This window comes from candidate division KSB1 bacterium (assembly GCA_016214895.1).
GTDB lineage: Bacteria > Electryoneota > RPQS01 > RPQS01 > RPQS01 > JACRMR01.
Map to the genome: position 1 here is coordinate 230,687 of JACRMR010000020.1, position 198,569 is coordinate 429,255.

The 198,569-nt window shown below is 60.5% G+C and carries 149 protein-coding genes and 1 pseudogene; 79 read left to right on the forward strand and 71 right to left on the reverse strand.

The annotated features are described in order from the left end of the window. Positions 1-17: 17 nt before the first annotated feature. The 9 genes from HZB60_10855 to HZB60_10895 all read right to left on the reverse strand — a co-directional run bounded on the left by HZB60_10855 (position 18) and on the right by HZB60_10895 (position 5,437). A complete protein-coding gene (locus HZB60_10855) occupies positions 18-473 on the reverse strand; it encodes a dTDP-4-dehydrorhamnose 3,5-epimerase family protein (protein MBI5060264.1) in 456 nt (151 codons plus the stop codon). An 8-nt stretch (positions 474-481) separates the two neighbouring features. Next, positions 482-967, reverse strand: a complete 486-nt coding sequence (locus tag HZB60_10860) for a hypothetical protein (protein ID MBI5060265.1) — start codon at positions 965-967, stop codon at positions 482-484. A gap of 251 nt (positions 968-1,218) precedes the next feature. Then, entirely contained in the window at positions 1,219-1,551 is a 333-nt protein-coding gene (locus tag HZB60_10865) for a hypothetical protein (protein MBI5060266.1), read from the reverse strand. A gap of 70 nt (positions 1,552-1,621) precedes the next feature. Beyond that, positions 1,622-2,464, reverse strand: coding sequence for a dTDP-4-dehydrorhamnose reductase (rfbD, locus tag HZB60_10870; GenBank protein MBI5060267.1), 843 nt, complete (start codon positions 2,462-2,464; stop codon positions 1,622-1,624). 148 nt (positions 2,465-2,612) lie between these two features. After that, a complete protein-coding gene (locus tag HZB60_10875) occupies positions 2,613-2,816 on the reverse strand; it encodes a hypothetical protein (GenBank protein ID MBI5060268.1) in 204 nt (67 codons plus the stop codon). Between the two features lie 197 nt (positions 2,817-3,013). Further along, the gene (locus tag HZB60_10880; GenBank protein ID MBI5060269.1) at positions 3,014-3,751 is read right to left on the reverse strand and encodes an SIMPL domain-containing protein; all 738 of its coding nucleotides are present in this window, start codon (positions 3,749-3,751) and stop codon (positions 3,014-3,016) included. A gap of 49 nt (positions 3,752-3,800) precedes the next feature. Continuing rightward, entirely contained in the window at positions 3,801-4,544 is a 744-nt protein-coding gene (locus HZB60_10885) for an NTP transferase domain-containing protein (protein ID MBI5060270.1), read from the reverse strand. 71 nt (positions 4,545-4,615) lie between these two features. Next, positions 4,616-4,957 carry a four helix bundle protein gene (locus HZB60_10890; protein MBI5060271.1) on the reverse strand — a complete coding sequence of 114 codons (342 nt, stop codon included), beginning with the start codon at positions 4,955-4,957 and terminating at the stop codon, positions 4,616-4,618. A gap of 108 nt (positions 4,958-5,065) precedes the next feature. Continuing rightward, positions 5,066-5,437, reverse strand: coding sequence for a hypothetical protein (locus HZB60_10895; protein MBI5060272.1), 372 nt, complete (start codon positions 5,435-5,437; stop codon positions 5,066-5,068). 194 nt (positions 5,438-5,631) lie between these two features. Here HZB60_10895 and HZB60_10900 point away from each other — a divergent pair, with 194 nt between their 5' ends. The 9 genes from HZB60_10900 (at position 5,632) to tsaB (ending at position 14,725) form a co-directional block, all read left to right on the forward strand. Beyond that, a complete protein-coding gene (locus tag HZB60_10900) occupies positions 5,632-6,492 on the forward strand; it encodes a DUF2520 domain-containing protein (protein ID MBI5060273.1) in 861 nt (286 codons plus the stop codon). Then, the gene (locus tag HZB60_10905) at positions 6,489-6,962 is read left to right on the forward strand and encodes an NfeD family protein (GenBank protein ID MBI5060274.1); all 474 of its coding nucleotides are present in this window, start codon (positions 6,489-6,491) and stop codon (positions 6,960-6,962) included. Before HZB60_10900 ends, HZB60_10905 begins: the two co-directional genes overlap by 4 nt. Further along, entirely contained in the window at positions 6,959-7,888 is a 930-nt protein-coding gene (locus tag HZB60_10910; GenBank protein ID MBI5060275.1) for a paraslipin, read from the forward strand. The genes HZB60_10905 and HZB60_10910 overlap by 4 nt, the downstream gene beginning before the upstream one ends. Then, entirely contained in the window at positions 7,888-9,078 is a 1,191-nt protein-coding gene (locus tag HZB60_10915) for a twin-arginine translocation signal domain-containing protein (GenBank protein MBI5060276.1), read from the forward strand. The genes HZB60_10910 and HZB60_10915 overlap by 1 nt, the downstream gene beginning before the upstream one ends. 490 nt (positions 9,079-9,568) lie before the next feature. Further along, positions 9,569-11,131 carry a response regulator gene (locus HZB60_10920; GenBank protein ID MBI5060277.1) on the forward strand — a complete coding sequence of 521 codons (1,563 nt, stop codon included), beginning with the start codon at positions 9,569-9,571 and terminating at the stop codon, positions 11,129-11,131. Between the two features lie 9 nt (positions 11,132-11,140). Continuing rightward, positions 11,141-12,763 (forward strand): site-specific DNA-methyltransferase, encoded by a 1,623-nt coding sequence (locus HZB60_10925; protein ID MBI5060278.1) that lies wholly within the window; start codon positions 11,141-11,143, stop codon positions 12,761-12,763. 51 nt (positions 12,764-12,814) lie between these two features. Next, positions 12,815-13,663, forward strand: coding sequence for an NAD(P)H-binding protein (locus HZB60_10930; protein ID MBI5060279.1), 849 nt, complete (start codon positions 12,815-12,817; stop codon positions 13,661-13,663). Continuing rightward, the gene (gene tsaE, locus HZB60_10935) at positions 13,653-14,081 is read left to right on the forward strand and encodes a tRNA (adenosine(37)-N6)-threonylcarbamoyltransferase complex ATPase subunit type 1 TsaE (protein MBI5060280.1); all 429 of its coding nucleotides are present in this window, start codon (positions 13,653-13,655) and stop codon (positions 14,079-14,081) included. Before HZB60_10930 ends, tsaE begins: the two co-directional genes overlap by 11 nt. Continuing rightward, positions 14,078-14,725, forward strand: a complete 648-nt coding sequence (tsaB, locus tag HZB60_10940; GenBank protein MBI5060281.1) for a tRNA (adenosine(37)-N6)-threonylcarbamoyltransferase complex dimerization subunit type 1 TsaB — start codon at positions 14,078-14,080, stop codon at positions 14,723-14,725. Before tsaE ends, tsaB begins: the two co-directional genes overlap by 4 nt. 106 nt (positions 14,726-14,831) lie before the next feature. On the opposite strand, the gene HZB60_10945 is transcribed toward tsaB, so the two are convergent. Next, a complete protein-coding gene (locus HZB60_10945; protein MBI5060282.1) occupies positions 14,832-15,023 on the reverse strand; it encodes a DUF2892 domain-containing protein in 192 nt (63 codons plus the stop codon). 209 nt (positions 15,024-15,232) lie between these two features. Here HZB60_10945 and HZB60_10950 point away from each other — a divergent pair, with 209 nt between their 5' ends. Beyond that, a complete protein-coding gene (locus tag HZB60_10950; GenBank protein ID MBI5060283.1) occupies positions 15,233-15,985 on the forward strand; it encodes a DUF72 domain-containing protein in 753 nt (250 codons plus the stop codon). Positions 15,986-15,991: 6 nt separating this feature from the next. Here HZB60_10950 and HZB60_10955 read toward each other — a convergent pair whose 3' ends face one another. From HZB60_10955 to asnB, 3 genes are all read right to left on the reverse strand, one after another. After that, the gene (locus tag HZB60_10955) at positions 15,992-16,684 is read right to left on the reverse strand and encodes an ABC transporter ATP-binding protein (GenBank protein MBI5060284.1); all 693 of its coding nucleotides are present in this window, start codon (positions 16,682-16,684) and stop codon (positions 15,992-15,994) included. A 937-nt stretch (positions 16,685-17,621) separates the two neighbouring features. Then, positions 17,622-19,154, reverse strand: coding sequence for a lipopolysaccharide biosynthesis protein (locus HZB60_10960; protein ID MBI5060285.1), 1,533 nt, complete (start codon positions 19,152-19,154; stop codon positions 17,622-17,624). Positions 19,155-19,193: 39 nt separating this feature from the next. Then, positions 19,194-20,987 (reverse strand): asparagine synthase (glutamine-hydrolyzing), encoded by a 1,794-nt coding sequence (asnB, locus tag HZB60_10965; GenBank protein MBI5060286.1) that lies wholly within the window; start codon positions 20,985-20,987, stop codon positions 19,194-19,196. Between the two features lie 52 nt (positions 20,988-21,039). On the opposite strand from asnB, the gene HZB60_10970 reads away from it, so the two are divergent. Then, positions 21,040-22,170: a glycosyltransferase family 4 protein gene (locus tag HZB60_10970; GenBank protein MBI5060287.1), complete on the forward strand. Its 1,131-nt coding sequence runs from the start codon at positions 21,040-21,042 to the stop codon at positions 22,168-22,170. Positions 22,171-22,276: 106 nt separating this feature from the next. Here the strand turns inward: HZB60_10970 and HZB60_10975 are convergent, their stop codons facing one another. Genes HZB60_10975 through HZB60_10990 form a run of 4 tightly spaced genes read right to left on the reverse strand, consistent with a single transcriptional unit; the run spans position 22,277 to position 25,552 of the window. After that, on the reverse strand, positions 22,277-22,459 hold the full coding sequence (locus tag HZB60_10975; GenBank protein MBI5060288.1) for a hypothetical protein: 183 nt from the start codon (positions 22,457-22,459) through the stop codon (positions 22,277-22,279). 11 nt (positions 22,460-22,470) lie between these two features. After that, the gene (gene feoB / locus HZB60_10980) at positions 22,471-24,699 is read right to left on the reverse strand and encodes a ferrous iron transport protein B (GenBank protein MBI5060289.1); all 2,229 of its coding nucleotides are present in this window, start codon (positions 24,697-24,699) and stop codon (positions 22,471-22,473) included. A 17-nt stretch (positions 24,700-24,716) separates the two neighbouring features. After that, positions 24,717-25,301 carry an adenine phosphoribosyltransferase gene (locus HZB60_10985; protein MBI5060290.1) on the reverse strand — a complete coding sequence of 195 codons (585 nt, stop codon included), beginning with the start codon at positions 25,299-25,301 and terminating at the stop codon, positions 24,717-24,719. Next, a complete protein-coding gene (locus HZB60_10990) occupies positions 25,298-25,552 on the reverse strand; it encodes a ferrous iron transport protein A (protein MBI5060291.1) in 255 nt (84 codons plus the stop codon). Before HZB60_10990 ends, HZB60_10985 begins: the two co-directional genes overlap by 4 nt. A 298-nt stretch (positions 25,553-25,850) precedes the next feature. On the opposite strand from HZB60_10990, the gene HZB60_10995 reads away from it, so the two are divergent. From HZB60_10995 to HZB60_11025, 7 genes are read left to right on the forward strand one after another with little or no spacing between them, the layout of a single operon-like run. Next, complete coding sequence (locus HZB60_10995; GenBank protein ID MBI5060292.1) at positions 25,851-27,419, forward strand: T9SS type A sorting domain-containing protein; 1,569 nt, start codon at positions 25,851-25,853, stop codon at positions 27,417-27,419. Positions 27,420-27,452: 33 nt separating this feature from the next. Then, complete coding sequence (locus tag HZB60_11000; protein ID MBI5060293.1) at positions 27,453-29,021, forward strand: T9SS type A sorting domain-containing protein; 1,569 nt, start codon at positions 27,453-27,455, stop codon at positions 29,019-29,021. A 49-nt stretch (positions 29,022-29,070) separates the two neighbouring features. Beyond that, positions 29,071-30,138: a glycosyltransferase gene (locus HZB60_11005; protein MBI5060294.1), complete on the forward strand. Its 1,068-nt coding sequence runs from the start codon at positions 29,071-29,073 to the stop codon at positions 30,136-30,138. Beyond that, complete coding sequence (locus HZB60_11010; GenBank protein MBI5060295.1) at positions 30,135-31,964, forward strand: ABC transporter ATP-binding protein; 1,830 nt, start codon at positions 30,135-30,137, stop codon at positions 31,962-31,964. The genes HZB60_11005 and HZB60_11010 overlap by 4 nt, the downstream gene beginning before the upstream one ends. Beyond that, positions 31,961-33,043 (forward strand): glycosyltransferase, encoded by a 1,083-nt coding sequence (locus tag HZB60_11015; protein MBI5060296.1) that lies wholly within the window; start codon positions 31,961-31,963, stop codon positions 33,041-33,043. Before HZB60_11010 ends, HZB60_11015 begins: the two co-directional genes overlap by 4 nt. After that, the gene (locus HZB60_11020; protein ID MBI5060297.1) at positions 33,040-35,100 is read left to right on the forward strand and encodes a metallophosphoesterase; all 2,061 of its coding nucleotides are present in this window, start codon (positions 33,040-33,042) and stop codon (positions 35,098-35,100) included. The genes HZB60_11015 and HZB60_11020 overlap by 4 nt, the downstream gene beginning before the upstream one ends. Further along, positions 35,097-36,128 carry a glycosyltransferase family 9 protein gene (locus HZB60_11025; protein MBI5060298.1) on the forward strand — a complete coding sequence of 344 codons (1,032 nt, stop codon included), beginning with the start codon at positions 35,097-35,099 and terminating at the stop codon, positions 36,126-36,128. Before HZB60_11020 ends, HZB60_11025 begins: the two co-directional genes overlap by 4 nt. A 60-nt stretch (positions 36,129-36,188) precedes the next feature. On the opposite strand, the gene HZB60_11030 is transcribed toward HZB60_11025, so the two are convergent. After that, the gene (locus HZB60_11030) at positions 36,189-36,578 is read right to left on the reverse strand and encodes a hypothetical protein (protein ID MBI5060299.1); all 390 of its coding nucleotides are present in this window, start codon (positions 36,576-36,578) and stop codon (positions 36,189-36,191) included. 118 nt (positions 36,579-36,696) lie between these two features. On the opposite strand from HZB60_11030, the gene HZB60_11035 reads away from it, so the two are divergent. Then, positions 36,697-38,469, forward strand: a complete 1,773-nt coding sequence (locus tag HZB60_11035; GenBank protein MBI5060300.1) for a M20/M25/M40 family metallo-hydrolase — start codon at positions 36,697-36,699, stop codon at positions 38,467-38,469. A gap of 43 nt (positions 38,470-38,512) precedes the next feature. Then, positions 38,513-39,550, forward strand: a complete 1,038-nt coding sequence (locus tag HZB60_11040; GenBank protein MBI5060301.1) for a PD40 domain-containing protein — start codon at positions 38,513-38,515, stop codon at positions 39,548-39,550. A gap of 92 nt (positions 39,551-39,642) precedes the next feature. On the opposite strand, the gene HZB60_11045 is transcribed toward HZB60_11040, so the two are convergent. The 4 genes from HZB60_11045 to HZB60_11060 form a co-directional block, all read right to left on the reverse strand. Beyond that, a complete protein-coding gene (locus HZB60_11045) occupies positions 39,643-44,451 on the reverse strand; it encodes a T9SS type A sorting domain-containing protein (protein MBI5060302.1) in 4,809 nt (1,602 codons plus the stop codon). Positions 44,452-44,532: 81 nt separating this feature from the next. Further along, positions 44,533-45,636 (reverse strand): hypothetical protein, encoded by a 1,104-nt coding sequence (locus tag HZB60_11050; GenBank protein ID MBI5060303.1) that lies wholly within the window; start codon positions 45,634-45,636, stop codon positions 44,533-44,535. 3 nt (positions 45,637-45,639) lie between these two features. Next, entirely contained in the window at positions 45,640-46,020 is a 381-nt protein-coding gene (locus HZB60_11055; protein ID MBI5060304.1) for a hypothetical protein, read from the reverse strand. Next, positions 45,998-47,392, reverse strand: a complete 1,395-nt coding sequence (locus tag HZB60_11060) for a hypothetical protein (GenBank protein MBI5060305.1) — start codon at positions 47,390-47,392, stop codon at positions 45,998-46,000. Before HZB60_11060 ends, HZB60_11055 begins: the two co-directional genes overlap by 23 nt. Before the next feature lie 259 nt (positions 47,393-47,651). Between HZB60_11060 and HZB60_11065 the strand changes: the two genes are divergently transcribed. Together HZB60_11065 and HZB60_11070 are read left to right on the forward strand one after the other, a co-directional pair. Further along, positions 47,652-48,215: a peroxidase-related enzyme gene (locus HZB60_11065; GenBank protein MBI5060306.1), complete on the forward strand. Its 564-nt coding sequence runs from the start codon at positions 47,652-47,654 to the stop codon at positions 48,213-48,215. A 125-nt stretch (positions 48,216-48,340) separates the two neighbouring features. Beyond that, entirely contained in the window at positions 48,341-50,881 is a 2,541-nt protein-coding gene (locus HZB60_11070; GenBank protein ID MBI5060307.1) for a T9SS type A sorting domain-containing protein, read from the forward strand. A 300-nt stretch (positions 50,882-51,181) separates the two neighbouring features. Here the strand turns inward: HZB60_11070 and HZB60_11075 are convergent, their stop codons facing one another. Continuing rightward, positions 51,182-52,573, reverse strand: a complete 1,392-nt coding sequence (locus HZB60_11075) for a glycosyltransferase (protein ID MBI5060308.1) — start codon at positions 52,571-52,573, stop codon at positions 51,182-51,184. 42 nt (positions 52,574-52,615) lie between these two features. Here HZB60_11075 and HZB60_11080 point away from each other — a divergent pair, with 42 nt between their 5' ends. After that, a complete protein-coding gene (locus HZB60_11080; protein ID MBI5060309.1) occupies positions 52,616-55,015 on the forward strand; it encodes a patatin-like phospholipase family protein in 2,400 nt (799 codons plus the stop codon). 145 nt (positions 55,016-55,160) lie between these two features. Here the strand turns inward: HZB60_11080 and HZB60_11085 are convergent, their stop codons facing one another. From HZB60_11085 to sprA, 11 genes and pseudogenes are all read right to left on the reverse strand, one after another. After that, the gene (locus tag HZB60_11085; protein MBI5060310.1) at positions 55,161-56,507 is read right to left on the reverse strand and encodes a vanadium-dependent haloperoxidase; all 1,347 of its coding nucleotides are present in this window, start codon (positions 56,505-56,507) and stop codon (positions 55,161-55,163) included. Between the two features lie 183 nt (positions 56,508-56,690). Further along, positions 56,691-58,604 (reverse strand): annotated as a pseudogene (gene nadE / locus HZB60_11090) (NAD(+) synthase). A gap of 6 nt (positions 58,605-58,610) precedes the next feature. Then, positions 58,611-59,108 (reverse strand): DinB family protein, encoded by a 498-nt coding sequence (locus HZB60_11095; protein ID MBI5060311.1) that lies wholly within the window; start codon positions 59,106-59,108, stop codon positions 58,611-58,613. Between the two features lie 407 nt (positions 59,109-59,515). Continuing rightward, complete coding sequence (locus tag HZB60_11100; protein ID MBI5060312.1) at positions 59,516-60,421, reverse strand: PorV/PorQ family protein; 906 nt, start codon at positions 60,419-60,421, stop codon at positions 59,516-59,518. A gap of 29 nt (positions 60,422-60,450) precedes the next feature. Next, positions 60,451-61,434 carry a hypothetical protein gene (locus HZB60_11105; protein ID MBI5060313.1) on the reverse strand — a complete coding sequence of 328 codons (984 nt, stop codon included), beginning with the start codon at positions 61,432-61,434 and terminating at the stop codon, positions 60,451-60,453. Positions 61,435-61,441: 7 nt separating this feature from the next. Continuing rightward, positions 61,442-61,822, reverse strand: a complete 381-nt coding sequence (locus tag HZB60_11110) for a HEPN domain-containing protein (protein MBI5060314.1) — start codon at positions 61,820-61,822, stop codon at positions 61,442-61,444. Then, a complete protein-coding gene (locus HZB60_11115) occupies positions 61,794-62,123 on the reverse strand; it encodes a nucleotidyltransferase domain-containing protein (GenBank protein ID MBI5060315.1) in 330 nt (109 codons plus the stop codon). The genes HZB60_11110 and HZB60_11115 overlap by 29 nt, the downstream gene beginning before the upstream one ends. A 3-nt stretch (positions 62,124-62,126) precedes the next feature. Continuing rightward, on the reverse strand, positions 62,127-63,653 hold the full coding sequence (locus HZB60_11120; protein ID MBI5060316.1) for a hypothetical protein: 1,527 nt from the start codon (positions 63,651-63,653) through the stop codon (positions 62,127-62,129). A gap of 128 nt (positions 63,654-63,781) precedes the next feature. Then, the gene (locus tag HZB60_11125; GenBank protein ID MBI5060317.1) at positions 63,782-65,137 is read right to left on the reverse strand and encodes a hypothetical protein; all 1,356 of its coding nucleotides are present in this window, start codon (positions 65,135-65,137) and stop codon (positions 63,782-63,784) included. After that, positions 65,134-66,063 (reverse strand): hypothetical protein, encoded by a 930-nt coding sequence (locus HZB60_11130; protein MBI5060318.1) that lies wholly within the window; start codon positions 66,061-66,063, stop codon positions 65,134-65,136. Before HZB60_11130 ends, HZB60_11125 begins: the two co-directional genes overlap by 4 nt. A gap of 5 nt (positions 66,064-66,068) precedes the next feature. Then, positions 66,069-72,557, reverse strand: a complete 6,489-nt coding sequence (sprA, locus tag HZB60_11135; GenBank protein MBI5060319.1) for a cell surface protein SprA — start codon at positions 72,555-72,557, stop codon at positions 66,069-66,071. Between the two features lie 884 nt (positions 72,558-73,441). On the opposite strand from sprA, the gene HZB60_11140 reads away from it, so the two are divergent. From HZB60_11140 to HZB60_11155, 4 genes are all read left to right on the forward strand, one after another. Continuing rightward, positions 73,442-74,860, forward strand: coding sequence for an MATE family efflux transporter (locus tag HZB60_11140; GenBank protein ID MBI5060320.1), 1,419 nt, complete (start codon positions 73,442-73,444; stop codon positions 74,858-74,860). Positions 74,861-75,580: 720 nt separating this feature from the next. Beyond that, complete coding sequence (locus tag HZB60_11145) at positions 75,581-76,192, forward strand: hypothetical protein (GenBank protein MBI5060321.1); 612 nt, start codon at positions 75,581-75,583, stop codon at positions 76,190-76,192. A 45-nt stretch (positions 76,193-76,237) separates the two neighbouring features. Next, complete coding sequence (locus HZB60_11150) at positions 76,238-76,678, forward strand: hypothetical protein (protein ID MBI5060322.1); 441 nt, start codon at positions 76,238-76,240, stop codon at positions 76,676-76,678. A 92-nt stretch (positions 76,679-76,770) separates the two neighbouring features. Continuing rightward, positions 76,771-77,187: a hypothetical protein gene (locus HZB60_11155; protein MBI5060323.1), complete on the forward strand. Its 417-nt coding sequence runs from the start codon at positions 76,771-76,773 to the stop codon at positions 77,185-77,187. A gap of 356 nt (positions 77,188-77,543) precedes the next feature. Here the strand turns inward: HZB60_11155 and HZB60_11160 are convergent, their stop codons facing one another. Beyond that, positions 77,544-78,998 (reverse strand): sigma-54-dependent Fis family transcriptional regulator, encoded by a 1,455-nt coding sequence (locus tag HZB60_11160; GenBank protein MBI5060324.1) that lies wholly within the window; start codon positions 78,996-78,998, stop codon positions 77,544-77,546. Between the two features lie 527 nt (positions 78,999-79,525). Between HZB60_11160 and HZB60_11165 the strand changes: the two genes are divergently transcribed. The 15 genes from HZB60_11165 to HZB60_11235 all read left to right on the forward strand — a co-directional run bounded on the left by HZB60_11165 (position 79,526) and on the right by HZB60_11235 (position 103,317). Further along, entirely contained in the window at positions 79,526-80,419 is an 894-nt protein-coding gene (locus HZB60_11165) for a 4-hydroxy-tetrahydrodipicolinate synthase (GenBank protein ID MBI5060325.1), read from the forward strand. A 148-nt stretch (positions 80,420-80,567) separates the two neighbouring features. Further along, complete coding sequence (locus HZB60_11170) at positions 80,568-81,272, forward strand: 4-hydroxy-tetrahydrodipicolinate reductase (GenBank protein MBI5060326.1); 705 nt, start codon at positions 80,568-80,570, stop codon at positions 81,270-81,272. Between the two features lie 464 nt (positions 81,273-81,736). Next, complete coding sequence (locus tag HZB60_11175) at positions 81,737-83,494, forward strand: T9SS type A sorting domain-containing protein (GenBank protein MBI5060327.1); 1,758 nt, start codon at positions 81,737-81,739, stop codon at positions 83,492-83,494. Between the two features lie 153 nt (positions 83,495-83,647). Continuing rightward, positions 83,648-84,085, forward strand: a complete 438-nt coding sequence (locus HZB60_11180) for a hypothetical protein (GenBank protein ID MBI5060328.1) — start codon at positions 83,648-83,650, stop codon at positions 84,083-84,085. Between the two features lie 322 nt (positions 84,086-84,407). Then, entirely contained in the window at positions 84,408-85,583 is a 1,176-nt protein-coding gene (locus HZB60_11185; GenBank protein MBI5060329.1) for a hypothetical protein, read from the forward strand. Next, positions 85,550-87,268: a SpoIID/LytB domain-containing protein gene (locus tag HZB60_11190; GenBank protein ID MBI5060330.1), complete on the forward strand. Its 1,719-nt coding sequence runs from the start codon at positions 85,550-85,552 to the stop codon at positions 87,266-87,268. The genes HZB60_11185 and HZB60_11190 overlap by 34 nt, the downstream gene beginning before the upstream one ends. Before the next feature lie 172 nt (positions 87,269-87,440). Then, positions 87,441-88,532, forward strand: coding sequence for a peptide chain release factor 2 (gene prfB, locus HZB60_11195; GenBank protein ID MBI5060331.1), 1,092 nt, complete (start codon positions 87,441-87,443; stop codon positions 88,530-88,532). A 310-nt stretch (positions 88,533-88,842) separates the two neighbouring features. Then, complete coding sequence (locus HZB60_11200) at positions 88,843-90,906, forward strand: S8 family serine peptidase (protein MBI5060332.1); 2,064 nt, start codon at positions 88,843-88,845, stop codon at positions 90,904-90,906. 661 nt (positions 90,907-91,567) lie between these two features. Then, a complete protein-coding gene (gene alr / locus HZB60_11205; protein MBI5060333.1) occupies positions 91,568-92,728 on the forward strand; it encodes an alanine racemase in 1,161 nt (386 codons plus the stop codon). Positions 92,729-93,111: 383 nt separating this feature from the next. Next, the gene (locus HZB60_11210) at positions 93,112-93,681 is read left to right on the forward strand and encodes an N-acetyltransferase (protein MBI5060334.1); all 570 of its coding nucleotides are present in this window, start codon (positions 93,112-93,114) and stop codon (positions 93,679-93,681) included. A gap of 83 nt (positions 93,682-93,764) precedes the next feature. Then, the gene (locus HZB60_11215) at positions 93,765-95,855 is read left to right on the forward strand and encodes a carbohydrate binding family 9 domain-containing protein (GenBank protein ID MBI5060335.1); all 2,091 of its coding nucleotides are present in this window, start codon (positions 93,765-93,767) and stop codon (positions 95,853-95,855) included. Positions 95,856-96,508: 653 nt separating this feature from the next. Further along, the gene (lysS, locus tag HZB60_11220) at positions 96,509-98,047 is read left to right on the forward strand and encodes a lysine--tRNA ligase (GenBank protein ID MBI5060336.1); all 1,539 of its coding nucleotides are present in this window, start codon (positions 96,509-96,511) and stop codon (positions 98,045-98,047) included. Positions 98,048-98,049: 2 nt separating this feature from the next. Next, positions 98,050-100,563, forward strand: a complete 2,514-nt coding sequence (locus HZB60_11225) for a hypothetical protein (GenBank protein ID MBI5060337.1) — start codon at positions 98,050-98,052, stop codon at positions 100,561-100,563. After that, a complete protein-coding gene (locus HZB60_11230; GenBank protein ID MBI5060338.1) occupies positions 100,560-101,777 on the forward strand; it encodes an ABC transporter permease in 1,218 nt (405 codons plus the stop codon). Before HZB60_11225 ends, HZB60_11230 begins: the two co-directional genes overlap by 4 nt. Before the next feature lie 172 nt (positions 101,778-101,949). Further along, positions 101,950-103,317, forward strand: a complete 1,368-nt coding sequence (locus HZB60_11235) for a glycosyltransferase family 39 protein (protein ID MBI5060339.1) — start codon at positions 101,950-101,952, stop codon at positions 103,315-103,317. 89 nt (positions 103,318-103,406) lie between these two features. Here the strand turns inward: HZB60_11235 and HZB60_11240 are convergent, their stop codons facing one another. Beyond that, positions 103,407-104,657, reverse strand: a complete 1,251-nt coding sequence (locus HZB60_11240; protein ID MBI5060340.1) for a hypothetical protein — start codon at positions 104,655-104,657, stop codon at positions 103,407-103,409. 352 nt (positions 104,658-105,009) lie between these two features. Here HZB60_11240 and dapF point away from each other — a divergent pair, with 352 nt between their 5' ends. Then, the gene (dapF, locus tag HZB60_11245) at positions 105,010-105,834 is read left to right on the forward strand and encodes a diaminopimelate epimerase (GenBank protein MBI5060341.1); all 825 of its coding nucleotides are present in this window, start codon (positions 105,010-105,012) and stop codon (positions 105,832-105,834) included. A gap of 35 nt (positions 105,835-105,869) precedes the next feature. Here dapF and HZB60_11250 read toward each other — a convergent pair whose 3' ends face one another. Beyond that, on the reverse strand, positions 105,870-106,277 hold the full coding sequence (locus HZB60_11250; protein MBI5060342.1) for a hypothetical protein: 408 nt from the start codon (positions 106,275-106,277) through the stop codon (positions 105,870-105,872). Positions 106,278-106,678: 401 nt separating this feature from the next. Between HZB60_11250 and HZB60_11255 the strand changes: the two genes are divergently transcribed. The 5 genes from HZB60_11255 (at position 106,679) to HZB60_11275 (ending at position 111,275) form a co-directional block, all read left to right on the forward strand. Beyond that, positions 106,679-107,293, forward strand: a complete 615-nt coding sequence (locus HZB60_11255) for a hypothetical protein (protein MBI5060343.1) — start codon at positions 106,679-106,681, stop codon at positions 107,291-107,293. 321 nt (positions 107,294-107,614) lie between these two features. Continuing rightward, entirely contained in the window at positions 107,615-108,304 is a 690-nt protein-coding gene (locus HZB60_11260; protein ID MBI5060344.1) for a hypothetical protein, read from the forward strand. Positions 108,305-108,607: 303 nt separating this feature from the next. Further along, entirely contained in the window at positions 108,608-109,207 is a 600-nt protein-coding gene (locus tag HZB60_11265; GenBank protein ID MBI5060345.1) for a hypothetical protein, read from the forward strand. A gap of 143 nt (positions 109,208-109,350) precedes the next feature. Next, a complete protein-coding gene (locus tag HZB60_11270) occupies positions 109,351-110,493 on the forward strand; it encodes an aminotransferase class I/II-fold pyridoxal phosphate-dependent enzyme (protein MBI5060346.1) in 1,143 nt (380 codons plus the stop codon). Further along, a complete protein-coding gene (locus HZB60_11275) occupies positions 110,490-111,275 on the forward strand; it encodes a glycerophosphodiester phosphodiesterase (protein ID MBI5060347.1) in 786 nt (261 codons plus the stop codon). The genes HZB60_11270 and HZB60_11275 overlap by 4 nt, the downstream gene beginning before the upstream one ends. 119 nt (positions 111,276-111,394) lie before the next feature. Here the strand turns inward: HZB60_11275 and HZB60_11280 are convergent, their stop codons facing one another. From HZB60_11280 to HZB60_11330, 11 genes are all read right to left on the reverse strand, one after another. After that, the gene (locus HZB60_11280) at positions 111,395-112,387 is read right to left on the reverse strand and encodes a T9SS type A sorting domain-containing protein (GenBank protein MBI5060348.1); all 993 of its coding nucleotides are present in this window, start codon (positions 112,385-112,387) and stop codon (positions 111,395-111,397) included. A gap of 61 nt (positions 112,388-112,448) precedes the next feature. After that, positions 112,449-113,780 carry a T9SS type A sorting domain-containing protein gene (locus tag HZB60_11285; protein ID MBI5060349.1) on the reverse strand — a complete coding sequence of 444 codons (1,332 nt, stop codon included), beginning with the start codon at positions 113,778-113,780 and terminating at the stop codon, positions 112,449-112,451. A gap of 720 nt (positions 113,781-114,500) precedes the next feature. Beyond that, a complete protein-coding gene (locus HZB60_11290) occupies positions 114,501-114,878 on the reverse strand; it encodes a DUF2203 domain-containing protein (protein ID MBI5060350.1) in 378 nt (125 codons plus the stop codon). Continuing rightward, positions 114,878-115,651: a TatD family hydrolase gene (locus tag HZB60_11295; GenBank protein ID MBI5060351.1), complete on the reverse strand. Its 774-nt coding sequence runs from the start codon at positions 115,649-115,651 to the stop codon at positions 114,878-114,880. Before HZB60_11295 ends, HZB60_11290 begins: the two co-directional genes overlap by 1 nt. A 358-nt stretch (positions 115,652-116,009) precedes the next feature. Beyond that, a complete protein-coding gene (locus HZB60_11300; GenBank protein ID MBI5060352.1) occupies positions 116,010-117,146 on the reverse strand; it encodes a CHAD domain-containing protein in 1,137 nt (378 codons plus the stop codon). Positions 117,147-117,803: 657 nt separating this feature from the next. After that, a complete protein-coding gene (locus HZB60_11305; protein ID MBI5060353.1) occupies positions 117,804-119,012 on the reverse strand; it encodes a peptide MFS transporter in 1,209 nt (402 codons plus the stop codon). Between the two features lie 350 nt (positions 119,013-119,362). Further along, positions 119,363-119,653 (reverse strand): GIY-YIG nuclease family protein, encoded by a 291-nt coding sequence (locus HZB60_11310; protein ID MBI5060354.1) that lies wholly within the window; start codon positions 119,651-119,653, stop codon positions 119,363-119,365. 410 nt (positions 119,654-120,063) lie between these two features. Further along, positions 120,064-122,088: a hypothetical protein gene (locus HZB60_11315; protein MBI5060355.1), complete on the reverse strand. Its 2,025-nt coding sequence runs from the start codon at positions 122,086-122,088 to the stop codon at positions 120,064-120,066. 69 nt (positions 122,089-122,157) lie between these two features. Beyond that, a complete protein-coding gene (locus HZB60_11320; protein MBI5060356.1) occupies positions 122,158-122,946 on the reverse strand; it encodes an RNA methyltransferase in 789 nt (262 codons plus the stop codon). A gap of 53 nt (positions 122,947-122,999) precedes the next feature. Then, a complete protein-coding gene (locus HZB60_11325) occupies positions 123,000-123,329 on the reverse strand; it encodes a hypothetical protein (protein ID MBI5060357.1) in 330 nt (109 codons plus the stop codon). 126 nt (positions 123,330-123,455) lie between these two features. Further along, on the reverse strand, positions 123,456-125,195 hold the full coding sequence (locus HZB60_11330; GenBank protein ID MBI5060358.1) for a Na+:solute symporter: 1,740 nt from the start codon (positions 125,193-125,195) through the stop codon (positions 123,456-123,458). Positions 125,196-125,686: 491 nt separating this feature from the next. On the opposite strand from HZB60_11330, the gene HZB60_11335 reads away from it, so the two are divergent. The 11 genes from HZB60_11335 (at position 125,687) to HZB60_11385 (ending at position 141,978) form a co-directional block, all read left to right on the forward strand. Next, positions 125,687-126,775, forward strand: coding sequence for an alanine--glyoxylate aminotransferase family protein (locus tag HZB60_11335; GenBank protein ID MBI5060359.1), 1,089 nt, complete (start codon positions 125,687-125,689; stop codon positions 126,773-126,775). A gap of 179 nt (positions 126,776-126,954) precedes the next feature. Further along, positions 126,955-128,439: a T9SS type A sorting domain-containing protein gene (locus HZB60_11340; protein MBI5060360.1), complete on the forward strand. Its 1,485-nt coding sequence runs from the start codon at positions 126,955-126,957 to the stop codon at positions 128,437-128,439. A 255-nt stretch (positions 128,440-128,694) separates the two neighbouring features. Further along, the gene (locus HZB60_11345) at positions 128,695-130,032 is read left to right on the forward strand and encodes a hypothetical protein (GenBank protein ID MBI5060361.1); all 1,338 of its coding nucleotides are present in this window, start codon (positions 128,695-128,697) and stop codon (positions 130,030-130,032) included. Between the two features lie 101 nt (positions 130,033-130,133). Continuing rightward, positions 130,134-131,606, forward strand: a complete 1,473-nt coding sequence (locus tag HZB60_11350) for a T9SS type A sorting domain-containing protein (GenBank protein MBI5060362.1) — start codon at positions 130,134-130,136, stop codon at positions 131,604-131,606. A gap of 190 nt (positions 131,607-131,796) precedes the next feature. Continuing rightward, the gene (locus tag HZB60_11355) at positions 131,797-133,986 is read left to right on the forward strand and encodes a TonB-dependent receptor (protein MBI5060363.1); all 2,190 of its coding nucleotides are present in this window, start codon (positions 131,797-131,799) and stop codon (positions 133,984-133,986) included. Between the two features lie 97 nt (positions 133,987-134,083). Beyond that, on the forward strand, positions 134,084-134,992 hold the full coding sequence (locus HZB60_11360) for a D-2-hydroxyacid dehydrogenase (protein ID MBI5060364.1): 909 nt from the start codon (positions 134,084-134,086) through the stop codon (positions 134,990-134,992). Between the two features lie 233 nt (positions 134,993-135,225). Further along, complete coding sequence (locus HZB60_11365) at positions 135,226-137,193, forward strand: T9SS type A sorting domain-containing protein (GenBank protein ID MBI5060365.1); 1,968 nt, start codon at positions 135,226-135,228, stop codon at positions 137,191-137,193. Between the two features lie 29 nt (positions 137,194-137,222). Beyond that, a complete protein-coding gene (locus tag HZB60_11370; protein MBI5060366.1) occupies positions 137,223-138,803 on the forward strand; it encodes a T9SS type A sorting domain-containing protein in 1,581 nt (526 codons plus the stop codon). Between the two features lie 30 nt (positions 138,804-138,833). Further along, entirely contained in the window at positions 138,834-140,387 is a 1,554-nt protein-coding gene (locus HZB60_11375; GenBank protein ID MBI5060367.1) for a T9SS type A sorting domain-containing protein, read from the forward strand. A 121-nt stretch (positions 140,388-140,508) separates the two neighbouring features. Then, a complete protein-coding gene (locus HZB60_11380; GenBank protein MBI5060368.1) occupies positions 140,509-141,423 on the forward strand; it encodes a DMT family transporter in 915 nt (304 codons plus the stop codon). Between the two features lie 27 nt (positions 141,424-141,450). Next, complete coding sequence (locus HZB60_11385; protein MBI5060369.1) at positions 141,451-141,978, forward strand: hypothetical protein; 528 nt, start codon at positions 141,451-141,453, stop codon at positions 141,976-141,978. Positions 141,979-142,069: 91 nt separating this feature from the next. Here HZB60_11385 and HZB60_11390 read toward each other — a convergent pair whose 3' ends face one another. The 6 genes from HZB60_11390 to HZB60_11415 form a co-directional block, all read right to left on the reverse strand. Then, a complete protein-coding gene (locus tag HZB60_11390; GenBank protein MBI5060370.1) occupies positions 142,070-143,461 on the reverse strand; it encodes a glycosyl hydrolase 53 family protein in 1,392 nt (463 codons plus the stop codon). Continuing rightward, entirely contained in the window at positions 143,461-144,708 is a 1,248-nt protein-coding gene (locus HZB60_11395) for an Nramp family divalent metal transporter (GenBank protein ID MBI5060371.1), read from the reverse strand. The genes HZB60_11390 and HZB60_11395 overlap by 1 nt, the downstream gene beginning before the upstream one ends. 140 nt (positions 144,709-144,848) lie before the next feature. Continuing rightward, entirely contained in the window at positions 144,849-146,087 is a 1,239-nt protein-coding gene (locus HZB60_11400) for a DEAD/DEAH box helicase (protein MBI5060372.1), read from the reverse strand. A gap of 53 nt (positions 146,088-146,140) precedes the next feature. Then, positions 146,141-147,421, reverse strand: coding sequence for a magnesium transporter (locus HZB60_11405; protein MBI5060373.1), 1,281 nt, complete (start codon positions 147,419-147,421; stop codon positions 146,141-146,143). A gap of 173 nt (positions 147,422-147,594) precedes the next feature. After that, positions 147,595-148,113 (reverse strand): DUF1697 domain-containing protein, encoded by a 519-nt coding sequence (locus tag HZB60_11410; GenBank protein ID MBI5060374.1) that lies wholly within the window; start codon positions 148,111-148,113, stop codon positions 147,595-147,597. A 178-nt stretch (positions 148,114-148,291) separates the two neighbouring features. Continuing rightward, positions 148,292-150,301 carry an NERD domain-containing protein gene (locus HZB60_11415; GenBank protein ID MBI5060375.1) on the reverse strand — a complete coding sequence of 670 codons (2,010 nt, stop codon included), beginning with the start codon at positions 150,299-150,301 and terminating at the stop codon, positions 148,292-148,294. A 577-nt stretch (positions 150,302-150,878) separates the two neighbouring features. On the opposite strand from HZB60_11415, the gene HZB60_11420 reads away from it, so the two are divergent. From HZB60_11420 to HZB60_11470, 11 genes are all read left to right on the forward strand, one after another. Further along, positions 150,879-152,180, forward strand: coding sequence for a DUF1015 domain-containing protein (locus HZB60_11420; GenBank protein ID MBI5060376.1), 1,302 nt, complete (start codon positions 150,879-150,881; stop codon positions 152,178-152,180). Further along, positions 152,180-152,818, forward strand: a complete 639-nt coding sequence (locus tag HZB60_11425) for a hypothetical protein (GenBank protein MBI5060377.1) — start codon at positions 152,180-152,182, stop codon at positions 152,816-152,818. The genes HZB60_11420 and HZB60_11425 overlap by 1 nt, the downstream gene beginning before the upstream one ends. A gap of 111 nt (positions 152,819-152,929) precedes the next feature. Next, positions 152,930-153,766: a deoxyribonuclease IV gene (locus tag HZB60_11430; GenBank protein ID MBI5060378.1), complete on the forward strand. Its 837-nt coding sequence runs from the start codon at positions 152,930-152,932 to the stop codon at positions 153,764-153,766. A 280-nt stretch (positions 153,767-154,046) separates the two neighbouring features. Beyond that, on the forward strand, positions 154,047-155,006 hold the full coding sequence (locus HZB60_11435; protein MBI5060379.1) for an ROK family protein: 960 nt from the start codon (positions 154,047-154,049) through the stop codon (positions 155,004-155,006). 17 nt (positions 155,007-155,023) lie between these two features. Continuing rightward, positions 155,024-156,067 (forward strand): carbohydrate-binding family 9-like protein, encoded by a 1,044-nt coding sequence (locus tag HZB60_11440; GenBank protein ID MBI5060380.1) that lies wholly within the window; start codon positions 155,024-155,026, stop codon positions 156,065-156,067. A 28-nt stretch (positions 156,068-156,095) separates the two neighbouring features. Then, entirely contained in the window at positions 156,096-157,370 is a 1,275-nt protein-coding gene (locus HZB60_11445; GenBank protein MBI5060381.1) for a sugar MFS transporter, read from the forward strand. 4 nt (positions 157,371-157,374) lie between these two features. Further along, on the forward strand, positions 157,375-160,419 hold the full coding sequence (locus HZB60_11450) for a glycoside hydrolase family 92 protein (GenBank protein MBI5060382.1): 3,045 nt from the start codon (positions 157,375-157,377) through the stop codon (positions 160,417-160,419). An 18-nt stretch (positions 160,420-160,437) separates the two neighbouring features. Then, on the forward strand, positions 160,438-162,375 hold the full coding sequence (locus HZB60_11455; GenBank protein ID MBI5060383.1) for a sodium:solute symporter: 1,938 nt from the start codon (positions 160,438-160,440) through the stop codon (positions 162,373-162,375). After that, positions 162,368-163,345: a glycoside hydrolase family 130 protein gene (locus tag HZB60_11460; GenBank protein MBI5060384.1), complete on the forward strand. Its 978-nt coding sequence runs from the start codon at positions 162,368-162,370 to the stop codon at positions 163,343-163,345. The genes HZB60_11455 and HZB60_11460 overlap by 8 nt, the downstream gene beginning before the upstream one ends. Next, positions 163,342-164,967 (forward strand): beta-N-acetylhexosaminidase, encoded by a 1,626-nt coding sequence (locus HZB60_11465; GenBank protein MBI5060385.1) that lies wholly within the window; start codon positions 163,342-163,344, stop codon positions 164,965-164,967. Before HZB60_11460 ends, HZB60_11465 begins: the two co-directional genes overlap by 4 nt. Continuing rightward, a complete protein-coding gene (locus tag HZB60_11470) occupies positions 164,964-167,015 on the forward strand; it encodes a T9SS type A sorting domain-containing protein (protein MBI5060386.1) in 2,052 nt (683 codons plus the stop codon). The genes HZB60_11465 and HZB60_11470 overlap by 4 nt, the downstream gene beginning before the upstream one ends. Before the next feature lie 116 nt (positions 167,016-167,131). Here the strand turns inward: HZB60_11470 and HZB60_11475 are convergent, their stop codons facing one another. Then, positions 167,132-171,424, reverse strand: a complete 4,293-nt coding sequence (locus HZB60_11475; GenBank protein MBI5060387.1) for a hypothetical protein — start codon at positions 171,422-171,424, stop codon at positions 167,132-167,134. A 176-nt stretch (positions 171,425-171,600) separates the two neighbouring features. Between HZB60_11475 and HZB60_11480 the strand changes: the two genes are divergently transcribed. Continuing rightward, positions 171,601-171,813, forward strand: coding sequence for a hypothetical protein (locus HZB60_11480; protein MBI5060388.1), 213 nt, complete (start codon positions 171,601-171,603; stop codon positions 171,811-171,813). A gap of 30 nt (positions 171,814-171,843) precedes the next feature. Here HZB60_11480 and HZB60_11485 read toward each other — a convergent pair whose 3' ends face one another. From HZB60_11485 to HZB60_11540, 12 genes are all read right to left on the reverse strand, one after another. After that, complete coding sequence (locus tag HZB60_11485) at positions 171,844-172,188, reverse strand: winged helix-turn-helix transcriptional regulator (GenBank protein MBI5060389.1); 345 nt, start codon at positions 172,186-172,188, stop codon at positions 171,844-171,846. Continuing rightward, positions 172,185-172,496 (reverse strand): hypothetical protein, encoded by a 312-nt coding sequence (locus HZB60_11490; protein ID MBI5060390.1) that lies wholly within the window; start codon positions 172,494-172,496, stop codon positions 172,185-172,187. Before HZB60_11490 ends, HZB60_11485 begins: the two co-directional genes overlap by 4 nt. Before the next feature lie 9 nt (positions 172,497-172,505). After that, positions 172,506-172,694 (reverse strand): DUF2892 domain-containing protein, encoded by a 189-nt coding sequence (locus HZB60_11495; protein MBI5060391.1) that lies wholly within the window; start codon positions 172,692-172,694, stop codon positions 172,506-172,508. Between the two features lies 1 nt (position 172,695). Further along, positions 172,696-176,040 (reverse strand): efflux RND transporter permease subunit, encoded by a 3,345-nt coding sequence (locus HZB60_11500; protein MBI5060392.1) that lies wholly within the window; start codon positions 176,038-176,040, stop codon positions 172,696-172,698. Next, complete coding sequence (locus tag HZB60_11505; GenBank protein MBI5060393.1) at positions 176,037-177,104, reverse strand: efflux RND transporter periplasmic adaptor subunit; 1,068 nt, start codon at positions 177,102-177,104, stop codon at positions 176,037-176,039. Before HZB60_11505 ends, HZB60_11500 begins: the two co-directional genes overlap by 4 nt. Beyond that, positions 177,101-178,447 carry a TolC family protein gene (locus HZB60_11510; protein MBI5060394.1) on the reverse strand — a complete coding sequence of 449 codons (1,347 nt, stop codon included), beginning with the start codon at positions 178,445-178,447 and terminating at the stop codon, positions 177,101-177,103. The genes HZB60_11505 and HZB60_11510 overlap by 4 nt, the downstream gene beginning before the upstream one ends. Positions 178,448-178,642: 195 nt before the next feature. Further along, positions 178,643-179,386: a sulfite exporter TauE/SafE family protein gene (locus HZB60_11515; protein ID MBI5060395.1), complete on the reverse strand. Its 744-nt coding sequence runs from the start codon at positions 179,384-179,386 to the stop codon at positions 178,643-178,645. Further along, positions 179,379-179,861 carry an MOSC domain-containing protein gene (locus tag HZB60_11520; GenBank protein MBI5060396.1) on the reverse strand — a complete coding sequence of 161 codons (483 nt, stop codon included), beginning with the start codon at positions 179,859-179,861 and terminating at the stop codon, positions 179,379-179,381. Before HZB60_11520 ends, HZB60_11515 begins: the two co-directional genes overlap by 8 nt. After that, positions 179,855-181,078, reverse strand: a complete 1,224-nt coding sequence (locus HZB60_11525) for a molybdopterin molybdotransferase MoeA (GenBank protein MBI5060397.1) — start codon at positions 181,076-181,078, stop codon at positions 179,855-179,857. The genes HZB60_11520 and HZB60_11525 overlap by 7 nt, the downstream gene beginning before the upstream one ends. Continuing rightward, positions 181,075-182,043, reverse strand: a complete 969-nt coding sequence (locus tag HZB60_11530) for a bifunctional molybdenum cofactor biosynthesis protein MoaC/MoaB (protein MBI5060398.1) — start codon at positions 182,041-182,043, stop codon at positions 181,075-181,077. Before HZB60_11530 ends, HZB60_11525 begins: the two co-directional genes overlap by 4 nt. Then, the gene (moaA, locus tag HZB60_11535) at positions 182,019-182,999 is read right to left on the reverse strand and encodes a GTP 3',8-cyclase MoaA (GenBank protein ID MBI5060399.1); all 981 of its coding nucleotides are present in this window, start codon (positions 182,997-182,999) and stop codon (positions 182,019-182,021) included. Before moaA ends, HZB60_11530 begins: the two co-directional genes overlap by 25 nt. Next, positions 182,986-183,585, reverse strand: a complete 600-nt coding sequence (locus tag HZB60_11540) for a molybdenum cofactor guanylyltransferase (protein MBI5060400.1) — start codon at positions 183,583-183,585, stop codon at positions 182,986-182,988. The genes moaA and HZB60_11540 overlap by 14 nt, the downstream gene beginning before the upstream one ends. A 250-nt stretch (positions 183,586-183,835) precedes the next feature. Between HZB60_11540 and HZB60_11545 the strand changes: the two genes are divergently transcribed. The 8 genes from HZB60_11545 to HZB60_11580 all read left to right on the forward strand — a co-directional run bounded on the left by HZB60_11545 (position 183,836) and on the right by HZB60_11580 (position 191,362). Beyond that, complete coding sequence (locus HZB60_11545) at positions 183,836-184,324, forward strand: MarR family transcriptional regulator (GenBank protein MBI5060401.1); 489 nt, start codon at positions 183,836-183,838, stop codon at positions 184,322-184,324. A gap of 87 nt (positions 184,325-184,411) precedes the next feature. Continuing rightward, the gene (locus tag HZB60_11550) at positions 184,412-185,692 is read left to right on the forward strand and encodes an outer membrane protein transport protein (protein ID MBI5060402.1); all 1,281 of its coding nucleotides are present in this window, start codon (positions 184,412-184,414) and stop codon (positions 185,690-185,692) included. Positions 185,693-185,749: 57 nt separating this feature from the next. Continuing rightward, positions 185,750-187,951 carry a molybdopterin-dependent oxidoreductase gene (locus HZB60_11555; GenBank protein MBI5060403.1) on the forward strand — a complete coding sequence of 734 codons (2,202 nt, stop codon included), beginning with the start codon at positions 185,750-185,752 and terminating at the stop codon, positions 187,949-187,951. Positions 187,952-187,953: 2 nt separating this feature from the next. Continuing rightward, positions 187,954-188,493 carry a 4Fe-4S dicluster domain-containing protein gene (locus tag HZB60_11560; GenBank protein ID MBI5060404.1) on the forward strand — a complete coding sequence of 180 codons (540 nt, stop codon included), beginning with the start codon at positions 187,954-187,956 and terminating at the stop codon, positions 188,491-188,493. A gap of 3 nt (positions 188,494-188,496) precedes the next feature. After that, the gene (gene nrfD / locus HZB60_11565; protein ID MBI5060405.1) at positions 188,497-189,468 is read left to right on the forward strand and encodes a polysulfide reductase NrfD; all 972 of its coding nucleotides are present in this window, start codon (positions 188,497-188,499) and stop codon (positions 189,466-189,468) included. 82 nt (positions 189,469-189,550) lie between these two features. Further along, on the forward strand, positions 189,551-190,102 hold the full coding sequence (locus HZB60_11570; GenBank protein MBI5060406.1) for a YeeE/YedE family protein: 552 nt from the start codon (positions 189,551-189,553) through the stop codon (positions 190,100-190,102). Further along, on the forward strand, positions 190,099-190,695 hold the full coding sequence (locus HZB60_11575; protein MBI5060407.1) for a YeeE/YedE family protein: 597 nt from the start codon (positions 190,099-190,101) through the stop codon (positions 190,693-190,695). The genes HZB60_11570 and HZB60_11575 overlap by 4 nt, the downstream gene beginning before the upstream one ends. Before the next feature lie 4 nt (positions 190,696-190,699). Next, positions 190,700-191,362: a rhodanese-like domain-containing protein gene (locus HZB60_11580; protein MBI5060408.1), complete on the forward strand. Its 663-nt coding sequence runs from the start codon at positions 190,700-190,702 to the stop codon at positions 191,360-191,362. Between the two features lie 99 nt (positions 191,363-191,461). Here HZB60_11580 and HZB60_11585 read toward each other — a convergent pair whose 3' ends face one another. From HZB60_11585 to HZB60_11600, 4 genes are all read right to left on the reverse strand, one after another. Continuing rightward, positions 191,462-193,333 carry a DUF3857 domain-containing protein gene (locus tag HZB60_11585; protein ID MBI5060409.1) on the reverse strand — a complete coding sequence of 624 codons (1,872 nt, stop codon included), beginning with the start codon at positions 193,331-193,333 and terminating at the stop codon, positions 191,462-191,464. Continuing rightward, positions 193,333-195,345 (reverse strand): DUF3857 and transglutaminase domain-containing protein, encoded by a 2,013-nt coding sequence (locus HZB60_11590; protein ID MBI5060410.1) that lies wholly within the window; start codon positions 195,343-195,345, stop codon positions 193,333-193,335. The genes HZB60_11585 and HZB60_11590 overlap by 1 nt, the downstream gene beginning before the upstream one ends. A 344-nt stretch (positions 195,346-195,689) precedes the next feature. Then, complete coding sequence (locus HZB60_11595) at positions 195,690-197,333, reverse strand: hypothetical protein (GenBank protein ID MBI5060411.1); 1,644 nt, start codon at positions 197,331-197,333, stop codon at positions 195,690-195,692. A 26-nt stretch (positions 197,334-197,359) separates the two neighbouring features. Next, a partial coding sequence (locus tag HZB60_11600; protein MBI5060412.1) for a hypothetical protein occupies positions 197,360-198,569 on the reverse strand: 1,210 nt, incomplete at its 5' end.

Below are 198,569 nucleotides of genomic sequence, written 5' to 3' on the forward strand. Positions count from 1 at the left end.
TACCTCATACCTCATACTTACTTATAGACGATGTCCCAGTGGTAGGGGATCTTGGGATCGTCGAACGCCGCGCGATGTTCGTCGGGATTCTGGTAATCATAGAGTTGATCCGGGCAATTCACGACCACGGATTCGCCCTCGCTGATGCACTTCCACCCGTGATAGACCCCCGGCGGAATCACGATCAGCATCGGATTGTACTCGCCGACGAAAAACTCGTTGACTTCGCCTTGGGTCGGCGAGCCGTCGCGCGCATCGTACAGCACAACCTTGACCATGCCCTTGACGCAGGTCATCTGGTCGGATTGCCGTTTGTGAAAATGCCACGCTTTCACCACGCTCGGGTAGTTCGTGGTCATATAGACTTGCGCAATCGGCAGATAATCCGCATCATCCTTGCGCAGGATTTCCAGCAGTCGTCCCCGCTCGTCGGGGATCAGTCGCAATTTCTTGGTCTTGACGTCGTGAATCATGCTTCGGTTTATGCAGTGGCTTCCGTTTCTTCACTGATCTTCGCCGCGTTTAAGAGGGGGATTCCGAAATCCCATTTGCCCTGTTTGATCGCCGTCTCCATCCGCAGGGCCGCGACCGCGCTACAAACTAAGTAGGAGAATGTGAGCTTTTCCTGAACAAACGACGCCGTTACCTCGTCCAGCGCAAGCTCTCCCCTCGCCGCCAATCGTATCTGCTGCTTCGTCAGCTCGGGCAGGACGAATCGATCGAACACATAAATGCTGAACTTGTCCATGCCACGCTTGCCATCGTGATGCTGCTTCAGCCGCTCGCGCAGACCTCGATGTTTCTTGCCGGTACCGGCCACGCCGACGTACAGAAAGCTCCGCCCCCGCCAAATGGTGTAAACACCCGCCTCGGCCGGAATCTCGCGTCTGATGTCGGCCCAACCACTGAAACGAATCCGCGATTGACCGGCCAACTTGCTGCACAGTCTGGAATCAGAAATTGTCATAGTCGATGGACATCTGTTGAGTTAGGTAACCCGGTCCTCTTGACCTTTTCCAGCGCCGCCTCCTGAATCTACCCGCCAACCACGCTCAGGCGATCGGCGCCACCCGAGTCGGCCACAACCACTCGATCACCCCCTCCGCCGCCGCCCGGGCGCGATCGGTGCCGCGTAGCGCGTTGAGCGGCAAGTCAACGCGAGGTCGGCATGAGCACATCCTCGCCGTTGAACCTTCGACACTCAGACCACGATCTTTTTCAGCGAACCCGCCCCCGTTCCCGCCAGACGGTGAGGACCAGCCCTGCAATCGCGCTGAGGCTGACGATCCCCATGGCCGGCGCAAAGCGTTCGATCTGCCAGCTACTCCCGGCCAATAGCGGCACGAGCCACACCGGGGCCAGCGTTGCCAGCGCAGACACCCCGAGCTCCGCCCTGGACTTGCGGTTGTGCGCAAACCGCGAGCTGCCAATGAAGGCGATGACGGCGACAATCAGTCCCGCCGGAATCGGTCCGAGCTTGTCCTGAAAGATCAGCCCGAGCGCGACCAGCGTGAAGCCGAACACGAGCGAGAGGATACTCAGGAAGATCAAGACGAGCCCGCGTCTCCGGCATGGGCGGCGCCCATACCCTGGCGTTCATCGATCATCGATCCTCGCTCATCTATCGTTCCCCGAGGTAACGCTCCAGCCCCGCTTCCCACGTCGGCATCCGGTTCGTGATGGCCAGCTCGTAAAGTTTCGGCGACAGGCACGAGTTACGTGGTCGCGGCGCGGGTCGCGGAAACTCATCTGTCGAGCACGGGAGCACCTGGCACCTCCCGCCCGCGAGTTCCACAATTTTCGATGCGAATCCAAACCACGTCGTGTAGCCTTGATTCGTAATCTGATACGTGCCGCACATTCCACTCTCGGTCAGCCGCAGCAGTTCCGGCGCGACATCGCGCACGAACGTCGGCGAGCCGTGCTGATCGTTGACGACTTTCAGCTCCTCGCGTTCCGCGGAGAGTTTCAACATCGTTTCGACGAAGTTCGCGCCGCCGTGTCCGCATAGCCACGAGACCCGGACGATAAAGTGCCGCGGACAGAGCGACCGGACGAACCACTCGCCGGCGTACTTCGTTCTGCCATAGACACTTTGCGGATTTGCCGCATCCCATTCGTCATAGGGCGCGGGCTTCGTGCCGTCGAAGATGTAATCGGTCGAGATATACAGAATCGGAATGTCGAGCTTCTGCGCGGCAAGACACAAGTGCTGCGTGCCGATGCCGTTGACGAGCATCGCCAGATCAGGTTCGCGCTCGGCCTTGTCCACGGCGGTGTAGGCGGCACAGTGCACGATCAGCCGTGGCTCCGCCTCGCAGACCGCATTTTCGACGTGGCGGCGATCCGTCAGATTCGCTTCCGGCAGATCAAAGCCGACCGACCTCCAGTTCAAATGCTCGGCGATCGCGAGCAATTCGCGGCCGAGCATTCCCTTATGACCGGTGATCAGAATGGGTTTCATGGAACCGGCGTCGGTCGGTCAGCGCGTGGGGGGCAGGGGTCAGCGGTGCGGCATGGGCACCACAAACCGCTATCGCCGCCACGCAATGGTTTGGCGATCCAGCTCAGCTCGACCCTCTGGCGGCTTCCGGGGCAGCAACGTCGCTTCACTACCGCCGGACTCGCCGTTTCGCCTTGCGCCGGATGGCCTCCACATCAATCTCCAGATTGATGATTTTCCATTGCACGGTTCGCCGGCTGACGCCTGCGGCGTCAGCGGCATGGGTCACGTTTCCCTTGAAGAGTTTGAGCAGCTGCTCGAAATAGACACGCTCAAAGGCTTCGCTGGCATCTGCGAATGACTTGACTCTCACGATGACCTCCGGAAATTGCGGGTTGACGGTACCATACCGCGGCCCGAAAAGCTAATGATGCGAATGGCCGGCGCGGGTCTCACCCCGCCGCCACATGTCCCCCGCGTGACTCGCTTCCGAACCCGGGTTTCCGCCCGGCTGGTTACGGAACAATCCCGGAGTCGGATCGGGCGATGCCGGCGCGGACCAGGACTCTCTCACTCCACGGCAAAGCTCGCGGAAACGACCGCGGTCACATCTTTCTCGATCGTTGACGTATCGTAGATGCCGTAGTCGCGCACCTCGCGGCTGTTCGGTGCGGTGACTTGAATCACGCCCATCCTGGCGTTGCGAATGGCCCCGATCCGGCCGCCCGCGCTCGACGCGATCATTTCCGCACGGTGCTTGGCGTCGAGCGTCGCCTCCGCCAGCATCGTCACGCGCAACTCGGCCAATTTCGTGTAGAAATAGGCCGGGGGGTCGCTGCGCAGATCAATCAGAGCAGGCAACAGCTCCGAAATATCCTTTGACCACCTGTCGAGCGAATCGACCAGAGCACTCGAGACATCCATTCTCTGCACACAACTGAAACCGAGGAACGCGCCGGTCTTGCGGTCGAACTGGCTTTCCTGCTTCACCCCGGCCAGGGTAATCGTGCTGTCCGGTACGTGACGCAGCTTCAGGAAGTTCAGGATGGCTTCGGTGCGTCGCTTCACGCCATCAAACGCCTCTCGGATATCGGTACTGAAGAACGCGGTTTCGATATGCCACGACCCGTAATCGGAGCGGATCGTCTTGCGCGCCGAACCCGTTACGGTAATGACATCATTAGCGCGCTTCGCGTCGCGGATCGCCGTCGCCGTGAACCAGCCCACGCTCACCAAACCCAGCGCAATCATCGTCAGCCCGGCGAAAAAATACCGGGGAAACTTTTCGTGCATAAATACCTCCGCCATGATTCAATTTCCTCCTAAGTGATCTTGAATCGTCGGCCTCAGTGTCAGATCAAAACCAGAACTCCTTCAGCTTCGGCTCCACCTTTTCCGCTACCAGCCGCGAGGCGCGATAGAGCGACGTGAACGTCCCCGCGTCGGTCCACCAACCGTCGATCACATCCGCGCTCAGCTTGTCCATCCGCAGATACGCGTTGTTCACATCCGTGATCTCCAGCTCGCCGCGCTCCGATGGCCGCAACGTATGAATCACGTCGTACACGTGATGATCGTACATATAGACGCCGATCACCGCGAGATTCGACTTCGGCTGCTTCGGCTTCTCGATGATATTGATCACCTTGCCTGCGGTGTCAATCTCGGCCACACCGAAGCGCTGCGGATCGGGCACTTCCTTCAGCAGGATTTTCGCGCCTTCCTGTTGCCGGAATTTCTGCACGTGCGCCGTGATGTCTTTCTCCAGAATATTGTCGCCGAGCACGACGATGATCTTGTCATTGCCGGTAAACTCCCGCGCCAGTCGCAGCGCGTCGGCGATGCCGCCCTCGCCCTCTTGATACGCATAGTTGATCCGGCGCAGACCGAAATCCTTGCCGTTGCCGAGCAGGTTCAGGAAATCACCGGCATAGTGGCCGCCGGTCACGATCACCAGTTCGTCGATTCCCGCCCGCACGAGCGTCTGAATCGGATAGTAGATCATCGGCTGGTTGTAAATCGGCAGCAGATGCTTGTTGGTGATCTTGGTCAGCGGCAGCAGCCGCGTCCCCAACCCCCCGGCGAGAATCACACCCTTCATGAAACTCTATGGTTGAATGAAAATCTCAAATCCCAAAAACCCAAATCCCGTTCCGAATGTCGTATGCTTGCTCACGCGGCGTCAGCTCTACGCTTCGCCCGTGTCGCCATGGTCACGAGAATCGCCTTGATCTCGACGGCTTCCTGCCGCAGCGGTAACAATCGCTTAGCTACTACCAGATCAGCCTGTTCGATCAAATACAACCAGTACAATGTCTCCTGAACTTCTTGTCGCGCCCCTGCGACTTTGTTGATGAAATCCGCTGCCGATTTCGAATGGTTCACCTCGGCAACGTGCGCCCCCACTGACGTCCCTGATCGCAGGATTTGCTTCCCGATCACCTGCCCCACCGTCGATTTCTGCAGCACACTATACAGCTTGATAATTCGCAAAGCGAACGCCGCCGTCCGCATTTCAAACTCGGTGACTTTCTCAACAACAGTCGTCATGCTACGGACAACTCATCACTATGAAACGGCGGTCCAGCCTTGGGTTTTGGGCTTTGGGATTTGGGATTTTCTTCACAGATGCAGCCCTTCCCCCACCAGCGGCCCCGGCTCAATCAACGGACCGTGCAGAATGTGGTTGCGGGTCTGTTCATCGACGGGCTCGATGAAGAACATCCACTCCCCGCGATCAGCCGCGGCGAGCCCTTCTTCGACAATGCGAACCCGCGCCATCAGCCCCATGTCTTCACGGGGGATGGATGATCGGGTACGTACCTCTCCTAAGACCTGCAGTCCGCCGGAATTGCCGTCCCGTGCGACCAGGCACTTCCGGCCGGAAACTTGGCCAAACCCCCACGCCTCGGCGACCACGGCTTTGGTTCGCTTGCCCGGATCGGTGAGATAGATGTTAAGCCGGCAGGTGGTCTCGAAAACCTTTCCCAGCATGGCCTCGCTCCACTCGAGTCAAGTCTATATAATTCAAAACATTGAAAAGCGATCGGGGAGGGGTAAGCAGACACCATGGCCCCTAAGCTAAGGTAACGATTCCTCCTCGGATTGTCAAGGAAATCTCCAGGCAAGCCCGAATTCAAATGCTCATGCGGCTTGCATTTACGAGTCGGGCAGACTATTTTGCAGGCATGAAAAAGGGACTACTATTCTCGCTCGTCGGCCCGGGCGCCGTGGGCAAAGCACTCGCGCGGGCACTCGTCAATGCCGGTTGGCACTGCGCCGGAGTCTTCGGATCCGGCCGCCACACGGCGCTCGATCGCCGCTTTGCGCATTCGATTCGCGCCGACTATTTCACGGCTCCACGACAGTTGTCCGGGCTCGAATTTAAGCTGCAGGAGCCGTTGATCATCGTGATGGCCGTTCGTGAGCCCGTGATTAGCGCGTTGCAGCCGCACTTTCTGCGACATGACCTGGATTGGTCGCGGGTCTCGGTACTCCACTGTTCCGGTCCGAGCGACCACTCCCTGCTCGCGGGCTTTGGACAAGCCGGTGCCGGGATCGCCGCCTGCCATCCGTTCCAGACCTTTCCGGCGGATCAACCGCAAGTCAGCCTGCGCGGCGTGACCTTCGGCATCGATGGAAACGCCAAGGGCCTCGCCGCGGCGCGACAACTCGCGCACGCGGTGGGCGGGAATCCGTTGGTGGTTCGCGGCACTCAGCGCAAGTTGTACCACGCGGCTGCCGTGATCACGAGCGGCCTGGTCGCGGCCAATTTGACAATGGCGCTCAAGGTCCTGCACTCGATCGGCGTCAGCGAACGACGTGCGCTGGCGGCGCTGCTGCCGATCGCTCAAGAAACTATTCGGAACGCGGGCGAGTTAGGTGTGATGGGTGCATTGACCGGCCCGGCGGTGCGCGGCGACTCCCGGCGCATTCTCGATCAGATGGTTGAACTCGAGCGGCTCGATCCGGGCATCGAAGCCGTGTACGCGGATACGTCCGCCTGGCTTTATCGTCTGTTGGGCCACGAATTGGAGGAAGAATCATGATGGTGGATTCTCTGCTGCAATCGGGGCTGGCCTGGTTCCTGCTGGGAGCCGTGCTGCTCATCATTGAGCTGACCATGCCCGGGATTCTGGCGATCTTCTTCGCCGCGGGAGCCTGGATCACCGCAATCTTGCTCTGGACCGGGATGATCGGCGGGACCTCGGTGCCGATCGCCGTCTTTCTGGTCGTTTCCGTGGTCTCGCTGATCTTCTTGCGTAAGCGGCTCGCGGCGGTTGTCGGGCGCAGCATCGGATCGGATCAGGACAGTGAGCGAGCGCTGGACGACGTGATCGGGAAGTCGGCCATGGTGGTCGAATCCGTGGACACGTCTGCGCATACCGGACAGGTGGAGTTCCGTGGCACGAATTGGTCTGCCACCGCGGGGGAGCGCATCGAAGCCGGATCGGTAGTCGAAATCGTCGCCCGCCACAATTTAACACTGAAAGTAAGACCCTTAGGAGGTTCTAAATGACATCCGGTACCATTGTGCTGATTATTCTGGCTTTCGTCGTGGTTATTGCGATTCTGAAAACGGCGACGGTTGTGCCGCAGCGATCAGCCTTTATTGTCGAGCGGCTGGGCAAGTACTCGAAGACCTTGCAGGCCGGGTTTCACATTCTCGTGCCATTTCTGGATCGCATCTCCTACAAGCACACGTTGAAAGAGGAGGCCCTCGACGTGCCGCCGCAGAGCTGTATCACGCGGGACAATGTGGTCGTCGAGGTGGACGGGATTCTCTACTTGCAGCTGATGGACCCGGTCAAGGCTTCGTACGGAATCACGAACTATCGCTGGGCCACGATCCAGCTTTCGCAGACCACAATGCGCAGTCTGATCGGCAAGCTCGAACTCGACCGCACGTTTGAAGAGCGCGAGACCCTGAATGCCGGGATCGTGTCCGCCGTGGACAAGGCGTCGGAGCCGTGGGGTGTCAAGGTTACGCGTTACGAGGTCAAGAACATCAAACCTCCGGAAACGATTCTCGAAGCGATGGAAAAGCAGATGCGCGCCGAACGCGAAAAGCGCGCCACCATCGCCACCTCCGAGGGCCAGCGGCAATCCGAGATCAACATGGCGGAAGGCGAGCGCGCCGCCGCGATTGCCCGTTCCGAGGGTGAGAAGCAGCGACTCATCAACGAAGCCACGGGCCGGGCGCAGGCCACGGAACTCGACGCTCGTGCCACTGCAACCGCCTTCCGCGAAATCGCCAATGCCTTGCAGACCGAAGGCGGTCGTGAAGCCCTGAATCTGCGCGTCGCCGAAAAGTACATTCACGAGTTCGGCAATCTGGCCAAGGCCAATAACACCATGATCCTGCCCTCGAACCTTGCCGATGTCGCCTCGTTCGTGGCCGCAGCTACGAAGGCGATGGCCGTCATGGAAACGCCCAAGCGCTGATGCCGGTCACCTCACTCTCCCGCCGCGATTTCATCAAGGTTGCCACCACGACCGCCGCCGGCATGACGACGGTCGCCCTGGTCCCCAGTATCTTGGTCTCGGGCTGCGGCTCCGGGGCCGGTCGCGCCTATGAGGCCTGGCAAGGTCCGCTGTCCGATGAATCTCACATCCGGCATACGCTGCTATCCTGGGCGATTCTGGCGCCCAGTTCGCACAACACGCAGCCGTGGATGATCCGGGAGTGGGACGAATCAACGCTGGAGCTTTACGTCGATCCGGTCCGCTTGCTGCCGGAAACCGATCCGCTCTATCGCCAGATTCACGTCAGTCAGGGGACATTCATTGAGAATTTCGTGCTCGCCGCGCGGCAGCATGAATATCGCGTGGATGTGAGCTACTTTCCGCAGGGGATGTATGACAACGAGCGCATCGAAGCTCGCGCCGTGGCCAATTTGCGACTGACGAAAGATCCATCGGTTTCCAAGGATCCGCTCTTCCGGCAACTCTTGAAGCGGCAGACCAATCGCCGCGTGTACGAGCAACACCCGCTGACCGAAGCGCAAATGACCGCGCTCAATGCGGCGTACGATGACGCGGACTATCCCCTGACCGTCACCACCGATCCGGTGCCGTTGCGGCAGATCGCTGAACTGGCCACGGCGGCCATGCAAGTCGAGATTTCGGCCCCGGCTCGCAACGCGGAGACGTTGAGCATGTTTCGCTTCAACGCTGCCGAAGTCGAAGAGCACCGCGACGGCTTCGGTCTTGCACAGACGGGGATGAGTGGGATGAAGTTGTGGCTTGCCGAGTCGTTTGCCGTGTCGCGCAAGTCCGCCGAGGATGATCCTCCGAAGTTCTTCCGGCGCGCCGTCGAGCTGACGGATCAGCAGGCGCACTCCGCGCCGGCTTTTGGCTGGATCACCTCCAACACGAACACGCGTTTCGATCAGGTGCTGGTCGGTCGCTGTTATGAGCGTGTCGCCCTCACCGCCGCCGCCGTCGGTCTGGCGATTCATCCCCTGAGCCAGTTCCTGCAGGAATATTCCGATATGCGGAATCTGCTCGGCCTCCTGCATGAGCAGCTCAAGGTCCGGCCGGGGCATACGATTCAAATGCTCTTCCGCATTGGTCACGCCGATCCCGTGCAGCATTCCCCGCGCCGCCCGCTGGATCAGATGTACTTGGCGTAATCAACCCCCAGCGATTCTTCCCCGCCGAGGCATGTGTCTTCACGTGCCCGGAATCGGCCTTCGTTTCAGGTTTCAAGTCTTCTTCCCCGCCGAGGCATGTGTCTTCACGTGCCCGGAATCTTCCGCCGAGCAGGGATTCCTTCCCTGCCGGAATCGGGCTTCCCGCCGAGGCGGGTTAGCGCAACGTACGTTTTCACATCTCGACAACGTACACGCGCGTTACCCGCCCGGAATCGGCCTTCGTTTCAGGTTTCACGTCTTCTTCCCGCCGAGGCATGTGTCTTCACGTGCCCGGAATCGACCTTCGCTTCAGGTTTCAAGTCTTCTTCCCCGCCGAGGCATGTGTCTTCACGTGCCCGGAATCGGCCTTCGCTTCAAGTTTCAAGTTTCACGTTTCACGTTTCAAGTTTCACGTTTCTCATCTCCCCCATGCTCCTCGCGCTTCGGTTTGACATTCCAGACATCTCCATGATCCACCCCAGGACCCCACATGCCTGAACCGAAGCACATTCTCTGGGCGGACGACGAAATCGATCTGCTCGAAGCACATTGCCTGTTCCTCGGCCAGTACGGCTATCTCGTGACCAAGGTGACAAACGGTGCGGACGCGATCACGCGCGTCATGTCTGAGCCTTACGATCTCGTCTTGCTCGATGAGCACATGCCCGGCATGGACGGCATCGAGACCGCCGCTGTCATCAAGGACAAGCGCCCCGACCTGCCCGTGATCATGATTACGAAGTCGGAAGAAGAGTCGCTGATGGACACGGCGCTCGGCGGCAAGATCACGGACTACTTGACCAAGCCCGTGAATCCGACGCAGATTCTGGTCGCGCTGAAGAAAGTGCTCGAAAAGGGGCAGATTCAGCAGAAGATCGTTACGCGCGACTACCTGACCGAGTTCCGTGAGATTTCGCAGCGGCTGATGTACGGTCCGTCGTGGCGGGACTGGGGCGACATTCACGCCCGGCTTTCCGGCTGGGAGATCGAGCTCGATGCCTATCCCGATGAAGGGCTGAAACGCTCGCTCGAAGGTCAGCGCGAGGAATGCAATATCGAGTTCGGCAAGTTCGTCGAGGAGCACTACGAGGACTGGGTGTGGGGCAAGACGGACGCGCCGCCGCTGTCGCCCGATGTCGTGCGCAAGTGGATCATTCCGCGCCTCAACGCGGGCGAAAACGTGCTCTATCTGGTCGTCGATGCCATGCGCTACGATCAGTGGATGGCCATCGAGCCGTTTCTCTATGACTACTACCGGATCACGCGCGATTTCCACTACTCGATTCTACCCACGGCGACTCCCTACAGCCGCAATGCGCTCTTCTCGGGGATCTACCCGGGCGACATCGAGTCGGAATATCCCGACCTCTGGAAGCGCAGCGAGGACGACGAACTCTCCAGCAATCGATTCGAGCGACAGTTGCTCGACAAGCAGTTGCAGAAGCTCGGCATTGCCCTCGATCCCGAACCGAAGTATGTGAAGATCCTGGACCCCGAAGAGGCCAACAACACCGCGAAAAAGGTCCAGCAGTACTTCAACAATCGCCTCGTGTCGATGGTCTTCAATTTTGTGGACATGCTTGGCCACAGTCGCGGCCAGAGTGAAGTTATCCGCGAAATGCTGCCCCACGAAGCCGGCTATCGCAGCGTGGTCAAAGCCTGGTTCGAGCATTCCAGCCTGCGCCAGATCCTGCAATCCTTCGCCAAGCAGAAGTGGACGGTGATCGTCACCAGCGATCACGGCTCGATTCGCGGCATGAAAGGTTCGAAAGTCATTTCCGACCGTGAAGCCTCGACGAATCTCCGCTACAAACACGGCCGCAACCTGAAAGTTGAAAAGCGGCAGGCGATCATCGTGGATCGTCCCGAGCGCTTCCGCCTGCCCAAGCGCGGAATCAACTCCGGCTACATCATCGCCAAAGAGAATTATTACTTCGTCTATCCGACGAATTTCAACAAGTACCTCGCCCTCTACAAGGACAGCTTCCAACATGGTGGCTGCTCGCTTGAAGAGATGATCCTCCCCGTCGCCATCTTGGAAGGCAAGGGATAGTATCAACCCGTGCAAAACACTCTCTTCTACGGCGATAATCTGAAGCTTCTCCGCGACCAACGGCTGTTGCCGGATGAGTCCGTGGACCTGATCTACCTCGATCCGCCCTTCAGCAGCAATCAGGACTACAATGTGCTGTTCAAGGAGCAGAGCGGCACACGCGCGGCGGCACAGATTATGGCTTTCGAGGATACGTGGAAGTGGGATACCACCGCCGAATCGGCCTACGAAGAGACCGTGACTCGCGGCGGCCATGTCGGCCGGGCGCTGGAGGCCTTCGAGCGCTTGCTGGGCCGCAGCGACATGCTCGCCTACCTGGCCATGATGGCTCCGCGGCTGGTCGAACTCAAGCGCCTTTTGAAATCCACGGGTTCTATCTATCTGCACTGCGATCCGACCGCCAGCCATTACCTGAAACTCCTGATGGACGCGATCTTTCGTCCCGAGAATTTTCGCAACGAGATCACCTGGAAGCGCACCGGTGCGCACAATGATCCGAAGAAATACGGCGCCAACGTCGATATCATTCTGTTCTACACCAGGTCCGACAAGTGGAAATGGAATCAGATCTACACTCCTCACGATCAAGAGTATCTATCCCGGTTTCGCCATGCGGATCCCGATGGCAGAAAGTGGGCGGACTATGACCTGTCCGCAAAAGGTCTGACCGGCGGCGGCTACGAATACGAGTACAAAGGCGTCACTTCGCTCTGGCGCTGCCCGCTCGCCACGATGAAGAAATTGGACAAAGCCCGCAAGCTGCACTTCACGCGCAATGGCGGCATCCGGCTCAAGCGTTATCTCGACGAGAACAAGGGAACGGTGCTGCAGTGTCTATGGGACGACATTCCGCCGATCAATTCTCAAGCCGCGGAACGGCTTGGCTATCCCACGCAAAAGCCGGAGGCGCTGCTTGAACGGATCATTCAAGTGAGCTCGAATGACAAGGACGTCGTCCTCGATCCGTTCTGCGGCTGCGGCACTGCCATCGCGGTCGCCCAGCGACATGGCCGCAAGTGGATCGGCATCGACGTCACGCATCTCGCCATCAAACTCATTAAGCAGCGGCTCAAGGATTCCTTCGGCGCGAAAGCCAAGTATGCCGTCGTCGGCGAACCGGTGGACCTGGCCAGCGCGCGCACGCTGGCTGCCGATGACAAATATGAGTTCCAGTGGTGGGCGCTGAGCCTGGTCGATGCGGCGCCCGAGCGCGACGAGCGTAAGAAGGGCGCGGATCGCGGCATTGACGGCGTGCGTACCTTTTTTGACGGCAAGTCGCGTAAGCCGCAGCACATCATGATTTCCGTCAAAGGCGGCGGTGTCTCGGTGAAGGACGTTCGCGATCTCGGACACGTGGTCGAACGCGAGAAGGCCGCAATGGGGGTTCTGATCACGCTTGAGAACCCGACGGCGGCAATGCTCAAAGAGGCGGTCACAGCGGGCTTCTACCACTCCGACTATCAGGACACGAAGCATCGCAGGTTGCAGGTGATGACGATTGAGGACCTGCTCGCCGGGACGGAGTTGGATTTGCCCGTGCTGGCTCGCATGCGCTCCGCCGATGCGACCTATGCAAAAGCTCCGAAGGCCAAACCGCCGGAAGAGGAAAACGGCTCGCTCGACTTGGAGTAGCGTCCGCTACTCGACGGACAGGGATTAACGGCGTTCTGAGCAGAGGATCGCATGCGTGTTGCGGTTGTCGGAGCCACGGGAAATTTCGGCCGGCCCGTGGCTTTTCGTTTACTGGAGGCCGGGCATAAAGTCCGTGTGCTCACGCGCAGCGCCGGGAACGCTCGCGCACGCTGCGGGGATCGCGTCGAGTATGCCGAACTTGATCTGCTGAGTTTGGATGACGCCATCGCGGCTCTGAGCAGTTGTCAAGCCGTTCACCTCAATCTGAATCTCGACCGGATCTCGTCGGCGGATGCCGCCGTCTGGTCCGGCTACCGGAATATTGTGGCCGCGGCGCGCGTGAATCACGTTGCCCGGATTTCCAGCATCGTTGGTGATCCGCCGCTGGATCCCGCGCGCGATTTCTTGTGCGATGCGGCGCTGTTCGGTGGCTCGAAGCTCATTGCCGACAGCGGCGTACCATTCACGCTCTTCTATCCGTCGTGGTTCATGGAGGGAATCCGCTGGTTCAGCGAGGACGGCCGGGCGCTTGTCCCCGGCCATCAGCGCCACAGGTACCACTGGCTCGCGGCTACGGACTATGCCGACCGCGTCGTCCGCGCACTGGAAATGCCCGACTGCGCGAACCGGCAGCTCTGGATCCACGGGCCCGCGGCGCTGTCGATTCCCGAAGCACTCTCCGTCTGGTGTTCGTCTCACTTGCCCGGCGTCGCGGTCGAGGAACTCCCCATCGCCCGGCTGCGCAACCGGAATCTGAACGACGTGTTCTATCAACGCTATCTGGACCTGATGGCCGCTATGGAAGTTACCGGCGAAATCGGCGATCCAACCGCCGCAAATGCGCTGTTTGGCCCGCCGCGAACAACACTGCGTGAGTTCATCGGCAGTCATGTCCACTGAGCGAATCACGACGCACTCCGTCGCGGAAACTCTGGTCTGGGCGGAAGGCTTCGCGAAGACCCTACAGCCCGGCGCGGTGCTCGCGCTCACCGGCGAGTTGGGCGCAGGTAAGACCGTGGTCGCCAAGGGCATCGGCCGCGGTCTCGGCGTGACCGCGGAGATCATCAGTCCGACCTTCAACTACATTCTGGAATACACGGGGCGGCTGCCGTTCATCCACGGCGACATGTATCGCCTGGCCGGTGCCGCAACTTTTGTGGGCATGGGATTCGCGGAATATCTTGACCGCGGTGGAGTCGTCGTGCTGGAATGGGCCGAGCGTGTGCGCGAGGTTCTGCCGCCCAACACGATCTGGCTCACGCTGGTCCGCGTGACGGAGCAGGAGCGCCTGATTACCGTGCATCGCCCATCCTTATGAAGCGCTTGCTTTGCTTTGATATTTCCGCGGATGACGGCGTGGTCGGAATCAGCGACGCCGGCGCTGTCCTGGTCGAGCGGAGAGTGCCCAAGCGCGATCTCTTTGCGTCGACGGTGGAAGCGTTGCTTCGCGAATTGGATCTTCGCGCGCGCGACTTCACGGGCATCGCCCTGGGCAACGGCCCGGGATCGTTTACGGGTCTGCGCGTCGGTCTGGCATTTGCCAAGGGCTTTGCCTACGCCGCCGGCTTACCGGTCTGGCCGGTATCCTCGCTGCAAGTGATCGCTTATGCGTCGCTCGGAGCGGCCAATCGGATTGCGGTGATTTCGCCTGCGCGTCGCGGGCGGCATCATTTCGCCGTGTATGCCGGCAGCGACCTCGCGGTCCTTGAAGGGCATTGTGTTATTGGTGAAGACGACCTCCCCGCGATGCTCGGCGCCTCCACGCTGTTGGTCGGTCCCGGCGTGCTCAAGCTGCCTCCGACTTTCCGCGAACAACTGGACGATCACATCCCGAGTGTTGCCTCTGCCCATCAGGCAACCGTCGCGTCGATCGCGTTGCTTGCGCAGAGTCGCTGGGAGCAGTCTGTGAATCCCGATGTGTACGCGCTGGTCCCGGACTACGGGCTGGACTTCGGCGCATAGCGCTCAGAAGAAAGGGCCACGAAATTCGTGGCCCTTCGGCGCTCCGGCTATGACGTCGGGTCTCGGCGTCGCTGTTAACCGCTATGCAGAGCGGCGGACGCTCAGATCATGCTTTCTTGACGCTGCAAGTCTTGAAACCGAACGGAGCATAGAGCGGGCACCAGCCAATGAACGCGGTGGCGAGGGGCGCCAGCCCCACAAGTCCCCACCAGCTGTGGTTAAGGTAGCCGACAAGCAGGATGACCGCGCCCGCCACGATGCGGACGGTACGGTCAACGCTTCCTATGTTCTTCTGCATCCGAGGGTACTCCGTGTCATGAAGTCTGATCTGGGCGACTTATGTGCCGCCACTATATGTGAAATGGCGCAGCTCGCCCTTTAGTTCCGCCGCGCTCGGCTGGGCACTGCGCACTCCGCTGAGCCTGACGAGAAGAGGCATGCTCACCGCATGTCTTACAATCCGATAGTTCAATCTTTTGAATAGTTTAAGGGGGTTGCGGTAAACCGATGAACGCACTGCGGCTGGGGACCAGCGGTTGGTCTTACAAGGACTGGCGGGGAAACTTCTACCCGGAGAGGGCGGCCTCCACGCGCTGGCTGGAACTCTATTGTCGCGAGTTCAATAGCGTCGAGGTGGACAGCACCTTCTACGGCACGCCGCCGCTCTCCCGCGTGCAACGTTGGGCCGAAATCGCTCCGCCCGGCTTTGAATTCGCGCTCAAGGTTCCGCAGGAAATCACGCACACCAAGTCGCTGCGCAATTGCGAATCTGAAATCACCGGGTTCCTGAAAACCGTCGCAGCGCTCGGCGATCATCTCGGACCGGTGTTGTTCCAGTTTCCTTACGGCTTCACACCCGAGCGGCTCGGCGATTTGCTCGCGTTTCTTGACCACTTGCCGCGCAGCGAATTCCGCTTCGTAGTCGAGATCAGGAACCGCCGCTGGCTGAAGAGCGGATTACCGGCGGAGTTGGCCGCGCGTCGGCTGCCGCTGTGCTGGGTCGATCATCCGTGGATGCCGCGCGATACGCAAGTAACCGGTGAGCTTGTGTACCTCCGGTTCCTGGGCGATCATGAGAAGATCACCGAGTACAGCAAACGGCAGGAAGACCGCACGCCGGATTTGCAGTGGTGGGCGGAACAGACAGTGGACTGGATTCGCCGTGACTTTCCGGTCTTCGGCTATTTCAACAATCACTTCTCGGGACACGCACCCACAGATGCGCGGGCGTTCGCGGAGCTCCTGAAGGGCATGCTCTGACCGCACCTACTCGGCGGCGACGGTGATCTCTTCCAATTTCTTGTCGTGCAACCTGACCACGCGGTCCATCGCGCGGGCGAACTCGATGTTGTGCGTAGCGACGATCAGTGTCGTCTTTTCATCGCGTGCCAATCGTTCGAGGATCTTTTGCAAGTTGAGGGCTGCCTCCCCGTCGAGGTTCCCTGTCGGTTCATCACAGATCAGAATCCGCGGCGTATTGATTAGTGCCCGCGCCAGCGCCACCCGCTGACATTCTCCGCCGGACAGCTCGCCCGGTCGGTGATCCAGCCGATGCGACAGCCCGACCTCCCCAAGCAACTGCCTGGCTCGTCGCAACGCGGATTCGGTCTCGCCTTCGCCCTTCAGTCGCGCCGGCATCAAGACGTTTTCCAGCGCGGAGAATTCCGGCAGCAGGTGATGAAATTGGAACACAAAACCCACGCGATCACGGCGCAGAATTGCCAGTTCATCGCTGGACAGCCGATTAACTTCCTTGCCATCCACAATTACATCGCCGGATGTCGGTCGATCGAGCGCTCCGAGAATATGCAGCAGTGTGCTCTTGCCGACTCCCGACGGCCCGACCACGGCGATTTGTTGTCCCTGCTCGGCCGCGAAGTCGATTTCGTGAAGCACGGGCACTTCCACCGGACCGAGGTAGTAGGACTTGGAGAGCTTGTGAGTTTGGATAATGGACATGCGCGATGCAGATGAAAGCGACAATTTAGAGGGTCAGATAAAAATGTTTTTTGACCAAACAAACTGGTTTAAGCCTGTCCGGATATGGAATTGCGCTGTTTTTGAAGTGGCGGGATACAGGACGGATTGATCAGCGGACTGAAAGCTGTAAGGGTCGGTAGTATTGATATAGCAGACTGACATGGCGGCAATATACGAAATTTGTAATTTAAAGTCAAGAGAAATGTTGTTTAAATTTGTAAGTTGCTGTACATTTGAATTATGACGAGGTTTCCTTGGGGGTCATTTCCGATTCCGGCCGGGTTGCGCGGACTTAACCCGGCTCGGCGGGGCTGATAATCTCTCCCCCGATTGGGGCACTTGGAGACAAGTGCCGCCAAGAGGGAGCCTTCCGATTGATTGCCTTGGCGGCACATGTCTGCATGTGCCCCTTCTGAAAAAATGTGAGGTCGATCCAACGATTTCGGGCGCGCAATCTCTCCCCCGATTGGGGCACTTGGAGACAAGTGCCGCCAAGAAAGAGCGTTCCGAATGATTGCCTTGGCGGCACATGTCTGCATGTGCCCCTTCTGAAAAAATGTGAGGTCGATCCAACGATTTCGGGCGCGCAATCTCTCTCCCGATTGGGGCACTTGAAGACAAGTGGCGCCAAGAGAAATACCGATTCCGGCCGGGTTGCGCGGACTTAACCCGGCTCGGCGGGGATGATTGCCTTGGCGGCACATGTCTGCATGTGCCCCTTCTGAAAAGATGTGAGGTCGATCCAACGATTTCGCGCGCGCAATCTCTCCCCCGAATGGGGCACTTGGAGACAAGTGCCGCCAAGAAGAAGCCTTCCGAATGGGGGCACTTGGAGACAAGTGCCGCCGCCGCCAAGAGCGATTCCGAATCCGGCCGGGTGCGCGGCAGCCTGTCATCACGGAGCACGGAGGACGGTTTAGAAATGCCACACGTTCCGTTTGAGGTGCGTGTTGATGAAGTCGCGCTCTTCACGGGTGAACGATTTGTTCAGCAGGCTCAAGCCGAGAAACAGTCCGCCGTAAACGAAGACGCTCGCCGCGATTCCCGCGACTCCGTGAAAGTAGTCAAGCAACGGCCAGCACAACAGCCCGGCGACGATGCCATTGATTACCTGCTTCGCCAAGCCCCACAGGTCGGTTCGCGTGCGCAGTTTAGTCGTGATCCAATAGTAAAGCGTGACGTTCTGCGCGGTGAGCGCGACGCCCGCGATCCAGGCCATCGCAATCGCTCCACCCGTCGGCACTAACCACAAGCCGGCGAGAATCTTGCCGATTCCCCAAACCTTGCTGAAGATGAGCAGATCGATGCGCTCCGCATTCTGCACGAGAATCGCGAGCGGCGTACGCAGCGTAGTCATGGGGAAGAACAACGCGCTGATCCAGATGATCGGCGCGGCGTCGCCATAGCGCGCATCGAACAAGTCCACGATCACGGGTCGGGCCATCAGTCCGAGCCAGACCGCGGTGGGAATCGTCGCGAACGCGGCGGTCTTCATCAGCAGGTTGTAGCCGAATTCCGCGCGCGCTTTTTGCTGACCGTATTCACTGTAGAACAGCGGATCGATCACCGAGTCCAACAGTTTGTTCGGCAGCACGCCGCGCACGATATTGAGGATCCGATTCGCGAGTCCGTAATATCCTGCCGCGATGCCGCCCAGCATTCCCGAGACCAGAAACAAGTTCGTCGCCTCGCCGAGCACGGTCACGCCGACTTCATTGACATAGGTCATCCCGGCATAGCGGCGGAAGCGCCGCCAGGGGACCTCCTCGTCGGAAGCGGCGGCGGATTGAAAGAGTGGCCGGACTTTTTGCCAATGCGCGGCGAGATAGAGCAGCAGGCACGCGATCATGAGCAGCGTTTCGGCGATCACGACGGAATCCAACGACCGCGCCCACTGCCAGACATAGAAGATCGCCGCCAATCGCAGCGCATTGTAAATCGTAATGACAAAGAAGATCGTGCGCTGTTGAAACAGGCTCGCGAGTAGAATGCGGTAGTTTTCCGAGATCAGGAACGCCAATCCACCCACCGCGAAGATTCGCAGTTGCGGCTCCGCTCCCGGTTGTTTCAGGAGCTCCGTCAGCGGCGTGGCGAACACGTACACCAGACCCAGCGCCAGAATTCCGGTGATGATCGTGATCTGATTGGCCCGCCGGTGCAGCGCTTCAATGATCCGGTAGTTCGCACGCGCATAATATTCCGGCAGGAAGCGAAACAGGACATTGGGAATCCCCCAGCGCAGCAGAATCGCCAAGCCGTCGCCCACCAGAATTCCGGTGAAGAGCAGGGAGTACAAGCCGAACTCTTCCACCGACATGCAGTCGAGCAGCAATCGCGTCGTGACGTACGAAAAGGCCGCGGAGACGGCCTTCGTCAGTACCGAGAACAGCACATTTTGCAGCACACGGCGGCGCGGCCGCGGCGGGTTGGTGGCCGGATCAGCCGTCATCGGTTTGAGGCCGTCTCTTGCATGTTTGCCGCCGCGACGTTATATTCCGTTGCGCTCATTCAGCCATAGTTGCAGCATCATCGCCGTGTAATGTTCGGGCAGCCGGACGTCCTTGCGATAGAATCGTCCGTCGCCGCGCAGATCGTGGAACTCGCTCCAGTCGGAGATCCAGCGTTTCCAGGGAATCGAGAACCCCTGCTTGCGCTTCTGCAGTATGGCCGGCGGCAGCACTTCCGCCAGCGATTTCTTGAATAGATCCTTCAGCGTCCGTCCGTCGCTGCGAATGTTGTCCGGCCAGGAGAACACCTCTTCGACCAGTTTGTGATCCAGCAGGGGCACGCGCGCTTCGAGCGAGACCGACATCGACGCGCGATCCACCTTGACCAAGATGTCGTCGGCGAGGTAGGTCTTCAAGTCAAGATATTGCAGCCGCGTCGCCAGCGGCAGCTCGCTCCGCCAGTGCTTGCGATAGGACCAGTACGGATCGGTTCCGCGCACGGCGTCGATCACGTCTGGACTGAGCAGCTTGCCGAGATCGTGCGGCAGGAAGCCGTCCTGTAGGACGGTCCACAGGTCGAACTCGTCGAGACAGTAGCGCAACAGGCGATAGCGCCCGCGCGCGAGCAGCGGCATTGCGGCCCTGATCATACGTCCGCCGGCGCTCCGCAGCGGCAGCCGGCGCGCATTGAAATCGGCGTATTCCAGATAGCGCGTGTAGCCCCAGAACAGTTCGTCACCGCCGTCGCCGGAGAGGGCCACGGTGACGTGTTCCCGGGCCATGGCGCAGACGACGGCCGTCGGGAAGATCGATGAATCTCCGTGCGGCTCGCCGTACAGCAGCATGAGCTTGTGCGTGTCGCCGCGCGCGGCATTCAGCTTGTAGATGCGGGAGATGTGATGGCTGCCGACGAGCTTGGCGACGGCGTTGGCGTAATCCAGCTCGTTGTTTTCGGCCTCGGCGAATCCGATGGAAAACGTATGCAGCGGTCCGGTGTGGTTCTGCTGCGCGTGCCAGGTGACACAGCTGGAATCGAGTCCACCGGAGAGCAGCGAGCCGACCGGCACGTCGGACACGAGCCGCAATTTCACCGCCTCGTCGATGCGCTCGCTGAGTCGCTGAACGGCGGTTTGCTCATCGATGACGTGCTCGCCGAACACCGGGACGTCCCAATAGCGGCGGATCGTGACCTTGCCGTCTTCATACAGCAACCAGTGTCCGGCCTCTAATTTGCGGAGATGCTTGAAGGCCGTCTTGGGAGCGGGAATATAGAGGTACACCAGGCAGTCATAGAGCGCCGTCAGGTCCAGTTCGCAGTCGAAGCCGCCGCTCGCGCTGAATTGCTGCGGTTCCGAGGCGAAGGCGAACGTCGCATCGCGGTGGTAGTACAGCAGCGGTTTGATTCCCAACCGGTCGCGCACTAACCACACCCGTCGTCGCGTGCGATCGTAGAGCGCCCAGGCAAACATGCCGCGGAACTGCTCGATACAGTCGAGCCCCCACTCCTGATAGGCGTGGAGAATGACTTCGGTATCGGAGTGCGTGCGAAACCGGTGTCCTTTGCTTTCCAGTACGGATCGCACATCGGCGAAGTTAAAGATCTCGCCGTTGTACGTGATGACCAGCGACCCGTCATCGCTCTGAAACGGCATATTGCTGCGCGGATCGAGGTCGATGATGGCCAGCCGGCGATTGCCGAATCCGACCGTGCGGTCCTCGTTGATCCATGTGCCGCCGGCATCCGGACCGCGATGAACCATGATCTGGGTCATGCGCGCGAGTAAATCGGGATTGACCTTGTTGACCGGATCAATAATGCCGCAGATTCCGCACATAGGAAGTTGTTACTTCAGATCCTCTAATTGACGGGAGTTGATAAGCCGGAACTTGTCGCGCATCGTCTTCATCCTGCAGTATCATCACAGCCGCGCCACCGGTGGCGCGGAGCAGCAGGCCTGGCTGCTCGCCACCGAGTTGCGCCGTCGCGGCTGGGAGTCGCACTACGTGTTTTCGGACGGCAAGCATTCGCGCGCGGAACTCGCCGGCGTGACGCTGCACGGTCTGCCGGACGAACTCAGCGCCTGGCACGGAACCGACTGCGCGCTACACAGATTACTCTCCGAGCTCAGGCCGGACGTGACGTACACTCGCGCGTTCGACGTCTATGCCGCGTGCGGAAATCTGGCGGCGCCGGACCGTGCGTTGTCGATTTGGGCCGCGGCCTCCCGCTACGACAGTCAGGCCTGGCCCTATCTCGCCTTCGGCTGGAAGTACCAATCGCTGTGGCACTTTCTCAAGCGCTCCCCGCGTCACGTTTACTACAATCACCTTTCGCGGCGGGGGCGTGCCCGCGCGGATCTCGTACTGGCGCAGACGGCGGACCAGCAGCAGGACTTCGCCAAATTGGGAATTCGCGCCGAAATCCTGCGCAACAGCCACTCCCCGATTCCCGAATCGTCGGTTCAACGCCACGAAGGCAAGCCGCTGATCCTGTGGGCCGATTCTGTCAAGCGGTTGAAACGTCCGTGGGCGTTTCTGGACCTTGCCCGTCGCTGCCGCGACGTGGATGCCGACTTCCTGATGATCGGCCGGCTGCACGATGACATCGATTCGTCACGCGTGCACCGTACCGCCCGGGAATGTCCCAACTTCACGTTCGGGGATTTCGTTCCGTTGGAGCAGGTCAACGCGGTGTTCCAACGCGCGCACTTGCACGTTAAGACCAGTCTGCCGTTCGAGGGCTTTCCGAATACCTTTATTCAGAGCTGGCTGCACGGGGTTCCGGTCGTCTCGTGGGAGGCCGACCCCGACTCGCTGATCGAGCGCAACCAGTTGGGCATTCGCGTGTCCCGCCTCGACGAACTGGAGCACGCGGTGCGTGCGCTGTGCTCGAACGCGGATCGGCGCCGGCAACTCGGCGCGAATGCGCGGGCATTTGCGGTCAACGAGTTCGACCTCATGCACAATGTTGACCGGCTCGAGACCTTGATCGCCGCCGCGAAGTCCCGCAAGCCATAGTCTGGTCAAGTTATCCGCCGTCATTCGTGGCGAAGCGAATCGACAACAACAGGGCACCCCGCGGGGTGCCCGTTTTCATTCCACGCTCCACTGCGAATTCCGTTCATCAGCGCGCGGGCGGACGTTTTTCGAGCTGGAGCTTGCGGATCTCGACGACCGGACACGAGCTGCAGGCCTGCGCCTTGCCCGTTGACCAATCGCGTTCGGCGTGGCGGCGCGAGCGGACGACCCGGTAGCACAAATAGCTCATTGCTCCCGCGATCGCCAGACCAACCAGCAAGATGTCCATGGCGCCGCTCATCACCCCAACCCCATCAGCTTGCCGCCCTGATATACGGCGAATGTGACGAGCCAAGCCAGCCCCGACATATAGATCACCATGAAGATCGGCCAGCGCCAGCTGGCCGTTTCCCGCCGCACGATCGCCACGGTGGACATGCACTGGCAGGCGAGCACGTAGAACACCATCAGCGCGACACCCACGAGCGGCGTAAATACGCGTCGTCCGGTCGCGGGATAGACTTCTGACTGCAATTTCTCGCGCAAACTCGGCGAATTCTCATCTGCATCGGTGATCCCGTGCACCACGGCCATCGAGCTGACGAAGAGTTCACGCGCCGCGAAACTCGCGATAATTCCGATTCCGATTTTCCAGTCAAACCCCAGCGGTTCGATGACAGGCTCGATCAATTTTCCACATTGGCCGCCGATGCTGTGCTCGCTGAGCAGCGCCGCTTCGGTTCCGTCAATCGCGGCCATTTGCGCGGTGCGCGTTAGCTCGTCGATTGCAGGATTCCCGTTGACGGCGGCGCGTTGGGAATCAAAGACCGCGCGGTCGGTCTTGACCGCGGGCACGTTCATCACCGCCCACAGAATGACCGTCGCCGCCAGGATCACGGTACCCGCGCGAACCACAAACAGCTTGGCGCGGTCGAGCAAATTCAGCCCCAGCGTCCTGAACGACGGCAGCTTGTAGGTTGGCAATTCGAGAAACAGCGGCGGCGGCGGACTTTTCAGAATGGTCTTCTTGAAGATCGCGGCCATGTTGATCGCGGCGAAGATCGACAGCGTGTACATGGCCATGAGCACGAGTCCGCCGACGGTGAAGATGCCGAGCACGGATTGTCCGGCCACGAAGACCGTGCCGATCACGAGCGCGTACACCGGCAGGCGCGCGCTGCACGACATCAGCGGCGCGACCAGGATCGTGACGATTCGATCCTTGCGACTTGCGATGGTGCGGGTCGCCATAATCCCCGGGATCGCACAGGCGAAACTCGAGAGCAGCGGCAGGAACGCGCGACCGTCCAATCCGACTTTCGCCATCAGGCGGTCCATGAGGAACGCGGCGCGCGCCATGTAGCCGACATCTTCGAGCAGACCGATAAACAGGAACAGAATCAGGATTTGCGGCAGGAAGACGAGGATGTTGCCGACGCCCGCAATCATCCCGTCCATGATCAGCGCCTTAAACAACCCGGCGGGGAGCAGCGCGTCGGCTCCGCGCGCGAACATACCGACTCCGGCTTCAATCAGGTCTTGCGCGGGAGCCGCCCAGGAAAAGATGGATTGAAAGACGATGGCCATCAGGCCGAGAAACGTCAGCGGACCCAGAACGCGATGGAGCAATACTCTGTCGAGCCGGTCGGTCAGTCGATGCGGCAGGTCCTGATCGACGCACGCCGCGGCGAACATCAGGTCTTTCAGATAGCGATAGCGCGCGCTGGTTTCCACCGCGCGCAATTGCTTGGTGGAGACGTGCAATTCGCTCAGGACGCGCCGAGTCAGTGCCGCCTGGGCGGGTGAAATTCGCACGGCATCGTCGCCTTCGATGGTGGAAATCAAGAGCCACAATGCGTGCGCGCGCGCCGTGGTCTCGTCGGCGAAGCCGCTGTCCACCAAGCCCGCGGCCAGGGTCATCACGGGTTTTTCCAGCGCCGACGGCAGGCAATCGATAAAGCGCGGGACACCGCAACCGCAGTCTTCGCAGTTGCAAAGTTCCAGCGACTCGATCAGCTCGGCCATGCCCTCGCCCTTGCGGGCCACCAGCGGCACGACCGGGCAACCCAGCGCGGTCGAAAGTTTTTCGGCCGAAACCTCCATGCCGCGTTCGCGCGCGACATCCATCATGTTCAGCCCAACGATAAGCGGAATCCCCAGGTCGCGCAGTTGTGTGGCGAGAAAGAGATTCCGCTGTAGATTTGAAGCATCGACGACGACCACGACGAGATCGGGTCGCGCTTCACCCGGCAGTTCACCGAGCAGCACATCGTGCGCGACTTGTTCTTCGGGTGATCGCGCGGCCAGGCTGTAGCAGCCCGGCGTATCGACCACGTCCACGATCTCGCCGGCCGGCAGGCGCAGTTGTCCGATCTTGCGTTCGACGGTGACGCCGGGGTAGTTGCCCACCTTCTGGCGAGTGCCAGTCAGGGCATTGAAGACAGTCGTCTTCCCCGCGTTCGGATTCCCGGCGATGGCAATCACGCGCCGTTTGGGAGAGCTGAACGTGGTGGATATTTGAACCGGCACTGCCAAACGATCCTGCCTTAGTCGCGCGTTAGGTTGACCGGACCGGCCGGATGATCCATGTGAAAAACGGAGGCGATATCGGGGCGATCATCGGTTCTGCAGTAGCGCAGGTCGAGCACGCTCAGCGTCCCGAGATAGTGTCCGCCGCAATCCTTCGCCATTTGCATCACGGAGTCAATGGTTCCGCCAGTCGCGACGACATCATCGACGACAAAGAAGCGCTTGCCGGTCACAAACCGCGACTGAAAGGTGAGCACGTCCGCGCCGTACTCCGTTTTCTGGTCGCCTCGCATATCGCTGTTCGGCAGCTTCCCGGCTTTGCGCACCATCACCAGCCCCTGCTTCAGATTGAGCGCGAGCGGCGAGGCAAACAGGAAGCCGCGCGCATCGATGGCCAGGATCGTGTCGGCCTCGGCGAACGGTTTGCGGGACGCTTTGTGGGTCAGTGCCGAGATCGTCGCGTGAAAATGAGGCTGCGACATCAAGAGCGGCGAAATATCACGAAACATGATCCCCGGCACGGGAAAATCGGGGACGGGTTCGAACCGCTTGCTGGCTTCTTCAAGCAGCGAAGTCGTGGTCGGGGCGGACAGCGTGGTCACGGTAATTTGGGCTTCGCGGCCTGATCGGGCAGCGGTTCAACTTGCACAAGCTCGGCATCCTCCCTGCGCACGGCAAGGGTGCAGCCGGGCAAACGGACACTGAAAGGACTATTGAACGGGGCGGATCGTTCCATCACGACGCTGGCCCCGGGGATGAGGCCCATCTCCATCAGCCGCAACAGACTATCGGAGGACTCGTCCACGGAGAGAATCCGGCAGCGTGCTCCGAACGGCATTTCATCGAGCGTCATGGTGTCGTAATATCTGTATAATCAGCATCTTGAGAGCGTTTTCGGATGTGACCGATTCTACACAATTGCTCCCGCAGGCACAATCCAGAATATGCGAAAAAAGTCACGAATAGTCAAGGCTGGCCGGTGTCGTTTTCGGTTCGTAAAGCTCAGGAATGTTTGAGATTTGCTCCAAAAATTGCGATATTACGAGTGGGGAGAAAATCCCAAATCTCAAAGTCCAGATCCCAAACCGGCCCCGGGGTGGCTGTTTGGGCTGGCTCGCAGACTTTTGCCACTCAATTCGGGGGAATTGATCATGAGTACGACGGGAAAGCGGTTATTGTTCGCGGCGCTGTTGATCGCGTTGGTGGGGGCGGCGGACGCGCTGAACTATCAGTGGCTGACGGATGAGGAGTTGACGGTCTGGGGTGACCGTATTAAGTTCTGGCATGGCGACACGCTTGAGGGCGATGTTCGTTCGAACAGCCAGATCGCCATCATGCAGGACCCGGTGTTCTACGGTCGGGTTATCACGACCGCGTCGGACTTCTGGCATGGAACGGGATACGATCCCCAGTTTCTCGGGCCGCCGCCGGAGTTCAATGCGCCCGGGATTTATGTCGGGGGAAGCCCTGGACACCTCAGGCAATGCAGCGCCGGTCAAGGAAGATTCTTCTCGTTCGGCCCGGAGTGGATCTGCCGACTCCTGTTGGATTCGAATCTGGTCCACGTCTATCGGTGGCCTGCCGGGACTCCCTTCGACAGCACCGATCATTTTGTGATCCCGCTGCTGAACGGGGATTACGGTCTCTGTTGTTTCTTTGACTGTCCCATCGAGATTGCAGGTCGCGTGGCCGGCAGACTCACCATCGGTACGTCTCACTCCGCCGGCATCCTCGATAATATCCTGTATGTTGACTCGGACCCGCTGACGGGCGTCACACCTCAATATAGTCCGAACTATTTCGCGTTGGCGGCCGAGGGGAGCATCGTCGTGCTCAACACGCCGGAGAACGGACGCGAGAATTCCGGCGGATTAGGTGATGCCCAGACCGACCCGAACCTGACCGATGTCGTGCTGTGCGGCGCCTACTACGCGCTTGGCGGCAGCATCACGTTTCAGAATCAGAACGATGCCGACAGCGGTTACGTCTGCGCGTGCCAACCCGATGACCGCGGCGACTTGCTTACCTTTGGCGGATTCGTTCAGAGTCGTCGCGGCTACTTGCACCGCTCCACCAGGACAAGCACAGGATATCATCTGCGACTGCGCTGGGACCATCGCCTTCGATATTGGAGCGACTTTGTGTGGGCAGCCGAGCCGCTTCCCGATCGCACGGACACCCTCGACTACGGGCCGGTCGTTGTCGGTTCCACCGCCTGGGACACGGCGTACGTGTACGTCGCGGATCAGTACGCGTTTGGTGGTGCGACAGCGACCTATCCGTGGTACTCTCCCGGCGGATCACCCGCCTACGGTGACAGCTTCGCTGTCCCCTGCCGCTTTACTCCGCCCCATACCGGAGACTTCCGCGGCATCTTGAGCATCTACATCGCCGGGCAGACATTTCCAGTGAGGTTGCTGGGCGAGGGCACGCTTGATGTTGCCGATCATCCCGCTCTGCCGCACGACATCACGCTTTCGGCCTACCCGAATCCGTTCAATTCGGTGACGACTCTAAGCTATGTCTTGCCGGCGGGACAGGGAGGGCAATTGCTGATCTCCGACATCACCGGCCGAGCGGTCGCCGAGTTTGTGTTGGCTCCTTCCACCGGCATTCGTTCTCTGACATACGATGCGGCGGATCAGGCAACAGGCATCTACTTTGCCCAGTTGCTCGCGAATTCGGAGATACGCATCCAGAAGCTTTTGGTCTTGAAATAGCGATCCAACCCACTCAATTCGGGGGAATTGATCATGAGTCAAACCGGCATACGGTTGTTGTTCGTCGCGCTGCTCGCGACGCTGTTCGGCGCGGCCTACGCGCTGAACTATCAGTGGTTGACGGATGAGGAGATGACCTCCTTCGGTGACCGGATTCCCATTTTCATGCCGCCGGACACCTTCACTGGGGACGTGCACTCGAATTCCATGATCGCAATCTTGGGCGCTCCCGTGTTCTATGGCCGCGTGTCAACTACCGAGGATGACTTCTGGCGTGGCGTCGGCTATAATCCGCAGTTTCACGGCCCACCGCCATTCTTCAATGCGCCTCCTGTCTCGCTTGGCATGGGTGTAACGCGATTGCGGCAGGCGTGTTGGAATCGCGGCGCGGTGTACGGGACGCCTCAGATGCAAGCACGGCTGCTTTTGCAGGGCGGCACGATTCGCATTAACCTTTGGCCTGTCGGGCTTCCGTTTGACAGTACGTTTACGGAGTTCCACTACCCGGTCTCGTCAGGGGAGAACTATCTCTTCTTCCTCGGGCCGCTTACGATCTCGGGAGTTGTCGCGGGTAGAATTGTTATCGGCACGGACGCACGCGCCGGCATCGCGGATAACATCCTTTATGCCGACGCGGACCCGTTGACGGGTACGACGCCGGACAGCAGTCACGATTACTTCGCGCTCGCCGCCGCTGGCGAGATCAAGATTCTCAACACCGTGGCGAATGGTCGCGAGAACTCCGGCGGACTGGGATTGAATCAGACCAATCACGATTCGACCAGCATCGTGCTCTGCGGCGCGTACTATGCTTACGGCGAGAGCTTCACGTTCGAGAATCAGAATGATCCCGACAGCGGATACGTGTGCGAGTGCGAACCGGATGATCGTGGCACGATCTATCTCTATGGCGGCATCGTCCAGATGCGCCGGGGTCAACTGCACCGCTCCACGCGGACCAGCACGGGCTATCGTCGCACTCTGCGGTTCGATCCGCGCCTGCGAGGCTGGGACGACCTGCTCGCACCGCGCTCCGAGATCATGTCCGAGAGCACCGACACGCTCTCTTTCACATCCGTCCCGGTCGGCTCCACGGTCTGGGACACGGCCTATGTGTACACGGAACAGGCGCTCTCGTTCGCAGGCGCTTATGCCACCTTTCCGTGGTACTCTCCCGGGGGCTCACCCGCTTACGGCGATAGCTTCGCGGTCCCTTGCCGCTTCTCACCGCCGCACAGCGGCCGTTACAGTGGAACATTGACCGTGCACGTAGGTGGATACGAGCACGACATCGTGTTGCTCGGCGAAACCGCTTCCACTTCATCAGACATTCCCGCCGTGCCGCGCGATATCACGCTTTCGGCCTACCCGAATCCGTTCAATTCCGCGACCACGATTCGCTATTCAGTGGAGTCCACGGCGAGCGCGGAGCTGACGGTTTTCGATCTGACCGGCCGCGCGGTGCAGCGGTTCGCGCTCCGCACGACTCCCGGCGGGCATGAGCTCGCATGGGACGCGCACAGCCTCGCCACCGGCCTCTATTTCGCTCGCCTCACCTCAGGCTCCCAAGCGACTACGACCAAGCTCTTGCTTCTGAAATAGGGCCCGCTGGTCGGCATCGGAACTTCAATTTTCGATTTTCAATTTCTGCTTGAACATCCTCTTCGTAAACTCATCACTGGTCTGGGGCGGGAACGAAAAGTGGACGCTGCGCGCGGCGGAAACACTCGCGTCGCGCGATCATCAGGTCGCGATCGCGATTCGCAACTTTGAGATCTGGCAAGGCCACGAGCGCGGCTGGGTCGATTTTCTCACCTTGCCGTTTACGAATGACGCCGATATCTTCACGGTGTTCAAGCTGCGGAAGTTGATCACGGAACGCGAGATTGACATTCTGCTGCCCACGCGCAGCCGCGATTACTGGTTGAGCGGTTTCGCGCGCCTGGGGACGTCCGCGAAATACGTGATGCGCAACGGGATTACGCGCGATCTCCCCAACACGCTCAAGGAACGCCTGCGTTACGGCCGCTTTCCCGACGGCATCGTCGTGAACGCGCAGGCCGTGAAGGAGTCGCTGGCCAAGCACGCCTGGGTTCAGCGCGACCGCATTCACGTGATCTATAACGGCGTGGATTCCGCGGAATCGAGCGAGCAAGTTCCGCCGCTCAAACAGCCGGGCGAATTCTTGATTGTCGCCGCCGGACGCGTCGAATCGGACAAGGGCTTTGACGTGCTCGTCGAAGCCATGGCCCTCGCGCTCCGTGACGTGCCATCTTTGCGCTGCGTGATCTTCGGTCGCGGCGACATGGAAGCTGCGATCCAGCGGCGCATCGACGAGCGTCAGGTTGGCGACAGCGTCCGCCTCGGCGGGTTCACCACGAATCTCGCCGCGGTATTGAAGCAGGCGGATCTTTCCGTCTCATCGTCCTACCGCGAAGGCGTATCCAACTTCATTCTCGAAAGCTGGTCCGCCGGCGTCCCCATCATCGCCACTTCGATTCCCGGCTCGACCGAAATTATCGCCGCCGAACAGCGCGGCGGCCTCGTGCTTCCGGGCGACGCGATTGCGCTGTCCAGCGCGATCCTGCGCGCCTTTCATGACCGCGAGCTTTGTGGGCGCTGGTCCGCGGCGGGCACGCTGGCGATTCAAGACACTTTCAACTGGACGCGCATGGCCGAGCAACTCGAAACGCTCTTCATCGCTCTGACCGCGGCATGACGACCTACCTGCGGTACATCAATCCGTTCCAGCGCTATCGCGGCGCGCTCATCATGACGGCGTTCTGCACGATTTTCTACGTGCTCTTCAACGCGCTCTCACTCTGGCTGGTGGCTCCGGTGCTGCGCATCATTTTCATGCCGGGCAAGGAAGACGCCGCGCCGCTTCCGCTCGGTCAGGCGCAAGGGTGGTACGATTCCCTCAAACACTGGTCGTGGTCCTGGTTCGCCGGCGATACTCCGGCCGAGACGCTGCCCAAGCTTTGCCTGGCCCTGATTCTCGTCTTTCTCCTGAAGAACATCTTCGCCTTTGGACAGATGTACTTCGTCTCGTACGTTGAACAGCGGATGGTCAAGGACTTGCGCGACACGCTCTTCGGCCAGCTCGCGCGCCTCCCCTACAAGTTCTTTGACAAGCGCGCCACGGGCGACGTGATGTCGAGCGTGATGAATGACGTGTACGTGCTGAGTCTGACCTTTCAGCGCGTTTTCACGCAGGCCGTCCGCGATCCGCTCTCGGCGATCACCCTGCTGATCATTCTGATCTCGATCTCGTGGGAGCTGACGCTGACCGCGCTCATCATCGTTCCGCTCTTTGGCTTGATCTATCGGGCCACAGGCCAGAGCTTGAAGCGCAAGAGCAAGCGCATTCAGGAGAAACTTGGCCAGCTTTCCGCGTATCTGCAAGAGGCGATCTCCGGCGCGCGCGTGATCAAAGCGTTCGGCACCGAGCGTTACGAGACGCAGCGCTTTGAGCGTCGCGCCGACGAGCTGTTTCGTCACAGCCTGCGCTTGGCCCGCCTCGATCGCCTCGCCCAACCGCTGTCGGAAACGATCGGCGTGGTGATTATTGCGCTCGTGCTGCTGTTCGGCGGTCAGCGCGTCTTGTCCGGCGAACTGCTCGACGCCGAGGATTTCATTCGCTTCATCGTGGTGCTTTTCGCGATTCTGACCCCCGTCCGCAATATTGGCGCGATTTTCAATAACCTGCAAGTCGGTTCCGCCGCCGGAGCGCGGCTCGATGTGATCTTCCATGAGCCGGTCGAGGCCGTCGAGCGCGGCGGTGTTGAGGTTCGCGAGTTCGCTCGGGAACTCCGGTTCGAGCACCTGTCTTTTCGCTATGAGACCAGCTCCGATTGGGTGTTATCGGATATCGACCTGACGATTCGCAAGCACGAGAAGGTCGCGCTCGTCGGCCGCAGCGGTTCCGGCAAGAGCACGCTCGCGAATTTGATTCCCCGCTTCTACGAGCCGCAGCAGGGCCGGATTCTGCTCGATGGGATTCCGGTCACGGAGCTGTCGCTGTCGTCGCTCCGCCAACAGGTGAGCTCCGTCAGTCAGGATGTGTTTTTGTTCAACGAGACCGTGCGTTACAACATCGCGTATGGGCTGGAGCATGTGGACGAAACCCGGCTGCGCAATGTGATCAAGCGCTCGCAGGCGGAGTCCTTCATCGCGGCCATGCCGCACGGTCTGGACACGGTGGTCGGCGAGCGCGGCACGCAACTGTCCGGCGGACAACGCCAGCGTCTGGCCATTGCCCGTGCCCTCTTGCGCAACTCTCCCATTCTGATCTTTGACGAGGCCACGTCGGCGCTTGACAGCGAATCCGAGCGCCTGATTCAGCACGCGCTCACGGAGCTGTTTCGGGACCGGACCGTGATTATCATCGCTCACCGGCTGAGTTCCATCCGCTTCGCTGATCGCGTTGTGGTACTGGATAAGGGCCGGGTCGAAGCGGTCGGGACGCACGACGAGCTGGTGAAATCGAGTCCGCTCTATTCCACGCTCATGCCGCTGTACGAGTCACCGGCCGCGACGGCGTGAAGCTGCTCTTCGTGAATTCCGCGTGGCCCGCCAGCTGGGGCGGCGGTGAAAAGTGGACCATCGAAGCGGCGCGCTGGTTCTCCGCTCAAGGCGAATCCGTGCATGTCGTGGGCTGGCCCGGGTCGCGGTTGGTTAGCCAAGCCCGCGAATTCGGACTCGACGCGGTCGAGTTTCGCTTTCGCGGCGACTTCGATCCCCGCGCGCGCATGGCCGCCGCCCGTCTCCTCACCGCGCTCACTCCGGATCTGATCGTCGTGAATTTCAACAAGGAAGTCTGGACGTTCGGCTCCGCTGCGCGCCGGCGCGGCATCCCCGTCGTGGCCCGGCACGGGTTCCCGTTATTGCGCAATACCTGGCACCATCGCTACGCGTTCGCTCGCCATATCTCCCGGTTGATTGTGAATGCCGACTCCATTCGCGATGACTATCGCGGCCTGGGCCTGGATGTTTCCACGGTCCGCGTCATTCACAACGGCGTCCGTCCGGTGGAGCAGCAACGTGGCGCGCTGCGCCGGCAGTTGGGTGTGGGTACCGATGACATCCTGATTGCATCCGCGGGTCGAATCGAAACGCAGAAGCGCTTCGATCTGTTCATCGAACTCGCGTCCATGCTCTGTGCGACGCACTCCCATCTTCGCTTTGTGCTATTCGGCCAAGGTCCGCTGGAGACCGAATTGCGCCGGCGGGTCGCGAGTATGGGTCTCTCGGCTATGTTCAATTTTTTCGGATTCGCGGCGGATTATGCGGCGCTGATCGGCGATGCGGATTTGTTCGTGTTGACCTCCGAAAACGAGGGGACGCCGAATGCTCTGCTGGAGGCGATGGTCGCCGGCGTCGCTAGTGTGAGTTTTGACGTCGGCGCGGTAAGCCGGATGTTTCGCGGTGAATTGCGCGAGAATTTGATTCCCGCCGGAGACCTGTCGGCACTTCGCGGCCGGGTCGAACGATTGCTGGTTAATCCGGATGCTCGTCGCGCCTGCGCCGCGGCGATGCAGGCCCGCGCGCGGAGCGAATTCGACTTGGACTCCTCAATGCGCGAGTTTCAAGCGGTCTTTGCGGAGACCCTGCGCCGCAGATGACGGAGCGGCGCGTCTTCAGCTACGAATCGGCGGTGTCCGCAATCTTACTGCTCGCGCTGGCGGCGGTTTCCGGGCTGCCGTATGTTGCGCAGGCGTGGAACTTATCATTCATCGAGCGCGGGTTCATCATCGTCAACGCCGCCCTCGCGCTAATCGTCCTGGGCCTGATCTACGACGTTGGCGAGCGCCTGCATGCGACCGGCAAGGGCATCTACGCAGCCGCCGTCTTCACGTCGCTGCCCCTGTGCGGAGTCGCGGTCGCGGATCCGGGCGCGGCGGCCTTGTTTTCGCTGACGGCGGTGAATGCGCTGTGCGTTTGGCTGGCGATTCGCGCGCAGGCATCCGACTCCCGCGCGGGTCTGTTGCTCGCGCTGCTGCTCTTGTACATGGGATTCGTTTGTGGATTTCGCTGGGAGGGAGCTGCGTATGCGCCCGCCGTGATTCTCGCGGCGCGCAGCCAGCGCGCTCTGCGGGGGGGCGGCGTTCTGCTCATCGCATACGCGGGTGGTGCGCTGCTGCGGTTGGCCGTCTCCGAGTCGGTGCTTCCCGCGCTTGCCTATCCGACGTTGGCGCCGAGCCCGTTGCTCGCGGCACTAACGATCCTGCCGTGGACCCTCTGGGCGATTCCGGCGATCCGCGGTTGGAACCGCGATCTGCCGATCGCATTGTGCGCCGCGGTGGTAATTCTGATCATAGCGGTCAGTTCGCATGCGCCCGCGGCGTTGACCGCTCGCGTGCTGCTGCTGTCACCGGTGGTCGCGCTGGTGTCCGCCGATCATTTTCTGCGGGCGTTCGCCGCGCGCAGCGAGCGTTCGCTCAGCGCGTCACTCTGGCCGTACCTGCTGCTCGGTTGTACGTTCGCGCTGTTGATCGCCGCCGCGCTCCCGAGCGCGACCGGCGGACTCAAGGTGAGTGTCGCGTCAGCGATCACCGCTGCGCTATTGACGGCGGGTTTGCTGGCGACCTACCTGCTGCGTCAGCCGCGTTGGAGTTTCGCTCTGCTCTTCACATGCGCGCTGTGGTTCGGCGCCGTCTTTCGCCACCAGTTCGAGCGACCCGCGCCGCCATCCTCAGGAACCATGTTCGGCTGGCTCGCCGGCGCGCTTGTGCTTGTGCTCTCCGTCGTGGCGGCCATAGCGTGGAAACGTCTATTCGGCGCGCCGATCCCTGCTTCCGTCGTTGGCGAATCCTCTGACATCACCGCTGGCGGCGCCGAATTCCGGCGCTATGCTGTCAATCCGCTCACGGACTGGTCAGGCAGAATTGTCGAGTTCACCGGGCGGGATCATGACCGCGAACTTCGCTTCGCGGTCTTCGGCGACCTGGCCGGTGCCGATTCCGTCGTGAGCACACGGCAGCGCGGCTACTTTGTCTATCGGACGCTCGTCGAGCGTCTTCGTGCGTCAGGCGCGGAGTTCGCGGTCTCCCTGGGCGACATGTCGCTCAGCGCCACCGAGCTGCAATACCGTCGGCTGCGTCAGCTCCTGCGGCGTTTTCCGCTGCCGCTTGTGGTCACGCCGGGTAATCATGATCTTTTCGACGGCGATCGTCTGGATTTGCGGCTGTTCCACGGCTTGTTCGGCGCCGACCAGCGCAGTTTCGAGCTCGGCCGTGTCCAATTCGTCATTCTGAATAATGCCCTTGGCAGCGTCTCACCGGATCAATTCCGCTGGCTCGAGCAGGAATTGACCGCGGCCCATGCGGCGGAGTTCCGGCTGGTCTTCGCGCACAAACCGCTGTTTGATCCGCGCGCCGGAGTCTTCTATGCCATGGAGGATCGGGCAGACGCCGAGCAACTTCATGCGCTGTTCAGGCAAACGCGCGTGACCGCCGTGTTCTCCGGACACATTCACGCGCTGCGCGTCTTCGATCGCGACGGGATCCAGTACGTGATCTCCGGCGGCGGCGGTTCCAAACTCGTCTCGGCATCGGAGCGTCACCATTACTGGATCGCGACGGCCCGACCCGGATCGCTGAGTCTGGAGGCGCTGCCGATCTCGAGTCATGAAGTCTCCCTCGCCGAGCCGCTCCAGCGCTTCGAGTTCCGCAACGCATGATCCTGCGCGGTCCACGAATTACGGCTGAACCGCGCCGCATTCTGTTCATCCAGCTGCGACGCATCGGCGACACGCTGCTCGGCACTCCGGCAATTCGCGCGCTGCATACTCGCTTTCCGCGCGCACAGCTCGATTTCATCGCGGAGCAGCCTGCTGACGAAGTCCTGTCCGGTCACCCGCACATTGCTCGCCTGCTGGTCGCCCCTCGTCACGGCCTGCGCGAGACCGTTGAGTTTGTCCGGCTGATGCGCCGCGAGCGCTATGATTGGACCATCGATTTCCTGTCGAATCCGCGCAGCGCGCAGTTTGCATTTCTGTCCGGTGCGGCGGTTCGAGTCGGCCTGAATCGCTTCGGTCGGCGCTGGGCTTACACCCATCGCGTGATGGAGGAGCCGCGCGACGCCGATCTTTATGCGGTCGATCTTCGTCTGGAAATTCTGCGCCAACTCGGCGTTCCGTCCGCTGGCCGCGAGTTGGAGATGTTCGCGGATCAGGCCGCTCCCGACGCGACACGGCAAGCGGCGGCCGCGTTACGCAATCTGCCTCGCCCGCGTGTGGCGGTGGCGGTCGGCGGCGCAAATCCCGCTAAACGCTACCCCGCCGAGCTCTGCGCCGCCGTGATCGATCAACTACAACGGCACGGCTGCTCCTGTCTTCTCACCTCCGGTCCCGGCGAGGCCATCTATGGCGAGCAAGTCCAATCGGTGCTGCCTACTCGCATTCCGCAGCTGATAGACGCCCGCGTCCCGCTACTGGCGGCGCTGTATCGCGATGTCGATTTGTATCTTGGCCCCGACTCCAGCCCCAAGCACGTCGCCGTGGCCTGTGGGATTCCCACCGTGACGCTGTTCGGTCCGGGCAACCCGCTGAATTGGAACGACTCAACGAGTCCGCGTCAGATCGTGCTGACGCCGGATTGCGTCGATCGTCCGCGCTGCGTCGAGTCCATTTGTGCGCAACGCGGCTGCCTGCGTCGCCTCGACCCGGCTGTCGTCGCGGAAGCGGCATTGCGGCTCTTGAACAAATAAAGCGAGCGGATCACTCGGATCCGCTCGTCGGTCGGTACATTCTCTGATTGGTTGCGCGTGCTATCGCCCGCGTGTTCGCGTCAGGTCCCGCCGAGCCTTCTTGGTCGGTCGGGGCCCCTCCTCCTTCTTGGCGCCGCCCCGCCACTCCCGGTTGGCAACTTGGATTTCGCGAAATTTCTCCAGCGTTTCCTGCGCCGTCTGCTCTTCGTACATTCGCTTCGCATCCTGCTTGGAAAGGTTGATATCCGCGGCCTCTTTCACAACGTAGGCGCGATATAAGCCCTGGCTGCGAATCTTGACCATGTCATTCGCGCCGACTAAACTCCCGGCATCGGCGAATCGCTCGCCGATCATGATCTTACCTTCGCGACACGCCTGCGTAGCCTGAGTTCGCGATTTGAACAAGCGGGCGCGATGCAGCCAGATATCAAGTCGGATTTTGTCGTTCATCTTGGTCTTCGTATCCACAATCGAAGTTCACGGAATATACGCATTTCTCCTTGAAAAGACAAGCCGTGCGGACCGCCGGCCTTCAACCCTTCGACCACCTTATCAACTCCCACCCCCCATGCGCAAGTTCCAGTTCTTGCTTACCTTCATTGCGGTTTGTATGGTTTCGACGGCTCTGGCATCGCCGCTGGAATCGAATCTGAAGAAGCATGTCAAATTCCTCGCGGACGACAAGCAGGAAGGCCGCGGCATCGGCACGAAGGGCCTGGATGAGTCCGCCCAGTATATCGCCGACCGCTTTCAGGAGCTGGGCCTGCAGCCTCCCTTTGGCGGCAGCTATTTTCAGCCGTTCGAGATGGGCTGGGGAGTCCAGCTCGGCCCGAACAATCGCGTCCAATCCGGCGATACCGGCGCGGACACCTCCTCCGGCATCATGCCGATCGGTTTTTCCAGCGCCGGCACTGTCACCGCACCGGTCGTGTTTGTCGGCTACGGGATCACCGCTCCCGAATTCAACTATGACGATTTCGCCGACATGCACGTGGACAGCGCGATCATCCTCTGTCTGACCGGGGAGCCCGGCGAATTCGATTCGTCGTCCGTCTTTGAAGGCGTCAACTACACGGCTCACGCGACGCTGCGCAGTAAGGCCAGCAACGCGAAGCTGAAGAATGCGGTGGCGATGCTGGTTGTCGAAGGTCCGCTCTACGCCGGAACGGGCGTGGAGGAGTTAGCGGTGCCGCGCGCCGATGAGCCTTATCTAGATTGCGGCATTCCGGCCCTGCGGATCACCCGCGAGGCCCTGGCCAGGCTCTTTCCCGAGTTCGAACTTGAGAAACTGCAACGCTCCATCGACAGCAACACGCAACCGCGCAGCATGCAGATCACGGACAGCGTCAACGTCACTCTGACCGCCGACCTGACGCGTGAAACCGTCGCCGTCAAGAATGTCGTCGGTCTGATTCCCGGCAACGACACGGTTATCGTCGTCGGCGCTCACTACGATCACCTCGGTTTCGGCCAGAGCGGGAGTCTCGATCCCCACCCCGGCAAGATTCATAACGGTGCAGACGACAACGCCAGCGGTGTTGCCTCGGTGATCGAGATCGCGCGCGATCTCATGTCCCGGCCGATTCCCGAGACGGTCATGTTGGCGACCTTCACCGCCGAGGAAACCGGCTTGGGCGGCTCCTCGCACCTGGTGAAGAACTTCCCGCTGCGGCTCGATCTGGTGCGGGCCATGATCAATCTCGATATGGTCGGTCGCGTGAAGGACAATCAATTTTCCGTGCTTGGCTGCAAGAGCGCCGACGAATTTTCCGGGATCATCGAGGACGCCAATCAGTCGATCGGACTGAACGTCACCTGCAAGGGCGACGGCTACGGCCCCTCGGATCACATGAACTTCTATCTGGCCGACCGTCCCGTGCTCTTCTTCTTTTCCGGCGCGCACGAAGACTATCACCGCTCGACCGACGACTACAAGCGCATCAACTTTGACGACATGGCCCGTGTCACCCGGCTGGCTGAAAATACGGTACGCGGGATTTCGAAATTCTCCGCACCGTTGACCTTTGTCAAGAGTTCGGAACCGCCTCCGCAGGGCGGCGGTCGTTTTCGCGCCTGGTTTGGCTCGATCCCCGACTACTCGCAAGCGGACACGCTGATCGGGGTCCTGCTCAGCGGCGTTCGCAGCGGCAGCCCGGCGGAGTCGGCCGGACTGACGGGCGGCGACCTCATGGTTCAGATGGGCAAGGTCAAGCTCAACAACATCTATGATCTCGTGTTTGCCCTGCGCACCTACGCTCCCGGCGACAGCGCTGACGTTCACTACCTGCGCAAGGGCGCGGAGCGTTCATCGGTATGTGTCTTTGGCTCACCGCCGAAATAGCTCGTCACTTTCCGTTCACCGACCACCGCCAACTTTCACTCTGATGCATACACTCTCTCTCCTTGCGATAGCACTCTGCGCGGCCCTTGCGCTTGCCGAGCCGTTGATCTATGAAGGCGAAACTCACCTCCGCAACGTGCGCCAATTGACGTTCGGCGGTGAGAATGCCGAAGCCTATTTCTCTTACGACGGCGACCTGATAGTCTATCAGGCGACCCGCGACAGCTTTAAGTGCGACCAGATTTTCACGATGAATCTCGACGGTTCCGGTCAGCAGTTGATCAGCACCGGGACGGGCGCCACGACCTGTTCTTTTTTCGTTCCGGGAACCGAGGATATCGTCTTTTGCAGCACCCATGAACACGGTGCCGAGTGCCCCGTGAAACCGGACCGCGCGCTGGGCTACGTGTGGGGTCTGTTCAACTATGACGTGTTCCGCGCGAAGCGGGACGGTTCGAATTTGCGTGTGCTCGCGAACTCCAGCGGTTACGACGCCGAGGCCGCCGTCAGCCCCGACGGCAAGGAGGTCGTCTTCACGTCGGCGCGCGACGGCGATCTCGAACTGTACAAGATGAACTCCGACGGCACGAACATCCGGCGGCTCACGTACACGGTCGGCTACGACGGCGGGCCGTTCTTTTCTCCGGATGGCAAGTACATTGTGTATCGCGCTTTTCACCCGCGTTCACCGGAGGAGTTGGTGCGCTGGAACACGTTGTGGAGCGAGCAGGCGGTGTCGCCGACTCGCCTTGAACTCTGGATCATGAATTCGGATGGCACGGGCCAGCGTCAGGTCACGAATCTCGGCGCGGCCAGCTTTTGTCCGTACATGAGTCCCGACGGAAGCTGGATCGTGTTCACGAGCAACTTTGCCGACAGCTCCGGCAGCCACATGCCGAACTTCGATCTCTGGCGCATTCATCCTGACGGCTCCGGGTTGGATCGGGTCTCAAACTCGCCGGTATTCGACGGCTTTCCGATGTGGTCCTACGACGGCAAGAAGCTGATCTTTGCTTCGAATCGCGGCGAGCAGAAGCATTCTCACGAAACGAATATCTTCATCGCCGACTGGATCGAATAGTCTCCTGAACGCCCTGCGAATCGCAAGAGGCGGCCCGCGGGCCGCCTCTTGCTGCTTTGTCTGACGCGGGCGCCCTCGGCCCGCGGCGTTGGCTACCGCAGAAGGGCGATCTTGCGCACGGCGCTCAGGCCGTTAGCTTCAAGTCGCGCGAAATAGATACCCGTCGGCAGGGACGTGCCGGTTGCGCCGCGGGCATCCCACGCGATCTGATGCACGCCCGCCGGCAGTTCGCGATTCACCACCGTGGCGACGTGCTGCCCCAGCGCGTTGAATACGCTTAGCTGTGCCTGTGCCACATCGGTCAGTTCAATCGTGAACGTGGTGGTCGCGTTGAACGGATTGGGGAACGGTGTTCCCAGTCCGAACTTGCTCGGGACGGGTTCCGCTTCGAATCCGAGCACGTTGGCGGTCGCCGTGATCTGATTGTGCGCATCGCGCAGTTCATAAAACATGGAGATGCTCGGCGGCAAACCTGCCGATCCCGTCAGCTCGATGGATGCCAACACTCCGCTGCCTGACACCGTCGGGGCTTGCGGATTCAACCGGCCCATGGCGATATCCACCGCCTGGCCGCGAACCGTGCGCAGGAACAACGTGGTTCCGGCGCCGAGAAAACCGCCGTCTGAGGCGTCGTCGATCGTGGCGTCCGGCCCGTCGACGGCCAGATAGATGTGAGCAGTCGTCAGGGCCTCGACATCACGAGCCTGCACCTCCGCGGTCCAGCCGTGCGCAGTTGGACGAATCACGACCGCCACCGCTCGCGCCGCGTCGAGTTGCGTGCCGTTCGCCCGCGGCGGCTCCGGCAGCGAAGTCGTCGAGCTGCTGTTATACCAGTTGTACATCGTGGACAGGGAGAGCAGATCGTAGGCATCCAGTCTGCCGTCGGGATTCGCCACCAGATTCGGGACGGTAGTCCCGGTGTACGGTCCGATATCCGAAATCGGATCAAACGTGATGCCGTCTCCGTTCCAGCCCTGGGTGAACACGTTCACGTCCGCAAAATCGATGCGTCCGTCCACGGCGGGAATCATGTTCGGCGGATCGCCCGGATCATCGGACGGGGAAGCGATATCTCCCAGGTAGCCGCCCCGCAGGTGCATGTCGTTTCCGACCCACGTACTGACTTCGGCGTTGTGGACGTCCCGGAAATCGGCGAGGCTGTCCGCGAAGGCGAAGTCCCCGGTTGACGGCACGCTGAAGGAATCGGCTCGCACGACAATTGAGGCGATCACGCGCGACGATCCCGTCGTCAACCCGTCATCGTCACCCACCATTGACGCGTTGATCTCCAGCGTCCCGGCGGTATTATTGAAATCGTAGAGGAAGATCTTGTTCGTGAACCGCTCGCCGGACCAGAGGTTGCCTTCATTCACGCTGATCACGTCGATCATGGACGGTGGGAAGGTCAGCACCGTTCGCAGCGCCGTAATCGAATCGGTCCGCGATGCACGCAGTTCGATCGTTCGCGTTGCGCCGCGCTGGAGCAGCAAGTAGGTATCGTCATCGATGGGATCAACCATCTCGATTCGCATCGTGTTGTCGGCGGGTCCGCCGCCGCCCGTACTGTCGCCGGCTTCTTCGGCCAGCCAATCCCGGCGCAGGCTCTTGGTAACGATGTCGCGATCGGCATCGGCCGTGAACACGACCAGGCCCGTATCTTCGGACATCACCGCCAATCCGCGCGGGTCGAGGAACTGCGACAGTGACGCACCGTTGCTGCCAATCGTCGTGACGAAGGCCGGGGCGGTGGATCCACCGCTGCCTGTCGCTTCGTCATCGCGATAGAGCACGAGCCGCCCGTTGCCGTTATCGGAGACCGCCAGATAGACGTCCTGATCCTGCATGACCACCTCGATATCATCGGGGCTGGACAGTAAATCAGTTGCGCCGCTGACGGCATTCCACGCCACCACCGGGCTGATCCAGTTGTCCGGGTCAACGGCGGCACTCGGCAGGTAGGCCAGCTTCTGCAGCCGGTTGTTGCCGGTATCGCACAGGTAAATGTCGAAGTGACCCAGTCGTGAATTCCAGCGCGCGGCGATTCCGCGCGGCAGATTCAGTTGCCCCAGGCTCGAACCCTGCCGGCCGTATTCCGCCTGATCCACCGACTCCGCGTAACGCACGCGAATAAAGATTCCGTCGCTCGGAACCAGACCGTGGGCGCCGTCGCCGAAGCGGACTTCCCCCGTGAAGCGATTGACCTCACAGGTCCGGTCCGTCGGTCCGGTAATCAGCAAGTCGTCAACGATGGTCCACGGAATCGAGTCCGCGCTGGCCCACACGGAGTAACTGCCTTCGCCGCCCACCGTTCCCAGTTTGTAAGTCTGCAACGGGGAACCGTCCGACTTGCCCGGGACTTCGTATCGCCAGGCGCCGCCAAAGCAGTCGTCAATGTTGTCATACGCACGAATGACCTTCAGCTTGTGCGCGTCGGAATCGGTGACAAACAGATTGTCGTTCTTGATCGGCGCCGTGCCGTCCAGTTCAAAGTAGTCACCGACATTAAACTCAATGGCATCGACGTCGTCGGTCACCGAAATGTCATCGGTTGAGTTTGTGATCGTGAACGTGACGCCCGGAATTGCGGTGCTGTTGGCTGCCCCGTGATTCCAAACCAGGAAGTCGTTGACGACGTTCAGGTTGGTCTGGTCGAGAATGGAGAGCACGCCGTCGATCACCTTGAACACGATGCGCGGATCGCCGCCATCGAGCGTTGTCCAGGCTTTGCCGCAGGCCAGCATCGGCACGACCTGTCCGTTGATCGACGGACAAATGAGTCGCGGCTCGTAGGCGTACTGCGTCGCGGCGGCACCTTCCACATAGATCATCCGGCCCGTAGCGGTTGTCGCCGGCGAGAAATCCGCGGCGCTCACGTCATAGGTCTTGTAGCGAATTCCGTCCTGGTCGGCCGTCGTGGCGTACGGATAGGCGATGTGTACGTTGCCCAGGTCATCCGCGTACGCGCTGAACCGTTGCGGCGAAGCGTCTTCGCCGGTCGTCAGCGCGGTGCCGGCTCCCGAGGTGAACTCGCCGTCCAACGCGTCGATTCGATTGTAGTAGAGCTCGGTCGTCGTCGGCCACACTTCCGTGCCCTGACCGACCCAGAACACCCACACCGTATCGCCGCTCAGTGCGATTTGCGGAAACGCGAACGTCTCGCCGCGACTGGTCTCGCTGGCCACTCCGGCCGTCCCGGTCACTTGGTCAACGGTAGCCGTAAATCCGCCGGTTTCGTAACTGCCCCAGGAAACGCCGTTGAACAACAGGAAGCTGATCTTCGACGGACTGGCGGCATCCGAGACGTAAGCCATGTAGATTCTGCCTTGCCGGCTCATGACGCAGTGCGGCGCGCTGAAACCCGTTCCGCTGCCGCTGGCCGCCTCATAGATGGCACCCCAGGCGCTCCCCGAAAACGTGCGATGATAGACATCGTCGTCACCCGACCACACGACTTGCACGTTGTCGGTCAGGTCCACCAGCAGATTCGCGTACCGGTTTTCGGCCACGATCGACGGGGTGATGGACGCCGTCAGGTTCGTGTTGGTGGACCAGGTGCTTCCACCCACCGAATACGAATGAAACAGATGCCGCTCGCCCGCGGTCACCGCCTCGTAGATGACATGCAGTTCGCCCGTCGATCGCAGGGCGATCCGCGGCCGGTCATGCGCTCCCGTCAGCGACGTCGGCGAAATCCGCACCGCCGCGGACCACGTCTGACCGTAGTCGTCGCTGTAGCTGTACGAAGTTCCCTCCGTGTCATTGTCCCGGCAGAACACCATGTGCAGTCGGCCGGTCAGCGGATCGAAGGCGATGTCCGATTCCTCATTCAGCGGTGACGCTGACTGATTCATAGTCGAGGCCGTGTCGAAGGAGAATGTCAACCGGTAGTCATGCCCGAGGAACGTATTCTGATTGTGCACCGACTCGGTCAGCAGCAGATTATTGGTCCCGCTCGGCAGGTTCTCGGCGATCGAGCCGTCGGTATTGACGTCGGTTTCGACAATCTCCACATCATGCGGTCGCGACAGCGCGCCCGGATACTGGTCCACGTAAGTGAACGCGCCGCCGAACCCGACGGCATCGAGCGCATACGAGGCCAGTGCCCCGGCGCCGCTGGAAAGCGAGTTGATCAGGTACAAATCGACAACTTCGCCGGAGCGCACGGAAGTATTCAAGGCGATGCTGCTCAGATCCGTCAAGGCCGGATCATTCGCCTGCGTCGCTTCATTGAGCTGCAACGGCAACGCCACGGGCGTGGCCGCGGTCAGCACATAGTCCACTTCGCCGATGCCCGCCACCCCCTGCGGCGTGGCGTAACCGTATTCCACGCGCACCGAGTCGTTGACCGTCAGGTCCCAGCCGGCGGGCAGCGCCACGACGCCGCCGATATTCGGTCCGCCCGAATTGGCGATGGCGTACACCGAATCGGCGACCCCGTATCCGGTCAGCGAACTGACTCGTCGAAAGAACTTGCCGTTGATGCGGATGCGCTCGCTGGCGGGGACGATTTCACCCTGTGAAAACTTGATCTGGGCGGCGCCGAAGTTTCCCTGCACCGGCGTCGCGCTGTAGCTCAAGTCCTCGACATTCCAACCCGCGCTCGTGGTGAACACCTGCACGCGTCGCTGATCGCGATCGACCACGAACACGCTGGGCGTGGTCACGGATCCGAACATCGCGACGGCGGTCGGTGACGAGAACGGCGAGCCGTAGAGCGGCAGCGGCGAGTTGACCAGATAGTCAAGATAAGCGCTGCTGTCCGAGTTCAGGGCATGTTGCACGTTGAAGTACGGTCCGTTCCACTCCACGAAGGAGCGATAACTCGATGCTGCGGTTGCCGCGATGCTCAGACTGAGCAGGCTGGCCAGCGAGGCGCTGAGTAAACGGTAGCGGAGATTCATGGTTTGATCCTCCCGAGGGCAGGGGCGGTTTCGCCCGGCGTATGATGAAACGATTTTGTTGACAAAGAGTGCATGCGTGGCTTACGGCTCCACGATGATGGTCCCCGCGCTAAGGTCACAAACTCGCGGCGCGGCATACATGTCCAACCCGAAGGTGCTGTCCGCCGCGAAGTGCGCGTGCGAATTCCCCGGCTGTAGTCCGCGAACCGCCAGCTGCGCGACGACGCCGTCACCGTCCGCCGCGGTCCCGATCCGGGTATTGCCGGCATAGTCGATGCTCCAGGTCATGTAATTGGAGACCTGCCCGCGCGAGTTGCGGATCCCGCGGAAGAAGGCGAATCCGTCGTTCGTGGAATAGAACTCACCTTCGAGCAGATCGATAACTTCGAGGCTGCCGACGTCGAATTCGAAGGCATATTGCAGCGCGGCCAGATCCGTCGAATTCTCGATGTAAATACTGATGAGCGCCGTATCACCGAGGCCGACGCTCGCGTCATCGAAGCGAATCGTCAACCGCGCCGCCGTGACAAAGCTCGTGTCCCGGCCCGCGCCGCGCAGTCCGCTGGAATCTACCGCCTCCGCGCGTAACAGGTAAGTGGTTTCGGCGTTCAGGTCGGTCAGCGTCACCTCGTGCTCAATCAACATCGCGGAATCGCGAACAGAGTCCAACGGACTCGCGGCGCCGAAATACAGAATGGTCGTCGCCGGCTCGTCGGTTCGCCAGCTCACCAGCGCCGATGTTTCACCGATATTCGTAATCGCCAGCCCGAGGATCGACGGTTCCGGCCGGGCCTTGTCCGGCGTCCGGAATTCGCCGCTGCAGATCGCCACATTGCTCAGACTGTCCGTGGCGCGCAATTCATAAACATAGTCGGCGGCCCATTCCAGGCCGATCAGCAGATTGTCGTGTTCGACCGCCGCTTGCGGGAATCGCACCAGTGCGCTGTACATCGTTCGACCGAAGCGAATCTCGCCGGTGGTCGAGTGATTTGCCGCCCATTGCACGTGCATTTCGCCCGCGGAGTCCACCACGCGGCAATAGTCGAGCGATAACCCTTCCGGCCCTTGCGGTCCGTTGGGCTGGCGCGACGAGCCGCTCGAGCAGCCGAGCAGCAGCAGTCCGCTCAGCAGCAGCCCATGGGTAATCATCCACAGTCGAAGTGTCGGCGTGCGGTCGTTTGGCATAGCTTAGGGTTCGGTGAACATAATCTCGACGGTGTCGCGCACGCCTTGTGTGTACGCGATCACCATTCCCAGTGCCGCGGCGCTATCGGCGGTAAGGGTATCCAGGGCGATGCCGCCCTGCGTGAGCAGCGTGCCGGATTGCAGGGTTCCGATCGTGTTCAAGAGCACGATTTCCGTGGAATCCGCCACCGGGTGGCCCGCTTCAAAGCACTCGACGAAGATCACAATCTGACTCTCGCCGTCGGCCGGCACGGACCACGGTTGAGCTTCAACCGAGATGGTCAGCACGGGACCGTTCGGATTCCCGGGCTCGGTCTCGTCCTCCTGCGGCGCGCAGCTCCACGCAATCAGCGCAAGCGCACTAACGACGATCGCCCAGCGCACGGATCTCCTCGTCCTCGGTGTCGGTCTGGTCTTGAATGTCAAGGGTTCCCGCCAATTGCTTCCCGAAGCGTTGATAGGCATCCAGCGTCAACGCCCGGCTTTCCGCCAGACTCAGTCCGCGTTGCTCGTCGCTCGACACGAAGGAGAGCTTTGCCGCCGTTCGTTGTTCCGCCCGCGCGGTCATGACGCGATCGGCAGCCATTTCCAGCGCTCCGAGATGAATCAGGCGCACCCGCGCGCGGCATTCCGCTCGCCACTTCGGCTGCGAAAACAGCAGGGGAACTCTGACTCCTCCACCCGCCGCAACTGCTTCGTGATCGACATCGGTAATCATCAGCCACCGCACGTCGGGATTCGCCAGCGCGATCGCTTCCACGGTATTCCAGAACGCCGTGTTTGTCGAGCCATCGTAGGGCAATCCCGGCAGATCAAGCGAACTCAGCGGTTCGACGTTGTCAAAGGCGGGTTCCAGCTCGTGTAGCAAGGCCTTCCACAATTCATCGCGATCCGCCAGTGGCACGCTGGCCATCGGCGGGGCGATCAGAATCGTCCCTTCATGGTGCGCGATTCGCGGTGCTCCCGAGCGTTCCGGAAATAGCTGCCGGGACAAACGGCCTTCAAACCGCAGTCCGATATTGAATCCATAGACAGGCTCGTCGGCGAGGTCCGCGCTGAATCCCGGTGCGATCTGAAATCCCCACGGTCCCGTTATCGCCAGGCCGCTACTCATCACCTGTGTATTGGGCATCGTCCCGATCCGCGTAAAGGACTGCGCAAAACCCAATTCAGCCGCGATCCGGGGTCCGAACGGAGCCAGCCACAACCGGCTTCCCCAGCGGAAGGATTGCTCGAGCCGATCGGACGAAGCGAAGTAGCCCCCAAACGCATTCACTTCGGCAACGGTGGCCGGATTCCAGAGGCCGCCAAGGAACAATTCGCCTCCCGTCTGCTTCATACTGAAGGAAGGCAACACACCGCCGGTCGCGCTCAGACTATCGTAATAGAGTTCTTGATCTCTGTAACCGGTAGGCAGCACGAAATTGCTGTTGAACCCGATTCGCAGCGGTCTATCTTTCGAATTGATCGGCCAGTAGGACAAACCAAGGCGACTGTCCTCCGGCCCTTTTTGGAATGCTCCGAGGCCGCTGAGATCACGGCTCGACCCGCTCATCGCCAAGCCCACATGATCTGTCAACCCAATATTGATATTAAACTTATGACGCGTGTCCTGCCACAGGTCGTCGTGGAGGAACTCGCCGCCGTAGCCCATCCAGAGATGCCCTCGCAGGACCGGCGGAAGTCCCGCTTCTGGCGAGACATACGCAGCGGACGGCCACCCTTGTGCGGCGGCCACACCCGTTAAGACAAGCATATATAGTGCGTTATAGAAAGCTCGCATTTGACCCTAAAGACTTTGGTTCGAGAAACATGTTCGCAAGTCATGTGCCATATCACCTTCCCCGCTAATTCACAGCAGTTTGGCAACAATTCTTGCAGCACTCCGGCAACTCTTGCCGACAGGCCGGAGCCACCTGGCGGATGTTTCAGATGCTGGGGGCACAAAAAAGGACGGCCCCTGTTCGGGAGCCGTCCTTGACTAACTGGTCGAAAAGCATTATATCTGTAATGTCTTGAAACTCGTTTGCTTGGTTATGCCCTATATCCCCATTATTTCACCAGAGGACGCGGCTGGTCCGCTGGCTGCGCTCTACACCGAGATTCGTCGCGTTCGTGGTCGCGTGGCGGGTATCTACCAGCTGCAAAGCCTTGATCCCGAGCTGCTTCGAGCGCACCGTGATCTCTACTGGGCCACGATGCACCGCGAGCACGGGTTGCCCGTGCAGGAGCGTGAAGCGATCGCGCTGGCGGTGTCGATTGCGAATAGCTGCGACTATTGCGCCCGGCATCACGCGGATCATCTGCGTGCGGCGGGGGGCAGCGAGTCGCTGATTCTGTCGCTCACGCTCAGTGAAGCTCCGGCCACATCCTCGCGCCGGCTGAATCGCCTGATCTACTATGCTCGCAAGTTGACACTCCTCCCCAACTCCGTCGGTAAGGACGACATCGAAGAACTCCGTCGCGTCGGACTTGGCGATATCGAGATCCTTCATGCCGCCCAAATCATCAGCTACTACAACTATGTGAATCGCATCGCGAATGGTCTCGGGGCGGAATTGGAAACCGGACGCAAGTGATCACACCTCAACGGCGGAGTGGCGGGATAGATGAACGATGATCGATCATAGATGATGCGGACTGCATTGATCTTGACCTGTTTAGAAGCTCATAATATACGCGTATTTGACCAACAAGTCAGTTGATGTGGCTTAAAATGTACAAGGCGTTGTTCATCCTGATGTTGGGGGTCGCGGGCGCTGCCAGCGCCAGAGATGGGGCACATGGAGACATGTGCCGCCAAGGGCAGAGTGTCTTCTTCGTGGCCAACGAGGGGCAGTGGGACGAGCCGTTTGCCTTCAAGCTGAATGCAGGAGGCACGACGTACTTTGTCACCGAGCAGGGCTTGACTATCGACATCCGGCAGTATGACCGAACGGCCAACGCCGCGTCGGGTCTCCCCCCATATCCTATGGGGGGATTAAGGGGGGAGGAGGAGCCCGAGCCAGTATCAGTCCGTGGGCATGTCCTGAAGCTGAACTTCGTCAATCCGGTCTCCCCCCACTCTGTGGGGGGACTAAGGGGGGTTGACAAGTTGCCCAGCTACTCTAACTACTTTCTGGGCAGAGACTCCTGCAGGTGGCGGAGCCGGGTTGGGCACTATCAGCGCGTGATTGCGGAGAATGTCTGGCAGGGCATCGATGTGGAGTTCGTGGCCGTAGGGGCCGTGTCCGCGACCGGCCCGGGGATCAAGACGAACTACCACGTTCATCCCGGTGCGGATGTCTCGCAAATTCAGATTGAGTATGAAGGTCTTGATGCACCGCTGCAAGTTGACGGCTCAGGCAATCTCGAACTCGCAACCTCGCTGGGTGATCTGAAAGAGCAGAAGCCGTGGGCCTATCAGATTGATGGCCGTCAGCAGCGCGATGTGGGTGTGCAGTTCGCCGTGATGAACGAGCATCGCTACGGAGTCATAACTTCTTCCATCGACGCGAGCAAGGAACTGGTGATTGATCCGCTGATCTACGGAAGCTACTTCGGGGGAATCGGGCCGGACTGGGGCCTTGCGACCACGGTCGGGCGGGATGGATCGGTCTTCGCGAGCGGTGAATCTGAATCCGCTGGCTTGCCGACGACACCAGGCGCCTACGAGGACTTTAACCCGTTTCCGGGTCGCCCAACGATCTACACGAGTCGGTTCTCGAGCGATCTGTCCACGCTGGCGTATTCCACATATGTGGGCGCCCACGTCACGCAACCTAGCGGAGAAGCTGAAGCGTTTCAGCTCTTCCTGGTGGTCGACCAGGCGAGCCGAGTCTGGGGTGGAGGAGCCACATCGGCGTGGGACTGGCCGTTGACGGTGAACGCGTTTGACACGACATTTGACGATGTCTATCTTGAGGGATTCTTCTACCGGCTTAGCGCAGATGGCAGCGCACTGGAGTACAGCTCATTTCTTGGTGGTTCAGGGTCCGATGAACTCACTGCCGCTGCGGTCGACTCCCTCAATTACATCTTGTGGTTGGCGGGGAACTCCGTGTTGTCGCCGGATCTGCCAGTTACGCCGAACGCCCAGTTTCCGACCCCGTTCGGCGGAGAATACGATGTGATCTTGGGGAAATTCAATTTGCTCGCATTGACAATGGACTATCTGAGCTTCTTCGGCGCGGCTGGGGTTGATCTCGCATGGTGCGTCCTTCCGGTAACGGCTGGGACGGTCTGGTTGGCTGGTTCCAGCGAGAGCACGGGATTTCCCACGACGCCCACCGCACTCAGGTCCGATGCCGTTGGGACGGACGGCTTTGTGACAAGCTGGAACATCGCGGACGGCGAGTTCGAGTACAGCACACTGTTGGGCGGCGCGGGTCTGGATTGGGTCAATGCGGTGGCGATCGTAGACAGTGATCACATCGGGGTCGTCGGAGTAACTATGTCCGCTGACTTCCCGGTTTCCGCGGATGCCGCGGATACTTCTTTTCATCCGGATGAATTCAACGGGTTTGTAACTATCTTGACGCCATCAACCGGAGAGTTCCGTTCGACTTACTTGTCCGGGGCCGTTCGTAACTCGTCAGACATGGTGTTTGGAGCCTGCGCGGCCCGCGACTACTTTTCGGTTGCGGGGTGGACGTCCAACGCCGACTTTCCGGTCTCACCGGGCGCGGAGGACACGGTGCTGAACGCCACCGGGGGGATCAATCTGGCCGACTTGTTCTTGTGCAAGCTCAATCTGGACCTGACCCTGATCGAATATTGCACCTATTTCGGTGGTGATTTCGATGACCGTCTTTCCCAATCGGGATCGGTGTATTATGTGAATGCGGACACGGTTTGGTTGACCGGGGCGACTGGCTCGACGGACTTCCCGATATCCCCCAACGCGTTTCAACCAGTCAATGCGGGGCTTGGAGATGCGTTCATTGCGGGTTATGCGTTTCCGCCGTCCGACGCTGTGTCGGAACGACCCTATCCTGCAATCCTGAGCGATCTGAATCTGCTTGTTTATCCCAACCCGTTCAACGGCGAGGCGCAGGTCCTGTACGGCCTATCGCAGAGCCAGAATGCAAACCTCGTCATCTATGACCTGCTGGGGCGACGCGTGCAATCCCTTAACTTGGGCTGGCAGTCGGCGGGAACACATCGCACATCCCTGTCATTCGATTCACGGCCGTCGGGCATCTACACCATCCGACTTCAAGCAGGCACCCAGGCGGCAATCCAAAGGGCGGTCCTGGTGCGATAGGTAGAGGAAGATCGCGCACGGCTGCGCGGCGCTACGGTTACGCAAGGGCGGGTCGCGGACCCGCCCCTACGGGAGATACGGCCCGCGGTGTGCAGGAATTGACGCGGCTGCTGCGCGGCGGAATCTGGTCCGATTGACGACCGGGGTGGGATTCCGGCAGGGACACAGTCCCTGCTCGGCGAGGAGTTCCCGATGCGCGAAGACGCGCACCCCCCCGGCCTCCCACGGGATGTGGGGGGAGAACAGACTCTCCGATTCCGGCCGGGCGCGGACGCCCGGCTCGGCGGCTTGATCGGCACTTCAATTTTCAATTTTCAATTTTCGCCGTTCGATCGCATTCAGCCTCGCCTTCGTCTTATTCGAGATCTTCATTTCCGGCGCGCGCAAGACATCCGTATTGTCTCCGTGCCGGCGATAGCGGTAGCAGACTTCATGCACGCGGCCGACTTCGTACTTCTCGCCGCACTTGAGCACCAGATCATAATCTTCGCCGTAGTGTCCCAGCTCTTTTTCATCGAAGCCGCCGAATTCGAGAATCACTGAGCGATGCCAGCAGCGCAGCGCGCCCGCGCCGTCGCGCCGCAGGATGTTGTTGCGGTTGTATTGCTCGTGACGGATGACGCCGAACTCGGGCAGTGAGTTGCCCGCTTCATCCGTCAGTTCGTAGTAGCTGATCGCCAGCCCCCACGTCGGATTCGCGAGCAGAGCCCCGGTCATCAGCTTCAGCGTGTGCGGCAGATACTCGTCGTCGCTGTCCAATTGCGCGACAAACCGGCCCTGCGCGGCCCGCACGCCCAGATTCAGGGACAGCGCGATGACATTCTGATCATTCTCGATCAGCCGGATTCGCCGGTCCTTCGCGGCATATTCCCGCACGACATCCCGCGTCGCATCCGTCGAACCGTTATCGACAATAAGGTATTCCCAGTCGTTGATCGTCTGCCGTTGTACGGACTCGATGGCCTTCCCGATGAATGTTGCGCGATTGTACACCGGCGTCACCACTGACACGAGCGGGCCGGAAGCCGTCGCCGCCGCCGGGATTCCCGTCCGCGGCCCCTCCAGCCAGGCGTGCTCACGTTTCAGGAAGTTGTAGAACACCTGCTCGATCTGCCGCTCCTCCTCTTTGTCCATGAAGAGGTAGGAGAACCCGCCGAGCTTGCCCCGGCCGGGAAAGAACAGTTTGTCTTTCAGGGTGCTCGCGTCCGGGTTCGGTTCGGGTGCGGCGACCACGGCGAGTTCGGCGCCGACATGCACGCGCCGGCCGTCACCCCAACTCTTGAGCAGCAAATCGTAGAAGGCCGCGCGATGATTCGACTCATCCAGCCCGCCAATTTGCCGCAGCCATTCCGTTCGCACCGCCCACACCGGACCCCAATCTTCGCGCTCGGTGATGTCACCGATATCATGTCGCACGCGCACCGCCTCGCGCACGCTCCCGGCTTGCAGCGCGTAGTCGCCGTAGAGGAAAGCGGCGCGGGGATTCGCTTCGGCAGCCCGCACGAGCGCCGCGCGCCATCCGGCACTCAATTCTACAAGATCCGGTGGCAGCGTCACCAGTAACCCCGGCGGCGCCGCGGCGGCGGCGGCATTGACGCACTGTGCGAAGTTTCCGGCCTCCGCCTTGAGCGGGTGCACATCACTCTGTAGAGCCTTCACGTCCAGTCCGGTCGGCTCATCTACGATTAGCACAGGCGCGCCGCCTGCCATCGTCCAGCAACTCACTCTCATTCCGTGATTCGTTCGTTAGTTTTCTGGTTCGTATTGACACTGGTTACTCGCGCTCAGGCCGAGACCTTCGCGCTTGTGCTCTCCGGCGGCGGTGCGCGCGGCTTTGCTCATATCGGAGTCCTCAAAGCGCTCGAAGCCGCCGGGTTGCAACCCGACTTGATCGTCGGCTCTTCCATGGGCGCGGTCGTCGGCGGTCTGTACGCCGCCGGTTACTCGGCTGGTGAGATCGAACAAATCGCGCTCACCGCGGACTGGTCCGGTCTGTTTCTCGATCGTCCCGTGCGCCGCAATCTGTTTCTCAGTCAGAAGGAAACGAATTCCCGCCACATCCTTGCCGTCGGCTTCCGCGGCTGGAAACCGGAAGTCCCCTTTGCCCTCGCCAGCGGTCAGAAGCTGTATGATATGCTGTTTGACCTGACCCAGCGCGCCCCGTACCATGCCTGGAGTTCTTTCGACGATCTCAAGATTCCATTCCGCGCCGTGGCCACGGATCTGAACAGCGGTGATGCGGTCGTCTTTCGCTCCGGCGATCTCGCGGAGGCGTTGCGCGCGACGGTTTCGATTCCGCTGCTGTTTAATCCGTATCGCCTCGACTCGTTGCTGCTGGTGGATGGCGGCGTCGCGGAGAACATTCCGATCGGCACCGCCCGACTCGCGGGCGCCACCCTCGCGCTCGCCGTGGATGCGACCAGCGGACTCGATGCCACGGCCGACATCCATTGGCCCTGGCAATTGCTCGATCGCGTCACCACGATGATGCAAATCGATCGCAATGCCAAGGAAGTGCAGCAAGCGGATTACGTGATCACTCCCGCGCTGGGGAATCAGGCGTCAACGGATTTCAGCGGGCTGGCCGCGGTCATCGACAGCGGTTACGCCGCTGCTCTCAGAACGCTGCCGGAGTTGACGCAGCGGTTGCGCAACGCCGACCGTCCGGCGCGCGATGCGGTGACCTTTGCGACGCGCAGCCTCGCCCGCGCGTTCGCCGCTCACATTCCCGACAGCCTGTCCCGGCGTTACGGTCATCAGTTTGCCGGGCTGACAGCGATCCGCGATTCCAGTCTGCAAGCGGTTCCGGCGGGCGGCGGTGCGCTGCACAAACTCAGCCTCGTTCGTCGCATGCTGATTGATGACGGCTTCACCCTCGCGCGGGTCCAACGCCTGAGCCTGCGCGACAGCGCCGTGGTTTCCGTCTGGGACGAAGGCCGCATCGGCACGATTCAGGTTCGCGGCAATCGCCGCATTCGGCCGTGGATGGTCACTCGGGAATTCCCGCTGCGGGCCGGTGAAACATTCACATTGCGCCGCGCCCGTCGCGGTGTCGCTCAACTTTACGGCAGCGAACTCTTCGAGTCCGTGTCGCTGGCCACCGCGGTCACCGACAGCGGCGTTCACTTGACCGTGCGCGTCACCGAGCCGGCCTCGCCGCAACTGCGATTCGGCGTCGCCTTTTCCAGCGAACGCCGCGGTCGCGGGTTTGTTGAGTTTCTCAATGATAATGTGCTGAATGTCGGTGCGCGGCTCCGTGTCTTTGGCAAGTACGGTGAACGCGACGAGCAACTCTATTCATCGTTGGCGTTCGACCGCGTTCCGCTGCGCTCACCGTTTGACGCCGTACTGGCGAGCCGCTTGACCACCGAGTTCAAGCTGGGTTGGCGACGCGAAGAAAACAATTTCTACAATTCCCGCCATGACCCTGAGGCCTTCTATTTCTTTGAGCGCAGCGAAGCCGATCTCGCCGTCGGCCGCAGCTTCCATCGCTGGGGTGAGCTGACCTATGCGGCCCGCTACGAGAGCATTCGCGGAGCGGGAGTCCCCGACGAACCAACGGCCCGGCTGGCCGCCGTTGGGGGACGGATTCATATTGATACGAAAGACCGCTATCAGTACCCCAGTCGCGGCCTCGAAACCCGCGCGCGTTATGAATATGTTGTCGAAACCGGCGCCAACCGGCGTTCCTACAACCGCGTGCTCGGTTTCGCCGATTTACACGTGCCGCTGGCGAAGCGCACGGTTATCCGTGAACGCCTCGACTACGGCTGGAATGACCGGATTCTCCCGCGTTGGGCGCAGTACGGCATCGGGGGACCGGAGCAGTTGCTCGGACTCCATTACGGCGAGCGCATGGGAACTACCAAGCTCGCGGCGCTGACGGAACTGCGCTACGATTTGCTCTCGCGCTGGTTGGCCGACGCCTACCTTTCCGCGCTCTACACGGTGGGCGCGGTTTCGGCGGAATCGTCCACATTGCCCGAATCCGCGGCCTATCAGCACGGCGTCGGCGCCTGTTTCGGCCTCGCCACGATGCTCGGCCCGCTGAAACTCACGGTCGGCGAGTTGTTGAAATCGGAGTCCGGAACGGGCCAGACTCGCATCTATCTCGAACTGGGCCACGACTTCTGACCTTTCCACCGAGTCGAGCGTCCGCGCGCGGCCGGAATCGGCGAGTTCCCGCCGCCGGAAGTCCCCGGACCCTCGAGCATTCGCCAGAGCGAGCAGGGGCACGAGAGAACATCTCGTGCCCCTTTTCACGTTGGAACCACCTGTGTTAGAGCACCGGCGCGCGGAAATGCAGCCGCGTGTTGATCAAGTTTCCGAGACAGCGTCCTTCCGTCAGGCCAATACTGTTATCTGACGCGTAGTGGATGCCACCGTAGAGTCGCGATACCGCCGCCTCATCCGATGCCTCATCGAGCGACGCATAGGACCGTGACGGCAATCCGCGCGAGTCGTGCGTATGGTCGGTGAAGGCAATCGTGCCGAAGAAGCCGGCCAGCGCCGCTGAGGCCGCCCCCGACGAAGTCGAATGTCCGGACGTACACGTCGGAAAATTCGGCGTCGTGATCATCGGCGTCCAGCCCGCGGCAATATTCGTCTGGATAAACGTGATCGGCCGCATTCCGTTCATTTGGAATTTTGCCTTCCAGCACGAGATGAAGGCATCGTGCACGGCAATGCAGCAGCGCGCATAGGCCTCGGCGGCGTCCTGCAAGTTCAGGTCTTCCTGCGCCAGCAACTGTCCGGTAATGGCGACCCAATGTCCCGGCGGTGTTCCCGTGGCCGACGGACCGTCCGCCCAGAAGGCCGCAATCGCACGCTGATCGTCGGTCAGATTCTGCGAGACGTTATAGACCTCCATGGCCTCGATGTAGTAGGCCGACGCCGGATCGGTTGAATATGCCGGCGGCGTTTCCGGATCGCATTCGAGGCTGCCGCCGTCTCGTTCCAATAAAAACGTGCGGATCTGGCCCCAACACGGCTGCAACGGCGCGGCATTGCCCGGCGGCGTCGGCACCCACAGCCCCTCACCGACCGGCGGCGTAAATGCACAGTTGTTGTAGAGCAGATACCCGTCCGTCGCGGCCCAGGACACGATCCCCTGTGCCATCTGCTGTCCCAACAACATCGAGCGATCATAGACTTCGGCGGTCACCGCTGCCTGACGTGTTGCACTCCAGGAATCGCGCAGCGACGCGATCAACGTGCGCACGGAGTCCGGCGCGATGGTGAAGAAGCTCGTCATGATGTCCGCGACGGCATGATTTGCTACAGTGGGCCAGTCATAGATCGTGTTAGCGGCAGGCTGCGGCAGACTTGTAAGCTCGTCGAGCTGTCCCGCCAGCGAAACATGGTTCGGCATTCCCGGCACCAGCGCCTCGTAGAGCGTCACACCGACGAAACCATAAATTCGCGAGGCCACCGGCGGCGAATATCCGGAACCTTTCACCGCGCGATAACTCATGTCCATCCATTCCGTCGCCACATCGGGCGCAAAGGTGCTTGTCGCGGGCGATGTCACCGGCGGCGGCGTATCATCGTCGTCATCTTTCGAGCAACCGAACATCACAACCGCCAGCACGATCAGCACCGGCACGAACCATTTGCGATTTTCCATTGGACTCTCCTCCTACAAAGAGCTTGGGATCCCGCTTACATGTGACTGAGCCTATAATATACTTGGCGAGCGCAGTCTCCTGCAAACTGAACTCGTCCTGCCTGAACTCTCCTCTCGCGCGTTGCGGATGCTATTCAGCCCGCCGGAGTCATCCGCCGCTGCCGCGTCATCCACTACCGGACGCTAATCCGGCTCAAGCCATTCCCCGGACTGAACGACCGGCAACTGCAATGCCCGCTCGCGATCCAGATCCAGCGGAAACAGATGCACGCTCTGCGGGGCCTGCACCCATTTGTAGATCGATCGCATGAACAGACTCAGGAACCGCTCCACCCACTGCCGCAGCATCCCCGGCTGGTAGGCCGGATGCAGTTTGCGCAACTGTTCATCGCTGAACTTCGCGCGCAATCGCTCATGCATTTCATCCGGCATGAGCTTCTCTCCGGCAAACAGGTTGAAGCACTCGTCCAGCACGGCGAAGGGCATCAGGTCGCGCTCATCCTCCTGATCGTCCGCCAGCTCCGCCGACGCCGGAGTCGCGAGTAACCGCTTGAGGCTCTCCCAACCGTACCGCGCGGCCAAATGCGCCAACAGCCCGTTCACGACAGTCTTCGGCATATTGCCTAACAGCGCATAGCCGCCCATCAGGTCGCCGCCGATCGTTGTGTAGCCCACCGCCTTCTCGGACATATTTCCCGATTGCAGCCATAATCCACGCGCGCTGTTCGACCAGTTCCACATCCGCATGCCGCGAATCCGCGCCTGAATATTCTGCGTGGTCAGCCTGTCCAGCGTCTGTCCTGCGGGCAGCATCCGCTCCGCCGCTTCGATCTCGCGCGCAAACGCATCCTCGATCGACAGTTCCATGAATCCGACGCCCAATTCTTCACAGATCAAGCGCGCAATGTGCTTCGTCGTCTCCGAGTTAAACCGCGTCGGCATCGAGCAGCAGTAGATGAAATCTGCAATGGCCCGCCGACGCTCTGCCTCCGCCAGCGCGCCAAATCGCTCCTGCGCATACAGCCAGGCCACGATCAGGGATAGCACCGAATCCCGCCCGCCCGACAGCGCAATCCCGATTCGCGCAAACGCCCCGCTCTTCTCAAAGTACCCCGTCAGCCCGGTCTGCATTGCCGCGAGTAGCTCGTCGAATGCGGACAGCGGCACGCTTCGAATTTCCGCATTCGCTGCCACCCCCGGACGCGAACTCCCGGCCGTCACCGCCTTGGACTCGATCATGGAAACCGGAATCTGATCCCGGAGAAAGCGCGTTTGCTTTGCTTGCCACGCGGAATTCCCGGTGCGACTGGCTGTCGTCCGCTCCAGATCCACGACGCACGTTGCGAATCCGGCTTTCCAGCGCGGCGCGTCCAGCAGCAGGGTTCCGTTCTGATTTACATAGCCGCCGCCGTCGCAGACCAGCGAATCATTCCCGCCGTACTGATTCACATAGACCAGCGTCACCGCGTTTTCCCGCGCCCGCTCCGCAATCATCGCGCGTCGCGTTTCCACGACCCCCATTCGCCACGGCGACGCTGAACCGTTGACGACGATTTCAGCACCGGACAGTGCGCGGCGCTTCAGGGGTCCGTCCGGTGTCCACAAATCCTCGCAGGTCTCGACGGCCAGCACGCCGAACGGAAACTTGAAGGTGAAATCACCGAAGGGCACGCCGTCGATCTCTCCACTCAGTCCCGCCCGCCCCGCGCTGAAGGTTCGTCCTTCGTAGAACACGTCGTACGTTGGCAACAGCTCCTTCGGCACAATTCCCACGATCTCGCCACTCTGAATCACCGCTGCCGTATTGTAGATCTTATCCTCGTGCTTGACCGCCAGCCCAAGTGTCACGACTCCCGTGTATCCAAGTTCGCGAGTCGCGGCCGTGATCCGTTGGAGCTGTTGCCACTGCCCGCGCACATAGCCGTCCCACAGCACGAGGTCTTCGCAGGGATACCCTCCGATGACCTGCTCCGCAAAACATGCCAGTGTACAGTCCGCTTCGGCCATCTGCCGTAACATCGCGATCAGCTTGTCCGTGTTCGAGCGAAACGCGCCAACCGTCGGATTCAGCGAGGCCAGGCCGAGCTTAATGATCCGCCCCACCTATTCCCCGCTCACGGGCAACGGCGCCAGCGGTCCGCGCCCTTCCGTCACCAACCGCGCCACCCACGCCTCCACTTGCGGTCGATGGTGATCGTAGTGGCCGGTCACGGTTTCGACCAACCAGTCGGGAATCTGACCGTCCGTCGTGAGCTTACCCATATTGACCCGCCGGGCGGTCTCCATCAGCGCGCTGTGCGTGATTCGCAGTTCGGTCATCGCTCGTTTCAGAGGCATTCCGTCGGCTCGCCCGGAAGCCTCTGCGTTCAGGCGGTCGAATTCCGTCTCCCCATACCATTCGAATTCCCGGCCGTGGTGCAAGGCGTCCAGCCGTTTCAGAACCAAACCGTTCCAGAACGTCAGGTGCGCCGCCATGCCCTTGAACGACCACTTGCCGGGGGTCATCGGCTCTTCCATGACCTCGGCTCGCAGCCCCTTAGTAGGGGTCATTAGTCGTTCAAAAGCGATTTCCGTCGCCATGATGAATTCATCTCGTTCCACTCTTCAATGTAGCAAAATTCTCGAAAATCCGCAAAACCTTTCGGCTCAACCCGCGCCGATTCCCCCGTCCACCCGTGGACAACGGGGAGTTCGGCTTCATTCCTCGTCCTTCATCCCTCATCCTTCATCTTCCTCCCCCCAAAACAAAAGGCCCGGACAGGCATGTAGCCTACCGGGCCTCCTGGCTAAGGGCGTCTGACGCCGCTAAGCGTCAGACCTCCGTGGCCATAAATTCATTGGACCACCTCCTCTCGGTTACTGGAACCGAAGCCTTGTCTACGCGGCGGACAAGGTGCCCCCAAAATACGAATCAACCCGAGCAAACGCAAGGAATAAAATCATGCCAGAAAAAAAGATCGCCGCGTTCTCACTTGCTCATCCGTGTACATGATTCATCGCATCCACGCCTACAGATCAAATGCAAATGAGAACCGGTGACCGTCACCGAGATTCTCGCGATACGGAATGAACGCATAGTCCACGCGAAACTGTCGGACATGAATGCCGAACCCAACGGAGAAATCCTGCGTATCGAGTCCTGCCACGTAGCCCGCCCGCAACGCGATGTAGTCCGGCGCGCGCCATTCCGCGCCCGCGCGATAGAGCGGAGTATTATCGCGCACCCCTTGCCCCTCGGCAATTAGCATCACGGTTCCGGCTTTACCGATTGCTTTCTCGTAAGCTGCTCCGGCTCGCAACGTTGTCGGCAGCTTCGGCCGCTCCTCGACGAAAGCGCTCATCTTACCCAAGTGATTGACGGCTGCACCGAGCGTAAGTCCGTTCACCGCCGGCTTTCCGATGACTCCCGCGTCAACGGCCCAGCCGTCCGCGCCCTCCGCCCGAGTCTTTTGATGCAGGTAATGCAGGGTCGCGCCCGCGGCGACTCGCTCGCTGAGTTTCAAACCAAACGCGGACCCGACGGCCTCCGCGGTCGCATCGAAAGTCGAGATCGCCTGGCGGGTCGGACTCGTGCGATATTCGATGTCCGGCACGCGGGTTCCCCAGAAGTGCGGCGAGATCGCGAGCTTGCCTGGGAGGAGCGTGAACCCGATAAACTCCGCCTTGGTGTCGCCGAAATGCTGCGTGTGCATGAGCGCCACGCCCGCCCGCGGCGAGAACGCCACCGCCGCCGGATTGTACACCGCTGAGGTTGGCCCGGTTACCATCGCCGCGCCCACTCCGCCCAATGCACTCTCCCGCGCCCCCACCGGTACTTCGAGAAACGACAACCCCGTTCCGGCGAGCACGGCCGATGCGCTGATGAGTTCGACCAATCCGATCAGGAACCGGATTCTATGAATGGCTTGTTTCACGTTTCAAGTTTCACGTTTCGAGTTATTCCTCAGAACTTCACGCCCCAGCCCAGCGTCTGCGCGTCGTCCGGTGCGACCGTCTCCAGAGTGTACACGACATCGATCATCGACCGTACCTTCCAAATCGCGAACTCCAGGCCCAATCCCAGATTGAAGCTGTCATGATCGAGTCCGAGGCGCGCCGCCACGCTTTCGCGCTCGGAAATCTCCGTCCGCGCTTCCACTCCGGCGTGCAGTCTGGTCTCGTTTTCCGTGCTGCCTTCGAGATCGACCGCTCCGGTCAGAAACTCATAGTCATAGGCGGCGCCGACTCGATACTGCACCGGCCACTTGTCCGGTTTGCTCGATCCTTGACTCCAGTAATCCGTCGTATTCCAGGTCGTTTTGGTACCGATATCCTTGAGCTGCAAACCGAGCGTCAGATGATCCATCGGCTTGCCGAACAACCCCGCATCGACGCCGAAGCCGTCGCCGTTGACCGACCGGTTATTGTCCGAAATCTTGCCGTACGTCTCATAAACCACTTTCGCCGTGACTCCGCCGCCGAGTTTCTCGTGGAATTGCACGCCGAACGAGAACAGGAACAGATTGGACGACATGTCGATCATTTCGAGCGGCTCCCCGTCGAACGAGCGCGAGTCGATATCGCCCACGCCCGCATGCAGCCAGCCGACGCCGATCCCCGCGTTGACCACTTTCTTGTCCGGTCCGGCTTTCGGACGTACCGGTGCGGCCAGCGCGAGATACTGCACGCTGCGATCGAGCGCCATTTTTGAGGCGCTGATACCGAATTGCGGTCGATCTTGAAACGGCAGCGCGCCCGGATTGAAATAGAGCGCCGAAATGCCTTCGGCCAGACCGGTGTACGCATTGCCCATCGCCTTCGCCCGCGCGCCGGCGCCGACGCGCCCGAACGCCCCGGCGAGTCCCCCGTTCGTTCCGGCGAAGGCGCTGGAGGCGAAGATCGCGAGCACTGTCACGGACATCATGGCAATCTTGAAACGGACTCTCATCTTCACCTCAGGTCTCGAGATAGGCGCGAACTTGATGGCGGACGAATTTCGCCGCGCGAATAGCTATTCGAATATCGGACGGCAGCACGCGTCCTTCGGGGTATCTCACGTTCACCGAAAACGCGCTCAGGACCAGCAGTTGCTCGCGCCAGGATTCCGCCATCGGATTGTGCGGAATCAGGAGATCGAGTAACAGCGTTAAGTCGTGCGTGCGCGGGAACGCAATTCCGGCCTCTATCAGGCAGGCCTTCAGGAACTTCTCTGCCGATTCGTGGCAGAGAAAGCAGGCTTGCCGCAGATTCGGCGCTCTGCGGACTCTCGACTCGCGAATTGCCATCGAGAGGTCGCGATCCGCTTGCTCAATCCACTCGCGTGCGACTTGCTTCATACAGAGTTCGTCCTCGGCGCATGATTTCGGCGACGAATGGATCGTCTATCGCCAGCCGATCACGAATTCGCGCTGGTGTCCGGACCATGAGATCCAGCGGAAACTTGGGCCTCAAGTGCAGACGCATTTCTATTGTCTTCTGGATCTCGCTACCCTCAAACGGCATCACCACCAGCAAGTCCACATCCGATCCTTCGCGCGGCGTCCCATCCGCGTACGATCCGAACAGGATCACCTTCTCCGGGTGATACCGTTCCACGATTTCCCGACAGGTCTCTTCGATGGCTTCGCGCGTGATCATCGCTCAGTCCAGTACAATCAGCTTGCCCCACACCGCGCCGCCCGGCTTGTCGATCTTGTAGAAGTAAGTCCCGTTCGCCACGATCTCTCCGCTCTTGGTGCCATCCCACACTTCGTACTGTTCGCCGCCCGGCCTTGTCACAGTCGGCAGCTCTACCACCTTGCTCATGGCGAAGTCATAGATCGTAATCTTTACGTTTCCGCCTGTAGTGGTGTAGCGGAACTTGATCGGACCGAAGCGTTGCGGCGACCACGGATTCGGATAGGCATAGGTGTCCACCGCTCGTCCCGCCTCGCTAAGCGGCTTCGCGGTTTGGTAGAGCGTCCAATGCGCGCCTTCGTCGCCACTGCTCGCCAATCCGTCCAGTCCGCCCACCCACAGCGTTCCGGACGACTTCAGCGCACCATAGATCTCCGCCTCAAAGAACATCCGTCCCGTGGCCTGTTCGACGATCGCGCCGAACAGATCCCAGTTCGCTCCGCCATCCACCGACTTCCACAAGCCCAGATCATCGCACGCATAGACAACCGTGGTGTCGAACGCGAAGCTGTGTACACGCGGGGTTTCCGGCCGTCCGATCGCGCGTTCGATTTGGTCCTCAGTCAGTGCGGCCGTCCAGGTCGCTCCGCCGTCGGTGGTCTTGGAAACCGCGTAAAACTCCGAGTTCCCTTCCGCGCGCCACGACGCCGCCCAGACCGTGTGCGTGGCTTCCTGATACGCCAGTGCGGTGATGAAGTTGCCCGAGATGCCGGTCGAACCCGCCGAGAAATTCGTCCACGTTCCGCCGTTGTCCGTTGACTTGTTTACGCCGGCCGCGGTCCCCACCCACAGCGCGCCCTCGGCGTAAATGCAGCTGAACGCACGATGGTTGAGCCGCTCGCCCGGATGAAACTCGAAGGTGTCCGGGCTCACAACCTGCCAGCCGGTCGTATCGTTATAGTCCGTGTAACTCTCCGCGAACGCGTGTCTGCGCAGACCGCCGCCCTTGGAAACGATCCACACGAAGCTGTCGCTCATTGCGATATCGTACGTGATGTTATCGACGTTCGTCGCCGTCGGCCAATACCCCAGCACCGCATCGCGCCCGTTGTCTTCGACGTCGAATAATTGATCTCGCGGCTGCGGCAACCACGTCCAGTTCGTGCCGCCGTCACGGGTGTAGGCGATCCCGCCACCGGCGCCGCTGATGCCCACGCTCGTATCAAACGCAAACGACGCAAAGATAATCGAATCGGTCACGAGCAATCCGGACACGCCGCCCTTGCCCAGTCCCTGCTCCACAGAGTACGAGCGGAATTGCCGTCCGAGCGGCTCTTCTGGAATCTCCAAAGTCAGGAACGAGTGCGTGACTCCATTTCCGGTGCCGAGCCATAGATCACCGAAATCACCCAGGGGCAGAATATCGATGATCACATTGGAGAGCAACCGCTCCGCCGGCGACGCGTCATCGAGCGTCCGTCGCCCTTCGATCGCAAAATTCCTGGGCTGAAATTGCGCCATTGCCGCCCCCGCCGCAAGTAGTAATAGCATCGTAGCGCCGCACAGCCGTGCGCGACCCTTCCGTTCACCCCCCTCCACCGTAGGGTCGGATTGCATCGAACCGGAGCCCGGGGGACAACTCGGTATTTCAATTTTCAATTTTCTATTTTCTATTTCTCTCATCGTCCCTCCGAAATCATCTCCTGCACCACTCCAAATTCGACCGCGCCGACCGTCGGCGGCATCAACACAGCCCCCGGCTGAATCACGCGCACCGAGTCCATAAAATACTCCGTGGTATCAAACGGCGCGCACCCCGCCAAAAAGCCCTCGATCGCATAAAACCGGAAGTAGTACATCGAATTCGGGAAATCGTCGTTGCGATTGAACGTCAGTCCCACTGTGTACATTCCGTTACCCGCCACTGCATCCGGCAGATTGCCGTCGTCCCGCAAATAGAAACTCGTCGGTGACGGCGGCCACGTCGCTTGATCTTCGCGCCGCACATCGAAGTGCAGGCCGTAGAAATCCGTCGCGCCGTTCAGTTCACAGTCCTGCAGGTCCAGCGTCACGACCACCGTATCCGTATCGCCGATCTCGGTCGGCCGTTCGATGACGTCCGGCAGCGTCGAATTCGACAGCACCGGCAGCGCATTTTCGATCATCAGTCCCGCGTCGCCCTGTTCGCAGTATAGCCCGAAGCGCGTCTTGGCAACGTACTTGAACGAATAGTCATTGCGCGTCGGCAGACAGCGCACGAAGCTCGGCCCAATCATCGCGCTCCACGTCGTGTCTCCGTTCCCTTGCGCCAGTTCCGATTCGGCGACCACAACTCCGTCCGCGAGAATCTGGTACCAAGCCGAGTCCACCACATCCGGCGCATCCGGCTGTACGGTGAGCCGAGCTTCATAGTCGTCGAAACACGAGGGCATGTCCAGGTCCTGCGTTACCGCGTGGATCACGCACGCGTCCACCGCTTCGACCGAAATCGCCAGCTCAACATCCTGGAACTGGCAGGCATCCAATCCCGGATTGCGGAACACAAAACTGTACGCTCCCATTCCGCTTTGTGCCAACACCGCCGCATCGATTCCGCGTGTGTACAATCCGTTGTTCGGGACCACATCCCCCGAGGTCGCCGACGCGAACAAGGGGCCGCCCAGCTGGCGTTGATCACCGTCGTCATACAGCGCGAAACTTCCCGCGCTGGTCGGCGGTTCTGTCTCGCGCCACACCTCACACACCAGCGAATCGAAATGCTCGCGGTCCTCATACACCCGCGCGCGAAACACGTACAGCGAATCCACATTCGCGAGCATCGCCTGCGGCGGGTCAGACAACACAACCGCCGGGTACTTCACCCAGCAATCCCCTTCGTCGGTCTTCGGGCAACCGACCACTCCAAACAGCACGATTCCCGCGAGCAGCAGCAACCCCAGCGCTCGGCGTCGCCGAGCCGGGCTAACTCTTCGCCACCCGGCCGGAATCGGATTCTCCCGTTCCAAACAATGTCGAACCGGCTGTAGCGCTTTCATCTGACCCCCTGTTCACTGAATTTGGCCAGCCACAGACCGTGTCGCAGCCCGCGCTCGCTGACCATGCCCTCTTCAATCTGGAGAATCGTGAACAATTCGCGCAATAAGATCGCTCCGGCTAAGATGTATTTGCCGCGTCCGGGCGGCATTCCCGGCAAACTCTGCAACTCAGCGGCACTCTTCCCGCCAAATCCGGTAATCAACGCATCCATGTCCGTTCCGCTCAAGAAAATGCCACTCACCGCCAGCGGATCATAGACCCGCAACCCGCGTTTGAGCATTGCCAGCGTCACCGCGGTCCCCCCCACCAGTGTCCACGGCAACTCCCGTCCGCGCAGATTGCCCACGAGCAGCGGCAAGCGCAAGTGCAGCGTCTGCCGCAATTCGGCGAGCTCGCCCGGACTTGCCGGGTCGCTCCGTACGAAGCTGCCGCTGAGACTGACCGCGCCGAAGTCAATACTTGTGCTTTCCACCGGCACGGTGCCGCGCCCCAGAATCACTTCCGTCGAGCCCCCTCCGAGATCGATCACGCCGATCCGTTCATTGGGAAAGATCTCCCGCCCCGAGATCGCTCCCGCAAACGTCAGCGCCGCCTCATCCCGTCCGCTCAGCACCTCGACGTGGAGCCCCAGAATCTGTTGCACGGCCGAATTGAATTCCGCGGCGTTGCGTGCTCGGCGCAGCGCCGCCGTTCCGCAGATCGCGAACGCCTCCGCTCCGTCGCGCCGGAAATCGCGCAAAATCTCGTTCAGCAAATCGACATTCAACGCGATAATATCCCGCGGAAACTCGCCCGCCTGATCCACCGCGGCGCCCAGCTGATTCAGCGTAATTGTATCCCGCACGGTGCGCAACTCCCCACCGTCGGCTTCCGCCAGCAGCGCCAGGGTCGTGTTGCTTCCGATGTCGATGGCCGCGGCTCGCATGTGACTTACCCCCGAATCGCGATATTGACCTGAATGCCGAACTCAAAGGTGCGCGTCTTCGTATCCGCGACCACGTTCTTCGTCTGCTGCAAGGTCAGATACGCGCGTCCCTGCACCGTGCTCGAAAACGTGTACGTCAGATTCGGTTGTATCGAGTACTGGCTCGTCTGCGACGTCACGGCGAACTTGTCGGAGGTCGAACTCTGCGTCTGCTCAACCTTCGAAGTCTGATAGTCCAGCGTTAACGACACCGTGGTTTGATTTTGCAGCTTCATCGACTTTAACCAGAGCACCGGAATCCGGAATCCCGTCCGCACGGTATAGCCGACTTGGCCGTTGACCTGCGAGGTCGTCTCGCGTCCTTTGGATCGCTGATAGACGTTATCGGTAAATTTCTGCGTCTTGTTGTACCGGACCTGCGAGTCGAACCCGCCCTTGAACGTGAACGTGGCACCCGCCAGCGGCGCCCACTGCCGCTGATAATCCCGCGACTGCACGTTCGACGCCGTCCCGCTCCAGTTCTCCCGCACGGAATTCGCCAGGGCCGAGGTCAACGACACCGATTCCGCGAACCGGTCGATAAACGAAATCTTCTCCAGTCCCTGCCAATCCAGCGTGACTTCGGGGAACGGGAACGCGCTGCGCGCCTGCTTGCTGTTCAGCCAGAACTTCTTCTCCTCGGTGGACCCCGTCTTTGTATTGCCAATCGTCTCGGCGACCCGCTTTGAGTAGTTGAACTGTGTGCGAATCCCGCTCGTAATCCGGATTCCCGTTCGCGCCTGGTACGTCTGATCCAACTGTCGCGACTCGGGAGTCGTGAACCCGCCCACCGTATCGAGTCCGGTCTTCTGCGAGAGCCCGATCTGATACAGTAGATCGGCCTCCGCGCCGTGAATGCCGGCCTGCGAGTGCCGCGCACTATTATCGTAACTGAGCGTCACCGGATCGAGCACCATGATCGCCCAGCGCAGCGGCGTGACGACGGTCGCGAGCCGCTTGCCCAGCGACGGTCCCGGTTCCCGGCGCGGCGTCGGCGGTCCCAGCGAGTCGGGCCTCATCGCCAGCGAATCCACGACCTGCCCCAGACTGTCCGCTCCGCCCGGCGCGACCTCGCGCTCCTGCTCTTCGCGACGGTGCCGGTTCGGACCATGTTCGCCGCTTTCACCGGGACCTTTCGGCACCCGGTCTTCAATCTCCCCGGGGCCCGGCTGATCACCGTCGGGCCGCGCACCTCGGCCCCGCTCTTGACCGGGCAATGGCGGTCCGCCCCGCTCGTTTCGTTGTTCTCCTTCGCCTTCCCGACCTCGACCACCATTTCGCCCGCCGCGTTCGTTGCGCCCGCCGCTTCGTCCGCCGCCCCCGCCCCCCAAAATCGCGCGGAAATCGAGCTGCAGGTCTCCGCCGACCGTCCGCGAATTGCCGACCCCCTGCTGATTCTCCCGTGAGAAGTCACGGTTGTTCCAGGTGTACTGAGCGGTGTAGGTAAACGTCGGTTTCAGCCAGCCAAAGAATTGCGGTCGATAGCCGGTCGTCACCTGCTGTTGAATATCCGAAGCTCGCCCGAAATTGTAATTGAAGAGGTCCGGCCACCCGCCCTTCAGCCGGCGATTGACCGTATCCACCGAGTCCACGACATACTCGAAAGCGCCGCGCACCGTTCGCGAATAATCAACCGTGATCGGATCGAAGAAGGCGAATCCCGTCGTGATGCCGCGGCTGGTCGTGAATTGTTTCGGCGCCAGCGTCTGCCGGTAAATGTACACGGAATCGGCGATCGTTCTGTACGTCGGCCGCGACTGCTGGAACCCGTCCGACTTCGTCGCCGCGGCGGTCACCTGCAGTTTCGTGGGCTTCCAGTAGATCTTCGGACTTCCCACCAGCGCCAGAATCGGCACGCGCTTGATCCAGAACAACGGCGCCACCCCGCGTCCCTTCGCCGTCGGAAAATTATACCCCGCCGTCGCGTTCTCGCGCGTCTGCCGGTTGATTTCGGTATTGAAATCCGACCGCTTGTCGAGCGAGTAGTCATAGCCGACCGAGAGTTTCTCAATCGACCACCGCACCAGCGGATTCTTCGAGTTCCCCGTCTTCGAGAATCGCGCGGTCGCGCTCGTCGTGGTTGAATTGGTCTTCACGCTGTCCGGCACCTGCGCGGCCTCGATCCGCGTATCCGTTCCCGGAATATAGCGCGGCGTGGACACGGCCTCGTTGTAACCCACCGTCAGCGGCAACTGGAAGCCCCACCGTTCCACCCCCAGCTTCTGCAAATTGACGGTCGCGTTCCCGCGCCACGTCACGGACCCTTCCTGCGTCCCGATGCGCGTGTTCACGTTATGGAAGTCCGCGTCTCGTTGACTGAACGATCCCTGCAGCGACACGAAGTCCGCCAGCCGCAGCGACGCGCTCACGTCCGCCGCCGTCCCGGACTCCTTGAAAATATCCGAGACTCTCAGCTCATCCACCCAGATCTCGTCCGCCTCGGCAAAATCGCTTTTGTCCCGGAGCCGCACCCCCAGCGCGATGAATCGTACCCGCGACAGGGTCGGATTGCCCTGAATCACGACGCTGTCGCCGACCCCCATCGTGCTGTCGTGATAGGCATAGCGGCCGCTGACCGTCACATTTTGCAGCGTGTCGAAGGCCGCGACCTGCCGCAGCGCCACCAGCCGCGACAGTTCGTTCATCGCCACGTCGATGTTGTTCTCCGGATCCCAGTCCGGCTTCACATTCAGCACGATCTCGTAGTAATCGCGCTCAATCTGGTTGAAGTTCAAACCGAGTCGCAACGCCAGCTGATAGCGCCGCGGATCGAACGCCGAGGTATTGATCCCGCCGCCGTGCACGAACATCTTCAACCGCTTATATTCGAGCAGGTTCAGGTCCTGTCCCAAGTTCTTGGCGATGAAGAATTCGCGGCCGCCCAGCGAGTCCGTCTGGTTGGAACCGCGATCGCCCAGTCGATTGATCTTCAACACCAACGACTGCTCGCGCTGGACGAGCTTCGTGATCGGATCCTCCGCGCCCGACACCCCGGGCGGGCTGATGTAGCCCGGATTCTCGTGCGTGTTGATCACCGCCGCCGAGACCCGCTGTTCCGTGGAGTCCAACCGTCCGCTCGGCGGCAACCACTCGTTCGAGACGATGTCCATCTGCACCATCTCGATTTCGGTCTTGCGTGTGCAGCCGGTCAGGTAAACCCGCGCCCAGCGAATGTTCGTCAGGTCCGGCCCGCCGACCTGATTGAGCGGCTCGTTCAGCGGAATCCGGAATAGCCGCCACTTGTTGTCGAAATTCCCGCCCACAATATGCGGATCGGATTCGGACAACGTCAATTGATACGAGAAGTAGCTGTTCGCCTGATCCAGATTGTCGTTGTTGTTCAGGTCCTCGGTATCGGGATACGTTCCGCTCTCATCGCCCTTGTTATTCTCCGTGCCGTTGACCTGACCGAATTCATCGCTGTTCGACTCGTGCGCCCAGTCGTCCCACGACGGAATCGGCGGGTTATCCAATCCGTTCCAATAGGCGGAATCCTGCGGATCCGCCCCGAACTTCCCATCGATGCCGGTCTGCTCGTTATCGGAGCAGATTCCGTTGCCGTACTCGCGCTGCGGACTCACCGCGCTCTGTCCCTCGAGCGGCTGGTCCTCGGTGTCCATGCTGTCGTTCGGCAAGGCGTCTTCCGAAACCACGCCGAGGTCGCACACCAGTCGCGCATCCGGCTGCTCTTCCCCGCGCGGCAACCGCACCCAGAATTCCAGATACTGCGCCCGCGACTGATCGGAGTAGCCTTCGCCGAGATACCGCATCACGCCCGCCCACTGTCGCTGTTTCTCCGCGTCGCTGATCGCCTCGTCGGGCGTAATCTCCATCAGCAGCGATTGCAGCGTGTTCGCCACGTTCGAATTCACCTGCCGGTCCGGGAACACCTCCTGCACCGGAACCTGATTGTCCGTGTTCGGATTCCACCAGCGCAGCCGCGCCCGGTTGTGATCGATCAACGAGTCGCTCGGAATCGAGGATATCGTCCACTGCTTCCGCTGCAATCCCAGCGGCGCCGATCGTCGTGAGCCTTCAAAATCGTCGAGGAACGCCAATCCGTTGTAGTCGCCCGTCCGCGGATTCTCCAGCGCGTTCGGGTTGGGGAACACCTGCGCGACTTCGGCGTCGATCTGGAACTCCGACGCGGCGTCCGTCCGCACGAACGGCAGCGCATCGACCGCGTGCGTCAGAAACTTCGGTTTGAACTTCAAGCTCGTATTCAAGTCGTAGAGCGTGTTCCGCAGCGGTTCGCTGCCGATTCGCACGCGCTTGTCCAACGTCTTCTCGTCTAACTTGAGCACCATCCCGCCGACATAGCTGTCCGGCCAGAGTTCATATTCCGCGCGCGCGCCGAGCAGCGTCTTCTTGTCCAACTGGAAGAACTGCCCCGATTCAAACGTGATCTGCAAGTCCGCGCCTTGTACCTTCGCGGCCTCGTTCAGTATCTTCAGCTCGCCGGATGTATAATCAATCGTGTAATCCGATCCGCGCTTGAGCTGCTGACCGTTCAGCACGACCTCTTCGGAATTCTCCAAGACCAGCGCGCCCAGCTGGAACACCGACGTCGAGCCTTTGTACTCCGGTGAAAGTTGCCAGTTGCTTCCCCTTGACTGATTCGTGTTGGGCAGCTCCGTGTACAAGTAGGGCGCCGCGAAGCCCCCCGAGTCCTCATTTGCCACTTCCAAATTGGCCAGACTCCAATTCAGCGGCTGGTCGTTTTCTTCCCAATCGCTCACCGTATCAAACGGTTGCAGCGTAATAAAATGCAACTCGCCGTAGTTCCAGTCGATCAGGGCGCGAATATCGTCCACCGCGCCGTCGGCCGGGCCGCCGTTGGCACCCTGCGTGTCGAACTGGAAGTAACTCAGGTAGCTCGTGCTCGTCCCGGGCACGGCCGTCTCTTCTTGCCCCGACGAAGCCGAACGCCGCGCGATCTTCAGCTTAAATGTCGAGCGGTCGATGTTACTCGCACCCAGATTGTACACATGCCGCCACATCAGCGGCCAGGTGAGACTCGTCGGAAACAGGCCCTCGGGCTTGATCAGGATTAGTTTTAGTGTGCTGTCGATGCTGGCCCGCATCGTACCGAATACCGTCCTCACTGTGTCCGTCGGTCCGGTTCCGCGCTGCCGGAACGCGACGGCGATCGCCTGCCCATCCTGCACCGGGGTCTTTAGCCGAATGTAGCCGAGCTGGAGCTGCACATCATACTGCGTGTTGGGCGTGAGCCGAAGCCACTGTCCCTGCATGTGGTTCTGGGGTTCTCTGCTCTTCAGAACCAGCCACTGATCTTCCGGCAGATCCAGCGAATCCATTTCTTCGATGATCGACGCGCGCCCCTGAATCACCTGCTCCTGGATATTCCCTACCCGCTGCACATAGACTTCGATTTCGGACAGTTCAAATTCCGGCTGCGCAAGCGCCCGATGTTCCCGCCCGAGGTACCGTGTGTAGTTGTCGCGGAAGCTCAGCCACTCATGCGTCACTTCGCCCAGCTCGTTCCGCGTCTGGCCCTGTGTGCCCGTGATGAAGAAGTAGGTATTCTTCAGGAAGTCACGCTCGTCGAATGGCCGCACATTCTGCTGAATATCCCGCGGCGACAGCCGGTTCTTCTGCCCGCGCTCCAGTGACGCGATACCCGTCATTTTCAGCGCGCCCATTTTCAACTCGGTCTTGAGTCCGAACAACCCCGTATTGCGCCCTGAAAACGTCGCCAACCGCGTTCCCAGATTCAGCGCGACATTTCCGGCCTCGACCTTCTGCACGATCTCGTCTTCTTCACCGGTATAGGTCAGCTTGAGCGAGTTCTGAAAATCGAACAATCGCTCCGAATCCTGATCCACCCGCACCTCAACCTTCTGACCGATCTTGCCGGTGATGTTGAACTGCTGGATCATGTCGATGTGGAAGCTCGTATTCGTGTTGCGCTGATTGGCCGCCTGCAACTCATCGAACTTCTGCCGCCGGATATTGCCGTTGATCGTAATCTGCCCCTGCACGCGCACGCCGACGTTGTCCCCGCCGAAGAGTCGGCGGAACACTTTCGACTTCATCTTGAATGGCACGTCGATCGCGATCCCCTCGCCGGTCCGGCGCTGGGAGGCCTTCTTGTAGGCCCGCACGGTCTCGTCCTTGCGCTGCTTCCGCAGATCGGCCGCGATTCTCGCCTGCTTGTACTCGTCGTAGGTCAGGACCGTCGGCTGCACCAGCGCCACTGATCCCGACTTGAGGCTGAACGTAACGATCGAATAAGAGCTGTCGATCACGACCGTCGATTTGATCTGGTCGCTCGCCACGTCGAAGATCGGCCGCTCGCCAAAAAACGAAATTCCCCGCACGGGTCGCGCCAGCAGCACATTGCTGCTGCGCCCCAGCAGGGAACGCTGCAAACCAATCCCCGCCTGAGCCGGCAAGCACATCGCCGCCAGTCCGACAAGGACCCAGAAATACATGAATCGAAGACTAAGACCGGTCAAGCCTAAGGGCATGGAAATAACGGAACTCCCGAAATCGCGTGGACGCTGGTGAAGTTCTCTTCAACCTGATGAATGGGCTTCACGTTGGCGGGCAGGAATCTCCGCGATTCCCGGCTCCGCCGCGACAAACGGACTAACCGTCAGATATGGTCCACGCCCTCCGCAATATTTGCCCGGTTTTCCACACCAAGATCTAAGCTTTTCTCAGTTTAGCAATTTCCGTTCACAATAGCAAGGCAAAATCCCGACCACCCCGAGGGTCGGCCCTCCCCCCACTCCCTGCGGCGGCAAGTGTTCCCTGCGGCGGCACGCCTTCCCTGCGGCGGCACGTCTCTTGAGACTTGACGTGCCCCGCTCTTCCCCGCCGAGCCGGGCGTCCCCGCCCGGCCGGAATCGGAGCGTCAGCACTCCCCCACACGCTGCAGGGACCCCGGGGGGATCAGGGGGGGCGCTTCCCCGCCCTTGACAACCTGCCCGCCGTTTCGTATCTTGACACTTCACATACGTCGGAATCGCACCGGTTTCACTCTCACCAATCGCCACGGCTTTCGATGAGCTACCAGCTTCCCACAATCAGTTTCGCCCCGGCCCGCACAACATCGGCCTACGATGAGGCTGCCGCTGCGCCGTCCGTGGTCCTCAATGGCGAGGGAAACCGCTGGTCTTAAGTCTCTGACTGTTTTGAGCTTAGGTTTAGTCGGCCCATCGCCAACCAGCGGTGGGCTTTTTCGATTGCGCCAGGTCTGGCTCCCCCCACATCCCGTGGGGGGCCGGGGGGGAAACAGACCCGCCCGGATTCACGTTTCACGTTTTGCAACTCAATTCCGGTCCCCGCTGTCCAATCATGACCGGATCATACCATGCTTCGTACTCTCCCACCCCCTAAAGTCGCCGAGATTATTCACGGGCCTGCAGCCCACGGCACTCACCGGCCCTTCGCCCGTGAGCTGAAACAGCAGATCAGGAAAGAGGTCCTGTCGATGGGCCTGCCGTCGCTGACCGGCTTCCTCGTGATCTCCTTTAATGAACTGGTCAGCATGTTCTGGCTGGGTCGGATCGGCACGGCTCCGGTTGCCGCCGTCACGATGAGCGCGACGTTGATCTGGCTCTGCTCTTTCGCCAACGTGGTCATTGGGGCGGGCAGCGTAGCCGCGATCAGCCGTCGCTTCGGCGAGCAGGACATGGGTCGCACGGAACTCGCGATCAAGGCGACCTTCTATCTCAAGTTCGCGGCGGGCACGCTCTTCGGTCTGCTCGGAATCCTGGTCATGGACTGGGGCTTCACGTTTCTGGGCGCCGCGCCGGACGTGCATGCGCTGTCGCTGGAATACTCCGTCGTGCAGTTCGTCACGATGGGCTTCGCGATGACCAGCTTTTCGGTGTACACCGCGTTGCGTTCGATCGGTAAACCGCGGGAAGCGATGGTGCTGCAAGCCCTCGGCACGGGGTTCAACCTCGTGCTCGATCCGCTCTTGATCTTCGGCGTCGGTCCCTTTCCCGAACTCGGCGTCCTTGGCGCATCCATCGCGACGTCAGGTTCCTACATCGTGGTGGTGGTCGCCGGCTGTGCGCTCTTGGCCGGGCCGCGTTCTCCGGTCAGAGTCCGTTGGTTCAGCCGCAGCCTTCCGAAGTGGTCGGAAATGTGGCCGGTGATCCGGATCGGCGCTCCGGCCGGATTGAACCAATTGAGCTTTGCCCTGGCGATGTCGTTCGCGGTAAAGCTCATTGCACACCACGGCACCGATGTGGTGGCAATCTACGGCATGGGTCAGAAGGCCATCCACTTTGGCGTGATGATGGTCGTCGGCCTCGGTCTTGGAACGGGCGCACTGATCGGTCAGTTCCTGGGCTCCCGTGCGTTGGACAAGGCCTGGGTCGCGGGCGTGTTGTCCACCCGACTTGCCTTCTGGATGATGGTCGGCTATGGCAGCCTGATCTTTGTCGGCGCGCCGTTCATTGTACACTTCTTCTTCAAAGACGTGACCCTCTATCCGTTGGCGACCAATCTCTTGCGGATCATGGCCCTCAGCCTGCCCTTGATCGGCATACACATCGGAGCGGAGACTGCTTTTGAAGGAGCGGGCCAGAATACTCCACCCATGATCCTCTCCATCATCCACTCTTGGGTGATGGTGATTCCCTTCATGTGGCTGCTCGGGAACTTCCTCGGCTTTGGTCCTTATGGGCTGTTGTGGGGCTGGACCGCATCTCATGCCGCCGGCGGCGCCGCCGCGCTCTGGCTCTTCCGTCGCGGCACCTGGCTGAAACACGAAGTCTGATCTCCCCCCCCAAATTCCGATTTGGGGGGGCAAGGGGGGTCTCGGTGAATCGGCTCCCCCCCCACAGCCAGTGGGGGGCCGGGGGGGTGCGCGTCTTCGCGCATCTTCCGCCACGCCCCCCCCCCCAAATTCCGATTTGGGGGGGCAGGGGGGGTCTCGGTGAGCTTCGGCTCCCCCCCCACATCCAGTGGGGGGCCGGGGGGGTGCGCGTCTTCGCGCATCTTCCGCCACGACTCCCCCCAAATTCCGATTTGGGGGGGCAGGGGGGGTCTCGGTGAGCTTCGGCCCTCCCCCCACATCCAGTGGGGGGCCGGGGGGGTGCGCGTCTTCGCGCATCTTCCGCCACGAGCGCATCTTCCGCCACGACTCCCCCCCAAATTCCGATTCAGGGGGCCGGGGGGGTCTCGGTGAGCTTCGGCCCTCCCCCCACAGCCAGTGGGGGGGCCGGGGGGGTGCGCGTCTTCGCGCATCTTCCGCCACGACTCCCCCCCAAATTCCGATTTGGGGGGGCAGGGGGGTTCATCCCTCGTCCCTCACCGCTCACACCTGTCTATAGGCCCCGCTACAGAAATCTCCTATTGATTTTCTCTAATATTCTTGTTAAATTTTAGAATTGGTGGAATTACACGAGAACGACTCGGGATTGCGGGCTAGAGTCGATTCCGCCGATATTTCCATGAAACAACTCGCAAAACATTGCATAACGGAGAGAAACAGTTTATGAAGCGTAACGCGATTCTGGTCGTCCTCGTGACGGCCCTGGCGCTGGTCTGGATCGGCTGCTCCAACCCGGCCAAGGAAGCGCAGAAGATGTTCGACGGCGGTCAGTACGAGGAGTTGGTGGCCAAGTTTGGCGCCGATCCGAATCTGGCCAGTGTCGTCCAAATGGCGAAGGACAAGATCGCCGAAAAATTGGTGGCGGAAGGCAAGTACGCCATGGTCCTCGAGATGTACGCGACCAGCCCCGCGGCCAAGGAAGCCAAAATGAAGCTGGCCGAGGCCGCCTTCATGGCCGGCAACTATCAGGAAGTCATGGTCAAGTACGCAGACACGCCGTGGGCCATGCAGGCCAAGATGAAGCTGGATTCGATCGCCAATGCCGGCAAACCCGGACAGCCGGGCGTTCAGCAACCGGGCAAGCCGGGCACGCCGCCACAGAGCGGGGCGAAGGCCGAGCTCGAGAAGAAGGCTCAGGAAGCGCTTGACAAGGTCCTCGCCGTCAAGATGAAGAACATGAAGGTCAAGGCCCTCGAGGAATACACCAAGAATGCCGAATTCGCGGGGACGTCGGCCATGGCCAAGGCTCAGGACGAGCTCAAGAAGTTGAAATAAGCTTCCTCATTCAATCACTCTCAACATCACTGAGGAGACCAATAGATGATGAATCGTAAGTTGTGGATGATCCTGCTCGCCGTGAGTATGGTTGGAGCCCTCTTCTTTGTCGGCTGCAAGGAAGACGATGAAGAGACGCCGGCGCCACCGGATCCGATTTTCGCCAACTGGAATGCTACGAACTCTTCACTTCAGGCAATCGGTTTGGACGAGTTCCGTCTGCTACTGACAGACAACAGCCCGGATGATACCTATCAGAACTACCAGCGTCTCGGAACGCTCGAAAGTCGCGAAACTGGCAGTTGGACTAAGGTCAACGCCGGCACCGGTTTGGACTCACTGCGTTTCCACGCCACAGTGCTGGACGATCAGCCGGTGAACGAGGTTTACTCGTACTGGTATGAGTTAGTGAACAACAACAGCCAGCTCAACATTCGCGTTCCCACCGAAGAAGGCCCATTCCTGATCGTCAGCATGACGAAGTAGGATGCATCGGCCGCTGACTGGGCATATGAGTTAGCTGACAGGCGGAGCCATCGTGGTTCCGCCTGTTTTGTCTCCAACATCATTACACGCACATGAACACGAAGTTCCTGACTACCATTCCGCTCCTGCTGATCTGCGGTGTCTGCCTGTTGCTCGGCTGTTCCAAGGATAGCGATAACGATCCGGAACCCCCTCCTGCCGCATTGGTCGGCAACTGGGACGCGCTGAATCCTGAGGCCATCGGCTATGACAGCGTGGTCGTCGCGCTGTATGACGACTGGCGCTTCTCGTCGCTGTTCGTAACCTTCTATTCTGAATTGGTCAGCGGTCATTGGAGTCTGGCCAATGCGGACTCGATCCGTGCATCCATCGAGATGCAGGGCGGCCAGACCTTACCGCAGCCCGAAATCGCGTACGTCGGCTACCGCGCACACGGCGACACGCTTTCGCTAATGATCCCCGCTGAATTGGGCGGTCCCGGCAACGTGGACTTCCTCCGCACGCCGTAGTCCTGATCGGACCTTTCCGCATTTCCCCGCAGCGGCACGTCTCTGGAGACTTGACGTGCCCCGCTTTTCCTCGCCGAGGCGTGCGTCCCTCGCGCGCCCGGAATCGGAGAGTCACCCCGCGCGAGGTCTCCAGACCCTGCCGGAATCCGCCTCGGCTCCTTCCCCAGCTTCTGGGGAAGTTAGATGGGGTCGGGTTCCTCCGCCGAGCGGGGACTGTGTCCCCGCCGGAATCCCGTTCAGCGAATCCCCCGGGCAATCACACCGGCCTTCATCCTACATCCCTTCAGAGCCAGAAGCGCCGAACCCCTCCCGGGTCCGGCGCTTGCTTCATCTTGCCATACCTCATGACATGAAATCTACATGTCTTCGGCTTCCGCGTGCATGTTGATGCCCAAGTCGCGTGCCTTCTTCCACAGCGTCGTGCGATCGATTTTCAACAGTCGCGCCGCGCGGATCACATGCCCGCCCGAGGCTTGCAGCGCGTTCTCGATAAACATCTTCTCGAACGTCTTGACCGCTTGTTTAAGCGGACCGGGCGCGATCAGATCTCCGGAATCGTTCTTCGGCTGATTAAATGGGGTGGGGAAGGTTACTTTGTTCATGACTCCGGTCACGAAATTGTTCTCCGGCGAACTCAGCGGCGCGAGGAAGCTCAGCACGTCGGTTCCGATCACATTTCCCGAGGTCGCCAGGATCGCGCGTTCGATCACATTTTCCAACTCGCGGACATTGCCCGGCCAGTTGTGATGCAGGATCAGCGACATCGCTTCGTCGGTAATCGTAAAGGTCCCGCGATTCAAGCGGCTGCCGATCTTATCGACGAAGTGCGCGCAGAGCAGCGGAATGTCGTCCTTGCGTTCGCGCAGCGGCGTAATCGTGACGGGCACCACGTTCAACCGGTAGTAGAGGTCCAGTCGGAACCGCCCCTGCTGAATCAGCTCTTCGAGGTCGCGGTTGGTGGCCGTGATCACGCGGATATTCACCGGCACCCGCTTGTTGCTGCCCAGTCGTTCGAGCTCGCGATCCTGCAGCACGTTCAGCAGTTTGACTTGCGTCGAGAGCGAGATATCGCCGATTTCGTCGAGGAAGATTGTGCCGCCGTTCGCGACCTCGAACTTGCCGATCCGCTGCTGCCGCGCGTCCGTGAACGCACCCTTTTCGTGGCCGAACAGCTCGCTTTCGAGCAGCGTTTCCGGCAGTGCCGCGCAGTTTACTTTGACAAACGGCTTATTCGAGCGCGGCCCCTCAAAATGCAGTGCCCGGGCGACCAGTTCCTTGCCGGTGCCCGTTTCACCGCGAATCAACACCGTGGTATCCACATCGCTTACGTCACGAATCACGTCGAACACGCGGTGCATTTCCGACGAGCGGCCGATCAGACCGCCCAGCTTATGATCGCCGCCCAATCGTCGCTTCAGTTTCTCGACTTCGCCCACCAGCCGCACGCTCTGCATGGCCGAGTGCAGCGCCGCCGCGAGTTGTTGCGGATTCGCCGGATCGGTGACGACGTTGGTTGCGCCGCGCTGGATGGCCATCGGCAGATAGTCCGCGGTCTCCGGATCGGCGTAGATCACCACCGGCAGATTCCGATGCGCGAGCTTTACGTTGTCCAGCAGCTCGAGTGCCGAAGCCGTGGCAAGATTCATATCGCAAACGAGCAGATCGACCATGTCGGCCTCAATCCGGTCGAGGACCAGACTCGGATTCGACTCGGTGAGCACCCGGTAGTTACCCAGCGCTGAGGCCTTCTCGGCCAGATCGGCCAACGTCATCGGTTGTTCGTCAACAATCAGGATTGTGGGTTCTGCCATAGGTTCGAGTCTCCGGGGTGAGGCGAGTACTTAACTGGGAATCGTCAACTTGCGAAGGAGGTGCGGAGTACGCCGGAGACGGCCCACGGGTGTCGGGCCGGCGCTCGACACTCCAATTATCGGCACTTGGCCGCTTTTCTTGAGGCGAAACATCGACATTTTCGCCCTGAAACTCGACCACAGGTTGGACCCTTGCAACCTGCATGGCGGTTGCCGGATCGCAACCTGCGATACTCTGCCGACAATCCAAAGGCATAGGGTCGGCCCTCGCCGGGCAGGGTGCAAGCCACAGCCCAGCACGTCAGCTTTCACGCGGTGAGCTCCGGGATTTCAGTTTTCGGCCGCCCCGCCTCCTCACGTAAGCACAGTGGTAACAGTTGGTTAGTCAACAATGCCGGGTATCATAGAGGTCTATTTTCGTTGACTTTGTGTGACTTGCGGGCTATATTTATAGATTGGTGGATCATCGGCCGGTAATGGCCCCAGCGCCAGTTCCGGCCTGCCCTTCGAAATCACGAAACTGCACTATGAATCTCTATTCAGGGGTCTGGGTTGCCCTGGTCACCCCCTTCAAAGACCACAAGCTCGATGAGCTTGCGTTCCAGCGCCTCGTCGAGGACCTTGTGGATCGCGGCGTTGCCGGCTTCATCCCGCTCGGCACCACGGGCGAGGCCAGCACCTTGACGATCGAGGAACGACGTCGCGTAATTCAACTCTGTGTCGAGGCGGCCGGAGATGTGAGCGTCGCTCCGGGCTGCGGCACCAACAACACGGCTCAAACCATTGAATTCGTCCGTGAAGCCGGAGCGCTTGGCGCCAGCGGTGCGATGGTCATCACGCCGTATTACAACAAACCGACGCAGGAAGGTCTCTACCGCCATTTCAAGGCCGTGGCGGAGAGTACTGAACTCCCGCTGATTCTCTACAATGTCCCCGGACGCACGAGCGTCAACATGCTGCCCGAGACCGTCGAGCGGCTCGCGGACATGCCGAACGTGGATGCGATCAAGGAAGCCTGCGGGAATCTCGATCAGATCAGTGAAGTCTGTCGGCTGGTGGAGGGTCGCATGAATGTGTTGGCCGGAGACGACAGTCTGACACTGCCGATCTTATCGGTCGGCGGCGAAGGCATCGTCTCGGTGGTGGCCAATGTCGCGCCCGAACCACTCATCGAAATGGTGGATTGCTTCTGGCGGGACAACCCCACGCGCGCGCTGGAGCTGCATCGCCGCATCACCCCGCTGGCGAAGGTGATGTTCCTCGAGACCAATCCTGCTCCGGTCAAGTGTGCGCTCTGGATGGAAGGCAAAATCTCGAATGAGTTGCGGTTGCCAATGGTCCCCGTGAAGGCCGACACTCGTGACGCCATCGGCAAGGCCATGCGCGCCTACAACCACCTTTTCGAGCCGATCCACTCGTAACGGAGTCCCCGCCGCGGCCGGTGTCTGCACCTGCCCGGAATCGGCCTCGGCTCACCCCCGTCGTGCGGTGGAACAACGGGGGCTTCCGGGCCGGCATTGAGTTGTTCTGCATTTCTTCTTTCACGTTTCAAATTTCACGTTTCAAGTTTTGATTTCCGCCTCCCTCTTCGGCGCCTCCGGGCGCATGGGCCGCGAGTTGCTCAAGCTCGCGGCGACCCGGCATGATCTGCGCATCACGCATGCGTACGACCTCGCGCGCGTCGGCGAGCGGGTCGAGGACCATCTGATTGAAGCCGTCCCGCACGACCTTCCTGGCGACGTACAAGTGGTGATTGATTTTTCCTCGCCGCCTGCGCTGGCCGTTCATCTCGGTCTCGCGATGAAGCGCAACTGTGCCTATGTCAGCGGCGTCACCGGCTTCGCCGTCGATCCGGCCCCGGCCTTCGAGCGCGCGGCGAAAGAAATCGCGGTCCTGCACGCGGCCAACATGTCCGCCGGGATGAGTGTGTTGATGTCGCTTGCTGCGCAGGCGGCGAAAGCATTGCCGGATTACAAGCGCTACATCACCGAGATTCATCACACGGCCAAGCAGGACATGCCGTCCGGCACTGCCCTCAAGATCGCGGATGCGATTCATGCCGCCGTTCACGAACCCACGGAGATCGCGTCGCTGCGGATGGGCGACGTGATCGGCGAGCACCGCCTGATCTTCGGCGGCCCCGGCGAGCGGCTGGAGATCGTTCATCGCGCCGACACGCGCACGGTGTTTGCGGCGGGCGCGCTCAGAGCGGCGACATGGATCTCGGGGAGGAACGCGGGATTGTATTCGATGACGGATGTGCTGGCACTGTGATTTCGCTTTGCTTCATTGGCAGACAATGGGACCCCAACCGATCATTTCGTAGTTGTCCGCATTCAGGTTTCAAGTTTCACGTTTCAAGTTCTTAATCCGCCGCGGCATGTGTCTCCACCTGCCCGGAATCGGCAGCTTCCGCCGAGCAGGGATTCCTTCCCTGCCGGAATGTTGCTCAACCACTGCTTTTCGCCGCGGCAGGTGTCTTCACATGCCCGGAATCGGCAGCTTCCGCCGAGCAGGGATTCCTTCCCTGCCGGAATGTTGCTCAACCACTGCTTTTCGCCGAGGCAGGTGTCTCCACCTGCCCGGAATCGGCATCTTCCGCCGAGCAGGGATTCCTTCCCTGCCGGAATGTGGCTCAACCTCTGCTTTTCGCCGCGGCAGGTGTCTCCACCGGTGCTGTCCAATTCGCCGCGGCAGGTGTCTCCACATGCCCGGAATCGGATTTTGGCCATTGAGCCTTGCTTCTCTCAAGTTTCACGTTTCAAGTCTTGCTTTACGTCGCCTTCTTCCTCCTCCCCGCCCTCGTCTACGCTCAGCTTCCCGACAGCGTCTGGAGTCGTGTGTACGGCGGTGAGCACAATCAGCGTTGCGTCGCCGCGGTGCAGACCGCGGACGGCGGCTATGCGCTGGCGGGGAACTACGACTACGGCGAACGCGTCTCGGATTTCCTGTTGGTGCGCGTTGATGCGAACGGCGACACACTCTGGACACGAACCTACGGCGGCGATTCGCTCGATATTTGCACAAGCATGCTTGCCTCCGGGGGCAGCTTCTATCTCGCCGGGAGCACGGGGTCCGAATTCAATTCAGGCGACGACGCCTATTTGTTCAAAGTCGATTCGGTCGGTGACGTGGTGTGGCCTTATGTGGAGGACTTCGGTCCCGACGACGTTTACACCTGCCTCGCTCCGACGCACGGGCCGGAGATTCTGGTCGGATACAGCACAAGCAATACGGAGCACACATTTCTGGAGGCCCTGCGATTTGCGCCAACCGGGCACACGACCTGGTCGTGGACGACCACTGGCGGTCGCGGCAGCGAATTCATCGCGCTATTTGATCTCGACAACGATGAGTTAATGGCCGCAGGCAGCTATCATGCCGCCGATTCTACTGATGCCGACTTCATGCTGTTGCGATTCAATGCGAACAGCACCGTTGCCTGGCGGCGCACCTACGGCGGCCCCTACGACGATCGTTGCACCTCCGCGATTCAGACTTCCGACGGCGGCTATCTACTCGCCGGCTGGACGCAGTCGTTCGGGCAGGGTGACTTCGATTATTGGCTCTTGAAACTCAGTGCCGACGGCGATAGCTTGTGGAGCCACACTTACGGCGGCGCTTACTGGGATCAATGCACGTCCGTTGTCGAAACTCCGACGGGCTATCTGCTCGCGGGCAAGCGCGAGGACAACAACGACGGCAACTTCCAGCTCTGGATCGTCGCCACGGACTTCCTCGGTGAGCAGCCGCAAACGACATACTTTGGCGGTACCGACGACGAAGCCGGCGCCGTCATCGTGCCCACGAGCGACCACGGCTTTGCGTTTGCGGGCGCCACGCGTTCGTTCGGCTCGCTCGGCTGGAATCTGTGGCTCTTGAAGACGGTTTACCTGCCGCACATCGCCGTCGATCGTCCGTCGATCACCTTTGGCGGCGTGCATCTCGGCGACAGCACCTCGCGCACGCTGAACATTTTGAATATCGGCGGTGTCCCCGCCACGCTCACCGCGCTGGAGTTTCCACCAGACTTTCATACGTCGCTTCAGTTTCCGCTTGATCTCGCGCCCGGCGCACATCTGGAGACACCGATCGTCTTCGCGCCGCAGCAAGTCGGCACGTACATCGACACGCTGGTGATTCACAGCAACTCCGTGACCGATCCCGGCCCGGTGCGCCTCGTCGGTTCCGGCCTCGCCGTGAGTGCCGCCGAATCGGGTGTAAAAATGCCGACACAATTTGCCCTGCTCGGCAACTATCCGAATCCGTTCAACGCACGCACGCGCATCGACTACGCGCTGCCGGCCTCCGCGCCGATCGAGCTGACCCTCTATAATGTGAACGGCGCGCGGATTGCCACGCTCGTCAGCGGGTTGCAGCCCGCCGGCATTCAACATTACGATTTCGCTGTGGCAGGTCTGGCCTCAGGTATCTATCTCTATCGCCTGAGCACCCCGTCGGCCTCCTTCACCCGCAAGCTGATGCTACTGAAGTAACCGATTTCGCCGAGGCACGTGTCCGCCGACTTCACGTGCCCGGAATCAGCATCGGGTCCTTCCCCAGTTTCTGGGGAAGTTAGATGGGGTCGGGATTCTTTCGGATCGGGTTTTAGCTTTCTGGCCTTTTCAGCCTTTCCCGGAGTAACAACCATGCTCAGACACCTCGCCTTTCCCGCTCTGTTCCTGCTGCTCGCGTTGACGCTCAGCGTCAACGCCAGTTCATCGGACAACTTCCCGGCGGCGGATCGCGCGCCGCTGGCCCGCATCGAGGAGACCGCTCCGGGTACCTCGACGCCGGCCTCCGGCTGGAACGCGACGGTGGATGTGATCGGTCGCCTCGGTTCGGTCTCGGTGCTGGCCGTTGCGCTCGCACCGCAGAGCATGGCCGATGCGACGGCGGCGGGTCTGCACGCCATCGACCTGCCCGGTCAGATCGGCGCGGCCTGCAGTGCCGTCGGCGACTTCTGCCGCACCTGCGGCTCCACCACGATTCACGTGGTAAAGGAAACCGTCCACTGGCTCGCGCTTCCGCTCTACGTGGTTCGTCACCTCGTGCGCTCCCTTCCGGCTCCCGCCTTGCCGTGGTAGCAATAGCGTTCCCGTGGCGGCACATGTCTCCCTGTGCCCCATCGGAACACTCGCGATCATTTCACGGTCATCCTGACCGCAGTGAACGACCAGTATCCGCCGAGCGGGGACTGTGTCCCCGCCGGAATTGACGGCAGTCAAACTCCGTTGTGCTTCAATCGGCATCAAATGCCTCAGATTCCGGCCGCGCGGGGACGCCCGGCTCGGCCAGCGCCTTTGGGCAACAAGCGCCGCACAGCCGTGCGCGATCTGGTCTCATCAACCGCGTTACCCGCCCGGAATCGGCTTCATAGTTCATACCTCATCATTCATACCTTCTTTGTTGGTCATCCAAAAATACGGCGGCAAAGCCTTAGCCACCGCCGCTGATCTGCAGCAGGTCGCACGGCTCATCCATGAGCGGCATCGCGCCGGCACGCAACTTGTGATCGTCGTCTCCGCGATGGGCGATACGACCGACCGCTATCTCGGCATGGCCAAGAGCGTGAACAACGCTCCCGCGGGCCGCGAATTGGACGTGCTGCTTTCCGTCGGCGAGCGCGTCTCGATTGCCATGCTCGCGCTCGCGCTGAATGCGCTCGAACCCGATATCGCGGTCTCGCTCACCGGCGCACAAGCGGGCATCATCACCGATACCGTCCACACCGCCGCCAAGATCGTCGAGATCCGCGCGCAGCGTGTCCGCGAGATTCTCGATCAGGGGCGCATCCCCGTGATCGCGGGCTATCAGGGGATCACGACCGACAAGAATATTTCCACCCTCGGTCGCGGCGGCACCGACGCGACAGCGGTTGGCCTCGGAATTGCACTGGGTGCCGAACGCATCGAGTTCATGAAGGACGTGGACGGCGTTCACTCCGCGGACCCGAAGCTGATCCCGCTGGCCAAAGTCATCGAGCGGCTGAGCTATGAAGAGTCGCTCGAATTGATGGGTTGTGGCGCGAAGATCATTCAGCTTCCCGCCGTCGAGATGGCCGCCGAGTATCACGCGCGGCTCGCCATCGGCAACTCCAAGACCGGCGTCGCGGGGACGATCATCACCGACCGTCCCCTCGGCCGGCGCTCGCTGACCGCCGTGGTCGTCGCGGAGCACGTGATTTGCCGCACCTTCGACTCCACGCGCGAATTCGTCGCCGCCCTGATCGAGTTGCGTGCGCAGGGTCATTCGCCGTTGCTGGCCTCGCAATCCGGTGGCAAGGGCCTGCTCGTGATGAACCCCGCAACGAGCGCGATCCTGCCGGCGGCGGAGCCGGAGGTCGCGCACGAACCGCTCGCGCTTGTCAGCCTGCTCGGTCCCGGCGTCGGCGGCGCGACCGACCTTGCCGGCGCCGTGCAGCGGAAGCTCTCGTCTTATCTTGAACTGGTCGCCGCCATGAACGCGACCGAATCGCGCGTCTCGCTCTTGTTGCCGGTTACAGAAGCTCTTATCTTCGCGGCCTCCGCGCACGACTTGTGTCTGCGCGAATGGCCCGCCTCCATCCCAGCGTCGCCCGCGTGATTCGTCTCCGCGTGTGGATCGTATTGCTCGCGGTCTGGAGCCTACTCCCGGTCCCGCGCGCGGCAGCAGACGACGACAGTTCCAGCCCGCCACTCGCGGACAGCAACTCTACGAACATGGCTCCCACCATTCGCTCCCATCCGCTTAAAGTCCGTGTCGGGCTTCTGGAGAATTACGAGAAGCTCACGTTTCAGATGCACGGCCTCTATCGCATCGAACATCTCGACGGTACCGCGTTGCGACAGAGCGGCCAATCGCCGATTCGCTGGCGCGCCCGCATCGACGAGGCCGTCTCCGCGCAATTCCTCTTCAGCGTGCTCGTCGCCTCCTATCAGACACAGACCGAGGCCATGCAGCTTGCGGAGTCGTTCGAGCAGCGCGGCATCCCGGCCGCCGTGCGGCAGGTCGGCGGGGCCATCGAGTTCGATCAGAACGTCGCCGGCGACAATACGCTTTATCGCGTGCAGGCCGGCAATTTCAAGATCGAGAGCGATGCGCAGCACCTGCTCGATTCGCTGACCGACGAGTTCGCGCCGCGCATCGTGCGCGAGGAATTTCGCCGCTCCCGCGGCCGCATCGAGTTTTTTGATTCCGACCTGAACGAGACCTATGCGGTGGACGAGGGCTTCCGCCTGATTCCGCTCGACAACTCGGCCTATGTGACGATCTTCGGCGTGCTCACCGGCACCGGCTTCAAGTGGGAGAAGACCGAGAATCGCAACTACGCGGGCAATCTCGAAGTCTATCTCGATCATCAGGGCCAGATTGCCGCGCTGAACGAGATTCCGATGGATGTCTATCTGCACGGCGTCGTGCCCGCCGAGATGCCCGCCGGCTTTCCCCGCGAAGCGTTGATGGCGCAGGCCATCGTCTCGCGTTCCGTCGTCATGGCGCAGAAGTCGATCAAGCATCTGAACGATCCCTTCGAACTCTGTGCCCATGTTCACTGTCAGGTTTACAGCGGGCTGACGCACGAAGACGAGCGCACCAACGAGGCCGTGGATGAAACCAAGGGCGTGGTCTTGACGAAGCACGGCGAACTAGTGGATACGCATTACAGCGCGGTCTGCGGCGGGCATACCGAAGATGCGAACTTGACCTGGATGACGCCGTCCATGTGCAACACCGAGGGCCTCTATTGCGGTCCGCCCGGCGTGGCCTTGCCCGATCTGACCACCGAAGCGGGCGCGCGCGCCTGGATCTTTTCCGAGCCCGATGTCTATTGCAATCTCACGGGCACCGACATTCCGGTGTCGAGTGATTATGGCCGTCGCCATTTCCGCTGGGAAGTCTCGTACTCGCGCCCGGAACTCGAGCGCATCATCCGCGAGAAGACCGGCGAGGACATCGGCACGCTCTATGATATCGTGCCGCTGCAGCGCGGGCATTCCGGCCGGCTGATCGAAATCGAGATTCTCGGTTCGCGCAAGAATCTGCATCTCAAGCGCGAGCTCAAGATTCGGCGCGCCTTGAGCGACAGCGCGCTCGAGAGTTCCTGTTTCGTGGTCGAGGTGATTCACGACAGCCTCGGCGTTCCGGTCGAGATCGTGTTCCATGGCGCGGGCTGGGGTCACGGTGTCGGCCTCTGTCAGTGCGGCGCCGCCCGCATGGCCAAGACCGGCATGTCCCACGAGCAGATCTTCAACCATTACTTCCCCGGCCTGCAACTCAAGAAGTTGTATTGACCGCCCAGCGCGCCACCCATTCACAACCAAGCGCGGCGCGAACTTGGGTAGTGCCGCAGGGCGTGCGCTCGGCATCGGTGTTCACGTTTCAAGTTTCACCTTTCACGTTCCCCCCCCATGACCCTCGACGAACTCAAATTTCAGATCGAAGCCTACCGCCCCAAGCTTTCGGATTTACGGAGGTCGCTTTGACGTCGCGACTCGCGAACAACGGTTAACGAAACTCGAAGCCCTCTCCGCCGGTGAGGGTTTTTGGGATGATCAGGTTCAGGCCCAGCGGGTGCTCAAGCAAGTCTCGGAAGAACGGGCCTGGCTTGCCGAGTATCGCAAGGTCGAGAGCGGTCTCAATGACCTCATCACCCTGGCCGAACTTGCCGCCGAGTCCGGGGCCGATTTCCCCGAGAGCGAACTCGCCGGCGAATTCAAGCGCTATGTCGAGAGCTATGACAACCTCGAGTTGCGGGCCATGCTCTCCGGGCGCGACGATGCTCGCGGCGCGATCATGCATATTCATCCGGGACAAGGCGGTACGGAGTCCTGCGACTGGGCGGGCATGCTCTTCCGCATGTACATGCGCTGGTTCGAGCACCGCGGTTGGAAGGCCGACGTTCTCGACTACGAACCCGCTGAACAGGCGGGCATCGAAAGCGCGGTGGTTGAGGTCTCCGGCGAGTATGCGTACGGTTTTTGCAAGGCAGAGACCGGGGTTCATCGGCTCGTGCGGATTTCGCCGTTCGATTCCAACGCCCGGCGGCATACTTCGTTCGTTTCGGTGTTCGTCTATCCCGAAGTGGATGACGTACCCGAAATCGAGATCAAGCCGGACGATTTGAAGGTGGACACCTATCGTGCCTCCGGTGCCGGCGGTCAGCACGTCAACAAGACCGAATCCGCGATTCGCCTGACGCACCTGGCTTCCGGCATCGTCGTCACCTGTCAGACCGAGCGTTCGCAGCATCGCAACCGTGACAGCGCCATGAAGGTCTTGCGCGCGCGGCTCTATCAGCGTTTTCTTGACGAACAGCGCGCGAAGAACGACAAGATCGAGAGCAGCAAGGCGGACATTGCCTGGGGTCATCAGATTCGTTCGTACGTGTTCCAGCCGTACCAGATGGTCAAGGACCATCGCACGAACTACGAGACCTCGAGCATCGACAAGGTGATGGACGGCGATCTCGACATGTTCGTCCGCGAGTTCCTGCTCCACGGTGCGCAGGGCAAATTCGCGCGCAGCCGCGGCCTGGCGGGCAAAGAGGAAGAGTAGCAGGTCTTCGCCGCCGAGCCGGGCGTCCTCGCCCGGCCGGAATCGGAGCGCCTCGCCGCGCGGGTTGTCTTCAACCCGCCGGAATCCGCCTCGGGTCCTTCCCCGCTTTCCGGGGAACTTAGCCGAGATCGGACTCGGCCATTTCAATTTTCAATTTTCAATCTTTCTCGCCGCGCGGGTTGTCTTCAACCCGCCGGAATCCGCCTCGGGTCCTTCCCCGCTTTCCGGGGAACTCAGCCGGGGTCGGACTCGGCCATTTCAATTTTCAATTTTCAATTTTCAATTTTTCTTCCATCTTGAGGAGCGCAACGTGAGAAGAATCTTCGTTCCAATTTTCATGCTATCCCTCGCGACCGCCTTGACGGCGATTGCCAAGCCGCTGGATTTGATTCGTCCCGGCGAACCCTATTACGATTGCCGTCCCGCTCAGGTGCTGGTCAAGTTCCACAAGGAGCTGACTGGCTCGGCGATCTCCGACCTCGCGGCACAAATCGGTGGCAAGCCGGAGTATCATTCCGCACTGCTTGACTTCTATCGCATCACCCTACCCGCTGCGGCCAGTGTCAGCGACGCCGTGAAGTTCTTCCGTTCACAGCCGACCGTCGAGTGGGCGAATTTCAATTACATCGCGCAGGCATTTTACACGCCCAACGACCCGTTCTACTCGTATCAGTGGCACTACACGCGCATCGGCATGGAGCAGGCGTGGGACATTACGCGCGGCTCCGCCGACATCATCGTCGCTGACGCCGATCAGGGCTGGCAGTTCGATCATGCGGACTTTGCCGGCGTTCAGACCGTCAGCCCGTACGATTTCGTCGATAACGATAACGATCCGTCGGCTCCTAATCTTGTGGACTCACACGGCATGCACACCGCCGGGACCATTCTCGCGGCCACCAATAACAGTATCGGCGTCGCCGGTGTCGCTCCGCTTTGCAGACTCCAGCCGTTACGCGTGTTGGGCGACAACGGCTCGGGTGAGATGGGCTGGATCGCCGACGGAATCGCCTGGGCCGGTACGCATGGCGCGCATGTACTGAATCTGTCACTTGGTTTTCCGATTCAGAACAACGAACCGCCGGTCGATCCGGGTCCGCCGCTCAGTACGGCGGTTTCACAGGCGACAAATGCCGGTGTGGTGATCTGTGCCTCGTCCGGCAATGACGGCGCGGACTACGTTTCTTATCCGGCCGCTTACGAGCAGTGCATCGCCGTGGGCTCGACGGGTTTTGACGATGCCATCGCGCCCTATTCCAATCGCGGCACCGCCCTCGATGTCACGGCCCCCGGCGGCAACACCGAGCAGGATTTGAATCAGGACGGCTACGTGGACGGCGTGCTCTCCACGCTGCGCAATGAGCAGGGTGATTACTACGGTTTCTGGCAAGGCACGTCCATGGCCGCGCCGCATGTCTCCGGGTTGGCGGCGCTGTTGCGTGCGCATGGCCTGGCGGCGAATCAGGTTCGTCAAGCGTTGCAGACCACGGCGGTGGACTTGGGTGCTGCCGGGCGTGACAACGTATTCGGTCACGGTCGTATCAATGCGCTCGCAGCTTTGCAATATCAGGGCGGCGGCGGGAACGAGATCACGCTGTTGAATGAGCCCTTCGAGAACTTCCCGCTCACCGACTGGATCGCGCAGCAAGACGAAGCGCAAGGCGTCGGCTGGCAGGTGCTGTCCGGCGGTGCTCCGGATTGCAACTATGGCCCGCACGGTGGCTCAGATGCCGTCTGGCATGACGACGAGCAGGTCGGCGGACATCAGGATGATTGGCTGATTACTCCGCTGCTCGCGATTCCCGCCGGCGCCACCGATGTTTCGTTCACATTCTGGGAGCGGAACTGCTACGTCACCGCGCAGTACTACGAATATCACGGCGTGCTCTGGTCAGCGGACGGCACGAATTGGACGGAGATCGTGGAGTTGAGCACCGCGGCTTCGGACTGGCACCAGATCGAGATCGATGCCACGGCCCTCGCCGGTCAGAGCATTCGGTTCGGCTGGCACTATACGGGCACCTACGCCACCGAGTGGTTCCTCGACGATGTGCTGGTCACGGCGCAGACGTCGGGTGCCGCCGGCGATCGCTCCGCCGCCGCTCCGTCGCGGTTCACACTGGCGGATCCGTACCCGAATCCATTCAACAATTCGACGCAGATTCCGTTTGAGCTTTCCACCGCTTCGCGCGTCGAGCTGTCGATCTACAACCTGCTCGGTCAAGAAGTCGCGAGGCTCACCGACGGCGGCGTGCTGTCCGCGGGTGCGCACGCGATCACCTGGGATGCCGCCGGCGTCACCAGCGGCATCTACCTCTTGCAGATGAAGGCCGGCGGCACGGTCGAAACGCGCAAAGTCGTTCTGCTGAAGTAGGGTCCGCCTCCGCAATCCACTGAGCACCGAGGGGGACTCGTTCGTCGGGTCCCTCTCCTCTTCCTCCCCGAGCAGGTATTGCTTGCGGCGGCACGTCTCTTGAGGCTTAACGTGCCCCGCTCGGCCACCGCCTTTCCGCCGAGCAGGGATTCCTTCCCCACTTCCCGCCGAGCAGGGATTCCTTCCCTGCCGGAATCTTGCTGGCTCCGCCGCGGCATGTGTCTTCACATGCCCGGAATCGGAGAGTCACCACCGAGCAGGGATTCCTTCCCTGCCGGAATCTCGCTCGGCCAAACGAGTTCGAATCAAGCCGCATCCTGTCCGCACCCCGTCCCCCCTTCCAAGGGGGGACCACAGGGGGGTTCTTGTTCCCCGATTCCCCCCCCCCCCGAGCAGGGATTCCTTCCCCACTTTCCGCCGAGCAGGGATTCCTTCCCTGCCGGAATCTCGCTCGGCCAAACGAGTTCGAATCAAGCCGCATCCTGTCCGCACCCCGTCCCCCCTTCCAAGGGGGGACCACAGGGGGGTTCTTGTTCCCCGATTCCCCCCCCCGCCGAGCAGGGATTCCTTCCCTGCCGGAATCTCGCTCGGGTCCCCCTCCGTTCACGGAGGAGTCAGGGGTCGATCAGTTCTTCGCCTTCGTATCTTCGCCCTTCCGAATTTGAACCATTCCTCCATCTCCCTTTCCGAGGTCATCGCGGACGACGGCAACCGCCTCTACCGCCCGACCTTTGCGCGCATTTCGACCGCCGCGCTCGAACACAACTTCCGCGCGTTTCGTGCGCTCGCTCCGCGCTCGAAACTGCTGGCCGTGGTCAAAGCCGACGCGTATGGCCACGGTCTCTTACGCTGCGCTCAGCTCTTTGCCGAACTCGGCGCGGATTGCTTCGGCGTCGGCTTCGTCGAGGAGGGCATCGCCCTGCGTCGCGCCGGCATTCGGCTGCCCGTGCTGGTGCTCGGCGGTATCGTCGGCAGTCAGATCGCGCTGTTCATCGAATACGACCTCGATCTGACCGCCAGTTCTGTGTTCAAGCTCGAGGCCATCGAGCTCGCGGCCCGCGAGTCCGGGAACCGCGCGCGTGTGCAGCTCAAGCTCGACACGGGCATGAACCGCATCGGTCAGAACTGGCGGACGGCGGAGCAGTTGTTTGTGGCAGCGAAGAGAAGTTCGCACATCGAGCTCACCGGTCTCTATTCGCATTTGGCCACCGCCGAAGCGGACGATCCCGCCTTCGCCCGCTTGCAGCTGGAGCGCTTTCGCCAGGTCATCGAGCTGGCCGACGCGCACGGCATTCGGCCGGAACTCATTCACATTGCCAATTCCGCGGGTGCGATCCGCTTTCCCGCGTCGCACTATTCGCTGATCCGCCCCGGTCTCGGGCTGTACGGCCAGCACGGCAGTGAATCGCTGCAGCCGCTCCTGCCGCTGGTGCCCGCCCTTTCGCTGGTGAGCCAGATCGTTTACCTGAAGCGCGTTCGCGCCGGCGAGGGCGTGAGCTACGGTCACCTCTGGCACGCGCCGTGCGATTCGTGGGTTGCCACAGTCCCCGTCGGTTACGGCGACGGCTTCCCGCGCAGTTTGACCGGAAAGTCGCAAGTCCTGATTGGCGGCCGGCGTTACCCGATCGTCGGTGCCATCTGCATGGATCAGTTCATGGTCAACCTCGGCGAGGACCGCTATCCGGTCGGCGCGGAGGTTGTCGTCTGGGGCAAACAACTCGAAGCCGAAATCCCGCTCTGGGAGCTCTGTCGTCATGGCGGCTTCATTCCCTACGAACTCCCCATCTACCTGACCGGCCGCGTCCCCCGCGTCTTCGTCTGAATCGGCCTCCGCTCTCCCCCCACATCCTGTGGGGGGCCGGGGGGGTGCGCGTCTTCGCGCATCCGCTCGACCAACGCCTTTCCCCCCGAGCAGGGATTCCTTCCCTGCCGGAATCCCGCTCGGCCAAACGAGTTCGAATCAAGCCGCATCCTGTCCGCACCCCGTCCCCCCTTCTAAGGGGGGCCACAGGGGGGTTCTTGATTCCTCTTCCCCCCCGAGCAGGGATTCCTTCCCTGCCGGAATCCGCCTGCTTGCGGCGGCACGTCTCTTGAGGCTTGACGTGCCCCGCTCGGCTGCCGCCTTTCCCCCCCGCTCATGCGATGCCGCAGCGGTACCCACTCTCTTGCTTTCGATTTTGAATTTTGAATTTGGGATGTTCTTCCATGCTCCGTCTCGCCACTCCTGCCGACGCGCAACAAATGCTGGGCATCTACGCTCCGATTGTTCACGAGACCGCCGCGACCTTTGAATATGTCGTCCCCACTCTCGACGAGTTCCGCGACCGGATTATCAAAGGTCTGACCGTGGCTCCGTGGCTGGTGGATGATCGCGACGGCGAGCTCATCAGCTATGCCTACGGCGGGCTGTTCCGCTCCCGCGCCGCCTACCAGTGGACCATCGAGACCACGGTCGAGGTCAAGGACGGCTATCGGCGCGGCGGCCACGGCAAGGCAATCTATCGGACCCTCATCAACCTCCTCCGCGCACAGGGCTACTGTACCGCCGTGGCGGTGATTGAGATTCGCAATCTCCCCAGCATCGAATTTCACAAGCGCCTCGGCTTCACGCACGTCGGCACGTTCCGGCGTTCCGGATATAAACTCGCGGAGTGGCAGGACTCCAGCTGGTGGCAGCTCCTGCTCCGTGAGGATCGCGTCCCGGCGCCGGTGCTGTCGATGGATGCCTTCACCCGTTCGCCCGAGTTTGCCGCGGTCATCAACGGCTTCTCATAAATGAATTGGCTGTCGGTCGGTGAGTTGCACTCGCAAGGATTCCCATGCGCACATTGCTTCGTTGTCTTTGCCTCAGCCTCCTCGTGTGCGTCTCAACTTGCACGGCCGGGACACTGAACATCACCCCTCAAACCGGACTGCAAATCGACGGCGTGCTCGAATCCGCGTGGCTCCGGTGCGGCGTCGCCGACCGCTTTATCCAGCGCAATCCGACGGAAGATGCGCCGCCCTCGTTTCCCACTCGCGTCTATGCCGCGTATGACAAGGACGCCCTGTATTTCGGCTATCTTTGCCTCGATGCCCGTCCCGACAGCATCAGCGGCCGGATCACCCGCCGCGACAATAGTGCGCGCTCGGATTTCGTCGATCTCTACATCGACACCTTTCATGATCGCCGCAATTGCTATTTCTTCACGCTGACCGCCGCCGGTGTCCAATCCGAGGGCACCGTCTCCAATGACAATTACTTTGATGCCGCCTGGGACTGCATCTGGCAATCCGCTGTGGGCCGCACCGATTCCGGTTGGGTCGCGGAAATCCGTATTCCGTTTCAGAGCATCCGTCACGGCGGTCCGCGCGCCGACGGTTGGGGCCTCAACTTCGCGCGCGTAATCGAACGCAAACATGAAGGCTCGTTCTGGCAGCGCGTCGAGCGCAGTCGCGATTTCCGCGTCAGCGAAATGGGCACGCTCTCCGGTCTCGCCAACATCGCTCCGTCGAATCACGTCGAGTTCCTCCCGCACGTGGTCGGTCGCTGGGATGCCGCGGCCATCCCCCCCGGAACGGAATCCTCCGGCAACTGGCATTCGCAAAACGAGTGGGAGAATCTCGGCCTGTACGCCAAGCTGGTTCCCGCGGCGGCCTGGACCGTCGATCTCGCCTATCAGCCGGATTTCGCGCAGGTCGATATCGACAATGAGGTCATCAACCTCAGCGACTATCCGGTGTATTTGCAGGAGAAACGGCCGTTCTTTCTCGAAGCCAAGGAACTCTTCGACACGGCGCCGATTCAACTGCTTTACACGCGCCGCATTGCCGATCCCGATTACGGCGGGCGCCTGAATGGCCACGCGGGCCGATGCAAGCTCAGTATTCTCGCCGGCCAGAATCGCAGCGCCGGCGGCGTGCTGCAGGATGCGGCGGCCGCGCGCGCGCTCTGGGACGTCGGCAAGCTGAGCAACATCGGCCTCACGGCCACGCATCTCTCCGAGCCCGGTTTCCATGCGAACGCGGTCGAAGCCGAAACGCGCTACAAGTGGACGGCCGACAATTCCGTCAACGTCTCCGGCGCCTATGTCGATCGCCGCGGTGACAACACCGAGCCGTTCATGCTCCAGTACCGCCAAAGTCTCGGTCATCGCTACGTCAATTCGTACGTCAGCTCCTTCTATCGCGGCCCGGATTTCGCGATTAATGATCTGGGCTGGAGTTCTTATTCCAATGTTTTTCAGCAGACGCTGTGGATCGGTCGCGAATATTATCCGAAGCATTTCTTCCTCGAGTCCATCGGCTTCGACCTCAGCACGTTTCACAACGCCCTCACCAACGGCAAGTTCGATCAGGGCGAGGCCAATCTCGGGTTTTACCAGAAGACGCGCGGCCAGAACTGGCTCGGCTTTGGTGCCTCCGTCGGCAAATACACCCGCCGCAAGTACGACGACGCGGGCAGCTCTCACGACAACTTCGGCAACTTCGACATCAACGTTCACCCCGGTAACGGGCAATGGCTCTGGTTCGATTCCGACAATCGCCGCCCCGTCGAACTCCACGTGTACACCGGTCACAACACCTTCCGCGAGGGCAAAGCGTACGACATCAACGCGAACATCGTGGCCAAACCGCGCGGCAATCTCGAAGCGACCCTCGCCAGCAATTTCTCCCGCTTTATCGACGTCATCGACATTCGGGACGGCGCCTTGACCGATTATCACATCTGGCGCCTGAACGCGCGTTGGTCGCCGACCTTGGACATGTCGTTCCGCGCGACGGTCCAATTCCTGAACGACAGCGACCTCCTGCTCACCAATCTGCTCTATGCGTGGAACTGGCGTCCCGGCAGTTGGTGCTATCTTGTCTATGATGAGGCCGACCGCACCGTCCGTCCGCTCACGTACGACACTCCCGGCGCGCGTACCCTCCGCGCCAAAATCACCTACTTCTTCACCGTCGGCTGACACCCTGCGCTTCGGCTCCTTCCCCAGTTTCTGGGGAAGTTAGATGGGGTCGGGTTCTGTCGCCGAGCAGCGATTCCTTCCCTGCCGGAATCTTTCTCGCCGAGGTACCCGTCCGCAGGTGCCCGGAATCCGCCTCGGCTCCTTCCCCAGTTTCTGGGGAAGTTAGATGGGGTCGGGTTCTGTCGCCGAGCAGCGATTCCTTCCCTGCCGATATTTTTCTCGCCGAGGTACCCGTCCGCAGGTGCCCGGAATCCGCCTCGGCTCCTTCCCCAGTTTCTGGGGAAGTTAGATGGGGTCGGGTTCTGTCGCCGAGCCGCGATTCCTTCCCTGCCGATATCTTTCTCGCCGAGGTACCCGTCCGCAGGTGCCCGGAATCCGCCTCGGCTCCTTCCCCAGTTTCTGGGGAAGTTAGATGGGGTCGGGTTCTGTCGCCACGCAGCGATTCCTTCCCACACCCCTTCCCTTCCGTCAGTTTCACATTTCCTCCATATTCCGTATATTATGCCCGTTGTTTGAACATATGTCAACCTCGTGAGTTGGCACGGTGTTCTCGCACCCCATCCCCCCTTTCAAGGGGGGATCAGCGGCGGGTGTCGGCATCTCCGTGCTTTCGGACATTTCGATTTTCAATTTTCGATCTTCAATTTCTCTTCATGTCTCTCGACGATCTCAACGAAATCCTCCGCCAGCGCCGCGACAAAGTCGCCGACTTCCGCGCGCGCGGCGTTGAACCCTACCCTTACTCATTCGCCAGGGACACGCCGCTCGCCGACCTGCTCGCGGACTTTGACGCGAAACTGGAATCCGCCGAGGGCGAAGGCCGCAAGTTCGCCGTCGCCGGCCGCATTCTGACCATGCGCATCATGGGCAAGGCCGCATTTTGTCATCTGCGCGATGAACGCGGCGAAATGCAAATCTATGTCCAGCGCGATCGCGTCGGCGCGGAAGCGTATGCCATTTTCAAGCAGCTCGATCTCGGCGACTTCGTGGGCTTCCATGGCACCGCCTTCCGCACGCGCACGAATGAACCCTCGCTGCGCGCGGCGTCCTTCGAGTTGTTGTCGAAAAGTTTGCGGCCACTGCCGGTGGTCAAGGAGCGTGAGGGCGAGGTCTATGACGCCTTCACGGACAAGGAAGCGCGCTATCGCCAGCGTTACGTTGATCTCGCCGTGAATCCCGAAGTCCGCTCGATCTTCAGAGTGCGCGCGCGGATCATCACCGCGATGCGCAGCTTCCTCGATGAGCGCGGCTATCTCGAAGTCGAGACTCCGGTGTTACAGCCGCTTTACGGCGGCGCGCTCGCCAAGCCGTTCACCACGTTCTACAATGCGCTCGACCGCAACTTCTTTCTGCGCATTGCCGACGAACTTTATCTGAAGCGACTGCTCGTCGGCGGTTTCGAGCGCGTGTATGAAATCAGTAAGGACTTCCGCAACGAGGGCATGGACCGCTACCACAATCCCGAGTTCACCATGCTCGAGTTCTATCAGGCCTATGCGGATTTCAACGAGATCATGGACCTCGCCGAAGCACTCTTTCGCTTCGTCGTGCGTGCCGCGCATTCGGGTCCCCCCCCAGTTTCTGGGGGGATTGAAGGGGGGGCGGAGAGCATCCCCGTCACTTACCAAGGCCAGACCATCGACTTCGGAAAACCCTTCCGCCGCGTCCGCTTCTACGATTTGCTGACGGAGCTCACCGGTCAGGATCTGCTCGGTATCGAGCTTTCACAACTCGTAGCGATTGCGAAACATCATCACATCGAAGTCACGAAGGACATGGGGGAGGGCAAGATCCTCGATGAGCTGATGAAGACACACGTTCGCCCGACGCTGATCGAGCCGACAATGATCTATGATTATCCGCTGTCACTCTCCCCGCTGGCGAAGCAGCATCGCGACGATCCGCGCCTCGTCGAGCGCTTTCAGCCGTTCGCGCTCGGCTTCGAGTTGGGCAATGCCTTCAGCGAGTTGAATGATCCCCTCGATCAGCGCGCGCGCTTCGAAGCTCAGCGCGCCTTGAAAGAGGCCGGTGACGAAGAGACGCAGCCCGTTGACGAGGATTTTCTCCGCGCCTTAGAGTACGGCATGCCCCCCACCGGCGGCATGGGCATCGGCGTGGACAGGCTAACCATGCTACTCACCGATCAAACCTCCATCCGCGAAGTCATCCTCTTTCCGCAAATGAGATCTTAGTCATGTTACAACCCGAAAAGAAACACATCGAGTTTCAGATTCCGCCGCAGGCTCACACCTCGATGTATAACTGGCATAAGTACTGGGCCCGCAAGACATGGAATGTTGTTGGCGAGTGGATAGAATCGTATTGCCCTGTGGGCGGAATCGTAATTGATCCATTCATGGGTAGTGGTGTAACTGTGATTGAGGCAGCGCGACGAGGACGGAAAGCAATTGGAATTGATCTGAATCCGGTGGCAGTAGAAATTGTCGATCTGACCCTTAGGGACACTAGTCTTGAGGGTCTCAAGACCGCTTTCGCCAAAGTTGAGCGCGCAGTTGCTCGTGACATTGAATCTTTGTACATGACTGTGTGTCGGAAGTGCCAAGAGGTAATACCGGCTGCATGTTACATCTGGAACGAAGGGAAACCCCAGCTTGTTAGGTATGAATGTCCGCACTGCAACGAACGCGAGATCAAAGGGAAAAAGCTCACTAAAGCGGACGTGGAACTAATCGAGGGATGCGAAGCTCTCCTGGCGGCCAAGAATCTATGGTATCCCGACGATAAATTGTATTATCCTGACGGATCGCCATTCAAGGAGAAGCAAAGGTTTGAGTCGATATCGAACTTGTTTACATCACGCAATTTGTACTGCCTAGCGGTCTTGATGCGCCAAATTGAACGCGAGAAGGACGATCTTTTACGGCGGTTTCTCAAGATTACTTTCTCTTCTATGGTACACAATTGTACCCGGATGATGCCTGTCGGCAATCCGGCCGATACAAATCACTACACATTCTTTAGTAGTCCCGGCTGGACACAGCACTCGTACTGGCATACTACTCGCTTCATGGAGCAGCCGGTTTGGCGAAAGTACAAGAGCGCCTTTCTTGGGCACCAAGGGATCATGAACGCCAAAGAAGAATCGTCTATCACGTTCAAATCACCTGTTCGCTTTGGCAATTCAATTGATCAGCTATTGAAGGATCGCGCTGATGTAGTACTGATCAATGGTTCTGCACTTCCTACGTTGAGAGCCCTTCGTCAGGAATTCGGGGGCGCTGGATTTGCTGATTTTTGTTTCACTGATCCTCCCTACGCGGCTTCCATCCAGTATGGCGAACTGAGTTTCATGTGGGCGAAGTGGTTGGGCTTCAATGGAGAGTATCTCAAGTCCCTGTGCGATGAGGAGGTAGTTGAAAATCCGCGACAAAACAAGAGCTTCGAGTACTATGAGGGAATGCTGTCGTCGACGCTGGGTGAACTCTACGAATGCCTGCGCCCGGGAGCACATACTACTATTACATTTCACAATCCGACATTTCGAGTCAGAAACGCGACTATTCGGGCCGCTGTTCGACGGAAATTTGACTTTGAGAAGATCCATCATCAGCCAACGGCAGTAACTTCGGCGAAAAGCCTCTTGCAACCCTTTGGATCAGCTACGGGTGATTTCTATCTGAGATTCTCGAAACCTATTCATGACCCAACTAGCAAGTTAAGTGCTTGGGACGAAAAGCGCTTTGACAGAGTCGTGATGGATGGCGTGCTTCATGTCCTCGCCGAAAGATGGGAACCAACCCCATACACGATTATTATCAACTTCATCGATCCGCTCTTGTCGCGAGAGGGCTTTTTCCAAGAACTGTATCCCGGGCTTGATGTCAATACTGTACTAAAGAATCATGAAGGAGAAGAGTTGGTTCTCGTTGATGTGAAGATTGGCGGTCAGGAAGGCAAAGCATGGTGGTTCAAGCACCCAGAAAGCGTTCAAAAGAAGGGGGTCCCCCTTAGCGAGAGGGTTGAACAAAGCGTCATTCGCGAACTCAGTGACAAGCGGACTGTTACATTCACGGACATCTGGCGACGAGTGGCCGAAGACTTTCCGAATAGTTTGACGCCAGATGCCATGAGTATCCGTGATGTCCTGAAGGAGTACGCGGCAGAATCGAAAGGCGGCGACTGGCGAATTCAACCGAGATTCAGTGACCGCATCAAGCAACACTCCTTGATGATTTGGAATCTGGCTGAGATCGGCGGAAATCTTGGGTATAAAGTCTGGATCGGTCGAAATGAACAGCGCGAATCAACACCATCCGGAAATCGTCTGAACAAGCTAGTTAGTCTTGACCCCAAATCAGAGTTTAAGTTTTCAGGAGAACAACTCAGATCAATTCTTGATATGGATGTGTTGTGGGTGAAGCGCGGCACCATTCAGTTCGCGTTTGAGGTTGAATACTCAACGAGTATAACATCTGCTGTTGAACGCGGTTCACACCTTCCAGCAAAGACAAGACGATATATATTGCTTCCTGAAGAGCGTATCCCGAAATTCAAGAGAAAGTGCGAGTCTCCCTTCTTCCTGCAAGGCCTCACGGAGCAAGGCTGGCGCATAATTCTCTTCGACAAGTTCACAGCCTCTGTCTCGAAAATAGCTAAGGGCACTTTGGAACTCGAAGACATCGCCTGGGATTTTTCAACCGAGCCAGATGGCAAGAATGCGAGCCAACTTCGATTGCGAGACATTTGACATCCAGCTTCTTCATCGCTCTGCGTTACCTGCGTTCCCGCTCCCACGGTGGGTTCATCTCGCTCATCACCTATCTGTCCGTGGGCGGTGTGACGCTGGGCGTGGCCGCGCTGATTATCGTGCTCTCCGTGATGAACGGCTTCGAGACCGAAGTCCGCGCGCGCATTCTCGGCGCCGACGCGCATCTGCGGCTCACGACCTACGATAACAAGGGAGTTCCCGCGTGGCGGGAAGCGGCGCAGATCGCGCGCGCGCTCGAGCACATCACGGGCGTCTCGCCGTATATCTATGAAAAGGGGATGGTCCGCCTCGGTGATCAGGCCGACGGTGTGATGATTCGCGGCGTCGATCTCGCGAGTCTGAACACCGTGAGCGATATTTCGCGGCACGTGATTTCCGGTCAGCTGACACTCGCGCGCGACGGCATCCCCGGACTCGTGCTCGGCCGGTTTCTCGCCGAGCGCATCGGCGCGGACGTCGGCGACACGGTCGTGGTCTTTTCGCCGGCGGGCATGACGACCACGTTCTCCGCGCCCGCGGTCAAACAGTTCGTCCTGACGGGGATCTTTCAGACCGGCCTCTTTGAGTTCGACGATTTGCTCGGCTACATCGATCTCGGCATCGCGCAACAGCTGTTCCTGCGCGGCGACAAGGTGGACGGTCTCGAAATCAAGCTCGACGACATGTGGCAGGCTGAGGCGGTCAAGTACCAGCTCGAAGATAAGTTCAGCGATCCGTTCTATGCTCAAACCTGGTTTGAGCTGCGGCGCACGCTTTTTTCGTGGATGAAGATCGAAAAGTGGATGTGGACGATCATTCTCTCGCTGGTGATTCTCGTCGCCGCCTTCAATATACTCTCGACGCTCATCATGGTCGCGATGGAGAAGCGCCGCGACATCGGCATTCTGAAAGCGATGGGCGCGCGCGACCGCGATATCGCCCGTATTTTCAGCGCGCAGGGTCTGATCGTCGGGATTTTCGGCAGCCTGCTCGGCGTAACCATCGGGTTTCTGGTGTGTCTCGGCCAGTTGCATTACAAGTGGATCGCGCTACCCTCTGACATCTACTTCCTCGAAGCGCTGCCCATCGAAATGAAAGCGCTCGATTTCCTGATCGTCACCGTCATCGCCATCGCCCTCTCCTACGTCGGCGCGGTTTACCCCGCCAAGCGCGCCGCACAGCTCACGCCCGTTGACGCCATCCGTGAAGGCTAAAGACCTCGGATCTCCCCCCACATCCTGTGGGAGAATTTACGTCGGGTCTCCCCCCACATCCTGTGGGGGGATTAAGGGGGGAACTCTTCTTCTTCTCACTATCTTCCTCCTCGCCGTCGCCCTCCGTCTGCCCGGTCTCGGCGACAGCTTTTACGGCGATGAGAGCTTTTCCGTGCTGCGGGACAGTGCCACCCTGCTTACCGATTCCGAAGACCGCTTCCGCCCGGTCTTTTTTTCATTACTCTACCTGTGGCGGCAGCTCGGATTTTCGGGCGAAGTCGGATTGCGCTTGCTGCCACTGCTGTTCGGGCTGTTGCAACTGCCGGTCGCCTTCGTGGTGGGTCGCAAGCTGCTCAACGAACAGCTCGGCCTGCTATTCGCCGCGCTGATCGCCACGTCACCGATTCTGATCGAGTTCTCGCAAGAGTTGCGGATGTATTCGCTCGTGGCATTGCTCGGCCTCGTGCAACTCTGGTGCTTTCTGGTGTTGCGGGAGCGCTGGTCGCGGTCGCGTGGGATCGTGTTTGTGGTGGTCGCCCTGCTCGGCGTTTACACGCATTTGCATTATTGGCTGTTGCTGGCGGGCTTCGCGCTCTCGTTCTGGCGTGAGCGGCGGCAGCTTCCGTTGTTGAAAAGCTGGGGCACGCTGGCGGCGACATTCGCTCTCTATCTGCCGAACCTCTCCAACGTGCTGCGGTTCACGCACGAGCGCGGCGGTGAATATGCGATGCACTTCGCCAGTGCGTTGCCGAAACTGCTCGCGGCCTTCGTGGTCGGCTACAACTACTTCGCGCTTCCCGAGCAAGGCGTCGGCCGCGCCATCGACTCGACCATCGTCCTGCAAAACAGCGCGCTCATCCTGCTCGCCGCGCTCCCCGTGCTCTGGCTTGGCTGGCGGCTGCTACGCATGCAGCGGAGCGCCGCTGACCGGGTGCATCTGCAAGTCATTCATGACGGGTTTACGATTCCGGTGCTGCTGGCTCTGCTGGCAGCCGCGATCACCGGCAAGAACTGGTTGCAGCCGAAGTACTTGATCTTTTCCGCGCCGCCGCTTCTGCTTGCGCTGGCCTTCGCCGGGCTGTGGCTGACTCGCCGCTGGCAGCAGCTCGTCATGGCGGGCTTCGGTGTCGTGATTCTCGGTCTCGCGATTGCCCACTTCTACGACTCGCCGCATTTCGGCCGTCGCGAGGATTGGCGCGGCGCGGCGGCCATTCTCGAGCGCGACCTCGGCCCGGAGACCAGACTCGTGATGACGCCGGGAACGTGGTGGATGCTGGACTACTACGGACCGGGCACGCAGGCCTATCGCACGAACGAACTGCGGCCGCCGCGCACGCCGTTGAACGAGGTCGAGTTTGTGCTGGCGCTGCGACGCGAATTGGGCGGCGTGTCCTACGCGTATTACCTGCGCATCGACACGATCCAGAATGACGTCGATCCCTACGATCATCTGCCGGAGTCCCTGGACATGCTGGGACCACGCGTGGAAACTTGGCAATTGAATCCGCGGGTGAAACTGATCAAATGGCAGCTGCGGTAAATCGAATCGCCACCTCTTGCGGGGTGGCGATTCTGCAGCGGGTCTCCCCCCACGTCGTGGGGGGATTAAGGGGGCGGGCGGAGTTGACGTCAGAACTGAAAATGCACCATCAGTTCCGCGTGCTGCGTGTTGCGCGCGCGGTCGGATGAGGAGTAGAGCCGGTAGCGCGGCTGAATATCGATCCACGGGAGCGGGAAGACTTGCAGGCCGATACTGGTGCGTTCGGCCTCGCTGCCGTCGGGATCGCCGTTTTCGAGCCAGTCGTATTGACCGCTGAGCCAGATGCCCGGCTGCAGCATGGTGTTGAGCTGCGTCGTACTGTACGCACTGACCACGTCCGCCCCGCCGGTGGGGTTCCAGTCCTTGCGGTCGTATTCGAACAGGAGCGCCGTGGTCAGGAAGCCGAAGCCGCCGGAGCAACCGAAGGTGCCGTCAAGTCCCTGCCAACCGATGCCGCCGAATCCGCCCCAGGCTTCGGTGCTGCGTTTGTCGGTGAACATGGCTTCGGAGGTGTAGCGCGGCGCGTAGATGTAGCTGCCGCCGGCGGTGAATTGCAGGCGGAATTTTTCGAGGCCGCGTTGCAGTTGCGCGCGCGCGAACCAGCGCTTTTGTTGATCGGTGGGCAGCGGATAGTTGATTTGCGCGCTGGTGAAAGACGCGCTGAGATCGAGCCACCAGGGCCGGGCTCCGATTTCCGCGCCGGTGCCGTAGTGGGGCGGAATCGGCTCGCTCTGGGCCGAGCCGTTGAACGGCGCGACGCGATCATCGAGTCCCGAGTACAATCCGGCGCGCACGTAGGACGAGTGATCGGCGAAGGCCCAGCCGAAGCTTTCCTGAAACTGTCCAGCTTTGACGAAGCCGTGGAAGGGCAGCACTTCGGCCAGCCCATAGGCTTCGAAGCGGCCGTTATGGTCGGCCACGCCGCGCGAAAGATAGATCAGGAACTGCTCGCTGGGCTGCAAGGTGAGATACAGGGAGCCTTCCATGAGCGACATGGTGCCGGTGTTGCTGGCGAGCGGTGCGGACAGTCCCTGTTGGTGTTCGGTGGCGGCGCTCTGCGAATTTTCGCTCATCCAGATTGTGCGGAGATCGGCGCCGATAATCACGGATTCGGAAAGTTGCGGTTTGATCTTGTCGAGCTGCTCAAACGCGAGCGGTCGCACGGGCAGATAGTTGGGTGCGAAGAACTGCGACCCGTAGAGCGAGCGTTCGCCGCGTCCGGTGGGATTGGCATGACAGAGGAAACAGCTCTGGCCGAAGATGGCGGAGTAGTGGGCTTCGGCCCAGGCCGACGAGCTCAGGGCCAGCAGCAGCAGCAGCAACGGGAATCGGATTTTCACGCGGGGTTCTCCTGTAAGCGGTTATCGGCGGTCGCACGCCAGGGGAAATATAAGGAAAGTGTTGGAAATCGGCAATGTTACAGAGCCGTTGCGACTCGCGAGAAACCTCTTATATTGTGTTACGGCGCGCTGCGGAATCCGCTTCCGGGGGGGATCCGGCGCCGGATGCCTCGGCAGGCGCACAGTTGCGGACACCACCCTTTACCCTCCCGTGGGCGGTAGGGTGCCCGAAGGTACAGACGCCCGCTGCGCGAAGACACGCCCCCCCGGCCCCCCACAGGATGTGGGGGGAGAACCGACGCACCGCTTCCGGCCTTCATCCCTCGTCCCTCATTTCTCATCCCTTCCGTCCATGCCTCTGCGCTTTTCCAAGTACCACGGTCTGGGTAACGACTTCATTTTGTTGGATTGCCGTGACTTATCCACACCGTTGACACCGGAGCGGATTCGGTCGCTCTGTCATCGACATAAGGGCATCGGCGCGGATGGCATACTGGTTCGCGAGGCGTCGGATGTTGCGGACCAGCGGATGGTGTTGCACAACGCGGACGGCAAGCCTGCGGAGATTTCGGGGAACGGGCTGCGCTGTTTTGCGATGTACGTTCACGAGCGGGGCGAGGGCAACGACGGTGAGCTTTCGGTGGAAACAGGCGGGGGCGTGCTGCGGGCCTGGGTGCGCGGGGAGCGCGATGTGGAAACCACGATGCCGGCTCCGGCGGCGTTGCGGCAGGCGTGGGAGTCGGGAACGCGGCCGAAGTTGGTCCAGCTTTACGCGGAGGGCATGCCGTTTTCGGTGTTGCCGGTGAATGTGGGGAATCCGCACGGCGTGATTTTCGGTCCGGCGCGGGACATTCCGTTTGCGGGAAAGTACGGCCCATCGCTGGAGCACGACGCGCTGTTTCCCGAGGGTGCGAATATCCAGTTCGCGCATTTGGTCTCGCCGATCGTGGTCGAGTTAGTCGTGTGGGAGCGCGGCTCGGGCGTGACGCTGGCCTGTGGTTCGGGATCGGTGGCGACGGCCTGCGCGGGCTGTAGTGCCGGACTGCTGCGGTTTGACACGCCGATTGCCGTCAAGATGCCGGGCGGGACGCTGACAATTACGGTGGGTGGGGGCTTCGCCTGGATTCGGCAGCGGGGTGAGGTGATGAAGGTTTATGAAGGAGTATGCAATTTGTGAGGGTCGAGCAAAAGTGTTTTTGACCAAACAAGGGCTTACTCGTTATCGATCATGGAGATAAGCGAGAGGTCGCCACGACGGACATAGAGGCTGCGGAGCTGGCTGAGGAGCGAGCGAAGCTGGCGCTCCATGCGGGAATCGTAGCGGGAGAAGCGGTCGAGGTGGGGAATGACAGATTCGCGCGTCAGTAGTTTAGCGGCGCTGGCATTGGTCGCCTGATATTCGAGGCCATACAGGCGGAATAGACGGAAGTACTGAATGGCGATACGATCGACGAGGAGTTTCTCCTCGTCAGTGTGCGGATGGTAGTTCTCGTGGAGTGTGGCGCGGAAATCTTCGAAGGTATCGCGTTCGTAGTCACGCAGATAGATGAGGAACATCTCATCGGTAGCGCGGAGACCGTGCTTCATGGCATTGAGGCGAGGGCCGATAGGGGTGGACATGGGGGGAATGGTCAAGGAACAGGGAACAAGGAACAAAGCCGAGTGGGGTGGATTGGGCTTAATATACGAAATATTTGGCGTGAAGGCAAGTGAATTTTTATTAAAAGCAACAAATAGTTGAACAAAAAAGGGGTTAGGCGGATATTGTGTCTGGCTAAGGGATTGATGGGGATGGAGATAGAGATTGGCGGAGGATGGGCGGATGGGGTGGTGGGAGAGGCGAGGGGGGAGGAACGGAAGCGGAACCCCCCTGTGATCCCCCCTTGAAAGGGGGGATGGGGTGCGAGCATTAGCGAGGGGTGGCGCGCGCGGTGTAGCCCATTGCTGCTCAGATTACGTCATCGAGCCGTTATGGTTGGCCAGAGTGCTCACAGGTAGCGCCGACCCTACGTGGTCACCAAATGACCGTATCGACCATGAAGTCCTTAAGACTCCGCGATTTCAACTACTCGAATCCGGGCGCGTATTTCGTGACGATTTGCCTCCATCATGGCGACAGTCGTTTCGGCGATGTGCTCGATGATCGCGTGGCCTTGAACGACGCGGGATTAATGGCGATGGATTGGTGGAACGAGCTTGCCTGCAAGTACCCGGGCGTACGTCTCGATGAGTTCATCGTGATGCCCAATCACCTGCACGGAATCATCTTCATCACCGACGGCCTCGAATCCTCGCGGGTAGAGGCGGCCCTGAGTGGTCGCCACGATACGCGGGTAGAGGCGGCCCTACGTGGCCGCCCGTCACCGACTCCCGATACCCCCCCGAATCTCTCTCGCATCCTCGACTGGTACAAAACGATGACCACGAACTCGTACATCCGTGGTGTCAAGGCGTTGGACTGGCCTCGCTTCGACGGCCATCTCTGGCAGCGCTCGTTCTACGACCGGATCATCACCCGCGAGCGCACGCTTGAGCTCATGCGGCAGTACATTCAATTGAACCCGCTCCGTTGGCCGCAGGATCGTGAACACCCGCGCTTGCGTGAAATGCGGGCGGGGGCCTCCCCACGCGCATAGGTGTGACGGTTTCGGAAAGGCGACCACGTAGGGTCGCCTCTACCCTTTCGCCTCAACCTTTTCGCCCAGGTGTGACGGTTCCCGGACGGGCGACCACATAGGGTCGCCTCTACCCTTCACGACGAGTACATCAGCCACTAAACATGCCGTGTCCGTATCCAGAATGTAATCGCGAATCGTACAGAGACCTCAACCCGCTTGAGGCGAAGTGCATCTTTCATGCGGAACAGAAGGATGCGCAGAAGTTTCGGGATGCGCTGGCGAAGTTGATTTGGGGGTGGTATCGGGGGAAGGCGGACGCGTTCACCAGAAGGAAGAACGATGGACTCAACATTCTTCAGCGAGTCAACCGGGCTCTACTTCTACAGTGCCTTGTTTCAGGGGAACATGGCATTGCTGGGTGTATTGGCCGTATTCCTGGTTTTCAGGCTGCAGGCACATGAACATAGCGTGAATTCCGCCTTGGGCCGCATGGCAGATTACGCCAGAGATGTCTTCGTCTCTCGTAACCAGGCGCCCATTCCACTCAGGACGACTTCGGTTTGGGAGCTCTCAGATTCTATTCGCACTTGGGCAATGAAACCGAAGACAGGAGGTCCAGTTGAAGGCTACGATGTCGACGCCATAGTTGATACTGCACTGCTACTTCAGAATGATCGGCAGTTTTGCGATCTTGTTGCAACTGCTTCTGGAGCTGAGATGCTTGCCATGGTCATCCTGAGAAGATTCACGCTTTCCGCCTCGCTGATCGTCGGTGTGATTGTCATGTCCTTAGTCGCAATGCCGCTTGCTGTTGTGATTCACGAGATTGACATCTGTGTAGAAGCACTGTGTTTTGCGATCACCATTCTGACTCAACTGGTTGCGTTGTACCTATCGGTCGCTTACATTCGATTCGCGGGCAATCCAAGTCCCAACGATTTGACGCAGATTCCTCCCGATGTTGTCCGCAATTCTGATGGCAAGTTAGTTAGCCGAAAGATGCGAGGGTTGACTGCGGATAGTGACTGATCGGCCGGTCTCAGATCTCCCATCTTCGTCTGCTGTCGAATCCCCGACGGTTTTCGATCACGTTCTCAATCTTTGCAGTGCGGCGGCGGTTCCGGCATTAGAGAAGAAGAGCGGGGCATGTCAATGCTCAAGAGACATGCCGCCGCAACTCGCGCCGAGCCGGGTTAAGGTCTTCCGCAACCCGGCCGGAATCGGAATCGGTCCTCCAGATCGCTCACGGCTGTGCGGCGCTACTGCACGGGCGTTGCCATCGGCCCCTGCGGTTGACCCTCATCGATCATCTATCATCTTTCATCTATCGGTATGCGTTCGGCGATATCACTGAGCTACACAATTCCGCTGCCGCGTGACGAGTTGATTCCGCGGGGGGAGTTTTTCGCGCATGCGTCGGATGTGCACGGGCGGCTGCACGTGGCGCGGGTGCTCGTGCATGCGCTGCGGCTGATTCAGGCGACGGGGAACGCGCCACGCGAAACGGCGGTGTGGGGTGCGGCGTACTTACACGATCTGGGCCGCGCCCACGACGGCTATTGCCGGATGCACGGTCAATGGTCGATGGATCGGTTTCGGCAAATCGCGGAGATCCGACTCGCGCTGGCGGCGGGCGGCGCGTCTGACGGGCTCCTGCCGGCGATTGAGTATGCCGTGGTGCAGCACTGTCTCGCGCTGGAACCCGCCGCGGCGCATCCGCACTATCTCGTGGCCGCCTTGTTGAAGGACGCGGACGCGCTGGACCGCGTGCGGTTGGGCCAGCTCGATCCGCGCTTTCTGCGGTTTCCGGAATCGCACGGGATGATCCGCTTTGCCGAGCGGCTCTACCGGCGGACGGATGACCGCTTCGATCCGCATGCTGCGCAGTTATTTTCGCAGGTGTGGGACGCGGCGCAGGAGTTGCTGCGGTAGGACGCCGCTCGCGCACGGCGGAGTTTGGCTGCCGTCAATTCCGGCGGGGCACAGTCCCCGCTCGGCGGATTCCGACTTCGGCAACAAGCCCGTGCGGCGCTACGATCTTCATCGTTCATCGTTCATCGTTCATCGTTTCTGCCATGTCCGACTACGCCATTCGACTGAGTAAGCTGCCGCCGTATCTGTTCGCGGAGCTGGAGCGCAAGATCGCGGAGAAGACGCGGCAGGGCCGTGATGTGATCAATCTTGGCATCGGCGACCCGGATTTACCGCCGCCGGACATGTTCACGAAGTCGTTGCAGCGGCACGCGGCCGATCCCGACGCGCACTTATATTCGAGTTCGCGCGGCGATCCACACGTGCGTGGGGCCGTATCCCGGTATTTCAAGGGGCGGTTCGGTGTTGAACTCGATCCGGAGTCGCAGATTTGCGTGGTGTTGGGCGGGAAAGAGGGGCTGGCCTCGCTGGGGCGCGCGTATGTGAATCCGGGCGATATCGTGGCCGTGCCGTCGCCGGCCTATCCGGTGTACGCGCAGGGGATCACGACGCTGTGCGACGGACAGGTGCGTGTGATTTCGCTTCGTCCCGATCATGGTTTTCTGCCTGACTTGAGCGAAGCGGAAGGCGCGCGGATGCTGTTTTTGAACTATCCGAATAATCCGACGGGCGCGATTGCGTCGGATCTATTCTGGGAGCAGCTCGCGGATTTCTGTGATTCGCATCCGGAGACGGTGGTTTGCCACGATCATGCCTACAGCGAGATGACGTTTGGCGACTATGTCGCGCCGTCGCTGTTGGAGCAGACGCCGAATTGCGTGGAGTTGCACTCGCTGTCGAAGGTGTTTAACGCGACCGGATTTCGCATTGGCTTCGCGGTCGGACGGGCGGATATTATCCAGGGGCTGGTACGCGTGAAATCGCAGATTGACTCGGGCGCGCCGCTGCTGATCCAACGGGCGATGGCGGATGGGCTAAGTGAGTATCGCGGGCCGACGCCGCCGCCGGAGGTGCGGAAAATTCGCAATGTCTATGGCGAGCGCCGCGCCTATGCCGAGCAGGCCTTGAGCGAGTTGGGGCTGGACGTGACGCGGAGTCCGGCGACATTTTATGTCTGGGCGCGCGTGGGCGAGGACGAACTGCCGTTTGTGGAGCGCGCGCTGGAGCGTGACGTGGTCGTGAGTCCGGGGCGGGGCTTCGGCCCGGAAGGAATCGGCTACGTGCGGCTGGCACTGACGCAGCCGCTGGCGCGGATTCAGGAAGCGCTGGGGAGGTTGCGGAGGTGAAAGAGACCCGCCCCACTCCCCCCGTGAACGGGGGGGAGTCTGAAAAGAAGTCCCCCGTGAACGGGGGGAAGTCTGATGCGCGGAAGAAGTTATTCAGCGAGAAACCGGCGGGACGGCCGTTGATCTTCGGTCATCGCGGTTCGCCGCAGTGCGCGGCGGAGAACACCCCGGCGTCGTTTGCGGCAGCGTTCGAGCAGGGCGCGGATGGCGTGGAGCTGGACGTGCGGTTGACGCGCGACGATGTGCCGGTGATCTATCACGATGCGGCGCTGAAATGCGGCGACCTGCTGCGCGAGTTGAGCATGAAGGAGTTGCGGAGTTCGCGGTGCGCGGAATGCGTGTGGACGCTGGCCGCGGTGCTGGAACAGCTCGCGGGCCGTGGCTATCTCGACATTGAGCTGAAGGAAGCGGAATCGCCGGAGTTCGTGGTGCCGCTGGCGCGGGCCGCGCTGCCGGCGGACACGTATGTCTATTCGAGCTTTCAGCCCGGCGCGGTGGCACGCTGCCGCGAGCTGGCTCCGGAAGTCCCGGCGATTCTGATCGTGGAGTCGTTGCGTGATCCCGGCGCGGCGTTCGCCATCGCGGAACGCATCGATGCGTCAGGCATTGCACCGTGGCACGAGTTCATCACGCCGCTGGTCGCGGAGTATTTTCACGAGCGGGCGCTGCCGCTGTTCACGTTTACGGTGAACGATCCGGCGGCGGCGCGGCGCCTGGCGGAGTGGGGGCTGGTGGGAATTATCAGCGACGTACCGGGGGAGGTGCGGCAGGCGTTCGGGTAAGTCATCCGCTCTGATTCCGGCCGGGTTGCGCGGACTTAACCCGGCTCGGCGGAGGCAAAATGCACAAAGCCCCGGTCGTGCGACCGGGGCTTTGCTCAGGAGAACATCGAAGCGATTTACTACTTCAGCAGTACGAACTTCTTCGTGGCACTGAAGCCATTGACATCGAGCTTGTAGAGGTAGACGCCAGAAGCGAACGCACTACCGTCGAAGCTGACGACATGGTGGCCGGCACTCATGTTGGAGTTGGCCAGTGAGGCAATCTGCTGCCCAAGCAGGTTGTACACTTTCAGGCTGGCGAAGCCGTCCTGCAAGAGATCGAAGGCGATCTGCGTTTCCGGGTTGAACGGATTCGGGAAGTTCTGGAGCAACGCGTACTCGGTGACCACGCCGACGGTGGAATTTGGCGTCGCGGCGGTTTGATCCAGCACACCGCGGTTGCCATTGACATCGACGGCTACGAGTTCGTAGCTGTATTCGGTGCCGTTGACGACATCGGAGTCGGTCCACGAGTAGTGGCGTTCGGTGGTGCTGTTACCGGCTCCTTCGAGGGTCGTGACGGTATTACCGTTGCGGACGATTTCGAAGCGCTGGTTGTCGGTCTCGGAGGCGGTGGTCCAATTGAGTTGGACTTCGCGATCGCCGGCGAGGGCCGAGAAGTCGAGCAGATTGACGGCCAGCTGCCGCTCGAAGGTGAGGCAGAAGCAACCGTCGCACCAGCCGAAGATCTCGATCGTCCACGTCGGATTGGGTCCGTCGTGGGCATGACACAGCAGGATATCGAGACACAAATCATTCGACAGTCCGTAGTAGCAACTGTCGTTGAAGCCGTCGCCGCCCAGAATCAGGGTATCCGGCGGAGTGAGCGGATCACAGACGACATCACAGTTGGTCTGCGTCGGAGCGCAGCCATTGCCCCAGACCAGGACCGGCGTGGCCTCGAATCCGGGACGTCCACCACCTTCGAGGGTGATGGTGAAGAAATCACCGGCGCAGACCTGAAAACAGCGCGAGTCACCGGGGTGCATGAAGATGTTTCCGGATTCGCAGGCATACCCGGACGCGGCCATCAGCACCGTCAGCAGTCCGATCAAAAAGATCTTTTTCATCATACAAAGTCTCCCGGGGTGGTGTTCACGTTTCAAGCTTCGTTCACATATCCCAAGGGGGGACTTACTTCATGTAGACGAACTTTTTGGTGTCACTGAAGGTGCCGGCGTTGAGGGTGTACATATAGAGCCCTGTGGCGAGACCTTCGGCGGACCAATTGATCGTGTGGACACCGGCGTCCATGTTACGGTCGAGAACGGTGGCGACTTCGCGCCCGAGCAGATCGAAGACCTTCAGCGAGACGCGCTCGGTGTTCAGGATGCTGAACGAGAAGCTGGTCTGGCTGTTGAAGGGATTCGGGAAGTTCTGGGCCAGGGCGTAGCTGCCGACGAGGCCGGACTGCGGCGTGGCGCTCTTCACGACGGCGACACCGCCTTCATGATAGACGTGGTTGCCGTTGGCATCGACCCAGTTGAGCTTGTAGTAGTAGGTGACGCCGTTGACGACGTTGTTGTCGGTCCAGTTGTAGTTGCGCGCGGTGGTGCTATTTCCGGCGGCTTCCCCGCGATAGACTTCCTCAAAGACGGCCTCGGGCGCGCTGGAGGTTGAGCGGGAGATTACGAACTGGTTGGTGTTGATTTCGGAGCCGGTCGCCCAGTTGAGGGTCACGCTCCGGTCGCCGGCGACGGCATCAAAGCCCGCCATCTCGACGGGGAGGACGAAGTCAGAGCGCCAGATGCAGACGCAGCCGGGGCCTTCGCCGCAATAGGTCATGACCAGAAAGATACGGCAGCCGGGGAAGACGCGGATCCGATAGGTGAACAGGCTGGTGTCCACGCGCGGGCAGTTGGGATCATCGCAATGGGTCTCGTTCGGATCGCACCCGTTGGTGACCGTGACCTGCACGAGGTTGGGGTCGTAGCCTTCGGCTTCGCAGTAGATGGGGATCGAGTAGGTGCCGTGGCAGATCGTGGCGCAGAACGAGGAGTTGATGCGGATCGTGTCGGGCAGGACGGGTGTGCAATCGCCCTGACGATACGTGTACCAGCCGGACTGGGATTGTTCGTCGAGGTTGGCCACGAGGGTATCGTTGACTTCAATCGGCGCGCCGACCGGATTGTAGTCCGCATCGAGCAGCTGAATAATCGTGGAGATGACGTTAATCTCGCCATCCGGCACATGGAAGGTCCGGTTGGGATCCCACGGCGACAAGTCGGCGTCGCAGTAGAATTCGTCCACGTTGTCCGCGTAGCCATTGTAATAGCCGATGGCTCCGCCGGGGTTGGACTGATCCATATAGACGTTGGCGTGGAACGTACCCTGGTCGGTACGGACGTACGCGGTCATCATCTGGGTCGCCACATCAAAGCCCATGAAGGCATATTCGGTCGCGAGACACGACACGGCCATCATCAGCACCGCGAGGGCGGTAAAAATCGTTCTGCTTCTGTTCATCCTGAGGACACTCCTTACAGCTGTTCGACCCGCAAGAATCAGGTCACCGGAAGTGGGCATACCTTATCACCATACTTGTGATGGCTAATATAGTAGTCGGGGTCGTTGATGTCAAGGCTTCTGCCCACACCGCGAAGGTTTTTTGGGTAAGAAGCTTGAAGGTTGCGATAACATAGATAATCACTTCAAACGAATAGAAATATTCGATTTAAATCATTTGATTCTGCGGGATTGTTAAGGACTTCAAACCTGCTGACCCGGGCGAAGTGCCCGATTTGACGCCCGTTGGAAGTGGCTGGGCGCGGGCATGCCTCCTTTGCCGGAAAGTGCGGAGTGTGCGGTGGCGGCGGGGCGGGGAACCGAGGGAGCGAAGTTGGGCAATTCTGACACCCCCTAATCCCCCCCGCGAACGGGGGGGGACCGGGGCGGGTTCCGGCGGGTTGAAGACAACCCGCGCGGCGGGACTCTCCGATTCCGGCCGGGCGAGGCCGCCCGGCTCGGCGAAGAAGAGCAGATGCGCGAAGACGCACACCCCCCCCGGCCCCCCACAGGAGGTGGGGGGAGAGCCGAGGACCGACTACCGGCCGGGCGGGGACGCACGGCTCGGCGGAAAAGAGCAGATGCGCGAAGACGCACACCCCCCGGCCCCCCACAGGAGGTGGGGGGAGAGCCGAGGACCGACTACCGGCCGGGCGGGGACGCACGGCTCGGCGGGGAAGGTCAGAGGGGGCGGCGGGCTTTGAAGCCCTCGTCCAGCGAGTGCCAGTGAGTGATGGTCTCCTCGTCATAGGCCCAGCAGAGATAGACCTCTTCGCGGGCCCGTAGCGCGCGGAAGTCCACAAGTACCGGTTGCAGTCCCTTGAGTTCGACGCCGATTTCGCGCAATTCTTCGCCCAGCGCATCGATTCGCAGACGGATGGTCTCGATTTCGGAGCGTTGCGCGTCGGCGAATTCGTCAAGTTTCATGGCTCCGTAAATGAAGGACAGGCCGCCCTGAATCGCGGAAAGTTGTTCGACACAGTTATGCAGGTCGGCGGCGATGCGGCGGACCAGCGGGAGGGCCTTGCGGGCCTCTTCGAGTGTGAACAAGCGCTGCATCAGGTGGCCACCAGCGTGTCGGCGAAGAACAGCCGCACGGCATTCCGGGTGGTCACGAGATCGACTTCCGCCACCGGTCGGCCGTGGATTTCAGCGAGCTTCAGGGCGACGTCGCGGATGTGCAGCGGTTCGCAGCGCTTGCCGCGAACCGGGACGGGGGCCATGTACGGCGCGTCGGTTTCGAGCAGCAAGCGCTCGAGCGGGAGCCGCGCGGCCAACTCCGGCAGCCGCGAGTTCTTGTAGGTGATATTTCCGGTAAACGAGACGTTCATTCCCTGGTCCAACACGGCGCAGGCGTAGGCATACTCCTCGCTGAAGCAGTGGAAGACGCCGCGGGAGCAGTGCATGGCCCTAACGACGTCGAGCGTCCGCGATCCGGCGGCGCGGTGATGGATGATCGCGGGCAGACCGACGTGATTGGCGAGTTGCAGCATACGTTCGAACAGACGGATCTGGTTTTCGAGATTGGTTTCACCGCGGTAAATATCGAGCCCGATTTCACCCACGGCCACGACGGCGGGATCGCCGACCATGGCTTCGATCCACAGCAGATCGTCCTCGCTCACGCGGTCCACCTCTGACGGATGGACACCGATGGCCGCATAGACGACACCGGGGAAGCGCGTGGCGAGCGCCAGGCACTGTTCGGCGGTGGGTTTGTCCACGGCGATGGTGATCATCTTTTCGACGCCGGCGTCGCGCGCGCGTTGGATCACCGCGTCGAGGTCAGCGTGGAAGTCATCGTAGTAGAGGTGGCAGTGGGTGTCGATCAAGACCGGAACGGGTGACTGATTGCAAAGGACAAGGGAGGGGGGCAGTTGGGGCACTTTGGAGACAAGTGCCGCCGCGAACGCTCGGGCACTGGGGCACTTGGAGACAAGTGCCGCCGCGAACACTCGGGCACTGGGGCACTTGGAGACAAGTGCCGCCGCGAACGTCCGCCCCGATGGGGCACTTGGAGACAAGTGCCGCCAAGAACACTCGGGCAATGGGGGCACTTGGAGACAAGTGCCGCCGCCAACGTCCGCCCCGATGGGGCACTTGGAGACAAGTGCCGCCAAGAACGCGAGTGCCGCCGCGGACGCGAGTGCCGCCAAGCGGCCTCGGGTTTCGCGGGGCGTTGGGGTTGATTTATTCCGGCTCGGCGGCGGAATTCGGAGCTGGCGGCAGCTCGGAGACTCGGTTGGAGAGCTGTTCCCAGACGCGGTCGGCGCGGAGTTTTCGCCAGCGTTCCTGAAAGGCGGCGAACTGCTCGTGGCGAGCGGAGCGGCAACGGGCATCGAGCCATTGGATTCCGGGGAGCAGCGTCTCCATCGGCTTGCCGTGGCCGTGATAGTCCAGCGTGCGCCCGCGCTCTTTTTCGATGAAGCGCGGCAATTGGTCGATCCAGACATCGGCATCGTGAATGTTGCCGAGCAGCTCCTGACAGGCCTTGCAGATTTCGATGTCGGCTTTCAGTTCATCGGCGAAAACCGGACCGAACAGTTCCATGGTGTAGCGGAGGTGCTTGGCGGCGATCCGCATGGCATGATGATCGTCGATGCGGTCGGGATCGTTGACACAGCGTTCCCATTGCAGAAGTTCATCGAGGCGCTCCTGAATGGCGAGGCCGGCCATGGCCGTCAGCTCGCGCGAAGTTTCCGCCGGAGCGTCGGCTTCTTCATCGCTGTCATGAATTGCGAGAATTCCGGCGCGGATCCCGTGCAGAATGTCATCGTCCTCGAAGCGGTCGATGGCGCGAATCACTTCCTTTTGCAGGCGTTCGCGGCGCTGACGTTTGCGCAGCAGGACGCGGACGATGCCGGGGATGAGGTGACGGGCCAACTCACCCCCCCCTGCCCCCCCGTGAACGGGGGGGTGCCCCAAGGTAGCCCCCCCAATCGAGTTGGGGGGGGACTCAGATGAGTCGGCGCCCCCTCCCTGCCCTTCCGTAAGCGGAGGGGTGCCCATTGTGATCGTGGGAAGCAGGGATTCCAGAAAGCGGATTTGGACATCGAGATCGCGGGCATCGCCGAGGGCCTGGCGCAAACGGCGCAGCGCGGCATGCCAGCGTTTGAACTGGCGTTCGGGGAAGCAGGGCGCGAATTGATTGAGCGCGATGTTTAGGCGTCGGCTGGCCACGCGCATGCGATGCACGCACTCGGGATCCTTTGCCGCACGGGCGCCGGCGTGTTCTTTGGCGAGTGCGCGCAGGCGTTTGCGGATCGCCTTGGCGGCGAAGCGGCAGAGCGCGGGATCGGGCGGGGAGTCAGACGGTCCGAAATCCAAAATCCGAAATCCGAGTCAGATTATTCTTTCACCAGCAGGACGTGGACGGCTTTGACGACGGCGCGGACTTTGTCCGTGATATTGTTGCGGGAGCCGTAAACCATAGGGAAGCTCCTCAAGAAAACTTGAAACTTGAAACTTGAAACTTGAAACTTGAAACTTGAAACTTGAAACTTGAAACTTGAAACTTGAAACTTGAAACTTGAAACTTGAAACTTGAAACTTGAAACTTGAAGCTTGAAACTTGAAACTTGAAACTTGAAACTTGAAACTTGAAACTTGAAACTTGAAGCTTGAAACTTGAAACTTGAAACTTGAAACTTGAAACTTGAAACTTGAAGCTTGAAACTTGAAACTTGAAACTTGAAGCTTGAAGCTTGAAACTTGAAACTTGAAACTTGAAACTTGAAGCTTGAAACTTGAAACTTGAAACTTGAAGCTTGAAGCTTGAAACTTGAAACTTGAAACTTGAAACTTGAAGCTTGAAGCTTGAAACTTGAAACTTGAAACTTGAAACTTGAAGCTTGAAACTTGAAACTTGAAACTTGAAAGGCTGATGCGCGAAGACGCGCACCCCGCCGGCCCCCACTGGATGTGGGGGGAGAGCCGAGATCCGATTCCGGCCGCGCGAGGACGCACGGCTCGGCGGTGGGAAACTCAGCGGTGGGCGGCTTCGAGTTGCTCAGCCTCGACGATGGTGGCGTGAATCTTTTTGAGCAGCAACATCAGCACTGCAAAAGCCGCGAGGGAGGCGATCACCAACAGGAAGAAGAAGCTGCTGTGGGCCATCCTGGTCCAGGCGACGCCGACCTGTCCGGCGAGCCAGCCGCCGAGGGAGGTTGCCGCGAACCAGCCACCCATCATCAGGCCCTGCTTGTGCGCGGGAGCGAGTTTGGAAACGAGCGACAGACCCATCGGCGACAGACAGAGTTCGGCAATCGTGATCGTGGCATAGGTGCTGATGAGCCAGCCGGAACTGACGCGGCCGACGTCGCCGCCGACCCACCCGGCAACCGCCATAATCATGTACGCCGCGGCGGTGAGCAGCATGCCGATGGCGATTTTGGAGGAGGTGGCGGGTTCGAGTTTGCGGCCGCGCAGGAAGCTCCAGAAGCGCACGAGCAGGGGTGTAAAGAGCAGGATGAAGAACGGGTTGACGGACTGGAAGATCTCCGGCGACAGCGAGGTTTCGGTGCAATCGCGGGCCCAGAAGGTCAGGGTATAGCCATTTTGCTTGAAGGCGATCCAGAACACGACGACCACCGCAAAGATCAGCAAGAGGGCCGTGATGCGGTCGCGCTCCTGTTTGGGGGTCAGCTCGACGGACGAGCGGTTCTTTTGAGTTGAACGCGTGCCGGGGGTAATATCTCCCGCGAGCACATGCCGCTTGAAGATATGAAAGATTGCGAGGGAAAACAACATGCCGATGCCCGCCGCGCCAAAGGCGTAATGCCAGCCGAAATGGGCGCGCAGGTAGGCGGCGACGAGGGGAGAAGCGAAGGCTCCCAGATTGATCCCCATGTAGAAGATGTTGTAGGCATCGTCGCGCTTTTCGGGCAGATCGTGGTAGAGGTTGCCGAGAATGGTCGAGATGTTGGGTTTGAAGAGGCCGTTGCCGATGATTAAGCAAATCAGGCCGGTGAAGAAGAACGGCAACGAGGCGAAGGCCAGCGAGAGATGGCCGAGGCCCATGATCACGCCGCCGAGGTAGATGGCCTTGCGGAAGCCGAGGAAGCGGTCCGCGAGCCAGCCGCCGATCAGCGGAGTGAAATAGACGAGGCCAATGTAACCGCCGTAGATCTGGCCGATCGTGCTGTTCTCGAAGTGCAGGCTCTCATCCATGTAGAGCGTGAGGATGGAGAGCATGCAGTAGAAGCTGAAGCGTTCCCACATTTCGGTGAAGAACAGGACGGGGAGGCCGGGGGGGTGGCGCATGGCGGGGGGATGCGAAAATTGAAAATCGAAAATTGAAAATTGAAGTTCCGAGGGCGAACAAACGGCAAACCAAAAAGGCCGAGCGGGGCAGGTCAATGCTCAAGAGACCTGCCGCCGCGAAGAAGCTATTCATACCTGAAGCTCTTACGACCGTCATCCCGGACCCCGCGGTCTTCAGCGGGAGTCCGGGACCTCTCGGAGAGATTCCCGAGGGCCCGAGAGGTTCTGGACTTTCGCCGAAGACGGCGAAGTCCAGAATGACAGAATTAGGATTGCTCGTCCTAGAGGGAGGACCAATCGGCGGCCAGGTCGTTCCAGTTCGGATTCATAGACTCGATCAGCTTGACCTTCCAAGCCCGAGGCCACCACTTCAGTCGTTTCTCGCGCGTGATCGCAGATCGAATATCGCTGGTTACTTCGTAATGGACCAATCGGTGCATTCTATATTTCTTGGTAAACCCCTCGACCAATCCGTGCTTGTGCTCGTACAAACGGCGTTCGAGATTATTCGTGACGCCAATGTAAATGCCCCGATTGGTATTGCTGAGCATGTACACGAAGAAGCTATTCATACCTGAAGCTCTTACGACCGTCATCCCGGACCCCGCGGTCTTCAGCGGGAGTCCGGGACCTCTCGGAGAGATTCTCGAAGGCCCGAGAGGTTCTGGACATCCGCCGAAGACGGCGAAGTCCAGAATGACAGAATTGCGTCGGCAATGTCCAGAATGACATGGGCGGCAGCGTTTGAAGCGGCGGCGCGAACGCACTGTCGGTGATCCTTCACCGCGCAAGTCGGAAGAGCGCGGTTCTGGATGACAGTGTGTTAAGCGTTGCCCTGTGTGATTTAGTGTTAGTGGATCAGCGATTGCTTCGGATGGGGCACTTGGAGACAAGTGCCGCCAAGGAATTTTCCGAGCGGGGCAGGTCAATGCTCAAGAGACCTGCCGCCGCGAGTCAATGGACGCGCGTGCCAAGGCGCGCGCTACAAGATTGCCAGTTCGCTGCCCGGATAATAGTGATCGAGAATCTGCTCGACGGTCCGGCCGGCTTTGGCCATGGCGGCGGCGCCGAGTTGGCAGAGGCCGACGCCGTGCCCCCAGCCGCCGCCGGTGAGGGTGATCTGGTCATCGACCTCATCGACCACGAAGCAGCTGGAGGGGAGGTGCGAAGGAGATAACGCACGGCGGATGTTTAACTCTCCGTAAAGCGTCAGGGATGAGGGATGAGGGATGAGGGATGAGGCCGGCTCCAACGATGAACGAGGAACGAGGAACGATGAGTCCGAAGCGGAGCCTTGAATCTTCAGGATTAGGATGCGGCCGGAGGCGGCGCGTTTGCGGACTTCGAGGGATTGCACGGAGCCAATATTGGCTCCGGTTTTCCTGGCGATCAGCTCGCCGAGCTGGACGCGGGTGTAGCGGAACTTCCAGCGGTACAGCGGGTCCTTGTCCCACGGTTCCGGGTAGGGATGCAGTTGGCCGTCACACCACGCGGGCGGATGCGACAACACGAACGCGCGCGCGTTTTTTTCGTCCGTGAGATCGGGGACCGGGAAGTCGCCGCAGGCGCGGACGGCGAAATACGGATGATCGTCCTCGCCCCAGCACGCTTCATACCGTTCGCTGATGCCGCCGCAGGACTTGGCGTAGCGGGCGTCCACGATGCGAAGGGATGAGGGATGAGGGATGAGGGATGAAGCGGACTCGGATTCCACCGATGAACGATGAACGATGAACGATGTGTCCGTCACTAACACTCGTCCTGCTGACTCGCGGATCGGAGCAACGACCGCGGTGGCCTCGCGCGACACCCCTTGATAGCATTGGCAGTGATCGTCGTTGCAGAGATCGAAGCCGTCGGCACGATGATGACGGTTGGCCGTGGCGAGAACCGTGGAACGTGCGGCAATCGCCTGCGCCTGCGAAAACGCGGGCGGCAGATCACTGCGCATTTCGCTCCCGACGGCGCTCTCGAGATAGTGCTCGAGCGGGAGGCGGTTCGAGGCGGTTAGCGCGAGCCCCCCCCCTGCCCCCCCGTGAACGGAGGGGTGGCCGAAAATTCGCAGTGCGCCGCGATATTCGAGGGTCTCTTTGCGTTCCCAGTGGAAGCCGCGACCGATGGGAACGTGATGCAGAGCGAAGCGCGCGGAGTCGCTCAAGGGACGAGCGGTGAGACGGATGAGTTGGGTGGAGAGGTCGTTGAGGGAGCAGGCGAACAGATTTCCCCCCTTAGTCCCCCCACTGGATGTGGGGGGAGACCCGAGTTCCGATTCACTGAGCGGAACGACGGTGAAGCCGAAGGGGTTCAGCGCGGCGACGGTGCGCAATTGAGTTAACAGCGGTTCGGCGTCACCACGGCTGGCAAGTTTGACGACGGGCCACCAGACGCGGTTGTCGAATGTCTGCGAACCGGTTTGCCACATGCGGCCAGCCTCCAGCACATCGACGCCATCGCCGGACAGCGCGGTGGGAACATGATTCAGCACACGCGCGGCGGACTCGGGCGAAAAACATTCGGCGAGGCGGATGGCGAAGCCGAGACCCCCCTTTGTCCCCCCATCAGAATGGGGGGATTCAGATTCTCCCCCCCCGGCCCCCCCACAGGATGTGGGGGGGAGAAAAGCGGAGAAGGCGCCGCTGACTCTATCGAGATCGAATTTGCGATTGCAGTCGGTCCAGCCTTCCACGGCGAAGTCGCCGCGGAGTTCACCGGTGATTTGGGCTTCGCCCCAGAGTAAACCAATATCTACAGTAATCATTTTGGGAAGGAACAGGGAACAAGGAAGAAGGAAGAAACCGAATCCGACACCCCCCAATGATCCCCCCTTGAAAGGGGGGATGGCTGTCAGCGCGTGGGCGAAGACGGCGGCGGCGGTAACGAGGTTGAGGCTCTCGGCATGGCCGCGGCGTTCGAGGGTGAGGCGATGGGTGCACTTCATCGCGATCTCGTCGGATAAGCCGCGGGATTCGTGGCCGAGAACGAGGATACCCCCCCCCTGCCCCCCCAAGCGAGTTGGGGGGGAGTCCGAGGCGGCTTCCGGCGGGGTGAGGGCACCCCGCTCGGCGGCTCGACCCCCCTACGTTCCCCCTTTGAACGGGGGGGTGGCTGTCAGCGTGTTCGCGAAGACGGCGGCGGCGGTGACGAGGTTGAGGCTCTCGGCGTGGCCGCGGCGTTCGAGGGTGAGACGATGCGTGCACTTCATCGCGAGCTCGTCGGATAAGCCGCGGGATTCGTGGCCGAGAACGAGGATACCCCCCCCCTGCCCCCCCAAGCGAGTTGGGGGGGAGTAGGAAGATAGCGGAGTGCCGCCATGGGAGACTAAGGCGACGCTCTCGCCGGGCCATTCGTCGAGCAGGTCGAGCAAATCGCAATGCTCGCGGACGGGCTGATGGAACAGCGAGCCCATCGAGCCGCGCACGACCTTGCCGTTCCAGATGTCGGCGGAATCGCGGCCGAGATAGAGACAGCTCGCGCCGAAGAAATCGGCGACGCGAATCAGCGCGCCGCAATTGCCGGGATCGGAGACCTGCTCGCAGGCGATTGCCAATCCGGATTTGAGCGGCGGCAGGCTGAACATCTTGGCCACCGCGACGACGCCCTGACTGGCTTCGAGTTTGGTGATGCGCTCGAACGATTCGGAATTGACGCGATAGATCGGCGCGCGCAAATCGCCGAACTGATTGGCCCATTCATCGGCTTTGGCCGATTGCAGCAAAATTGCTTCGAGCTTGAGCTGTGCATCGAGCGCTTCGCCGGTGCAGACTTCGCCTTCGATCAGAAACTGGCCGAGTTCGCGGCGGTGTTTCTTCTGCGAAAGTTTGGCCCAGTCGGAAAGCTGTTTGCGGGTGGGGGTTAGGAAGTCCACTGAAAAAACTTGAAATTTGAAACTTGAAACTTGAAATCAGAGCAACCAAGTGGTTAAGGTACCAAGATGGATGACGGGAGCCAGCCGAGATCGTTGTTTGCGGTGCGGCACCAGTACCAGCCGCCGACTTCGCGCAGAATCTCGAGCAGGTCGCCGACACGGATGGTCAGCTCTTGGGCGGTGTAAGCTTCGAGCAGCGTGGCGCGCTCGCCGTCGATGCTCAGAAACGATTCGTGCGTCCAGCCGCTGCGGCCATCGGCGGCGGTGGTCCAGATCCAGCCGGGGTATTCGTCGTCACGCTGACCGAGCCTGAACACGTCGCCGCGAACGCTGCTGATCGGGTTCTTGTACTGCGGGGAATAGGAAGTGAGGGCGGTGGGCATCGACGGAAAAGTATTAGAAATGAGATCTGAGAATGCCAAATTCCCCCCCCTGCCCCCCCGCTGAAGCGGAGGGGGTGGAAGAGCGCGAAGCCAGGCGACGCAGTCGGCCCCTACGAGTGGTGTACCTTACGTCGTCCTCAAGTATCCCTCTTTCAAGAGGCCGAAGGAGCCGATGGCGGCGAGGATGAAGTAGATGACGGCGGGCGTGGGGTCGAGTAGCAGCGCGTAGCCGCCGCCGAGCGTGAGGCCGAAGACGCAAAGCATGCCCCAGGCAAACCCGCGCAGGGGTTTGGCCACGGGCGCGGCGGCGGGGACGATGCGGCCATGTTCGCGGCCCCAGCGGCGGACGTTGGTCCAAAGGCCTACGGGTGCGGTGCGGCGATAGAACTCGGCGAGCGTTTCCAGCGGCACGGGCTTGGTGAGCAGGGTGACCGTGATCCAGATCGCGGCGGAGCCGAAGGTGATGATGAGCAATTTCGCGCCGTAGCCGGACGTGTAGATCAGCGGCAGGCCGAGCGTGATCACACTCGAGGCAATCATGGCGGAGATTTCGGTCCACGCATTGACACGCCACCAGAACCAGCGGAGAATATAGACGGGGCCGGTGCCCGCGCCGAAGGCGATCACGAATTTGAAGGCATCGGTGACGGACTCGGTGAAGTAGGCGGCGAGTCCGGCGGCGATCAGCACGATCGTGGTGGCGACTTTGCTGGAGAAGATGTAGTGCTTGTCGGTGCGACCCGGCGCGAGATGCACCTTGTAAACATCGCTGACGAGGTAGCTCGCGCCCCAGTTCAACTGTGTGGAAATCGTACTCATGAACGCGGCCAGCAGCGAAGCCACCAGCAGGCCCTTGAGACCGGAAGGCAGAATCTCCATCATGAGCTTGGGATAGGCCATCTCGGGATCAGCGATGGTCGGATAGATCAGCAGTGAGGCGAGCGCGGTGAGAATCCACGGCCAGCTGCGGCCCGCGACATTGGTGAAGCTGTACCAGAGCGTGGCGAGCAGCGCGTGCTGTTCGTTCTTGCAGGAGTTCTGCTTTTGAATCACCTTGCCGCCGCCGTCGGAATTGACATTGGCCCACCAGGTGACGCCGATGTAGGTCACGAAGCCGACGAACGCGGGCTGCCAGAACGAGGCGGAGAAGAAATCGCCGGGACCGGGCTGCGGCGCCATGGCGAGGACGTCGGGCTTGAGCATCGTGGACTCGATGCCGGTTTTGAGGGCCGCGAGACCGCCGACTTCTTCGACCGCGTACCAGGCGAAAATAATGGCGCCGCCCTGCATGATGACATATTGGACGAGATCGGTGAGCGCGACGCCCCACTGACCGGAGAGCAGCGTGTAGAAATAGGCGAGGCCGGTGAAGATGACGATGGCGTCAATCTTCTCCAAACCGACGGCCTGATGCATGATCTTGTACATCGCGAGGATCACCCAGCCCATGGCGATCACGTTGATCGGCAGCGCGAGCCACAGCGCGCGGAAGACCCTGAGGGTCTGCGACGCTTTTCCTGCTCCGTAACGCAGTGTTGTGAGTTCGACGTCGGTCAGAACTTTCGCGCGGCGCCAGAGTGGAGCGAGAAAGAAAGTGGCGAACAGCGAGCCGATGCCGAAGCACCACCACTGCCAGTTTTCATAGATTCCGGCGGTGCGCACGAGCTTGGTCACGTAGAGCGGCGTATCGCACGAAAACGAGGTCGCGACCATCGTCGTTCCGGCAATCCACCACGGCAGCGCGCGACCGGCGAGAAAGTACTCTTCCGTCGATTGGTGCGCGCGTTTGGTCATCAGCAGTCCGACGACGAGGCTGAGGACGTTGTAGACGATGATGATGGACCAGTCGAGGGAGGAGAGACTCATTTAGAAAACTTGAAACTTGAAATTTGAAATGTGAAAGAAGAGAGAGGAGCGGGGCACGTCAGCGGCACAGGATGTTGCTTTCCGATTCCGGCCGGGTTGCGGCAGACCTTAACCCGGCTCGGCGGTTCGCGTTCTTGTGGAGCGTTATTCCGAATGCATGTCCATGCGGCGCTACGGCGGAGGGGGCGGCCCGCGTGTTTTCGGGTTGGCACGGCGAGATTCCGGCAGGGACGCAGTCAATGCTCGGCGGAGCAGAGCGAGCGCCCGCAGTGCGCGGCTGCGAAGCGGAGCACGTTTCAAGTTTGAAGTTTCAAGTTTGGACGTGTCCGTTAGCCTTAGTAAAGATAGACATTTCGCTGTAAGAGGCAAGGGATCGGCACCTTGCATTTCGAGTGGGAAAGTCGTACATTTATGGTTGGGGTTAGGGGGGGTTGCGTGAAAATTCACAAGGCGCGGCAAGCGCTGAAAATACAGGACATTACGAGGCATCCATGCACGACAAGTTGTTTATTCCGGGGCCGGTTGAAGTACGGCCCGAACTGCTTCAGGAACTCGCCCGTCCGCAGGTCGGCCACCGTACGCAGGCGTACCGCGACGTTCATCAGGCAGCGGTCGAGATGACCAAGAAGATTCTCTACACGGAACAGGAAGTGCTGCTGTTTTCCTGTTCGGCGACGGGGGTGATGGAAGGATCGGTGCGGAATCTGGTGCAGAAGAAGGTGCTGCACGGAGTCAACGGCGCGTTTTCGCAGCGTTGGTACAATATCTCCTCCAAGTACAACGGGCTGCCGGCGGACAAGATTGAAGTCCCGTGGGGACAGGCGATCAAGCCGGAAATGGTCGATGCCAAGCTGCGCACCGGCGAGTTCGACTGTTTTTGTCTGGTGTTCAACGAGACCTCGACGGGCGTGCGGGCGCCGATCGAAGCGATTGCCGAGTTGATGAAGAAGTACCCCGACGTGATGTTCTGTGTAGATGCGGTGTCGGCGATGTGCGGCGACAAGATCGAATGCGACAAGCTCGGACTCGATGTGTGTCTGGCCGGGACGCAGAAATGCTGGGGGCTGCCGGCGGGGTTGTGCGTGACGATGATCTCGAACAAAGCGATGAAGCGCGCGGAGACGGCGAAAAATCCGGGCTACTATGTGAACTTCATCGATGCGAAGAAATATAACGACAAGCACGAAGTGCCGCATACTCCGGCGGTGCCGCTGATCTTCGGCTTGCGCGCGCAGGCGGACTACATCCTGAACAAGGAGGGTCTGGAAAATCGCTGGAACCGGCATAAGGAGCTGGCGAAGCTGGTGCGCGGCTGGGCGGTGGAACGTGGCTTTGAGATGTTCCCGGAAAAGGGCTATGAGTCGGTGACGCTCTCGACGATCACGAACACGCGGGGGATCAGTATCTCGCAGCTCAACAAGGATTTGTCGAAGACGCATCATGCGATCATCTCCAACGGCTACGGCGATTTGAAAGAGAAGACGTTCCGCATCGCACACATGGCCGACTGGCAAGTGAAAGACATCAAGGAGTTGCTGGGTTGGCTGGACGAACTGATCGCGGTGCCGGCGACGGCATAGAACCGGGCTGAAGACGGAGGGACGAGGGCTGAGAACCTTGTCCCTCTTTTGTTTCAAGAAAACCTGAAACGTGAAACGTGAAACTTGAAACTTGAAAGTCGATTCCGGAACTCGACCCCCCGGCCCCCCCACAAAGTGGAGGGAGACCCGAGGGACGAAAGCACGAAACGGAGGTTGCAATGATTTGCTTACTGGGCTTGTTGCTCCTTTCGAGTGTTTGTATTGCTCAGCCGGCGGAGGGGCCATGGACGGTGGTGGTGGCGGCCACCGGCGAAGTCTTCACGGATTTGTGCATCGGCCCGGCGGGCCCGGACCGCAGCGTGATGTTCGTCGTACAGGATCGCGATACCACCCTCGCGACCTGTCGCTTTGGGGTCTTTGACTGGATCCAGCACGGAATCTTGTCCGACAGTTTCCCGCCCGTTTGGTCGGCAGCGGGCCGGCGGCTGACCATCGGCGATGGCCTTTCGCTGTCGCGCGATTCGTGGGCTGCTGTAGTGTATGAAGAGGATTATCGGTTCGCCAATAACGTCAAGCGCAACCGGACCCTCCTCATCAGCTCCCTCGCTGGCGCATGGAATGGCCGCGAGCTGGATACCGGAATCGTCCATCACTCCGGCGGTCCATTCGCTGGCGACCACTGGAATGACGACTTCCGTTTGCTGAAGCGGATGGGCGCCTCCGGCACGTTTGTTTCGTGGCTGCAGCACGGTAACCATCCGTATTTCCCGGAGCCGCTGAACCTGATCGCGCTTCGTACGCTGGATGCTAACCTCAATCCGGTCGCTGAGCATCTGGCGGGAGACGACGCGGTGTATGGACCGCATTCGAGCTATCCCATCGTCATCCATGCGGATTCGGTGGTGGTCCTCGGTACCATCCGTGTCGAGACCCAATCCGGCCTCTGCTGGTTTCCGCCCGAGCCCTACGGCGATCCGTGGCGAGTGACGATGTGCGACGATGAATGGAGCGACTTTCAGATGACCCGCTCCGGCCGCTGGATCGCGCTCGAAACGGGCATGAGCGATGGTGTCGGTTCTGCTACTGAGATCTCGCCAAGCGGCGCTTGCCTCACGCTCTCGGAGTTCTCCAACGTTGAAACCTGGTCTGAATCCGCCTGGAATCCCGACCTCGGCTGGGTTCTGGCGCGAAGCACCGACGGCTACATCGAGCTCATGCGCCTCGACACTTCGGGCAATCCGCACCTGTCCCGGGGACTTGTTTACGAAACGGACCTCCTGCATCGCATCTTCACCACGGATATCGCCATCGATGAGTTCGGTCAGATCGTCATCGCCTGGACGGAAGGGCTGGCCAACGATAGTGCCGCGGCCTCGCTATCGATCGCGCGCTGCTCGTGGAATACACCACTGACCGTTGGCAGACCGCTCTTCACACCGACGCCGGCATCGCTTTCGCTGTCGGCCTTTCCGAATCCGTTTAACAGCGAATTGCGGATTGAGTACGAACTCGGTCAGGCGGAGCGCGTGCAGCTTGCGGTTTACAATACGGTGGGGCAGCGCGTGGATGTGCTTGCGGATGAACAGCTGGCGGCGGGGAAGCACGTGGTGAATTGGCGGCCGGGCGGCGCGACGGGGATTTACTTTGTGCAGTTGCGGGCGGGGGCGGACGTGCGGACGGTGAAGGTGATGAGTCTCAAGTGAGCTGAGCGGAAATCCGAGTTCCGAACGGGGCACGTCCCGACTCAAGAGACGTGCCGCCGCAAGAGAATAGAATTCCGACACCCCCCTATGATCCCCCCTTGAAAGGGGGGATGGGGCTCTGGACGAAAACGCCAAAACGCTTGAGCACAGGGGTGCTTTAGAACAGAGCGGGGCGCATATTTGTATGGCGCTACGGGGAGTCCGGGCGCTTAGAATTCCGGCGGGGACACGGTTCCCGCTTGGCGAAAGTCGAACATGACACGCACGTTGATCGCACTGATTTTCGTCCTTCTGAGTGTCGGCGAGTCGCCGGCGGCGGAGCGGCAGGTGGCGTTCGACAGCGAGGGCAAGCTGCGCACGATTTCGGCCGAGCTTGCGCAGCAGTTGCGGATGTTTCGCGACGTGGCGGATTTCCGCGAGGCGCGGTTGTATGTCGAGCAGGACACGCTGTTCACGCTGGAGCTTCTGTCAGGCCCGGCGGACAGCGTGGAGCGCGAGCGGCGGCCGTTGACCGCTCTGGAAGTTGCGCAGTTGCGGCAGGAGATCGACGGGCGGATTCAGACGTCGGCGCCGGAGCTCTACCTCGACCAGACGGGCCGCACGAAGCTGTTGTTGAACTCGACGGTGCTGGGGATCTTCGGCTACGGACCGGTGCTACCGTACATCCTCAGCATCGAGGACGGCGCGGCGGCGACGGGCCTCTATCTGCTGGCGGCGGGCGGGAGCTTTTTTGTGCCGTGGGCGGCGACGGAGCGCTCGAATGTGACGCGAGCTTCGGCCTCACTGGCGACGTATGGGCTCACGCGGGGCGCATTATTTACCTACCAATTGGCGTCGGTGTTTCGCGGCGATCAGACCGAGGACCGGGGAGTCGTCGGCCTGACTTTCGCCGGGGGTGTCGCCGCGGGATTCGGCGGTTTCGCGCTGGGCGCGAGGCGGAACATGACGGACGGACGCGCGGGGATGATCGGGACGGGCGGCGATTTCGGTGATGCGCTGGGGATGGGTATCGGCGCGCTGACGGACCGGGGCGAAGATGACGAAGAAGAATGGCGGAAGCTGGCGGGCTGGGGTCTGCTCGGTGCGGCTGGCGGTATGGTACTGGAAAACGGCCTCGCGCTGAAGTACCCGTACACGCGCGGCGATTCGTATGTGATTCGCGGCGCGGGGTATTTGGGGATCGGCATTCCGCTGGCGATCATGGGGACGGCGGATGTGAATGACGAGGATGTTTTGCTGACTGGCGGGATTCTCGGCGGCGTGGCGGGTTTGGTAGCGGGACACGTGCTGGTGCGCGGGCAGTCGTACACCGTGGCGGCGGGGCAGCAGTCGATCATCGCGGGGCTGGCGGGTGGGCTGGCCGGGTTGGGCATTGGAACGATCATCAACAGCGGTCGAGACGACAATGCTCCGCTGTACCTGGGTACGATGCTGGGCGCGGTGGGCGGATATGGGATTGCGGTCTATCAGCATCGGCGCATCGCGAGTTTGCTTGGTGAGCGGGTTGATTTCGCGGCGGTTGAACCGACGATATTGACGGGAAGCGAGGGACATGCGGTAATCGGCGTGCATGTGCGAATATTGGGAAACTAAGATTGCGGATGTCAATTCCGGGTTATTGGGGGAGATCCGACTCCCCGATACCGGCCATGCGGGGACGCACGGCTCGGCGAAAACACAAGCAGGAGGTTGCCATGATTTGCTTACTGGGTTTGTTACTCCTTTCGACGATTTGTGTGGCGCAGCCTGTAGAAGGGCCGTGGGTGGTGATGGAGGTGGATACGACGGAATCTATTGGCTGGCCGCGCGCGGCGATGGTGGACCATTCGACAGTGCGTTTGTTCTGGGTGCACCTCCCGGGGCAGGGAAGCGAGGTCCGCACGCAGCTCTATGACTTGGCGATGCGCGAGCTCGTCGGGACGTTCGAAGTCGTGCGGACGGATTCGCTCGCCCAGAAGATTCACGATTGCGTGGCGGAAGGCACGGATCGATGGGCGGTGACGGTCTCGAATCAGCCCACCGTTCACTCCACGCGGCTCCTCTGTATCATCGGACGCGCCGGCGGCATACTGTCACAGCAAATCGACAGCAGCCATGAATCGCAGGTGCCGTGGCTATCGAGCTACGGGTATTTCCTTCCGCACATCGCGCCGCGCCTGGGCGGTGGTTGGCTGATGTCGTGGATCCATTACACATGTGGCGGTCCGTACGGCGAATGCAGCAACGAGGTTTATCTGAGCGCAATGGGCGATTCGATCGAGTATCGAAGACAGGTGCTACCGCCCGAGTACCAGTTGTTCGGACCGGAGGATTGCATACCTTACTCTCGCACGACGGACACGAGCTGGGTCTTTATACCCATCATCAGCCACTTTGTCGAGACCACGGCCTTGTTGCGATCATATCCTGCGGCTGACAGCACGGTATTGGACACGGTCTGCACGTTTGACTGCCCGATTGCCTGGTTCTCCGCCGCTTCGGGATTCGGAGTGATGCACGATGGCCAGATGATGTTGTACTCCGACGGCCACGGCTCCGGCAATGTGCTTTATCGATTGGACACGGAGCGGAATTGCGATCTCCTGGCGGACTTGAACCACCCCGAGGCTCCTCATCGCGCTATCCTCCAACCGTCATTCGGGTTCGTCGGCAGCTGGACTCGTCCGTCATACGTGGAACTCGCACGCTTGAGTCCGTATGGCGACAGTCGGGCGCCGGGCGTGTTCTATTGGCGCGATTCCGTTCATGTGATCACGGAATCAGATCCGGTGGTATTGAACGACGGGCGGATCTTCGTAGTGTGGACCGAGCGGGAAGAAACGCACGAGAATTCGACGCGGTTGTTGATCGCGGGAATCAATTGGGACACGCCGCTCTCCGCGGGCGCGAGTCGTCCGGTTCCGGTTCCGGTATCACCGAGATTGTCTGCTTACCCCAATCCTTTCAACAGCGAACCGCGGATTGAGTATGAACTCGCTCACGCGGCGGAGGTGGAATTAGAGGTGCACAATACGGTTGGGCAGCGTGTAGCCACGTTGGTGGATGGTCGGGTTGACGCGGGGCGGCGGGCGGTGACGTGGACGCCTACCGTGGCGACAGGCATCTATTTTGTGATGCTACGGAGCGGTGGAAGCATGGAAACGCGGAAAGTGTTATATTTGAGATAACCGCTGAGAGACTGAAACGCTGAAATGCCGATTCCCTCCCCCCTGCCCCCCCGCTGAAGCGGAGGGGTGGAAGCGGCGGATTCCGGCAGGGCTTGGAGACCTCGCTCGGGGTTGGGCTGGCGGCACGGAGGTTGCGGCAGTTCTACAGGTTGAGTCGAAGATCGGATCAAAGAAGCGTGAGGAGCGACGGTTGCGGATTCTCCTGTTGATGCTGTTGCACGCGGCGATCGTGTATGCGGAAGACGTCCGGCCGGACAGTTTGCGTTATGTCTTGCCGGAGCAGACAATCATGGGTCTGCGCTGGCAGACGCAGAGCGGGGCGATTCCCCAGAGTGTGACGAGCATTACGCAGCGGGAGTTGGAGTTCGCGAATCCGCAAACGGCGGCGGATGCGATCGGCCACACGGGGCAGGTCTTTGTCCAGAAGAGTCAGTTGGGCGGCGGCTCGCCGCTGCTGCGGGGGTTTGCGGCCAATTCGGTGCTGCTCGTGATGGACAACGTGCGGCTGAACAACGCGATCTATCGCGGCGGCAATTTGCAGAATATTATTCAGCTCGATGCGAGCACGCTGGAGCATGCGGAGGTGCTGTTCGGGCCGGGCTCGGTGATGTACGGCAGCGATGCGCTGGGGGGGGTCATGATCTTCAACACGCCGACGCCGCGGCCGTCGTTCTCGAATGCAGCGGCGGTGCGGGGCGGCGGGTTCACGCGCTACTCGTCGGCGAATTTCGAGCAGACCGGTCACGCTCACATTGAACTCGGCTACCGCAGATGGGGATTTCTGACGGGGCTGACCTACTCCGACTTTGATGATCTGCGAGCGGGTTCGGTGCGTCCGGACGGTTATCCGGATTACGGGAAACGGCCGGAGTATGTGGTGCGCGTCGGTGAAACGGACGTGATCGTGGCGAATGACGACGAGAACCTGCAGAAGCCGTCGGGCTACAGCCAGTTCAATTTGCTGCAGAAGGTCAGCTATTTTGGCTCGCCGCGCTGGCAGGCGCACTACGCTTTCTACTACAGCACGAGTTCGAATATCCCGCGCTACGACCGCTTGCTGGAATACCGCAAAGGCCGGCCGCGCGCGGCGCAATGGTATTACGGACCGCAGGACTGGCTGATGAACCGGATCCAGCTGCGACTAACCGACGGTGGCGGGCTGTACGACGAGGCGAGCATCATCGCGGCACAGCAGTATGCTCAGGAGAGCCGCCACGACCGCGGCTTCGCGAGTGAAAGTCTCGCGCATCGCACGGAAGCTATCGATGTGTATTCGCTGAACGCGGATCTCGGGAAGCGGATCGCCGCGGGGCAGCAGCTGCTATACGGATTGGAACTCACGCACAACGACGTGATTTCGGAAGCAGTGCGCGAGAATCTCATGACGGGCGAGCTTGGCCCCGAATCCACGCGCTATCCGGACGGCGGGAGCACGCTGTCGTCCGTTGCCGCGTATGTCGGGCATGACTGGGCGACGAGCCGCACGACCGCGCTCGAAACCGGCTTGCGCTACACGCACACGTTATTGAATTCCAAGTTTGCGGACAAGCGGTTCTACGCGTTTCCCTTTGACGAGATCGACGTGCGCACGGGCGCTCTGACCGGCAGCGTGGGCCTCAGCTATCATCCCGTACTGAACACGCGTCTCTTCGGCTCCCTGTCGTCGGGCTTTCGCGCGCCCAACGTGGACGATGTGGGCAAGGTCTTCGATTCCGAGCCGGGGAGTGTGGTGGTGCCGAATCCTGAGCTGGGTCCTGAGTACTCCTACAACGGCGAGCTCGGGCTGGAGCAGCGCTGGGGAGATCGCTGGACGGCGCGCGGGGCGGTTTATTACTCGCAATTGGTGAACGCGATGGTGCGCCGCGCTTTCCAGTTCAACGGGCAGGATTCGATCGAGTATGAAGGTACGCTGTCCGAAGTCCAGGCGATCGTGAACGCGGGGCGCGCATACGTGACGGGCTTTGATCTGGCGCTGAGCTGGGATGCAAGCCGGAAGTGGCATGCGCGGACAATGCTGACCTATACCGCGGGACGCGATACGGAGGCGGATGTGCCGCTGCGACATATTCCGCCGCTGTTTGGGGAGACGCGGTTGAAGTACGAGCGGTCGCGGTGGTCGGGCGAGTTTTTTGCGCGGTATAACTTTGACAAGCAGTTCGGCGATCTCGCGCCGGAAGAGCAGAGCAAGACGCAGCTCTATACCGTGGACGGCACGCCGGGCTGGTACACGCTGAATCTGCGCGGACTGGTGAAGGCGCATTCGCGACTTGACGTCAGTCTGGGTTGCGAAAACATGATGGACATTCACTACCGGCCGATGTCCTCGGGGATCAGCGCGCCGGGGCGAAATATCATCGTGGCGTTGCGCACGCGGTTTTGAGGCGGGGCGCAGGGCGACCGGTGCCGCCGCGGACTTCTCTTGATTCATTCTGGTTGTTTCATTTCGTTCCTCTTCATTTCCGATTTTCGAAGGACTCATGGCTCACATTTTGATTTCGGACGAGATCGATGCCAAATCCGTGGACGCGATTCGCGGACTTGGCTATACGGTTGACGTCAAGCACTACGCACCGGACGAGCTGGTGCAGCAGATTGGGCCGTATCACGCGATCGTGGTGCGGTCGGCGACGAAGGTTACGGCCCCGGTGATCGACGCGGGCAGGAATTTGAAATTGATCGTGCGCGGCGGCGTGGGCGTCGATAACATCGACGTCGCGCACGCGGAGCGGCAGGGCGTGAAAGTGATGAACACGCCGGGGGCGTCGAGCGATTCGGTGGCGGAGTTGGCGCTGGGTCTGATGTTCGCGGTGGCGCGGGAGCTTCCGGCGGCGACGGCGAGCATGAAGGCGGGCGTGTTTGACAAGAAGGCGTTTTCGAAGGGGATGGAAGTCGGCGGCAAGGTGCTGGGGATCATTGGCATGGGCCGGATCGGGACGAAGCTGGCGCAGAAGGCGGCCTCGCTGGGCATGCGCGTGATCGTGGCCTATGATAAATTCCCGGAGGTGGCGAAGTCGCACGGCGTGCCGCTGCTGACGAAGCGCGAGGTGATTGAGCAGGCGGATTTTCTGTCCTTGCATGTGCCGTACGACAAGACGGCGGGACCGGACATTACGGCGACGGAGATTGGCTGGATGAAGCAGGGCGCGGTGTTGATTAACTGCGCGCGCGGCGGGGTGGTCGATGAGCAGGCATTGCTCGATGCGCTGAACGCGGGCAAGTTGCGCGGCGCGGGGATTGATGTGTGGGTCGGCGAGCCGAGTCCGCGCAAGGATTTGGTTGAGCATCCGAAGGTGGTCGCGGCTCCGCACATCGGTGCGGCGACGGTGGAGGCACAGGCGCGGGTGGGCGGCGAGGTAGTGCAGATCTTGAAGGAGTTTTTCGGGTAGAAGAATTGCGAGACGGAGAAGCTGAGCCGGATTCCGGCCGGGTTGCGAAGACTTAACCCGGCTCGGCGTAGCTGGGGCGCAGTCCCGGCTCGGCGGCAAACTTGGATCGACGTGCGGGGGCACATGATCGGAATAGTCATCACAGAGCTTGTCATACTTGCGAGAGTTTTTTCGCGGGCGGCAGGCTCTGTGTTTTTTTCTACTGTTATTCAAAGCTATGGAAGGAGTTCACGATGCGCGGTTTGACATTGATCATCATGCTGCTGGTGCTTTCCGCAATCGGAAATGCGCAGCCGTGGCAGTGGGAGTTGCTGGCGGAGGATTATTTTCATCCGACGGGATTTCCGGAGCAGGTGAGCGAACAGCTTGCGGTGGTCGGTGATTTTGACGGGGATGGGTGGGGCGAGTTTTGTGAGATCGTGGGCCCGAATGTCGTGTTGGCGCGCCGCGTGCAACCTGCGGAGCCGGTGCGCTGGACTGGGACGATGACCGATTGGCACGGACTAATCGGAGAGTCGTATCCGCTCGGGCTTGCGGCCTACGATCTTGACGGGAATGGCGCGGACGAACTGATCACGTTCACCTTTGATACGGATACGACGCTGGTTCGTTGCTTCAGTTGGATCAACGATACGGCCTGGACGGAGCGCACGGAATTCGCGGCGCTGTTCCAATTTGAATTTCCGATTTGGCGGGCGGATTTCGCGGATCTTGATGGGGACGGTCGCTTGGACATGGTGGCGGAGCTGGCGACGCTGTGCATGTATCCGTGCGTGGGCATCTTTGAGCGGAATGATGCGGGGGTGTGGGAAGAGCGCTTTGGGGAGATGCTGGAATACGCGTCGGTGTTATCCATCTATCACGGTGATGTTGACGGGGACGGTGATCTCGATGCGGCGATTGCAAATGACAATTCGTTCGGCGATCCGCCGCTTCGATCCGTAAGAGTGTATGCAAATACGGACGGCGTGCTGGCGCCGGCTCCGGCCGCCGCGTCACTTGCACCGCTGTGCGGTGGTGATCTGAACGGCGATGGTGATTGGGAGGCCCTGGCCCGAGATCGGACGTTCAGCGGATGGCAGCACACCGAGTTGATGCCGGGCGAGTTGCTGTCACCGCGAGTGCATCGCAGTTGGGGACGGTTTGACGGGACGGTGGCGGCCAACTTCCGGGTTGCCGGTCAGCAGACGGTCATCGGGTATCGCAATTACGATTGGGAGGTAGTTCCGAGCGTCTGGGCGCATGCCTTCAGTGCGCAATATCGCACGGGGGACGGCTGGGATACGCTGGCCACAAATTGCATAAACATCCAGGACAATCATGGCTTAGAGTGCCTGGAGTTGAGCCGGGGCGACATTAACGGAGACGACTTGAGTGATCTGCTTCGCGTGATCCGGATGCCTGACCGGACGCGCCACTGGGACTTTCTGCTCAATCGCGGAAATCCGAATCACGATTCCCTGTGTGCGGTGGACGGGCAGTCGCTTGAATTCGCGGAGGACACGCTTTCCGGCGCGCCGCTGCTGGGCGATATCACCGGTGACGGGCGAGCGGAAATCGCGTACCTTGCCTGGATCTGGGACGCGCCGCGAGTGGTAAATTTCTATGAAATCGTCGGGGACATTTCCGATGTCAACTTCGTGCATCATCCCGAGTGGACCGACGGGCTGATAACGGAGTTCGACCTGATCCGCCTCGCCGATCTCGACGGCGACGGCTTGGCCGAGCTGATCGGTCACGGGCAGGACGGCTGGGAGAGTTGGTTCCGGCGCGGAGGAAGTTGGGTGCGGTATGAGAACATCCTTCCGGCGCAGATCGGTGATTACGAGGTGAGTTTTGCCGACGCGGATAACGACGGCGACCTCGATGCGTTCGCGGGCGGGCAGGTCTGGCTCAGCTTGAGTCCTTCGATCATGGATGAAAGTGGCCATGTAGTAGTGGCATCGTTCGAGCTGACGGCGTACCCGAACCCGTTCAATCCGAGCACGACGCTTGCCTTTATCATAGAGGCGGCAGCGCACGTTTCGCTGAAAGTACTGGACTTGAACGGGCGGACCGTGAAGAGTTTGCACGATGGCGTGCTGAGCGCGGGCGAACATCGGGTCAGTTTTGATGGCACGGGCTTGCCCTCGGGAATCTACTTCGCTAATTTGAGCACGCCACGCACCACTTTGACCCGCAAGCTGCTGTTGGTCAGATAGTCAACTCAAATGGGGGAAGGGAGACAATCATGGGAGCCACGGCAAAGCGGTTACTGTTTGCGGTGCTATTTCTCGCGATGGCGAGTGCGCCGTACGCGCTGAATTATATGTACTTCAGCGACACGGAACTTACGGTGTTCAACGGCCGGATCAGGTCGTGGCATCTGGATACCCTCGGCGGCCCGATTCGCACAAATGACATGTTCATGATGATGACGGGCGTGCCCTCCGCTCCGTGTGAGTACGTGATTCAGTCATCGGACAGTGTGTGGTGGGACTCGACCTACGGACACGAATGCTGGCAGTATGTCCACGGTGCACCGCCGCTCCCCTGGCCTGACAACGCGCAGTGGCACCGCGAGCAGGCGATTGCGCAGGGGCACTACTTCGATGAAGGCGACACGATGCGCGCGCGGGTGCGGTTGTTCGGAGATTGGCTGCGCGTCTGGTTTGCCGGATTCAACCAGCCGTTCGACTCCGTGGACTTTGTGGACCATTTCATTGAAGACTCCGCTATCGTGTGGTTTGAAGCGCCGCTCAGCGTATGGGGTGTGGTCACCACGAATCTGATTCTGTGTTCCAGCGCGGATGTCGGTCTTGAGGATAACATCCGCTACGGCAGTTCCGATCCAGTCCGCGGCGAGATCGTGCCGGGACACGAGGAGAAATTCGCGCTGATCGCCGAGGGCAGCATCGTCGTGCTCAACACGTGGGCTAATGGCCGCGAGAACTCCGGCGGTGATGGCAACAACCAGCCCGATCCCGACTCGACGGACATTGCGCTGAACGGACTTTACTATTCGCTGCACGGGAGTTTCACCTTTGCGCAACAGAATGATCCCGACAGCGGCTATGTGTGTACGTGTATGCCGGATGACCGTGGGGTGATCTATCTTTGGGGTAGTATTGGCCAGCAACAACGCGGCTACGTTCATCGCTCGACCCGCCAGAGCACGGGATACCTGAAGGGGTACAGGTACGACCCCGACTTGAAATTCTGGAACACCGGGTTGTTCGCGAACGTCGTGGAGAACGAGATCGTTCCGGCATCGCTGGAGTTCGACACGATCACCGTGGGCGAGTTCGCCTTCGCGAGCACGCAGTTTACGAATGAGTTCGTTCCGTTGCGGCTGACGGAGCTTTCGACGACGACGCCGTTTGCGGCGGATGATTCGGTGTTTGACGAGGCTTGGACGCACGAGCTGCAAGTCATATTCTTGCCCCAAGCCCCCGGCGAGTACAACGGCACACTCAGCTTCCGCAGCGACTATTACAACCGGACCTTCACGGTCCCGCTGCACGGCGTGGCGGTCGGCCTGGGCGCGGAGTCGCCCGGGTCTCCGTTGCCGGATCGGTTGACGCTCGGCGTCTATCCGAATCCGTTCAACTGCATGGCGACGATCTCGTTTGGGTTGCCGGAAGCGGGCGTGGTGAAGCTCGTGCTGTTTGATCTGCTGGGCCGCGAAGTGCGAACACTTGCGAATTCCGCTTACCACGCGGGCGAGCACAAGCTGAGTGTGAATGGGGCCGGACTCGAATCGGGGCTTTACTTTGCGCGGCTCGAACTCGCCGAAAGCTCGATCACGGAGAAACTTCTGCTTATCAAGTAACCAACACATTCCTAAGGGGGGAATGGAACGATGAACATCACAGCCAAACAATTACTGTTGGCAATCCTGTTGTTGTCGATGGCGAGTGCGCCGTACGCGCTGAATTACATGTACTTCAGCGACACGGAAGTGACCGTGCTCAACCAGCGAATTCCATTCGAGACTGGCGACACGCTTGACGGTCCGATCCGCACCAACGAGCAATTCACACTTGCGCACTACCCGGTGTTCTATGGCTACGTGATTCAGTCCGCGGATAGCTTCCTGACGGAGGGCTGGACTAATCCGCATTTTGGCAATCCGGATCTGCTGGTCTTCGGCGCGCCGACGCTCCCGTGGCCGGAGAATGCTAACTGGCACCGCGAGCAAGCCATCGCCGCCGATCACTATCTCGATCAAGGCGATACCATGCGCGCTCGCGTGCGCTTGAACGGCGATTCGATGCGCGTCTGGTTCGCCGGACCCAATCAGGTCTTTGATTCAGTCAGCTACAGCGACTATCCGCTCGGAGACTCCTCGCTGTATTGGATTCAAGCGCCCATCGAGGTCTCGGGGACCGTATCTGGTACGCTCATCCTCTGCACCAGTCTTGATGCCGGATTGGCCGATAACACCCTGTACACCAGTTCGGATCCCGTAAATGGCCGGCCCGACTACCTCCACCCGGAGAAGTTCGCCCTCATCACCGAAGGCAGCATCGTCATTCTTAACACACCAGCCAACGGTCGCGAGAATTCCAGTCACGGCTCCCACATCGCTCTGAACGGCCTCTACGTCGCCCTCGGTGGCAGCTTCACCTTCGCTGAACAAAACGATCTCGACAGCGGTTATGTCTGCGAGTGCGCGCCTGATAACCGGGGCTACATCTTCCTCTGGGGCGGAATTGCTCAACGACAAGCCGGCTACACCCACCGCTCCAATCGCACGAGCACGGGCTACCGGAAGTATTATCGTGGTGATCGCAATCTCACCTACTGGTCCACCGGGCTGTTTTCCGACGTCGCCGAGAACGTCATCGAACCGGCCACACTCGAATTCGATACCATTTCCATCGGTCAACACGATACGCTGGCCGTTCGCTTCACCAACGCGTTTGTCCCGCTGCGGTTGACGGACATCACGGTCAACCAACCATTCCTTGTTGATAGCGGCGAACTCTCCGAGGCGTGGACACACGACATCCGCGTCGTCTTTGCGCCGACCACGGAGGGAACTTACACAGGGACTCTGTCCTTCCGTGCGGTCTTTCGCCAATTCACTTTCACGGTCCCGCTGCACGGAGTTGCCGTCGGGCTGGGCGCGGAGCGACCCGCGTCTCCCTTGCCGGATCGGTTGACGTTGTCGGTCTATCCGAATCCGTTCAACAGCGTAACCACGCTTCGCTATTCGCTGAGCAGAGCTGAACACGCGGAACTCCTGATCGTGGATGTCAATGGCCGCCAAGTCGAGCGGTTTGGGCTGGCTGCCGTCGCCGGGGAGCATTCGCTGACGTGGGATGCGCGGGCGGTCGGGACCGGGATCTATTTTGCGCGGCTGACGGCGGGCGCTGGCATGCGGACGGAGAAGTTGTTGCTGCTGAAGTAGGCCGGATTACCGCGCGTACGCAGCGGGCCGCTGCGAAGGCGCAAGATCCAGCCCCCCAGGGTCCCGCCACAGGGTGCGGGGAACCTCGAAGCGGTTGCGGGATTGAGCGGAATTTCGTATCTTGGGCGGCATGACCGCGGCGCATGGCTATCTGCTATTTCTCTGTTTGATCTGGGGACTGACGTTTCCGCTGGTGCAGATCGCGCTCGCGGATGCGTCGCCGTTCGCGTTTCTGGCGGCCCGGTTTGCGATTGCGGTGTTGATCTTTCCGGCCCTGGCCTGGAAACGGGTGTTCCGCCTGAACGGCGATCTGTTGCAGAAGGGGCTCGGCCTGGGCCTGCTGTTGTTCGCGGGCTTCGCCTTTCAGACGTTCGGGCTGGCCTGTACGACGGCGGATCGCGCGGCGTTCATCACCGGGCTGTTCGTACCGTTCACGCCGCTGTTCGCGTGGCTGCTGTTTCGCGAGCGGATCGGCGGGCGATTGTGGCTGGCCGTAGCGTTGGCGTTCACCGGCCTCTTGATCATGTCGTGGCCGGAGTCCGGCGGCGTGGTGAATTTCGGCGATGTGCTGGTGTTCGGTTGCGCGGTCGTGTTTGCGTTGCAGGTGGTGATGGTGGATCGCTGGGTCCATCACGACAATGAGGACCAACTCACCTGGCTCGGCTTCGCCTTCACCCTGGCGGCGGCGCTGCTCTTTCTGCCCTTTGTGCCGTTGCATTTTCACGTGACGGCATCGCTGATCTGGATTCTGCTGTATTGCGCGATTCCCGGACTCGCCTTCGCGATCTGGATGCAGCTCCGCTATCAGCCGAAGATCTCGTCAACGGCGGCGGCCGTGATCTACGCGACGGAGCCGATCTTTGCCGCGCTGGCGGCGTGGGCGATTCAGGATCACATCCCGCAGCGCCGGACTCTGATCGGAGCAGTGTTTATTGTGAGTGCCATGCTGCTCTCGGTGCCGGTGCAGAAGGTGCTCAACACCATGCGCACTACGGCAGCGGATCCGGAAGAATCCGGCCGGGTTGCGAGGACTTAACCCGGCTCGGCATACAAGGAATCAGCGATGCTGCGAATAAGTGTAATCTGTCTGTGGAGTATCCTGTTGGCGATTCCGCTCCTGGCCGAACCGCGGCGGATCGTGGTGGAGCGGCCGGCGGCGGTGCAGCCGGACAGTATCGGCGCGCCGTACCGTTATGAGGCGGCGACGGATTCGACGCCGGGCCGGGTCGTGATCGATCCGGGCGCGATGATCTTTCAGATGAAGGTCGATTCGGTGAACCGCATTGCCGAGGAGAAGATTCGCGACCTGATCAAGAAATTGGAGCGGCATTTCGAGGATCCGCAAGTCGAGGAAGAGGTGGGCCGCTGGATCGGCGAAGCGGTGATGCAGCAGCAGATGTCGCTGTTGGACCTGCAGATCGATCGCGCGCTCGAAATGAAGGATACGCTGCTGCTGAAAGGACTCGAAACCACGCTGCGCGAATTGATCGCGAATAGTGACGTGGTGCGCGCAGAACTGCGCAAGCAGCTCAATTTGCTGGAACATCGCTTCGACCAGATCGAGGGGGTATTCGAAGAGTCCCGGCGGTAGCGTCCCCCCCGAGCGTAACCCCGACCACGAAACAAGAAACGAGCGCAGCCCCGGCTGCGCTCGTTTGTTTTACTCCGGTGACACCGCGTGGCTAACGCAGGATGCGGATCGTGGCCACGGAGTTCGTGGGCGCGCCGTTCGCCCGCAGGAAATAGACCCCGGCGGCGAGACTGCGCGTGTCAATCCCCTGAAGGCCGCGACCGGAGATCGGTGCCATGAGCACTCTCCGGCCGAGTAGATTATAGAGGCTCAGTTCGCGGGGCGCACCGCTTGATCCGCTGACAAACAGCACACTCCCCGCGTGGAGCGGATTCGGCCAGACCAGCAGTGCGACGTCTGCTTTTGCGCGACGCGGCTGCCCGCCGACGGCGTCGTGCATCAACTCCAGCACCGGCAGCGGATGTCCGGCGAAGTCGAAGCACGCCAGATTCTCCCACGGCGAGCCGAAGGAATCGTTCGCGAGCCACGTGGGTTCCCAGTAGAACACCGGCGTTTCCACCCCCTGATTGGCCGCGCGTGCGATCTCCATGACGTCGCGGATGAATGCGGCCTGACCATCGGGCGTGGCACCGTACGCGGTATCGAGTTGCGCGGAATCGCCGACGATATTGTGCTCATCGTCGTTCCCCTCGAGCGTGAACGGATAGGCGGTCTCGACAACCCAGACCGGCTTGTGATACACGCTCACCAGGTCCGTCAGGTTCTCGCTCAAATCGTTCAGCGAACCCTGCCACCAGCGGTAGTAGGACTGGCCGATCACGTCAAACGGCACGTGCCGTTCTTGCAGGTGATCGAACCACCAGCGTGACGTGAGGTTGTCGCCGCCGCGGTCGAGCTGCAGGACGATCAGCGGCCACTCGTCCGGCGGCAGCGCGGCGTGGATGCCGCCGATCGCGGAGAGCACCAGGGCGGCGAGTTGGTTCCACTGCTGGGGCGTATCGAACTCACCGCCCACCCGGCCGTCATCCCACAACATCCCATTCGTAATTTCGTTGCCGATTTGAACCGCGGCGGGCGTGGCCCCGGCCTCCTGAAATCGGCGCAGCACGCTCGCGGTGTATTGATACACGGAATCCGTCAGTGCCGCGAAATGGAGGGCCTGCCACGCGGCGGGCTTGCGCTGGTTCGCCGGATCGGCCCAGGTGTCGGAGCAGTGCAGGTCAAGCAGCAGTTGCTGACCCGTCTCGCGGATGCGCTGCGCGAATGCAATGGTCGAATCGAGACCGTGCCACGGCTCCACCGGTGTGTGCCAGAGCCGCAGCCGGACGAACCGCAGGCCGCTCTGCTGCAAGTAGTCCAGTGCGTCACGCGGCTGCCCCTCCTGATCATAGAAGATTGCGCCGCCGTGTTCCGCGCGCGGCAGGATCGAAAGATCGGCGGCCAGCTGCGCCATCGAGGGCTGGCCGCACGCGAACAGGACGCAGAGCACGAACGCGCCCGCGCGGGCGCGTCTCAACTCCGGACGGCGGGAACTCGCGGGCATTAGTCCGTCCCGCTCACTTGCAGCAGAATCCAGCCGGTGCTCATGCTCGAAATCACGATCACGAACGTCCAGCAAATGATGTTGTAGAAGCGGCTGTTGACATACTCTCCCATCAGGCGGCGATTGTTGATCATCAGCAGGATCGGAATCAGCGTGAACGGCAACATGATGCCGTTGATGACCTGCGAATAGAACATCACCTGAATCAGCGGCAGGTTCGGGAGCAAGGCGATAAACGCGCCGAGCGCGATCAACGACGTATAGAGCACGTAGAACTGGCGGGCTTCGCCGAATTTCCGGTCCACGCCCGATTCCCACCCCAGCGCTTCACAGATCGTGTAAGAGGTCGAAATGGGCAGAATCGACGCCGCAAACAGGCTGGCGTTGAGCAGGCCGATCGCGAACAGGAGCGCGCTGAACTGTCCGGCCAGCGGGGCCAGCGCCTGCGCGGCGTCGGCGGCGGTGTCGATGCGGACGGCATGTACAAATAGCGTCTCCGCGCAGACTACGACGATGAACAGCGCCACGATCGCTACGGTGATCCCGCCGAAGATCGTGTCGGCGCGGGACAGATTGTAATTGCGGATCGAGATGTTCTTCTCCACAACCGACGCTTGCTGGTAGAATTGCATCCACGGGGCAATGGTCGTGCCCACCAGCCCGATCATCGCGAGCAGATAGCTGCGCTCGTAGGTCACGTGCGGAATCACCAGCGCGCGCCCCACCGCCGACCAGTCGGGTCGCAACATATAGCCGGTGAAAATGTAACAGAGATAGAACAGCGTCGCGAACAGGAAGATGCGCTCGACGGTCGCGTAAGTGCCCGCCACGATCAACGCCCACACCAGAAACGCGGCGACGGGCACGCTGACGAGTCGCGGGATGCCGATCAACTCGCCCGCCGCGGCGATTCCCGAGAATTCGGCCAGCACGTTTCCGAAGTTGGTCAGGAGCAGCGCGGCCATCAGGTAGAACGTCCACTTGACGCCGAACTGCTCGCGGATCAGATCGGACAACCCTTTGCCGGTGACCACGCCCATACGGTTGCACATTTCCTGAATCAGGATCAGCGAGACCGTCAGGGGGATGAAGATCCAGAGCAGGGTCAGTCCGTAGCTGGCCCCGGCTTGCGAATAGGTGGTGATTCCGCCTGCGTCATTATCGACGTTGGCAGTGATGATCCCCGGCCCCATCACGGCCAGAAACAACAAAGCCCGTGCGTACACGGGTGAGATTCTGGCGCGCATCGACCTGAGGAGACGGAACACGAACGAGGGCTTAGGGCTGCGGGATCGAGTCGATCAGGGCTGCGCCGGCCAGGGACAACCACCCTGCTTGTCCCTGCGCCCGGCCTCAAACAACTTGATCACCTTGTGGTCTTCGCCGGCTACCGTTTGCGGCGGAGCTTGGGCCGCCGCGAGGTAAAGGACGTGCGGGCCGGACCGGTAGTATTCACGCTGGCGCGCTGCAATCCGGTCTGCCGCTCCGGTGGCGGCGCTTCGTAGTTGAAATCGCGCAAGGCGACGCGCGGCAGCACTTGTCCGAGGTGTCGTTCGATGGCGCGCATGGACATCTCTTCTTCCGGCGAGACGATGGTGAAGGCGTCGCCCCGCCGTTCGGCGCGGGCCGTGCGGCCGATGCGATGCACGTAGTCCTCGGGCGTCCCCGGCACGTCGAAGTTGATGACATGCGAGATGTTCTCGACGTCCAGCCCGCGCGCGGCGATATCGGTCGCGACGAGCACCTCGAACTGCCCGCGCTTGAAGCCCTCGAGGGCGGCAATGCGTTGCTTTTGCGTACGGTCACCGTGCAGCACCGCGTTGCGGATGACGGCTTTGCTGAGCAGCTTGCCGACCCGGTCGGCGCGGCGTTTGGTGCGCGTGAAGATCAGTACTTGACGCGTGCCGAGTTCTTTCATGATCGCCGGCAGAATCTCGGGTTTCAGGTGCGCAGCGCAGGGATAGATCGCGTGCGTAATCCCGACCGCGGCGGACGAGCGCACCCCGACTTGCACTTCGATGGGGTCCTTCAGCATGCCGCGCGCCAGCGACGCGATCTCCGGTGGAATCGTCGCGGAGAACAGCATGGTTTGCCGTTTCGTGGGCAGGTAATGCAGCACACGCCGGATATCGGGCAGGAAGCCCATGTCGAGCATGCGGTCGGCCTCGTCCAGCACGAACACTTCGACGTCATTAAGCGTGACGGTGTGATGATCGAGGTGATCGAGCAGGCGGCCCGGCGTCGCGACCAGAATGTCCACGCCGGTTCTCAGCTTTTCCCGCTGGGGTACGATGGAGACGCCGCCGAACACGGCGAGCACGCGTTGTCGCGTGTGGCAGGCATAGGAGCGCAGCGATTCCTCGATTTGCGCGGCGAGTTCGCGGGTGGGTGAGAGCACCAGTGCGCGCACGGAGTGTTTTTTATGATGCTCATCGAGCAGCCGTTGCAGGATCGGCAAACCGAAGGCGGCGGTCTTGCCGGTTCCGGTCTGGGCCGAGCCCATGATATCATTGCCGGCCATGACCGAGGGAATGGCGGCATCCTGAATCGGCGTGGGGCGTTCGTAGCCCAGTTCATTGACGGCTTTCAGCAGCCGTGGATCGAGACCGAATTTTTCGAAGGACATGAGAATGGGTTAGGATAAACGTGAAACTTGAAACTTGATAGGCAGACGGAGGTCTAATCCGCCTTCCACGCCCGGTAAAGATGCGGGAGCAGTTGGTCGAAGGAATGTTTGAAGCTGATGACTCCGCGCAGCACGCCGCTCTCGTCGCTCACGGGCAGGCAAAGGAAGTTGTAGCGGAGGAATGCCGTCACGATTTCGACGATGTCGCTGGTGAGTTCGAGACTGACCAGTCGCTGCTGCACGACATTGCCGCATTGCAGCGCGGGATCGGTTTGCAGCAGGTGCCGCAGCGAGAGCGCGCCGACGAGTTTGCCGTCGTCGTCGTGCACGTACACATAGTAAAACGCTTCGATTTCGCCGGCCGCTTCGCGCACGATTTCCAGTGCTTCGCCGACCGTACGGTCGCCGTTGATTTCGAGATAATCGGTGGACATCAGCGCGCCGGCGGTGTTGTCTTCGTAGGTGAGCAGTTCCTGCAGGTCGGCTTTTTCTTCTTCACCTTCGAAGGCTTCGATGATCGCGGAGGAGGCTTCCTCGTCGAGATTCGCCAGCACGTCGGCGGCCTTGGCGGGCTCCATCTCTTCGAGAATATCCGCGGCGAGTTCGGTGTTCATGCCCTCGAAGATCGCGCGCTGCACGTCTTCGTCGGTCTCCTGAATCGCTTCGGCGGCGATCTCCGTGTCGAGCGATTCCAGAATCACCTGTCGCTGCGACGAGTCAAGATCTTCGAGAATATCCGCCAGTTCACCGGGGTGCAATTCGTTGAGCTTGCGCGCACCGACGGTCAGGCGTACGGGGTCGAGCGCCGAGGCTTCGGCGGACAGCGGCTGCACGAATTTCCAGGAAATCAGTTCATCTAACAGCGGCTTGCCGACGGACTTGGCGGCGCCGCGCGCGAGGCCTTCGAAGCCGAGCCGCCGCATCAAGCCGGACAGTCCGACATCGACGTGCACGACCCATTGCCGTTCGCTGACGAGCAATTGCACATCGTTGACGCGCACGACTTTCGCGCCATCGACATCGACGATTTGCTTGTCCCACAGCAGTTCGCGCAGGCTGAAGTCGCGGTCGCCGAGTTCCAGCGACGCGATGCGGCTCTCATCCACGATCAGCACGCCGGAATGGTGGAAGTCGAAATATTCCTGCGCGGTGGCGGGATAGAGCACGCGCGTGTCCTTGTGCTGGAGCACGAAGCCGCGCAGTTGCGGATAGAGTTCGGTCAGCGTGGCGACCACGTCATGCACGCGTCCCATCGACGTGCCGAGCTTTTTGCTCTTGGCGCGCCGACCGAGCAACGCGGACAGGAAGATGAGTTCTTCGGGATGCTTCGCCACGGCGAAATTATGAGGTATGAACTATGAATGATGAAGCCGGGTCACCGTCGCCGAGGCGCGTGCCCTCACCCGCCCGGAATCTGCTCGGGTCTCCCTCCGTTCACGGGGGGACTAAGGGGGGTTCAATTCGGAGCTTTCCCCCACTTCCTGTGGGGGAACGGGAAGGGGGAAAACTACCCGATCATCTTCTCGAGCGTGTTCCAGTTGCGTGTGGTGGCGGGAATCTTGAACAGTTTCTCGAGAAACGGATTGGGGTAGTCGCCGTTGGGAATCGTGGTGGACAGGCTGCACGCATCCGCGCCGGAGATCTCGATCACGCGCACATTTTTCTTGGGCGAAACGAGTGGCAGTTTGGTGGCCGGCGGCACGTCGGTAAAGAAAGTGACGTAGCGCGTCGCGGCTTTGGTGTTCACAGGTTGGAACGGATCGCGCGCGAGGAGCGCGGCGAGTTCGGCGTGCGTGCGCACGATGACGGTGACCTCGTAGCCGAGGCCGTCAGCCAACGCGCGTTCCAGCTTGGTGCGGACGGCGCGCGCGGATTTCTGTGTCCCATCGAGCGCGACGTTGCCGCTCTGCAGATAGGTCTTGACGTTCTTAAAGCCTGCGTCCTCACACAGCCGCACGAGTTCGCTCATCTTGATGAGCTTCTGCCCGGAGACGTTGATGCCGCGGAGGAAGGAGAAAAAGGTCACGGGTTAGCTGTGTCAGTCACGCCCATCAATACAGGGACGCAAGCGGTTGTTTCACAGACTTCGACAAGCAAAACGGCAAGAAGTCGGGCGCTTGAGTGTACAAGTAGGTCGCACCGCCACCTACTTCCACCCCGAGCCCAAGCCAAGACTTGGCTCCATACTGTTCGTAAGCTGTGCCTCAGCGATACTCAAGCAACTGTGACAACCGTGGCATCGGCCCAATCCCGGCTAGACAGGTGATGCCACACTCGGTATCTTTCATAAATAAGTGAGTCGATTTGGGAAGCCCCGTCGCACGGACGTCAGCGAAAAGTTGTTGCATCTGATCGGCAAAGCTGTCAAGCACTTTGTTGGGAAACCTCAGCAGCGCTAAAGAAAGGTCTAACACACCCGGTTGATTTAGGGACTCGATGCTAGCCAAGATCGGTCTAATTCGGTCCGGAACAACACGGCGCGGCTTGTCGATCGAGGCATCGGCTGAAATATCCTTCGCGCGAAAGTATGTGTCAAGTTCGTCGTCCATTCCCGTCAGTGCAATCCAGTTGGAGTTTCTATATTGAGGATCTACGGGGTCCAAGTGACCCTTCAGGTATGCACCAAACAGGTCCCATTCATCATGAAAGTAGAATCTCGTGTCGTGCACAGCAGCAATCCTTCGATCCAAGTAATCAAAGAATTGTGCTGGAGACTCCAATATCTCAGCGAAAATTCTCAAATCCATTAGTGGAATGGCCGACGGAAAACTATGCCTTTCAAACGTCCCGGGCTCAACGTAGTGGCTGATCCTTGCCGGAAGGCTGCCCAGCGCGGAGCCTTTCCCGGTCACGCATAGGACGTAGGTGGCATTGAAGCGGTCTTTTCGAATCTCGATAAGCTCGCCGTCAGCCGTCCTAAATTCGGCAACATCGTGGCAGTGTACATGGTCGATTGCTCGCTTAGCCTGCTTATATGCTGCGACAATCGATAGTTGCAGATCATTCTTCGCAGCCTCAACATCGCCGTGCCGGGCCCTAAGTGTGAGTTGCTTTGATTTTGCCTCGACAAACACTAGTTTATTGTCATAGATTACAAGTCCGTCAAGCTCAAACGGTGGGTTTGTCGGTCCGTATCTTAGGTTTGCAAAAATGGTGCAGCCAGGCAGGAGCCTCTCAATTTCCTTCAGAGCCGCAGCTTCCAGCCAGTCGCCGCGAACTCTGTCGTATTCGGCTCGGTATTTCGTGTCCGCGATCATTGCGTAGTGAGGTGCGTTTAGAACAAACTCACTGAGTATACCGGCGAGAGGTACATAGTAGTTGCCTGAATGAAACCAAATTGGTTTTTCATAAAGCGGGCACAGTCCAATCGGGTCAGGCATCCTCGTTTCAGCTCCAAACGATGATGATGCGAAATTCAGAAATTTCTCTGCAGTATCCTCCGACACGCTCCCCTTGGACTGCGAAGATATGTCCTGCGCCGTGATTTGTATCACGGATTTGCAGTCAGCATACAGATCAAATGTCGCAGCATTACGAATGGTTGCAGTGATTCCCCTGTGTTCCACTTCTATAAGTATACGCTTCTCGTCCGTGGTTAGGCGTTCCTGCTTTCTTCTTTTCAGATTTCGCAGGTGTCGGATAGCCTCGCGAGCTTCTGCCGCAATCTTGTTTGTTCGTCCATTCCAACGATCTGTAATCAGATCGACTATCGCATTAACAATCTTAATCGCTTGGTTAACATTGAACCCAAGCTCAGTTTCCATCCACGAGGAATTCGATTGGTAGAGTTCTCTGGAATAGTTTTGCAGGACGTTCCAATGACCTTCCCCTCGCACAGCGCGTTGTTCCGAAATTAGCGCATTTCTGAGCGAAAGGTCGCGCTCGTTAAGATTGTCACTCCTTGGGCACCAGAACTCTGCAAGTTGCAGTTTTTCGAAGTACTTGTCAGCGAGCTCTAATACAGCATTCGTAACGCCACCATCGATTTCTTCTGGCTCTCCTGCCCATTCTCTTTGGGTTGATGCAATCCAGCTCAGGAATTCGAGTCCAACTTGGGTTGCGGCTATTTCGTCCCTCTTCGGCATGTCATTGGGTGCAGACCACTGTCGAAGGAATTGAAGCTTCGCCACTAACTCGATCGCATCAACTTTGCGTACGATCTCACGGATAGCATCGACTATTTGCGGTAATTCTGCCGCACTCTCTTCGGACATACGAATTAGTCCATTGAGCAATTCCTGCGGTGAATCGCCTTCCCGAGGCGTGGGTCCTTCATTCCTTCGCTTGCCTGGCATTTTGAGTTACTCGCTCACATTAGCTACTGCAGCCTGAAGCGATAGCAAGCTAACTATTGCTAATAAGATCAGTCAATTGTAACTTTTATTGAAATTTCTCTTGACAATTTGTATTTTATTTCGTACACTAAGGCATTCGAAATGATCCATACGATCAAATCCCCCATTCTCTTTTATTCCAATCACACTGACCCGGCTTTGGAGCACGAACTCGCCCATTTTGAGCAAACCGAACTCCGGCTTTACTGGTTGATATTCTAAAGAGTAAGGGAGTTTGTTTGGTCAAAAAACATTTTTCGCGGGCACATCGGTTTTCATCGTTTCGCATGGGGCCGTCCTCCCCGGAATGCGGAGGCCCAATACACCATCAATCTAAACATACCCAATTCCAGCAACTTAATCAACTGTCCCGGTTTGCAATTCAGGCGGCAAATCGCTATTTTCGGAGCTAAATATCGGATTTCGCTGGTTGAATTCTGAAGGGCTTTTCATGGCTTTGATCGCACCTTTTAAGGCGTTGCGCTACCAATCGACGAAGGTGGGAGACCTGACGGCGGTGGTGACGCAGCCGTATGACAAGATTGAGGCGGAGTTGCAGGCGGACTATTACCGCCGCAGCCCGCTGAACGTGGTCCGGATTATCCGGTCGGAGGAGTCCCTCGCCGACCCGGAAACCGCCTACCCGCAGGCGGCGGCGACATTTCAGGAGTGGCTGCGGTCGGGGGTGCTGGCTGAAGATGGCGAGCCGGCGCTGTACATCTACTATCAGTTGTTCCGCTTCGAGGGCCGGGAATTCACCCGCAAAGGGTTCATCGCCTCGGTGAAGCTGGAAGAGGAGGGCGTGCGCGCGCATGAGCACACGCTGGCCGGACCGAAGGCCGATCGGCTGCGGCTGTTGAAGGCCATCGAGACCTCCGATGAGCTGACGTTCATGCTGTTCTCCGATGCGCATCACGAAGCCGTGCGGGTCATGGATGATGCCGTGAGCAAGCTCGCGCCGATCATCGACGTGAAGGACGATTACGGCGAAACACACAAGGTGTGGGCCGTGTCGGACAAGGCGGTGATCGCAAAACTGCAAGCATTGGTGGAGCCGCGCGAACTGCTGATTGCGGACGGCCACCACCGCTACGAAACCGCGATCAATTTCAAACACGAGTGCGAAGCCAAGGGCTGGCACCCGGTCGGCGCTCAGGGCTACGATCATCGCATGATGGCGCTGTTTCCCATGGAAGACCCGGGACTGGTGATCTTCCCGACGCACCGGCTCGTGAAGAACGTTGAGCATTTCTCCGGCGAGAAGCTGCTGAAAGCGCTCGAGAAGCACTTCGACGTCGCGCCGCACTCGGACGAAGCGGAACTCTATCACAAGATCGATGACGCGCGGCGCGGCCAATATATTATTGGCTTGAAAGCGGTCGGCACGCCCTGGCCGCTCTACAGTTTGCGGCTCTGGAATGACAGCACGCTCGAGCGCGAGTTGCCCAAGACGATGAGCAAAGCGTCGAAGCGGCTCGACGTTACGATCCTGCATTCGCTGATTCTCGAACGGCATCTCGGCATCGACCAGCAGAAGCTCGAAGCGTTCACGCACGTGGAATACGTCCGACAGCGCGACGAAGCGCTGGCGCAGGTCGGGGAGCACGGGATTCAGGCGGCGTTTCTGCTGCGACCGACGACGGTCTCACAGGTGGAAGAAGTTTCCGCGGCCGGCGAACGCATGCCGCAGAAGTCCACGGATTTCTATCCGAAGCTGCTGGCCGGACTCGTGATGATGAAGCTGGGGATTCAGAAGTAATGCGGTTGCGGCACGTCGCCTACTGCTGCTGGTTGATCTCGCTGTTGGCGGTCTCGTGCAAGCGACGGGAACCGCCGGTCGTCACGCCACCACCGGTGGCCGCGGACCGTATCACGCGGACTGCGGTCGCCGCCGACACTACGGCAGCGCGCTTGGATAGCACGAAGCTCGAGACGTTTCTCGATCGCCACCCGGTGGCCTACGACAAGGAGTTGCCATCGGCTAAGATCCCGGGTTACCGCGCAGGCCTCATCGCGTATCAGGCGGGCGATTATGTGACCGCGCAACGCGAACTGAGAACTGCGACGCGCAAGCAGCGGCTGGACTGGGAGATCTGGTTCTACACGGCGATGTCGGCATACCTGACCGGGGACACGCGCGAGGCGATCCACGGATTCGAAATGGTGGAGCGTTATTCGGCTCCGGAAGTGCCGCGGATGCAGGCGCGCTGGTATCAGGCCAACGCGTACCTGCTGGAAGGCAGCATCACCCGCGGGAGCAAGGTGCTCGAATTCATCGCCCGGCAGAACCGGCAATACGCCGCCGAAGCGCAGGCCTTGCTGGCGAAGATTTCGGAGTTGCGCGTCGCGGATCGCGTGATGGAGCGGTCGGCCCCGGAGGTGGTTCGCGAGCGATAGCGGGAAATTTCCGAAATCTTAGAAGCACCTTCACAAATCCCATCGGGCGGCCACCACAGGTCGCTCGTTCAGTCTCGGTCCCTTAGCGAAACACGATCCAGGAGCAGGAAGATGCTGTTCGGAGCGCACGTATCGGTTAGCGGTGGATTGCACGAAGCGTTTCGCCGGTCGGAAGAGTTCGAATGCGAGAGCATTCAGATTTTCACGAAGAGCCAGTTGCAGTGGAAAGCCAAGCCGCTGGAGCCGGAGGATATTGAGCGCTGGCTTGACGCGTGGGAAGCGGCGGATTGGCCGCCGTGCTTCGTGCATGACTCCTATCTGATCAATCTGTGCAGTCCGGAAGAAGCCCTGCGGCAGAAGTCGGTGGGCGGTCTGGTGGATGAGCTTGAGCGCGCGTCGCTGCTGGCGATTCCGTGGGTGAATACGCATCCGGGTTCGCACAAGGGCGCCGGCGAACAGGTCGGGCTGAATAACTGCGTGAAGTCGGTGCTCGAAGTGCTGCGCCGGACCGAGGGCAGCGGGACGGGGATTCTGCTCGAAACCACCGCCGGACAGGGCAATGACCTCGGGGCGAAGTTTGAGCAACTTGCGTACATTTTGGAGCGGGTGAATCAACCCGAGCGGATGGGCGTATGCGTGGATACGTGTCATGTTTTTGCGGGGGGATATGATCTCAGAACCGCCGAAGGTTATGCGCGAACGTGGGGCGAATTCGACCGCATCGTCGGCCTGAGCAATTTGCGGGCGTTCCATTTGAATGACAGCAGGTTTCCGCTCGGCGCGCATCGTGACCGGCATGCCGCGATTGGCAAAGGTGAGATCGGCGAGTCGGGTTTTCGCTTGTTGGCCCGCGACGCGCGGTTTGCGGGGATGCCCGCGACTACGGAGCTGCCGGACGAGGACACGCCCGAGAGCATTGGCCTGCTGAAGCGATTGCGGGACGAATGACGGATGTCCGCGGCTCGCGACTCGTCAGCCGGCGGCCGGCGGAAACAGCGGAATCACGAGAGCGGCCAGCGGGGCCGCTCTCCGCGTCTTAGCCATTGGACAACTTTCTTTTGTCAAATGGGTACACACGTTCAACATACAATCTGCTCAGAATGGCCGATGCAGGGGACGCTAACACGGTCGGGCGATTGATAAAAGTGTGGGAATTCGGTAAATTGCAGGACACACGTGGTACGCGCGAAAGGACGCGGGGCCTGGCTCCGCGGTCAAGGAGTCAGCGGTGAGCCGACAGGTGGTTGCGGGAATCGATATCGGGGGCACCAATACGGCGATCGGCCTGGTTGACGTGACGGGGCAGTGCGTCGCGGCAGACCGGATGCGGACGACGGACTTCGATAGTCCGGCGGATTTTGTCGTTGCGGCGCTTCGCGCGTTGGACCGGATGCGGAGCGAGACGCCGCTGGCCGGGATCGGCGTGGGCGCTCCGAACGGCAACTTCTATCGGGGCTCGATTGAGTTTGCGCCGAATTTGCGGTGGAAGGGTGTAATTCCGCTGGCGGAGATGTTTCGCGAGCACGTTGCCGTCCCCGTGTTGTTGACGAACGACGCGAATGCCGCGGCGATCGGCGAAGGGATGTTCGGCGCGACGCGCGGTATGCGGGATTACATCGTGATCACGTTGGGGACCGGCGTGGGGAGCGGGATCGTCGTGAACGGGGAGTTGTTGTACGGACACGACGGCTTCGCCGGCGAAATCGGTCATACGATTTACGATCCGGCCGGGCGTGATTGCGGCTGCGGCCGGCGCGGATGTCTGGAGACCTATGCGTCGGCGGGCGGCCTCAAGCGCACGGTACTGGAGCTGCTCGCGACCCGCAACGCGGAGAGTGTCTTCCGCGCGCTGCCACCGACGGAAATCAGCTCGCTTCGCATCGCGGAGGCCGCGGCGAGCGGTGATACCATCGCCTGCGAAGCCTTCGAATTTACGGGACGGGTCCTCGGTTTGAAGCTCGCGGATGCCATCGCGCACACGAGTCCGGAGGCGATTGTGCTGTTTGGCGGACTCGCCCAGGCGGGCGATCTGATTTTTGAGCCGACTCGCCGGTGGATGGAGGAATACACGCTGAATATCTATCAGGGAAAGGTCCGGCTGCTCGCGTCAGGACTCGCGCAGGAGAATGTCGCGGTGTTGGGGGCGGCGGCGCTGGTCTGGCAACAATTGAACCGGAACGCGCAATGACAAGATTCACGATCGCCATGATCGTCTGCTTGGCGGCCTGCGCTGTTGCGCCGGCCTCGCCGCGCAGCTACTTATGCTATCGCGCAACCCCGAATTCACCGCTGCGCATTGACGGTGTGCTTGATGATGGGGCTTGGCAGTTTGCCGAATGGACCGATTCGTTCGTGGATATTGAGGGAGATCTGAAGCCGCGCCCGCGCTTCCTGACGCGGGTGAAGATGTTATGGGACGATTCCTGTTTCTACGTGGGCGCACAGCTTGAGGAGCCTGACATCTGGGCTACGATTCTCAAGCGCGACTCGATCATCTTCTACGACAATGACTTTGAGATCTTTCTCGATCCGGACGGTGACAATCACGAATATGGTGAATTTGAGATCAATGCCCTGAATACGGGCTGGGATCTGTTCCTGCCGAAACCGTACAAGGATGGCGGGCATGCCGACGACGCCTGGAACATTGACGGCATTCGGACTGCGGTATATGTCGACGGCACGCTCAACGGCTGTGGCGACGAATGCCGGGGCTGGTCCGTGGAAATCGCGATGCCGTGGAGTGGTCTCGCACGTTGCAGCCATCGTTCGACGGCACCCAACGAGGGCGAGCAGTGGCGGGTAAATTTTTCGCGCGTCGAATGGAAGAAGATTTGCGAAGACGGCCGGTATGTTAAGATCGCAGGGCTGCCGGAGGACAATTGGGTGTGGTCACCGCAGGGGGTGATCAACATGCACAGGCCGGAGGCGTGGGGAATCGTGCAATTCACACGGCAGCCGTTTGGGACAGTCCATGTGAAGCCCGATCCGTTCGAGAAAGCCCGTGGAATACTGCAAGTAGTCTGCGACAGCCAAAAGGAGTTCCTTAGAGTGCATCAAGCATGGGCACCTAAGCTGTCCGCATTGGGCATAGCCAACTGGCTCGATGAAGTTGCGCCGACGACAACAATGATGCTAACGAAGGATGGATTTGTGGCAACGCTTCGCGTCGGCGTGGACGATGTTGGGCCGGTCGATGCTCACATCAATCAGGACTCGCATTTCTGGACCGAACCGGTTTCCAAATAGGAAGCTGCATCACACAGCGTAAATGCCCATGACCACTGATTCCCCGCCCAAAGCTTACAGCTACCGGCTGGCGCTTATCATCATCACCGTGCTCTTTTTCATGTGGGGCTTTCTGACGGAGCTGAACGATATTCTCGTTCCCCACCTGAAGGGCGTCTTCGAGCTGAATTACACCAAGGTGATGTTGATACAGTTTGCATTTTTCGCGGCTTATCTGATCATGTCGATTCCGGCGGGGAAGCTGGTCGCGTGTGTGGGCTATCAGCGCGGAATTGTCGTGGGGTTGGCGACCGCGGGAGTGGGTGCGTTGTTGTTCTATCCGGCGGCGGCGCTACTATCGTACCCGCTGTTTCTCGGCGCGCTGTTTGTGTTGGCGACGGGCATCACCGTGCTGCAAGTGACGGCGAATCCGTATGCCGCGGTGCTGGGGAAACCGGAGACGGCCTCGAGTCGCTTGAACTTTGCGCAGGCGGTCAACTCGCTGGGTCATACGAGCGCGCCGTTTATCGGCGGCTTGTTGATTCTGAGCACGGTGCCCCTGACTCCCGCTCAACTCGGCGGGCTACCGGAGGCAGAGCGGTATGCGCACCGGTTGGCCGAAGCTTCGGCCGTGCAGTTGCCGTATGTGGGCCTGGCCGTGACGCTCTTTCTGCTGGCGGCAATCATGTACGTGCTGCGGCTGCCGGTGATTGATACGGTCGAGGATCATCACGCGAAGTCGGCGAAGCTGCGTGACGCGCTCAAGCACCGGCATCTCAGGCTGGCGGCGGTAGCGATCTTTCTGTATGTGGGCGCGGAGGTTTCGATCGGCAGTTTTCTTGTGAACTTTTTTGGGCAGCCGGATATTGCGGCGTTGGCGCCGGCGGTGGCCGCGGGTTTTGTTTCGTACTATTGGGGCAGTGCAATGGTGGGGAGGTTTCTCGCGTCGGCCATTTTGCAGAAGCTGCGGCCGCGGCTGGTGTTGGCCGTTGCCGCATCATCCGCTGTGGCGCTGGTGCTGATCACGGTTGCCGCGACGGGGCCGATCGCCATGTGGACGATTATCGCCGTGGGGTTCTTCAATTCGGCCATGTTTCCGATTATTTTCACGCTGGGGATCGAAAATCTCGGCAAGCATACCAGTCAGGGCTCGAGCGTGCTGGTGATGGCGATTGTGGGGGGTGCGATCATTCCGGTGTTGCAAGGTGCGCTGGCGGACTCCTATGGAATCCACAAGGCGTTTCTGTTGCCGGCGCTCTGCTACTGTTACGTGATCTGGTATGCACTGAAAGGGTCGCGGCAGGCGGTCACCGCGGGAGGTTAAGCTCATGAACAGACTTTCCGTTTCGCTCGTGCTGATGCTCTTGATGTCGGCGTCAGGCTCCGCACAACGCCCTCCGGCTGATTATGTAAACCCACGCCTCGGCACGGGCGGTCATGGGCACACGTATCCCGGGGCCACCGTGCCGTTCGGCATGGTTCAGCTTTCGCCCGACAATGGCAAGAACGGCTGGGATTGGTGCTCGGGGTATCATTGGTCCTGTGATACGATAGTGGGGTTCAGTCACACGCACTTGAGCGGTACGGGGTGCGCTGACTTGGGCGATATTCAGTTCACGCCGTGTACACGCACGCCGGTGCTCAGCTCTCCGACCGTAGCGACATTCTCGCATGCCGATGAATTTGCGGGACCGGGGTACTATTCGGTGCGTCTTAGTGACAACGTATTCGTGGAGCTGACGGCAACGGAGCGGGTTGGGGTTCATCGCTACCACTTTGGTGCCGGGGATTCGGCCTTTGTGCGGATTGATCTGGGTTACGGGCAAGAGGATTCGCCGACGGAGTGTGGGCTGACGATTGAAAACGACTCCACCATTTCCGGCTACCGGTATTCGTCGGGCTGGTCTCCGGAGCAACGACTCTATTTTGTTGCGCGGTTCTCGCGTTCGCTTCGTGCCAGTGTCTTGCAACGCAACGAGCCGACGGTGACAGGCCTGCGTACGGCAACCGGCAAGGCGGTGCAAGCCGCACTCTATTTCGGCAACTCGCAGCAGCCGCTGCTGGCGAAGGTGGGAATCTCCGCGGTGTCGGTCGATGGAGCCAGACGGAATCTCGCGGCCGAACTGCCGGGTTGGGATTTCGACGAGTGTAGAGTTCGCGCGCGGGAGCATTGGAATGCGGCGCTGTCCAGAATCTCGGTGGAATCCGTTGATGAAGCTCAGCGGGTCACGTTCTACACAGCGCTTTACCATTCCTTCCTCGCGCCGACGCTCTTCTGCGACACGGACTCGACGTATCGGGGCGGCGACGGACTGGCGCATGACGGTGCGTTCCTGAATTACTGCACGTTTTCGCTTTGGGACACGTATCGCGCGGCGCATCCGCTGTACACGATTGTGCAGCCCGAACGCGTCAACGATTTTGTGAACTCGCTGTTAGTCTTCCATGATCAGCACGGAAATCTCCCGGTCTGGTCGTTGGCGGGCGATGAAACGTGGTGCATGATCGGGTATCATGCCGTGCCGGTGATCGCCGACGCTTATCAGAAGGGCTTCACGGGATTTGATGCGCAACGGGCGTTGGCAGCGATGAAGGCGAGCGCGGGGGATGATCGCCGGGGGCTCGAATACTACAATCGGGTCACACCGCAACCGCTCGATACTTTGCTCGCGAAATTGAACTCGCAGGTGATTGAGGTGCCGGAGGATTTCCGGAGGGCCGCGATCTCCGGCGACGCGGTAGTCCCCGGATATGCGGAGAGCATCGCGGGCGAAACGATTCATTATCATTCGTCGTATCCGTACGTCAACGACGCTCTGCTCGTACGCGCGACGGACGGGACGATGAGCATCGAGTGGAAGACGGCGCCGCTGCCACGGAACATCGAACAACACGCGGTGACGTTCATGTGGGTGGCGGGGCATGCCACGTACAAAGGCGGACACCGCTTTGAGCTCTACGGCAACGGCGAGAAGTGGCTGAGCTTCACCACCGCCACGGATACTTCCCGACTCTGGTGGAGCGAGCAGGGCGCGAACGGGACGCAGTTGATCTTCTGCCCTTCCTACATAGATCAGTTTGACGATTTGTTTGGCGAATGCTATTTGACGGTGCCGACAAAGCTGCTGAAGAGGGGCGAGCCGCTGACACTGAAGATCGTTGGTGAGAATGGTAACTCAAGTGACTGGTACATGACGTTCCAGCATGCCAGTCGCGACACTCTCAGTCTCGTTCAGGAATACGCGCTCGCCGATGATGATGGAACCCTGTTTCAGATATTTCGTCTGCAATATGAACACCTGACGGCCTCCGCCGCGGTCGCCGAACTCAACTACGGCCGCGGCCTGAGCAGTGTCGAGCATCGAACGCTGCCCGGCCTGAGTCACTGGGATTTCCCGGTTCAGGCGCTAACCGAACCTACGTCGGGCACGATTCGCATCGTCGGCGCAAACTCGCTGCCGCAGCATGAAGTAACGCTGCTCCCGGTCGTGCCCGTCAACTACATTCCGGGGGACAAGGAGCGCGAGTCGGTGTCGAAGTCGCTGGAGTACGCGTATGACGACTGGTGCATCGCGCAGCTGGCGAGTACGCTGGGAAGGACGGAAGACGCGGAGTACTTCCAGCAGCGCGCGGGATACTGGGAGAACTTGTACGACGGTGAAGCAGGCTTCATGCGGGGGAAGACGTTTGACGGAAAGTGGGTGTCGCCGTTCAATCCGCGGTTTGGCACGGGGAAGCAGCCGGAATACACCGAAGGCAACGCCTGGCAGTATAGCTGGTATGTGCCGCAGGATGTGCGGGGCCTGATCGAGATCATGGGCGGGAATGACAAGTTCGCGATGAAGCTGGACTGGTTGTTCACGCAGGACTCGGAAGTTGAAGACGAGGGCGCGACTGCGGACATGACAGGGTTGATCGGCCTCTATGCGCATGGAAATGAGCCCAGTCATCACATCGCGTACCTTTATGATTTCTGCGGGCAGCCGTGGAAGACACAGGAGTTGACGCGGCGGATCATGCGCGAATTCTACACGGATCAGATCGACGGACTCTGCGGAAACGAGGACTGCGGGCAGATGTCGGCGTGGTATGTGTTCAGCGCGTTGGGCTTCTATCCGGTGAATCCGGCGGATGGGAAGTATTGGATCGGGAGTCCGCTGGTAAGGCGCGCGGCGATTTCTGTTGGCGCGGGGCGAACGTTTGAGGTCATTGCCGATCACCAGAGCGAGCAGAACGTGTATATTCAGTCCGCGACGCTGAATGGCAGTGAGTTCGACCGCTTGTACATCACCCATGCGGAGCTGATGGGCGGCGGCGAGTTACGCTTTCAGATGGGACCGGAACCGAACCGAAGCTGGGGACATGTTGATTAGCCACGGGCGGGCTGCCCCATGACGCTGCGGCTGATTGATTGGCTGATTGTCGTGCTCAGCATGATCGGGCTGGTCGCGTTGGTGCGCTTCAGCCGGCATTTCATGCGGAGCGTTACGGACTTTCTCTCCGCGGGGCGGTCCGCGGGGCGCTACCTCCTGAGTGTATCGCAGGGGATGTCGGCGCTGGGCTCGATCACGATCGTGGGCATGTGGGAGATGAATTACGTCGCGGGGTTCTCGCTCCGGTGGTGGGAATTCACGATGGGCGTGGTGCTGCTTGCGATCACGGTTTCGGGTTGGGTGATTTACCGGTTTCGGCAGACGCGCGCGCTCACGGTAGCGCAGTTTTTCGAGATTCGCTACAGCCGCCGGTTTCGCATATTCGCGGGACTGCTTGCATTTACGTCAGGCATCGTGAATTTCGGCATTTTCCCCGCGGTGGGCGCGCGGTTTTTCATCTACTTCTGCGGGCTGCCGGAGTCGCTGGTGATGGGGCCCTTCGCGCTGCCGATGCTGGCGGTGGTGATGGCGATCTTCCTGTCGATCGCGCTCTACTTCTTGTTTGCGGGGGGGCAGATTGCCGTAATGCTCACGGAGTTCGTGCAGGGGATCTTTGTGAACGCGGTGTTCATCCTGATTGTCATCTACTTCCTCGTGATTGTCGATTGGGCACAGATTCTGGCGGCGGTTTCCACGGCACCGCCGGACGCCTCGCTGATCAATCCGTATCACACGAGCCGGGTCAAGGACTTCAATCTCTGGTATTTCCTGATCGGAGTGGTCGGAGTGATCTACGGGAAGATGTCCTGGCAGGGGACGCAGGCGTACAACTCGTCGGCGCGCACGGCGCACGAGGCGAAGATGGGCGAGGTGCTCGGCAATCTGCGCGACATTCCGAAATGGTTGATGCTGGTGTTTGTGCCGGTGATCGCTTACACGGTGCTGCATCATCCAGCGTTCAGCGCGCCGACCGGTGCGGTGGAGTCCGTGCTCAGCGGTGTCGATTCTGAAGCGCTTCGCAGTCAACTGCGGGTTCCGCTGGTGCTGCGCGAGCTGCTCCCGGTGGGGTTCATGGGCGCGCTGGCGACGGTGATGTTGATGGCGACGATCGGGACGCACGACAGCTATTTGCATTCGTGGGGCAGCATTTTCGTGCAGGACGTGGTCATGCCGTTTCGGAAGCGGCCGTTCGCGCCGGAGCAGCATCTGCGGGTTTTGCGGGGGTCGATCGTCGGCGTGTGCGTGTTCATTTTCTTGTTCAGTCTGGTATTTCAACAGAGCGAGTATATCTTTCTCTTTTTTGCGATTACGGGAGCGATCTTCACGGGCGGCTCGGGGGCGGTGATCATCGGCGGCTTGTACTGGAAGCGCGGCACCACGCCGGCGGCGTGGAGTGCGCTGATCACGGGGTCCACCATCGCGGTCGGCGGGATTGTCATTCATCAGTTGGATTCCGATTTTTTCATTAACGGTCAGATGTTCTGGGGGATTGCGATGGCGGTTTCCTCTCTCGTCTATGTGCTGGTGTCACTGTTCGACAAGCGACCGAGTTTTGACATGGACAGCCTGTTGCATCGCGGCGCGCACGCCATCGCCGGCGAGACCCGGCTGGTCGACGAGGTCCCGCAACGGGGCTTGCGAATGCTGGGCATGGGGCAGGAGTTTACGCGCGGGGACAAGCTGATTTACCTGATTGCCTATGCCTGGACTGCCGTCTGGACCATGGCCTTTCTGGCGGGCAGCTACTTCAATCTTACCGGCGAGGTGTCCGACAGCGCTTGGCTGACATTCTGGCGGACGTTTATCTTGGTAAACGTTGCCGCATCGCTCCTGATTATCGTTTGGTTTACCGTCGGCGGTCTGCGCGATTTGAAGGAGATGTTGCGGCTCTTGAGAACGATGAAACGTGATCACGGCGATGACGGATTTGTGCGGAGGGCGGAAGAGCGTGAGTGACGCCGGCTTGCTGCGGGCCGCGGCCAATCCGATCTTGACGCGAAGGGACATCCCGCCGTTGACACCGGACTTGGCGGACGTCAGCGCCGTGTTTAATCCCGGAGCGATCCGGCTCGGAGACGAGACGCTTTTGCTGCTGCGAGTGCAGAATCGCGGGCGAGAGACATCGTTCATGATTGCACGCAGTACAGACGGGGAACGCTTTACCGTGGATCGTGAACGGGTGCGGATTATCGGACTGGAGCAGGTTTCCACACCGATCTACCACGTCTATGACGCGCGGCTGACGCAGATCGACGGCGTGCTGTATGCGATGGTGGCCATCGACATGGAGGACGGCTGCAAGTTAGGACTGTTGAAATCGAGGACGCCGCATGAGTACGAGTTTGTCGGATTGGTTTCCGCCGACGACAATCGCAACGGCGTACTCTTTCCCGAACGGATTGACGGCAAGTACTTGCGGCTGGATCGGCCAAACCGGGTGCAACTTGCGGGCGGACCGGTCAGTGGGAACGCAATCTGGCTCAGCGAATCCGCCGACCTCGCGGGCTGGAAGCCTGTGACATCGTTGATCGCCGGTCGGTTTCACTATTGGGATGAACTGGTCGGCGCAGGTCCGCCACCGATCAGGACGCGGCATGGCTGGCTGTGCATTTATCACGGCGTGGCCACACATTTTGCGAGCAGCAATATCTATCAGGCAGGTGTGTTCGTGCTGGATCTGGCGGATCCGACGCAAGTCGTAGCGCGGAGTCGCTGCAACATCCTCGAACCGCGCGAATCGTATGAGTTGACCGGACAAGTTCCGAATGTTGTGTTTCCCAGCGGAGCCGTCGTGCCGGGCGCGCAGGATGGCGTCGCGGAAGTGGATGATCTTGTGTTTGTCTATTACGGTGCGGCGGACACGGTCGTCGGTTTGGCGACGGCTACCGTCGGTTCGCTATTGCGCGCGGCGGGACTCGCGCTGTGACTCGCTATCCGATCATACCCCGGCCGGCCTCGTTGCAGGCACAGTCAGGAGAGTTCGTACTCGATCGATCGACGGTGCTTACGGTGTTGAGTGCTTCACTACTCAGGTCCTCAGTGATCCAGCGCTTTGCCGATCACGTTCGGCAGCGCTCAGGTTTTCCCTTTCCGGTTGTTCAGGGTAGCGGATGGCGCGCGGGGTCAATCGGAATCGAGCTCACTGCAAACGCGTCATTGCAGCGCGAGGCGTATAGTCTGGAGATTGGGGAGCAAGCGGTGCAGATTCGCGCCGGGGCGGAGGTCGGTATTCAGCATGCCCTGCAGACGCTGTTACAGTTGCTGCCGCCGGAGGTATTCTCAACCACGGCACACGGTGCATTGAAGTGGACCGTACCGTGCGCGGAGATTCGTGATACGCCGCAATTTCCGTGGCGGGGAGCTCAGCTTGATGTGAGCCGCCACTTCTTCCCCGCTCCGTTCATCGAGCGCTATCTTGACATCATGGCGATGCACAAGCTGAACATGTTTCACTGGCATCTGACGGACGATCAGGGCTGGCGGATCGAGATCCGGCGGCGACCGGAGTTGACGCAGATCGGCGCGTGGCGGGCGTCGCGCACGGAGCATTGGAATGACCGTGCGGCGCAGCGCTCGCACGAGTTATCCGACTACGGCGGGTTCTACACGCAGGAGCAGGTTCGCGGAATCGTGGCGTACGCGCAGGAACGCGGAATCACCATCGTGCCCGAGATCGAGATGCCCGGGCACAGCATGGCCGCATTGGCGACTTACCCGGAGCTGTCCTGCAGCGGCGGTCCGTTCACGGTGCCGACGGGGCAATACTGGCCGATCACGAATTTGCTGTGCGCGGGGAAGGAAACGGTATTTGATTTCCTCGACGATGTGCTGACTGAGGTTTGCGCTTTGTTCCCGGGGCCGTACGTTCACATCGGCGGAGACGAGGCCGACAAGCAAGTGTGGGAAAGTTGTCCACGATGTCAGCAGCGGATTGAGGATGAGGGCTTGCGAAACGAGGCGGAATTGCAGGGTTGGTTTATGGAACGAGTCGCGACGATTTTGAAGAGTCAGGGCAAGCGCGCGGTGGGCTGGGAAGAGCTGTTGGACGAGTGGGAACTTCCCGACGCCGTCGTGATGTCATGGAAAGGTCCGGAGGCAGGGATGGAAGCGGCCGGCGCGGGGCATGACGTGGTCATGTGTCCCTTGTCACACTGCTACTTTGATCACTATCAAGGTTCCCCGGAGCGCGAACCACTCGCCTTTGGGGGGTACACGCCGCTTGAGAAGGTCTTCGAGTTTGAACCAGTGCCGTCCGCGCTTGAGGGGGCGGCGGCCGCGCACATTCTCGGCGCGCAGGCGAACCTGTGGACCGAGTTCATACCGACAACTGAGCACGCCGAATACATGTTGTTGCCGCGCCTGGCGGCCTTCGCCGAAGTGGTATGGTCACCGGGCGGAAAGCGGGACTGGGCCGAGTTTGAGCAGCGGCTCCGGGTGATGCGACGCAGGTATCAGGCGGTTGGTTTGAAGTGCGCGGATGTCGGTGAACGAATTCCGTCGCTGGAACGAGTGGCGGCGGAAAACCTAAGCAACGGAGGTGTGGCATGAGTCACACGATGAAGATTGCCATCGGTCTGCTTGCGGTGCTGACGAGTACTCCGCTGTGGGCGGCCTGGCCCGGGGCGGCGGATACCAATCTGGTCATTTGCGATCGCACGGGAGAACAGGCGACGCCTAAGGTCATGGCGTTGAGTGACGGGGGCTGTTATGTCTGTTGGTATGACTGGGCCTCGGGGAATTGGGATGTGTATTTGCAGCGGCTTGGTGCGAATGGCGTTCCGCAGTGGGCGCACAACGGGATTTTGATCAGCCACCATCCGCAGGAGAGCTGGATCACGGACTTCGATCTGGCGGTGGATGATCAGGACTATGCGATCGTGGCGATCAACGACATTCGCGCGGGCGGCGACCGCGACATCTATGCGTATCGCGTCAGTCCGGCGGGCGAGCTGATCTGGGGTGCGGACGGACTTACCCTGTCGGACAACGGGGACTTCGAGCCGGATCCCCGGATTTGCGTCACCACGTCCGGCTCGATTGTGTTCGCATGGCAGCAGGCGGCGGACGCGGGGAACATGATCAATCTACGCCGCGTCACACCGAATGGTCAGGATGAGTGGAGCCCGGCGGTACGCACGCTGACCAGCGCCTACGGTGTTTCGATTCCGCGCGTTGTTTCCGATAGCGGTGACGGCGTGATCGTGCAGTACCTCGTGCATCGTGGTTCGCAGATTTGGAGTCCGAAGCACATTTTCGCGCAACGCTTTGACGCGCTCGGTGAGGTCTTGTGGGGCGATACCGGTGTCGTGGTTTCGTCGGCGGGGGGCTTGGGCATGGCGGCCAAGCCGGAGCTTATTCCCGACCTGTTGAACGGCGCCTATTGCTACTGGTATGACTCGCATGATGCGAATCGGCTGCATGTTTACGCGCAGCACTTGCAGTCGGACGGCTCGCCGGAGTGGGCGCTGAACGGGGTGCAGGCGTCGCTGGCGGCGAACGAGCTGCAGATGGACCCGGCGGCGGCCTTCGTCGGCGAGACCGGAGATCTGATCCTGTACTACATGACCGCCGACTTGAATCAAAGCACGTGGGGCTTAGGCGGTCAGGCGATTCGCGCCGGGGCGCGGCAGTGGGGCGACAACGGAATTGCCTTTGAAGCACTCAGTTCACAGCAACGACTCCATGTGCGGGCGGTCGCGCATCCGCAGGGCACGGTATGTGTCTTTGAGGAGTTTGTGCCGGGGAGCGGACTGCACAGCCTGGTAAAGGCGTTCCGTGCGGATACTCAGGGCGGTCTGACCTGGCCCGGGTCGCCGCGCACGTTGTGCTCGGTCGTCAGCGAGAAGGGCCGGATGAACGCCGCACTGAACAGTGCGGCGATGACCATCGCGGTGTGGTCGGACAAGCGCAACGACTCCAGCGGCGATATTTACGTGCAGAATGTGAACGTGGACGGATCGCTGGGTGACGCGAATCCGAATCAACCGCCAGCGAGCTTCAACCTGATCGCGCCCGCGGATGACGACACGTTGCAGTCGTATGAGTTCGCTTGTGTCTGGCATGCATCGACGGATCCCGATGGGGATGACGTCCGCTACTCGCTGCAATTTCATGTGTACTACGGCGAGGGATTCGACGTTACGTTTGCCGATGTGGCGGATACGATCCGCGCCACCTCCTGGGAGGAGATTACAGGACTTCCCGAGCACGATTACATCGCGGTGGACTGGTGGGTGTCAGCGATCGCGGGCGGTGACACGGTGCGCTCGACAGAAGTCTGGCGCTTCGTAATTCCGCAGCAGGGGACGGCGGAGGATTTGCCGGTCGTTCCACGAGCCATGGACCTGCTGACCGCCTATCCGAATCCGTTTAATCCCTCCACGACCATTCGCTTGTCGCTGGAGGGGGCAAGCCGGGTTTCGATCGCGGTGTATGATGTGACGGGACGGCGGGTTGCGCAACTGCATGAAGGACTGCTGCCCGCAGGCGAGCAGGAGTTCACGCTCGACGCAACGGGATTGACGGCGGGTGTGTATTTCTGCCGGATGGCGAGTGACGCAGCGCCGCGGACGGTGAAGTTGTTGCTGCTGAGGTGAGGCAGAGATGAGCCCCCCCTGCCTTCCCGAAAGGCGGACACTCGGGAGGGAGACTCGAAATAGCAGAGGCGGCCACACCGGGCCGCCTCTGCACGTTTTGAGGAAATGAGATTCGCTTACGGCATGATCGAGCAGTCGCAGATCACGACGTAATTCTTGTAGAGTTCTCCGGTCCAGACCGTTTCCCACTCGACATCGCCGGGGGCGCCGACGAGCATCGCGGCCTCTTCGACCCACTCGGGGCTGGGCGGGACGGTCGTGTGATTCGGCAATACCGTGCTGAAGATGCGATACGCTCCGGCCTGCGGCGCGCGCCAGTAGAGATGAATCTCGCGTTGCAGGGAGAGGTCGTCGTAGCGGTGCAGGGCGGTCAGGTTTGTGACGGCGCTGCAGGGCGGTTGGACGAAGGTAACGCAGTAGCAGACCGGCTCGATATTCTGATTGGAGTATTCGAACTCGAGCACCATCATGTGGAACGGTGGTTCGTAGTGCACGTCCCAGCGATAGTCCCACGGGCCGCCCGGTGTGCAGGCATGCGGCTCGCAGTTGTCCACTGCGGGGCCGTAACAGCCGGGGGTGATGATGAACTGCGGGATCGCGGGCGCGTTGTTGAGCGGAATGTGGTACACATCGTGGCAGACTTCGAAGCACCACGACATGCCCGGATCCATACCGTAGGGCGGGAGATTGGTGTAGGTGCATTCGCCGCCGGTGTCAACATTTTCGAGATACATGTTCGGGAACTCGCCGACGACCACGACCGGCTCCACGTACCACTGATCGGGCAGCGGCGGATTGACGAAGTCATAGTGGACAATGAGGTCGAAGGTCTCGCCGGGCATGAAGTCGCCGCTGGCGACCAACACTTCGATGTGGTGCCACTGCTCGTTCACGCCGGAGAACTCGCTGACGTACGGGCCGATGAAGGCTCCCGCGGGTGACGAGAAGACGGTGATGAAGCCGCTGGCATTGCAGAGATCACCGGACGGACTGGACACGGCCACGGATGCATCGAGGTGCTGATACATTTCATCGAGCGCGGCGAGCACGTGCGGTTCGCAGAGCGGCATCACGCCGTGATAGCTCACGCAGTAGCAGACGGGTTCGATGAAGGGGTTGGAGTACTCGAATTCGAGCCACCACTGGGCTCCGTCGAAGTAGGTGTGATAGGTGAAGTCCTCGGGACCGCCCGGAGTGCAGGGGATGGGTGGCGGGCAGATCGGCAAGTCGCAGCCGGGGACCACGCTGATAACGGGCCTTACGGAGGGTGGCGCGTCAAGGGCAATTTGATAGATGCGGTGGCAGACGACGAAGCAAGCCGACTGGCCAAGCATCATCATGGGCGGCACCATGTCCCCGCTGCACGGCGCGGGATTCCACCACGGATCGACGCCGCCGGTGACGGCTTGGGCCATCTCCACGGCGCGCACGGGCCGGATGTCCGGGTGATCGAAGGTTGCCTCGGCGGACATCTCGAAGTTCGCGAAGGGGGGCAGTGTGCCGGGCGAGGCGGGGATCTCGAAATGACGTGGTTCGGTGGACAGATTGTCGAACGGGACCATCAGTGTCATGTCGGGATCGGCGTGGACATTGAGTACTCCACTCACGACGTATGCCGGATTTGAGAGCCGTAACGTCGCATCCAGCGATTGGTGGGTCGGATCAAGCGCGATGAGCAGCCAGGGTTCGACATCGATCCCGGACGAATATCCGACTGTCAAGCAGTAGCAGGCCGGTTCATTCAGCGGATTCGAATGTTCGAACTCAAGGATCCATGATCCACCCACGATTAACACGTCCGCGCGATAGCTCCAGGAGTCACCCGGATTGCACAGGGGATCGTTGCAGGATGTCACCGGTCCGCAACCGGGTTGGACCGACACGGTCGGGATTCCCGGTTCCGGGAATTCGATTGGGATATGGTAGATGTCGTGACAGGCGATGACACACTCGGGCTGGCCGAAGCGCAAGACCGCGGGGATGGATTCCAGGCCGCCGGCCGCGCATTCGCCACCGGCATCCACGAGTTGCAAGCCGCCGGTCGGGGTTACCATGACGTCTTCGCTGAGGATGCGGGACGGCAGCGGCGGATCGGTGTAATGGAATTCGGCGATCAATTGGAACGATTCGCCGGGGGTGAATGATCCGCGCGCGACGGGGGGTCGCACGGTATGCCAATCGTACCACACATCGAAGAAGGACTCGACGTAGCCACCGACCCAGCCTCCGGGCGGAGCGGTCCGCACGGTGACGAAGCCATCCACCGGAGCCACCGGTCCTCCGAGATCCCACGCGGTCACGCTAAGATCGAACGTTTGACGTTTTTCGTCAAGCGCTGCGAGTTCGTGAGTCTCGACGGTGGTCTGGTAGCCGACGAAAGTAACACAGTAGCAGACGGGTTCGATGAACTGATTGGAGTACTCGAAGTGCAGCGTCCAGACACCACCGGCTTCGGTGAACCAGTACATATAGTCCGCCGGACCGCCGGGGATACAGGCGACCGGTGGGACACAGGGCGGTTCACAGCCGGGTACCACGGTGATGATGGGCTGACCGGCACCCGCCGGCGCGTTCATGGTCACTTCGTAGATGTCGTGGCAGACGACGAAGCAGGCGGCTTCACCCACGTTCATCATCGGTGGCACGAAGTCACCGGTGCACGGCTGATCGGGATCATCGAAGGGGTGGATCATGCCCATGCCGTCCACGATCACCCACTCGTTGTAGGTTACGGGCGGGATGATCGGATCATTGAAGGTAATCGTGCTGACGAGCTGGAAGGCCTCGCCGGGCAGGTAGCAGGTCGCGGGGTAAGGATATTCCCAGTGTCGCGGCGCCATGTAAATATCGAAGAAGCTCTCGACATTCCACCACGGATCATCGCAGAGCGGCTGTTCGCGGATATCGAGGGTGCCGTTCAGCGGTATCGTCGGGCTGGAGCCCCACAGGGAAACGTGGACAGACTGGGTGGTCTCGTCGAACACCGAGAGCGCGTACGGTTCCACCGGGACCATGACGAGGCCGTTGTACGTGACGCAGTAGCAAACGGGTTCGATGGCGGGGTTGGAGTATTCGAAGCGCAAGTACCAATGCGCGCCGATGCGTTCGGTCCAATAGACGCAGTTCATGAGATCGCCCGGTGTGCAGGGAAACGGCGGAACACACGGCGGGTAGCAGCCCGGCGCGACGCTGACAGAGGGCGTGCCATTGACCGGCGTGTTAAGTTGCACGTAGTACACATCGTGACAGACGACGAAGCACTCGGCTTGCATGAAGTCCATTTCACGCGGGACCGAAACGATCGCCGCATCGCATTCGCCGCCGACATCGACGCGCTCAAGGGTTCCATAGGAGTTGACGCGGACACGTTCGACGATCCACTCGGTCTCGGCATCGGCGCAATCGACGCTGTAATCAAGGTGCGCGGCCAGTGTGAACATGGTGCCGGGCAGCATCATTCCGGGCGCAACCATGATCTGCGCGATCCGCGGATTCATGGGCGAGACATGAAACGGCAGCGCACCGCCGCCGCCACCGCCGCCGATCGCGGCTCCGGCAGGATAGGAAAACAGCTCATAGGTGCCGCAGGCGTCCATGGCGAGGCCCATGTTCATCGAGATGGCGACGGTCTGCTCGCGTTCGTCGAGCGCGAGCAGCGGCGTCGTGTCGTAGTTCAGCGGCAGGTTGCCGGTGTAGCTGACACAGTAGCAGGACGGCTCGAACATGGGATTGGAGTATTCGAATTCGAGCATCCACTGTCCGTTGAACCAGATGACGTCGGCGCGATAATCGTACGGCCCGCCGGGGTTACAGACGTACGGATCGAAGCAAGGGTCCGCGGGGGTGCAGCCGGGGCTGACGGAGATGATGGGCATGCCGGCGCCGGGCGGAACGACGAGGGGAATCCGGTACACTTTGTGGATCACGAGGAAGCATACGGACTGTCCCGGGGTCATGACCGGAGGAACGTCATCGGGTGGCGTGCCTCCCGGTCGAAAGTACTTAAAGACTCCGTCCAGCGGATCGATCCAGACGAGTTCCACAATGACTTGCGGCGGATAGACGGGATCAAAGAAGTTTACCGTGGTGATGACTTCAAACGGTACTCCCGGCGGATAGTTGATCACACCCTCGCCGTCCATGACCGCGTACTCGGTGAAGACATCGAAGAAGGAGTCGATCGCGTAGTAGAATGTCGCGGCTTCCGGCGGTTGCACAGACACATTGATCATTCCGCCGGTCATACAATGGAGGTCTTTGGTAGCCACCGAGACGCTGAAGCGGGGCGGCCCGGATTCCTGATTCGCGGAGACGAGGACGGTCGCTTCGCATTGAGCCGAAGCACTCTGTGGAGCGACGCACAGGAGCGCGATGATCGCACAGAGCAACAGAAGAATAAAGGATTTCATGACTCAGCTCTCCTTTTTTTGCGTGGTGACAAGAAGCTGCTGTGCCGGTTAGACAGTATCGCAGTTAGAATATGGGTTAGCGCGTCGGCAAAATCAAGGCGGGCGCGGGGGAAAGTGGAGTTCTGAGCTCTCTTTCGCGGTCATCAGGGCGAATGTGCAATCCGCATGAATCTTTGATGATTGAGGTCGATAGCAAGCAGGCGGGCGAGGGTTTGGTTCAGCGACATGTCCGCGAGGCGGATCAGCGGCCCGTGGCACCGAGAGGCATCGGCGAGATCGATCTGAAGCAGGGTCACGATTGGTCTGATACACATCTGTTACAGGTGCAACGTCGTGGCATGGGGAGCGGACAACAGAAACCCGCGCGGAGATTCGCGCGGGTTTCATGAGCACACGAGCAATCCGTGATTTACAGGCGACTACGATTGGCCATGCAGCTCGCGCGATCTTCGCTCGACGGAGTCACACACCGATGCGCAGACGGAGACAACAATCGGATCGGAGACGCTGTAGTAATGCGTCGTTCCCGAACTGCTGGAGTCAATCAGTCCGGCGTTACGCAGGATGGCGAGGTGTTTGGAGACATTGGCCTGACTGCAGCCGAGGCGTTCGACGAGGTCGCCGACACAGACGTCGGACTGCTGCAGTTCATAGAGGATCCGCAAGCGGATCGGCTCCGCCATGGCTTTGAAGACGGTCGCGATTCGGCGGGTCATCTCGGGCGACGGCATGCCGTTATGACCGGAGTGCTTTGTGGACTTCACGGCAATTCGTCCATGGTTTCGACGACAATATCCCAGTGGGCGATACGCAGATGTTCATGGCAGTCGGCGCAGTAGAGGTTGAGTTTCGCCACGATATCAGCAATCCGCTCCGCGGCGACCATTACGAGGATCATGGACGAGACGGTCGGCGCGACCAGCGAGCCCATGCGCGGTCCGGTAGTCCCACGTCCGCGCACATCCGGGATTTCGGAGAACCCCTGCAGGCCCTCCTTTTGCAGGAATATCTCCAGTTCTTCGCGCCGTTCGCTGCGCGCGATCAGCATCAACATCTTCATGGATGTCGTCATGATTCACCCTCAGGATTTCAGTCCGAGTTTGCGGAAGCATGTCATCGCCGGACACCACTTGCTGAACGCGGACTGAATCAGGTTTAGCGCCACAAACGTCGATAACAGCAGCCACCACGGGCTGACCCAGACCGCGAGCGCGACACTGATCAGAATAACGATTCCGGCCATCAAACGCAAGGCCTCTTCGACACGCACGTTATGCTCCTTCCTGGTCTTGGACACCGGCGACCTGCGAGGTTCCGGCAACTTTGAGATACATGTAATAGAGTAGCGGGATCACGACCAGCGTGAGCGCCGTCGAGGCGACCACGCCGAAGATCAGCGACACAGCGAGTCCCTGAAAGATCGGATCGAGGTAGATCACGGAAGCCCCGACGACGAGCGCAAGTGCGGTGAGCACGATCGGACGGAAGCGGACGGCGCCGGCTTTCAGGACGGCCGATTCGAGCGTCTCCCCCGCTCGCAATTCCTGATTGATGAAGTCCACCAGCAGAATCGAGTTGCGTACGACGATTCCGGAGAGGGCGATGAATCCGATCATCGAGGTCGCGGTGAAGAACGTGCCGAGCATGCCGTGACCGGGCAGAATGCCGATCAAGGTCAGCGGAATCGGCGCCATGATGATGAGCGGTGTTATGAACGAACCGAACCAGCCGACCACCAGCACGTAGATGAGCAACACGACGACGGCAAAGGCCGCGCCCATATCGCGAAAGACCTCATAGGTGATGTGCCATTCGCCATCCCACTTCAGCGCATATTCCTGGCTGTTTTGCGGCAGGTGCGTGGACATGACGGCGAGCGGGCGGCCGGTCGGCGTGTTCACCGTGTTCAACCGCTCCCCCATGTTTAGGATTCCATAGACCGGAGACTCCTCGGTTCCCGCGACTTCCCCGATCACGTAGGTAACCGGCTGCAGGTTCTTGTGGTAGATGAAAGGTTCACGCGCGCGGTGTTGCACGCTGACCAGTTCACCCAGCGGGATCAATCGGCCATTGGCGTCGGCGATGCGCAAGGTCAGCAGATCCTCCAATCGCGAACGCTGGTTGCGGTCAAGCTGAAAGACGATGGGAACCGGCGCGCGCGCGCGGTCGTCATGCAGAAGCCCGGCGTCCGTTCCGCTCACGGCGATGGCGACGGTGCGGGCGATCTGGTCGGCGGGGATTCCGGCGCGGGCGGCGCGTTCATGATCGATCACCAGCTCAGCGCGCGGCGCGGCGTCCTCGACGAGCCAGTCCACATCGGCGATGCCATCCGTGGTCGCGAAGATCTGCTTGACCTGTTGCGCGACCGCGATCCGGCCCGCGAGTTCGGGGCCGTACACTTCGGCGACCATGGTCGAAAGCACGGGCGGTCCCGGAGGGACTTCGCTGACCTTGATGTTGACACCGTGGCGCGTCGCGATGGGCAGGAGCTTTGTGCGCACGGCTTTGGCGATGTCATGACTGGCTTCGTCACGCTTGTGCTTGTTGATCAAGTTGACCTGAATATCGGCGACGTTGGCGCCCGAGCGCAAGAAGTAGTAGCGCACGAGTCCATTGAAGTTGAACGGCGCGGAGGTCCCGACGTACACTTGATAGTCGGTAACTTCGGGAATATTCGTAAAGACGGATGCGAGGTCGCGGGCGGCGGCATTGGTGCGCTCGAGGGAATAGTCTTCCGGCGCGTCGATGACAACCTGTAACTCGCTCTTGTTGTCATAGGGCATCATCTTGACGACAACGGCGCGGGCCGGCAGGAGCAACATCGAGAGCAGCAGCAGGACGACGACTCCGCCGAGGGCGAGATAGCGCCGTTTGGGAGAATCGAGCAGCGGCTGCATGATTCGCGAATAGAGGCGATGCAGCTTGCCTTCCTCCGCGGTTTCATCGTAGTGCTGATGCGCGGTGGAAGCGTGCAGCTTGCCGAAGAGCCGGTAGGTCAACCATGGCGAGATGATGAACGCAACCAGGAGCGAGAAGAACATGGCGGCCGATGCGTTGACCGGAATCGGGCGCATGTAGGGACCCATAAGTCCGGACACAAAGGCGAGCGGCAGCAGCGCGGCGATGACCGTCAAGGTCGCGAGGATGGTCGGATTGCCGACTTCATCCACGCCGAAGACGGTGGCATGACGAGCGGTGGTCCAGCGCAATTGGTAATGGCGATGGATGTTCTCGACGACGACGATGGCATCGTCAACCAGAATACCGATGGAGAAGATCAGGGCGAAGAGGGTCACGCGGTTCAGCGTGTAGCCGAAAAAGTAGCTGGCGGCCAGCGTAAGCGCAAGGGTAACCGGTACGGCGACGAGCACAACCGTGGCTTCGCGTCGGCCGAGCATAAGCCACATCAGCAGGACTACGGAGATGGTCGCCAGCAGCACGTGAAAGATCAGTTCATCGGATTTTTCCTTGGCGGTAAAGCCGTAGTCGCGGGTCTTGGTAAGCTCCACGTCCGCCGGGACGACGGTCCGTTTGAGCATTTCAAGTCGCTGATCGAGTTCGGAGACCATGTCAATCGCGTTCGTTCCCGGCTTCTTGGCGATCGAGATTGTAACCGCGGTGGCGTCGATTCCCGCCACAGCGATCTGCTTTTCCTGTGCCGCGGGACCGGAGCCCATCCAGACGTACTGATCGGGTTCCTCCGGTCCGTCTTCGATCGTTGCGACATCGCGCAGGTAAACGGGGCGTCCGTTGTACACACCGACCAGCGTATTCTGCACGTCTTCGACATCGCGGAGCAGACCGCCGACGTGCACATCGAGCACTTCATTATCGGCGGTCAACTCGCCGGCCGGGAGCCGCCAATTCGCGCCCGCGAGTGCTCCGTACGCCTGCAGAATCGAGGCTTGATAGGCGGCCAGCCGATCGCGGTCGAACGTGACGCGCACGACGCGGCGCTGCCCACCGATGATGTTGACCTGCGACACGCGCGGGTGTTTGGTGAACTCGGATTTCAGCTCTTCGGCGACTTTGCGCAACTCGGTTGAGCTGAGCTGGGTGCTCCAAAGCGTGTAAGCCACGGACGGCACGTCGTCGATGGTCCGCAACTTGACCAGCGGGGGGGTCGCACCCTGCGGCATTTGATCGGCGGCGGCTTGCAGCTTGGCGTGGATGCGGGTCACGGCCTGATCGGGATCCGTTCCGACGTAGAATCGCACGACCACCATGCCGCCGGAAGGGCGTGACGTTGAGTAGATGTACTCAACATTCTCGATCTCGTAGAGGATCTTTTCCAGCGGAGTGATGACGCGGCGTTCAACTTCCAGCGGGGTGGCCCCGGGGAATCCGACGGTCACATCCACCATCGGGACTTTGATCTGCGGTTCTTCCTCGCGCGGGGTAATCAAGAGGGCGAGGCCGCCGATCAGGAGGGCGGCCACGACCAACAGTGGTGTGAGCTTGGACTCTAAGAAGGCGGAGGCGATGGAGCCGGAGATGCCGATCTTGCGCCGCGCGAGTTTCTCGCGCTTCGCTTCCTGCCGCGCGGCTTTGATTTCGTCGGCGAGGGACGGAGCAAGCGACTCCTCCGGCTGATTATTCCTGGAGTTGTCGGTCATCCATTCACCCGTTCGATTCTCGTTCCTTCGGCAATTGCACCGGTTCGGTTGGCCACGATGCTCTGTCCGGCACCGAGTCCGGAGAGCACTTCGACCGCATCGCCGTATGACCGGCCGGTGGTGATCGCGAGGTTACGCGCCGCGCCGTCTTCGATCGTCGTCACCAATTGCAGTCCGCCGGTCGCATAAACCGCGGTGGCCGGAATGGTGATGACGTCGGCCGTATCGCCGGCGAGGGTCACGGTCACGGTGATTCCGGCGGGCAGCTCGGGACCTTCGATCACGGCCTTTGCGGAGACGCTATGCGTCACGGGATCCGCCGAGGGCGCGACCTCGGTCACCGTGGCGTAGCGGGGCGTGACTTCATTCGACGCATCGACATAAAACGGCAGGCGGTCGCCGCGCTTGACCCATGCGCGGTCTCCGACTCGTACGGAGAAGGCAACTTCACGGCCCACGGCGGATTGCAGATGAATCACCGGACGTCCGGGGGCGACCAGGTCACCCACGCTGACGAACTTTTCGACGACATAGGCGTCGAACGGTGCGCGGAGGTTGCTATCATCGGCGACGGCGCCGGCGGCGGCGACCGCCCCGTTCGCCTGCTCGACCGCGCCTTTGGCTTGTTCGTATTGCATGCGGGCCAGATCGAGTTCAAGTTCGGAGCAGGCCTGTTTGGAGAAGAGGGATTCGAACCGGCGGAAGTTGCGTTCCGCGAGCGCGAGTCCGGCCTGCGCTTGCGCCAAAGCGCCGCGTGCTTGCGCCAGGCCGCCGCCGCTCATCCGTTCTTCGACTTCGATCAGCGGCTGTCCTTGCTTGACGCGATCGCCGACGGCCACATGCTCGCGAACGACCGGGCCCATGGCGCGGCTGGAGAGGACGGCATCTTCGGCAGCGGTAACGGTTCCGCGTAGTTCGCGCACGCGCGGCAGACGAACGGTCGTCACCGTGGCGACGTCCGCCTTCAGGCTCGCGGAAGCGGTGGATGCGAGCTTGGCATCATGCGAGCAACCGGCGAACATCAGTACCGACCCGACGGCACAGAGCGTAACGATAGTTTTCATTGTTCCTCGGCGGATAGATCAAGCACGGGATCACCCACGGCCAGTCGCAGGTGCAAGACGGCGAGGTGGAGATCATAGCGGGCGTTAAGCGCGCGGACCTCGACTTCGCGCAAGGCGGTTTGGGCGTCGAGCAGATCAGTCATTTTCGCGACCCCCTGGTTGAACCGTTCTTCGAGAATGCGCAGGTGTTCGCGTCCGGCAGCGAGCGCCGCTGTCGCGGCGTGGGAGCGCAGTTTGGCCGATGTGACATCGGCCTTGAATTGGCGGACTTCGAGGCGCACGCCCTCTTGGAAGCGTTGCACATCAGCGGCGCCGGACACGGCCTCGGCGCGCGATTTTTTGACGTTCGCGAAGTCGCTGCCGCCTTTAAAGAGGTTCAGCTTGGCCATGGCCATGAGCGCCCAGGATTCCCCGTGATCGCCGAAGAGTCTGTCATCATACCATTCATAACGAGCGACGATACCCAGCTCGGGCAGGAAGCCGGCGCGGGCGACGGTTGTTTCTAATTCGCCGGCCCGGAGCTTCAAGCGCGCGGCTTGCAGGTCGGGCCGCGCGTGAAGTGCGCGTTCGACCAGCGCGTCGAGGGAATCGGCGCTTTCGACAAGTTCGGCGACCGGGTCCAGACTGACGGTCGTTTGCTGAGGCTCTCCGAGCTGGTAATTCAGCGCCGCGGACGCGAGTTCGGCCCCGGCTTGGGCGCGGGCGAGCCACTCATCCATTTCGGCGAGATAGACTTCGGCGCGCAGCATGTCGCTGGGGATCAGCATTCCTTCATCAAAGAACGCGCGCGCGCGATCCAGATGTGCGGCGGCGGTGCGGTGGGCGCGTTGCATGAGGTCGTGGTATTCACGGGCGCGGCTCAGGTTCATCCAGGCCTCGCTGGCCTCGTAGGCGATACGATTCAGCGTGTGGGAATGTTCAAGCCGCGCGGCGCGCGCCATCAGATGAGCTTGCCGTGTACGCGCATCGAGCATGCCGCCGGTAAACACGGGCAACTTCGCCTCGGCTCGTGTGATGGCGGAGTTCAGCGGATCCGGGTTGTTGGCGTCGAGCGCAGGGTTGGCGAACTCGGCCATGCTAAAGCGCTCCTGATTCAGCTTGAAGGCGAAGGCTTCGGCAGGGTTGGTCGTGCGCACGCCGATTTCCAGCAGATCGATGCTTGGCAGCCGATAGCCGATCGCCTGACGCGCGGATTGTTCAGCGGCCATAACGCGGGCGGCGGAGGCTTTCGCCGCAGGGCTGTTTTGCCGCGCTCGGCGCGCGGCGCTTTCGAGGGTCAGCGGCTGCGCCATGGCGAGTGCGGAGAAGCCGGAGAGGAGAAAGAGAAGAATCAGTGGTCTCATTTAATCGCTTTATGGTTATATAACCATACAGAAATATAATCCATAAACGCTTCGAAGTCAGGCCGAGTTCCCGGGGCCGCGCGACGCGGAGTTACGCTTTAATTAGCGTATTTTCAATATCTAACGCAGAAGTTGGGAGCGAGCGCGGTGAAAAGGAGGAGGCGCGGGGGGGTCGGGGTCCGGAGCGAGAGGGGGTCAGAGGCTGGACTGTACGGCCTTGGCGGCAGCGATGAGGAGGACGACGGCGAGAACGCGACGCAAGGTGAGGATGGAGTACTGCGTGGCGCCGATTCGCGAGCCGACAATTCCGCCGACGACAGCCGCGAAGATCGGCCAAGGCGAATCCATGAGTTCAAGGCGATGGGTAACGATTCGGCCGACGAGGCCCGCGTTGGAATTCACGAAGATGAAAGCGGCGGCGGTGGCGGCGGATTGTTTCGCGGTTGCCCAACGGGTGAGGATGAGAAGGGGACTCAGGAAAATTCCGCCGCCGATTCCGATCATTCCGGACAGCAGTCCGATGCCGGCGGATGCCGGCAAGGCGACGGTGAGATTCACGGGCCGTAAGGTTGGTGCCTGGTCCCCAGCGGCGACATTCATGGCGATCCGGATCGCGGCGACGACGAGGGCGAAAGCGAGCAGCCGTTGATAGAGCGGATCGGGCAGTTGGGCCAGACCGCCGAGGAAAGCGAGCGGAACCGAGACCGCGATGATCGGCAGAGTCAGGCGGGGATTGAAGTGGCCGGATCGGGCGAAGGCAAACAACGCGAGTGCGGAAACGGCGATGTTCAGCACCAGCGCCGTTCCTGCCATCTGCGCAGGGGCAACGGAAAACAGCGCGAGCACAGCGAGATAGCCCGACGCGCCGCCGTGGCCGACGGAGGAATAGAGCGCAGCGACGACGAGCACCAGCAGACTGAGCAGGACGGGATCAGGCATCGAACGATCTTGCGGCAGGGACCCCGTTTGACTCGGCCAAGAGGTTGATCGGATCTCCGGGTCGAATCAGACCTCCGCGCAGGACCTGAGCGAAGATTCCCTCGCGGGGCATGACGCAGTCTCCGACTTGCGCGAAGATCGCGCAGTGCGAGTGGCACTCTTTGCCGATTTGGGTAATTTCGAGGATCGAATCGGCGATGGAAATGCGGTCGCCGGGTTTCAGCAGCAGCAGATTAATACCGCGGGTGGTAATATTTTCGGCGAAGTCACCGGGATCCGCGTCGGCACCCATCTGCCGCATGACTTCAATGCTCTCGAGGGCCAGCAGACTCACTTGACGGTGCCACGGTCCGGCGTGGGCGTCGGTCTCGATGCCGTGATTGGCGATAAGGCTGGCCGCCTCGACATTGTGTTTTTGCGTACCCTTTGCTTCGCTAATGGAGACCGCGTGCACACGTCCGGAGAGAATCACCATGACAACAGCTCCACTTCAACATCGGTACCGGCGGCGAGATAAACGGATTCCGCGGGAAAACGCAGCAGGCCATCGGCTGCGGCAAGTCCGCTCAGCATGTGCGATTCCTGCCCGGAAGTCGGAGCGGCGCTCCATTGCGGCCCCTCCCGGCGAAGTTGCACGCGGACGAATTCGAGGCGCCCGGGTTTCTTCCTGAGCTCAGTGGACAGCCGGGCCAGCACGGTGATCGGCTCGACGCCGGTTGCGCCCAGCAAGCTGTGGATCGCCGGACGAATCAGCAGGTGGAAGGACAGCAGCGCGGAAACGGGGTTGCCGGGCAGGCCGAATAGCAGGACGGTTCGTCCGAAATGCTCGACGGTGGCGAACAGATTGGGTTTGCCGGGTTTGATGGCGACCGAGGTGTAGAGCAGTCGCGCTGCGAGTTCGCGCAGCGCGGCGCCGACGAAGTCATAGTCGCCGACGGACGCACCGCCGACCGTTACCACGATTTCCGAGCTCGCGATCGCCGCGCGGAGTGCGTCAACGGTGGGCTTCAGTTCGTCAGGACAGCGGGCGATCTCGCACTGCGCGACCCCCAACCGGGCACACGCGGCAGCGAGCGCGGGACTGTTGGAATCGTAGATCAAGCCGGGGCCAAGTTCAGAACCGGCCGCGCGCAGTTCGTCACCGGTGATAATGATCGTGACGCGTGGCGACTGAAAGACCGGAACTTGCGTGATGCCGAGATTGGCCAGCAACCCGATCACGGTCGGCGAAATTCGAGTGCCGCGCGCCAGCACGCTCTGGCCGGCCTGATACTCCTCCCCCGCTCGGCGGATGTTCTCGCCAGGCTTCACGCTTCGACTGATCGAAACGATATTGCGTTCGACGGTTGCGAATTCTTTCATCACGACGGCCTCGACACTCCCGGGCACCGGCGCACCGGTCAAGACCCGCCAGGCGGCTGCGGGCATGAGCTCGTGCTCGCAATGCACGCCGGCCCGAATCGTGCGGGTAATGGGCAGACTCACGGGTTTAGCTGAACTCGCAAGTTTCACATCTGACACTCTGACGGCGAAGCCATCGACGGCGGTGCTGTCGAAGCGCGGCAGGTCAAACGGCGCGCGGATATCCTCGGACAAGCACAAGCCGTCGGCATGGCTCAGCTCGACCGTGCAGGCGGGGAGTGGCCGGGCCTGTTCCAATACCAATCGGCAGGCGTCCTCAAACGGAATCACGAGTGCGAGCTCCGCTTCGCAAGTCCGCCGTCGTGCCCGCCGGCCCGTAACATGGGGAACGCGTGCAGCAGTCCGGGGAAGAGCGCGTCCAGGGATTCCGCGACGCCGCGTTTGGAACCGGGGAGATTAATGATGATGGTCTGGCCACGAATGCCGGCGCGGGCGCGGGAGAGCATGGCGTAGGGCGTGCGTTCGACTCCGTAGGCGCGGATGGCTTCGGGAATACCGGGGATTTCGCGGTCAATGATGCGGGCCATGGCTTCGGGCGTGTTATCGCGCGGACTGAAGCCGGTGCCGCCGGTGGTCATCACGAGATCGACCTTCAGGTCATCGCAATAGCGGCGGACGGTAAGTTCGATTTCGGGAATGTCATCCGGGATAATCCGGTACTCGTCAACGATCAGTCCTTCGGTTCGCAGCCGCTCGCTGATCAGGCGACCGGACAGATCGTCTTTCTTGCCCGCGGCGATGGAATCGGACATGACCAGGACAGCGGCGCGCAGCGGAACGGAGAACGCGGAGCGGAAATCGGATTTGCCGCCGGTTTTCGACAGCAGCTTGATGCTTGTGATTTCCATGGACTCGTCGAGCATTTTGAGCATATCATAGAGGGTAAGCGCGGCGACGGCGGCGGCGGTCATGGCCTCCATTTCGACGCCGGTCTTGTAGTTGGCTTTGACGGATGCGGTGACCACGATTTCGACATCGCGCAGTTCGAACTCCACGGCCACATGATCGATGGGCAGCGGATGACAGAACGGGATGATCTGCGAGGTGTTTTTCGCCGCTTGAATGGCGGCGACGCGGGCAACTTCGAGGGGATCGCCCTTGGGAACGCTGCGTTCGCGGATGCGGGCAATGGTGCGGGCCGCGAGCGTCAGGCGGGCTTCGGCCGTGGCGGTGCGAAGCGTCTTGACCTTTTTGGAAACATCTAACACGATTAGCCCCCGATGTGAGACATGCAGCGGTTTTCGAGCGCAGGCAGCGCACACTCCTGCGGATGCGCGAAGTGTTTTTCGTTCAAGGCGGTTTGGATCAGCTTGAGCAGGCCTTCATCGCCGACGCCGGCGCGCAGCTGCTCGCGGAGATTCAGTTCGGCGGGATAGAGTAGGCAGGACTTGATCGAACCGTCGGCGGTCAGTCGCAGACGGTTGCAGTTCGCGCAGAACTCTTCGGAAAGCGGGGAGATGAAGGAGACGGTCCCGGCATAGCCCGGTATGGCAAAACCGCGTGCGACCGAAGTGTCCGACGCGTCGGTCGGCATCAGATCGTATCGTGCGGAGAGGCGTTCGAGGAGTTGCCGCCAGGGGAGATACTGATTCCGGCTCCAGTTGTTGCCGGGAAAGGGCATGAACTCGATGAAGCGAATGTGCAGCGGGCGAGCTCGCACGAATTCAACGAAATCGAAGCACTCGTCGTCATTCAGGCCATTGATGATCACGACATTGAGCTTGATCAGTTCGAACCCGGCCTTCAAAGCCGCGTCGATTCCGGCAAGTACGCGGTGCAGCCCGTCCCGCATCGTGATGTCTTGAAAGCGCTCGCGGCGAAGGGTGTCGAGACTGATATTGAGGCGGTGCAGTCCGGCGGCTTTGAGCGCGGCAGCATGTTCGGTCAGGGTGATGCCGTTGGTGGTCATGGCCAGCGTTTGCAGGCCGTCGAGCTGCGCCAGTTCGCGGATGAGCCAGCACAAGTTGGCGCGCACCGTGGGTTCGCCTCCGGTGAGGCGGATTTTGGAGACCCCTTCTTCGGTGAGGATTTGCGCGATGCGCAGGATTTCCTCGAGGGTGAGGATCTCCGCGCGCGGCTTCCACTCGATTCCTTGCGCCGGCATGCAATAGACGCAACGCAGGTTACAGCGATCGGTTACGGCGATCCGCAGGTAGTTGTGCCGACGGCTGAAGCGATCAACGAGCGGCACGATTCGCTCCGTGTTGTTGACAGAGTTCGGCGAACTCGGCGGGCGTGTTCACGCCGCGCAGCAGGGCGAGTTCACCGGGGCCGAGGTCGATCCACTCCACCGTTGCGGCAGCAATGACTTCTCTCATCGAGCGCAACGGCGGGGCAGTCCCGGTCAGCAAGTGCGCGAGCAGAGTCTGCGGATAGTAGCCGGGAAAGGGAAAGAAGGCGTCGGACCCCTGACTTCGAAACAGATGAGCGAGCTGCGGCGGCCCGGAGCGCAGACGGGACAGCAACGACGGAGTGAGCAAGGGCTGATCGCAGGTTAGTACGAGATACGCATCCGCGAGAGCCAAGCGCGCGACGGTTGCAAGTCCTCCGGCCGGACCGTGACCGGGTCGATCATCCGGATAATGGATTGAGTTGTCGGATGGGCTCACCGTCGCGGGAGCGTCGCCGCCCACAATATATAACGGAGCGCAAATCGCTTTCAGTGGAGCTACGGAGTGCTCGAGCATCGTCATGCCATCGGGCAAGCTGAGCGACGCTTTGGGTTGGCCCATGCGCGAACTATGCCCGCCGTTTAGGATGACTCCCGCGAGTTTCATATGGCGACGATCTTGTACGATTCGGGAATTGCGACCGCGTGATTGGATTGGCCTACAATTTACGACAAGTCGAGCAGAAACTCAAACGGGGGAGCCTTTCTGACCCCCTGCGGGCGGGGGAGGAACGGATCGCTGCCTCTCGTAATAGCGGATTGGATCTGTCTTAATTCATGATAACATTGAGTTTACCGCCAGCACACGTGAAAAGTTTCACTTGACTTTTAACTTCACGCCGGGTATATTACACTCCATGAATGTTCATCAGCCCAAAGCGAGGAAGATTCGTCGTCCCAGTGGTGCTCAGGCCCGGCAATTGGCCGCGCTCACGCGGGAGCTGTCGCGGTGCTGCGTTGATAAGGAAGAGCGAATCTGTCGGAGCTTTGGCTTGCATGCGGCGGACGGGCGGGTACTGTCCGCGATCTACGGTGAGAAGCTGAACACGGCATCGGAGCTGGCGGAGCGGTTGCGAATCGGGAATAGTCGCTTGACCCCGCTGGTGGATCGTCTCGTGAGGCAGGGGTTAGTGAGCCGGGCGGAAAGCGGCAATGACCGGCGGGTGCGGCGAATCGAATTAACGGAAGCGGGGCGGACGGTCGCCGTGCAACTTCTGAACTTGGAGACGCAGCTTCATCAGGAACTGCTTTCGCAGTTTCCGGATTCGGAACGCGCGGCGTTGGTTGAAACCCTGCAGCGGTTAAAATTGGCGATGGACGAGATTCGGCGGTCGATCGAGTTCTAAAGAAGTCCGGCGGGTCGCGTCGTCATGAGGTTCCGGGGTGCGGCCCTTCTTGCGAAATATTTCACAATCAACCGAATCGGAGACGCTGTGAACTCCTGCCTCAATTCGATATCTGGAAGGCGATTGCTGTTCTCGACATTGCTCTTTCTGCTGACGGTCAGCGCGCCCGCGTTCGCGACGCTGGGTTATTTTTCGCACGGTTACGGCACGCAGAGCAAGGCGATGGGCGGCGCCGGCGTTGCGCTTCCGACGAACTCGATCGCGGCGGCGAATAATCCGGCCTCGTTGGTGTTCTTGAACAGTCGTTACGACCTGGCGGTGTCCTTGTTTAACCCGAATCGTGAATTTTCAGTCACCGGGAATCCATCGGGCTATCCGAATACGTTTCCGCTGACGCCGGGCACCACGGAATCAGGGTCGAACACATTTGTTATTCCGGCGCTGGGATATAACCGGATCATTGCGGAGCAGAATGCGGTGGGTCTCGCGATCTACGGCAACGGCGGGATGAACACGGATTATGATGCCGCCGCTTTCAACGGCAGCAGGCCAACGGGTCAGAATCTCTCGCAGCTCTTTTTCGGCGTTAGCTATGCGCGCAAGCTCACGGAACGTCATGCGCTGGGCCTCATGCCCGTATTGGCATATCAGATGTTCTCAGCGGAAGGGCTGGAAGCGTTCGGCAACTTCTCGACGGATGGCACCAAGCTTACCAACCATGACACGGATACCGGCACCGGTTTCGGGCTGCGGCTGGGCTATCTCGGCAAGCTGCACGAGTTGTTCAGCGTGGGTGCATCGTACCAGACGCAAATGGGGATGAGCGAGTTCAAGGACTACGCCGGATTGTTCGCGGAAGCGGGTGATTTCGACATTCCTTCCACATGGACGGCGGGAGTGGCGGCAGGTCCGGTGAAGCACTGGACGGTTGCTGTTGATGTACAGCAGATTATGTACAGTGAAGTGAAATCGGTGGGCAATCCGTTTGATCCCGCCGCATTTCAGCAAGGAATACTGCTCGGCAGCGACAACGGCGCCGGGTTTGGGTGGGAGGACATGACAAACGTGAAGTTCGGCGTCCAGTGGACGGGCATGCCGCAGTGGGCATGGCGCGCGGGCTGGGCGTTTGGAGCTCAGCCGATCCCGGATTCGGAGGTCATGTTCAACATACTCGCGCCGGGCGTGGTGGAGCAGCACCTCACGCTGGGCGGCTCGTACATGATTGGCGGTCAGAAAGAGATCAGTTGTTCGATCATGCGCGCGTTTTCGAATAGCGTGCAGGGAGCGAATCCGATGGAGGCTCCGGGGCAGCAGCAGATCGAACTCAAGATGGATCAGTGGGAAGTTGAAGTCGGGTTCGGGTTCTGATCTGACCGCCGTTGATGTCGATCCGATGACCCGGTGTTCCCAATTCTGCAAACCACAATGAATAGCCTGACCAGACGCAAATTTCTCAAGATCGGCGCGACCTCCGTCGGCGTAGCAGCGGCGGGACGTTACCTGTACGATCTGCCGGGCGTGGCGCAGGCTATCGAGCGGGGCGCCGGCGACGAGGACGTGCAGACGATTCCCACGTACTGCGACATCTGTTTCTGGAAGTGCGGAGTGATTGCGCACGTCGCGGGGGGTAAGCTCTGGAAACTTGAGGGCAATCCGGCCGATCCGCTGAGCAACGGCCGGCTCTGCCCGCGGGGCACGGGCGGCGTGGGCGCGCACTACGATCCGGATCGTTTGCGCGCGCCGCTGCTGCGCAAGAGCGTGCGCGGGCAGGAGGAATGGATCGAGGTGACCTGGGGCGAGGCGCTGGACTTTATTGCCGGGAAGATGCAGTCGATCAAGTCGCAGTATGGACCGGAGGCGATGGCGCTGTTCAGTCACGGGATCGGCGGCAATTTTCTGAAGCACACGCTCAAGGCGTACGGATCGCCGAATATCGCGGCACCGTCGTTCGCGCAGTGCCGGGGTCCGCGCGATGTCGGCTTTCGGCTGACGTTTGGGGAGGATGTGAGTTCGCCGGAGCGGACGGACATTCGCAATGCGAAGTGCATTGTGTTGATCGGTTCACACCTGGGCGAGAACATGCACAATACGCAGGTGCAGGAATTCGCCGAAGCCATCGAGCAGGGAGCGACAGTGATCGTGGCCGATCCGCGGTATTCGGTGGCGGCGTCGAAGGCGAAGTACTATCTGCCCGTGAAGCCGGGAACGGATCTGGCGCTGTTACTGGCGTGGATGAATGTGATCGTCACTGAACAGCTGTACGACGCGGAGTACATCGCGGCGCATGGGTTCGGATTTGAGCAGTTTGCCGCTGAGATACTGCACAACACACCGGAATGGGCTTATCCGCTGACGGGCGTGGAGCCGGCGCTAATTCGCGAGAGCGCGCGGGACATGGCGCGGTTCCGGCCGGCGACACTGATTCATCCGGGGCGGCACGTGAATTGGTACGGCGACGACGCGCAACGGAGCCGGGCGATCGCGCTGTTGAACGCGTTGCTGGGCAGTTGGGGCCGTAAGGGCGGGTTTTATTACCCCGCAAATATGGACCTGCCCGGTTATCCCTATCCGCCCTATCCGAAATCTGACAAGGGTAAGGTGGACAATCCGGATCACAAGTATCCGTTCGCGCACGAGACGATTACGACGGGGATTCGGGAAGCGACGCTAACCGGCACGCCCTATCCGATCAAGGGATGGATGGTCTATGCGACGAATCTGCTTCAGGCGCTACCCAACGAGGCGGAGACGATTCGCGCGATACAGAAGCTGGACCTGCTGGTGGTTGTCGATGTGATTCCGAGCGAAATCGCGGGTTGGGCCGATGTGGTATTGCCGGAGTCGGTCTATCTCGAACGGTTTGATGACTTGAATGTGGAGTGGTTCCGCGATCCGTTCATATCGATTCGGCAGCCCGTGGTCAAGTCGCCGGACGACCAGCAACCGAATTGGTGGATCGCGCGGGAGCTTGCCTTGCGTCTCGGACTCGCTGATTACTACCCGTGGCAGGATATCGAAGAGTACTTTCGCTTCCGGCTCGCGGCGGGCGGCTACAACTATGAGGAGCTGAAGGAGCAGGGGATTCTGCGCGGCGACCGGCAGCCGATCTACTTTGACGAGGGCGTGCCCGCGGAGTTCGGGACGCCGTCCGGGAAGATTGAGTTCTACAGCCTGCAACTGGCGGAGCATGGCTTCGACCCTGTTCCGAGATTCACGCCGCCGCCGGAGCCGCCGCCCGGCTATTTTCGGCTGCTGTTCGGTCGCGCGCCGGTGCATTCGTTCAGCCGCACGCATACGAATCGTGTGCTCATGGACATGATGAATGAGAACGAAGTGTGGGTCAATGCGGATGTGGCCGCGCGCCTGGGACTGAAGAGTGGTGATCGCGTCAAGTTGAAGAACGAAGATGGCGTCATCTCCAATTCCATCAAGGTGAAGGCCACGGAGCGGATTCGCACGGATTGCGTTTACCTGGTGCATGGCTTCGGGCACACGGCGAAAGGGATGCGACATGCGCGGGGCCGCGGGGCCAGCGATTCGCAGCTGATTACGCGCTATGTTGTCGATCCGCTGATGGGCGGCACGGGGATGAACGTTAACTTTGTCACCATCGAAAGCGAGGGCTGACGATGGCGCGCTTTGGCATGGTGATCGATACGCGGAAATGCGTGGGGTGCATGGACTGCGTTGTGGCGTGCAAGACCGAGAATCGGGTCCCGGAGGGCTATAACCGGGATTGGATCGTGACGGAAGTCGGGGGCAAGTTCCCCACGCTGAACATGGAGATTCGCAGCGAGCGTTGCAATCATTGCGACCATCCGCCGTGCGTCCATTGCTGTCCGACGGGCGCGAGCCATGTTCACGATCTCGGCGGCGTGGTGCTGGTGACGCACAACGAGTGTATCGGCTGCAAAGCCTGTCTGGCGGCGTGCCCGTATGACGCCCGGTTTATTCACCCCGAGGGGTACGCGGACAAATGCACATTTTGTATTCATCGCGTTGAGCAGGGGCAATTGCCGGCGTGCGTGGCAGTCTGTCCAACGCACTGCATGTACTTCGGCGACCTCGAAGACCCGAATAGCGACGTGAGCCGGCTGCTCGCGACCCGCCAACATCATAGCGTGATGCCCGAAGCGGGGACCGCACCGCAAATATTTTACCTGACGTAGCCGATGCCCGAGTTGACTTCCACGCGCATGAATCCGCTGCTCGACCCCGCACTGCACATCTGGGGTTGGGAGATCCCGGTGTACCTGTTTCTCGGCGGTCTGGTCGCGGGGATGATGCTGATCTCGGGTTACCTCATTTTCAGCGGTCGATACCGCGAACGGACACAGTGCGCCTGTTATCAAGTTCCCACGATCAGTCTGTTGCTGCTGACGCTGGGCATGCTCGCCTTGTTTCTTGATCTTGAACACAAGGGCTTTACGTGGCGGCTGTACACGACATTTGAGCTGACGTCACCGATGTCGTGGGGTGCGTGGATATTGCTTCTCGTCTATCCCGCGATTGCCGTGCTGCTGTTACTCCGCGCGCCGGATGCGTGGGGAGCCAAATGGCATGGCTGGCTGCGTCCCGTTCTGGTTTGGTCGTCAACCTTGCGGGAGAATCCGAGTGCGGTGCGCGCGATCGGCGTGCTCAACATGTTGCTCGGCGGCATGTTAGGCATGTACACAGGGGTGCTGCTCAGCGCGGTGGGCGCGCGGCCGCTCTGGAACAGCGCGATCCTGTGGCTGCTATTTCTCGTGTCCGGGGCGTCTTCGGCGGCCGCGCTCGTGCACATGATCGCGCAGGATCGTGACGAACGGGAGTTGCTGGCGAAGGCCGACAACGGTTTTCTCGTGCTGGAGCTGTTCGTCATCGCGTTGTATTTAATCGGACTGGTCAGCTCGACGTCGGCGCATCAGCAGGCGGCGTCACTCCTGCTCAGCGGAACCTACGCGCCCGTATTCTGGGTATTCGTGGTGATGGCGGGGATTCTGTTGCCGCTGATTGTGCAGATATTGGCGGTTCAACACAAAGTCAAACACACGGCGATTCCGCCGTTACTCGTGCTGTTTGGCGGACTGGTGTTGCGCTTCGTGATTGTCTATGCCGGGCAGACGTCGCATTGGATTCCAGTGACGGCGGCAGCCCTGCGTTGAAAAGGCGTACCGCAAGGGATTTCACATCACGCATTCATCGAGAGGGAAAGGACTCATGTCCGCAATCGGGTCGAATGAACTTATGGGGACGCCGGAAGCCGATCACGCGGCGCTGCGACCGGCCGCATCCGCTTATTGGAACCCCTACGCGGCTGGAATCGGTCTGGGGCTCGTCCTACTGGCGGCCTTTGTGATTATGGGTCGCGGCCTGGGCGCATCCGGCGCGTTTTCCAGTTTGGTCGCGACCGGTGTTCACACCGTATCGCCATCGCACGCCGAAGGGAATGCGTACTACCAGGAGTACCTCGGCGACGGCACCCGGCACCCGCTGAAAGATTGGCTTGTGTTTGAAGTCCTCGGCTTGTTTGCGGGGGGCTTTCTTTCGGGAATTCTGGCCGGGCGCGTGAACAAGTCGATTGAGAAGGGTCCGCGCATTTCGTCGGGGCGTCGACTCGTCTTTGCGTTTTCCGGCGGAGTGTTGATGGGCATCGGGGCGAAGCTTGCGCGCGGCTGCACGAGCGGTCAGGCGCTGACGGGCGGCGCGCTGCTGAGCGTGGGAAGCTGGGCATTCATGATGTGCGTATTCGCGGGAGCGTACCTGCTGGCCTATTTCATGCGGAGGCAATGGCTATGAGCGCGCCGTTATTCAAGTACGGATTGTTTGGCGATAACATGGGGCTGGTCGTCGCCTTTGGGATCGGGATCGGGTTCGGGTTCTTTCTCGAGCGCGCCGGTTTTGGCAGCGGGCGCAAGCTGGCGGCGCAGTTTTACGGCTATGATTTGACGGTGTTCAAGGTGATGTTCACGGCGATCATTACGGCGATGCTGGGGCTGTATTATCTGTCGGTGCTCGGCCTGGTCGATTTGTCACTGGTCTATGTCAGTCCCACCTACCTGCTGCCGCAAATTGCGGGCGGCCTACTCCTGGGTTTTGGCTTCGTGATCGGCGGCTACTGTCCGGGAACATCGTGCGTGGCGGCCGCGACGGGTCGGATTGACGGCTTCGTTTACCTGTGCGGGATTGTCGTGGGCATCTTCGTGTTCGGCGAATCATTCTCGCTGATTGAAGCGTTCTACAACAGTTCGTCGATGGGATCGATCACGCTGCCCGCTGTGACGGGCTTGTCTTACGGGCTTGTCGTGTTCCTCGTCGTGCTAATGGCGTTGGGTGGATTCTGGTTTGCGGGTCGGGCGGAGAAGAAGTGGGCGCATATTCGCCCGGAGTGAGCTGATGATGAAACTACTTTCGGGTTGGACATGGACGCAGAAGTGCGCCTTGATCGCGTTGGCGCTGGGAGTCGGCGCGGTGTTGCCCGGTAGTCCGTACCGGGGGACGCGGGTGTCGCTGGATATGAAGGAATTGGGTTTGATCGTGCAGAACGAAACGGACCATATCAGCGCACCGGAGCTGGCGGACTGGATTATTCAGGGTCGCGCCGACTATCGCTTGATTGACGTCCGCAGCGACGCGGAGTACAATGAATATCACATTCAGGGCGCGGAGAGCATTCCGGTCGGGGAATTGGCGACGGCGGAGCTCGGGCGCAACGAGAAGCTGGTTTTGTATTCGGAAGGCGGGATTCACGCGGCGCAGGCATGGATGCTGCTCGCAGGGCGCGGATTCAAGCACAGCTACATGCTTACCGGCGGGCTGGACGAATGGAAGGACCGGATTCTATTTCCGCGGCTTCCCGAGAGTCCGCTTCCGGCGCAGCGCGATTCGCTGGCCCGTGTGAAATCGGTGTGCGCGTTTTTCGGTGGGACTCCGCAGTCGGGCGCCGCTGAAGATGCGCTGACGGATTCGAAGCGCGTGCCGAAATTGCAGATTCCGACCGGTGGTACCGGCACTCCGAAGGCTGCCGGAGGCAAGAAGAAAAAGAAGGAAGGCTGCTGAGTCAACGTTGCCGTTACGCACAAGCTGAGCGCCCGCGGGATTCATTCCCGCGGGCGCTTTGTATTCGTCGTCCCGGCCACGTGCCGTGGCGCCGGGCGGTCAATCCGGCCGCGGCACGAAGCCGATGGCGTTGTTGGGTCGCTGCCCGGTCTCGATCAGGAAGTTTCGGAATTGTGCCCAGTCGCCGGACGGCAACCAGACATTGCTGTTGGTGATTCGGGTCTCGACGCTCACTTGGTGATCTTCAGTCTTGCATGTGCGTGAACCGCTTCCGCCCTGCCACGAGGCAGCGAGCGCGGCCGGCGTCTTCACGGCATTCCATTTCGCGGGGAAGGGGACATTGAGGAGCGTCGTGATCGTTCCGGGGACGCGAATCCAGAACGGAAACTCCTTCGCTTCGAGCGTGAGGGGCGGCGACATGAGATACGGATCGAGCGCAAGCAACGACGTGGGCAGCAGCCGGAACGCATCCGCCGTGTCAAATCTCGGCAGAGCAAACGAAAACGAGATCGAGACCGCCGCCGGACCAAGCTCGCGTACGATGGCGGAATTTACCGAGAGATCCGGCAGCGTCAACAGATCAGCCACAAACTCTTCAGCGCCAGCTTCGCGGACACTCTCGAACGGACTGAACCCGCCGGCGGCCGAGAACGATCCCACACCAAGAATGGTGTCGGCTTCGACGTTGGAGAGTGTGACGCGCAAATCGAGGCTGTTGCCTTCGGTTGTGAAAGGAATCAGCGGCTGAAGCGTCGGGGCGTCGGAATCGGTGGACAGATAGCAGGACTCCGCGAGGTCAACGCTCGCGAACTGGGAACGCGAACGCACTGGATCACAGAGGAAGCTGACCGTCCCGTGCTGAACTCGCAACATACCGATAGCATGATCGAGTCCGGGCACGGCGGGTTCGAACGGATACCAGACGACGGGATCGACCCGCAGTCCGTTGGCCTGTGCAAATGTGGCGACCAACTCAGCCAGTTCAAGGCTATTCCCGTAGCCACTGTTCAGCACGCGAGCAAGCGGGCGAATCACGACATCGAAATCAGGATGCTCGAACTCGAGACGGCTGAACCGCGCGGCAACCCAGTGCTTGATGGAGTCCAGCTTGCCTTCCTCGGATGTGGCAGGACGAAGCTGAGTCTGCAAGGAAACCGGGACCGCCACCGAGTCCGCGGCGGCCTCAAGTCGGCGCTTCAGTTCGCCGCCGACCGCTTTCCAGTCCTTCGCTGTGCTAAACGCGACGTTTGGCAACAGGATTCGATGACCGCCGAGATCCTCAGTAAGGTAACCCGGTTGCTCGCCCATGCGCCACGTGTTCACCCCATTCACCTGGATCGGCTGCTCGACACCATGCTCGCTCTCGAAGGTCAGCACGGCATTCGCCGGAATCTGCACGACCAGTTCGCGCAAGATCGTCGGCACCTCCTCGCGCAAGTAAACGCGACCGCTGAGCCACGGGAAACGCGGTTTCGCCGTGGTTACACGATAATGGAACTCCGAAATGCTTCCGTTTTCGAGTCCGAGCATCGTAATGACCATCTGGCGGAACAAACTGAATTCGGGAGCAAGGCTTAGTTCGTCCGGCGTGACGGAGTTGTAGGCGTTGTGAGGTGTGGCTTCGATCTGGCGTCCGTCCGCGGTGTAGGATCGTGCCGCGAGGATTTCCACTTGCTGTTCGCCTTCAATATACGCGACTCGTGGGTCTCCCCAGAGATCGCGCGCCGCTTCATCGGGCAGATAGCGGAACGAGTGCCACTCGTAGGTCTGGGCGCCATCCACTTGCAGCACGAACGACTCCTTGACATAGAGCAGGACGGCTGCGGCGCGGGGATAGCGCTCGATTGCTTTCACATTGGATTTCACACCCTCGGGCAGACCCATGAACTCGGCATGAAGCGGAGCAGCCGTGACTGATAAGAGGGCCAGTAGTCCGCAAAGGCACGGTAGCGCAACTCGGGAGCGGATCATCACTTGCCTCCCTTCCGGTCCACGACGAGCGACACGGCATCGGCATCCTTCATAGCGTCCGTGACCTTTTTCAATTTGTCATAGTGATCAGCCGCGATCCAGCGATCGCGGAATCGCCAGACCTGTTCCAATGTCAAGCCGCCACCGGCCGTCGTCCAGCCGCCGCGCAATGAAGCGAGGTCATCGCCGAGCTCGCGCGCTTCCGGCAGTTTGCGCACGGCGTGACCCGGTGGCAGCAGCAACGTCTCGCGCAATGTGACATGCCGCGGGTTGTACGTGAAGATCGGGTGTGCACGCTTCTTAGCAGTCAGGTCATGCACAAAGTTCCACTGCCGTCCATTTGCGGCGAGCAGCTTTACGCTATAGGGCACGTAATCCATCCGATCGCCAATAACCCGCGCATAGTCCGCAACCCGGAATTCAATCGCAACGGTGAACGGCTTTTCGAAATTCCACAGGTCGCCGAATTTGACAGTGACTAACTGCGTCGCCGGGTCGGCTTTGTGCAGCCAGTCGCGGCAGAAGTACTCCCAGCGGTCCTGTCCGGCATCGCTGAACGGACGGCGCAGACGCGCGTCGCCCTGCGTCTTGCCGCTCAGACTCAGTGTTCCGGAGAGCGTGCCATCGGTTTCCAACCTACTGGCCACGGCCACGGTGAAATCGTTGTCCTCGGTCGTGAATTTTTCGATTTGGCGCAGCTCCTCGCCCTCGGGACTGCCGATCACGATATGCTGTTCGGATTCGGCGCGGCTCCACAGTTCGGTGTTGAAGGGGGACCACGTCGGATCGAGCATGATGAACCCGCCGTCCGACTTCTTGACTGCGACGACACAGTGATTGAATTGGTCCGCCGGAATTTGTTCGACGCGCGAGCCGGCGCAAGTCATCACCGGATAGGTCGTGAAGCCGGCGACGCGCAGCATGGTGATCAGCATGCCGGCGATATCCTTGCACACGCCGGCGCGATCGCGGAAAGTCATGGTCGAGGGGTGCAACGTGTAGCCCTCGCCCTCACCCATGGAGACGCCGCTATAGCGAATCCCGTGGGCGACCCAGTGCAGCAGGGCATAGAACTTCGCGGTATCGGACTTGCAATCTTTCGTGACATGTTCGACTTCACGGCGAATGGCGTCGTCGGCCGCGAAGATCTCGCGATCTTCGTTTACGCGATAGAACCAGCGGGACTTTTCGGCCCAATCGCGCACGTTGGTGAAGACCACCTTCGGCACGATGTCGGGCAGATCGGGTTCGCGCGGCTCTTCCTTGAAGGCGGGGAGGTCCTGCTTCCAGAACGAGTAGATCAGCTTACCCGGCGCGAAGGTGAGCGACGATTTGATCTCACCATTATAGGTTTCGAATTGCGCGACCTTGGACTCCGGCATGACGATGGAGTACGCTTTGAGTTTGGTCGGCGGGGCGCCGCCAAAGCTCAGGAATCCGGCCGCGCCGCCGAACAGAATCACATCGTAGTAGGTTCCGCGCATCGGCGGGATGTACTTTTCCTCTTCGCCGTCGGAGGCGAGGTAGGCGATGGTAAACCCGACTAAAGTATGTTCGAGTTCGAGCGCATCGCCGACTTCGAGCGGCGGAATTGGCAGCACTTTCATGCGCGCGCCCCAGTAGATCAAGTGCTGCGGTTGCGGCTGATCGGTAGCCCGGGCGGAGCTCACCGTGTCCACGTTTCCGTCCGAGCGGTGGATCAGTGCGCGGGAGATCTCGAGGCGATTCGACGCGGGGTCGTAATCGAAGCGCACGGCGCGCAAGCGGGCGACTCCCTCGGGCGTGAGGATCTTTGTCAGCGTGTGACCACGCTTGTGCGAGAGTCCGGTGGTATCGACGTCAATCCACGTGGAGTCGAATACGATGAGTGTGGATTGGCCTTCGTAGTCGGCCGCGGTACCGGCGTCCTTGATCAGGTCAAAGAACGGGCTTGGATGAGCGGGTTCGGCACAGAGACCTGGCGGGCTGATCAAACAAATCAGCAGGCAGAGCGGAATAATTGTCCAGCGCATAGTGGGGTTGGAGGCAGGATGACATAGGTGGAAGCGGAAAGTGCCTTGGAATTAGTGACCACCTAAAGTGACGAAATTGAGCGACGAACGCAAGGGGGATTTGCGCCGGGATCGGGGCTCTTCCGCTGAAATCCATAGCAATAGGCACGACGGGGTTCGGCTATGCCTCCTGCGCGGAGCCGCCAATGTGAATACTCGACACGGAAGGTATCCGAACGACTCTCGCTGCGTTGAAGGGTTGACGTGCACATATGTTCATGCTGTTCTATTCTGCCGGCTTTGCCAAAAAATCAGACGGCCCCTCAGGACTGAAGGGCCGTCGAGCTTACCACTGAGCGAGGCGATCAGAAACGGAAACCCGTTTCGACGAAGAGCCGGGCGACGTCCTCGTTGGTGCCTACATAAGATTCGTAGGAACTCGATCCGTACCAATGCCGGCCGAGCGAAAAGTCCAGCGCTACTCTCCACCAGTCGGAGTCGGCCTTGGTGTCGGTAGATTGGTATCGGTAGGCGGTCTGGCCGCGCTGGACAGTCAGGTCGCCGCGCAGCGGTGTGGTCCAGCTCGCGCTGGCCGATCGTTGCAGGCCTGAAGTGAATCGGTTTTCGAAGGAATCATAGCGCGCGGTCAAGCCGAATCTGCCGCCGACAATGCCGTGCGTCACGGCGGCGATCGAAGTCGATGCATAGACTTTGGTCGTATTGGGCTCGTCGCGCAGCGTCTCGCGCAGATCCAGGCGCACATGATAGGGCAGACCAAGTTCGATTCCAGTTCGGTATCCGCGGCGCATGGCATCATCGAACAGGCTATCCGGGGTCTCGCGGGTTTCCCACGTGCGATAGTTGGCGTGACTGTCATAACCCGCCGTGACGGCGATTCGCTTGGCCGCCTGATAACGAGCGTTTACATTCACGTTAGCCAGAGACAATGAGGAGCCTTCGGTCTCGGCTCGCCATCCGCGATTGACATTCACATCGGCGCTCTCATAGATAGAGAATCCGCCAGGCGAGGAGAGGCTGAATTGCTGGTAGATGAATTCGCGACTGATTTCGCTACCGCTGTACTCCCCGGCGAAAGCGGTCGTCAGGCTAAGATCGCGGTGCGCATCTGCTTTAGACTTCCAGATGAGGCACACGCCGCCCTTACGGGTATCGGACCTAAACTCGGTGGTGGTCAAGTCCGGCTGGGAACCGGCGAACGATCCGAGATATAGGGATCCCGGCAATCGATATTGGAGATAGGCACCGTCGAGGTAGCCGATACCTCCGATGCTTCCGACGAGAATTCGTCCTCCCTGGAATTCCCAATCCGAGCCCGGGTTCCGGTAAGCGAGTGCCAGCTCGTAATAGCGGTGGTCCCATGCGGTACGATTTCGCGAGCCGGCGCCGTCGGGGTAGAAGTTTCTGCGGCTACGGAGCCGAACGCTCAGATCGAGTCCGCTTCCGAAAAGCGAGCGCATTCGGAGTCGCGTCACGACGGACGGCTGCGTGATGTCGTAATTCTGGGGCAGGCGGTCATTCTGCGAGTACCACTGCACACCGATTCGGCCTGTTACCTGCTTCTCAAGTCGTTTCGATTTGGCGGACTTCGTCTTGGGCGCAGGTTGTTCCGTGATTTCACTGTTTTCCACGCCGGCAAGCTCCGGGGCAGCCGCCGCAGAGTCCGGAACCTCGACGAACGCGAGATCTCCCACGATCGGCGCGGAGTGTTGCTCGATGATGCGGGCGGACGAAGAGTTGTCGGCGGTCGCCACGATCTCCAGACTAGCAATAGTCGCACTGTCGCGCCGGACTTCTGCCGGTTGACCAATCTCGATACCCTGCGAGCGTCCGGCATCGAGATAAACGAGGTCGCTCGTGACAAGAGTAATCGTCGCGCCAACGGTCGCGGCAACAGCGGAGGTTGCCGTCCACCATACGACGGATGCGATAAGCGCGGTGAAAAGTGCGGCGTGCTTACGGTTCAACAAGTGTTTGCGGGTTCTGATCATGCGGATCGTTGTGAAGATCACATACGTTATTCGCGGCCGTCGGGATGACAGGAATAGCAAGCACTACTCGCGTACACGTAACCGGAGACGCCTTCATGATGTCCATCTGTTTCGGAGCGACTGTGCTCGTGACAATTTATGCACGCGAACACCGCGTAGTTGGATGAATTCGTATGGCATTCGGAGCACGTATTCCACTCGTTACGATGCTCACCGGAGTAGATCGGGAAGTACGCTCCGTCATGATTGAAGTTGCTGTTCCAGTTCGAGGTCGTGTGACACATTTCGCAGTTGTGCGGGATGCCGTCTCCCGAGTGGGGCGGATCGGTGGCACTGTTATAGTCCGCGGTATGGCAACTGTAGCAACCTGTGGGCAGTCCGTTATACTGGCCGCTGGCGTGGCACTGGACACAGGTGGCCGAGACGTGCGCGCCCGTCAGCGGGAAGTCGGTATTCGAATGATTGAAGTTCGAGCTCCAGTTCGTGGTCGTATGGCACGTCTGACAGCTTGTTGAGAAGCCAGCGGACTGGTGATCGGGGTCATTCGTGCCGTTGTAATCTGCTGCGTGACAGCTGTAGCACGTCGAGGGCAAGCCGTTGTACTGGCCGCTCGCGTGGCACTGATTGCAGGAGGTCGAGACGTGCGCACCAGTCAGTGGGAAGTCGGTATTCGAATGGTTGAAGTTCGAGTTCCAGTTCGTCGTGGTATGACACGTCTGACACGTCTGCGGGAACAGCGCGGCGTCGTGATCGGGATTGGTCGTGGCATGATAGTCCGCGGCATGACACGACCAGCAGCTCGTTGGCAGGCCGTTGTACTGGCCGCTGGCATGGCACTCATTGCACGAGGCCGAGACGTGCGCGCCCGTCAAGGGGAAGTCCGTGTTCGCGTGATTGAAATTCGAGTTCCAGTTCGTAGTCGTATGGCACGTCTGACACGTCTGCGGGAACAGCGCCGCATCGTGGTCGGGGTTGGTCGTGGCATGATAGTCAGCGGCATGACACGACCAGCAGCTCGTCGGCAGGCCGTTGTACTGGCCACTGGCATGGCATTCATTGCACGAGGCCGAAACGTGCGCGCCTGTGAGCGGGAAGTCCGTGTTCGAATGATTGAAATTCGAGTTCCAGTTGGTGGTCGTATGACACGTCTGACACGTCTGCGGGAACAGCGCGGCGTCATGATCCGGGTTGGTCGTGGCATGATAGTCAGCGGCATGACACGACCAGCAGCTCGTC

Excerpts from the sequence above, each read along its gene's own strand:
- HZB60_10855 (MBI5060264.1), bottom strand. The coding sequence starts at position 473 with ATGATTCACGACGTCAAGACCAAGAAATTGCGACTGATCCCCGACGAG.
- HZB60_10860 (MBI5060265.1), bottom strand. The coding sequence starts at position 967 with ATGACAATTTCTGATTCCAGACTGTGCAGCAAGTTGGCCGGTCAATCG.
- rfbD (MBI5060267.1), bottom strand. The coding sequence starts at position 2,464 with ATGAAACCCATTCTGATCACCGGTCATAAGGGAATGCTCGGCCGCGAA.
- HZB60_10880 (MBI5060269.1), bottom strand. The coding sequence starts at position 3,751 with ATGGCGGAGGTATTTATGCACGAAAAGTTTCCCCGGTATTTTTTCGCC.
- HZB60_10885 (MBI5060270.1), bottom strand. The coding sequence starts at position 4,544 with ATGAAGGGTGTGATTCTCGCCGGGGGGTTGGGGACGCGGCTGCTGCCG.
- HZB60_10890 (MBI5060271.1), bottom strand. The coding sequence starts at position 4,957 with ATGCGGACGGCGGCGTTCGCTTTGCGAATTATCAAGCTGTATAGTGTG.
- HZB60_10895 (MBI5060272.1), bottom strand. The coding sequence starts at position 5,437 with ATGCTGGGAAAGGTTTTCGAGACCACCTGCCGGCTTAACATCTATCTC.
- HZB60_10900 (MBI5060273.1), top strand. The coding sequence starts at position 5,632 with ATGAAAAAGGGACTACTATTCTCGCTCGTCGGCCCGGGCGCCGTGGGC.
- HZB60_10905 (MBI5060274.1), top strand. The coding sequence starts at position 6,489 with ATGATGGTGGATTCTCTGCTGCAATCGGGGCTGGCCTGGTTCCTGCTG.
- HZB60_10910 (MBI5060275.1), top strand. The coding sequence starts at position 6,959 with ATGACATCCGGTACCATTGTGCTGATTATTCTGGCTTTCGTCGTGGTT.
- HZB60_10915 (MBI5060276.1), top strand. The coding sequence starts at position 7,888 with ATGCCGGTCACCTCACTCTCCCGCCGCGATTTCATCAAGGTTGCCACC.
- HZB60_10920 (MBI5060277.1), top strand. The coding sequence starts at position 9,569 with ATGCCTGAACCGAAGCACATTCTCTGGGCGGACGACGAAATCGATCTG.
- HZB60_10930 (MBI5060279.1), top strand. The coding sequence starts at position 12,815 with ATGCGTGTTGCGGTTGTCGGAGCCACGGGAAATTTCGGCCGGCCCGTG.
- tsaE (MBI5060280.1), top strand. The coding sequence starts at position 13,653 with ATGTCCACTGAGCGAATCACGACGCACTCCGTCGCGGAAACTCTGGTC.
- tsaB (MBI5060281.1), top strand. The coding sequence starts at position 14,078 with ATGAAGCGCTTGCTTTGCTTTGATATTTCCGCGGATGACGGCGTGGTC.
- HZB60_10945 (MBI5060282.1), bottom strand. The coding sequence starts at position 15,023 with ATGCAGAAGAACATAGGAAGCGTTGACCGTACCGTCCGCATCGTGGCG.
- HZB60_10950 (MBI5060283.1), top strand. The coding sequence starts at position 15,233 with ATGAACGCACTGCGGCTGGGGACCAGCGGTTGGTCTTACAAGGACTGG.
- HZB60_10955 (MBI5060284.1), bottom strand. The coding sequence starts at position 16,684 with ATGTCCATTATCCAAACTCACAAGCTCTCCAAGTCCTACTACCTCGGT.
- HZB60_10960 (MBI5060285.1), bottom strand. The coding sequence starts at position 19,154 with ATGACGGCTGATCCGGCCACCAACCCGCCGCGGCCGCGCCGCCGTGTG.
- asnB (MBI5060286.1), bottom strand. The coding sequence starts at position 20,987 with ATGTGCGGAATCTGCGGCATTATTGATCCGGTCAACAAGGTCAATCCC.
- HZB60_10975 (MBI5060288.1), bottom strand. The coding sequence starts at position 22,459 with ATGGACATCTTGCTGGTTGGTCTGGCGATCGCGGGAGCAATGAGCTAT.
- HZB60_10990 (MBI5060291.1), bottom strand. The coding sequence starts at position 25,552 with ATGACGCTCGATGAAATGCCGTTCGGAGCACGCTGCCGGATTCTCTCC.
- HZB60_10995 (MBI5060292.1), top strand. The coding sequence starts at position 25,851 with ATGAGTACGACGGGAAAGCGGTTATTGTTCGCGGCGCTGTTGATCGCG.
- HZB60_11000 (MBI5060293.1), top strand. The coding sequence starts at position 27,453 with ATGAGTCAAACCGGCATACGGTTGTTGTTCGTCGCGCTGCTCGCGACG.
- HZB60_11010 (MBI5060295.1), top strand. The coding sequence starts at position 30,135 with ATGACGACCTACCTGCGGTACATCAATCCGTTCCAGCGCTATCGCGGC.
- HZB60_11020 (MBI5060297.1), top strand. The coding sequence starts at position 33,040 with ATGACGGAGCGGCGCGTCTTCAGCTACGAATCGGCGGTGTCCGCAATC.
- HZB60_11025 (MBI5060298.1), top strand. The coding sequence starts at position 35,097 with ATGATCCTGCGCGGTCCACGAATTACGGCTGAACCGCGCCGCATTCTG.
- HZB60_11030 (MBI5060299.1), bottom strand. The coding sequence starts at position 36,578 with ATGAACGACAAAATCCGACTTGATATCTGGCTGCATCGCGCCCGCTTG.
- HZB60_11035 (MBI5060300.1), top strand. The coding sequence starts at position 36,697 with ATGCGCAAGTTCCAGTTCTTGCTTACCTTCATTGCGGTTTGTATGGTT.
- HZB60_11040 (MBI5060301.1), top strand. The coding sequence starts at position 38,513 with ATGCATACACTCTCTCTCCTTGCGATAGCACTCTGCGCGGCCCTTGCG.
- HZB60_11045 (MBI5060302.1), bottom strand. The coding sequence starts at position 44,451 with ATGAATCTCCGCTACCGTTTACTCAGCGCCTCGCTGGCCAGCCTGCTC.
- HZB60_11050 (MBI5060303.1), bottom strand. The coding sequence starts at position 45,636 with ATGCCAAACGACCGCACGCCGACACTTCGACTGTGGATGATTACCCAT.
- HZB60_11060 (MBI5060305.1), bottom strand. The coding sequence starts at position 47,392 with ATGCTTGTCTTAACGGGTGTGGCCGCCGCACAAGGGTGGCCGTCCGCT.
- HZB60_11070 (MBI5060307.1), top strand. The coding sequence starts at position 48,341 with ATGTGGCTTAAAATGTACAAGGCGTTGTTCATCCTGATGTTGGGGGTC.
- HZB60_11085 (MBI5060310.1), bottom strand. The coding sequence starts at position 56,507 with ATGGAAAATCGCAAATGGTTCGTGCCGGTGCTGATCGTGCTGGCGGTT.
- HZB60_11105 (MBI5060313.1), bottom strand. The coding sequence starts at position 61,434 with ATGAGAGTCCGTTTCAAGATTGCCATGATGTCCGTGACAGTGCTCGCG.
- HZB60_11110 (MBI5060314.1), bottom strand. The coding sequence starts at position 61,822 with ATGAAGCAAGTCGCACGCGAGTGGATTGAGCAAGCGGATCGCGACCTC.
- HZB60_11115 (MBI5060315.1), bottom strand. The coding sequence starts at position 62,123 with ATGATCACGCGCGAAGCCATCGAAGAGACCTGTCGGGAAATCGTGGAA.
- HZB60_11120 (MBI5060316.1), bottom strand. The coding sequence starts at position 63,653 with ATGCTATTACTACTTGCGGCGGGGGCGGCAATGGCGCAATTTCAGCCC.
- HZB60_11125 (MBI5060317.1), bottom strand. The coding sequence starts at position 65,137 with ATGAAAGCGCTACAGCCGGTTCGACATTGTTTGGAACGGGAGAATCCG.
- HZB60_11130 (MBI5060318.1), bottom strand. The coding sequence starts at position 66,063 with ATGCGAGCCGCGGCCATCGACATCGGAAGCAACACGACCCTGGCGCTG.
- sprA (MBI5060319.1), bottom strand. The coding sequence starts at position 72,557 with ATGTATTTCTGGGTCCTTGTCGGACTGGCGGCGATGTGCTTGCCGGCT.
- HZB60_11140 (MBI5060320.1), top strand. The coding sequence starts at position 73,442 with ATGCTTCGTACTCTCCCACCCCCTAAAGTCGCCGAGATTATTCACGGG.
- HZB60_11145 (MBI5060321.1), top strand. The coding sequence starts at position 75,581 with ATGAAGCGTAACGCGATTCTGGTCGTCCTCGTGACGGCCCTGGCGCTG.
- HZB60_11150 (MBI5060322.1), top strand. The coding sequence starts at position 76,238 with ATGATGAATCGTAAGTTGTGGATGATCCTGCTCGCCGTGAGTATGGTT.
- HZB60_11155 (MBI5060323.1), top strand. The coding sequence starts at position 76,771 with ATGAACACGAAGTTCCTGACTACCATTCCGCTCCTGCTGATCTGCGGT.
- HZB60_11160 (MBI5060324.1), bottom strand. The coding sequence starts at position 78,998 with ATGGCAGAACCCACAATCCTGATTGTTGACGAACAACCGATGACGTTG.
- HZB60_11165 (MBI5060325.1), top strand. The coding sequence starts at position 79,526 with ATGAATCTCTATTCAGGGGTCTGGGTTGCCCTGGTCACCCCCTTCAAA.
- HZB60_11180 (MBI5060328.1), top strand. The coding sequence starts at position 83,648 with ATGCTCAGACACCTCGCCTTTCCCGCTCTGTTCCTGCTGCTCGCGTTG.
- HZB60_11190 (MBI5060330.1), top strand. The coding sequence starts at position 85,550 with ATGGCCCGCCTCCATCCCAGCGTCGCCCGCGTGATTCGTCTCCGCGTG.
- HZB60_11210 (MBI5060334.1), top strand. The coding sequence starts at position 93,112 with ATGCTCCGTCTCGCCACTCCTGCCGACGCGCAACAAATGCTGGGCATC.
- lysS (MBI5060336.1), top strand. The coding sequence starts at position 96,509 with ATGTCTCTCGACGATCTCAACGAAATCCTCCGCCAGCGCCGCGACAAA.
- HZB60_11225 (MBI5060337.1), top strand. The coding sequence starts at position 98,050 with ATGTTACAACCCGAAAAGAAACACATCGAGTTTCAGATTCCGCCGCAG.
- dapF (MBI5060341.1), top strand. The coding sequence starts at position 105,010 with ATGCCTCTGCGCTTTTCCAAGTACCACGGTCTGGGTAACGACTTCATT.
- HZB60_11250 (MBI5060342.1), bottom strand. The coding sequence starts at position 106,277 with ATGTCCACCCCTATCGGCCCTCGCCTCAATGCCATGAAGCACGGTCTC.
- HZB60_11255 (MBI5060343.1), top strand. The coding sequence starts at position 106,679 with ATGACCGTATCGACCATGAAGTCCTTAAGACTCCGCGATTTCAACTAC.
- HZB60_11260 (MBI5060344.1), top strand. The coding sequence starts at position 107,615 with ATGGACTCAACATTCTTCAGCGAGTCAACCGGGCTCTACTTCTACAGT.
- HZB60_11265 (MBI5060345.1), top strand. The coding sequence starts at position 108,608 with ATGCGTTCGGCGATATCACTGAGCTACACAATTCCGCTGCCGCGTGAC.
- HZB60_11270 (MBI5060346.1), top strand. The coding sequence starts at position 109,351 with ATGTCCGACTACGCCATTCGACTGAGTAAGCTGCCGCCGTATCTGTTC.
- HZB60_11280 (MBI5060348.1), bottom strand. The coding sequence starts at position 112,387 with ATGATGAAAAAGATCTTTTTGATCGGACTGCTGACGGTGCTGATGGCC.
- HZB60_11285 (MBI5060349.1), bottom strand. The coding sequence starts at position 113,780 with ATGAACAGAAGCAGAACGATTTTTACCGCCCTCGCGGTGCTGATGATG.
- HZB60_11290 (MBI5060350.1), bottom strand. The coding sequence starts at position 114,878 with ATGCAGCGCTTGTTCACACTCGAAGAGGCCCGCAAGGCCCTCCCGCTG.
- HZB60_11305 (MBI5060353.1), bottom strand. The coding sequence starts at position 119,012 with ATGCTCTCCATCCTCACGCTCTACATGGATGAGAGCCTGCACTTCGAG.
- HZB60_11310 (MBI5060354.1), bottom strand. The coding sequence starts at position 119,653 with ATGAATAGCTTCTTCGTGTACATGCTCAGCAATACCAATCGGGGCATT.
- HZB60_11325 (MBI5060357.1), bottom strand. The coding sequence starts at position 123,329 with ATGCCCACCGCCCTCACTTCCTATTCCCCGCAGTACAAGAACCCGATC.
- HZB60_11330 (MBI5060358.1), bottom strand. The coding sequence starts at position 125,195 with ATGAGTCTCTCCTCCCTCGACTGGTCCATCATCATCGTCTACAACGTC.
- HZB60_11335 (MBI5060359.1), top strand. The coding sequence starts at position 125,687 with ATGCACGACAAGTTGTTTATTCCGGGGCCGGTTGAAGTACGGCCCGAA.
- HZB60_11340 (MBI5060360.1), top strand. The coding sequence starts at position 126,955 with ATGATTTGCTTACTGGGCTTGTTGCTCCTTTCGAGTGTTTGTATTGCT.
- HZB60_11345 (MBI5060361.1), top strand. The coding sequence starts at position 128,695 with ATGACACGCACGTTGATCGCACTGATTTTCGTCCTTCTGAGTGTCGGC.
- HZB60_11350 (MBI5060362.1), top strand. The coding sequence starts at position 130,134 with ATGATTTGCTTACTGGGTTTGTTACTCCTTTCGACGATTTGTGTGGCG.
- HZB60_11360 (MBI5060364.1), top strand. The coding sequence starts at position 134,084 with ATGGCTCACATTTTGATTTCGGACGAGATCGATGCCAAATCCGTGGAC.
- HZB60_11365 (MBI5060365.1), top strand. The coding sequence starts at position 135,226 with ATGCGCGGTTTGACATTGATCATCATGCTGCTGGTGCTTTCCGCAATC.
- HZB60_11370 (MBI5060366.1), top strand. The coding sequence starts at position 137,223 with ATGGGAGCCACGGCAAAGCGGTTACTGTTTGCGGTGCTATTTCTCGCG.
- HZB60_11375 (MBI5060367.1), top strand. The coding sequence starts at position 138,834 with ATGAACATCACAGCCAAACAATTACTGTTGGCAATCCTGTTGTTGTCG.
- HZB60_11385 (MBI5060369.1), top strand. The coding sequence starts at position 141,451 with ATGCTGCGAATAAGTGTAATCTGTCTGTGGAGTATCCTGTTGGCGATT.
- HZB60_11390 (MBI5060370.1), bottom strand. The coding sequence starts at position 143,461 with ATGCCCGCGAGTTCCCGCCGTCCGGAGTTGAGACGCGCCCGCGCGGGC.
- HZB60_11395 (MBI5060371.1), bottom strand. The coding sequence starts at position 144,708 with ATGCGCGCCAGAATCTCACCCGTGTACGCACGGGCTTTGTTGTTTCTG.
- HZB60_11400 (MBI5060372.1), bottom strand. The coding sequence starts at position 146,087 with ATGTCCTTCGAAAAATTCGGTCTCGATCCACGGCTGCTGAAAGCCGTC.
- HZB60_11415 (MBI5060375.1), bottom strand. The coding sequence starts at position 150,301 with ATGTCCGAAGAGAGTGCGGCAGAATTACCGCAAATAGTCGATGCTATC.
- HZB60_11425 (MBI5060377.1), top strand. The coding sequence starts at position 152,180 with ATGCGGTTGCGGCACGTCGCCTACTGCTGCTGGTTGATCTCGCTGTTG.
- HZB60_11430 (MBI5060378.1), top strand. The coding sequence starts at position 152,930 with ATGCTGTTCGGAGCGCACGTATCGGTTAGCGGTGGATTGCACGAAGCG.
- HZB60_11440 (MBI5060380.1), top strand. The coding sequence starts at position 155,024 with ATGATCGTCTGCTTGGCGGCCTGCGCTGTTGCGCCGGCCTCGCCGCGC.
- HZB60_11445 (MBI5060381.1), top strand. The coding sequence starts at position 156,096 with ATGACCACTGATTCCCCGCCCAAAGCTTACAGCTACCGGCTGGCGCTT.
- HZB60_11450 (MBI5060382.1), top strand. The coding sequence starts at position 157,375 with ATGAACAGACTTTCCGTTTCGCTCGTGCTGATGCTCTTGATGTCGGCG.
- HZB60_11455 (MBI5060383.1), top strand. The coding sequence starts at position 160,438 with ATGACGCTGCGGCTGATTGATTGGCTGATTGTCGTGCTCAGCATGATC.
- HZB60_11470 (MBI5060386.1), top strand. The coding sequence starts at position 164,964 with ATGAGTCACACGATGAAGATTGCCATCGGTCTGCTTGCGGTGCTGACG.
- HZB60_11475 (MBI5060387.1), bottom strand. The coding sequence starts at position 171,424 with ATGAAATCCTTTATTCTTCTGTTGCTCTGTGCGATCATCGCGCTCCTG.
- HZB60_11480 (MBI5060388.1), top strand. The coding sequence starts at position 171,601 with ATGATTGAGGTCGATAGCAAGCAGGCGGGCGAGGGTTTGGTTCAGCGA.
- HZB60_11490 (MBI5060390.1), bottom strand. The coding sequence starts at position 172,496 with ATGACGACATCCATGAAGATGTTGATGCTGATCGCGCGCAGCGAACGG.
- HZB60_11500 (MBI5060392.1), bottom strand. The coding sequence starts at position 176,040 with ATGACCGACAACTCCAGGAATAATCAGCCGGAGGAGTCGCTTGCTCCG.
- HZB60_11505 (MBI5060393.1), bottom strand. The coding sequence starts at position 177,104 with ATGAAAACTATCGTTACGCTCTGTGCCGTCGGGTCGGTACTGATGTTC.
- HZB60_11510 (MBI5060394.1), bottom strand. The coding sequence starts at position 178,447 with ATGAGACCACTGATTCTTCTCTTTCTCCTCTCCGGCTTCTCCGCACTC.
- HZB60_11515 (MBI5060395.1), bottom strand. The coding sequence starts at position 179,386 with ATGCCTGATCCCGTCCTGCTCAGTCTGCTGGTGCTCGTCGTCGCTGCG.
- HZB60_11520 (MBI5060396.1), bottom strand. The coding sequence starts at position 179,861 with ATGGTGATTCTCTCCGGACGTGTGCACGCGGTCTCCATTAGCGAAGCA.
- HZB60_11540 (MBI5060400.1), bottom strand. The coding sequence starts at position 183,585 with ATGAAACTCGCGGGAGTCATCCTAAACGGCGGGCATAGTTCGCGCATG.
- HZB60_11545 (MBI5060401.1), top strand. The coding sequence starts at position 183,836 with ATGAATGTTCATCAGCCCAAAGCGAGGAAGATTCGTCGTCCCAGTGGT.
- HZB60_11555 (MBI5060403.1), top strand. The coding sequence starts at position 185,750 with ATGAATAGCCTGACCAGACGCAAATTTCTCAAGATCGGCGCGACCTCC.
- HZB60_11560 (MBI5060404.1), top strand. The coding sequence starts at position 187,954 with ATGGCGCGCTTTGGCATGGTGATCGATACGCGGAAATGCGTGGGGTGC.
- nrfD (MBI5060405.1), top strand. The coding sequence starts at position 188,497 with ATGCCCGAGTTGACTTCCACGCGCATGAATCCGCTGCTCGACCCCGCA.
- HZB60_11570 (MBI5060406.1), top strand. The coding sequence starts at position 189,551 with ATGGGGACGCCGGAAGCCGATCACGCGGCGCTGCGACCGGCCGCATCC.
- HZB60_11575 (MBI5060407.1), top strand. The coding sequence starts at position 190,099 with ATGAGCGCGCCGTTATTCAAGTACGGATTGTTTGGCGATAACATGGGG.
- HZB60_11580 (MBI5060408.1), top strand. The coding sequence starts at position 190,700 with ATGATGAAACTACTTTCGGGTTGGACATGGACGCAGAAGTGCGCCTTG.
- HZB60_11585 (MBI5060409.1), bottom strand. The coding sequence starts at position 193,333 with ATGATCCGCTCCCGAGTTGCGCTACCGTGCCTTTGCGGACTACTGGCC.
- HZB60_11590 (MBI5060410.1), bottom strand. The coding sequence starts at position 195,345 with ATGCGCTGGACAATTATTCCGCTCTGCCTGCTGATTTGTTTGATCAGC.
- HZB60_11595 (MBI5060411.1), bottom strand. The coding sequence starts at position 197,333 with ATGATCAGAACCCGCAAACACTTGTTGAACCGTAAGCACGCCGCACTT.